The sequence below is a fragment of the Pedococcus bigeumensis genome, from assembly GCF_006438965.1.
In the GTDB taxonomy this organism is placed as follows: Bacteria; Actinomycetota; Actinomycetes; order Actinomycetales; family Dermatophilaceae; genus Pedococcus; species Pedococcus bigeumensis_A.
The window spans coordinates 112015-342700 of record NZ_RCZM01000004.1; the positions used below are offsets into that span (position 1 = coordinate 112015).

202 protein-coding genes, 4 tRNA genes and 2 pseudogenes (2 of these 208 running past the window's edge) are annotated in these 230686 nt (G+C 69.6%); 131 read left to right on the top strand and 77 right to left on the bottom strand.

The features are described 5' to 3' along the window. Nucleotides 1-85 carry the final stretch of a molybdenum cofactor biosynthesis protein MoaE gene (locus EAH86_RS12095; protein ID WP_140741047.1) on the top strand. It extends 368 nt beyond the left edge of the window, so only the last 85 of its 453 coding nucleotides appear in the window; the start codon falls outside the window, past its left edge; its stop codon occupies nt 83-85. Next, on the top strand, nt 82-1209 hold the full coding sequence (locus tag EAH86_RS12100; protein ID WP_241668344.1) for a YlbL family protein: 1128 nt from the start codon (nt 82-84) through the stop codon (nt 1207-1209). The genes EAH86_RS12095 and EAH86_RS12100 overlap by 4 nt, the downstream gene beginning before the upstream one ends. 73 nt (nt 1210-1282) lie before the next feature. Here the strand turns inward: EAH86_RS12100 and EAH86_RS12105 are convergent, their stop codons facing one another. Then, entirely contained in the window at nt 1283-1837 is a 555-nt protein-coding gene (locus tag EAH86_RS12105; protein ID WP_140741049.1) for a PPA1309 family protein, read from the bottom strand. A gap of 157 nt (nt 1838-1994) precedes the next feature. On the opposite strand from EAH86_RS12105, the gene EAH86_RS12110 reads away from it, so the two are divergent. The 3 genes from EAH86_RS12110 (at nt 1995) to EAH86_RS12120 (ending at nt 7707) form a co-directional block, all read left to right on the top strand. Further along, a complete protein-coding gene (locus tag EAH86_RS12110) occupies nt 1995-5072 on the top strand; it encodes a UPF0182 family protein (RefSeq protein WP_338325244.1) in 3078 nt (1025 codons plus the stop codon). A gap of 82 nt (nt 5073-5154) precedes the next feature. Continuing rightward, nucleotides 5155-5231 (top strand) — tRNA-Met (locus EAH86_RS12115). 715 nt (nt 5232-5946) lie between these two features. Next, nucleotides 5947-7707, top strand: a complete 1761-nt coding sequence (locus tag EAH86_RS12120) for a hypothetical protein (RefSeq protein ID WP_140741053.1) — start codon at nt 5947-5949, stop codon at nt 7705-7707. 431 nt (nt 7708-8138) lie between these two features. Here EAH86_RS12120 and mraY read toward each other — a convergent pair whose 3' ends face one another. The 4 genes from mraY to EAH86_RS20645 form a co-directional block, all read right to left on the bottom strand. Then, a complete protein-coding gene (gene mraY / locus EAH86_RS12125; protein ID WP_140741056.1) occupies nt 8139-9251 on the bottom strand; it encodes a phospho-N-acetylmuramoyl-pentapeptide-transferase in 1113 nt (370 codons plus the stop codon). A gap of 280 nt (nt 9252-9531) precedes the next feature. Continuing rightward, nucleotides 9532-10773, bottom strand: coding sequence for a nuclease-related domain-containing protein (locus tag EAH86_RS20245; RefSeq protein ID WP_161988643.1), 1242 nt, complete (start codon nt 10771-10773; stop codon nt 9532-9534). 249 nt (nt 10774-11022) lie between these two features. Beyond that, nucleotides 11023-11919: a cation diffusion facilitator family transporter gene (locus EAH86_RS12140; RefSeq protein WP_140741064.1), complete on the bottom strand. Its 897-nt coding sequence runs from the start codon at nt 11917-11919 to the stop codon at nt 11023-11025. Further along, on the bottom strand, nt 11916-12074 hold the full coding sequence (locus tag EAH86_RS20645) for a hypothetical protein (RefSeq protein ID WP_206665823.1): 159 nt from the start codon (nt 12072-12074) through the stop codon (nt 11916-11918). Before EAH86_RS20645 ends, EAH86_RS12140 begins: the two co-directional genes overlap by 4 nt. A gap of 456 nt (nt 12075-12530) precedes the next feature. On the opposite strand from EAH86_RS20645, the gene EAH86_RS12145 reads away from it, so the two are divergent. Beyond that, nucleotides 12531-14879, top strand: coding sequence for a DEAD/DEAH box helicase (locus EAH86_RS12145; protein WP_140741066.1), 2349 nt, complete (start codon nt 12531-12533; stop codon nt 14877-14879). A 96-nt stretch (nt 14880-14975) separates the two neighbouring features. Here EAH86_RS12145 and EAH86_RS12150 read toward each other — a convergent pair whose 3' ends face one another. The 4 genes from EAH86_RS12150 to EAH86_RS12165 all read right to left on the bottom strand — a co-directional run bounded on the left by EAH86_RS12150 (nt 14976) and on the right by EAH86_RS12165 (nt 18382). After that, nucleotides 14976-15434 (bottom strand): hypothetical protein, encoded by a 459-nt coding sequence (locus EAH86_RS12150; protein WP_140741068.1) that lies wholly within the window; start codon nt 15432-15434, stop codon nt 14976-14978. Nucleotides 15435-15542: 108 nt separating this feature from the next. Next, complete coding sequence (locus EAH86_RS12155) at nt 15543-16922, bottom strand: DUF4331 domain-containing protein (RefSeq protein ID WP_140741070.1); 1380 nt, start codon at nt 16920-16922, stop codon at nt 15543-15545. Between the two features lie 3 nt (nt 16923-16925). After that, nucleotides 16926-17186, bottom strand: a complete 261-nt coding sequence (locus EAH86_RS12160; protein WP_140741072.1) for a hypothetical protein — start codon at nt 17184-17186, stop codon at nt 16926-16928. A gap of 194 nt (nt 17187-17380) precedes the next feature. After that, a complete protein-coding gene (locus EAH86_RS12165) occupies nt 17381-18382 on the bottom strand; it encodes a MerR family transcriptional regulator (protein ID WP_206665825.1) in 1002 nt (333 codons plus the stop codon). 266 nt (nt 18383-18648) lie between these two features. Between EAH86_RS12165 and EAH86_RS12170 the strand changes: the two genes are divergently transcribed. The 14 genes from EAH86_RS12170 (at nt 18649) to EAH86_RS12235 (ending at nt 33686) form a co-directional block, all read left to right on the top strand. After that, a complete protein-coding gene (locus EAH86_RS12170; RefSeq protein ID WP_140741076.1) occupies nt 18649-19866 on the top strand; it encodes a heparan-alpha-glucosaminide N-acetyltransferase domain-containing protein in 1218 nt (405 codons plus the stop codon). Between the two features lie 64 nt (nt 19867-19930). After that, on the top strand, nt 19931-21307 hold the full coding sequence (locus EAH86_RS12175) for an NAD(P)/FAD-dependent oxidoreductase (protein WP_241668345.1): 1377 nt from the start codon (nt 19931-19933) through the stop codon (nt 21305-21307). Beyond that, the gene (locus tag EAH86_RS12180; protein WP_140741080.1) at nt 21304-22035 is read left to right on the top strand and encodes a DUF1365 domain-containing protein; all 732 of its coding nucleotides are present in this window, start codon (nt 21304-21306) and stop codon (nt 22033-22035) included. Before EAH86_RS12175 ends, EAH86_RS12180 begins: the two co-directional genes overlap by 4 nt. Continuing rightward, the gene (locus tag EAH86_RS12185) at nt 22032-23369 is read left to right on the top strand and encodes an SAM-dependent methyltransferase (RefSeq protein WP_241668346.1); all 1338 of its coding nucleotides are present in this window, start codon (nt 22032-22034) and stop codon (nt 23367-23369) included. The genes EAH86_RS12180 and EAH86_RS12185 overlap by 4 nt, the downstream gene beginning before the upstream one ends. Continuing rightward, entirely contained in the window at nt 23366-24679 is a 1314-nt protein-coding gene (locus EAH86_RS12190) for an SAM-dependent methyltransferase (RefSeq protein WP_140741082.1), read from the top strand. Before EAH86_RS12185 ends, EAH86_RS12190 begins: the two co-directional genes overlap by 4 nt. Next, on the top strand, nt 24679-25464 hold the full coding sequence (locus EAH86_RS12195; protein ID WP_140741084.1) for a DUF1295 domain-containing protein: 786 nt from the start codon (nt 24679-24681) through the stop codon (nt 25462-25464). The genes EAH86_RS12190 and EAH86_RS12195 overlap by 1 nt, the downstream gene beginning before the upstream one ends. 119 nt (nt 25465-25583) lie before the next feature. Beyond that, complete coding sequence (locus tag EAH86_RS12200; RefSeq protein WP_140741086.1) at nt 25584-26153, top strand: RNA polymerase sigma factor; 570 nt, start codon at nt 25584-25586, stop codon at nt 26151-26153. Then, the gene (locus tag EAH86_RS12205) at nt 26146-26814 is read left to right on the top strand and encodes a hypothetical protein (protein WP_140741088.1); all 669 of its coding nucleotides are present in this window, start codon (nt 26146-26148) and stop codon (nt 26812-26814) included. Before EAH86_RS12200 ends, EAH86_RS12205 begins: the two co-directional genes overlap by 8 nt. 84 nt (nt 26815-26898) lie before the next feature. After that, nucleotides 26899-27321, top strand: a complete 423-nt coding sequence (locus EAH86_RS12210) for an HIT family protein (protein WP_140741090.1) — start codon at nt 26899-26901, stop codon at nt 27319-27321. A 95-nt stretch (nt 27322-27416) separates the two neighbouring features. Continuing rightward, nucleotides 27417-27917, top strand: a complete 501-nt coding sequence (locus EAH86_RS12215) for a methylated-DNA--[protein]-cysteine S-methyltransferase (RefSeq protein WP_241668347.1) — start codon at nt 27417-27419, stop codon at nt 27915-27917. 138 nt (nt 27918-28055) lie between these two features. Beyond that, nucleotides 28056-29186 (top strand): lytic murein transglycosylase, encoded by a 1131-nt coding sequence (locus tag EAH86_RS12220; protein ID WP_161988644.1) that lies wholly within the window; start codon nt 28056-28058, stop codon nt 29184-29186. A gap of 244 nt (nt 29187-29430) precedes the next feature. Beyond that, the gene (locus EAH86_RS12225; RefSeq protein WP_140741094.1) at nt 29431-30852 is read left to right on the top strand and encodes an NAD(P)/FAD-dependent oxidoreductase; all 1422 of its coding nucleotides are present in this window, start codon (nt 29431-29433) and stop codon (nt 30850-30852) included. A 102-nt stretch (nt 30853-30954) separates the two neighbouring features. Continuing rightward, complete coding sequence (locus EAH86_RS12230; RefSeq protein ID WP_140741096.1) at nt 30955-32241, top strand: M16 family metallopeptidase; 1287 nt, start codon at nt 30955-30957, stop codon at nt 32239-32241. Further along, a complete protein-coding gene (locus EAH86_RS12235) occupies nt 32238-33686 on the top strand; it encodes a M16 family metallopeptidase (protein WP_140741098.1) in 1449 nt (482 codons plus the stop codon). The genes EAH86_RS12230 and EAH86_RS12235 overlap by 4 nt, the downstream gene beginning before the upstream one ends. A gap of 27 nt (nt 33687-33713) precedes the next feature. Here EAH86_RS12235 and hisN read toward each other — a convergent pair whose 3' ends face one another. After that, nucleotides 33714-34505, bottom strand: a complete 792-nt coding sequence (gene hisN / locus EAH86_RS12240) for a histidinol-phosphatase (protein ID WP_140741100.1) — start codon at nt 34503-34505, stop codon at nt 33714-33716. 394 nt (nt 34506-34899) lie between these two features. Here hisN and EAH86_RS12245 point away from each other — a divergent pair, with 394 nt between their 5' ends. The 5 genes from EAH86_RS12245 to EAH86_RS12265 all read left to right on the top strand — a co-directional run bounded on the left by EAH86_RS12245 (nt 34900) and on the right by EAH86_RS12265 (nt 40809). Beyond that, nucleotides 34900-36561 carry a peptide ABC transporter substrate-binding protein gene (locus tag EAH86_RS12245; RefSeq protein WP_140741102.1) on the top strand — a complete coding sequence of 554 codons (1662 nt, stop codon included), beginning with the start codon at nt 34900-34902 and terminating at the stop codon, nt 36559-36561. Between the two features lie 248 nt (nt 36562-36809). Further along, entirely contained in the window at nt 36810-37736 is a 927-nt protein-coding gene (locus EAH86_RS12250; RefSeq protein ID WP_140741104.1) for an ABC transporter permease, read from the top strand. Then, nucleotides 37729-38655: an ABC transporter permease gene (locus EAH86_RS12255; protein ID WP_140741106.1), complete on the top strand. Its 927-nt coding sequence runs from the start codon at nt 37729-37731 to the stop codon at nt 38653-38655. The genes EAH86_RS12250 and EAH86_RS12255 overlap by 8 nt, the downstream gene beginning before the upstream one ends. A gap of 32 nt (nt 38656-38687) precedes the next feature. Continuing rightward, nucleotides 38688-39716 carry an ABC transporter ATP-binding protein gene (locus tag EAH86_RS12260; protein ID WP_140741108.1) on the top strand — a complete coding sequence of 343 codons (1029 nt, stop codon included), beginning with the start codon at nt 38688-38690 and terminating at the stop codon, nt 39714-39716. Then, a complete protein-coding gene (locus EAH86_RS12265) occupies nt 39709-40809 on the top strand; it encodes an ABC transporter ATP-binding protein (protein WP_140741110.1) in 1101 nt (366 codons plus the stop codon). Before EAH86_RS12260 ends, EAH86_RS12265 begins: the two co-directional genes overlap by 8 nt. Nucleotides 40810-40891: 82 nt before the next feature. Here the strand turns inward: EAH86_RS12265 and EAH86_RS12270 are convergent, their stop codons facing one another. Both EAH86_RS12270 and EAH86_RS12275 read right to left on the bottom strand, forming a co-directional pair. Beyond that, nucleotides 40892-41491: a hypothetical protein gene (locus EAH86_RS12270; RefSeq protein ID WP_140741112.1), complete on the bottom strand. Its 600-nt coding sequence runs from the start codon at nt 41489-41491 to the stop codon at nt 40892-40894. Further along, complete coding sequence (locus tag EAH86_RS12275) at nt 41488-42015, bottom strand: RNA polymerase sigma factor (RefSeq protein ID WP_140741798.1); 528 nt, start codon at nt 42013-42015, stop codon at nt 41488-41490. The genes EAH86_RS12270 and EAH86_RS12275 overlap by 4 nt, the downstream gene beginning before the upstream one ends. A gap of 158 nt (nt 42016-42173) precedes the next feature. Here EAH86_RS12275 and EAH86_RS12280 point away from each other — a divergent pair, with 158 nt between their 5' ends. Both EAH86_RS12280 and EAH86_RS12285 read left to right on the top strand, forming a co-directional pair. Further along, a complete protein-coding gene (locus tag EAH86_RS12280; RefSeq protein ID WP_140741114.1) occupies nt 42174-42713 on the top strand; it encodes a superoxide dismutase family protein in 540 nt (179 codons plus the stop codon). A 2-nt stretch (nt 42714-42715) separates the two neighbouring features. Continuing rightward, nucleotides 42716-43312 (top strand): hypothetical protein, encoded by a 597-nt coding sequence (locus EAH86_RS12285; RefSeq protein ID WP_140741116.1) that lies wholly within the window; start codon nt 42716-42718, stop codon nt 43310-43312. Here EAH86_RS12285 and rsgA read toward each other — a convergent pair. From rsgA to EAH86_RS20550, 3 genes are read right to left on the bottom strand one after another with little or no spacing between them, the layout of a single operon-like run. Beyond that, entirely contained in the window at nt 43234-44271 is a 1038-nt protein-coding gene (gene rsgA, locus EAH86_RS12290) for a ribosome small subunit-dependent GTPase A (RefSeq protein WP_140741118.1), read from the bottom strand. The genes EAH86_RS12285 and rsgA overlap by 79 nt on opposite strands. After that, complete coding sequence (gene aroA / locus EAH86_RS12295; protein ID WP_140741120.1) at nt 44268-45644, bottom strand: 3-phosphoshikimate 1-carboxyvinyltransferase; 1377 nt, start codon at nt 45642-45644, stop codon at nt 44268-44270. The genes rsgA and aroA overlap by 4 nt, the downstream gene beginning before the upstream one ends. Continuing rightward, nucleotides 45631-46170 (bottom strand): DoxX family protein, encoded by a 540-nt coding sequence (locus EAH86_RS20550; RefSeq protein WP_194150777.1) that lies wholly within the window; start codon nt 46168-46170, stop codon nt 45631-45633. The genes aroA and EAH86_RS20550 overlap by 14 nt, the downstream gene beginning before the upstream one ends. Nucleotides 46171-46289: 119 nt before the next feature. Here EAH86_RS20550 and EAH86_RS12305 point away from each other — a divergent pair, with 119 nt between their 5' ends. Further along, a complete protein-coding gene (locus tag EAH86_RS12305; protein WP_140741122.1) occupies nt 46290-47189 on the top strand; it encodes an SOS response-associated peptidase in 900 nt (299 codons plus the stop codon). Next, nucleotides 47186-47818, top strand: coding sequence for an alpha/beta family hydrolase (locus EAH86_RS12310; RefSeq protein ID WP_140741124.1), 633 nt, complete (start codon nt 47186-47188; stop codon nt 47816-47818). The genes EAH86_RS12305 and EAH86_RS12310 overlap by 4 nt, the downstream gene beginning before the upstream one ends. 34 nt (nt 47819-47852) lie before the next feature. Here the strand turns inward: EAH86_RS12310 and EAH86_RS12315 are convergent, their stop codons facing one another. From EAH86_RS12315 to EAH86_RS12340, 6 genes are all read right to left on the bottom strand, one after another. Then, nucleotides 47853-49703: an HlyD family efflux transporter periplasmic adaptor subunit gene (locus EAH86_RS12315; protein ID WP_140741126.1), complete on the bottom strand. Its 1851-nt coding sequence runs from the start codon at nt 49701-49703 to the stop codon at nt 47853-47855. After that, a complete protein-coding gene (locus EAH86_RS12320; RefSeq protein WP_140741128.1) occupies nt 49696-50649 on the bottom strand; it encodes a hypothetical protein in 954 nt (317 codons plus the stop codon). The genes EAH86_RS12315 and EAH86_RS12320 overlap by 8 nt, the downstream gene beginning before the upstream one ends. Nucleotides 50650-50684: 35 nt before the next feature. After that, nucleotides 50685-51911: an ABC transporter permease gene (locus tag EAH86_RS12325; RefSeq protein ID WP_140741130.1), complete on the bottom strand. Its 1227-nt coding sequence runs from the start codon at nt 51909-51911 to the stop codon at nt 50685-50687. After that, the gene (locus EAH86_RS12330; protein ID WP_140741132.1) at nt 51908-52618 is read right to left on the bottom strand and encodes an ABC transporter ATP-binding protein; all 711 of its coding nucleotides are present in this window, start codon (nt 52616-52618) and stop codon (nt 51908-51910) included. The genes EAH86_RS12325 and EAH86_RS12330 overlap by 4 nt, the downstream gene beginning before the upstream one ends. Further along, nucleotides 52615-53859 carry an efflux RND transporter periplasmic adaptor subunit gene (locus EAH86_RS12335; protein WP_140741134.1) on the bottom strand — a complete coding sequence of 415 codons (1245 nt, stop codon included), beginning with the start codon at nt 53857-53859 and terminating at the stop codon, nt 52615-52617. The genes EAH86_RS12330 and EAH86_RS12335 overlap by 4 nt, the downstream gene beginning before the upstream one ends. A 173-nt stretch (nt 53860-54032) precedes the next feature. Further along, a complete protein-coding gene (locus EAH86_RS12340; RefSeq protein ID WP_140741136.1) occupies nt 54033-54575 on the bottom strand; it encodes a ferritin in 543 nt (180 codons plus the stop codon). 256 nt (nt 54576-54831) lie between these two features. Between EAH86_RS12340 and EAH86_RS12345 the strand changes: the two genes are divergently transcribed. Together EAH86_RS12345 and rsrA are read left to right on the top strand one after the other, a co-directional pair. Beyond that, nucleotides 54832-55482 carry a sigma-70 family RNA polymerase sigma factor gene (locus EAH86_RS12345; protein WP_140741138.1) on the top strand — a complete coding sequence of 217 codons (651 nt, stop codon included), beginning with the start codon at nt 54832-54834 and terminating at the stop codon, nt 55480-55482. Beyond that, complete coding sequence (gene rsrA, locus EAH86_RS12350; protein ID WP_140741141.1) at nt 55479-55766, top strand: mycothiol system anti-sigma-R factor; 288 nt, start codon at nt 55479-55481, stop codon at nt 55764-55766. The genes EAH86_RS12345 and rsrA overlap by 4 nt, the downstream gene beginning before the upstream one ends. A gap of 96 nt (nt 55767-55862) precedes the next feature. Here rsrA and EAH86_RS21040 read toward each other — a convergent pair whose 3' ends face one another. Continuing rightward, nucleotides 55863-55937, bottom strand: a complete 75-nt coding sequence (locus EAH86_RS21040; protein WP_369791897.1) for a 50S ribosomal protein bL37 — start codon at nt 55935-55937, stop codon at nt 55863-55865. A gap of 302 nt (nt 55938-56239) precedes the next feature. On the opposite strand from EAH86_RS21040, the gene EAH86_RS20935 reads away from it, so the two are divergent. The 3 genes from EAH86_RS20935 to EAH86_RS12360 all read left to right on the top strand — a co-directional run bounded on the left by EAH86_RS20935 (nt 56240) and on the right by EAH86_RS12360 (nt 59162). Then, entirely contained in the window at nt 56240-56362 is a 123-nt protein-coding gene (locus tag EAH86_RS20935; protein ID WP_277752334.1) for a hypothetical protein, read from the top strand. A gap of 44 nt (nt 56363-56406) precedes the next feature. Next, a complete protein-coding gene (locus EAH86_RS12355; RefSeq protein WP_140741144.1) occupies nt 56407-57864 on the top strand; it encodes an HD-GYP domain-containing protein in 1458 nt (485 codons plus the stop codon). An 80-nt stretch (nt 57865-57944) separates the two neighbouring features. After that, nucleotides 57945-59162, top strand: coding sequence for an HD-GYP domain-containing protein (locus EAH86_RS12360; protein WP_161988645.1), 1218 nt, complete (start codon nt 57945-57947; stop codon nt 59160-59162). Between the two features lie 141 nt (nt 59163-59303). On the opposite strand, the gene mctP is transcribed toward EAH86_RS12360, so the two are convergent. The 11 genes from mctP to EAH86_RS12415 all read right to left on the bottom strand — a co-directional run bounded on the left by mctP (nt 59304) and on the right by EAH86_RS12415 (nt 72283). After that, on the bottom strand, nt 59304-60980 hold the full coding sequence (gene mctP, locus EAH86_RS12365; protein ID WP_140741149.1) for a monocarboxylate uptake permease MctP: 1677 nt from the start codon (nt 60978-60980) through the stop codon (nt 59304-59306). Further along, nucleotides 60977-61273 carry a DUF3311 domain-containing protein gene (locus EAH86_RS12370; protein ID WP_241668348.1) on the bottom strand — a complete coding sequence of 99 codons (297 nt, stop codon included), beginning with the start codon at nt 61271-61273 and terminating at the stop codon, nt 60977-60979. Before EAH86_RS12370 ends, mctP begins: the two co-directional genes overlap by 4 nt. A 192-nt stretch (nt 61274-61465) precedes the next feature. Further along, the gene (locus tag EAH86_RS12375) at nt 61466-62458 is read right to left on the bottom strand and encodes a type IV toxin-antitoxin system AbiEi family antitoxin domain-containing protein (RefSeq protein ID WP_140741152.1); all 993 of its coding nucleotides are present in this window, start codon (nt 62456-62458) and stop codon (nt 61466-61468) included. Between the two features lie 291 nt (nt 62459-62749). After that, nucleotides 62750-64318, bottom strand: coding sequence for a hypothetical protein (locus tag EAH86_RS12380; RefSeq protein WP_140741154.1), 1569 nt, complete (start codon nt 64316-64318; stop codon nt 62750-62752). Nucleotides 64319-64803: 485 nt separating this feature from the next. Beyond that, complete coding sequence (sodN, locus tag EAH86_RS12385) at nt 64804-65202, bottom strand: superoxide dismutase, Ni (RefSeq protein ID WP_140741156.1); 399 nt, start codon at nt 65200-65202, stop codon at nt 64804-64806. A gap of 132 nt (nt 65203-65334) precedes the next feature. Further along, complete coding sequence (locus tag EAH86_RS12390) at nt 65335-67407, bottom strand: hypothetical protein (RefSeq protein WP_140741158.1); 2073 nt, start codon at nt 67405-67407, stop codon at nt 65335-65337. 171 nt (nt 67408-67578) lie between these two features. Continuing rightward, a complete protein-coding gene (locus EAH86_RS12395) occupies nt 67579-67953 on the bottom strand; it encodes a S24/S26 family peptidase (RefSeq protein WP_338325245.1) in 375 nt (124 codons plus the stop codon). A 155-nt stretch (nt 67954-68108) separates the two neighbouring features. Then, the gene (locus tag EAH86_RS12400) at nt 68109-68999 is read right to left on the bottom strand and encodes an amino acid ABC transporter ATP-binding protein (protein ID WP_140741162.1); all 891 of its coding nucleotides are present in this window, start codon (nt 68997-68999) and stop codon (nt 68109-68111) included. Next, nucleotides 68999-69910: an amino acid ABC transporter permease gene (locus EAH86_RS12405; protein WP_140741164.1), complete on the bottom strand. Its 912-nt coding sequence runs from the start codon at nt 69908-69910 to the stop codon at nt 68999-69001. The genes EAH86_RS12400 and EAH86_RS12405 overlap by 1 nt, the downstream gene beginning before the upstream one ends. A 4-nt stretch (nt 69911-69914) precedes the next feature. Continuing rightward, complete coding sequence (locus tag EAH86_RS12410; RefSeq protein ID WP_140741166.1) at nt 69915-70832, bottom strand: ABC transporter substrate-binding protein; 918 nt, start codon at nt 70830-70832, stop codon at nt 69915-69917. A gap of 236 nt (nt 70833-71068) precedes the next feature. Continuing rightward, nucleotides 71069-72283, bottom strand: coding sequence for an acyltransferase family protein (locus tag EAH86_RS12415; RefSeq protein WP_140741168.1), 1215 nt, complete (start codon nt 72281-72283; stop codon nt 71069-71071). A gap of 241 nt (nt 72284-72524) precedes the next feature. Between EAH86_RS12415 and EAH86_RS12420 the strand changes: the two genes are divergently transcribed. Further along, nucleotides 72525-73682, top strand: a complete 1158-nt coding sequence (locus tag EAH86_RS12420; RefSeq protein ID WP_140741170.1) for an NAD(P)-dependent malic enzyme — start codon at nt 72525-72527, stop codon at nt 73680-73682. 80 nt (nt 73683-73762) lie between these two features. Beyond that, nucleotides 73763-74470, top strand: a complete 708-nt coding sequence (locus tag EAH86_RS12425; protein WP_140741172.1) for an SAM-dependent methyltransferase — start codon at nt 73763-73765, stop codon at nt 74468-74470. Nucleotides 74471-74553: 83 nt separating this feature from the next. On the opposite strand, the gene EAH86_RS20555 is transcribed toward EAH86_RS12425, so the two are convergent. Continuing rightward, nucleotides 74554-75981 (bottom strand): right-handed parallel beta-helix repeat-containing protein, encoded by a 1428-nt coding sequence (locus tag EAH86_RS20555; protein WP_140741174.1) that lies wholly within the window; start codon nt 75979-75981, stop codon nt 74554-74556. 119 nt (nt 75982-76100) lie between these two features. Here EAH86_RS20555 and EAH86_RS12435 point away from each other — a divergent pair, with 119 nt between their 5' ends. Both EAH86_RS12435 and EAH86_RS12440 read left to right on the top strand, forming a co-directional pair. Next, the gene (locus tag EAH86_RS12435) at nt 76101-77027 is read left to right on the top strand and encodes an NAD-dependent epimerase/dehydratase family protein (RefSeq protein WP_140741176.1); all 927 of its coding nucleotides are present in this window, start codon (nt 76101-76103) and stop codon (nt 77025-77027) included. Further along, nucleotides 77024-78289 carry a nucleotide sugar dehydrogenase gene (locus tag EAH86_RS12440; RefSeq protein WP_140741178.1) on the top strand — a complete coding sequence of 422 codons (1266 nt, stop codon included), beginning with the start codon at nt 77024-77026 and terminating at the stop codon, nt 78287-78289. Before EAH86_RS12435 ends, EAH86_RS12440 begins: the two co-directional genes overlap by 4 nt. A 37-nt stretch (nt 78290-78326) precedes the next feature. On the opposite strand, the gene EAH86_RS12445 is transcribed toward EAH86_RS12440, so the two are convergent. Next, nucleotides 78327-79421 (bottom strand): acyltransferase family protein, encoded by a 1095-nt coding sequence (locus EAH86_RS12445; RefSeq protein WP_140741180.1) that lies wholly within the window; start codon nt 79419-79421, stop codon nt 78327-78329. A 249-nt stretch (nt 79422-79670) separates the two neighbouring features. Between EAH86_RS12445 and EAH86_RS12450 the strand changes: the two genes are divergently transcribed. Together EAH86_RS12450 and EAH86_RS12455 are read left to right on the top strand one after the other, a co-directional pair. Continuing rightward, nucleotides 79671-80801 carry an O-antigen ligase family protein gene (locus EAH86_RS12450; protein ID WP_140741182.1) on the top strand — a complete coding sequence of 377 codons (1131 nt, stop codon included), beginning with the start codon at nt 79671-79673 and terminating at the stop codon, nt 80799-80801. Between the two features lie 26 nt (nt 80802-80827). Continuing rightward, nucleotides 80828-81325, top strand: coding sequence for an acyltransferase (locus EAH86_RS12455; protein WP_140741184.1), 498 nt, complete (start codon nt 80828-80830; stop codon nt 81323-81325). Between the two features lie 12 nt (nt 81326-81337). On the opposite strand, the gene EAH86_RS12460 is transcribed toward EAH86_RS12455, so the two are convergent. The 8 genes from EAH86_RS12460 to rfbA form a co-directional block, all read right to left on the bottom strand. Then, complete coding sequence (locus EAH86_RS12460) at nt 81338-82606, bottom strand: lipopolysaccharide biosynthesis protein (RefSeq protein WP_140741186.1); 1269 nt, start codon at nt 82604-82606, stop codon at nt 81338-81340. Between the two features lie 9 nt (nt 82607-82615). After that, entirely contained in the window at nt 82616-83509 is an 894-nt protein-coding gene (locus EAH86_RS12465) for a glycosyltransferase family 2 protein (RefSeq protein WP_140741189.1), read from the bottom strand. After that, a complete protein-coding gene (locus tag EAH86_RS12470) occupies nt 83506-84594 on the bottom strand; it encodes a glycosyltransferase (protein WP_161988646.1) in 1089 nt (362 codons plus the stop codon). The genes EAH86_RS12465 and EAH86_RS12470 overlap by 4 nt, the downstream gene beginning before the upstream one ends. Further along, the gene (locus tag EAH86_RS12475) at nt 84591-86801 is read right to left on the bottom strand and encodes a glycosyltransferase (RefSeq protein WP_140741193.1); all 2211 of its coding nucleotides are present in this window, start codon (nt 86799-86801) and stop codon (nt 84591-84593) included. The genes EAH86_RS12470 and EAH86_RS12475 overlap by 4 nt, the downstream gene beginning before the upstream one ends. Before the next feature lie 4 nt (nt 86802-86805). Then, nucleotides 86806-87759: a glycosyl transferase gene (locus tag EAH86_RS12480; protein WP_140741196.1), complete on the bottom strand. Its 954-nt coding sequence runs from the start codon at nt 87757-87759 to the stop codon at nt 86806-86808. 4 nt (nt 87760-87763) lie between these two features. After that, nucleotides 87764-89590 (bottom strand): polysaccharide biosynthesis protein, encoded by a 1827-nt coding sequence (locus EAH86_RS12485; protein WP_140741199.1) that lies wholly within the window; start codon nt 89588-89590, stop codon nt 87764-87766. A gap of 200 nt (nt 89591-89790) precedes the next feature. Then, a complete protein-coding gene (locus tag EAH86_RS12490; protein WP_140741202.1) occupies nt 89791-90390 on the bottom strand; it encodes a dTDP-4-dehydrorhamnose 3,5-epimerase family protein in 600 nt (199 codons plus the stop codon). Next, nucleotides 90390-91268: a glucose-1-phosphate thymidylyltransferase RfbA gene (gene rfbA / locus EAH86_RS12495; protein WP_140741204.1), complete on the bottom strand. Its 879-nt coding sequence runs from the start codon at nt 91266-91268 to the stop codon at nt 90390-90392. The genes EAH86_RS12490 and rfbA overlap by 1 nt, the downstream gene beginning before the upstream one ends. A 65-nt stretch (nt 91269-91333) precedes the next feature. On the opposite strand from rfbA, the gene rfbB reads away from it, so the two are divergent. The 3 genes from rfbB to EAH86_RS12510 all read left to right on the top strand — a co-directional run bounded on the left by rfbB (nt 91334) and on the right by EAH86_RS12510 (nt 94776). Then, on the top strand, nt 91334-92329 hold the full coding sequence (gene rfbB, locus EAH86_RS12500) for a dTDP-glucose 4,6-dehydratase (RefSeq protein ID WP_140741206.1): 996 nt from the start codon (nt 91334-91336) through the stop codon (nt 92327-92329). Continuing rightward, on the top strand, nt 92329-93201 hold the full coding sequence (rfbD, locus tag EAH86_RS12505) for a dTDP-4-dehydrorhamnose reductase (protein ID WP_140741209.1): 873 nt from the start codon (nt 92329-92331) through the stop codon (nt 93199-93201). The genes rfbB and rfbD overlap by 1 nt, the downstream gene beginning before the upstream one ends. Nucleotides 93202-93363: 162 nt before the next feature. After that, nucleotides 93364-94776, top strand: a complete 1413-nt coding sequence (locus EAH86_RS12510; protein WP_140741212.1) for an HNH endonuclease signature motif containing protein — start codon at nt 93364-93366, stop codon at nt 94774-94776. Between the two features lie 163 nt (nt 94777-94939). On the opposite strand, the gene EAH86_RS12515 is transcribed toward EAH86_RS12510, so the two are convergent. After that, on the bottom strand, nt 94940-95866 hold the full coding sequence (locus EAH86_RS12515) for a nucleotidyltransferase family protein (protein WP_140741215.1): 927 nt from the start codon (nt 95864-95866) through the stop codon (nt 94940-94942). A 59-nt stretch (nt 95867-95925) separates the two neighbouring features. Between EAH86_RS12515 and EAH86_RS12520 the strand changes: the two genes are divergently transcribed. Further along, nucleotides 95926-96906, top strand: coding sequence for a zinc-binding dehydrogenase (locus EAH86_RS12520; protein ID WP_140741217.1), 981 nt, complete (start codon nt 95926-95928; stop codon nt 96904-96906). A 78-nt stretch (nt 96907-96984) separates the two neighbouring features. Beyond that, nucleotides 96985-97209, top strand: a complete 225-nt coding sequence (locus EAH86_RS12525; protein WP_140741219.1) for a hypothetical protein — start codon at nt 96985-96987, stop codon at nt 97207-97209. Here the strand turns inward: EAH86_RS12525 and EAH86_RS12530 are convergent. Then, the gene (locus tag EAH86_RS12530) at nt 97206-97736 is read right to left on the bottom strand and encodes a hypothetical protein (RefSeq protein ID WP_140741221.1); all 531 of its coding nucleotides are present in this window, start codon (nt 97734-97736) and stop codon (nt 97206-97208) included. The two genes, EAH86_RS12525 and EAH86_RS12530, sit on opposite strands and share 4 nt — an antisense overlap. 218 nt (nt 97737-97954) lie before the next feature. On the opposite strand from EAH86_RS12530, the gene EAH86_RS12535 reads away from it, so the two are divergent. Next, entirely contained in the window at nt 97955-104029 is a 6075-nt protein-coding gene (locus tag EAH86_RS12535; RefSeq protein WP_140741223.1) for a putative Ig domain-containing protein, read from the top strand. Nucleotides 104030-104088: 59 nt separating this feature from the next. Here the strand turns inward: EAH86_RS12535 and EAH86_RS12540 are convergent, their stop codons facing one another. The 5 genes from EAH86_RS12540 to EAH86_RS12560 all read right to left on the bottom strand — a co-directional run bounded on the left by EAH86_RS12540 (nt 104089) and on the right by EAH86_RS12560 (nt 111066). Next, nucleotides 104089-104739 (bottom strand): GDSL-type esterase/lipase family protein, encoded by a 651-nt coding sequence (locus tag EAH86_RS12540; protein ID WP_140741225.1) that lies wholly within the window; start codon nt 104737-104739, stop codon nt 104089-104091. Between the two features lie 3 nt (nt 104740-104742). After that, the gene (locus EAH86_RS20465; protein ID WP_140741227.1) at nt 104743-104919 is read right to left on the bottom strand and encodes a DUF6104 family protein; all 177 of its coding nucleotides are present in this window, start codon (nt 104917-104919) and stop codon (nt 104743-104745) included. Between the two features lie 158 nt (nt 104920-105077). Further along, nucleotides 105078-109016: a multifunctional oxoglutarate decarboxylase/oxoglutarate dehydrogenase thiamine pyrophosphate-binding subunit/dihydrolipoyllysine-residue succinyltransferase subunit gene (locus EAH86_RS12550; RefSeq protein ID WP_140741229.1), complete on the bottom strand. Its 3939-nt coding sequence runs from the start codon at nt 109014-109016 to the stop codon at nt 105078-105080. A 218-nt stretch (nt 109017-109234) separates the two neighbouring features. Beyond that, nucleotides 109235-110041: an ABC transporter permease subunit gene (locus EAH86_RS12555; RefSeq protein ID WP_140741232.1), complete on the bottom strand. Its 807-nt coding sequence runs from the start codon at nt 110039-110041 to the stop codon at nt 109235-109237. Continuing rightward, a complete protein-coding gene (locus EAH86_RS12560; protein ID WP_140741234.1) occupies nt 110038-111066 on the bottom strand; it encodes an ABC transporter ATP-binding protein in 1029 nt (342 codons plus the stop codon). The genes EAH86_RS12555 and EAH86_RS12560 overlap by 4 nt, the downstream gene beginning before the upstream one ends. A gap of 188 nt (nt 111067-111254) precedes the next feature. Between EAH86_RS12560 and EAH86_RS12565 the strand changes: the two genes are divergently transcribed. Then, nucleotides 111255-112679 (top strand): hemolysin family protein, encoded by a 1425-nt coding sequence (locus EAH86_RS12565; protein WP_140741237.1) that lies wholly within the window; start codon nt 111255-111257, stop codon nt 112677-112679. After that, nucleotides 112676-113710, top strand: a complete 1035-nt coding sequence (locus tag EAH86_RS12570; protein WP_140741239.1) for a hemolysin family protein — start codon at nt 112676-112678, stop codon at nt 113708-113710. The genes EAH86_RS12565 and EAH86_RS12570 overlap by 4 nt, the downstream gene beginning before the upstream one ends. Before the next feature lie 195 nt (nt 113711-113905). Here EAH86_RS12570 and EAH86_RS12575 read toward each other — a convergent pair. After that, nucleotides 113906-113977 (bottom strand) — tRNA-Arg (locus EAH86_RS12575). A gap of 60 nt (nt 113978-114037) precedes the next feature. Here EAH86_RS12575 and EAH86_RS12580 point away from each other — a divergent pair. From EAH86_RS12580 to prmC, 14 genes are all read left to right on the top strand, one after another. Next, the gene (locus EAH86_RS12580) at nt 114038-114442 is read left to right on the top strand and encodes a response regulator (protein WP_140741242.1); all 405 of its coding nucleotides are present in this window, start codon (nt 114038-114040) and stop codon (nt 114440-114442) included. 10 nt (nt 114443-114452) lie between these two features. After that, nucleotides 114453-116099, top strand: a complete 1647-nt coding sequence (argS, locus tag EAH86_RS12585; protein WP_140741245.1) for an arginine--tRNA ligase — start codon at nt 114453-114455, stop codon at nt 116097-116099. Between the two features lie 87 nt (nt 116100-116186). After that, nucleotides 116187-117623, top strand: coding sequence for a diaminopimelate decarboxylase (gene lysA, locus EAH86_RS12590; protein WP_140741248.1), 1437 nt, complete (start codon nt 116187-116189; stop codon nt 117621-117623). Nucleotides 117624-117770: 147 nt separating this feature from the next. Beyond that, nucleotides 117771-119138: a homoserine dehydrogenase gene (locus EAH86_RS12595; RefSeq protein WP_140741251.1), complete on the top strand. Its 1368-nt coding sequence runs from the start codon at nt 117771-117773 to the stop codon at nt 119136-119138. Further along, nucleotides 119138-120223: a threonine synthase gene (gene thrC / locus EAH86_RS12600; RefSeq protein WP_140741253.1), complete on the top strand. Its 1086-nt coding sequence runs from the start codon at nt 119138-119140 to the stop codon at nt 120221-120223. The genes EAH86_RS12595 and thrC overlap by 1 nt, the downstream gene beginning before the upstream one ends. Continuing rightward, nucleotides 120223-121185 carry a homoserine kinase gene (gene thrB / locus EAH86_RS12605; protein ID WP_140741256.1) on the top strand — a complete coding sequence of 321 codons (963 nt, stop codon included), beginning with the start codon at nt 120223-120225 and terminating at the stop codon, nt 121183-121185. The genes thrC and thrB overlap by 1 nt, the downstream gene beginning before the upstream one ends. 210 nt (nt 121186-121395) lie before the next feature. After that, on the top strand, nt 121396-123708 hold the full coding sequence (gene rho, locus EAH86_RS12610) for a transcription termination factor Rho (RefSeq protein WP_277752335.1): 2313 nt from the start codon (nt 121396-121398) through the stop codon (nt 123706-123708). Between the two features lie 136 nt (nt 123709-123844). Next, nucleotides 123845-124228, top strand: coding sequence for a response regulator transcription factor (locus EAH86_RS12615; RefSeq protein WP_425325226.1), 384 nt, complete (start codon nt 123845-123847; stop codon nt 124226-124228). Further along, a complete protein-coding gene (locus tag EAH86_RS12620) occupies nt 124225-125277 on the top strand; it encodes a HEAT repeat domain-containing protein (protein WP_140741261.1) in 1053 nt (350 codons plus the stop codon). Before EAH86_RS12615 ends, EAH86_RS12620 begins: the two co-directional genes overlap by 4 nt. Continuing rightward, nucleotides 125274-126722 carry a glycosyltransferase family 2 protein gene (locus EAH86_RS12625; RefSeq protein WP_140741264.1) on the top strand — a complete coding sequence of 483 codons (1449 nt, stop codon included), beginning with the start codon at nt 125274-125276 and terminating at the stop codon, nt 126720-126722. Before EAH86_RS12620 ends, EAH86_RS12625 begins: the two co-directional genes overlap by 4 nt. After that, nucleotides 126719-128788 carry a sensor histidine kinase gene (locus tag EAH86_RS12630; protein ID WP_140741266.1) on the top strand — a complete coding sequence of 690 codons (2070 nt, stop codon included), beginning with the start codon at nt 126719-126721 and terminating at the stop codon, nt 128786-128788. Before EAH86_RS12625 ends, EAH86_RS12630 begins: the two co-directional genes overlap by 4 nt. A 111-nt stretch (nt 128789-128899) precedes the next feature. Beyond that, the gene (gene rpmE, locus EAH86_RS12635; RefSeq protein WP_140741269.1) at nt 128900-129124 is read left to right on the top strand and encodes a 50S ribosomal protein L31; all 225 of its coding nucleotides are present in this window, start codon (nt 128900-128902) and stop codon (nt 129122-129124) included. Nucleotides 129125-129236: 112 nt separating this feature from the next. Further along, nucleotides 129237-130322 (top strand): peptide chain release factor 1, encoded by a 1086-nt coding sequence (gene prfA, locus EAH86_RS12640; RefSeq protein ID WP_140741271.1) that lies wholly within the window; start codon nt 129237-129239, stop codon nt 130320-130322. After that, entirely contained in the window at nt 130319-131317 is a 999-nt protein-coding gene (prmC, locus tag EAH86_RS12645; protein ID WP_338325246.1) for a peptide chain release factor N(5)-glutamine methyltransferase, read from the top strand. Before prfA ends, prmC begins: the two co-directional genes overlap by 4 nt. On the opposite strand, the pseudogene EAH86_RS12650 reads toward prmC, so the two are convergent. Both EAH86_RS12650 and EAH86_RS12655 read right to left on the bottom strand, forming a co-directional pair. Further along, a pseudogene (locus EAH86_RS12650) lies at nt 131297-132292 on the bottom strand (class I SAM-dependent methyltransferase); the annotation flags it as partial. The gene prmC and the pseudogene EAH86_RS12650 overlap by 21 nt on opposite strands. Before the next feature lie 53 nt (nt 132293-132345). After that, nucleotides 132346-132903, bottom strand: a complete 558-nt coding sequence (locus EAH86_RS12655) for a hypothetical protein (protein ID WP_140741275.1) — start codon at nt 132901-132903, stop codon at nt 132346-132348. A gap of 99 nt (nt 132904-133002) precedes the next feature. Here EAH86_RS12655 and EAH86_RS12660 point away from each other — a divergent pair, with 99 nt between their 5' ends. The 4 genes from EAH86_RS12660 to EAH86_RS12675 are packed head-to-tail and all read left to right on the top strand — an operon-like array spanning nt 133003 to nt 136780. Continuing rightward, nucleotides 133003-133500, top strand: coding sequence for a MarR family winged helix-turn-helix transcriptional regulator (locus EAH86_RS12660; RefSeq protein ID WP_140741277.1), 498 nt, complete (start codon nt 133003-133005; stop codon nt 133498-133500). 54 nt (nt 133501-133554) lie between these two features. Beyond that, nucleotides 133555-134358 (top strand): L-threonylcarbamoyladenylate synthase, encoded by an 804-nt coding sequence (locus EAH86_RS12665; protein ID WP_140741279.1) that lies wholly within the window; start codon nt 133555-133557, stop codon nt 134356-134358. Beyond that, entirely contained in the window at nt 134348-135628 is a 1281-nt protein-coding gene (gene glyA, locus EAH86_RS12670) for a serine hydroxymethyltransferase (protein ID WP_140741281.1), read from the top strand. The genes EAH86_RS12665 and glyA overlap by 11 nt, the downstream gene beginning before the upstream one ends. A 36-nt stretch (nt 135629-135664) precedes the next feature. Beyond that, nucleotides 135665-136780 carry an MraY family glycosyltransferase gene (locus EAH86_RS12675; protein WP_140741283.1) on the top strand — a complete coding sequence of 372 codons (1116 nt, stop codon included), beginning with the start codon at nt 135665-135667 and terminating at the stop codon, nt 136778-136780. Nucleotides 136781-136789: 9 nt separating this feature from the next. On the opposite strand, the gene EAH86_RS12680 is transcribed toward EAH86_RS12675, so the two are convergent. Next, the gene (locus EAH86_RS12680; protein WP_140741285.1) at nt 136790-137413 is read right to left on the bottom strand and encodes a GNAT family N-acetyltransferase; all 624 of its coding nucleotides are present in this window, start codon (nt 137411-137413) and stop codon (nt 136790-136792) included. 200 nt (nt 137414-137613) lie between these two features. Between EAH86_RS12680 and EAH86_RS12685 the strand changes: the two genes are divergently transcribed. The 11 genes from EAH86_RS12685 (at nt 137614) to EAH86_RS12735 (ending at nt 146262) form a co-directional block, all read left to right on the top strand. Further along, nucleotides 137614-138066, top strand: a complete 453-nt coding sequence (locus EAH86_RS12685; RefSeq protein ID WP_140741287.1) for a hypothetical protein — start codon at nt 137614-137616, stop codon at nt 138064-138066. Between the two features lie 15 nt (nt 138067-138081). Further along, on the top strand, nt 138082-138339 hold the full coding sequence (locus EAH86_RS20650; RefSeq protein WP_206665826.1) for an AtpZ/AtpI family protein: 258 nt from the start codon (nt 138082-138084) through the stop codon (nt 138337-138339). Between the two features lie 103 nt (nt 138340-138442). Then, the gene (atpB, locus tag EAH86_RS12695; protein ID WP_170212798.1) at nt 138443-139255 is read left to right on the top strand and encodes a F0F1 ATP synthase subunit A; all 813 of its coding nucleotides are present in this window, start codon (nt 138443-138445) and stop codon (nt 139253-139255) included. Nucleotides 139256-139387: 132 nt separating this feature from the next. Then, on the top strand, nt 139388-139618 hold the full coding sequence (gene atpE, locus EAH86_RS12700; protein ID WP_277752336.1) for an ATP synthase F0 subunit C: 231 nt from the start codon (nt 139388-139390) through the stop codon (nt 139616-139618). 49 nt (nt 139619-139667) lie between these two features. Then, nucleotides 139668-140261 (top strand): F0F1 ATP synthase subunit B, encoded by a 594-nt coding sequence (locus tag EAH86_RS12705; protein ID WP_425325227.1) that lies wholly within the window; start codon nt 139668-139670, stop codon nt 140259-140261. Beyond that, a complete protein-coding gene (locus EAH86_RS12710) occupies nt 140261-141073 on the top strand; it encodes a F0F1 ATP synthase subunit delta (RefSeq protein WP_140741289.1) in 813 nt (270 codons plus the stop codon). Before EAH86_RS12705 ends, EAH86_RS12710 begins: the two co-directional genes overlap by 1 nt. A gap of 115 nt (nt 141074-141188) precedes the next feature. Then, entirely contained in the window at nt 141189-142826 is a 1638-nt protein-coding gene (gene atpA, locus EAH86_RS12715; RefSeq protein WP_140741291.1) for a F0F1 ATP synthase subunit alpha, read from the top strand. 116 nt (nt 142827-142942) lie between these two features. Next, the gene (locus EAH86_RS12720; RefSeq protein ID WP_140741294.1) at nt 142943-143842 is read left to right on the top strand and encodes a F0F1 ATP synthase subunit gamma; all 900 of its coding nucleotides are present in this window, start codon (nt 142943-142945) and stop codon (nt 143840-143842) included. A 20-nt stretch (nt 143843-143862) separates the two neighbouring features. After that, nucleotides 143863-145320: a F0F1 ATP synthase subunit beta gene (atpD, locus tag EAH86_RS12725; RefSeq protein WP_140741297.1), complete on the top strand. Its 1458-nt coding sequence runs from the start codon at nt 143863-143865 to the stop codon at nt 145318-145320. 164 nt (nt 145321-145484) lie between these two features. Further along, on the top strand, nt 145485-145754 hold the full coding sequence (locus EAH86_RS12730) for a F0F1 ATP synthase subunit epsilon (protein ID WP_140741299.1): 270 nt from the start codon (nt 145485-145487) through the stop codon (nt 145752-145754). Nucleotides 145755-145833: 79 nt separating this feature from the next. After that, on the top strand, nt 145834-146262 hold the full coding sequence (locus tag EAH86_RS12735; RefSeq protein ID WP_140741301.1) for a DUF2550 family protein: 429 nt from the start codon (nt 145834-145836) through the stop codon (nt 146260-146262). 10 nt (nt 146263-146272) lie between these two features. Here the strand turns inward: EAH86_RS12735 and EAH86_RS12740 are convergent, their stop codons facing one another. Further along, nucleotides 146273-146917 (bottom strand): cob(I)yrinic acid a,c-diamide adenosyltransferase, encoded by a 645-nt coding sequence (locus tag EAH86_RS12740; RefSeq protein ID WP_140741303.1) that lies wholly within the window; start codon nt 146915-146917, stop codon nt 146273-146275. Between the two features lie 160 nt (nt 146918-147077). Between EAH86_RS12740 and murA (EAH86_RS12745) the strand changes: the two genes are divergently transcribed. From murA (EAH86_RS12745) to EAH86_RS12755, 3 genes are all read left to right on the top strand, one after another. Beyond that, the gene (gene murA, locus EAH86_RS12745) at nt 147078-148361 is read left to right on the top strand and encodes a UDP-N-acetylglucosamine 1-carboxyvinyltransferase (RefSeq protein ID WP_140741304.1); all 1284 of its coding nucleotides are present in this window, start codon (nt 147078-147080) and stop codon (nt 148359-148361) included. 117 nt (nt 148362-148478) lie between these two features. Beyond that, complete coding sequence (locus EAH86_RS12750) at nt 148479-148844, top strand: STAS domain-containing protein (protein WP_140741305.1); 366 nt, start codon at nt 148479-148481, stop codon at nt 148842-148844. A 147-nt stretch (nt 148845-148991) separates the two neighbouring features. After that, entirely contained in the window at nt 148992-151007 is a 2016-nt protein-coding gene (locus EAH86_RS12755) for a protein meaA (RefSeq protein ID WP_241668374.1), read from the top strand. Nucleotides 151008-151045: 38 nt separating this feature from the next. Here EAH86_RS12755 and EAH86_RS12760 read toward each other — a convergent pair whose 3' ends face one another. Beyond that, nucleotides 151046-152248, bottom strand: a complete 1203-nt coding sequence (locus EAH86_RS12760) for an N-acetylglucosamine-6-phosphate deacetylase (protein WP_140741309.1) — start codon at nt 152246-152248, stop codon at nt 151046-151048. Nucleotides 152249-152359: 111 nt separating this feature from the next. Further along, a complete protein-coding gene (locus EAH86_RS12765; RefSeq protein ID WP_140741311.1) occupies nt 152360-154309 on the bottom strand; it encodes a DUF5107 domain-containing protein in 1950 nt (649 codons plus the stop codon). Nucleotides 154310-154461: 152 nt separating this feature from the next. Between EAH86_RS12765 and ngcE the strand changes: the two genes are divergently transcribed. The 3 genes from ngcE to EAH86_RS12780 all read left to right on the top strand — a co-directional run bounded on the left by ngcE (nt 154462) and on the right by EAH86_RS12780 (nt 157861). Beyond that, nucleotides 154462-155877 carry an N-acetylglucosamine/diacetylchitobiose ABC transporter substrate-binding protein gene (ngcE, locus tag EAH86_RS12770; RefSeq protein ID WP_140741313.1) on the top strand — a complete coding sequence of 472 codons (1416 nt, stop codon included), beginning with the start codon at nt 154462-154464 and terminating at the stop codon, nt 155875-155877. Nucleotides 155878-155963: 86 nt separating this feature from the next. Beyond that, nucleotides 155964-156962, top strand: a complete 999-nt coding sequence (locus tag EAH86_RS12775; RefSeq protein ID WP_338325247.1) for a sugar ABC transporter permease — start codon at nt 155964-155966, stop codon at nt 156960-156962. After that, nucleotides 156962-157861, top strand: coding sequence for a carbohydrate ABC transporter permease (locus EAH86_RS12780; RefSeq protein WP_140741316.1), 900 nt, complete (start codon nt 156962-156964; stop codon nt 157859-157861). The genes EAH86_RS12775 and EAH86_RS12780 overlap by 1 nt, the downstream gene beginning before the upstream one ends. A gap of 115 nt (nt 157862-157976) precedes the next feature. On the opposite strand, the gene EAH86_RS12785 is transcribed toward EAH86_RS12780, so the two are convergent. Beyond that, entirely contained in the window at nt 157977-158879 is a 903-nt protein-coding gene (locus EAH86_RS12785) for an SIS domain-containing protein (RefSeq protein WP_140741317.1), read from the bottom strand. 216 nt (nt 158880-159095) lie between these two features. On the opposite strand from EAH86_RS12785, the gene EAH86_RS12790 reads away from it, so the two are divergent. Both EAH86_RS12790 and EAH86_RS20830 read left to right on the top strand, forming a co-directional pair. Beyond that, nucleotides 159096-159905: a DeoR/GlpR family DNA-binding transcription regulator gene (locus EAH86_RS12790; RefSeq protein ID WP_140741319.1), complete on the top strand. Its 810-nt coding sequence runs from the start codon at nt 159096-159098 to the stop codon at nt 159903-159905. A gap of 56 nt (nt 159906-159961) precedes the next feature. Further along, nucleotides 159962-160543 (top strand): annotated as a pseudogene (locus EAH86_RS20830) (histidine phosphatase family protein); the annotation flags it as partial. Nucleotides 160544-160600: 57 nt separating this feature from the next. Here EAH86_RS20830 and nucS read toward each other — a convergent pair. Next, on the bottom strand, nt 160601-161296 hold the full coding sequence (gene nucS / locus EAH86_RS12800; RefSeq protein ID WP_140741324.1) for an endonuclease NucS: 696 nt from the start codon (nt 161294-161296) through the stop codon (nt 160601-160603). 80 nt (nt 161297-161376) lie between these two features. On the opposite strand from nucS, the gene EAH86_RS12805 reads away from it, so the two are divergent. The 5 genes from EAH86_RS12805 to EAH86_RS12825 all read left to right on the top strand — a co-directional run bounded on the left by EAH86_RS12805 (nt 161377) and on the right by EAH86_RS12825 (nt 166240). Continuing rightward, nucleotides 161377-161781 carry a hypothetical protein gene (locus EAH86_RS12805; protein WP_140741326.1) on the top strand — a complete coding sequence of 135 codons (405 nt, stop codon included), beginning with the start codon at nt 161377-161379 and terminating at the stop codon, nt 161779-161781. 156 nt (nt 161782-161937) lie between these two features. Further along, on the top strand, nt 161938-163716 hold the full coding sequence (locus EAH86_RS12810) for a 3-hydroxyacyl-CoA dehydrogenase family protein (protein ID WP_140741328.1): 1779 nt from the start codon (nt 161938-161940) through the stop codon (nt 163714-163716). A 162-nt stretch (nt 163717-163878) separates the two neighbouring features. Continuing rightward, nucleotides 163879-165408 (top strand): hypothetical protein, encoded by a 1530-nt coding sequence (locus EAH86_RS12815; RefSeq protein WP_140741330.1) that lies wholly within the window; start codon nt 163879-163881, stop codon nt 165406-165408. Nucleotides 165409-165410: 2 nt separating this feature from the next. After that, complete coding sequence (locus EAH86_RS12820; protein WP_140741332.1) at nt 165411-165983, top strand: SigE family RNA polymerase sigma factor; 573 nt, start codon at nt 165411-165413, stop codon at nt 165981-165983. Beyond that, complete coding sequence (locus EAH86_RS12825) at nt 165941-166240, top strand: hypothetical protein (RefSeq protein WP_140741334.1); 300 nt, start codon at nt 165941-165943, stop codon at nt 166238-166240. Before EAH86_RS12820 ends, EAH86_RS12825 begins: the two co-directional genes overlap by 43 nt. Nucleotides 166241-166437: 197 nt before the next feature. On the opposite strand, the gene EAH86_RS12830 is transcribed toward EAH86_RS12825, so the two are convergent. From EAH86_RS12830 to mce, 5 genes are all read right to left on the bottom strand, one after another. Then, nucleotides 166438-166893 (bottom strand): hypothetical protein, encoded by a 456-nt coding sequence (locus EAH86_RS12830; protein WP_140741336.1) that lies wholly within the window; start codon nt 166891-166893, stop codon nt 166438-166440. Nucleotides 166894-166905: 12 nt separating this feature from the next. Next, nucleotides 166906-168390: an AI-2E family transporter gene (locus EAH86_RS12835; protein WP_241668349.1), complete on the bottom strand. Its 1485-nt coding sequence runs from the start codon at nt 168388-168390 to the stop codon at nt 166906-166908. A 49-nt stretch (nt 168391-168439) separates the two neighbouring features. Further along, nucleotides 168440-169780, bottom strand: coding sequence for a crotonyl-CoA carboxylase/reductase (gene ccrA / locus EAH86_RS12840; protein WP_140741338.1), 1341 nt, complete (start codon nt 169778-169780; stop codon nt 168440-168442). 101 nt (nt 169781-169881) lie between these two features. Then, a complete protein-coding gene (locus tag EAH86_RS12845) occupies nt 169882-170595 on the bottom strand; it encodes a class I SAM-dependent methyltransferase (RefSeq protein WP_206665827.1) in 714 nt (237 codons plus the stop codon). A 63-nt stretch (nt 170596-170658) separates the two neighbouring features. Next, entirely contained in the window at nt 170659-171099 is a 441-nt protein-coding gene (mce, locus tag EAH86_RS12850) for a methylmalonyl-CoA epimerase (RefSeq protein ID WP_140741341.1), read from the bottom strand. Between the two features lie 82 nt (nt 171100-171181). Between mce and gatC the strand changes: the two genes are divergently transcribed. The 3 genes from gatC to gatB all read left to right on the top strand — a co-directional run bounded on the left by gatC (nt 171182) and on the right by gatB (nt 174604). After that, nucleotides 171182-171478: an Asp-tRNA(Asn)/Glu-tRNA(Gln) amidotransferase subunit GatC gene (gatC, locus tag EAH86_RS12855; protein ID WP_140741343.1), complete on the top strand. Its 297-nt coding sequence runs from the start codon at nt 171182-171184 to the stop codon at nt 171476-171478. 70 nt (nt 171479-171548) lie between these two features. Next, complete coding sequence (gatA, locus tag EAH86_RS12860) at nt 171549-173066, top strand: Asp-tRNA(Asn)/Glu-tRNA(Gln) amidotransferase subunit GatA (RefSeq protein WP_140741345.1); 1518 nt, start codon at nt 171549-171551, stop codon at nt 173064-173066. Between the two features lie 5 nt (nt 173067-173071). Beyond that, complete coding sequence (gatB, locus tag EAH86_RS12865; protein WP_140741348.1) at nt 173072-174604, top strand: Asp-tRNA(Asn)/Glu-tRNA(Gln) amidotransferase subunit GatB; 1533 nt, start codon at nt 173072-173074, stop codon at nt 174602-174604. Between the two features lie 156 nt (nt 174605-174760). Here gatB and EAH86_RS12870 read toward each other — a convergent pair whose 3' ends face one another. Both EAH86_RS12870 and EAH86_RS12875 read right to left on the bottom strand, forming a co-directional pair. Further along, nucleotides 174761-175333 (bottom strand): DUF937 domain-containing protein, encoded by a 573-nt coding sequence (locus tag EAH86_RS12870; protein ID WP_140741351.1) that lies wholly within the window; start codon nt 175331-175333, stop codon nt 174761-174763. A gap of 59 nt (nt 175334-175392) precedes the next feature. Further along, entirely contained in the window at nt 175393-177300 is a 1908-nt protein-coding gene (locus EAH86_RS12875) for an alpha/beta-hydrolase family protein (RefSeq protein ID WP_140741353.1), read from the bottom strand. A 164-nt stretch (nt 177301-177464) separates the two neighbouring features. Between EAH86_RS12875 and EAH86_RS12880 the strand changes: the two genes are divergently transcribed. Both EAH86_RS12880 and EAH86_RS12885 read left to right on the top strand, forming a co-directional pair. Continuing rightward, complete coding sequence (locus EAH86_RS12880; RefSeq protein ID WP_206665828.1) at nt 177465-178826, top strand: sensor histidine kinase; 1362 nt, start codon at nt 177465-177467, stop codon at nt 178824-178826. Between the two features lie 9 nt (nt 178827-178835). Next, complete coding sequence (locus EAH86_RS12885; protein ID WP_140741355.1) at nt 178836-179501, top strand: response regulator; 666 nt, start codon at nt 178836-178838, stop codon at nt 179499-179501. Between the two features lie 10 nt (nt 179502-179511). Here the strand turns inward: EAH86_RS12885 and EAH86_RS12890 are convergent, their stop codons facing one another. Then, nucleotides 179512-180696, bottom strand: coding sequence for a PQQ-dependent sugar dehydrogenase (locus EAH86_RS12890; protein WP_140741358.1), 1185 nt, complete (start codon nt 180694-180696; stop codon nt 179512-179514). A 128-nt stretch (nt 180697-180824) separates the two neighbouring features. On the opposite strand from EAH86_RS12890, the gene EAH86_RS12895 reads away from it, so the two are divergent. After that, complete coding sequence (locus tag EAH86_RS12895) at nt 180825-181742, top strand: 2-hydroxyacid dehydrogenase (protein ID WP_140741361.1); 918 nt, start codon at nt 180825-180827, stop codon at nt 181740-181742. Here EAH86_RS12895 and EAH86_RS12900 read toward each other — a convergent pair. Continuing rightward, nucleotides 181739-182521 carry a glycoside hydrolase family 16 protein gene (locus tag EAH86_RS12900; protein ID WP_140741363.1) on the bottom strand — a complete coding sequence of 261 codons (783 nt, stop codon included), beginning with the start codon at nt 182519-182521 and terminating at the stop codon, nt 181739-181741. The two genes, EAH86_RS12895 and EAH86_RS12900, sit on opposite strands and share 4 nt — an antisense overlap. Before the next feature lie 136 nt (nt 182522-182657). Between EAH86_RS12900 and EAH86_RS12905 the strand changes: the two genes are divergently transcribed. Continuing rightward, on the top strand, nt 182658-183746 hold the full coding sequence (locus EAH86_RS12905; protein ID WP_140741365.1) for a WD40/YVTN/BNR-like repeat-containing protein: 1089 nt from the start codon (nt 182658-182660) through the stop codon (nt 183744-183746). Further along, on the top strand, nt 183743-184027 hold the full coding sequence (locus EAH86_RS12910) for a MoaD/ThiS family protein (protein ID WP_140741367.1): 285 nt from the start codon (nt 183743-183745) through the stop codon (nt 184025-184027). The genes EAH86_RS12905 and EAH86_RS12910 overlap by 4 nt, the downstream gene beginning before the upstream one ends. A 95-nt stretch (nt 184028-184122) precedes the next feature. Here the strand turns inward: EAH86_RS12910 and EAH86_RS12915 are convergent, their stop codons facing one another. Together EAH86_RS12915 and EAH86_RS12920 are read right to left on the bottom strand one after the other, a co-directional pair. Beyond that, complete coding sequence (locus EAH86_RS12915; protein ID WP_140741369.1) at nt 184123-185232, bottom strand: PLP-dependent cysteine synthase family protein; 1110 nt, start codon at nt 185230-185232, stop codon at nt 184123-184125. 82 nt (nt 185233-185314) lie between these two features. Further along, nucleotides 185315-185977 (bottom strand): TetR/AcrR family transcriptional regulator, encoded by a 663-nt coding sequence (locus EAH86_RS12920; RefSeq protein ID WP_140741371.1) that lies wholly within the window; start codon nt 185975-185977, stop codon nt 185315-185317. An 83-nt stretch (nt 185978-186060) separates the two neighbouring features. On the opposite strand from EAH86_RS12920, the gene EAH86_RS12925 reads away from it, so the two are divergent. The 4 genes from EAH86_RS12925 (at nt 186061) to ilvD (ending at nt 191171) form a co-directional block, all read left to right on the top strand. Next, entirely contained in the window at nt 186061-186681 is a 621-nt protein-coding gene (locus tag EAH86_RS12925; RefSeq protein ID WP_140741373.1) for an ABC transporter ATP-binding protein, read from the top strand. Continuing rightward, nucleotides 186678-188741 (top strand): YhgE/Pip domain-containing protein, encoded by a 2064-nt coding sequence (locus EAH86_RS12930; RefSeq protein ID WP_140741376.1) that lies wholly within the window; start codon nt 186678-186680, stop codon nt 188739-188741. Before EAH86_RS12925 ends, EAH86_RS12930 begins: the two co-directional genes overlap by 4 nt. Before the next feature lie 92 nt (nt 188742-188833). Beyond that, nucleotides 188834-189358, top strand: a complete 525-nt coding sequence (locus EAH86_RS12935; RefSeq protein WP_140741378.1) for a SixA phosphatase family protein — start codon at nt 188834-188836, stop codon at nt 189356-189358. Nucleotides 189359-189443: 85 nt separating this feature from the next. Continuing rightward, nucleotides 189444-191171 carry a dihydroxy-acid dehydratase gene (gene ilvD / locus EAH86_RS12940; RefSeq protein ID WP_140741380.1) on the top strand — a complete coding sequence of 576 codons (1728 nt, stop codon included), beginning with the start codon at nt 189444-189446 and terminating at the stop codon, nt 191169-191171. Nucleotides 191172-191173: 2 nt separating this feature from the next. Here the strand turns inward: ilvD and EAH86_RS12945 are convergent, their stop codons facing one another. Continuing rightward, nucleotides 191174-192508 carry a M48 family metalloprotease gene (locus EAH86_RS12945; RefSeq protein WP_140741382.1) on the bottom strand — a complete coding sequence of 445 codons (1335 nt, stop codon included), beginning with the start codon at nt 192506-192508 and terminating at the stop codon, nt 191174-191176. Between the two features lie 463 nt (nt 192509-192971). Here EAH86_RS12945 and EAH86_RS12950 point away from each other — a divergent pair, with 463 nt between their 5' ends. From EAH86_RS12950 to serA, 4 genes are all read left to right on the top strand, one after another. After that, nucleotides 192972-194798, top strand: coding sequence for an acetolactate synthase large subunit (locus EAH86_RS12950; protein WP_241668375.1), 1827 nt, complete (start codon nt 192972-192974; stop codon nt 194796-194798). Nucleotides 194799-194804: 6 nt separating this feature from the next. Continuing rightward, nucleotides 194805-195317, top strand: a complete 513-nt coding sequence (gene ilvN, locus EAH86_RS12955) for an acetolactate synthase small subunit (RefSeq protein WP_140741388.1) — start codon at nt 194805-194807, stop codon at nt 195315-195317. 124 nt (nt 195318-195441) lie between these two features. Continuing rightward, nucleotides 195442-196470: a ketol-acid reductoisomerase gene (gene ilvC / locus EAH86_RS12960; protein ID WP_140741391.1), complete on the top strand. Its 1029-nt coding sequence runs from the start codon at nt 195442-195444 to the stop codon at nt 196468-196470. A gap of 344 nt (nt 196471-196814) precedes the next feature. Then, nucleotides 196815-198398 (top strand): phosphoglycerate dehydrogenase, encoded by a 1584-nt coding sequence (gene serA / locus EAH86_RS12965; RefSeq protein WP_140741393.1) that lies wholly within the window; start codon nt 196815-196817, stop codon nt 198396-198398. Between the two features lie 116 nt (nt 198399-198514). Here serA and EAH86_RS12970 read toward each other — a convergent pair whose 3' ends face one another. After that, nucleotides 198515-199054 carry a GNAT family N-acetyltransferase gene (locus tag EAH86_RS12970; RefSeq protein ID WP_140741395.1) on the bottom strand — a complete coding sequence of 180 codons (540 nt, stop codon included), beginning with the start codon at nt 199052-199054 and terminating at the stop codon, nt 198515-198517. A 307-nt stretch (nt 199055-199361) separates the two neighbouring features. Here EAH86_RS12970 and EAH86_RS12975 point away from each other — a divergent pair, with 307 nt between their 5' ends. The 12 genes from EAH86_RS12975 to cimA all read left to right on the top strand — a co-directional run bounded on the left by EAH86_RS12975 (nt 199362) and on the right by cimA (nt 214040). Then, nucleotides 199362-199451: a 3-isopropylmalate dehydrogenase gene (locus EAH86_RS12975; protein ID WP_194150778.1), complete on the top strand. Its 90-nt coding sequence runs from the start codon at nt 199362-199364 to the stop codon at nt 199449-199451. A 125-nt stretch (nt 199452-199576) separates the two neighbouring features. Beyond that, the gene (locus EAH86_RS12980; protein WP_140741397.1) at nt 199577-200647 is read left to right on the top strand and encodes a 3-isopropylmalate dehydrogenase; all 1071 of its coding nucleotides are present in this window, start codon (nt 199577-199579) and stop codon (nt 200645-200647) included. Nucleotides 200648-200788: 141 nt separating this feature from the next. After that, nucleotides 200789-201898, top strand: a complete 1110-nt coding sequence (locus tag EAH86_RS12985) for a branched-chain amino acid aminotransferase (protein ID WP_140741399.1) — start codon at nt 200789-200791, stop codon at nt 201896-201898. A 170-nt stretch (nt 201899-202068) separates the two neighbouring features. Then, the gene (locus EAH86_RS12990) at nt 202069-203640 is read left to right on the top strand and encodes an amino acid permease (protein WP_140741401.1); all 1572 of its coding nucleotides are present in this window, start codon (nt 202069-202071) and stop codon (nt 203638-203640) included. Between the two features lie 6 nt (nt 203641-203646). After that, on the top strand, nt 203647-204600 hold the full coding sequence (locus EAH86_RS12995) for a choline kinase family protein (protein ID WP_140741403.1): 954 nt from the start codon (nt 203647-203649) through the stop codon (nt 204598-204600). Beyond that, nucleotides 204597-207065 carry a GcvT family protein gene (locus tag EAH86_RS13000; RefSeq protein ID WP_140741406.1) on the top strand — a complete coding sequence of 823 codons (2469 nt, stop codon included), beginning with the start codon at nt 204597-204599 and terminating at the stop codon, nt 207063-207065. The genes EAH86_RS12995 and EAH86_RS13000 overlap by 4 nt, the downstream gene beginning before the upstream one ends. Nucleotides 207066-207123: 58 nt before the next feature. Beyond that, entirely contained in the window at nt 207124-207846 is a 723-nt protein-coding gene (locus tag EAH86_RS13005) for a FadR/GntR family transcriptional regulator (RefSeq protein WP_241668350.1), read from the top strand. Nucleotides 207847-207865: 19 nt separating this feature from the next. Then, on the top strand, nt 207866-209233 hold the full coding sequence (locus tag EAH86_RS13010) for a glutamine synthetase family protein (protein ID WP_140741410.1): 1368 nt from the start codon (nt 207866-207868) through the stop codon (nt 209231-209233). Next, on the top strand, nt 209230-210624 hold the full coding sequence (locus EAH86_RS13015) for an aldehyde dehydrogenase family protein (RefSeq protein WP_194150779.1): 1395 nt from the start codon (nt 209230-209232) through the stop codon (nt 210622-210624). Before EAH86_RS13010 ends, EAH86_RS13015 begins: the two co-directional genes overlap by 4 nt. 11 nt (nt 210625-210635) lie before the next feature. After that, nucleotides 210636-211403 (top strand): 3-oxoacyl-ACP reductase, encoded by a 768-nt coding sequence (locus EAH86_RS13020; protein WP_140741412.1) that lies wholly within the window; start codon nt 210636-210638, stop codon nt 211401-211403. A 16-nt stretch (nt 211404-211419) separates the two neighbouring features. Further along, the gene (locus EAH86_RS13025) at nt 211420-212160 is read left to right on the top strand and encodes a gamma-glutamyl-gamma-aminobutyrate hydrolase family protein (protein ID WP_140741414.1); all 741 of its coding nucleotides are present in this window, start codon (nt 211420-211422) and stop codon (nt 212158-212160) included. Between the two features lie 296 nt (nt 212161-212456). Further along, nucleotides 212457-214040: a citramalate synthase gene (gene cimA, locus EAH86_RS13030; RefSeq protein WP_140741416.1), complete on the top strand. Its 1584-nt coding sequence runs from the start codon at nt 212457-212459 to the stop codon at nt 214038-214040. Nucleotides 214041-214120: 80 nt separating this feature from the next. Here cimA and argG read toward each other — a convergent pair whose 3' ends face one another. Then, the gene (gene argG, locus EAH86_RS13035; protein ID WP_140741418.1) at nt 214121-215545 is read right to left on the bottom strand and encodes an argininosuccinate synthase; all 1425 of its coding nucleotides are present in this window, start codon (nt 215543-215545) and stop codon (nt 214121-214123) included. A 299-nt stretch (nt 215546-215844) separates the two neighbouring features. Here argG and EAH86_RS13040 point away from each other — a divergent pair, with 299 nt between their 5' ends. Next, a complete protein-coding gene (locus EAH86_RS13040) occupies nt 215845-216648 on the top strand; it encodes a PadR family transcriptional regulator (RefSeq protein WP_140741420.1) in 804 nt (267 codons plus the stop codon). Here EAH86_RS13040 and EAH86_RS13045 read toward each other — a convergent pair. Next, the gene (locus tag EAH86_RS13045) at nt 216564-217517 is read right to left on the bottom strand and encodes a 3-methyladenine DNA glycosylase (protein ID WP_140741422.1); all 954 of its coding nucleotides are present in this window, start codon (nt 217515-217517) and stop codon (nt 216564-216566) included. The two genes, EAH86_RS13040 and EAH86_RS13045, sit on opposite strands and share 85 nt — an antisense overlap. A gap of 86 nt (nt 217518-217603) precedes the next feature. Between EAH86_RS13045 and EAH86_RS13050 the strand changes: the two genes are divergently transcribed. Beyond that, nucleotides 217604-218560, top strand: a complete 957-nt coding sequence (locus EAH86_RS13050) for an SGNH/GDSL hydrolase family protein (protein ID WP_140741424.1) — start codon at nt 217604-217606, stop codon at nt 218558-218560. A gap of 13 nt (nt 218561-218573) precedes the next feature. Here the strand turns inward: EAH86_RS13050 and EAH86_RS20250 are convergent, their stop codons facing one another. Next, on the bottom strand, nt 218574-218750 hold the full coding sequence (locus tag EAH86_RS20250) for a hypothetical protein (protein WP_161988647.1): 177 nt from the start codon (nt 218748-218750) through the stop codon (nt 218574-218576). Nucleotides 218751-218832: 82 nt separating this feature from the next. Here EAH86_RS20250 and EAH86_RS13055 point away from each other — a divergent pair, with 82 nt between their 5' ends. From EAH86_RS13055 to EAH86_RS13075, 5 genes are all read left to right on the top strand, one after another. Next, the gene (locus tag EAH86_RS13055; protein WP_140741426.1) at nt 218833-219786 is read left to right on the top strand and encodes a GlxA family transcriptional regulator; all 954 of its coding nucleotides are present in this window, start codon (nt 218833-218835) and stop codon (nt 219784-219786) included. Nucleotides 219787-219850: 64 nt separating this feature from the next. Beyond that, a complete protein-coding gene (locus EAH86_RS13060) occupies nt 219851-220627 on the top strand; it encodes a fumarylacetoacetate hydrolase family protein (protein ID WP_140741428.1) in 777 nt (258 codons plus the stop codon). A 72-nt stretch (nt 220628-220699) separates the two neighbouring features. Next, nucleotides 220700-222223 carry a glutamate--tRNA ligase gene (gene gltX / locus EAH86_RS13065; RefSeq protein WP_140741430.1) on the top strand — a complete coding sequence of 508 codons (1524 nt, stop codon included), beginning with the start codon at nt 220700-220702 and terminating at the stop codon, nt 222221-222223. Nucleotides 222224-222325: 102 nt separating this feature from the next. Further along, nucleotides 222326-222397: transfer RNA gene (locus EAH86_RS13070), tRNA-Gln, on the top strand. Nucleotides 222398-222504: 107 nt separating this feature from the next. Continuing rightward, nucleotides 222505-222580, top strand: a tRNA-Glu gene (locus EAH86_RS13075). Nucleotides 222581-222943: 363 nt separating this feature from the next. On the opposite strand, the gene EAH86_RS13080 is transcribed toward EAH86_RS13075, so the two are convergent. Then, complete coding sequence (locus EAH86_RS13080; protein ID WP_056922488.1) at nt 222944-223687, bottom strand: IclR family transcriptional regulator; 744 nt, start codon at nt 223685-223687, stop codon at nt 222944-222946. 175 nt (nt 223688-223862) lie between these two features. On the opposite strand from EAH86_RS13080, the gene leuC reads away from it, so the two are divergent. The 4 genes from leuC (at nt 223863) to murA (EAH86_RS13100) (ending at nt 228445) form a co-directional block, all read left to right on the top strand. Beyond that, complete coding sequence (gene leuC, locus EAH86_RS13085; protein ID WP_140741432.1) at nt 223863-225293, top strand: 3-isopropylmalate dehydratase large subunit; 1431 nt, start codon at nt 223863-223865, stop codon at nt 225291-225293. Then, complete coding sequence (leuD, locus tag EAH86_RS13090) at nt 225293-225886, top strand: 3-isopropylmalate dehydratase small subunit (RefSeq protein WP_140741435.1); 594 nt, start codon at nt 225293-225295, stop codon at nt 225884-225886. The genes leuC and leuD overlap by 1 nt, the downstream gene beginning before the upstream one ends. Before the next feature lie 395 nt (nt 225887-226281). After that, on the top strand, nt 226282-227034 hold the full coding sequence (locus tag EAH86_RS13095) for an HU family DNA-binding protein (protein WP_140741437.1): 753 nt from the start codon (nt 226282-226284) through the stop codon (nt 227032-227034). A 94-nt stretch (nt 227035-227128) separates the two neighbouring features. Next, nucleotides 227129-228445 (top strand): UDP-N-acetylglucosamine 1-carboxyvinyltransferase, encoded by a 1317-nt coding sequence (gene murA / locus EAH86_RS13100; protein ID WP_140741439.1) that lies wholly within the window; start codon nt 227129-227131, stop codon nt 228443-228445. 15 nt (nt 228446-228460) lie between these two features. Here murA (EAH86_RS13100) and cofC read toward each other — a convergent pair whose 3' ends face one another. Then, nucleotides 228461-229318, bottom strand: a complete 858-nt coding sequence (cofC, locus tag EAH86_RS13105; RefSeq protein WP_140741442.1) for a 2-phospho-L-lactate guanylyltransferase — start codon at nt 229316-229318, stop codon at nt 228461-228463. Nucleotides 229319-229415: 97 nt separating this feature from the next. Here cofC and EAH86_RS13110 point away from each other — a divergent pair, with 97 nt between their 5' ends. Together EAH86_RS13110 and EAH86_RS13115 are read left to right on the top strand one after the other, a co-directional pair. Next, nucleotides 229416-230177 carry a lysophospholipid acyltransferase family protein gene (locus tag EAH86_RS13110; protein WP_338325248.1) on the top strand — a complete coding sequence of 254 codons (762 nt, stop codon included), beginning with the start codon at nt 229416-229418 and terminating at the stop codon, nt 230175-230177. After that, nucleotides 230174-230686 carry the 5' portion of an NAD(P)H-dependent glycerol-3-phosphate dehydrogenase gene (locus EAH86_RS13115; protein WP_140741444.1) on the top strand. It continues 486 nt past the right edge of the window, so the window shows 513 of its 999 coding nt (coding positions 1-513); its start codon is at nt 230174-230176; its stop codon lies beyond the right edge, outside the window. The genes EAH86_RS13110 and EAH86_RS13115 overlap by 4 nt, the downstream gene beginning before the upstream one ends.

Consider the following 230686-nt stretch of genomic DNA (forward strand, 5'->3'; position numbering starts at 1 on the left):
CATCGACACCCTCAAGGCGACGGTGCCGATCTGGAAGCACCAGCAGTTCGCGGACGGCAGCGATGAGTGGGTGGGCCTGCCGTGACCGACCCCACCCAGCAGCACGCTGCGCCGGACTGGCAGTCGTCGGACCAGCAGAACGTGCTCGTGCAGGACCCGTACCGGATGAGTCGTCGGTCGACGATCGCCCTCGTCGCGGTCTTCCTCCTGATCGCCCTCGGGGCGCTGTCGTCGATGGTCGGACTGCCCTACGCCATCATGAAGCCCGGGCCGATCACGAACACCCTGGGCCAGCTCGCGGGCAAGCAGCTGATCACCGTCTCGGGCGCCCAGACCTACCCGACGCAGGGCGCCCTCGACTTCACCACCGTGCGCATCTCTGGTGGCCCCGGCTACCGCGTGACCGTGTGGGACCTGCTGGCGGCCGCGATCAAGCCCAGCGAGGACGTCGTCGACGAGGACCTCTACTTCCCCAAGGGCGTTACCGACAAGCAGGTCGAGGAGGAGAGCACCGCCGAGATGATCGACTCCCAGCAAGAGGCGATCGCGGTGGCGCTCAAGGCCGTCGGCCAGAAGGTCGTCGAGCACGTCGTCATCGGCCAGGTCGCCAAGGACGCCCCGTCCGCCGCCCTGCTGAAGGCCGGCGACGAGATCGTGACCGTGGACGGCAAGACGGTCGCCGACTCCAACGCCGTGCGCGCCAGCGTCAGCACCCACAAGCCGGGGGAGTCCGTCGCTCTCGGGCTGGTCCGAGACGGCAAGCCCCTCACGGTGACTGCCAAGACCCGCGACGCGCAGGGCCGCGCCACGGTGGGCGTCTTCCTCGGGGTCCGCTTCGAGTTTCCGATCGACGTCAAGATCAACGCCGGCGACGTCGGGGGACCGTCCGCCGGGACGATGTTCTCGCTGGCCGTCTACGACACGCTCACCCCCGGCCCGCTCACCGGTGGTCAGCAGATTGCCGGCACCGGCACGATCGACTCAACCGGCAAGGTCGGCCCGATCGGCGGCATCCAGCAGAAGCTCGTCGGCGCCCACGACGGTGGCGCCAAATGGTTCCTGGCACCTGCCGAGAACTGCGACGAGGTCGTCGGCCACGTGCCCGACGGCTTGCGCGTGGTCAGGATCGCGACCTTCGACGAGGCCAAGACCGCGGTCGAGGCCATCGCCGACAAGCGCGCGGACTCGCTGCCCACCTGCACCAAGTAGCACCTTCGAGCGACGTCACCCGCCGACGCGTTCGCGGCAGGCCAGACGACTGCTCGTATGCCGCGTGGCTGGCTCAGGCCTGCAGGGTCGCCTTGAGCGCGTGGACGAGGCCGGGGGCGATCTCGTCGCCGAGCGCGACCTTGTCATCGCTGTCGTTGGCACGTTGGCGCAACAGGCAGCGACTCTGACCGTCCCGCGTCACGGCCACCAGCAGGCGGACGTCCTGGCGCCCCGGGTGGGAGGCCAGCGCGTCGACGGCGGACTCGGTGTGCGCAGGCAGGTCCCGCTCTGCCTCGGGCGGGACGACGATGCGCTCGACGGCCAGGGCTGCGCCGACGACGCTGTCGGGCCAGGCGATCCCGCCGAGGAGGCTCTCGAGGTTGGAGGTCGGCGGCAGGTCCTCCTGCTCGATCGCACTCAGTGCTCCCTCGGCCAGGTCGTGACCGCGCATCTGGGCCCGCAGGTGCGGCTCACGCTCGAGCAGCTCGGCCGTGGGGACGAGGGCGAACAGCCGCGGGTTCTGGTCCCACCCGGACGTGGCGACGTGCCGCTCGGTGTCGAGCGCGGCGATGGACAGCGGGTCGGCGACGGGTTGGGAGTTCTGGCTCACGCGCCCATGGTGCCGCATCCCGCGCGGTGCCCGGAAACGAGGCATACCCAGGGCTTGCACAGGTGGTGCCAAGACGTGTCCAAGGGGCGCGTGGGAACCACTGGGGTGGTCGGTAAGTTGGACCCACTACAGCAGGCGGCCTCCGCGGGCGGTCGCACGGCAGATCGGGCGTGGCGTGAGTTCTTCTGAGTGGTTCGGCCAGGGCGAGCCGGGTGCCGAGGGCACCCGTCCCGAGGGAACGCCACGGGGGGCAGGATCCGGAGCAGGCGGCCGGCGTCCTCCAACCCTGTCCTTCGGCAGACGGCGCGGCCCGCTGGTCCCGACGATCGTGGTGCTGGTGGTCCTGGGTTTCATCGTCTCGATCACGGCGTCGCTGTGGACCGAGGTGCTGTGGTTCGACTCGGTGGGCTTCAAGGGCGTGTTCGTCACGGAGCTGGTCACCAAGGTCGTGCTGTTCGTCGTGGGCTTCGCGTTGACGGCGGCCGCTGTGGCCTCGAGCCTGGTCATCGGCTACCGCACCCGGCCGATCTATGCCCCGGTGACCCCGCAGCAGCAGAACCTCGACCAGTACCGCGAGGCGATCGAGCCGCTGCGGCGGATCGCCATGTTCGCCATCCCCGGCATCCTCGGCCTGCTGGCCGGCACCGGCGCCGCCGGCCAGTGGAAGACGTTCCTGTTGTGGCGCAACCGCGTTCCCTTCGGCAGCCGGGACGCGCAGTTCCACCTCGACCTGTCCTTCTTCGTGTTCACCCTGCCGTGGATCCAGTTCCTGCTGGGCTTCCTCACCATGGTCCTGGTGATGGCCACGTTGGCCGCTGCCTTCACGCACTACGTCTACGGCGGGCTGCAGATCCAGGCCCGAGCCGAGCGCACGTCAAGGGCAGCGCGCACCCACCTCGCGATCCTCGTCGCCGCACTGGTCCTCGTCCGGGCCGCGACCTACTGGTTCGACAGGTACGCCCTGGCGACCAAGGACTCGACCCTGCTGACCGGCATCCGCTACACCGACGCCCACGCGGTCCTGCCTGCCAAGGCGATCCTCGCGGTCGCCGCACTGATGACGGTCGGCTTGTTCATCGCCTCCATCTGGACCCGGTCCTGGCGGTTGCCGGTGGTCGGTGTCGCGCTGCTGCTCATCACCTCGATCGTGGTCGGCAGCATCTACCCGGCCCTCTACCAGCGGTTCATCGTCCGCCCGTCGGAGAAGTCTCGCGAACAGGTTTACATCGACCGCAACATCAAGGCGACCCGCGCGGCCTATGGCATCGCGAACGTCGACTCCGAGAGCTACACGGCGACGACCGAGGCGAGCCCGGGTCAGCTGCGCAACGACGCCGAGACGATCCCCGGCATCCGTCTGGTCGACCCCATCGTCGTCTCCCCGACGTTCAAGCAGCTCCAGTCGGTCAAGTCCTACTACGCCTTCCCTGACGCCCTCGACGTCGACCGCTACACCGTCGGCGGCAAGGTCCGCGACACCGTGCTGGCCGTGCGCGAGCTCGACCTGAACGGCATCCCGGCCAACCAGCGCAACTGGCTCAACGACCACACCGTCTACACCCATGGCTTCGGCCTCGTGGCGGCGTACGGCAACCAGCGCACTGCCGACGGCGCGCCGGTCTTCTACGAGCGGAACATCCCCCAGGCGGGCGAGCTGCCCAAGTTCGAGCCGCGGATCTACTTCGGCGAGCAGTCGCCGTCGTACTCGATCGTGGGCGGGGCCAACGGCGCCAGCCCGCGCGAGTTCGACTACCCCGACAACAGTGTGGCGGGGCAGAAGAACAACACCTTCGACGGCAAGGGTGGTGTCGCGCTGAGCTCGCTGCCGCGCAAGCTGGCCTACGCCCTCAAGTACCGCGAGCTCAACCTCCTGCTGTCGGACGCGGTGAACGACTCCAGCCGCATCCTCGACCACCGCGAGCCGCTCGAGCGGGTCGAACGGGTCGCCCCCTGGCTGACGCCGGACGGCAACCCCTACCCGGCAGTCGTCGACGGCCGGGTCCAGTGGATCATCGACGGCTACACGACGTCGGCCGACTACCCGTACTCGCGGCTGACCGAGATCGACAGCGCGACCTCCGACTCGGTCACCGCACGGTCGAGCGCCGTCACGACCATCGGAAGCGGCCAGGTCAACTACATGCGCAACTCGGTCAAGGCGACCGTGGACGCCTATGACGGTTCGGTGAAGCTGTACGCGTGGGACAACCAGGACCCGCTGCTCAAGGCGTGGAACAAGGCGTTCCACAACCCCGTGCGCCCGATGAGCGAGATCGACTCGGACCTGATGTCACACCTGCGCTACCCCGAGGACCTGTTCAAGGTGCAGCGCCAGATGCTGGCGAAGTACCACGTGACCGATGCCGCCTCGTTCTACGGCGGCCAGGACTTCTGGCAGATCCCCGAGGACCCGGCCCAGGATGCCAGCGTCGTCCAGCCGCCCTACTACCTGACCCTGAAGATGCCGAAGCAGGACGAGGCACGATTCTCGATCACGACGACGTTCAAGCCCGTCGGTGACCGGCAGCTGTTGACCGGCTTCCTCGCCGTGGACGCGGACGCGGGGACGACCGACGGCAAGCGCAGGGACGACTACGGCACGATGCGCCTGCTCACCTTGCCCAAGGACAGCCAGGTCAGCGGTCCCGGCCAGGTGCAGAACGAGATCGGCTCGTCCAACGCGACGTCACCGGACTCTGCCCTCAACCTGAGCCAGTTCCTCAACAACGCCCGGCAGAGTGGGTCCTCGGTCACGCTGGGCAACCTATTGACCCTGCCAGTAGGCGGTGGCCTGCTGTACGTCCAGCCGATCTACGTGCGCGCCCAGGGTGACTCCGCGTTCCCGCTCCAGCGAGCCACCGTCGTCGCGTTCGGTGACAAGCTTGCCTGGGCCTACACCCTCGACGGCGCCCTGGACGGCCTGTTCGGCGGCAACTCCGGCGCCAGCGCGGGCGACTCCGGCTCGACGCCGACCACACCTCCCACCACGGGTGGCGGCACACCGACCACGCCGCCGGCCGACTCGGCCGCGCTCACCAAGGCGCTGGCCGACATCCAGGCGGCCTACGACGCGGGTCAGAAGGCGCTCAAGGCAGGTGACTTCGCGGCATACGGCACGGCCCAGAAGGACCTCAACGACGCCATCCAGCGCGCCGTTGCGGCCGCCCCGAAGGGTGGGTCGGTCACGGTGACCCCGACACCGTCCGGCACCGCCACGGCCACGTCGACACCGACGGGCACGTCGACGCCGTGACACGGCGCTGACCTGCGAGTGACCCCTGCGCCCAGCCGATTTGGTTAGGGCGCAGGGGTTCCCGTAAGGTGGTGTCTACCGACGCGGGGTGGAGCAGCTCGGTAGCTCGCCGGGCTCATAACCCGGAGGTCGCAGGTTCAAATCCTGCCCCCGCTACCACGAAGTAGCAGGTCAGAGGCCCTTTCCCATCAGGGAGAGGGCCTCTGGCGTTGGCACATGTAGCCAAATGTGTAACCAACCGCCGCTGAGACGCTGCGAGACTCTCGGGACGAGTTCGATTGCGCCGGACGAGGCAGAAACGCATGAGACGGCCGCTGAGAGCCGAATTGCGCCCGTTTCGGGGTGTCGCCGGGCCGCTGTCCGGGCGATCGCAGGTCAGCGCACACCGCGCAGAGTCCGGACTTGGCTCCCCTTGCTGGCGCAGGTTTCGCGCCTCTGACCCGTCACCGAGGTGTGACCACATGCTGCGGTGTGGCCATAGGCGGGGTCGACCCGCCGCCTTCCGATTTTCAGACATAGGCGAAAGTGCAGTTCACGGCCCCTTTTCGATGTCGCGTGCGACAGCTTGTGCACTAGCTCGCCGCCTTGAACACCTCTGTCTGGGCTGACTGACGGGTCGACACGCTAACGGGAGCGGCGAATTCGGTCACAATCTCACCCTTTTGAAGGTTTCGCGCCACCCGCGCCGGGTCGACCGTGAGCCGGGGGATCCCGTTATCGCCCGACGCCGCGGTGTTCGCGACGCCGCGGGATCGCCACCCACAGGCTGATGGGGAGAAACCCGATGAAGAGTCCACTTCTGAACCGACCTCGGCCGCTTGTCGCGGCCGCTGCTGTCGCGTTCGCGGTACTGGGAGTCGCTTCGCTCCCCGCCGTGGCGTCGACGCCCCGCACCGATGTGCGTCTGACTAACGACCAGGGCGTCGCGGGCGGTTACGTCTCCAACTACAACGTCAACCACCCTGCCTCGCCCGTGGCCAAGGACCCGACCCTGAGCGAGTGCTCAGGCTCCCGCGGCCGGCAGAACGAGCCCTCCGTGGCCGTCGACCCCCGCAATCCCCAGGTCATCGTGGGCAGTTCCAACGACTACTGCGGGGTCTACAACGATGGCGTGGACACGGACGGGGCGCCGATACCCTCCGGGCCGATCTGGCTCGGTTACTACCGGTCCCAGAACGGCGGCACATCGTTCCAGTCCTCCCTCGTGCCTGGGTACCCCGGCGACAACACGCCCTACGCGGCCCGTGCCCAGGTCCGCACTGCGAGTGCGGGTGACCCGGTGCTCGCCTGGGACGACGCGGGTCGGCTGTTCGCGGGCTCCGAGAGCTCCGACGACCCAGCTGGCTCCCTCAAGACCTTCGGGGACGTGTGGGTGGGCACCTATGTGAACCCGGCCGGGGAGACCGGTGCCACGATCAACGACGGCAAGGAGTTCCTTCGGTCTGTCGTCGTGGCCAAGGGGTCGTCCGCACCGAACCTGCTGGGCAAGTTCAACGACAAGACGGCGATCGAGGCCGACCGCACGTCCTCCTCGTGCCGCGGGAACGTGTACTTCGCGTGGTCGCGGTTCACCGGCAACGGAGGCGTGGCGATCTACCTGTCGCGCTCGACCGACCACGGTGCCACGTTCTCAACGCCAATGAAGGTCAGCGCTGGCATCCACGACGTGCAGTTCCCTGACATCTCCGTCACGAAGAACGGCCACGTGTACGTGACATTCCGGCAGCTCGAGGCGCAGGGTGGGCAGGGCGACGCGGTCGACGTGGTCCGCTCGGCGGACTGTGGCCAAACGTTCTCACCCCCGCGCGTCCTGACGACGTTCAGCGCCACCGGCGTCACGGACCTCACCACCTCGGGAGGGGCCGCCCGCGACTGCGGTGACGCCCCGCCGTGCCAGTCGGGCTACACCTTCTTTCGTGCGGACACCGGGCCGCGCTCGACGGCAGACCAGAACGCCGCGGGCGAGATGGTGCACGTCACCTACGAGGCCATCATGCCGGGCAGCGAGGTGCCGACTGGCACCACCTTCGGATGGGCTGACCGAAGCGGCGTGGGTGGCCAGTCAGTGATCTACTACCTGCGCTACGACGGGGCTACGGGTGCGGTCACGACACCCACGCCGATCGACGTCGAACCGGCCAGCCAGCAGCTGTTCCCGGACCTGAGCGTCGATGGGGGCGTCATCCACGCGCTGTGGTGGGACAGCCGCAACGACGTGTTCAACGACGTCACGTCCTTCCGCCAGCGGCCGGTGGGCAACGACGCCCACGGCAACGTGGGCCCGGCGCTGGACGTCTACGCCTCGACCCGACCGGCGATCGGCGGCACCTGGAGCACGCCCATCCGGATGTCGGATGCCACGAGCAACCCCAACTACGAGCAGTTCGGTGGACGCACCGTACCGTTCGCTGGTGACTACCTGTGGATCGACTCCAAGGCTGGGGTCACCTACGGGACCTGGACGGACTGGCGCGACACCGTGGCCGGCGTGGACCAGCGCGAGACCACGCAGGACGAGACGGGCGCCGACGTGCTGCAGTGCCGGACGACACTGCCTGACGGCCGTGTCACTGGCGACACCTGCCCACGTGCCGGCGGACTGGACCAGAACATCTACGGCGACCTCGCCCCCTAAGGCGCCCAAGGGCCTACCGTCGACGCCCCGCTCCTGACCGAGACTCGGTGAGGAGCGGGTCGTCGGCGCTTCGTTGCGCCGTGGCCTATGGCGATGCATACCGGTCGGCAGGCACTCCCAGCAGGCCAATGACCAGAAGTGTCTTCAAGGCAGGGAGGTGTAGCCAAATGTGTAACCGGGAGGTGGCGGGACGGCTTGAGACGCGGCGCGACGACTGGGACTCGACACCGAGATTTCGTGCGGTGGGGGAGAAGGTGCGGGACGTATGAGACGTGGGCTGGGCTGGCTCATAACCCGGAGGTCGCAGGTTCAAATCCTGCCCCCGCTACCAACGCGTCACAGACAGAAGGCCCGGACCACTGGTCCGGGCCTTCTGCTGTTGGGGTCCGACCGGCCCGGCCCGGCCAGAGCGGACAAGGCAGCGGGCCGTGCTACTGCCCGGTGACCCACTCGGCATAGAAGAGGCCGAGCCCGGAGAGCACAAAGATCCCCGCGATGATCCAGAAGCGGATGACGATCGTGATCTCGGCCCACCCGAGCATCTCGAAGTGGTGATGCAGGGGAGCTATGCGGAAGACCCGCTTCCCGGTCAGCTTGAAGCTGGCGATCTGGATCACGACGGACATGGTGATCACCACGAACAGGCCGCCGAGGACGACCAGGAGCAGCTCGGTCCGGGTCAGGATCGCCAGGCCCGCCAGGGCAGCGCCGAGAGAGAGCGATCCGGTGTCGCCCATGATGATGGTGGCGGGGGAGGCGTTCCACCACAGGAAGCCGAAGCAGGCCCCGGCAATCGAGCAGGCGACCACGGCCAGGTCGAGCCCGTCACGCACGTCGTAGCAACTGGGTCCGGGGACCAGGGCGCAGTTCTGGTTGTACTGCCACAGGCTGATGCCTGCGTACGCGGCGAAGACCATGACCGACGCACCGGTGGCCAGGCCGTCGAGTCCGTCGGTGATGTTGACGCCGTTCGAGGCCCCTGAGATCAACACGTTGGCCCACAGGATGAACAGGATCACGCCGAGCACGGGGTCGGCCGCGGCGAGGTCGATGCCGGTGTCCCTGACGAACGAGATGGCGGTGGACGCCGAGACCCGCCCGGTCCCGTCGGTCACGAACAGTGCCAGCACTGCGAAGACCACTGTCACCACGCTCTGGCCGACAAGCTTCTGCTTCGATGTCAGTCCGAGGCTGCGCGCCTTGGAGATCTTCGTGAAGTCGTCCAAGAAGCCCACCAGTCCCATCCCGACCAGCAGGAAGAGCACCAGGAGCGCACTGAGGGAGAGCCGGCCGGGCGCGACCGCCACGGTGCCACGTGAGCTCGCGGCGACCAGGAGCAGGTGCGAGGCGAAGTAGCCGATCACGGCGGCGCCGATGATGACGGCGCCCCCCATCGTGGGCTTTCCCCGCTTGTAGTGGTGATGGGCGAGGTCGTCCCGGATGAACTGGCCATAGCTGCGCCGGACGAGGAACCGCGCGAACGCCGGGGTTCCGAGCAGGGACAACGCCATCGCGATCCCGCCCGCGAGCAGGACGTTGACCATCTGGCTTCCCTTCGTCTGCCGGTCATCGGAGGCACGCCGTTCGAGCGGGTCCGCACACCGGTGAGGAGCGAGCCCCCGTGACGCGGTCCTGACGCGCGTCGGCTCCCTTGGCCATCCAACCTAGGCGAGCTACAGGGGCGCCAGGACTCCGACGCGCCGACGGGAGCGCGTGGCAGGCACGAGTGCCCGGCGCCCGCAGCCAACACGTGACGGACAGAGGGCCCGGACCACTGGTCCGGGCCTTCTGGCGTTGCGGGGGTGTGAGTATGCCGCGTCGTCGTCAGGTCGACGCGGGCAGTCGGATTGCCAGGAACTCGCGCAGCGTCTCGCGGTGCTGCGAGCCGAGCGGCCCGGGGCCGGCCACCAGTGCCGTCAGACCGCTGGGACGCAGCACGTGCATCCCTTCGACCTGGAGGTCAGCCACCGAGAGGGGCAGCAGGCCGTCGACGAAGCACAGGGCTCCGGTGACCGGCACGTCGGGGAGCCCGGCGGCCACCAGGATCAGGTGGAGCACCTCGACCCGTTGGGCCACGGCCCGCACGGCCGAAGTCAGGACCCGCCCTCCGACCACGAGGTCGTCGCCGGCTTCGGGATCATCTGTCGGGCGGACCTCGATCGACGCGTTCTTGAAGTGCAGCGCGTCGATGACGTACACGCCGCCCGCTCCGACTGCGAGGTGCTCGATGCGACCACGTCGCCCCGGCACCCGTCGGTTGTGCAGCGCCAGCACGCCCTTGGCCGCCGCCGCGTCCAGGAGGGTGCACACTGCCGCATGCGACTTGGTGACGCGTGGCTGGGCCTGCTGCGTCCGGAAGGCCCGCACCGTGAGCAGGCGGGTGAAGAGTCCCGCCCGACGACGCGGCGCCGGAGCAGGCATGCTCAGGTCCTCGACCACAGCTGCTTCGTGTCGTGAGCTGCGGCCGTCAGAGTCGGTGTCTGAGGATGGCGCGGCGTGCGCCGCTGGCGGCGTCCGGACCTCAACCTCCGACGGCGTCGGCTCGCTCACGGCGGTCGCAGAGATCGCCCTCGCCGGGAACGCTGGGGTGGGCGGTGGTGGCGCCGACGGGGTCGGTCGCGGGGCCACGGCTTCGGTCAGGTCGGTCCGCCCGGACGCGTCGACATCCAGCAGCGCTCCGGCCCGGGGCTTGCGTCGCGGCAACGTGATCGGCAGCTCCGTCGACCCAGCGCCTGCCCGGGCAACCGGCTCCGCCACGGGAGCCGACCATTCGGTCGGGACGTGCAGGACCTCGGGCTCGGAGGAACGCCACGCCGCTGGGGGCTCCTGGCGCAGGGCGTTGAGGGTCGCCGCGATGGCTTGCGCATCCGCGGTCCAGGTAGCCGGCACCAAGGCGTTTTCCCCCGGCGCCTCGGCGGCATCCGGCTCGGCCGACATCCCTGCCAGGCAAGCGAGGCACACGACCCTCGCCTGCTGCGCGGCATAGCCGGCACGTTCTCCTGCTGCGACGAGCTCCCCACAGCCGCACACCCCGGCCCGTTCTAGCCGGACGATCTGAGGCACCATGGCGCCCACCCCCTCGGGTCTGAGCCCAAGATGGCACCGAAGGTGCCCTTCAGCGGCTCTTCCAGCGGGGGATGGGCGGATATGCGTAGGTCCCAGGCATACGTTCGGTCTGGTCGAGTATGGACTCGGTACGTTTGCCTGCGGTGAATCGCCGGCGCGCGTACAATCGCCCAAGTTTGTGCCATGAGGGGACGTCCCCGCGAGGGCCCCGTCGCGGCTGGGGGTGCCGGCCAGCGGTATGCCGCGTGGCTACCAGGTGACTTCCTTGCACCCGGTGTGGGTGTCGGGCTCGACCTGCAGGGTGGCGTGCTCGACACCGAACTCGGTGCGCATCACCTGCATGGCCTGGTCGAGCACCCCGTGCGCGTCCGCAGCCTCGGAGGTGACGAGGTGGGCGGTGGCGACGTTCATGCCCGACGTCAGGGTCCAGACGTGCAGGTCGTGGACATCGCTCACCCCGGGGACACCTGCGAGTGCGAGCGCGACCGTGTCGGCGTCCATCCCGGCGGGTGCGTGCTGTCCGAGGACGCCGAGCACCTCGCGTCCGAGCAGCACAGCCCGGACCGCCACGAAGACCGCAATGGCCAGGGCGATCCCGGTGTCCCACCAGGCGCTCCCCGTCGCCGCTACCAGCACGCCGGCCGCGATGACTCCCACCGAGCCCAGGGTGTCGGCGACCACCTCGAGGTAGGCGCCCTTGACGTTCAACGACTCGGCTGCGCCCCCGCGCAGGAGGGTCAGGCACACGACGTTGACGACCAGGCCGATCGCGCCGACGACCAGCATCGGCCCCGATGAGACCTCGGGACTCCCGCCGATGCGGCCGATCGCCTCGACGCCGATGTAGACGGAGACACCCAGCATGAGCAGGACAGCGAGACCGGAGGCAAAGACCTCGGCGCGGTAGGAGCCGAACGTCCGGCGACCCGTCGTGTCGGGACGCGCGGCAATCCTGGTCGCGACCAGGGCCGCTCCCAGCGCGACCACGTCGGCGGCCATGTGGCCTGCGTCGCTGAGCAGGGCCAGGGACCCTGACGCCAGGCCGGTGCCCAGCTCGACGAGGAAGAAGCCGGCGACGAGGACGAACGCGGTGCGTAGCCTCCACCGGTGGGTCGCACCCGGGTGGCCGTGCGAGTGGCCGCTCACGGCGCCACGTCGGCGAGTCCGGACGCAGCGACCCGAAGCGGGTGGTGTTGCACGGCAAAGGTATGCCGGGTGCAAAGGGCCGAGGGCGGCATACCGTCGCGCGACCACGCCATCGATCTCGTGGGGGCTGCGGCAGGCTCGCTCACGCAGCGCATGGGCCGATCGTACTTCACCCCCGGTGGCCCGAGCCCTGCGGCTCGGTCGCGCCGGATCAGGCTCTCGCGAGCCGGCGCCGGTGCAGCGCGTGCGGGACGGGTTTCCGCAACGAATGGTCGGTATCCCGCGTGGTCGGCCCGGCGTTGGCCGTCCGCTGGCGCGGGGAGGTACTATCGAGGTGTTCCGGCACCCGGCCGTCACCGCACCTTCGGCAACGACTCAGTTCGAAGCCTGGCGGGTCTCGACCGCAGGTCGTCGGTTGTATGCGGTGGGCGAGCCGTCGGGGTCGGCACGTCGATCTGTCCCAGCACGGTGGGACCGCGCAGCGAACGGTCCGCCCGGACCGTTCGGCTCGGCGTCCCACACCCGCCCCGACCGCGCGACTGCACGCGGCACTGTCGTTCATGCTCGGCCCGTACGGCCCGCACGCTGCGGGCATCCTTCAGGAGGACTTCTTGGCTCAACGAGGCCAGCGCCAGTCCGGCGCCACCCGGTCCGCCCCGCGCACCCAGCGGCGCGGTCGTCCCCTCGACAACGAGGGGATCATCCCCGTGCTGGCGCGGGCGGTGCGCGAGGTCGAGACCGACGCGCAGCGCGGACGGGTCAAGCCTGCGGGACGGGCCAAGTTCCAAGTCGTCGCCTTGCTGGTGCGTGAGGAGCGGGCGAGGGTCAAGGCCGACACCACCGCCACGACCGCCGAGCGGGACGGACAGCTCAAGCGTCTGGACGGCGTCGCGACGATCCTGGCCAAGACCGCGGCACGGGACACCTCGCTGCTCGCCCTCCTCGCCGAGGATGCCGCCGTCAGCGACACGGCAGCGACCCTGCGGCGCGACATGGTGCGCGCTGCCGGTCTCGAGCCGGAGCCCGAAGAGGTGGAGGAGGAGGCGTCAGAAGGGGTCTGGACCCCGCCGGAGCGTCGCGCCGTGCCCCAGTCGGTCGTTGCCCGCCAGCTCGCCAACCCGTTCCTCGCGCCCGACTTCAGCGCGGTCGCGCCGCGCAAGCCCACGACGGGCCGACTGTCGAGCTGGGAGCTCCTCGGCCCGCTGTTCAGGGCGTTCGAGTACGGCGGCGACTCCTCCTGCATGCCACTTCCGGAACCCGTGGGGGTCCTTCGCGGCGCCGGCGAGCTTCAGCTGATGCACCACCAGGGCCAGGTCGTCGCCGCGGCCGCTGCCGGGCACCGAAGCTTCCTGCTGGCGGACGAGCCCGGGCTGGGCAAGACGGCCCAGGCCTTGCTGGCCGCCCAGGCCGCCGACGCCTACCCGCTGCTCGTCGTCGTCCCCAACGTCGTCAAGGCCAACTGGGCCCACGAGGCCGAGCTCTGGACCCCCGGACACCCCGCCACGGTGATCCACGGGAACGGCGAGTCCATCGACGGCTTCGCAGACATCGTCGTCGTCAACTACGAGGTTCTCGACCGCCACGTCGGGTGGCTCGGCGACCTCGGGTTCCGCGGGATGGTGGTCGACGAGGCGCACTTCATCAAGAACAAGAGCTCGCAGCGCTCGCAGCACGTCCTGCAGCTCGCGGAGCGGATCCGCTCACGCACCCCGAACCCGCTGCTCATGGCCCTGACGGGCACGCCGCTGATCAACGACATCGAGGACTTCAAGGCGATCTGGCAGTTCCTCGGCTGGATCGAGGAGAAGAAGCCCCGCCACGCGCTCATGGCCGCGCTGGAGGAGACCGGGCTGACGCCTGCCGACTCCGGGTTCTACGCCGCCGCGCGCACCAGCGTCATCGACCTCGGCATCGTCCGCCGCCGCAAGGTCGACGTGGCCGCCGACATCCCCGCCCGACGCGTGGCCGACCTGCCGGTCGAGCTCGACGACGACGCGGGCCGGTCCATCCGGGCCGCCGAGCAGGAGCTCGCGCGCCGCCTGGTCAAGCGCTACCGCGCTGCCCTCGAAGCACGCACCTCCGGTGTCACCGTCGAGGGCATCGACCACGACCTCGTGCGCCGGGTCGCGACCTGGGAACGCGAGGAGGGCAGCAAGGCCAAGTCCGGCGACAACGTGTTCACCGTGATGCGCCGGATCGGCCAGGCCAAGGCCGGGCTCGCCGCCGACTACGCCGGACAGCTCGCCCGCAGCGTCGGCAAGGTGGTCTTCTTCGCCAAGCACATCGACGTCATGGACGTGGCCGAGGAGACCTTCGCCAAGCGGGGCGTCAAGTACTCCTCGATCCGCGGCGACCAGACGGCCAAGGTGCGCAAGGCGAACATCGACGCCTTCGTCAACGACCCCGATGTCGCCATCGTGGTGTGCTCCCTGACGGCCGCCGGTGTCGGACTCAACCTGCAGGTCGCCTCCAACGTGGTGCTGGCCGAGCTGTCCTGGACCGCCGCCGAGCAGACCCAGGCCATCGACCGGGTCCACCGCATCGGTCAGGCCGAGCCGGTGACTGCCTGGCGGATCATCGCCGCCCAGACGATCGACGCCAAGATCGCCCAGCTGATCGACAGCAAGGCGGGCCTCGCGGCACGCGCCCTCGATGGTTCCGACGAGGAGGTCACCGCCTCGGCCGACGTGCAGCTCGAAGCCCTCGTGGCGCTCCTCACCGAAGCCCTGGCCGAGGAGCTCAACGTCGACGCCGCCGTGGACGACGACACCCTGTCCACTGCCCTTGCCGAGGACGTCGCAGCGTCGACCGCCCTGACGGGCACCGCACCCAGCGCACCCGACGTCCCGCCCAGCCCCCTGTCGGGCGCCTCGTCGGAAGCCGCGTCGCCGCGCACGGCACCTGTGCCAATCCCGGCATATGACCTGTTCTCCACGACCGAGATGTCGGTCACGCAGTAGGCGCTCTGGCGCCGGAGGCCGTGCTGTCGCCTTCCGGCGCCGCTGGTGCCGGGGTTGGTTCCCAGCGACGCGGGCCGACGAGCTCGGGGCAGCGGCCTAGTCAGGCCACGTGGTGTGGGTGACCTGGCCACCGGTCACCGACGCGGTCATGGCCACCGGTCCGTCGGGTAGCACGAAGAGCTCGTAGTCGCCCTCGGTGGCCGCGGGGTAGACCAGTGAGTGCACCAGCCCGTCGCCGTCAGGTCTGCCCACCACCGCGACATGCGGGTATGCCGTGCCAGCCGCCACCGGCTGCCCGCTGGGCCCCTGGTGCTGGTGGTGGTGCGACTCCGCGTGGGGATGCCGATGGTCGTGGGCGTGCGTGGTGTCGTGGGAGTGACTGCCCGGCGGGTGGTCCGAGGGACCGCGGGCAGCGGTGGCGCCCGCGGGGCGCAGCTCCACCTCGAGGGCTTCGGTGCGTGCAGGCATCACGACGACCAGGGCGCCGACGTCGCCACCGATGTCGAGCAGGACCGGTCCCTGACCGGCATACGGGTTCTCGCTGTTACCGTCCATGGCGGCCTCCTTGATGGTGGGTGCTCGCGGGTCGTTGTTCACGGCGTGGGGTGGCGAGGGTCGTGGCGGCGACACCCCTGGTGGTTCTCGGTCGCCGCCACGACGGTTCTACGCCGCGGGGGTCCCGGGCATCGTCTGGTAGCCCCCGGCCGGGTGGCCGAGGTAGGGGAACGCGTCGAGGGAGGGCGCGTTCGTGTTGGACGTGCCGTCGGTCAGCCCGGCCGTCGCCGCGTCGGGGGTGAAGGTCGGATCCACCAGCGGGATCGTCGCGCCCGCCACGGCGCGCAGCTCGATCGCCACGACGTCGTCGATCACCCGGCGCCCGTTCGGGAAGCCTGCGGCGTCACCTGCGACCAACCCGATCGGGTTGGGGTCAGCCGTCGGCGGGACCGCCACGTTGAGCCGCAGCATGTCCGCCTGCGTCTTCCCGGTGTAGTTCTGGAAGCCGGGCACAACGCCCTTCGGGATGCCGGTGAGCAGGATCGCGAGCAGGTCCGCCCGGTCCTTGGTGTAGGCCGCCAGATTGGGGAACACGCCCGGGTAGAGCACCGGCAGCAGGGCGGCCAGCTCGGGCTTGGCGACGTACCGCGCGAAGTCGGAGTCGTCGTGCGGCTGGCTGGCGTTCCAGCGGTCCTTCTTGGCCATCGGGGTGATGACCTCGTTGAACAGTGGGTTCCCCAGCCGGGAGACCTGGCTGTACGGGCCCCGCCACGAGTGCCGGCCCTTCTTGTTGTCCCAGATCCGGGACTTCTGGCGGCTGGCGGTGGCCCAGACCCCGATGACAGAGGCGGCATCGAGCGCATCAGTCGGCGCGGTTCCCCTGCGGGTGAGGTCCGAGATCGGGACCTGGAGGGCGATGCTGTGCACGTTCAGGCCCTGGGTGCCGTTGACGCCGACCGCGGTGGCCGACGGGATGAGGTGGGCCATCTGGAACGGCCGCAGCGTGCCGAGGTCGAAGATGCTCCCGAGGTCGACGTGGAAGCCCTCAGCGCGCTGTCCAGCGAACACCTTCCGGCCGCCTTGGACAGAGTGCACTGCCTGACCCGCCAGAACGGAGTAGTTCGGCGTGCTGCGCGGGCCGATGTTGACCGGCGGACATGCCAGCCGGCTCGCCAGCAGGCGGCCGCGGTCACCACGCGCCACCCGGGTCAGGGAGTACGACTGTGGACGGTTCCAGGCGGGGTCGTCGATGGAGCTGATCGGACCGGTGTTGTAGAGGAACGTCGAGTCGTTGCGGACCTTCGTGGTGAACCGGAACTGGTAGGTCACGTCGGCTCGGGCGTCGCCCTTGTTGCTCACGTGGATCTCGTACAGCACGTCGTCGCCGAACTCGTAGAAGTTCGGTCCGCCCTGCGGGTTCTGGAAGGGGATGAAGTTGGCGATCAACGTGACCGTGTCGGGCTTGTCGGGACTGACGAACGCGTAGACGTCGGTGTTGTCGGCCACCGGGTCCTTGGAGACCTCAGGGGCTTCGCGGTGTGAGGACATGGGTCACTTCCTCGCGGCTCTGGTGAGGCGACGGACCAGGTCGGCGTCCTGCACGACGACTTCGTCCTCGCCGAACAGGATGGACACCCGGCCCGACGTCACGTCGTCGATGTAGGCAACCAGGGGTTGGCCGTCCGGTTCCGCTGCGTCCGGTCGGCCGGTGGTCGGGGCTGCGAGTGCCCCGGGGGCGGCCGCAACGGCGGCTGCAGCTGCGGCGCTCGACCCGGCCGCGGCCAGGAAGATTCGCCGGGATGTATTACTCATGCTGACTCCTTGAGAGAGCGCGGGCAGCGTGGTCCCACGCGTGCGGCGGCCATGCCAGCAGGACACCTACTCAGCACTGACGTGACCCACATCACATTCGGAGCCGTCCGCCCGGCGGATTGGGCGCGAGTGCGAAACGCCGGAGGGTCGGTCCGGGTCGCCTTGAGGCGCGCTCCGGTCGCCCGACCGCAGGGTCAGGCGTTTGCCCGCTTGCGCAACGTGTCAGCCAGGTCGTGGGCCGCGGTCGTCACGGTGTGCCCCAGGGGCACGGTCCCTTGTCCGACCTCGAACTGGGCCCCTCCACCAACGTGGACCGGGAGCGTCGGTGTGGCTGCGTGCAGGGCGGCGACCGTCTCGCGAACGGCGAGCACGTCCGTCGCACTGGGGACCCCGACGACGACAGCGGCAGGGCGGTGCTGCTGGACCATCGCGACCCAGTGCTGGGCGGGCAGGTCGGCCCCGAGGTACAGGACGTCGACCCCGGCCCGCCGCAGGACCACGGAAAACGCCAGGATGCCGAGCTCGTGATGTGACCCGCGCGCCAGGCCGACCGCCACTCGAGGCCCGTGCGGTGCCTGCGGAGCGGCATCCATCGCGGCCCCCAGCCGTCGGTGCAGGGTGGCGCTGACGACGTGCTCGCCGGCGACGTCCACGCGTCCAGCCCGCCACTGGGTTCCCAGCATCTGCAGTGCCGGCATCAGCCAGGTGTCGACGACCTGTTCCAGCGTTCCCGCCGCGAAGGCCCGGTCGATGGCCTCGGCCACCGCCGTGGGGTCCATCTCGGCTGCTCCCCTTGCGAGTGCGGTGACGTCCCACGCATCGCCGTCCTCCGGGGAGGGCGTGTCCTCGCCCGATTCCGGGACCGTGGCCGTCGGGTCACCCGGGGCAGCCCCGTCGACACCGACGGCGTCCTCGTCCGTGAGGTAGGCGTCCCAAGGGCCCTGGTCGTCCTGGCCGGCCCCGCCGTCACCGTTGTCGGACTGGTCGGAGCGCAAGTGCTCGGCCGCCTGGCTCGCCGACCAACCACCGGCCACCAGGGTGCCCATGGCCCGCAGCAGCTGGAGTCCCTGCTCGTCGTAGAGCCGGTAGCCGCCCTCGCTGCGTACCGGCTTGACGAGGCCGTACCGCCGCTCCCAGGCACGAATGGTGGCGGACGGTACGCCGGTCAGGCGGGCCGCATGGCCGATCGTGTACACCCGAGCAGCGTCCCACATCCTTGGGCAAAGCATGGACAAGTCGACCGTGAAGGTGCACCATCAGGAGCAGAGTAACCTTGCACAAAGGTTGAACAGACGATGAAGCCCTGCGATGACCTTTGCCCGAGGAATTGGAGTGCCCGTGATAGCCCGCGTGAGCGTCCTGCCGCCATCTCGGCCCCCCGGCGCGCTGTTGACCCGCCTCCAGCGCGTCGGGGTCCTCGCTCACCCGCCCAACCCCGGACTACGGCTGACAGGATGTCGCCATGACCGAGGCCGTCCTGCCCGAGGTGGCACCGGGCAGGATCGTGGGCGTCGACGTGGCCCGGGCACTCGCCCTGGTCGGGATGATGGCCACGCACATGCTCCCCGGCATCGAGGGCTCGCACGTCCCGTGGCCACAGCAGGTGGCGGGCGGACGGGCCTCGGCCCTGTTCGCCGTCCTCGCGGGGGTCAGCGTGGCGCTCGTGAGTGGGCGGACCACGCCGCTGCACGGGCGTGCCCGGTATGCCGCGTCGGTCCGCCTCGTCGTGCGGGCGGCGCTCATCGGCGCCCTGGGTCTGCTGCTGGGACTGGTTCCCTCTGGCATCGCAGTGATCCTGGCGTTCTATGCGGTGCTGTTCCTGCTCGGCCTGCCGTTCCTCGGTCTGCGTGCCCCAGCACTGGCAGTGCTTGCGGTCGTCTGGGTCCTGGCGGCACCCGCGGTCTCGCTCATGGTCCGGCCGCACCTACCCGAGCACGTCGCCGGCAGCCCGACACCGGCGGACCTGACGTCCCTCGGGCACCTGCTGGCCGAGCTGCTCCTTGTCGGCTACTACCCGGCGCTGGTGTGGCTGGCCTACCTCTTCGCGGGCATGGCGATGGGACGAATCAATCTGCGGCGCAAGGGAGTGGACGTTCGACTCGTGGTGAGCGGAACGCTCATTGCGGTGCTGGCAACGGTGGTCTCCCGCGCGCTGCTGGCGCGCTCCGACGCCGCGGCCGCGCTCGCGTCGACCTATCCGGACCCGTCGATCGGCTCGGACCCGGTGGCCCTGCAGGTGGCCCTCACGCACGGTCTGCACGGCACGACACCCACGGGCTCGTGGTGGTGGCTCGCCACGGTGGCGCCCCACTCGGGCACACCGCTCGACCTCGCACAGACGATCGGGAGCGCGATGGCCGTGCTGGGCCTGTGCCTCCTGGTGACCCGGTTCCAGCCCCGCGTCTGGGCGGCGGCGTTTGGAGCGGGCGCCATGACCCTGAGCCTCTACACCTTGCACGTGCTCATCATGGGCCGCGGCTGGTGGCCCGACCTCGAGACGCCGAACCACTACGACGACCAGGTCCTGATCGTCCTGGGGATCGGGGCGGTGCTCGCGTTGATCCCGCTGCGCGGTCCGCTCGAGACCGTGGTGGCCGTCGTGTCCCGCGCGGCGGCGAGGCGTCTCGGTGACCGGCACCATGAACCCAGCTCCACGGCATACCGGCGCGCGCCTGGCTGACCCAATCCGGCTGGACCGGCGCGCCGAAACACTCTCGACCCGTCACCCAGAACGGATGGACACCATGTCTGCACCACGCCGCGCCGTCATCGGCAGCGGGATCGCAGGGCTCGCCGCCGCCCACGTGCTCAGCACGCGCGGTCCGGTGACCCTCTACGAGGCCGACGCCCGCCTCGGCGGCCACGCCGACACCCACGAGGTGCAGGTGGACGGCCGGACGGTCGGCGTCGACACGGGCTTCATCGTGCACAACGACCGCACCTACCCGACCCTGCTGCGGCTCTTCGCCGAGCTCGGCATCGCAACGCAGGAGTCGGACATGAGCATGTCCGTGCGCGACGACGAGACCGGCCTGGAGTATGCCGGGGCGCGGGCTGCCCGGGGCCTGTTCCCGCGGCTGCGCAACCTGACCGACCCGGCCTACCTGCGCATGCTCACCGAGGTGAGGAAGTTCCACCGCGAGGCCCGGGCGGTGCTGGCGCGCGAGGCCACCGACGGCGACCGCGACGAAACCCTCGGTGAGTTCGCCGACCGCTGCGGCTTCAGTGCCTACTTCATCCGCCACTTCCTCGAGCCCGTCGTCGCCGCGGTCTGGTCCTGCGACCCAGCGGTGTCGCTGCAGTACCCGGCCCGCTACCTGTTCGAGTTCCTCGACCACCACGGGATGCTCACCGTCTTCGGGTCGCCCACCTGGCGGACCGTCACGGGTGGCTCCAAGCGCTACGTCGAGGCAGTGGCGGCCGGAATCGCCGACATCAGGCTGTCCACTCCGGTGCGTTCTGTCGTCGAGACGCCGGACGGAGTCCTGGTGACCGACGCGCACGGCGTGGAGGAGGTGTTCGACTCGGTGGTCATCGCCGCACACCCGCACCAGGCGCTCGGCATGCTGGCTCAGCCGACCAGGTCCCAGCGTGTCGTGCTGAGTGCGATCCAATACTCCAGCAACGTCGCCCAGCTGCACACCGACGAGTCGGTGCTGCCCCGGTCCACCGGCGCTCGCGCGTCGTGGAACTACTGGCGTCGTGCGGGGGTGGAGGGGACTGGTGTGCTGGTCACCTACGACCTCACCCGCCTGCAACGGCTCGACGTGCCGGACCGACGTTTCCTCGTCACACTGAACGGCGTGGACTGCGTGGACCAGAGCCTGGTCATCGACACGATGCACTACGAGCACCCGCTCTACACGCCGGAATCCGTTGCAGCGCAGCGCCGTCTCCCCGAGATCAACACCAGCCGGATCGCCTTCGCCGGCGCCTACCACGGCTGGGGCTTCCACGAGGACGGCGCCCGCTCCGGCGTCGCCGCAGCGGCCGCGCTGGGTGTCGAGTGGACCGTCGCTGGCGCTGACCCTGACCTCGATGTTCGCGCCGACCAGCCCGACGCGCTGGGGATCGGTGTGCGGGAGGCAGAGGGCGACCTCGAGGAGGTGGGTGCGCGATGAAGGCCTCACCCTCGACGCGGATCTACTCGACCTCGATCGTCCATGCGCGCAAGGCACCGGTCCAGCACCGGTTCACCAGTCGCAGCCACACCTGGCTGGTCGACCTGGACGACCTGCCGCGGCTCGGAGCGCTGCACCCGCTCGCCAGCTTCGAGTCCCGTGACCACCTCGGCACCCCGGACCGCACCCTGCGCGAGAACCTGGACACCTTCCTCGCCACCCAGGACATCGACCTGGACGGCGGTCAGATCCTCATGCTGACGACGCCCCGCGTCCTCGGCACGGTGTTCAACCCGATCAGCGTCTACTGGTGCCACACCCCTGACGGCCGGCTTGCGTGCAACGTCGTCGAGGTCCACAACACCTACGGCGACCGCCACGCCTATCTCGTGCACGCCGACGAGCACGGCCGCGCCGAGGTCGACAAAGCCCTCTACGTCAGCCCGTTCAACGACGTGTCCGGCAGCTACCGGCTCACTATCCCGATGCCCGGCGCCAAGGTCCACGTCAAGGTCGTCCTCGAGCGTCCGGGCCAGGACCCGTTCGTGGCCGGGCTGAGCGGACGGACCCTGCCCGTACGGACCGGCACCGTCCTCAAGCTTGCCCTCACCCAGCCCCTCGAACCCCTTGCCGTCGCCGCGCGCATCCGCTGGCACGGCATCCGTCTGTGGTTGCGCCGCCTGCCGGTCCAGCCACGTCCTTCCCACCACCAGGAGGCAGTCCAGTGACCACCGCCACCGTCGGCCTGTCCATGCAGCCGGCCATCGATGCCAGCCGCTGGCCCGACCTCACCGCTCGCCGCGCCAAGGTGCGCCAGGCGGTCGAGGGGGCCGTTGCCCGTCGCATCTTCCTGTCCGCCGCCCGGCGGCTGCCGGTCCGCATCCAGCTCGGTCGCGAGGCGATCGTCGGTGGCGCTGCGGTCGACCCGCAGGCGCCGCTCATGGTCATCGACCGCCCGGACTCGTTCTTTGCGACGCTCGGGGCCGGCGGCCTGATCGGCTTCGGCGAGTCGTACATGGCCGGCGACTGGCACGCCGACGACCTCGGTGGGCTGCTCGAGGTGTTCGCGGCACAGATGGGGACGCTGATCCCCGAGCCCCTGCAGAAGCTCCGGGCCTTCTATGTCGCCCGGGCCCCGCACACCGAGAAGAACACGACGCAGAACACCCGCACCAACATCGCGCGGCACTACGACCTCTCCAACGACATGTTCGCCACCTTCCTCGACGGGACGCTGAGCTACTCCTCGGCGCTGTTCACCGGAGACGAGCGGTCCGGCCGCGCGGTCGCGGGAGAGGCAGTGACGACCAGCACCCCCGCGGCGGCGCCCGTCTGGGACGACCTCGCCAACGCCCAGCGGAAGAAGGTCGACCGCATGCTCGACTCCGCCGGTGTCGGCGAGGGCTCGCGGGTGCTCGAGATCGGGACCGGCTGGGGCGAGCTCGCGATCCGGGCAGCTGCCCGTGGCGCCACCGTCGTCTCGGTGACCCTGTCCAGCGAGCAGCGGGCCCTTGCCCGGGAGCGCATCGCTGCCGCCGGCTATGCCGACGCGGTGTCGGTCGAGCTGCTCGACTACCGGCTGGTCGAGGGCAAGTTCGACGCGATCGTCTCGGTCGAGATGATCGAGGCCGTCGGCCACCAGTACTGGGGCGAGTACTTCCGCAAGATCGACAGCCTGTTGGCCCCGGGTGGCAAGGTCGCCATCCAGGCGATCACCATGCCGCACGACCGGATGCTGGCCACGCGCTACACCTACACCTGGATCAACAAGTACATCTTCCCCGGTGGCTTCCTACCCTCGACCGAGGCGATCGTCGACGTCAACCGCGAGCAGACGTCGCTGCGCGTCAGCGAGCGACTGTCCTTCGGCCAGCACTACGCCGAGACCCTGCGGCTGTGGGACGAGCGGTTCCTGGCATCGCTGGACCGCGTGCACCAGCTCGGGTTCGACGAGGTCTTCGACCGGATGTGGCACTTCTACCTCGAGTACTCACGAGCCGGTTTCCGCTCGGGCTACCTCGACGTCCAACAGCTGGTTCTCGAGAGGGAGACGGGCCGATGACCACTATCGACAGGGTCGAGTCGACCACCGCCACCACGGGATCCGGCGTAGCCGTCCAGATCGCCAACGCCTTGGCGCCCTTCGTCGGCGGCGACCTCCCCGTCCGCCTCACGGCGTGGGACGGCAGCGAGGCCGGCCCGGTCGACGCACCGCACGTCACCCTCCGTTCGCCGCGTGCCTTGCGCCGACTGCTGCGTCACCCCGGCGAGCTCGGCGCTGCGCAGGCCTATGTCACCGGTGAGCTCGACGTTGAGGGTGACGTCGACGCAGCCCTCACGCACGTGTGGTCAGTGGCGCACGAGCGCCAGCTCACCGGCATACGGCCCACGCCTGCGGCGATCGCCGCGGTGCTCAAGGTCGCGCGCGCTGCCGGTGCCATCGGACTCCCGCTCCCGGCCCCGGCCAGCCAGGCGGTGTTGAAGGGGCGGCTGCACAGTGTCGGACGTGACCGGCAGGCCATCCACCACCACTACGACCTGTCCAACGAGTTCTACAGCCTGATCCTCGACCCCCACATGGCCTACTCGTGCGGCTACTGGCGCTCTGACGCGGCCGACTACACGGTCGAGGACGCTCAGCGTGACAAGTTCGAGCTGGTTGGCCACAAGCTCGGGCTCGCGCCGGGGATGCGGTTGCTCGATGTCGGCTGTGGCTGGGGCTCGATGAGCCTGTATGCCGCGGAGCACTTCGGCGCCCAGGTCACCGGTGTGACGATCGCCGCCGAGCAGAAGAAGTTCATCGACGCACGGATCGCCGAGCGGGGGCTGCAGGACCGGGTGGAGATCCGGCTGCAGGACTACCGCGAGGTGCCGGACAGCGACTTCGACGCTGTCGTGTCGCTGGAGATGGGCGAGCACGTGGGGCAGGACAACTACCCGACCTACGCGAGCGTGCTCCACGACCGGGTCCGTCCCGGTGGACGGGTCCTGGTGCAGCAGATGTCCAGGCGGGGGCGCCACCCCGGTGGAGGGCCATTCATCGAGTCGTTCATCGCACCGGACATGCACATGCGACCCGTCGGCGAAACCGTTGACCTCATTGAGGGTTCGGGCCTCGAGGTGCGGGACGTGCACGCCATGCGCGAGCACTACGTGCGAACCGTGGCCGCGTGGCACCGCACCTTCGAGGACAACATCGACCAGGTCGTCGCCCTCGTGGGCGAGGAGGTGGCCCGTGTCTGGCGGCTCTACCTCGTCGGCGGCGCCATGGCGTTCCGTGACGGCCGGATGGGTGTCGACCAGATCCTCGCCGTCCGCCCCGACCGCGGCACGTCCGACCTCGAGCCGGTCCGACCGGCGAGCTGGTCGTGATGTTCGACGGTTCGAACTTCCTTGCAGTCACAGGGTTTTCACTTCTCGCCGTCGTCCTGCTGATGGTGGCGACGGCCTTCGAGGGACATCGTCAGGGCCGGGTCAGCGTGGTGGACACGACGTGGGGGCTCGGGTTCGTGGTCGTCGCGGCGGTGGCCGGCGTGGTCGGTGACGGGGCGGGTTGGCGACGGTTGGCGCTGTTCGTCGTCGTGGCGCTGTGGGGGCTCCGACTTGCCTGGCACATGCACCAGCGCAACAGCGGCAAGGGCGAGGACCCGCGCTATGCCGAGATGCTGTCCGGCGAGACGGGCAACCCGATGCTCGTGGCGATCCGGAAGGTCTACGCGATCCAGGGACTCTCGGTCTGGTTCGTCTCGCTGCCGATCCAGGTCAGCGCAGCGTCCGGCCGTGGCGTGGCGCCAGTGGCGGTCATCGGGCTGCTGCTCTGGCTGGTCGGCGTGACCTTCGAGTCGCTGGGGGACAAGCAGCTGAAGGACTTCAAGGCCGACCCTGCCAACAAGGGCAAGGTCATGGACCGCGGTCTCTGGTCCTGGACCCGGCACCCCAACTACTTCGGCGACTCCTGCGTCTGGTGGGGGATCTGGCTGGTCGCGGCCAGCGCCTGGCCCGGCCTGATCACGGTGCTGTCCCCGGTGGCCATGACATACTTCCTCGTCTTCGCGACGGGGGCCAGACTCCTCGAGAAGCACATGGGTGAGCGTCCCGGCTACGCCGAGTACCGGCAGCGCACCAGCTACTTCCTGCCACGGCCACCGCGACGCTGACGGGATCAGACAGGCTCAAACACGCGCAACCACGGGTCCGACCCGCTACGGTCTGACCTGGCGAGCAGGGCGCCACGAAGCCGGGTGAGTGGAGGTGGATTCCGGTGGACGGTGCCCTCATGGACGCCACAGTCGCTGCGGCGAGGGTGGGCGACCGGGCTGCCTTCGGGCAGCTGTGGGTCGAGCTCTCCCCGCGAGTGGGTGCCTACCTTCGCTCGCACGGCGTGGGCGACGCCGAGGATGTCACGAGCGAGGTGTTCCTCGCCGTCTTCCGGCAGATGGGGCGGTTCGAGGGAAGCGGTGCGGCCTTCCGGGCGCTGGTCTTCACCGTCGCACATCGCAGGCAGGTCGACTGGCACCGGCAGCGGGTCCGCCGCGGTCCCTGGGTGGCGTGGGACGACGCCGGACACGACCCAGCCGCCCCGTCGGCCGAGAGTGCGGCGCTGGCAGTGCTCGGGGACGAATGGGTGGTCGCGCTGCTGGCCACGCTCACCCCGGACCAACGCTCCGTGCTTGCCCTGCGCGTCGTGGCCGATCTCAGCCTCGAGGAGACGGCGGCAGTGCTGGGCAAGGACGTCGGCTCGGTGAAGTCCCTGCAGCACCGGGCGCTCGCGCGTCTCCGGAAAGAACTTTCTGGGAAGCCGTATCCCCGAGAGGCTCTCGCACGATTGAACCCCCGTCATGCCTGAGCCCGAAGATCCGGCCCCCAGCGGCCTGCACCTGCCCGCGAGCGACCCGGCGGCCCCGGCCGTCGAGGCGCTGCGCGGCATGTCCGCGCGGGAGCCGGTGACAGCCAGCAGAGAACTGGCGGCGTTCCTCGAGAACCCCGCCGGCGAGGGTTTGGGCACCTCATCACCATCAAGGAGCGATCTCGTGACCGTTGTTCGACTTCCCATCCGCCGTGCAGCCGTCGCCGTCGGAGCCGCCGTTGCCCTTGCCGCCCTCGGTGGTGTGGCCGTCGCTGTGGCCTCGACCGGTGGCGGCCAGGACCGCGAACCCGCCCACGTGCAGCAGGACGACCCGAGCGACACCACGACCACCACCGAGGCCACCGACACCGAGACGACGACGGCCGAGCCCGACGACACCGAGAGCGAAGCCAGCGAGACGAGGTCCGCGACGCACACAGCGAACGCAACTGCGTCCGCCAACCACCACGACGGGGTGGGTGCGGACGACCAGCACGCTGACGTGAATGGTGGCGGTGAGGTTGACCACCGTGCCGAGCACTCCCCGACCGCGCACCCGACAGGTGCTGGCGACGACGCCGACGACCAGGGCGACGACCAAGGGGACAGTGACGCGCAGGCTCCTGCAACGCAGCCTGGCGGCGGTTCGCACCGCCACTGACCACACATGACCGGTGGCTGTCCCGCACGACGCGGGGCAGCCACCGTCCCGCGACCGGGTCCGCCGCGTCCTAGAGTCGGCGGGATGGACTGCCTCTTCTGCCGGATCATCGACGGCGCGCTACCGGCCACGATCGTGCTCGACGAGCCGTTCACGCTCGGCTTCCTGGACACCCGACCGGTGTTCAAGGGCCACGTGCTGCTCGTCCCGACGATCCACGTCGACACCCTGGTCGACCTGCCTGCCGAGCTGCTGCCCGTGCTGATGGGCGCGGCTCAGCGCGTGTCAGGTGCGGTGGTCCCCGGCCTCGGTGCGCAGGGCTCCTTCGTCGCCGTCAACAACGTCGTGTCGCAGTCCGTGCCGCACCTGCACGTGCACGTCGTGCCGCGCACCAAGGGCGACGGTCTCCGCGGCTTCTTCTGGCCGCGCACCAAGTACGCCTCGGACGACGAGGCGCAGGAGTATGCCGCCCGGCTGGCTGCCGCGATCCCGCCGCCACCCGCCTGACCCCGGGTCTTTGAAGGATCTGCCACGTCCCGGCGTGGCAGATCCTGCAAAGACCCGGATCTCGACTGTCGGGGGTGGCTGACAGGATTCCCGTCGTGAGGACTCACGCGCTCCTGCCCTCCCCGCTCGGCGAGATCACCCTCGTCGCGGAGGACGGCGCCCTCACCGGCTGCTACATGGAGCTGCACCGGCGTGGCACCGACGAGGAGGACCGCCTCGGTGCGCGCGACGACGACAGCCTGAGCGCGGCGGCGGCCCAGCTCACCGAGTACTTCGCGGGGGAGCGCACCGAGTTCAGCCTGCCGCTGGCTCCCCGTGGCGACGAGTTCCAGCTGCGGGTGTGGGCTCTGCTGCGCGAGATCCCCTACGGCCAGACCCGGAGCTATGGCGACCTGGCGCGGGCCCTGGGGGACGTCAACCTCAGCCAGCGGGTCGGGTGGGCCAACGGCCGCAACCCGATCAGCATCATCGTGCCGTGCCACCGGGTCATCGGTGCTGACGGGAGCCTGGTCGGCTATGCCGGGGGACTGGAGCGCAAGCGGTTCCTCCTCGCCCTGGAGGAACCGCCGGCCGACGAGGCCAGCCGCCTCTTCTGAGGGTCGATCCCTGTCGTCGACCTGAGTCCAATGGGGTTTGTGTCCATTTGATGATCGTCCGTTAGTCCGAAGCTGCCCCGAAGTCGGCCCGCCGACCTGCCGAGGACCGCGACGATGCCGTTCGGAAGGAGGCGGCCGATGCGCAGGCGTCAAGTGGGTGCCGTGGCTGTCGCCGTGGCGGCGATGGCGGTGCTGAGCGCGTCCGGGCCTCCGGGTGCTGGCCCCCCTACGTCCGTCACCTCCCGCGCGCAACTGTCGCCCGTGCTGCTCCACGAGACCGTCCCTGTGCTGTTCGCCTTCGATGACCTCGCCCCGGCCGAGGCGGTCGCCCGTTTCGGTGACCGGACCGCCATCGCCATTGCGTCGCCCAGCGCCACGAAGCCGAAGCCTCCGCCGCCCGTCGGGCCGGTCGGAAGCATGCCGCCGGCAGGGACGCCCCAAGCGGTGCTGGCCGCGGCCTACCGCAGGGCCGTGTCGCGTGCTCCAGCCGGCTGCCACCTGCAGGTGGCCCACCTTGCGGCCCTCGGACAGGTCGAGTCAGGGTCGATCGGGGGCCGTTCGGTGACCTCGGACCACCGGGTGACGCCTGCGATCTACGGGCCGCTGCTCGACGGCGGCCCGTTCGCAGTCATCCGGGACAGCGACGGAGGTGTCTACGACGGCGCCGGCGACTACGACCGGGCGATGGGTCCGCTGCAGTTCCTGCCCGGCACCTGGAGCTGGGCCGGCCGTGACGGTGACGGCGACGGGCGACGTGATCCGCAGAACGTCTTCGACGCGGCCTCGGCCACGGCCGACTACCTGTGCCGCGACGGCCGTGACCTGGCCCGGTCGGGCGACCTGCGGGCCGCGGTGCTGTCCTACAACCAGTCCGGCGCCTACCACTTGGCCGTGCTGGAGTGGGTGTCCTACTTCCAGCGACACGGCCTGGCCGCCCTGACGACTGTGGCCTTCCGGGTCGGGTCGGGAGGCCGGGCCAGCGCCATGACGGCACCGGAGCCGGATCCGAGCCCACCCGCCGCCGCAAGCAGCTCCACGCGCACGACGTCGGCGAACCCCTCGAGGTCAGGAACCGGCCGTCCCAGTGGTCCGGGTACCCCCACGACCCCCACCACCCCGCCGACCACGGGCGTCCCCGCCACCCCCACCCCGACGCCCTCTGACAAGCCGTCGCCGGACCCCACCACCCCGCAGCCCACCACCACCACTCCAGCACCGGTCGAGCCGGACCCGTCGCCCAGCCCCACGGTGGCCGCCACCCTTCCCTGAACCCGCCCCACGTCGGCGCGATCCGCCACGGCGAAGCGGTCCCGCCAGTGGGTGAGACGGGCGACGTGATGCGCGTCGCACTACGCGCACAGGTGCGCCGAGGCGGCATACCCACAGGGCTAGGTTGGTTGAAGGAAGTGGCCGATCGTTCGCACAGACCGGCTGTCCGCAGGACACGCGTCAGCGAGGACGGCACACCCACCAGGGGGTGGCCGTCCTTCGTCTTTCACAGGAGAGTGTTGGTATGACCTCGCAGCAGGTATCCGCAACGAACCGCCACCGCGTCGTCGTGGTCGGCTCCGGGTTCGGCGGCCTCTTCGGCACGCAGGCACTCAAGCGCGCCGACGTCGACGTGACGCTCATCGCCAAGACCACCCACCACCTCTTCCAGCCTTTGCTGTACCAGGTCGCCACGGGGATCCTCTCTGAAGGCGAGATCGCCCCTGCGACCCGCGAAGTCCTTGCGCACCAACGCAACGCGCGCGTCCTGCTCGGCAACGTCACGCACATCGACCTCGCTGCCAAGACGGTCACCTCGCGGGTGCTGGACCGCGACACGGTGACTCCCTACGACACCCTCCTCGTGGCGGCGGGCGCGGGCCAGTCCTACTTCGGCAACGACCACTTCGCGCAGTTCGCCCCGGGCATGAAGTCGATCGACGACGCGCTCGAGCTCCGCGGCCGCATCTTCGGGTCGTTCGAGTGGGCCGAGCTGGCGAGCACTCCCAAGGAGATCGAGCGGCTCATGACCTTCGTCGTCGTGGGTGCTGGGCCGACAGGCGTGGAGATGGCCGGCCAGATCGCCGAGCTGTCGCGACGCACGCTGCGCAAGGACTTCCGCAACATCGACACCAGCCGGGCGCGCATCGTCCTGCTCGACGCGGCTCCCACCGTGCTCGCCGCGTTCGGTGACCAGCTCGGGGCCAAGGCCGCCAAACGGCTCGGGGAGATCGGGGTGGAGGTCCAGCTCGGCGCCAAGGTGACGGGCGTCGATGCCACCGGGATCGACGTGCAGGACGCCGACGGCACCCAGCGCCGGATCGAGTCGGTCTGCAAGGTGTGGGCGGCCGGGGTGCAGGCCTCCGAGCTCGGTGCCCAGCTGGCCGAGCAGTCCGGGGCGCAGCTCGACCGCGCCGGCCGCATCGCCGTCAACGACGACCTCACCCTGCCCGGTCACCCCGAGGTCTTCGTGGTGGGCGACATGGCCTCGCTCAAGGGCTACCCGGGCGTCGCCCAGGTCGCCATCCAGGGCGCGCGGTACGCCGCTGACCAGATCAAGCGCCGGCTCGGGGGCAAGGAGCCGAAGGGTCCGTTCGAGTACCACGACAAGGGCTCGATGGCGACGATCTCGCGGTTCAGCGCGGTCGCCTCGATCGGTAACCTGCGGTTCACCGGGTTCATCGCCTGGCTGCTGTGGCTGGCCGTCCACCTCGTCTACATCATCGGTTTCAAGCACCGTCTCACCACGCTGCTGCACTGGGCGGTGAGCTTCCTCGGTCGTGGTCGGTCCGAGCGCACCGTCACCGAACAGCAGGTCTTCGCGCGCACGGCGATCGAGCAGCTGGGCTCGGGCTACGCGCCCTCGCTCCCACGGGTGCCGGCCGACAAGCGGCCGCCGGCCCAGTCGGTCACCCAGGCCCGCGAAGAGGGCAGCCGCACCCTCTGACCCGGCCATGGCCCGGACCTCCCGAGCACTCGATGCGGTGCAGGAGCGGCTCGGTGAGTGAGATGCCGCATGCGAGCCGGGCGACTCGCCTAGGGTTGCGGCATGCCGCTGGACTACCCGATCCACGAGAAGACGCTGGCGAATGGGCTGCGTGTCGTCGTGTCACCGGACGCCTCCGTTCCCACCGTGACCGTGAACATCTGGGTCAACGTCGGGTCCCGCCACGAGCTGGCCGGACGCACCGGGTTCGCCCACCTCTTCGAGCACCTGATGTTCCAGGGGTCGCGACACATCGCCAGCGGTGAGCACTTCACCCGGCTGATGGCCGAAGGGGGTCGGCTCAACGCGACGACGTGGTTCGACCGCACCAACTACTTCGAGACCGTGCCCAAGGGCGCCTACGAGCTGGCCCTGTGGATGGAGGCGGACCGCCACGGCCACCTCCTCGACGCGGTCACCCAGGAGAACCTCGACAACCAGCGGGACGTGGTCAAGGAGGAGAAGCGCCAGCGCTACGACAACGTGCCCTACGGCACCGCCCTCATCGACGTGTATGCCGCGGTGTTCCCTTCCGGCCATCCGTACCACCATCCGACGATCGGGTCGATGGAGGACCTCGACGCCGCCAGCCTCGAGGACGTGCACGCGTTCTTCCGCCGCTACTACGGACCGAACAACAGCGTGCTGACCCTCGTCGGGGACCTCACTGCGGATGAGGGGTTCGCTGCAGCGGAGCGGTACTTCGGCCACCTCCCTGCCTCGGCCGAGCCGGCCCGACCTCCGGTCGCACCGCTGGAACCGGTCAGCGAGCCGGTGCGGGTGGACCGGCCCGGCAACGTGCCGAACGACCGGATGCACATCGCCTTCCGGCTGCCCGTGGACAACACCGACGAGTTCTTCGCCGCGGGCCTGGCCATCGACGCCCTCGGTGGGCTGTCGACCTCACGCCTCGTCCAGCGGCTGGTCCGTCGTGAGCAGGTCGCGAACGCCGTGCAAGCGCATGCCATGGGATTCGTGGACGGCGTCTCCCTGGGGTTCTTCGTCATCGACGTGGCCGACGGCCAGGACCCCGAGGCCGTGGAGGCTGCTGTCGTCGAGGAGCTCGAACGATTCGCCGTGGAGGGTCCGACCGAGGTGGAGATGGAGTCCGCGATGGCGCAGTCCGAACGCTCGTGGCTCTCCGCGCTCGCTGGACAGGAGGAGCGGGCCGACCTGATCAGCCAGCACGTGCTGCTCCATGGTGACGGCCAGTTCGTCAACACCTTCCTCGACCGCATCGCCGAGGTGGGGGTCGAGGACGTGCGCGCCGCCGCAGCCCGGTGGCTGCGCCCCGACGGCCGCGTCGTGGTCCGTCACCTTGCCGTCGCCGACGAGGAGGAGGTCGCATGAGCTCGGTGACCGAGGGAGCCGACCTCCCGGCGACCGACCATCCCCCGACCGACCTTCCCCCGACCGAGGTCTCCGTGGCAGAGCTGCCGGCAGACGACACCCCACCGCGCCCTGAGGTCCGACCGCCCGAGGTGTGGCGCTTCGCCACCCCGGCGCGGCACACCCTGTCCAACGGCATCGAGCTGCTGAGCTACGACATCCCGGGCCAGTACGTCATCTCGGTGCGCACGGTGCTGCCCTTCCCGCTGTCCGTCGAGCCACGCGAGGTCGAAGGAGTCGCGAGCATCATGTCCCGGCTGCTCGACGAGGGGACCGCCGAGCACTCGCCCGAGGAGTTCGCAGAGCTGTTGGAGCGCAAGGGGATTGCTCTTGGCGCGTCGGTCACCGACGGTGGTCTGGGCGTCGACCTCGACGTCCCCAAGCGCAGGCTGGGGGAGGCCCTCGACCTGCTGCGCCAGGCGCTCGCCGAGCCCGTCTTCCCCGGGCCCGAGGTGGACCGCCACCGCAAGACCAGGCTCGCCCAGATCGAGCAGGAGCGCGCCCTCGCGCCACAGCGTGCGGCCCAGGCGTTCATCGCCACGCACTTCGACGAGACCGACCGGGCATCGCGTCCGACGGCCGGGACGACGGCCAGCATCACCGCGCTGACCCGCCAGGACATCGTCGACTTCCATGCCGAACGCGTCGGGCCCACGGGCATGACTGCCGTGATCGCCGGCGACCTCTCGGGTCTGGACGTCGCCGATCTCGCCGAGAGCACCCTCGGCACCTGGGTCAGCGCGACCCACGTGCCCGCTGCCGAGACGATCGAGCCCCGCCGGGCCACGGACGCGGCCCGGGTCGTGTTCGTCGACCGACCGGGGTCGGTGCAGAGCGAGCTGTTGGTCGGGTGGACCGGTCCGGACCGGCACGCCCCTGGCGGCTGGGCGGCATACCCTGTCTTGGGTTTCATGGTCGGTGGCTCGCCCAACGCCCGCATCGACGCGCTGCTGCGCGAGGAGAAGGGCTACACCTACGGCATCCGTTCGGTGTTCCGCCCGCGGCGGGTCGGTGGGCTGTTCCTCACCTCCGGGTCGGTGCGGGCCGATGCCACCGTCGAGTCGGTGCAGCTGCTCCTGGACCTGCTGGCCTCGGGCCGCGACGGTTTCCGGGCCGAGGAGGTGCAGGCCGGGGTCGACTTCATCAGCAAGACCGCGCCGGGGCGCTTCGCCACCGCCGATGCGGTGGCCGACGAGGCCGTCACCATGGCGCTGGACGGGCTCACCACGGACTTCACGACCAAGACGCTCGAGGCGATGCGCGAGCTGGACGGCCAGCAGCTCACCGCGGCCTACCGCGACTGGGTGCAGGGGGAGTGGACCGTGGTCATCGTCGGCGACGCCAGCACGTATGCCGAGGGCGTGCGTGAGCTGGGTATCGGCGACGTGACGGTGGTCCCCGCCTGAGCGACGGTCAGCGCCTCCGAAGCCCGGTCAGGCGCGGGCTTCCGTGCCCAGCCGGCTCAGCACCTCGTCGTGCAGCACGCCGTTGGTCGCAACGGCGTTGCCGCCCCACGGTCCGTCCTTGCCGGCCAACGACGTGAACCGGCCACCCGCCTCGGTGACGATCGGCACGAGGGCCGCCATGTCGTGGACCGCGAGCTCGGGCTCGGCGGCGATGTCCACCGCGCCCTCCGCGACGAGCATGTAGGACCAGAAGTCGCCGAAGGCGCGGGTCCGCCAGCAGGCGTCGGTGAGCTCGAGGAACTCCGCGTGCCGGTCGACCTGTCGCCAGCCCTTGAGGCTGGAGTAGGACAGCGAGGCGTCCGCGAGGTTCGAGACCGCCGAGACGTGGATCCGCTTGGCCGCCGCCAGGCTGCGCCCGGACCAGGCGCCCGACCCGTTGGCTGCCCACCAGCGGCGGCCCAGGGCGGGTGCGGCCACGAGGCCGAGCACCGGCATGTCGTTGTCGACGAGCGAGATCAGCGTCGCCCAGGCGGGCACGCCGCGGACGAAGTTGTGGGTGCCGTCGATCGGGTCGATCACCCAGCGGCGCGGACCGTGGCCGGTGGTCTCGAACTCTTCGCCCTCGACGGCGTCACGGGGCCGGGTGCGCTTGAGCTGGAAGCGCACCATCTCCTCGGCCGCCTTGTCGGCGTCGCTCACGAGCGTCAGGTCCGGCTTGGACTCCACGACGAGGTCGTGCGCCCGGAACCGGGCCATCGTGATCCGCTCAACGGCGTCCGCCAGGACATGGGCCAGTCGCAGGTCGTCGTCGTAGGGCACCCGCCCACGCTAGCCCGTGGGGGTGGCCGGAAGGGGGACCCGCACGTTCGAGGGGGGGCGCGGCGGTCCTCCAGAGGGGGCGCAGCGGCCCGTGCGGAGGGGGGCTCGGGCGGCTACCGCAGGGGGCTCGGGCGGCTACCGGAGCGTTCCACCAGAAACATCACCAAATGGGGTCAAAAGCCACTTCGACCGAAAATCTGCTCTCAACTCGGCAGCGGGACGATCACGTTTTTGTCTCGGCTTGGCCCAGAGCGTCGCCTTTACTCCCTCCTTGCCCTTTCATGGGTGCCACAACACGAACGCCCTGTGCGTTACAGGGCTGCGCTCCACTCGGTGCACAGCCCGGACCGACCGCTCATCACCTGAGCGGCAGACCCTAAGTAGGAGGACGTCCATGCGAGGAACTACTCGCACGGTGGCCATGGTTGCTGGAATCTCGTCCGTCGCGCTGCTTGCTGCAGCGTGTGGCGGCGGTAACAGCGACAAGACCACCAGCTCCAGCGCCGGCGGCAAGGCCGGCGGCGCTGTCACGGTCCGCGGGTGCAACCCCCAGAACCCGCTCATCCCGAGCAACACCACAGAGACCTGTGGTGGCAACGTGCTTGACGCCATCACGGCCAAGCTCGTGCACTACAACGCCGAGACCGGTGCCCCCGAGAACGACATCGCGGACAAGATCGAGTCGACGGACAACCAGAACTTCACTGTCACCCTGAAGAAGGGCTACAAGTTCCACGACGGCACCGAGGTCAAGGCGAAGAACTTCGTCGATGCCTGGAACTACGCCGCCTACGGCCCGAACGCCCAGTCCTCCGGCTACTTCATGGAGCCCATCGAGGGCTTCGGTGACACCCAGTGCACCGGCAGCGGCGACGACCCGTGCGCGGGCGCCGGCAAGGCCAAGGCTGAGAAGCTGACCGGTCTGGCGGTGAAGGACGACTACACCTTCACCATCAAGACGACCGAGAAGGTCTCCAACATGGCCGTCCGTCTCGGCTACTCGGCCTTCGCGCCGCTGCCGGACTCGTTCGCTGCTGACCCGAAGGCCTACGGCGAGAAGCCGGTCGGCGCGGGCCCGTTCAAGTTCGACAGCTGGACCAAGAACACCGAGATCAAGCTCAGCAAGTTCGCTGACTACTCGGGCAAGTTCGGCGGCAAGCTCGACGGCATCACGTTCAAGATCTACCAGGACGAGGACGCCGCCTACAACGACGTCATCGCCAACCAGCTCGACGTGACGGACCAGGTCCCCTCGTCCGCGATGATCGACGCCAAGTACAAGACGGACCTCCCGGACCGCAACGCGGCCAAGTCGGTCGGCGTCATCCAGACCATCACCTTCGCGCCGACCAAGGTCGACCCGAACTACGCCGACCCGAAGATCCGCCAGGCGATCTCCATGGCCATTGACCGTGACACGATCATCAAGCAGATCTTCAACAACACGCGTCAGCCCGCTACCGGCTGGGTCTCCCCGGTCGTTGACGGCTACAAGGCGAACCAGTGTGGCGAGTACTGCGTCTACGACGCGGCGAAGGCCAAGGCCAAGCTCGACGAGGCCGGCGGCTTCAAGGGTGGCAAGATGACCCTCGCCTACAACGCAGACTCCTCGCACAAGGGTTGGACCGAGGCCACCTGCAACTCGATCAAGGGCGCCCTTGGTGTCGACTGTGTCGCGACCCCGGTCGTGGACTTCGCCACCTTCCGCACCCAGATCGCCTCGCACAAGATGAAGGGCATGTTCCGCTCGGGTTGGCAGATGGACTACCCGTCGATCGAGAACTTCCTGGCTCCGCTCTACAAGACCGGCGCCTCCTCGAACGATGGTCAGTACAACAACCCCGAGTTCGACAAGCTCATCAACGAGGCTGCTGCGCAGACCGACCCGGCCCAGGCCAACGCCAAGTACCAGCAGGCGGAGGCGCTGCTCGCAGGCGACATGCCGGCCATCCCGATGTGGTACTCCACCGCCACGTTCGGCTGGTCCACCAAGGTCACCGGCGTGAAGATCACCGCATTCGGCACGATCGACTTCGCCAGCCTCTCGCTGAAGTAAGTCACCCGGACCGCACACCTTCACCGGTGGGCGAATCCAGATAGCGTCGTCGGCCTGTCGGCCCCAAAGCCGGCAGGCCGACGGCCTGTCCGGGATCAGCCGAGGGGTTACCCCCGCCTCCTGACCCCGCACCGTCCAAAACGACTATGTTGTGAGAAGCACGGGCGGGCACGTCTCGCCCCGCACGGCTCGTCCAGCCACGCCACAGGGAACACCCCACCCGCCGGCGTCAAATCAAGGGAGGTGACGTGTACAAGTACATCCTTCGGAGATTGCTCCAGATGATCCCGGTGCTGCTTGGTTCCACGTTCATTATCTTTGCCATGGTTTTTGCCCTACCCGGAGATCCCACGGCAGGCATGTGCGGTGAGCGCCCTTGTGCGCCCGCGTTCGTGGCCAAGTTCAAGCAGGAGCACAACCTCAACGACCCGCTGCCGACGCGCTACGCCAAGTACATGGGCAACCTCGCCCAGGGCGACCTCGGCACCACGTTCCGCGACATCAAGGTGGCGGACGAGCTCAAGCAGCGTTACCCCACGACCGCGAAGCTCGCCGGCATGGCGATCATCTTCGAGACGCTGATCGGCGTCATCGCCGGCGTGATGGCCGGGATACGCAAGGGCAAGTTCATGGACAACCTCGTCCTCGTGAGCACCTTGTTCGTCATCGCCATCCCCATCTTCGTCATCGGCGCCACGCTGCAGTACTACCTCGGGGTCAAATGGGGTCTTCGACCAGTGACGGTCTCACCGCAGGCGACGGTCAACGAGCTGTTGCTCCCGGCCTTCGTCCTCGGTAGCACCTCGGTCGCCTACGTCGCGAGGCTCACGCGCACCAACCTGGTGGAGAACCTGCGGGCGGACTACCTGCGCACCGCCATCGCCAAGGGCCTGACGCGGCGGCGGGCCATCGGCCTGCACGCCCTGCGCAACTCGCTCATCCCGGTCGTCACCTTCATCGGTGCCGACTTCGGCGGACTCCTCGGTGGCGCGATCGTTACCGAGCGCATCTTCAACATCCAGGGCGTGGGTGGCTACCTGTTCACCGGCATCCACAACCGGGACGGGGTGTCCGTCGTGGGCACCGTGACCGTCCTGGTGCTGGTGTTCCTGCTCGTCAACCTGCTCGTCGACCTCTTGTACGGCGTGCTCGACCCGAGGATCAGCCATGACTGAGGCATCGACCATTGCCGTTGGCGCCGAGACCAGTGCACCCGCGGGGCACGACGAGGCGCGTTCGCTGACCTCCGATGCCTGGCGGTCCCTGAAGAAGAACCCGATCTTCTGGGTCTCGATGGCGCTCATCGTGGCGTTCCTGCTGATGGCCGTCTGGCCGTCGCTGTTCACCAACGTCGACCCCGCCGAGGCGGTGCTGAAGCAGGCGCGCGAGCGTCCCAGCGCCAACGCCTGGTTCGGTCGTGACATCCAGGGCTACGACATCTACTCGCGCACCATCTACGGTGCTCGCGCGTCGATCCTGGTCGGTGTGTTCGCGTCGATCGCGACCGTGCTGATCGGTGGCGCGATGGGTGTCATCGCCGGGTACTACGGCGGTTGGCTGGACGCCGTCGTCTCCCGTGTGACGGACATCTTCTTCGCGATCCCGCTGCTGCTCGGCGGCATCCTGTTCATGGCGACCTTCCCCAACGACGTCGACTCGCCCTACCTGCTCGTGGTGGGCAAGGTCGTGCTGGTGCTGTCGATCTTCGGCTGGCCGGGACTGGCGCGCTTGATGCGCTCGAGCGTCCTGCAGGTCAAGCCGAACGACTACGTCCAGGCCGCTCGCGCCCTGGGGGCCACGCCGTGGCGGATCATCCGTGCGCACGTGCTCCCGAACGCGCTGGCGCCGATGATCGTCGTGGCGACCATCAACCTCGGTGTCTTCATCTCCGTGGAGGCCACCTTGAGCTTCCTCGGCATCGGGTTGACCCCACCGGCGATCTCGTGGGGTGTGGCCATCTCGGACGCCATCGTGGCGTTGCGGACGACCCCGCACATCCTGCTGTTCCCCAGCCTCTTCCTGAGCCTGGCGGTGCTGGCCTTCATCATGCTCGGCGACGCGGTGCGCGATGCCTTCGACCCGAAGTCGCGCTGAGCGGAGAGACACAGATGACAACCTCTGAAACCATGGCCCGGGAGTCTGCGAAGTCCTCCGGCCAGACCTACAAGCCCCAGGACGGTCTGCTCCTCGAGGTGGAAGACCTCCACGTCGAGTTCCACACCCCCGACGGCATCGCCAGGGCGATCAACGGCGTCAACTTCGACCTCTTCGAGGGCCAGACCCTGGCCATCCTCGGTGAGTCGGGGTCGGGCAAGTCGGTGACCGCCCAGGCGATCATGGGCATTCTCGACATGCCGCCGGCAGTCATCCCCAAGGGTCAGATCCGCTACTGCGGCCAGGACCTGCTGACCATGCCGGACGAGCAGCGTCGCCGGACCCGGGGCCCGGAGATCTCGATGGTCTTCCAGGACGCGCTGTCCTCGCTCAACCCGGTGTTCCCGGTGGGCTGGCAGATCGCCGAGATGTTCCGCGTGCACCGCGGCATGAACAAGTCCGACGCCCTCGAGCGTGCGGTCAAGCTCATGCAGCGGGTGCAGATCCCGGCGGCCAAGGAGCGGGTGGGGGCCTACCCCCACCAGTTCTCCGGCGGCATGCGTCAGCGCATCATGATCGCGATGGCCATCGCGCTCGACCCGGCGGTCCTGATCGCCGACGAGCCGACGACTGCCCTGGACGTGACCGTCCAGGCGCAGATCATGGCGCTGCTGCAGGAGCTGCAGGAGGAGCGCCAGATGGGCCTCATCCTGATCACCCACGACCTGGGCGTGGTCGCCAACGTGGCCGACAAGATCGCGGTGATGTATGCCGGTCGGATCGTCGAGCGCGCTGACGTGTACGACCTGTACCGCCAACCGGGCCACCCGTACACCAAGGGCCTGCTCGAGTCGATCCCACGGCTCGACCAGAAGGGACAGCAGCTCGCCGCCATCGGTGGCCTGCCGCCGAACCTGATGCGGATCCCGGAAGGCTGCGCCTTCAACCCGCGCTGCAAGTTCGCCCAGGACGTGTGCCGCGAGGACCGTCCCGCCCTGCTCGAGGTCGCCCCCGGCCGAGAGAGCGCCTGCCACTTTGCCGAGGAGGTCCTCCATGGCTGAGGCCATTCTGACTGCGACCGACCTGGTCAAGTACTACCCCATCAAGGGCGGCGTGCTGCGCCGCAAGGTGGGTGACGTCAAGGCCGTCGACGGCGTCAGCTTCGAGCTCCTCAAGGGCGAGACGCTGGGCATCGTCGGTGAGTCCGGGTGTGGCAAGTCCACCCTCGGGCGCCTGCTGATGCGTCTGGAGGAGCCCACCTCGGGCTCGGTCGTGTTCGACGGTGTCGACATGTACGCGCAGAAGGGTCGCGCGATGCGCAAGCTGCGTCGCGACATCCAGATCGTGTTCCAGGACCCCTACACCTCGCTCAACCCTCGCAAGACGGTCGGCGACATCGTCGGGGAACCCTTCGACATCCACCCCGACGTGGTGCCCCGCAAGGGACGCCGCAAGGCGGTGCAGGACCTGCTCGACCTGGTCGGCCTCAACCCGGAGCACATCAACCGCTACCCCCACCAGTTCTCCGGTGGCCAGCGGCAGCGCATCGGCATCGCCCGAGGCATCGCGCTCAACCCCAAGGTGCTGATCTGCGACGAGCCGGTCTCCGCGCTCGACGTGTCGGTGCAGGCGCAGGTCGTCAACCTGATGGAGAAGCTGCAGGACGAGCTCGGCCTGTCCTACATCTTCATCGCGCACGACCTGTCCGTGGTCCGGCACATCTCCGACCGCGTCGGTGTCATGTACCTCGGCAAGATGGCAGAGCTGGGGGAGGAGGATGACATCTACGGTCGTCCCACCCACCCCTACACCCAGGCCCTGCTGTCAGCCGTCCCGGTGCCGGATCCGACGCTGCGGGACAAGAAGGAGCAGATCGTCCTCAAGGGCGATGTCCCCTCGCCGGCCAACCCGCCGTCGGGCTGCCGCTTCCACACCCGCTGCTGGAAGGCGCAGGACAAGTGCAAGACCGACATCCCGCTGCTCGAGCTGCGCCCCGACGGCGCCGGCGAGCACCTGTCGGCCTGCCACTTCGCGCAGCCGCGCGAGATCATCGAGACGATCGACGTCTCGGACCTGGCGGATGGGGACCTCGACACGGGTCGGCGCGACACCGCGTCGCTCGAGCCCGTGGGTGACGGCCCCGCGGACTCCTGACCCGCGACCAACGCGGCCGCACGGCATACGCAGACGACGGCGTCGTTCCCCATGCGGGGAGCGGCGCCGTCGTCGTCCCCCCTCAGAGGCGTCGGTTGAGCGAGAACACCCGCCCCAGCAACGGCATCAGGACGATGTTGAGACCGTGCAGGATCCCGATGATGAGGAGTATGCCGCCGAGGCGGCCCAGCTCGAAGGTCACCTGCGCCGCGGACACCTTCCCGCTGATGTCGTTGCCCCAGTCGTGTTGCGGCGCAACGTGCAGCGAGAACAGGATGTAGGCGGCGAAGATCAGGTAGTAGACGATGTCGGTGAGCACGATGTAGCTCTTGCCCGTCAACGGGTTGTCATGGAACACGTCGGCGGCGTAGGCCCGGCCGAACCGCTTGATGAACGGGCCGAGCCACAGGGCGATGGCGAGCAGGGCGAGGTTGGTCCCCGCCTCGAGAATCCACCAGGGCATGTGCAGTCCTCTCTCGTCTCTGGGAGTCAGGGCCAACAAGGCGGTCGCGGTGCCGGCTACGGCGACGAGCCAGGCCGCGGCGACCCGACGGACCCGCCGTCGCCGGGCGCGGTCGTGGTCGATGCCTTCGACGACCCGGGCGAACAGGTCGGGTGACGCGATGTGCACGCGGCCCTCGGCGACCAGGGCATCGTGGAGACGGTCTTCGAGCGCACTCATCGCGTCTCCTCCAGGGTGACGGCCAAGGATCTCAGGCCGCGTTGCAGATGGGTCTTGACCGAGTTGGGGGACAGGCCAAGGGTCCGGGCGATGTCCTCGACCGACAGCTCCAGGTAGTAGCGCAGGGCCACGCAGTCGCGCTGTCGCCGGGGGAGCTCGTGCAACGCCGCGACCACCTCGAGGCGCGACTCGCGGGCGGCGGCGGTCTCCTCTGCAGAGGGTTCGTCAGGGACAGCCGGTGGCCGGTGTCGCAGCGAGACCAGACCACGCCGATTGTGGTCCCGGGCGAGGTTGATGACGATCGAACGCAGGTAGGCCGCGGCCCGCTCCGGGTCGCGGATCCGCCCCGCACTGCGGGACAAGCGGATGAACGCCTCCTGGACGAGGTCCTCGGCCGCAGTGCGGTCCTCGACGAAGAACCGGGCGAGCGAGACCAGCCGGGCGCCTTCGGCGACGAACAGCGCTGACACCAGAGTGTCGACGGCGGCCTGCGCGGTCGACTCCCCGATGCTCCCTGTCAGCATTCCCACGGACTCCATCACCTAGACAGACGAACGCCTCGACCTGTTGGGTGACAACGGATTTCGAAGAACTTTTCTGGGGCACCCATGTCACCCGATGTCTCCTGGTGTCGCGTCTGTCGAGGTGTCAGCACACCTGCTATCTCGCTCAAGGAGACATCATGGGTACCTCGGAGGCAACACCTGTGTGGCGTAGGACGGGCATGGTCGTGGCGGGGGTCGCGCTGGTCGGCACGTTGGGGGCGCTCGCTCCTGCAGTGGCCGGCACGGCGAACGTCTTCCGTGGTGACCTCTCCGACCTGGCGCCGACCGCATCGGGTCCGTTCGACCACGCCAGCGCCCAGCTGGTCCTGGTCGGTGGTGGTTCGGACGCCAACGCCGTCCTGGTCGTCAAGGGCGTGGACCGCTCGGTCGCGGGGCGGACGTTCGGCGCCCACCTGCACACCGGGCCCTGTGTCGCGGGCAACGGCGGCGCCGCTGGGCCGCACTACAACCACAGCGGAGTCGTGCCCCCGGTCGCGAGCAGCACCACCGAGATCTGGCTCGACTTCACCGTCAACGGGGGCGGCAACGGTCAGTCGATCTCGCAGGTCCACTGGGTCCCGGACCCGGGCGAGCGCTCTGTGGTCATCCACCAGAACCCGACAGCCCCCGACGGAACCGCCGGTCCGCGGATCGCCTGCCTGCCGGTGGTGTGGTGACCATGGCGTCCTCACCTGTGACACCGCTGCGCGCGGGACTCGTCGGTCTGGCCCTCGGCGCCGGCTGGGGGGTGGTCGCCAGGGCCTGGATGCGGATGGTGTCCACCAGCCCCGAGTTCAGCTGGTCGGGGACGCTGGCGATCGTGGGTCTGAGTGCCATCGTCGGGCTGCTCGTCGGCCTGTCCTGGCGGGCCCGGCAGGCGACCGGGTGGCGGCGCTGGTTCAGGTTCCTGTTCGTGCCGGGCCTGATCCTGTTTGCCGGACAGGGGTTGCCGCTGGCGCCGGGGTTTCTCATCGCCGGGCCGCTGCTCCTTCGTCGCGGGCTGCTCGCGCGGTTCGTCAGCCTTGTCGCGATCATCGGTCCGGGTGCGCTCTTCTGGTGGACGGACCGGCTCGACGAGGTGACGATGCTCAGTGCCCCGTACCACGTGCAGGTCGGCCTGTTGTTCGGGATGCCTGTGCTGGCAACGGCATTGGCTCTAGCAGGACACCTCGTCATGGGGCCACTGGCGCGTCAGGCTCACTCCGTGTCGCCCGAACGCGCCCGCAGCAACCGGCGCAGCGACTCCAGTCTCGAGGTGCCTGCCGGCCCCGCCTGACCCGAGGCGACCCAGGCGTCGAGGGCGCACTCCTCCTCGTCATGGGTGCAGCCCCGGGGGCACTGCGAAGTGCCGGCCTCGAGGTCGGGGAAGTGCTGGATGATCCGGGCGAGGTCGACGTGGGCCAGGCCGAAGGACCGCACGCCAGGAGTGTCGATCACCCAGCCGGCGCCCTCGGGCAGGCGCAGCGCGACGGCGGAGCTGGAGGTGTGTCGGCCGCGACCGGTGAAGTCGTTGACGACACCGACCGCTCGGCGGGCGTCCGGGACCAGGCCGTTCACCAAGGTCGACTTGCCGACGCCCGAGTGCCCGATGAAGACGCTGATCCGGTCGACGAGCTGCTCGTGGAGCGCCTCGAGACCCTCGAATCCAGAGTCCCCGGTGGCGGTCACGATGTATCGGACGTTGAGGGGGGCGTAGTGGGCCAGGAAGTCGTCGGCGTCGGCGAGGTCGGCCTTGGTCAGGACCAGCAGGGGGTCGAGTCCGGCATCGTAGGCAGCGACCAGGCAGCGATCGATCATCCGGGGACGCGGCTCGGGGTTGGCCAGTGCGGTGACGATGACCAGCTGGTCGGCGTTGGAGACGATCACGCGCTCGACGGGGTCGGTGTCGTCGGCGGTGCGACGCAGGACCGAACGCCGCGGCGTGAGCCGCACGATCCGGGCCAGGCCGTCGGGGTTGCCCGTCGTGTCGCCGACCAGCTCCACGTCGTCGCCCACCACGATGCCCTTGCGCCCGAGCTCCCGAGCCTTCATCGCGGTGACGATGCGTTCCGGGTTTCCTTTGCCACCAACGCCCTTCGCCACCAGGACGGTGTAGCGACCGCGGTCGACCGCGATGACGAGACCAGGGACCGCGTCCTCGTGCGCGGGGCGGTCCTTGGACCTCGGCCGCGACCCGCGACGGCTGGGACGGATCCGGACATCGCTCTCGTCGTAGTCCGACGTGCGGCGGGTCATGGGGTGGCAGAGCCCGGTTCGACGAGCTCGTGCCAGAGGCCCACGAAGTCCGGCAGGGTCTTGGCGACCGTGTCCGGGGCCTCGACGACCAGCCCCGGTGCACGCAGTCCCAGTAGTGCTCCCGCCATCACCATGCGGTGGTCGGCATAGGTGTGGAACAGCCCACCGCTCAACGGGCGCGGCGTGATGCGCAGCCCGTCCTCGGTCTCGGTCACCACGGCGCCCCTGGCGCCCAGCTCACGGGCCAGGGCGGCCAGCCGGTCCGTCTCGTGCCCCCGGATGTGGGCCACCCCGCGGATCACGCTGGGGGAGTCGGCGAGCGCGGCGAGCGCCGCCACCACGGGCGTGAGCTCGCTGGCGTCGTGGAGGTCGATGTCGATGCCGTTGATCTCACCGGTGCCCGACACGGTGAGCCCTTCGCGGGACAGCGATACGTCCGCGCCCATGATGTCGAGGATGTCGCGGATCGCGTCGCCTGCCTGGGTCGTGTGCTGTGGCCAGCCCGGCACCGTGACCCGGCCGCTGGTCACCAGGCCAGCCGCCAGGAAGGGCGCGGCGTTGGAGAGGTCGGGCTCGACCTGGACGTCGAGTCCGTTGATCTCCGAAGGCTCGACCCGCCAGGTGTTGGCGTCCCCGTCGTCGACGATCGCGCCGGCATCGCGCAGGGTCTCCACGGTCATCTCGATGTGCGGCTCGGACGGGACCGGCTTGCCCTCGTGGTGGATGGTGACGCCGCCGTCGTAGCGGGGGCCCGCCAGCAGGAGCGCGGAGATGAACTGGGACGAGGAGGAGGCATCGAGCGTGACCGAGCCGCCCGGCATACGCCCGGTGCCGTGGACGGTGAACGGCAAGGTGCCGCGCCCGTCGTCCTCGACCTGGGCACCGAGGACGCGCAGCGCGTCGAGCACCGGGCCCATCGGGCGCACCCGCGCCTGCACGTCGCCGTCGAACGTCACGAGCCCGTTGGCAAGAGCCGCGACAGGAGGCAGGAAGCGCATCACCGTGCCAGCCAGGCCGCACTCGATGTGGGCGCCTCCGCGAAGGGTCGCAGGGGTGACGACCCAGTCCGGAGTGGCGGATCCGTGTGCCGTCGTGTCGTCGACGCCGGCGCCCAGGTCGCGCAGTGCCTGCGCCATGAGCAGGGTGTCGCGCGACCGCAGGGGGCGGCGCAGCAGGGACGGTCCGTTGGCGAGAGCCGCCAGGACGAGGAAGCGGTTGGTGAGGGACTTGCTCCCCGGCAGGGTGACGTCGGCCTCGACCGGTCGTCGTGCCGTCGGGGTGGCCCACCCTGGGCCGTCTGCACTCGTGTCAGCAGCGGACGAGCCGGTGGACTTGGCAGTGGACGAGACGTGCGATGGATCAGGTGAGGGCATCGTGCGCCTGCGTCGCGGCCAGCTTGGCCTCGCGGCGTGCGGCTCGGGTCGCAAGCTTCGCCTCGCGCTTGGCCCGCTTGGCGGTGCGCTTCGCGGAGCTGCCTGCGAGACCGGCGCGATAGGCCAGCCCAGGCTTGCCCTCGGTGTCGACGCTGGCCAGGAGCAAACCGCCGATGAGGCCGACGTTCTTGAGGAAACCGATCCGCTGGGCGCGCTTGGCCGCGGGGTCGGTCTCGGCCCAGAACTGGTGTCCCACATAGGTGGTCGGCACCATCGCGCCCGCGAGGACCAGCGAGGCGACGCGCGGAACCCGACCCGTGGCGAGGAGCGCTCCGCCGCCGACCATCGCCGCGCCGTTGGCCCGCACGAGGAGCTCGGGGTCGTTGGGCAGACCGAGCGGCGCGAGCTTCTCGGCGAACGGCGCGACCTTGGCGTTGAGCGCGGAGGGATGGCGCAGCTGCTCGAGTCCCTGCACGACGAAGATCGCGGCGAGCATCGGTCGGGCCACGCGGCGGACGAGGGTCATGTTCACTCCTGGGTGGTGCCTGAGGGTGCGGTGGGGTCGCGGGTGGATCCGCGGATGTTCGCAGTCGCCTCCATTACTACCGTATTGGCAGGTCAGCGTCGCTGCGTACCCTGTCCAGCATGTGCGGCCGATATGCAGCCACTGCCAACCCCGACGAGCTCATCGAGGAGTTCGAGGTCCAGCTGGACCAGTCCCGTGAGCACGCCCGCAGCATCCTCAAGAACCCCCAGTCGCCGCCCGCCGGTTCGCCGGACTTCAACCTCGCCCCCAGCAAGCAGGCACCGGTCATCCTCACCCGCGCACCACGCCACACCCAGGAGGGGTATGCCGGTGAGGCGGCTCCCGTGCGTCAGCTGCGGTTGCTCACGTGGGGGCTGGTGCCCAGCTGGGCCAAGGACACCAAGGTCGGCATGCGGATGATCAACGCGCGCGCGGAGTCGGTCCTGGAGAAGGGGTCGTTCGCCAAGGCCGCCGCGTCGCGTCGCTGTCTGGTCCCTGCCCAGGGCTGGTACGAGTGGCAGAAGTCGCCGGTCAGCACCGATGCCAAGGGCAACCCGCGCAAGCAGCCCTTCTTCATGCACCGGGCCGACGGCGACGTCGTCGCGTTCGCGGGACTGTACGAGTTCTGGCGGGACCGCGAGATCGCGGACGGCGACGACCCCGAGGCCTGGCTGACGACGTTCACGATCATCACGACCGAGGCCGAAGCGGGCCTCGACCGGATCCACGACCGCCAGCCGTTGGTGCTCGAGCGCGAGGACTGGTCCACCTGGCTCGACCCGTTGACGACCGACCCCGCCGAGGTCGGACGGCTGCTGGCCTTCGCGTCCCCGGGTCGGTTCGAGGCCTATCCGGTCGGCACGGCCGTGTCGTCCAACCGCAGCAACGGTCCCCAGCTCATCGAGCCCGCCGGTGTGGACGAGCTCGACGGCGTGGTCGACCCGATGACGGGCGAGATCATCGGCGGCGACACCGCGGCTGACGCAGACGAGACCCGAGGGGGGCCGAACCCGGCATGAGCAGTGAACGCGTGGTCGAAGTCGAGACGCCGCTGGGCCCGGCCCGGGTGCAGCTGGTACGGCCGGCCAGGGCCCGCGGCACGGTCGTCCTGACCCACGGAGCCAGTGGGGGGATCACGGCCGACCTGCTGGCCGTCCGCGGCGGCCTCGTGGCCGGCGGCTGGGCCGTCGCGCTGGTCGAGCAGGCATGGGCCGTGGCGGGTCGCCGGATGCCGCCGCCGGCCGCCACCCAGGACCCGGCGTGGCTGCCTGTCCTCGAGCGGCTCACCAGCGGGCGGGGCACGGTGCCGCGACCGCTGGTCGTCGGGGGCAAGAGCAACGGCGCCAGGGTGGCCTTCCGCACCGCCCACGCCACCGGTGCCGATGCGGTGCTCGCGCTGGCCTTCCCGCTGCACCCGCCCGGCAAGCCGCTGGCGTCGCGCGCCGAGGAGTTGCGCGCTCCCGTGCCGCACGGCATACCCCTGCATGTGCTGCAGGGGGAGACCGATCCGTTCGGGACTCCCGAGGAGGTGCGGGCCGAGCTGCCGGATCCCTCGTGGGTGACGGTGGTCAAGGGCGGCCACGGGTTCACGAGGAAGCCGGACGACGTGGTGGCGGCCGCCGTGGCCTTCGTCCGCTCGGTCGGCTAGCGCGCGCCCCCAGAGGCGACCCCAGAGGCGGGCCCTAGTTGCGTGCGAACCCGGTGCCTCCGGGCACTGCGCCACCGCCGGTGAACCCACCACCCGTGAACCCACCACCCGTGAAGCCGCCGGTCTGACCACCGAACGTGCCGCCGGTGAAGCCGCCACCGACACGGTTCTGGTTCGTCGTCGTGGGGATCGCCTCGTTGGCGTCGGCCAGCAGCACCGTCTCCCCGGCCACCAGTCCCTTGCTGACCTGGCTGCGCGTCGGGCCGACGGTCCCGAGCGTGACTGACGTGCGGGTGGCGACACCGCCCTTGACGACGGTCACGAACGCAGACGTCGCCGACACGGTCGTGATGGCTGAGTTCGGGACCGTGACCACCCCGGCTGCCTGGCCGACCAGGATGCTGACCGAGGCGCGGGCACCGCTGGCCAGCGTCGCGGTGGCCTCAGCGACCAGCACGACCACGGGGTAGGTGGCGGCGCTCCCGGATGTCTGCGTCGGGAGCAGGCCGACCTGCTGGACCGTCCCCTCGACGGCGGCGACCGCACCCGGCGGCGTGACGTCCGCCTCCTGCCCGACGGCGACCTTGGGGATCGAGGCGACCGGGACATCGACGGTGACTGTCGCGCCGGTGCCGCCGATGATCGTGATGCCGTTGGAGCCGGCGCTCTCCCCGACGGTCAGGCCCACCGCGGCCACCGTGCCGGCGACCGGCGCCGTCAGCGTGGCCTGCCCGAGGGCGGTCTGAGCCTGTTTGAGGGCGAGCTCGGCCTGGGTGACGCTTGCTTCGTCCGAGGCGACCCGGCTCGCGGAATCCGTGCTGCCAGAACGTGATCCGGTGCCGGTCTGGGAGCCAGTCCCGGAAGGCGAGGTGTTTCCGGTGCTGCCGGACGTCCCGGTCTGACCCGTGGACCCGGTGCGACCACCGGTGCCGCCAGTGTTGCCGCTGCTTCCCGTCGAGGTCTGGGCGGCAGCCTCGGCCTGCTTGGCGAGCGCCTGTGTCCACGCCTGTTGCGCAGTGGCCAGTCGGTCCTGGGCTGCGGTCACCGAGTCCTGGGCCGCTGTCACGGCGTGCAGGGCTGCCTGCGCGGTCCGCATCGCCTTCAGGCAGGAGGCCAGGGCTGCTGTGTCATCAGCCGTGGAGGGAGTGCTGGGGGTGGACGCGGCAGTGGAGGTGGTCGGGTCGGGTGCCGGGGTGGTCGAGGTGCCCGTCGGCGTCCCCGTCGGGGTGGACCCGTTTCCGTCCAGGACGTCAGCGCAGGAGTCGTCAGCCGCCGCAAGGGCAGTGGTCGCGGCCTGCTGGGCTGCCGCGACCTTGGCCTGCGCGGCGGCGACGGCCTCCTGCGCCTTGCGGACGCTCTCGGGGACGCCCTGCCCCTGACTGGTCTTGCTCCCGGTCGGGATCGGGTTGGGTGTCGCCGCAGGCGTGCTCGCCATGAAGGCCGCCGGCAGGGCGGACAGAGCCGTCGTGCCGCCCTGGGAGCTGGACGTCGTGGTCGTGCTCCCCGACTGGTCGGACTCGAGGGTGGCTCGGGCGCGGGCCAGTGACGCCTTGGCCTGCACGACGGCGTCCTCGAGGTCGGCCTTGTCGAGGCGGGCCAGCTGCTCGCCCTTGGTGACCGACTGGCCGACCGTCACGCCGATCGAGGCGACCTGGCCCGAGACCACGAAGGTGGCCGTCTGCTGGTCGACCCGTTGGACCGTTCCGGTGAAGGCCAGCCGCTGGTCGACCGTGCCGGTGGTCGCTCGGGCGGTCCGGTAGCCGCTGGTGGGGTCGTCCGAGGCATAGGCACGCGCGACGAACCCGGCGCCCAGCAGGACTGCGACGGAGACGGCCGCCGCTGCGGAGCGAACGGCCGGGCGTCGCCTGGTGCGTGAGTCAGCCATTGGTGGCTCCCGTGGGTGCGGTGCCACGGAGAAAGCCCTGGCTGCAGGATCCGTTCTCGGCCGGACGAACAGCCACCGAGGTGGCCGCTATCGCGCCGGTGTCGTCGGCCTTGCCCTCGGCGGTGACGCAGGTGCCGACGGCGGCGGCCTTGGCCGTCGCGCGGACGGTCTTGGTGTACGTGGTCTGCGACGACGTCGTCACGCTCACGGTCCGGGTCTGCGTCGTCGAGCTCGAGCCCGGGCTGGTGGTCGAGGCGGACCCCGCCGTCCCCGTGGGACGCTCGAAGACCGGGCTCGCGACCGTGAATCCGCCGGCGCTGACAGCGGTGACTCTGCCGAAGGCGGCCCCGAAGCCACCCTGGCGGCCCCCCGTGGTTCCATCCGGCCGGCCAGTCCGGGTGCCGCTGGGCGCCCCGCCCGGGATCCCGCTCGGCGCAGCCCCGCCGCCCGGGACTCCCTGCCCGGGACCGCCCGGCAGTCCGCCAGCGCCGCCGCGCCCGAAGCCGGCCGTGCACGCTCCGTCGACGGCGGGACTGATGCTCACACTGCTGGCGGCGACCGGCTGGGTGGCCTGCGCCGAGGACGACGCCGAGGGCGGCGTCTCGGAGGCCGTCGCACTGCGCACCGCGACGCACGCACCGACGACCACGTCGGCCGAGACCGCCGCGACCTGGTTCGTGAAGGTCGTCTTGGAGGTGTAGGTGACCGCGGTCTGGGTGCTGGTGCCCTGGACCTGAAGGGTCGTGCCGTCGACGGCCGCGACGAGGCCACTGGCCCCGGGGAAGCGGGCCTGCCCCGGGCTCCCTGCCCCGCCCAGCGCTCGCTGGGTGGTCGGCGCGGAGGTGGACGTCGGAGAGGTCGCGTTGTTGCCTCCGCCGCACGCCGCGACGAGCAGGACCACAGAGACCAGGGTGGCGGCCCACGGCGCCCGGGTGAGAGTCGACATGATGATGGTGCTCCTGAGTTCCGTTGGGGCGCAGGTCATTCGCTGCGCAGAGCGTCGATGGGGGCCAGTCGGGCAGCACGAGTCGCGGGATAGACGCCCGCGCCGATCCCGATGGCGACAGAGATGAGGAGCGCGCCCGCGGCAACGTACGGCTCGATGGTCACGGGCTGGTCGATCAGCGAGGGGAGCAGCCGGGCGCCGGCATACCCGAGGGCGAGGCCGAGCACGCCGCCGGCGAGCCCGAGCGCACTGGCTTCGGTGAGGAACTGGCGCCGCACCGCCCGCGGAGTGGCGCCCAGTGCCTTGCGCAGGCCGATCTCTCGGATCCGTTCGGTGACCGACACCAGCATGATGTTCATGACGCCGATCCCTCCGACCAGCAGCGAGATCGCGGCGATGCCGGCGAGCAGGATCGTCAGGGTCCGGTCGGTGGAGGTGGCCGTGGCCACGAGCGATTCCTGGCTGGCGATCGTGAAGTCGGCCGACGCCGCGGTCACGCCGTGCGACACCAGCAGCGCCGCATGCGCTTCCTGGTATGCCGCGGACAGGGACTGCTGCGACGTCGCCTTGAGGTAGAGGGTGCTGATCGACGCCGCGTTGCCCGTGGAGGTGAGTCGCGCGGCATACGTCGTGCCGGGGATGACCACGGTGTCGTCCTCGTCGGAGGTGGTGGACGAGCCGATCGAGTCCAGTACCCCGATGACGGAGTAGGCGGACCCATCGATGGTGATGGTCTGGCCGACGGGGCTGCGCCGGCCGAAGAGCTCGGTCGCGGTCGTCGTGCCGATCACCGCCACCTGGGCTGCCGCCGACTCCTCCGCCGAGGTGAAGAACCGGCCGTCGGTGGTCGTGCGGGAGCGGACGGGGAACCAGGAGGGCGTGGTCCCCACGACCTGGGTGGTCCAGTTCGTCGTCCCGGCGACGACGCTCTGCGACGAGGTGCTCACCGGTGCCAGCGCGGCGATGTCAGGAGCCACGCTGGGGTCGGACAGCATGGTCGCGTCCCGGGTGGTCAGCGTCGAGGCGGAACCACGGCCGCCGCGCAGACCGCTGGTGGTGCTGCTTCCCGGGGAGACGATCAGGAGGTTGGAGCCGAGCTTGCCGATCTGGTCGCGCACCGTCTGCTGGGCACCCTGGCCCAGACCGACGGTCAGCATCACCGCGGCGATGCCGATGAGGATCCCGAGGGTGGTCAGCACCGAACGCAGCCGTCGCGCCGAGATCGCCTCGAGTGCGGTGCGCAACGTCTCCGACCAGCTCATGCCCCGACCCCCGACGTCACGAGGTCCTCCAGGCGGCCGTCCCGGATCCGCAGCGTGCGACGGGCGCGGGCGGCGACATCGGCCTCGTGGGTGATCAGCGCGATGGTCCGCCCCGAGTCATTGAGCTCGTCGAGCAGCCGCAGGACGTCCTCGGTGGAGGCGGAGTCGAGGTTGCCCGTGGGTTCGTCGGCGAGCAGCAGTGACGGGTCGGTCACCAGGGCCCGGGCGATCGCCACCCGCTGCTGCTGGCCGCCCGACAGCTCCCCGGGGCGGTGGTCGATGCGGTCGCCCAGCCCGACCCGCTCGAGCGCTGCGACGGCCCGCTCACGCCGTTCCGCCGCGGGAGTGCCGGAGTAGCACAAGGGGAGTGCGACGTTGCGCCACGCGGACAAGGTCGGAAGCAGGTTGAACTGCTGGAACACGAAGCCGATCCGGGCGTTGCGGATCTCCGCCAGCTCGGCCTCGCTGAGCCCGGTCACATCCTGTCCGGCCAGCTCGTAGACGCCGGACGTGGGGACGTCCAGACAGCCCAGGATGTGCATGAGGGTGGACTTCCCGGATCCCGACGGACCCATGATCGCGAGGTACTCACCGGCTTCGACCGTGAACGACACCTCACGCAGCGCGGCGACCTCGAGGCTGCCGGTGGCGTAGGTCTTGCTCACCTCCGTCAGGCGCAGGATCTGCGAGCCCCAGGAGGCGCTCACTGACCGGCCCCCACGGGCGCCTGGCCGCCAGCCGGGCCGCCAGCCGGGCCACCAGCCGGGCTACCAGCCGGGCCGCCGGCGGGGAACTGGCCCTGACTGCCACCCGGGAACTGACCGGTCCCCTCGCCATTGCGCTGTCGCTGGCCGGTGCCGCCCGTGCCGTTGGTCACGCCGGCGGGGAGGCGGATCTGGCGCACGACGACCTGGTCGCCCTGCGACAGGCCTGAGGTGATCTGGGTCGACGCGCCGTAGACGGTCCCGATGACGACCTTGGTCCTGGTCTCCTTGCCGTTCTTGCTCAGGGTCACGTACGTTGCGTCGCCCTCTGACGTCAGGGCCGCCGACGGCACGGTCAGCACGTTGTCGACCTGCTTGACGACGATCGCGGCGCTCACGGTGCCGCCGGCGTAGAGACCGGTCGGGGAGCCGGTGACCTTGATGACGACCGGGAAGGTCGCGGCTCCGCTGCTGCCCGTCGAGGCCATGATGCCGACCGAGCTGACCGTGCCGAACACGCGCTGGGCACTCCCATCGGGGGTGATGTCGACCTGCAGCCCCTTCTTCACGCTCGCGAGGTCGGACGCCCCGACCGAGGCGTTGACCACCCAGGCGTTGGTGGCGATGACGACGACCTGCGCGGTCGAGGTGTCACTCGATGTGTTGGCGCCCGACGTGCCGCCGGAGCCCCCCGAGCCGCTCGAGCTGGAGCCGACCGCGTCGCCCGTGGCGATGCTGACCGCTGCCACGGTGCCGGCGATGGGGGAGCTCAGCGTCGCGTCGGCCAGAGAGGCCTTGGCCCGGGCGAGGCTGCTCTGCGCTGCTGCGAGCTGGGCCGCAGCGGATGCCACCTGGGCGGAGGTGCTGCCGCCGGCGGCGGTGACCTGGTCCTCGGCTGCGCTGACGCTCGCCTGGGCCGCGTCGACCGCTGCCTGCAGGTCGGTGTCGTCGATGGTGGCGACGGCGGCACCCTTGGCGACCTTGTCGCCCACCGCGACCGGAACCGTGGTGACCGTGCCGGCGACCTGGAACGTCAGGTCGGCGCGCTGTGCCGGTGCCAGGGTGCCGGTGGCTGCCACGGTCTGGCGGATCGTCCCGACTGTCGCCGTTGCCGTGATGGTGGTGGTCGTGGCCGCGCTCTGGTCCGGTCGAGCCAGTGCCCAGCCACCCACGGCCGCGCCCGCCACGACGACCGCGCCAGCCAGGGCGATCCACTTCTTCTTGCCAAGAAGGCGCCTGCCCACGGTGTGCTCCAGTCTCCGACGATGCCGAGAGAACGGTCCTGCTTCCGGCTGGGGACTTGGTGGACGGATGCTGTGGCTGGGCTGTGAAAACGTGAGCGGGCTGTGAACGAGACAGGGAGGGTATGCCGCCCACGCGGCATACCCTCCCTGTCTTGGGTCTGGTGGGGAACGGCTTAGAGCGCGCCCCCGGCAGCCGCCGGCGCCGACGCGTCCTTGCCGCTGTCACCCACGGCCTCGCGGGCGAGGTGGTCCTCGATCTGGAACCAGTCGTCGCCGGCGCGCTCGGCGATGGTCAGCAGGGTGTTCATCGCAGCGACCTCCTCGACCTGCTCCTTGAGGAACCACAGCATGAACTGCTCCCCGAGGACATCGCCCTCGGCGCGTGCCGCCCGGAAGAGTGCCTCGATCTGGTTGGTGACCGACTTCTCCTGGGCCAGCGCCAGCTTGATCGGGGCGGTGAGGGCGTCGAAGTCGTTGCGGACCTCGTCCACGCCGGGCACGGTCAGCGCCCAGTCCCGGTCCAGCATGTACTGGACCATCATCATGGCGTGGTTCCGCTCCTCGACGCTCTGCAGGTAGAAGTGCGTCGCCAGCCGGGGGAGGTCGTGGCCGTCGAACCAGACCGCGATCGCGATGTACTGCTGGCTGGCGGTGAACTCGTGACGGACCTGCTGGGTGAGCAGCTCGACGAACGAGGCCTCGGAAGTGCGCGACATACCGGAAACCGTAGTGCCTGGGGATCAGGGGCCAGGGAATGTCGGTGCAGCGCGCTCCGTTGAAGAGTGCGACCGACCCACCACCACCCGATCCACCGCACCCGCGCACCACGCCGGTGCACCACAGGAGTTGCCCGTGCCCGTTCTGACCGCCCCAGCCCCCGGCGGCGCTGCGATCGCGCCTCCCGTCGCACTGGGTCTCTCCGCACCGACCGACAAGCCAGCCAAGGCCGATGCCGGGCTAGGCTGGAGGGCAATGACTGACACACCTGCCACTGACACCATCATCGACGAGGCCACTCCTGACGCCACCGTCGACGTGGCCAGCGAGACCCCGACCGAGCGCCAGGCGCGTTTCGAGCGCGAGGCGATGCCCCTGCTGGACCAGCTGTACTCCGCGGCCCTGCGCACCACGCGCAACCCTGCCGACGCCGAGGACCTGCTCCAGGAGACCTACACCAAGGCGTTCGCCGCGTTCCACCAGTACCGCCCGGGAACGAACTTCAAGGCGTGGATGTACCGCATCCTCACCAACACCTACATCAACAGCTACCGCAAGAAGCAGCGCGAGCCGCTGCAGTCCGACGCCGCCGAGATCGAGGACTACCAGCTCGCGCGCGCCGAGTCGCACAGCTCGAGCGGGCTGCGGTCCGCCGAGACCGAGGCGCTGGACCACCTCCCCGACACCGAGGTGAAGCGGGCGCTGCAGAAGCTGCCGGAGGACTTCCGGCTGGCGGTCTACCTTGCCGATGTCGAGGGCTTCGCCTACAAGGAGATCGCTGAGATCATGGAAACCCCGATCGGCACTGTCATGTCGCGGTTGCACCGCGGCCGGCGCCAATTGCGGGAGTTGCTGACGGAGTATGCCGCCGAGCGCGGCTTTGCCACCCAGGGAGCGGACTCATGAGCGGGTGTGGAGCGGACTCGGGCCAGGGCGACGCGGCAGGCAGCGACTGCTCGGAGGTCCTGCACCGCGTCTACGAGTACCTCGACGGTGAGATGACGCCGGACGACACCGTCAAGATCAAGCACCACCTCGACGAGTGCGGCCCGTGCCTGCAGGAGTACGACCTGGACCAGGCGCTGAAGGCGCTGGTGAAGCGGTCCTGTGCCTGTGAGGAGGCTCCCGTGGAGCTGCGAACCCAGATCATGGCCCGGATCACCACCATCCGCTACACGATCTCGGAGTAGCCCTCCAGAGCGGCCTTTCGGGCCGCGAGGCAACGACGAAGGGGCGGTTCGAACCAACTGGTTCGAACCGCCCCTTCGATGCGTCGTGGCGCGGGCTCAGGCGTTGGGCTTGCGGCCGTGGTTGGCCGCATTGCCCTTGCGCGAGCGGCGCTTGCGGGCGCGCTTGCTCATGGGAGTCACTCCGTCGGTGGTGGTGTGGCGCGGTGCGCACCAGGTGCGCCGTCATTGTCTCACAACCGAGTGGGTTGCTCGTCCCGTTGGGCCCTCAGAGGGATGGTCGGGGACAAACCTGACCCAAAGGTGCGACCCGACCTTCAAGGTTTGGCAAAGAACAGGCAAGCAACGCACCAAGAGCGCAGCTTGACCGGCATCATAGTCCTGTCCACGACCCGCACCCCTGGCGGCTAGGGATAAGTGATGGTCTGAAGTAGCCGAACGGACGAGTCGGCCATCAGACAGAAGGAGCATCCGCCATGAAGGCGATCACCACCATCTTCGAGTCCATCCTCAGCACCCGCGACAACAGCCTGATCTGGACGCCCTCCGAGGGTCCGACCGAGGGCTTCGCAGGGCGCAACTGGCAGTGGGGCGGCTGAGCCTTTCCGCCTAGCGCTGGCTGCCGCACGCGTAGATTGAGGTCATGACCCCGCGGCCCGCCGAGCAGTCGACCGCAAGGCGCTCCAACTGGCACATGCTCAACTACCTGGTGCCGGTGTGGCTCGTTGCGGCTGCCTCTGTCGCCGCCGGCTGGCAGCTTGCAGGACCTCCCCAGGACCTGGTTGCCCTCCTCGTGTTTGTCGTCCTCGGCGTGATGAGTTGGCTCGTTCGTGAGAACGATGTCGGCTCACGCGTGAGCTTCTCGTTCTCCAGCATCATCATCCTTGCCTCCGCGGTCATCGTTGGCCCCGTTGGAGCCGCCTTGGTGGGGATTGCCACCGCCATTCCGGTGTTGTTCAGCCGTCGCGTCCCGGCCCGGGTCACCGCCTTCAACGTGGCCATGCTCGCCTCCGTCGCAGCAATCGGTGGCCTGGTCTACCGATGGGTGGACGGCGCGCCCGACCTGCGTCAGCTCGAGGGTGCGGGCGAGATCATCGTCCGTGTCGGGCTGCCCCTCATCGCTGCAGATGTGTGTCAGTGCATCGCCAACGCCGTGCTCCTGGCCTTCGTGATGCGCGTGGCCAACGGCGTGCCCATGCGAACCCAGGTCTGGCGGCTGCTCAGCGTCACCGGGGTGGCCTACGTCGGCTACGGCGTCATCGGCTTCCTCTTCGTCGTCCTCTGGATCCCTGCGCGGGTGGGTGCGTTCAGCGCGCTACTCGTGCTCGCACCTCTTTTCGTCGCCCGCTGGGCCTTCGTCCAGTACGGCGAGGAGCTGCGCTCCCACGAGCGCACTCTCCGGGCGCTGGTCACGGCCGTGGAGACCAAGGAACCGCACAACGCCGGCCACAGCGAGCGGGTGGCCCAGCTCTGTGAGTGGATGGCTGAGGCCATGCTGCTGGGCCACAAGGAGATCGACGACACCCGGACCGCTGGGATGCTGCACGACGTCGGCAAGGTGGCGATGCCCACCCGCCTGCTGGGGTCGCGACAGCCGCACACCGATGACGAACTCGTCACGATGGCCGGGCACGCGCTCGCCGGGGTCGAGCTCGTCAAGGACGTCGACTTCCTCTCCGGTTCGGTGGACGGCATCGCCCACCACCACGAGCGGTACGACGGTCGCGGCTACCCCGACGGGTTGGCCGGCGAGGCCATCCCGCTGGCCGCGCGGATCATCGCCGTCGCCGACGCGTTCGAGTGCCTGACCTCCGCCCGGTCCTACCGGCCGGCCCTGACCGTTGACGCCGCGATGGCCGTCGTCCGTGGCCAGTCCGGCACCCAGCTCGACCCCCAGGTCGTCGAGGTGCTCGTCAAGGCGCTGCTGCGCCATGAGTGGACCGTGACCGCCCGCACCCCCGACGAGCTGGCCTCCGCCGGTGTCGCGCTCGACCACGACGAGCCCCAGGTCTCCGACCACATCGCCTTCACCGAGCGCCTCCACACCCGCATCACCGGGCGCGCCGCCACGCTGCACCACGCTGGGGAAGAGGTGCGCTGATGCGAGAGCGGCTGCGGCGCATCGATCTCCGGGGGCCAATCGGGGTCCTCAGTGCGGCCTGCGTCCTCGGATCCCTGTGGATGTCGCGCGGCGGGGCCACCGGGTTGACCGGCGACGTCGCCCTCGAGCTGGTGCTCTTCCTCGTGGCTATCGCCCTGGGCGAGACGGCGCGCCTCACCATCCTGACCGGCCGGGCTACGGCCCCCATGTCGACAGCTGCCGCCCTCGGACTCTCGTTCACGGCGCTCACCTCGACGGACGGCCGCCCGGTGGACGCAAGCGTCGTGGTGGCGACCATCTCGATCGGGATGGCACTCGGGCTGCTGCTCCTCCGGCTCGCCACCGGGTCCGCACATTGGGGGGGCACGGCCGCCCGCCTGCTCGCCGCCGCCACCGCGGCGGTGGTCTACCGGTCGGTGGATTTCGGCGGGCGCACCCTGATCGAGTGGCAGGACAGGTGGCCGGGCGACCGGTGGCTCGTCGCGGTCCTCATGCTGACCGTGGGCACCCTGGCCATGCTGGTCGACCTCACGCTCGAGGCCGCAGTGCGAGCCGGGCGCGACCACGCGCCCTTGCTGCGGTCGATCGTCGACGAAGTCCGTTCCAGCGGGGGTCTGGCCACCGCGCTGGTCACGTCTGGGGCACTGATCGCCCTGGCCGACTTCGCCGTCGGTGTCGCCGCCTTGCCACTGTTCCTGTTCCCCCTTGTGCTCACGTACTTCGCCGTCCAGCGCTACGCGACGATCCGCACGACGTACCGGCAGACCATCGGGGCTTTGTCGTCGCTGACCGACCGGGCCGGCTACACCCGCACCCAGCATGCGGAGCGCGTCGCCGACATCGCTGTCGCAGTCGGGCGCGACATGGGCATGGGCCAGCGCGAGCTCACCGACCTGGAGTATGCCGCGCTGCTGCACGACCTGGGTCAGGTCGCCCTCCGTGAACCCATCCCTCGGGGGGCCACCGTCATGGCGGCTCCGGCCGACCAGCAGCGCATCGCGCACGACGGGGCCGAGATCGTCCGCACCACGGGTGTGCTGGACAACGTCGCGGAGATTCTCGAGGCCCAGACGACTCCCTACCGGCAGGTCCGCGAGTTCGGCCAGAACCTGCCGATGTCCAGCCGCATCATCAAGGTGGCCAACGCCTACGACGACCTCCAGGACCCGGGCGGGGACAACCGCCGGGCGATGGAGCGGATCCACCTCGGGCTGGGCTATGAGTACGACCCGCGGGTCGTCGACTCGCTCACCCGGGTTCTCGAACGACGACGACGTTCGGCACCGAGCGGTTCCTGACCACCCGGCATACCTGGACTGTTGTTGCGCGCGGGGCGTCATGGCGCGTGGAGTCGTTGAGGGGCAAGCGAATCGGGCGGCGTCGAGACCGTGGCGAACCGGTCCCGGCACCGCCCGATGCGGTGAGCTACGTACCAACCGCTATGGCGTACCGGTGGTGAGGTGTGCGTCCATGCCGAGGTTCTTCTCGACGCGGGGGTCGCCGGCGTCGGCGAAGTAGTCGCCCTTGATCGTGTCGTCCTTGCCGGGGTCGACCTTGAGGGCACTCAGGATGAGCGTGGCGATGATGGCGATGAGCAGGTTGATCACGAAGGCCGTCATCGCGATGTAGCCCATCTTGCCCAGCATCGGGATCAGCGCCAGGGAGCCGCCGAAGTGGCCCTTGGTGGTCGGGTTGATGACGTTGTAGGCCGCGATCGTGCCGTACACCATGCCGACCGCCCAGCCGCCGAGGAGCGCCCAGCGGTGGAACCAGCGGGTGTAGAGCCCGAAGACGATCGCCGGGAGCGTCTGCAGGATCCAGATGCCGCCGAGGAGCTGGAAGTTGATCGCGTTCTGCTTGTCCAGGGTGAGGACGAAGACGAGCGCGAAAGCCTTGACCAGCAACGAGACCAGCTTGCCGACCTTGGCCTCCTGAGCGTGCGTCGCATCGGGTTTGATCCAGTCGCGGTAGATGTTGCGGGTGAAGGTGTTGGCTGCCGCGATCGACATGATGGCTGCCGGGACGAGTGCTCCGATCGCCACGGCCGCGAAGGCCACACCGGCGAACCAGCTCGGGAACATGTCCTCGAACAGCTGGGGGATGACCAGCTGCGCGTTCGGCTTGCCGTCGAGGCCGATCGGCTTGGTGCCGGCCGCGATGGCCACCCAGCCGAGCAGGGCCAGCAGACCGAGCACGAACGAGTACGCCGGCAGGATCGAGGCGTTGCGGCGGATCGTGTTGCGGCTCGAGCTCGACAGGGTCGCCGTGATCGAGTGCGGGTACATGAACAGGGCGAGGGCCGAGCCGAACGCGAGCGTCGCATAGGCCCAGTACTGCTGGCTGTTCGGGATGAACGCGCCGGTGGGCTTGGCCGGGTTGGCGACGCTCGGCTTGGCCATCTTGGCCTCGGCGGCGCTGAAGACGTGGTCCCAGCCGCCGACCTTGGTGGGCAGGTAGATGACCGCGACGATGATGACGAGGTAGATCAGCGCGTCCTTGACGAACGCGATCATCGCAGGTGCGCGCAGGCCGCTGGAGTAGGTGTAGGCCGCCAGCAGCGCGAACGCGATGAACAGCGGCAGGTCCTTGGCGAGCGCGTTGCTGCCACCGACGCCGGCCACCTCGAGCACTGCCTGGATGCCGACCAGCTGGAGCGCGATGTAGGGCATCGTCGCGAGGATGCCGGTGATGGCCACCGCGAGGGAGAGCCCGCGCGAGCCGTAGCGACCCTTGACGAAGTCCGCGGGGGTGACGTAGCCGTGTCGGTGGCTGACCGACCAGAGCCGCGACATGAAGATGAAGATGATCGGGTAGAGCACGATCGTGTAGGGCACGGCGAAGAAGCCGCTGACCGAGCCGAGGGCGAACATCGCCGCCGGCACCGCGACAAAGGTGTATGCCGTGTAGAGGTCGCCTCCGAGGAGGAACCAGGTCACCCAGGTGCCGAACCGTCTGCCACCCAGACCCCACTCGTCGAGGGACTCCATGCTGTCGGCCTTGCGCCAGCGGCTGGCATAGAAGCCGATGCCCGTGACTAGGGCGAACAGCACGATGAGAACGGTGAGCGCGACGCCGTTGACGCCGGTGTTGGCCGCGGTGGGCGCGAGGGCGGTCATCGGCCGGCCTCCTTGTCGTTGTCCGTGTCGGCATGGCCCGGCATCGGGCGGTGGGGACGGGCCTTGAGGACCAGCTTGTATGCGGTGTAGGTCAGCGCCGAGCACAGGAAGACCCAGAGGAACTGGTACCAGATGAAGAAGGGGAAGCCCCAGAGCTCGGGGTCCTTCTTGGCGTAGCTGCTCACCCAGGCGAGGGCGATCATGGGGATGGCCAGCAGGACGCCGGCAATGGCCAGCAGTCCCTTGTTGGCCGGGGGGACGGTGTCGTGGTCGACAGCGTTGTCGGTACTCACCTTCGGACCTCCGCGTGCAGAAGGAGCGACTGCCGATGAGCAGCCCGCGATGTACGGTATGCCCGACTCGCCAGTAACTGTGGGATCCCACAGGCGTCACATCGGTAACGACACCCCGACTTCGCAGTCTTCAGGGCCACTGCGCAGACCGCAGCGGTACGCCGTGTGGCCCCAACCTCTGCGAAGTCACCATCACGCGGTTCGAGGGAGATCCTCGACCTGCCGCAGACCGGCGCGCACCATGGGGCGCGCCCGGCCCCCGTTGTCGAGGTCGGCCCAGATGAGGCGCACCACCACCTTGCCACCACCGTCCTGCCGTATCCGGTCCTCACGCCGCTTCTCCCGCCAGACGATGTCCTCGACCTCGGCTGTGTTCGACCCCTCGGCCGCCCGGTACTTGGTGCGGCCGTCGAACTCCACGACCAGTCGCTCCCCGACCAGGAAGTCGGCTCGCGCCCACTCGTGCCCGGCGTCGTCCACGAACGGGTGTTGGGGAGTGACGGCAGGCAGCCCGGGCATGGCGTGCAGCAACAGCCGCGTCCGAGACTCGCCGACGGACTCGGTCAGGGGTTCGGCGAGCTCGAGGACTCGGCGCGCGGTGGCCAGACCGGGGCGACGGGTCAGCGCCTCCAGCCACGCGCTGCATTCCTGTGCGGTCATCAGCTCACGATGCAAGGCGGCATCCGCCGCGACGACCCCGGCCTCCTCACCGTCGACCATCGCGGTGCCGATGACAGCCAGAGCGACGGACACTGCTGTGATGCCGGTGGCGGGGGAGCGGATCAGGACGGTGAGGTCCCCACACTCACTCGGATAGGACTCGTGCAGGAGGAGGTCTCCGCGTCGCCGCGAACTGCGACCTGTCGTCCGCGCGACGTGGAACTCGTCGTCGGGGACCCTCCAGAACGGTAGGCCGTGCAGCGCCAGCGCGGAGTGATGGCTGGCGGCGACCCGGTCGCCGAACGAGAGCACCCGCGCCATGGCCGACAGCTTGTGGCGCTCTTCAGGGGTCGCCGCCTCAGCCATGGAGGTGCCCAGCACGTAGGCGCGGGGCGCAACCCGGATGACCGTGCCGTCGTCGACCAGTCGAATGATGTCGCGGCTGCGCAGCCCTGCGTGTTTGATGTCGGCCATCGACAGCACACCGCCGCGAGCCAGGGCGCGAGCCACCAGCACGTCCGTCATGGCTAGAGCGTGCCCTCAACCAGGCGTCGGGGCCTGGACGGAGCCCACGTGCTGTGGACATCGGTCGTCACGGTGAACTGGGTGTGGACAGGCCACCCCGCGTCGACTTCGCAGACCACGGAGCCTCTCCCGACACCGCAGCGGTATGCCGAGTGGCTCCATCCTCTGCGAAGTCGCCTTGCGGTGAAGTCGACCCCGCCCGCGCCGCCGGACCGCGCGCCCGACTGCGCCCTCGCAGGGCTCTGGGGGCCGACCTCAGCCGAGGCCGGCCCCGTGGTGGGTCCGAGTGGGTCAGCGACCTGAGCGCACTGCCCGGCAGGGGTTGCTGAGGTCCCCGCTGTTGAAGTTGTTGTAGCGGGTGACCGTGGTGAAGCCGACTGTCGGGTAGACCGTCTTCAGCAGCGGTCCGTACTCGGTGGTCGAGGTGCCTCCGAAGGTCCTCGTCGTGCCGGGGATGAACCGTCCGCCCTCCTGCCACAGACATGACCCCCGGACGTTGGCGGTCGTGAAGATCGGGTAGAACTGTGCCCCGTGTGGCGGGTTCACACAGTCCGCGCCCGTCGTGCGGTTGCAGAACGGCGGGTTGTCCTGTGAGTCTGCGGCCTCGATACGCGGCAGGTCGGTCTCGAAGGCGACCTTGGAGTAGTTCGTCGACCCGTTGGCCAACGGGCTGCTGAACCGGGCCGGTGATGGGTGCAGGGCGCGGTCGAGCGCGACGTTGGCGAACGTGCCGGGCCAGTCCTTGCGGTAGGACTGCCCGTCGAAGTCCTCGTCGCCGGAGAAGCAGCCGTTGATCTTGACCAGGAGGGAGTCCTCGGCCGGGACGCAGAAGTTGTTGTCGTCGTCCTCGTCCAACCCGTTGGCATCCTGGCTGCCCGGCTGGGTGCAGTTGAAGTCGGCGCCGATGGTCAGGCAGTTCTCGAAGTGGCCGATCTCATCGGACATCGCCACGTTGTAGGTGTGCGCCGACCAGGTGTTGCCCCGCGGGTTGCCCGTGGAGTACTCCGGGTGGAAGGCGTACGGCTCCGCCTGGCAGGTGGTCGAGGTCGGTGTGTACAGGATGTGGCCGAAGCCGTTGGCCACTGACGCGGTCATCGAGCCGTCGTGACCGGTGGTGAGGTCGGCGAGGTCGATGCGCAGCCCAGCGCTGGTGTCATGCATGTGGATCCGGATCCGGTCGCCGGGGTTCATGAAGAGGTCCTTGGCCGGATCCGGTGTCACGGCAGTGAGATTCGGGTTGTCGAAGGTGCCGGTGAACAGCGGGTTGGCTGGCGCCTGGGGGCGACCGTCACGGGTGATGTAGGCCCAGTTGATGGGCTCTATGCCACCGAGGAGGTAGTTGTCGCAGGCAGCCGTGTTGGCCACGCCGGTGTTCTGGTCCTGGTTGAGGCTGTCGATGGTCATGGCGGCGCAGTACTGCGTTGCGGTGCACCCGAAACCCTCGAACTGTGGCACGTAGCCAGGGCCGTAGAACTGCAGCTCCATGTAGGCGTTGCCGGGGTGCTTGCCGATGTAGTCAGGGGCGGCGGGGTTGGTGCCCACGAGGTCGTTGCTGTCGGAGTCCGCCAGGCAGGTCTTGGTGTACTCCGGGGCTGACTCGGTGTCGCACAGCGTCAGGCCGAACCAGAACGTCGGCCGCAGCTGGAAGTTCCAGGTGGAGCCGGTCGCTCCTGAGGCTGTGGGCTGGGACTTCGGGTCCCGGGGGAGGGTGACGGTGTACGTGATGTCGTTGCCAGATCCCGCCACGCCGGACTTGAACAAGACCGACGGCTCGTCGTGACCGACGTACTCATCGGAAGGGTTGTCGGCGACGTCCGCACACAGGGAGGAGCGACTCTGACAGAGGGGCTCGTGGTACACCGAGGACGCGCTGGCCGAGGAGGAGGCTGACGCTGACGCTGACGCCGGCAGCTGCAGATGTGGTGATGCCACCACGGGCGACATGGGGGCCAAGCAGAGAAGACTCGCCGTCCCGATGGCGAGCAGAGTAGGTCGTTTCACAGGCTTCACCTTTGGTGCCGAGTGACAACCTGGATCAAGCCGAACTGGACCCGCCATGACCTGCGGGCCCCCACCGCCCCCTTCGCGGATCCGGGGTGTCGTGGATCCGGAATCGGGTGCAGACGCCAAGAGGTGCGGCCATCGGCGTCGTATCGCCCGTTCACAGCCCCCACGCAGCGCGGCCCGACTCTGGACGGATGGTGCGCATCGGGCAAAGCAGTCAGGGGCCACGCTCGGGCCGCCAAACAACCGCCCAGTCTACGCCCGAAAGAGTTTGCACAGCAGGGCAACAGACGACGCCCGCCCCGCGAGTGCGGGACGGGCGTTGACCTGGGGACTTCGGCTCAGGCGGCCTTGGTCTCCTTGAAGATGGTGTCGATCTCGGCGATCTTGGCGAGCAGCTCGTCGGCCTTGCCGGCGTCGAACTCGCCCTTGGTGCCGGAAGCCCCGGCCAGCTTGGTGGCCTCGTTGAAGAGGGTGTGCAGCTGGGGGTACTTCTCGAAGTGCGGAGCCTTGAAGTAGTCGGTCCACAGCACCCACAGGTGGTGCTTGACCAGCTCGGAGCGCTGCTCCTTGATGAGGACCGCACGGGTGCGGAAGTCGGGGTCGTCGTTGTCGGCGACCTTGGCGATGATCGCCTTGATCGACTCGGCCTCGATGCGCGCCTGGGCGGGGTCGTAGACACCACAGGGCAGGTCGCAGTGGGCGCTGACCTCAGTGGTGCGGAAAATGCGGGAGAGCATGCGAATCCCTTCTGCGAGGTGGAAATTCTCGTGCGTCTTCGACCCTACCCCGCAGGTCAGTGGGTCGCACGACACCCCCGGTGGGTGACCGTTATACGGGCAGGTATGCCGGCTGCGCAGTTCGCGGCGCGGCTACAGGCGTCGGGGTGTCACCAACCACGGAGTCCAGTCGTAGGTGTGGAGCTGCTGCGAGGCCGCGGTGCTCCCTGCCGAACGAGGTGGGTAGAACTCCATCGTTCCCATGACGTCGACCAAGGTCGGTGTGCTGCCCCGGTTGTTGTACAGGTTGAAGCGGGCGTCGCTGCCCAGCGGCGCCATCACAGCGTTCGCAACGATCGTCCCGGCACCCGCGTTGAGCGTGCTGACGTCTGGTCGCGAAGTGCCGGTCGACCAAGCCGTGAGGTAGGTGGACGCCGTCGGCTTCGCCGCAGTGAGGTTGCCTATGAGTGCCACGGTGTCCTGTGTCATTGTCGTGGCCGGCGCCGTGAAGCTCCGGGTGCCCTGGGATGGAAGGGCCGGGCTCACCCCGCCGAGGCCACTGCGCGTGTCCACGATGCGCCGCGGTGACACCCCTCGATAGCGCAGGCCAGTGCCCCCGGACTGCTCGTAGACGCCGACCAGGTCCACCAGGACGTGCACATACGCGCCAGAGGAGTTGGCGATGCCGATCATCGGCACGCCGTTCGCCCCCCTGGAGAGGCGGACGACGGCGAGGTTGGCCACGGTTTCGCGCGACGCGAAGTTCAGGGTGGAGGTCGCGGGCACCCTGCCCGCCCCATCCCACACCGTCAGGTACCCAGGCGCGTCGGGGCTGGTGGCTGTGAGGTTGACCACGATCCCCGTGACGGCTGCGTTGAGCTCGGGGTGGAACCAGTCCACGTCGATTCGCAGCACCTCCTGCGGGTGCAGGGGCTGGAACTGTCTGCTGTCGAAGATCCGCCGGGGGGTGAGGGTCTGGTACTGGCTGCCCGTCCCGACCGACGCTGCGAGGGCGCTGGAGCTGGTGTAGAAGCCGAGGAGGTCTGCGATGACGTGGGTCGACCCGGAGGAGTTGGTGATCTTCACCTTTCCGTCCGCCGACACGGGAACGGTCACGAGGTTGGCCACGGTCTTTCCTGGTTGGAAGTTCAGGCTCGACACCACCGCGCGGGGCCGGTCTGCGGGGTAGACGGTGAGATAGCCGCTGGCGCTGGGTTGCGTGACCGTCATGTTGAGCACCACCCCCGCCACGTTGGTCGGGGGGATACCGCCGACTCCGCCCACGGCGAGGGTCATCGTCTGGCCTGCTCCCAGCGGGCCGAGGCGCCCTCCCGTGCCGCGACGGGTGTCCAGGACTCGCTGGGCCTCGACCGGGTGGAGGGTCCCCCTGGAGGAAGCCTCCCCGGTGCCGTCCAGTGGCAGGTACGTGGTCACGCCGTCAGCCGTGCTGAGCTCGAGGCTGGCGCTGATCGGCCCGAAGGCCATGGGTGTCATGGCGACCGAGATGGTGCAGCTGTCGCCCGTCTGGAGGGTGCGTCCGGCGCAGGTGTCGACCTTGATGGCGAAGGACCCGAGCGAGTCCCCACTGATGTGGGCGCTCGTGGGAGACAGGGGGTGTGTACCCAGGGCCGTCACGCTGAGCGTGATGGGCGTGCCCGGCCCCTCCAGGATGGGCTGCGCCGGGAACTGCGCCCGCGCGCCCCGGAAGCCGGCGTATCCGACTGCACTGTTCCACCGGATCTGGCCCGACTGGCGCCCGACCCCGTAGTCGCAGCTCTGGTCGAAGTCCCCCGCGAAGGAGGTGATTCGGCCCTCGTCGGATCGCCCGACCTCCAGCACCGTCAGGACTCCTCCTGTGGTGCTGCAGGTGTAGGTAGGGCCGTCGACCGATGCTGCGGCGTGGGTGCTGTCGATGCCGTTGCCCACGGCGTACGTGCCCGGGGTGAAGCGCTGCCCAACGGGAGGGAGGGCCGAGACGGCCATGCGGGTCCCGTCGGCGAGCGTGGCCGTGAGGCGCAGGTCGTCTCCCCACGAGTTGCCCGCCTCCATCGACGTCGTGGTCGTCGAGTCCAGCACGACGGGGACACTTGTCGTCTGGTTGACCGTGAAGGCGTTGTATGGCGCACCCACAGCCGCGGCGGCGGCGGCGGCGGGTGTGGTCGCCGCGGCGCCAAGGCACAGGACGAGCGCCGCCGCAGTCATCACGGCAACACCGAGTCGACTCATCTTCGTGATCCCCCTGGACGGTGTGAGGCCGGGTGGGCGCGCGAAGGGCAGCGCCGCCTACCAGAGGACATGGTACGGCCGCGCACGGCACTTATCCGTGCAATTGCACAAGCTGCTAGGTATGCCGCGTGAGCGGCCTTCCCACGCACCGCCAGCAGGTGCTGGGTCGGGTCAGCGGGTGAAGCGGCGGAGCACCCGACGGGCGAGGCGGCGCCCGGGGTAGCTTGCAGGCAGGCGGAAGAGGACGAGCGCACGGATCTGTTCGCGGGCGAGGGACCCGATGCCGTGGGTCCAGGAGTCGGTGACGCCGGGGGCGGTCTGGTTGTCGCTCTCTACCCAGTAGCGGGTGGGGTCGGCCGGGTCACGCATCGTCACGCGCTTGATGGCGAGAGGGCGCCGGACCCCGTCGGAGTCGTCGGGGAGACGCACGATCGCGAGGCGGCCAACGCGTGGTGGGGCCCCTCGCAGGACGAGGAGTCGGTCTCCGGTGTGCAGGGTCGGCTCCATGGAGCGCCCTCGCACTCGCACCACACCGATCACCGTCACGCAGCCTCCGACTCGTCGTGTCCTGGGGCCATCATGCCCACCCGGGGCTTCCTGCGCATCCGGGTCTCAGCGCCACGTCTCAGCCCCATCTCAGGTCCAGGTCCCCGCCGCACGTCCTGGCGTCCACGACAGCCGGCAGCCGAACGGGTCCGCCATCAGTCGCGCGGGCCCGCCGCGGTCTGGCCGCCTTCGACATCCGCGAGAAGATCCGGCTCCTTGCGCTGCGCGGCCTCCAGGAGGTGCTCGACGTGCTCCTGCTCTTCCTGGCGCATGCGGCTGAGGAAGGACTTCGTCCGCGCGTGCTGCGGGTTGGAGATGACCTCGTTCGGCGGACCCTGTTCCACGACGACGCCGCCGTCCATGAAGACGACCCGGTCGGCGACCTCGCGGGCGAAGCTCATCTCGTGGGTCACGACGATCATCGTCATGCCGTCCTTGGCGAGCTGGCGCATCACCTTGAGGACCTCGCCCACGAGCTCGGGGTCGAGCGCCGAGGTGGGCTCGTCGAAGAGCATCAGCTTGGGCTCCATCGCGAGTGCCCGAGCGATGGCGACCCGCTGCTGCTGACCACCGGACAGCTGGGCGGGGTAGGCGCTTGGCTTGTCCTTGAGGCCGACCTGCTCGAGGAGGGCAAGGGCGCGCTCCCGCACGGCCGCCTTCTTCTCGCCCTTGACCTGGATCGGGGCTTCCATGATGTTCTCGAGGGCGGTCTTGTGCGGGAACAGGTTGAACCGCTGGAACACCATGCCGATCTCGCGTCGCTGGGCGGCGATCTGCTTGTCGGTGAGGTGGTGCAGGGTGCCCCCTCGGTCCGCATAGCCCATCAGGTCACCGTCGACCCAGATGCGCCCGCCATCGATCGACTCGAGCTGGTTGATGCAGCGCAGGAACGTCGTCTTGCCCGAGCCGGAAGGCCCGAGCAGGCAGACCACCTCGCCGGGGTGGACGTCCATGTCGATGCCCTTGAGCACCTGGTTGCCGTGGAACGACTTGGTCACGTTGACGGCGTGGACGAGCGGTTCGCCGGAGTGCTGTGTCGTGCTCATCAGTGGTCCGCCGCAACTTGTTGGAGCTTCTGCTGGGCCTTGGCACTGGGCGCGCCGAAACCTCGCCCGAAGTACTTCTCGAGGTAGCTCTGGCCGACCATGAGGACCGAGCAGAGGATGAGGTACCACAGGGTCGCCGCCATCAGGCCGGACATGACCTGGAAGGTCCGCGAGCCGAACAGGGTTGCCTGGTAGTAGAGCTCCAGGGTGATCTGCGCCGCGATGAACAGCGAGGTGTCCTTGACCATGGCGATCGTCTCGTTGCCGGTCGGCGGGACGATGACCCGCATCGCCTGCGGCAGGACGATCCGCCGCATGGTCTTGCCCGGCGACATCCCGATCGCCTGGGCGGCCTCCGCCTGGCCCTTGTCCACCGACAGGATGCCGGCGCGGGCGATCTCAGCCATGTAGGCGGCCTCGGACAGGCCGAGGGCCAGGCCCCCGATCCACACGGTGCTCGAGTAGGCCTGGTAGTCGAGGGTGAAGAAGTGGATGGACGTGAAGGGCACGCCGATCTGGAAGGTGTTGTACAGGTAGCCGATGCCGACGGCGAACAGGGACAGCAGGACGTAGCGGGGGATCGACCGGAAGAACGCCGTGTAGGCGAAGGAGACCCCGCGCAGCACGAAGTTGTTCGACATCCGCATGATGGCCAGGATGATCCCGAGCACGATGCCCACCGCCATGGCGATGACGGTGCCGAGGATCGTCCCCACGTAGACGCCCTGGATGACGGGCTTCTGGACCATGATCTGGAACGTGTAGCTCCAGTTCCACTTGTCGTTCGTGACGAACGAGCTGATCATCATCGCCACCAGGACGGCGATGACCACGACGGCCACCCATCGTCCGGGGTGCCGGACCGGCCGGGCGTTGATCAGGCCCGGCCGGTCCTCTGCCTGGGGGGTCATGACGTCAGCCGACCGACGGGTTCACCGCGAAGTCACTGATCGAGCCGCCCTCGGCCTTCCACTTGTCGAGGATCTTCTTGTAGCTCCCGTCCTGCTCCATCGACTTGAGCGCGTCGACGATGGCCTGGCCGAAATCCGTCTGGTCCTTGGGGAGCACGAAGCCGTAAGGGGCCGAGTCGTACTGCTGACCGAGGAGCTCGACCGAACCATTGGTCAGCTGCACCGCCGCGATGGCCGGCGGGAGGTCGACCGCCATGGCGTCAGCCTTGCCGGACTGGATCATCGCGGTGACCTTGGCCTGATCCGGGTCGACCAGCTGGGTGATCGCCGGTTTGCCCGCGCCGGTGCACTTGGCGCTGCGCGCGGTGAGGTCGTCGACCTGGACGGTGCCCTTCTGGACCGCGACCTTGAGCCCGCACGCGTTCTCCGAGTCGACCTTCTTCGGGTTGCCCTTCTGCACGACCCACTGGGTGCCGGCCTTGAAGTAGGAGACCATGGTCACTTCCTTCATCCGGTCCGCGTTGACGCTGAAGGAGGACACACCGACGTCGTACTTGCCGCTGCTGACCCCGAGGATGATGGAGTCGAAGCCCGTGGGCTGCCACTCGGTCTTGACGCCGAACTTGGCCATGACGGCGTCGAAGAGGTCGACGTCCATGCCGATCACGGTCTTGCCGTCGGTGTCGAGGTACTCGTTGGGCTGGTAGGTGGCGTCGGTGCCGACGACGATCTTGCCTGCGCTCTTGATCTTGGCCGGCAGCTTGGCCACGAGGGCCTGGTCCACGGCGGCGCTGGTCGAAGAGGAGGAGCTGCCGCTGCTCGTGGTCTTCGTCAGCGAGTCGGAGCCGCAGGCGGACAGTGCAAGTCCAGCGGTGGCCAGCCCCGCGATCAGGAGGGTGGTGGGGCGAAGGCGGTGCGTCATGCGGTGAGGTTCCTTCCACGTATGCCGTGTGTTTGGGACACATTGACGGGTCCACCACGGGTTATCCGCATCCTGCCAGCATGGGACCGGGGTTGCGGTAGATCCCAGATTCCGAATCCGTCTCGAAACCGAGACAGTCGAGGCGACTCGCCCCACCCAGCGTCATCGCGGTCGAGCCACCTGCTGCGAGGCGTGTCCTGCGAGGGGCTCAGGCGAGGGTGCTCAAGGGTCGGTGCTCAGGGCACCGCATCCGGCTGGGTGGGGCGGTGGAAGGTCGACGCGCTGCGCAGGTTCTGGGCGACCCAGCGGCCGAAGCGTCGCGAGGCATGGTGCGCCGGCAGCTCGATGACCCGGTAGAAGAGCCAGCCGGCCAGCAGCGAGATCGGGACGGCCAGGGCCACCAGCAGCGGACCCGAGCCGGGCCCCAGGAGGAAGGCGAGCGCGACGACGATCGGCTCGTGGACGAGGTAGAGGCTGAAGGAGATCATTCCCAGCCACTGGATCGGAGTGGTCTCGAGCCACCGCTGCACCTGAGGACACAGCGCGACCGTGAGGACGTAGCCGGTGGCTCCGAGCAGGGCGAGCGGTGTGCCGAAGCGGAGGACGGTGATGTTCGTGGTCAGCGCCAGCAGCCACCAGTGCGCGGTGACGAGGACAGTGGCGCCGACCCCGGCCACGGCCCATCCGCGAGGACGGATGGAAGCGGCACGCTGGGTCAGCTCGGGCAGACGGCTCGCGATGACCGCGCCGATGGCAAACATCGGCAGGTGGACCAACGCCTTGCTGTTGAAGAAAACGCCCGCGGTGACCATGGCCACCAGCCCAGCGACCGGCACCCACAACGGGAGGCGACGCACCAGGACCACGCCGAGCACATAGAGCGGCAGGAGCAGGCTGAACCAGAGCTCCCACTGCAGCGACCAGAAGGGGCTGATGAGGTGCGACTCGCCACCCAGCAGGGTGAGGTCGTGTCCCACGCCCGACCACGACGGCAGGTTCGGTCGGGCTCGCATCCACAGGCCGCGGGAGGCCGTGTTGTCGCGCGGCACCAGCCATACCAGGAGCAGCCCCCACAGCACCGCGGCGGCCACCGGGAGGTACAGCCGGGCCGCCCTCCGGGGGAAGTACTCGAGCCAGGAGAACGACGCCGATCGGAGGACGGGGAGGGCGAGCACCAGCCCGCTGAGCACGAAGAAGATGTAGACCGCCTCGGTCCCGGCCCAGGCCAGGTGCAGCGGCGTGTGGATGAGCGCCCAGACAAGGGGTGAGTCGCGATCCGCGGCCTCGGTGACGTAGTAGGGCCGGGCCAGCACAGGGACGGTGAGGAAGGCGTGGTGCAGGAGGACCACGACGGCCGCGACTCCGCGGAGGCCATCGAGGGCACGGAGCCGACTGACGGGGGCCGACCCGGTGGTGCCGGGGGGCGGAGTCGTCGGGTCGGTGCGAGGCATGGGATTCCATGGTCGCAGAAGGCCGGCCGACCTCCGTCCGATGCTCGAGGCGGACGCGACGCGGGTCACACTCGCGTCACGACCGTGGCTTTAGGCGCGCCCGTGTGCCACGCTGTACCCGCGGGTAACCCCCGCGTGCTGCGTTTGAGAGGCCACACCCGGCTGTCGTTGGACCGCGCGGATCGATCCGTGCGCGGTGTGCCCCACGCATTTTCTGTCTCTCCCTTGAGGTGAATCGTCCATGTCTGCGAACCCGTCGATGTCGTTGTTCGACCCGTCCGACCCGGTCTTCCGGGCGCACGAGGGCGGCAAGCTCGGGGTACACGCCACGCAACCCCTCAGGGACCGTGTCGACCTGGCGTTGCTCTACACACCCGGCGTGGCTGACGTCTCCCGGGCGATCGCCGCCGATCCGTCGCTCGCCGCGCGCTACACGGCGCGCGGCAACACCGTCGCCGTCATCACGGACGGCACTGCCGTGCTCGGGCTCGGCGACATCGGTCCACTCGCCGCAATGCCGGTCATGGAGGGCAAAGCGGTGCTGTTCAAGCACTTCGGCGGGGTCGACGCGGTGCCGGTGTGCATGCAGACAGGTTCGGTCGACCAGCTCGTCGAGGCGATCGTGCGGATCGCGCCGACCTACGGCGGCATCAACCTGGAGGACATCTCGGCACCCCGGTGCTTCGAGATCGAGCGACAGCTGCAGGAGCGGCTCGACATCCCGGTGTTCCACGACGACCAGCACGGCACCGCGATCGTCGTGCTGGCCGGTCTGCTGAATGCCGCGAAGGTGGTCGGTCGCACCCTGGAGTCACTGCGTGTGGTCGTCTCTGGAGCCGGTGCCGCCGGCGTCGCGGTGACCAAGCTGCTGGCGCGTGCCGGCGTCGCCGACATCGTCGTGTGCGACTCGCGGGGAATCGTGTCCCCGGCCCGCCCCGACCTCGTCGACCACAAGCGGCGCCTCGCCGCGACGACGAACCCTCGCGGCCTCTCGGGTTCGCTCGGCGACGCCCTCGTGGATGCGGACGTCTTCGTCGGGGTGTCCGGCGGTCAGGTGCCCGAGGCCGAGATCGCGCGGATGGCACCATCGTCGATCATCTTCGCGCTCGCCAACCCTGATCCCGAGGTGCACCCAGACGTGGCTTCGAGGTATGCCGCGGTCGTTGCCACCGGGCGTTCGGACTTCCCGAACCAGATCAACAACGTGCTGGCGTTTCCCGGGCTCTTCCGCGGTGCGCTGGACTCGGGAGCGCCGCAGATCACCGAGGCGATGAAGCTCGCCGCGGCCACGGCCATCGCCGGACTGGTGCCCGAGCCGACACCGGAGGAGATCGTGCCCAGCGTGTTCGCCGACGGTGTCGCGGATGCGGTCGCCGCCGCGGTGTCCCGACTGAGTTGACGGATGCAGACCACGCGACATCGGTTGACCGCGGGTGCGTTCGTCGCGCCGCGGCCACCATGTCCGCCTAGGGTGTCGGCGTGACCGAGTTCGAGTTGTCCCAGTCCCAGGCGCACGCCCTCCTGCTGCAGCGCACCGGATACCAGAGCACCCTCGTCGGGTTGGTGAAGCGGGCGGGGCTGACGCGTTGGTATGACGCGAGGGTCGCGGCGCGCACCTCCACCCGGAGGCGGGTCGACCTCGCCGGTCGGTATGCCGAGGAGTGTCGGCGCGAGGCGGAAAGCCTTGCCCAGGTGCTGCCCGAGACCGGCGTCGTGATGGACATCGGGTGCGGTCTGGGTGGTCCTGACCTCGCACTGGCCCGCGCTGTGCCCGGGCTGTCGTTCGTGCTGCTCGACAAGGACGAGTTCGACGATCGGCCGCACTACGGGTTCGAGGCTGAGGCATCGGCCTACAACTCGCTTGCCCAGACGGTGGAGTTCATCACCGCGAACGGCGTCGCGCCGGCCCGTCTCGAAACGGTTGACATCGCCCGGCAGCCCTTCCCCGCCGAGCGTCCCGTGGACGCGGTCATCTCGATCATGAGCTGGGGCTTCCACTACCCGTTGTCGACCTACCTGGACCAGGTCCATGCCGTGCTCCGCCCCGGCGGGGTCGTCGTGGTCGATGTCCGCACCGGCACCGACGCAGAGGCCGAGCTGCGTGGTGCTTTCGGCGAGGACGCGGTCCGCCGCGTGGCCACACCGCACACCGCGTTTCCGCGGTTGCTCGCGACGAAGTCCGCCTAGGCGGCCCAACTCCAGCAGTCCCGCGGTGGCATGCCCTGACAGGGTGCTGGGGCTTCTCACCGGCCACCGTCGCGGGACCCGACTCAGCCCTTGGCTGTGCCCGGGCGGAGGTCGCTCACCGCGTGACCGGGCGGGAAGCCGACCGGCGGGTCGGTGTCGATGACCAGGGTGCCACCCGAGGACGGTCGCAGGGAGATGCCGAACGTCGCGCGCGCCGGCGACCCGGCGCGGACGACGAGCTTCTCGAGCCGGGTCGCGGGTGCCCAGACCTCGACCTCGGCGACGCGGGTCCCGCTCACTGAGTTGCCCACCACCGTGCACCGGGTGAGTGAGGTGGCGCGAGCGGTCACGGCCACCTCGACGCCGGACCCGGCATTGTCGCTCGCTGTGCAGCCGATGAGACCGGTATCGGCCGCCTTGAGCAAGTACCCCTGAGCGGCATTCCGCTCCGCGACGCAGTCGGAGATCCGCACCGGCCCCGCCGTGTCCTCCACGAGGTAGCCGGTGTGGTTGCTGCGCGACGTGCATGTGCTCATCGCGAGCGACGCTCCGCGGCCCAGGACCGTCACGCCCGGACTGGCGTTCTTCTCCATGACGCTGCGCTCGACCTCGACCTCCGCACGGCCACCCAGCCCCACCACCAGCAGTCCGGGACCGGTGTTGCCGGACAGCTCGACGTCCCTGATGGTGGCGTCGATCACGGCCTCGCCCCTGAGCGGGTTGGGTTCGACATCGATACCCGCCCCAGGGAGGGCACGGCCGTACTTGCCGGTGTTGACGTACCGCCCACCGCTGACCAGGGGTCGCACTGCGCTCACGATGCTCAGTCCCTGGCGGCGGTTCCCGTCAGCCGTGCACTCGAGCAGGGCGACGTCCTGGACGCCGCCGCCGAGGTAGATGCCATCGCCCCAACAGCGCACCACTGCAACGTTCGACAGGACCGTGCGGTCGCCGCCCCGGCTGACGACGATGCCGTGACCCCACTCCCCGTCGCGCAGCTGGGGCCCAGCGAGGTCGCCGATGAGAGTGCCGCCCTCGATCGTCACGTCGGGGGCGCTCACGGAGATGATCGAGGCACCCGGCAGATCGCCCGGATCCAGCAGGATGGAGGCCCCTGCCTCAAGGCTCAGGCGAGTGGACGCGCGGGTGATCGGGATGGCAGAACCCTCGGGGCCCGGCGAGACCCGATAGGTGCCGGCGGGCACACGGACCTGAAGACCGGCCGCGAGGGCAGCGCGGAAGGCGTCGGTGTCATCGGTCCGGCCGTCGCCCGTTGCCCCGAACGATCGGACGTCCAGCTTCACGCTGCTCGTCTCTGGGACGCCGGCCGGTGTCGCGGTCGTAGGTGCCGTCGGTGAGGTCGTCCTGGGCTCTTCCCCACCCGGATCCACGTACCGGTAGGCGAAGGCGCCCGCCCACGCGGAGGCGACCACTGCGGCCAGCAGCTCGCGGCGCCGCACGCCCCTGCGTCCGGGGCCGAGGTCGTCGACACCGTTGCGCGAGTTGGGCACCGCCCCACCATAACCAGCGATGCAGGCGCCGAGGACGGGCGTCAGACCCTCGATGGCGGTCGACTACAGTGTCCGGAGTTACCGTGCCGCATCCGATACCAAATGCTGGGAATTCTTCGTTGAGACTCTTGATCACCGGAGGCGCCGGGTTCATCGGCTCCAACCTCGCCAGACTGGCTCTCGAGGCAGGGCACCAGGTGACCGTCATCGACGACTTGTCCACCGGCTACGAGGAGAACCTCGCCGGTGTCGACGCCCGCTTCGTGCGCGGCTCGATCCTCGATCCGGCCAGCCTGGCTGACGCTGTCTCGGACGTTGACTCCGTCGTCCACCTCGCCGCTCTCGGCAGCGTCCCGCGCAGCATCAAGGATCCGGTGGCCACCCACGCTGCCAACGCGACCGGCACCCTCAGCGTCCTGGAGGCTGCTCGGGCTGCCGGCGTCAACCACGTCGTGGTGGCCTCGTCGTCATCCGTGTACGGCCTCAACCCCGCGCTGCCCAAGTCGGAGCGCGAGTGGGTGCGTCCGATGAGTCCGTATGCCGTGACGAAGCTCGCGACCGAGCAGTACCCGTTGGCCTACCAGCAGTCGTACGGCATGCAGACCCTGGCCTTCCGGTTCTTCAACGTCTACGGACCCCGTCAGATGGCCGGGCACGTGTATGCCGCCGTCATCCCGGTGTTCATCGACGCGCTGATGCGCGGTGCGGCCCTGCCCATCAACGGTGACGGCAGCAACTCGCGCGACTTCACCTACGTCGGGACGGTGTGCAGGGTGCTGCTCGATGCCTGCGAGCGGCAGCTCTCGCACCCGGAGCCGGTCAACCTGGCGTTTGGGACCAACACCACGTTGCTCGAGCTCGTGCGCAAGATCGAGGATGCCGCCGGCTTGAGCGCTGACGTGGTTCATCGTGACCCGCGACCGGGAGACGTCAAGCACTCCCAGGCCGACAACACGGTGCTTCGATCGCTGTTCCCCACCGTTGAACCGACCTCGCTCGAGCAGGGGCTGGCCGACACCGTTGCATGGTTCAAGGAGACCCAATGAGCAGGAAACTCGTCGTTGTCGGACAGGGCTACGTCGGTCTGCCCATGGCGCTCCGCGCTGCCGAAAAGGGGTTCGCTGTCGTCGGGCTCGACACGAACGCCTCGGTGGTCGAGGCCCTCAACGCAGGCACGTCGCACATCGACGACGTGTCGGACGATGAGCTGAAGGCAGGACTGGCGGCGGGCTACGCCGCGTCGACCGACGCAGTGGAGATCGCTGATGCCGATGTCGTCGTGGTCTGTGTTCCCACCCCGTTGAGCAGCGACGGCGGACCGGACCTGGGCCCGGTCGAGGGCGCCGCGAGGGCCATCGGCGAGCACGTGCAGCGGGGCGCCCTGGTGATCCTCGAGTCCACGACCTATCCGGGCACGACGGAAGAGGTCTTCGCGCCGCTGATCCTGCGAGATGGCATGCAGGCAGGACGCGACGTGAACATCGCGTTCTCACCGGAGCGGATCGACCCGGGCAACGAGCAGTTCGGCGTGCGCAACACGCCCAAGGTCGTCGGAGGGCTGACGTCCGCCTGCACCAAGGCCGCCAGCGAGTTCTATCGCGAGTTCATCGACACCGTGGTGGAGGCCAAGGGCGCGAAGGAGGCCGAGATGGCGAAGCTGCTCGAGAACACCTTCCGACACGTGAACATTGCCCTGGTCAACGAGATGGTGCGCTTCTCGCACGAGCTCGACATCGACCTCTGGGACGCCATCGACTGCGCTGCGACGAAACCGTTCGGCTACATGGCCTTTCGCCCCGGTCCCGGTGTCGGGGGGCACTGCATCCCCGTCGACCCGTCATACCTGAGCCACCGCGTGAAGGCCCAGCTCGGCTACGCGTTCCGCATGGTTGAGCTGGCCGAGGAGATCAACACCGCAGCCCCCCTGTACGTCGCCAACCGCGTGTGGCAGGCCCTCAACGAGCGTCGCATCGCGGCCAACGGTGCCAAGGTCCTCTTGCTGGGGGTGACCTACAAGGCCAACATCTCGGACCGCCGGGAAAGCCCCGCAGATCCTTTGGCCAAGCGGCTGCTCGAGTGGGGCGCCGAGGTCTCCTACCACGACCCGTACGTCAGCAACTGGCACGTCGAGGGCACCGATGTCGAGCTGACGGGTGAGACCGACGTCGACGCGGCGGTCAACGGCGCCGACATCGTCGTCCTGTTGCAGGCGCACTCAGCGTTCGACCTCGACGCCTTGGCGAGCGCGGCGAAGTCCTTCCTCGACACCCGTGGTGTGGTCAAGAGCCCCGAGGTCATCCGCCTCTAGCGTCTTCTCGACGACATCGGTTTGGGGTGAGCTGCGCTCAGCCCTCGCGGGCGCCCACGGGTGCCGGCCTGGCATCGGGCGCCTCGGGGGCAGAGGTGGCGCCACGACGCCAGCGGGCCGGGAGGTGCTTGGCCATCATGGCCGGGCGCTCGACCGCGAACCAGCTCGCGACCGCGAACGGGGTCGTCGCGAGGATCGAAGCGACGATGAAGCCGACCAGGCCCAGATCCCTCAGCCCGGCCAGGATGAGCAGCTGCTGGACGGGGAACGCGTAGAGGTACATGCCGTAGGAGAAGTCGTGCGGCGCACCCACCCGCTGGAACACCTTGGGCGCCGCCGCGCCGGCATACAGGAGCAAGTAGGCCAAGGGCAGGGGACCGAGAGGTTCGCCGACGTGGAGCAGGCACGCGAGGAGCAGCGCCACCGCGGCAACCACGGCACCCTTACCGGTGAGGTGCACCCGGTCAGAGAGGCGGAGCAGCATCATGCCTGCCACGAAGTAGGGCACCAGGAGGGTCGCCTGGTAGATCGGCCCGGCAGCAGGCCCGACGAGGTGGACGCCGAGCGTGACGGCGGTCGCTCCGACGAAGGCAGCAACCGACACCCAGGAGCGCCGCCACAGGATCGCGAGCCCCAGAGCCAGCCCTACCGCGATGTAGCAGAGGACCTCCCACTTGAGCGTCCACAGCGAACCGTTCCAAGAGCCGGTCAGCGGAGCACCGGCGAGCGTGCGATCGTCGATCGACGAGCCGCCGACCATGTCCGCCGAGCTGAGCACGAACGTCGTGGCGTTCGATACCGACCAGCCGCCACGGACCGTGCCGCCCAACCACGCCGCAACGAAAGCGGTGAACGCCAGCGCGACCCAGTAGCCGGGGAAGATTCGTAGGAACCGTCTCCACGCATAGCTGATCAGGCTGCTGTTCAGCCGGCTGTGCGAGATGAGGTACCCACTGATGGTGAAGAACCCTCCAACAGCCAGCGTGCCGAGCTTGATGTCGCCGAGGTGGGGTTCCGGAGCCAGCCCGGAGATGGGAAAGGCGTGGGACACCATGACGAGAGTTGCCAGTAGCAGCCTGATGGCGTTCAGGCTGTTGTGGCGCAGGTCGAGGCGTTCGGCCGCGGGCGACATCGGTAGTCCTTACGTTGGGGAGCCGGCCCAAGTGTAAGAGGTGTGGGCGCAGTGATCGGACGAGTCGGTCAGGGCGAATGAGGTAGTCTGCGCGGGATTCCATTCGCCAGCTGGAGAGACACAAACGTGAGCCATGCCGCCCTCCAGCCGCTCCGCGGGCACGGGAACGGCGTTCAGGACGAGGGAAAGCCGGAGGCGTCTGCACCGCGATCGAGCCTGAACCTGGATGCGTTCCTGGCGGGACTCTGCTTGGCCTTGATCCCTTTCGGCGGCACGGTGGTCGAGGTCCAGGGCCGCGGGCTGATCATCCCGTACTTCGCCCTTCCCATGATTCTGTTGACGGCGAACCTGATGATGCGCGCTCTGATCCCGCATCTGCCGCAGTACCCGATGCTCCGCCGCAACATCGCGATGTCAGCCGTCCTGGTCTTCCTGCTCTTCGTCGCTCAGACCCCCCACGGCCTCGGCGGGGTGAGCGGATACGCCTTCGCCATGTTCGTCGTCGGTACCGTCGGCGGAATCTCCGTGGGCACCGTGTGGGCAGTGTCCTCGAGGCGAGTCGGCTGGGTCGACCTCGGTGCGACCTTCTGCCTCGTCGTCACCGTCGTCCAGCTCGCCACGCGCTTCGCCGCAGCGGGGAGCCCGTCCGGTTTTCACCGGGCAGCGGTGCTCTCGTGGGGCGGGTCGAACTTCATCGCCGGAGTCACGGTCGTGCTGTCCCTGACGCTGGCGTCGCGGATCCGCGAGCTGGGCTATCGCGCCGTTCTCCTGGCAGTGCCCATCGCGGGGATCGGGGTAGCCGCGCTGACCTTCTCGCGGGGAGCGCTCATCGCTGCTGCGGCCGGCCTGCTGGTCCTGATGTGGAACGTGGGCAACACCTCTGTCGGCCGCAGCTTCCTGCGAACTGTCGGCGTGATCGCCGTTGCGGCGGCGTTCCCCATCATGCAGTTCATCATCGCGACGCGGTCGGCTGGTGGGTATGACCCGAGCCAGAACCTGAGCATCCGCTACGTCCTGTTCAAGTACGCCTGGCAGGACTTCGTGTCCTCCCCGTTGATCGGGACCGGCTGGCTGGCCCTGCGCGACGCAGGTCTCTTCACCGTCGAGGTCTCCTACGCCCACAACGTGATCCTGTCCTTCCTGCAGATTGCGGGGGCTTGCGGGGCCGTCTACATCGTGGTCCTCCTCCGCGACAGCTACCGGGGACTGCGTCGCAGCCCGCTCACGGGCGGTGCGATCGTCGCGGCGCTCGCCATCTCCATGTCGGACCCCTTCTTCGAGGGTGGCGTCGGCGCGCTGGTGGCGTGGGCCGCCATCGCCTACGCCCTCGCCCGTCCCCTTCCGGCCGATGCCGACCACCCCACGCAAGACGTCCCGTGAGGGGCACGGCGTGGCAGAGTCGTTGGGTGCGCATCTGGGCCAGGGACGTGCTGCTCAACGGGCTGTGCGGGTCCGTGGTGCTGCCCCGAGGGCTGCGATGGCGCGCGATGCGGCTGCTCGGGCTGGACGTGGCCCGTTCGTCGATCAACGCCAGGTGCTTCTTCGGCGGGAGTGACGTCTCGATCGGCCTCGGCACCTTCATCAACTACGGCGCCTTCATCGACAACGCAGGCCCAGTGCGAATCGGTGCCCGCGTGTCGATCGGCCCGAACGTCAGCATCATCACCGGCACCCATGCGATGGGCGACGGGGATCGTCGAGCGGGTCAGGATGTTAGCCATCCCGTGGTGATCGAGGATGGTGCCTGGATCGGGGCAGGAGCAACGATCCTGCCCGGCGTGACAGTCGGCCGAGGTGCCCTGGTCGCCGCTGGTGCACTCGTGACGCGTGATGTGGCCGCTCACTCCCAAGTCGCAGGGGTGCCCGCTGAGCTGGTCAAGCAGTTACCACCGCTGCTGGCCTGAGGGTTCCAGAACCTAGGGGTTTGGCTCCATCGGAGGCGTCGTGAGGACCTCGGCTGGGGACAGCTGGCGGCGTGCGACCCATGCCCTGCGTGCGAAGACAGCCTGCATCGCGACGACCAAGGTCTCTGAGACCAGGACTGCAGCCGCCGCCCCCGTCGCTCCGTCGCGGTGTGCCAACCAGAACAACATCGGCACGCCCACGACGGTGGCTGCGACGCGTGATGCGGCTACCGAACCGGTGGCCCCGAGGGGAGCCAGGATGTGGAAGCTCAGCGATGCGCTGAGCGCGTAGGGGATGCACGCGGCCCCCGTCAGGACCGCCAACAGCAACGAGACCTGCGCCGAGGTTCCGAACAGGACACCATCGAGCAGGGGCGCGAGGATGGCGACGAGTGCGGCTGTCAACAGCCCGATGGCGCCGTTGACAGCGAGCGCCCAGCGCATGCGATGGGCAGAGGGACCGCCCTCTCCACGCGACTCGGACACCCATCCCTGAAGAGCACTCGTGCTGGAGGCCGGCGCCATCTGGGCCATGGAGCGGATCCGCAGGCTGCCTGCGAAGTCAGCTACCTGGGTGAGGGCGGTGCCGGAGAGCTTGCTGATCGGCACCGCCAAGCCGGTGTAGCCCGCCCCGACCACCGCCGAGCTCGCCACCACGGCGTTGTGGCGCATTCGCCGCCACGAGCCGCTGGGCATCCTGAGCCCGTCGCGATGGGGAGCGAGGATCCGCTTCGCTGACACTGCTGCACCCCAGATGGATGACGCGAAGATCAGAGCGGGGTAGATCAGGGCGAGGTGCGAGATTGCCACCGCGGGGATCGTGAGCAGGGTGGCGACCAGCTTGGGAAGGGCCTCGTAGCTGAAGATGCCGCGTGGTTCACCCCGACCGATGTAGTACCAGTTCGAGGCGAGGCCACTGGATGCCGTGGAGACGCACATCGCCCCCGCCAGCACCCGGTGCCCGGGTGGCGAGAGCAGTACCGATGCGAGCGCGCCGACAGCAGAGATGGGGACAGCCATCACCAGCCGGGTGACAAGGCTCTCCCAGAAGACGGCGGCGGCTTGCGGCTCCGAGACGTGCGCAACCCTGCTCGGGCCGACCATCGTCCAGGCCAGGTTGACGGCTATCGCGCACGCGGCCCCCACCGCGTAGCCAATGGACAGACCCACCCAGCCCTCGACCCCGATGAGGCGAACGACCACCGGCAGGACCAGGATCGGGGCAGCGGCAGTGAAGAGCTGCAGCGCACCGAAGCTCATGAGTCGCTTCCAGGGGAGCATGATCGACCCTCAGATGCTGTCGTAGGCCGGAAGAGCGGGTTGACGGCCGAGCCACAGGGACCTCGCACCCCGCCACGACCCGATCAGGTGCCGCCGGTTGGGTGAACCCGAGAACGGAATGATGACCAGTCGCAGGACCAGCGCCGCGGCGCACAGCCTGCGCGCTCGTCGAGGTGCCATCCCGAGTGTCTGGAGGTAGCCGGACGCAGACCAGGCAGCCACCGGCAGGACTTCGGCGAGGTAGCGGCCGCTTGTCGATGACCGGTCGTGGCGCACGGAGGTGCCCTCGGAGAAGACGATCGAGGCGCCGGCGAGGGCAGCCCTGTGTCCGAAGTCTGCATCTTCGAACGTGTAGGGCATCCGGTCGTCGAACCCGGCCAGCTCGTCCCAGAGGCCACGACTCACCAGAGCGAAGCTGAACGGCCTGAACTGGTGGCGTGGGTCTGGCTCGCCACCAGCTCGCCGCGAGCGACGGCTGAGCCGAGCCAGCACCGGCCCGAGCAGGGACACCTCACCCAAGGTCGCCCGCACCGTGGGGATCCGTTTCGGGGACACCGGGTCCAGGTAGTGCAGGACGCGTGCCTGCCCGCTGCCCGCCAACACCGGTGCCAGGTGTTCGTGCAGGTGCTGGGCGTCGAACTCGACATCGTCGTTGACGATGGCCAACCACTCCCAGTCGAGGTGCGCCGCGCCCACGCTGACCGCGGCTCCGAAGCCGGGGTTGGCTCGCGGCGAGACGTGCGGGATGTCGGTTCCTGTCAGCGCTCGGTCGAGAGTGCTGCCGGTCACCACGACGAGGGGCTCGAAGCCGGCAACGCGCAGGTCGGCGGTCAGCTGCTCGAGGCCGGCGACAGTCCCGGACAGCGAGGGGATGACCGCAAGGGCCCGTCCTGCCGTTCTCATGGTTTCGTACCCCCGAGGGCGGACTGGTACATCGTCTCGTGGGCCTTCGCTGTCGTCTGGATGTCGAATACTGCGCTCGCCGCGCGGGCTGCGCCGGCAAGGCGTCGTCGGAGCTCCGGGTCGTCGCGAAGCCGCGTGATGTCCCGCCTCGCCTCGTCGTCCGAGCCCGGCGTGTGCAGCAGTCCAGCCAGGCCGACGGTGTCGGTCAGCCCGTCCAGACGGGGAGCAAGGACGGGCAGGCCACAGGCCATCGCCTCCGCGGCCGCGAGCCCGAAGCCCTCGTGGCGCGAGGTCACCAACAAGGCGTCGGACTGGGCCATGAGGTCAGCGATGTCAGATCGGATCCCCAGGACGCGCACGCGGTCTTCCTCTGCGTGATCGCGCAGGTCCTGGTCCACCTCGGCGCGCAGGGGCCCGTCCCCGACGAGGGTCAGCTGGACCCCCGAGAGCCCGCGCACCAGGCGAATCGCCCGTAGTGGGTCCTTTCGTTCGTCGAGGCTTCCCACGACAAGCAGTCGCAGCGGCCGCCCGTCGGCGCTCCGGGCGTCTGTCTCGTGTGCAGTCGATGCTGGGCGGAAGCGGGACAGGTCAATGCCGTTGTCGATGACCTGGACGGGAGTCCTGACGCCCAGGTCGGCGAGGTACTGACGGGTCACCTCACCGACGCCCTTGCTGATGGCGACCACGCGGTCATGGCGGCGGTACGCGAACCTTTCGGGTGCGCGCAGGGCGGTACGCCCTCTCCGGCGGTTTTTGGTGCTGTGCTCGGTGTAGACGTGCACAGCCCGGTGTCGGGTCACTGCGGACCAGTACAGCGTGGGAAAGAGGTGGGCGTGCACGACGTCAGCACCGAGGACGGCGCTGCCGAGTCGGCCACGGATGCGAGGGTCCCGCAAGGGCAACTGCAACGGGGTGACCAGGTCCCGGGCAACGGCATCCAGCCATGGAGGGCTGTCCGCCGTGCTCGCACCCAAGGTGACGATCGAGGCGTCGTGGCCGAGGTCTCGCAGCGCCGTGGTCAGGTCGACGACGAGGCGTTCGGCGCCGCCCGTGTCGAGGTTGTTGATGACATGTCGGATCTTCACCGGTCGACTGCCTCGTGCAGGGCAGGCGTCACGCCGCGGGGCCTGGTGGCCCCCGCCTGGCAGTAGAGATCCTCGAGGGCCTCCCAGATGACCTCTCCTGAGAACTCCTGTCGAGCACGGACCTCGGCCTGGGCGCCCATCCGGCGCCGGGCGGTGGGGTCCAGGGCCAGACGGCTCAGGGCCTGCGCCAGGGCCTCGGCGTCCCCGGTCGGCACCACGAGCCCGGTCACCCCGTCCTGGACGCTGTCGATGGCCCCGGTTGCGGTCGTGGTCACCACGGGCAGCGAGGCCGCCGCGGCCTCGAGCACGACGTTCGGGAAGCCCTCCCGATGGGTGGGGAGGGCCAGCACGTCGGCCAACGCAAGGATCTCGTAGATGTCGTCGCGCCAACCCAGGTGGATGTGGCGCTCTCCCAGCGTGGACAGGGCGGCTTCGGCCTGATCGTCCTCGACGTCCCCCTGGGTGACGAGCACCGCGGTGGACAGTTCGGGATGCCTCATGGCCGCGCAGAGCTCGTGAACTCCCTTGTCCCGTCTCACCCGGCCGACGAAGGCGACGACGTAGGCGTCATCGGCCACGCCAAGGCTTCGTCGCTGCGCCTGGCGGTCGACGGCTGCGACACCGCGGGCGACCCGCTCGCAGTCGACGCCGTTGCTGCTGCCGCTCGCGATGACGATCGGGACGTGTCCGGCGGTGAGGCGCAGCTTGCACAGCTCATCGCTCAGGCTCGGGCTGACGGCAACCACATGGGTGGCCGACCACGACGAAATGCGTTCCATCATGGTGAGCACCTTGCGCCGCAGTCCGGACTCGGACTCCAGGCGCAGTCCGCGGACCAGGTAGATCCGCACCGGTACCCGCGTCAGCCTCCCGGCGAGCAGGGCGAGGAGGGCCGCCTTGGGCGTGCTGGCGTTGAGGACCATGGGTCGCACGCGACGCAGCAGGAGGATCCACTGCACGAGCGCGCGCAGGTCCCGTGCGACGTCGATGTCCCGCGCCGTGGCCAGCTCGACGACCTCCACACCTTCACGCTCGCGAACGGCGTCGAGGCCCCGGCCGGGTGAACACGCCAACGTGACGGCCCAGCCGCGGCCACGCAGGTACGCCAACTGGCCGCGAAGGAACGAGTAGGCCACGGAAGGCACCGTCACGGCATACACGACCGAGCTCTCGTCACGTGCCCGACGGCCCACCTTTGCCTGCGGCGACAACCGTGGGCGAGCGGCGCCGGAGGGACGACGCACCGCCTGGCCCAGAGCCGACCATCCCTCGGGGCCGACGGGCGGCGTCCAGCCCGCGGCGGTCAGGGCGCTCGGAGCCTGGGCTTGGCCGAACCACAGCATCTCCAACCGTCGAGCGTGCGGCCCCAGGGGCGCGTACCCATGACCGGCAAACCGCACCGCGCTGATGACGGTCCGGGCCACCGCGCGCGGTAGGACGCGGATCCGACGCGCGCCGAGATAGGTCAAAAGGCTGTGCGTCGTCAGGCCCTCCCACGGATGGATCACCACGCCCACCGGGGCTTCTTCTCGGGTGAGGTAGGCCACTGCAGCTGCCACGTTGTCGAGCAGGGCCTGCGGCGTCGGGGAGTCCACAGGCTGCACCACACTGGCCAGCGGGCTGCGGGCGATGCGTGCGAGGGCGCCCGTGATGCGTCGGTCTGGCGCGTGGACACTCGGCGGACGGTAGATCACGAGCTCGCCGGGGTTGTGAAGCGACGCCACCACCTCACCGGCGATCTTCGACTTCGAGTATGCCGAGAAGGCCAGGACTGCATCACTCTCGTCCAGCGTGGGCGCGTTGCCCTGGACCACCGCGCTGCTGACCTGGACGAACCGCGGGACGCCCGCGACTGAACACGCTTTGGCGCACATCCCGACGAGGACCGCGTTCGCGGCGAGCAGGTCGAGCGCATCGGTCGAGGACGCGTCAGGGACCCCGGCGGCGTTCACGACCGCGTCGCACCCGCTGAGCTCGGCCGCAAGGAGGGCGACCACGTCATCGCGCGCGGCCACTTCCAAAGAGACGTCCGACGACTGCACGCTGAGCCTCGGGGCCCGGATCGGAACGGCCAGGTCGCCTTGGTCCGCAAGGGCCTTCACGACTGCTCCGCCGACGAAGCCCGAGGCGCCCAGTACGGCGACCCTGCGCGGGCTCCGCTTGCCAGCTGCCACGGCAGGTGGCATCGAGGTGTGGGGGGAGGTCATGTGGCTAGCGAGTCCTTGTGTGGGCCGCGTGCCCGACGGCGCGGGGTGAGGTGAGGTAGACGGCACAGACCAGCACAGTAGCCGCCAGCGCGAGCCCCACCGGCAGTCGCCACCAGGCCAGCGCCACCCCCGCCGACAGTGCCGCCGTGAACGCTGCGACAGCGAGGTGGGGCAGCCCGCCGACGGAAGTGAGCTGTTGGTAGACGTGCTCGCGGTGGGCGTCCGTGAGCTTCTCCCCTCGTCGAGCCCGCCGGACGAGCGCCCAGGCAGTGTCCAGGCCGTACAGAACGAGAGGGGCGCAGACAAGGAGCGCAAGCCGGGCGTCGTGCGCCCAGGCCGTCAGCACGCCCGCGGCAACCAAACCGCCGAAGAGGTAGCTGCCGACGTCGCCGAGGAAGAGCCGCGCTACAGGGGCGTTCCAGGGCAGGAAGCCGAGGGCAGCCCCTGCCGTGACGCCGCCCAGGACCCAGAGGGCCGGTAGACCCTCGTGCCGCCCTGCGAGGAACGCCACGACGCCCCACACGGCCATGGTGAGCGCCGTGATGCCGTTGATGCCGTCCATGAAGTTGACGACGTTGACGACCGCCGCGGTCACGACGAGGCCGAGCAGCAGGCCGGGCCAGCCAGCGACACCCGCCCCGATGACCGAACCGGCCACGCACTGACCGGCGAGGCGCGGTGCGGCGGGCAGAGTCAACCGGTCATCCGCGAAACCCAGCAGGGCCAGGGCGACACAGGCCGCGACGGACGTCCAAGGGACATCGACGTCGCCGACCGCGCCGACGACCCACGCCACGAGCACCCCCGCGAGGCATGCCAGACCGCCACCGCGAGGTACTGGCACGGAGTGCGATGAGCGGTGGTTGGGGACGTCGAGCCACCCCAGCCGGCGCATCAGCGAGCTCACCGTGGGTGCCAGACCTCCCGTCACCAGCAGGGCAACGAAAGCGAGGATCACCGAGTCATTCGCCACTCAGGGCGCTGACCGACAACGCCGCCACGGTCTCGCGACGCATCCAGTCCGCGGCCTGCTGATGGCTCGACGGACGGGCTGCCAGCACGTCGGATCTCCCGATGGAGGGCACGTCGACGCTGGAAACCAGGAGGTGGCTGGTGGGCTTGCGGTCCTCCGACGGGGAGAAGAGCTCCTCACCCATCTTCTCGCCGGGACGTAGGCCGGTGAAGACGATGTCGATGTCGCGACGTCGGGACATCCTGATGAGGGTCTTGGCGACCTCGACGATCTTCACCTGCTCGCCCATGTCGAGGACCATGACCTCCCCGTCGCGGCCGATGGAAGAGGCCTCCAGCACCAGCTGGCAGGCTTCCGGGATCAACATGAAGAAGCGTTCGACATCGGGGTGCGTGACCGTGATCGGGCCCCCGCGCTCGATCTGGGCCGTGAAGGCGTGCACCACTGAGCCCCGGGAACCGAGCACGTTGCCGAACCGCACCGACACGTAGCGACCGGGGAAGCGGTGGGAGAAGTCCGCGGTGATCCGCTCGGCCAGGCGCTTGCTGTAGCCGAGGACGCAGATCGGGTTGGCAGCCTTGTCCGTGGAGATGTTGACGAAGGTGCCCACCCCGACTCGGGAGGCGGCTTCGAGGACGTTCAGGGTGCCGAGGACGTTGGTCTTCCACGCCTCGAGGGGGTGCGACTCGAGCAGCGGAAGGTGTTTGAGGGCTGCCGCGTGGAACACGATGTCGGGGCGAGCCCGCTCGAAAGCCTCGCTCATCGTGTCGACATCACGAATGTCGGCCAGCACGATCTCGTCGCTGTCGAGCAGGCCGTTGCCGTGCAGGCTCAGCTGGGTCGACTGCAGCCCGGACTCGTCGCGGTCGAGCATGAACAGCTTGGCCGGACCGAACCTGGCAATCTGGCGACACAGCTCCGAGCCGATCGAGCCGCCGGCGCCGGTGACCAGGATGCGCTTGCCGGCGATCTGCTCGGCGATGACCGCCATGTCGAGCTCGACCGGACGCCGGCCCAACAGGTCGGCGACGTCCACGTTGCGCAGGTCGCCCGCCGTCGGTCGACCGCCGATGATGTCCTTGACCGGGGGAAGGGTGAGGACCTTGAGTCCGGCGTCCTCGCCGAGCGCGGTGAGCTCGCGGATGGTGCTGGCCTCGGCCAGCGGCAAGGCGATGACCAGGGTCTGCGCGTCGTACTTGCTCGCGATCTTGCCCATGTCGTCGCGCGACCCCCGCACCTTGACGCCTTCGATGCGCAGCCGGGCCTTGGCGCGGTCGTCATCGAGGAGCGCGACCGGCTGGTAGCCACTGCCGGCGTCGCGGATCAGGCTCCGGGTGAGGCGGCGGCCGGCCTCGCCTGCGCCGAACACGATCGCCCGCTGTTCCTCAGGGGCGTTCGCGGCCTTGCTGGTGCGCATGGTGCGGATGATGAAACGGGCTGCGAACATCCCGAGCATGGCGAAAGCCGGAGCGGTGAAGGGCACGCTACGGGGGACCGGCCCGAGGTGCAGGCCGAAGACCAGGGTCAAGAGGACCAGGGTCGTGAGCAGCACCGTGCGGCCCACGTCGTAGGTCTCCTCGAACGAGCCGCGGTCGTGCCCGACCGCGTAGGGGCCGAAGAAGGTGCCGAAGGCGAGGTGGGCGACCACGGCGCCGACGGTGAACCACACCAGTGGGAGGGCGATGGTCGGCGCCAGTTGGAGGTCGTACCTCAGCCAGGCGGCCATGAAGACGGCGACGACCCAGACGGCTGCGTCGACGAAGGCCCACATCCAGCGGTTCACGCGCTCACGGCGTACGCGACGGACGGCGGACATCCGGTCTCCTCCCGTTGCTGGCCGGCCCAAACGATCGTGAGTTTAACGCCATTTGGGTCAAACCTCTGACACCACGACCTCTCGGACACGCATGGAATTGAGCCAATTCTGCAGGTCAGTGGCCATTCCGAGGCGGCTGGGTGTGAATTGCAACCAAACGGCGGAGCGGCGGATCGGACTTCCGCGGGTCCTCACCCCGGTCAGCTCAGGGACGCGTAGAACTCGCGGCAGGCGGCATACGTCGGAAGCAGGCCCTGCTCCCTTGCCTCGGCGAGGGAGGGAGCAGCCTGGTCCTTGGGGGAGAGCAGGGGCGCCTCCATCCCGTCCGGCAGCGTGAGCCCGACCTCCGGGTCGAGAGGGTGTATGCCGTGTTCCCGGCTCGGCGCGTAGGGCGCGGTCACGAGGTACATGGCCGTCGTGTTGTCCTCGAGCGCGGCGAACGCATGGCCCATCCCCTCGGGGAGGTAGACCGCGCGGCGGTCCACGGCGTCAAGCACCACGGAGTCCCACTGGCCGAACGTGGGGGAGCCGACCCGGATGTCGATGATGTAGTCGACCAGCGAGCCGGTCAGCGCGGTGATGTACTTCGCCTGCGAGGGAGGCACGTCGGCGAAGTGGATCCCTCGCACCGTGCCACGCGACGAGACCGAGACATTGGTCTGGACGATCTGCGGACGGTGTCCGATGGCCTCTGCCAGCAGGTCGCCGCGAAAGGACTCGAGGAAGACGCCTCGGTCGTCGGGGAACAGCCGCGGGGTGATTTCGAAGGCGTCGGCGATCTTGAGCGGACGGATCTCCACTAGAGCGTTCCGCGCTTCTCTTTGAGCAGTCCCGCCATGTAGGTGCCGTAGCCACTCTTCTCCAGGGATGCGGCAAGGGCGGCGAACGCGTCGTCGCTGAGCCAGCCGTTGCGCCAGGCAACCTCCTCGACGCAGCCGATCTTGTGACCCTGGCGGGCTTCGACGACATGGACGAAATGCGCTGAGTCCATGAGGCCTTCGAACGTGCCCGTGTCGAACCACGCCGTGCCGCGCGGCAGGACGGTGACCGAGAGGTCGCCACGCTGGAGGTAGGCGTCGTTGATGCCGGTGATCTCGAGCTCGCCCCGGGGGCTCGGCTTGAGGTCGCGGGCGATCTGGACGACGTCGTTGTCGTAGAAGTACAGCCCGGGCACTGCGTAGGAGGACTTGGGCTGCTCCGGCTTCTCCTCGATGGACAGCACCTGGCCGTCCGCCGCGAACTCGACGACGCCATAGGCCGACGGCTCGGTTACGTGGTAGGCGAAGATGTGGCCACCGCTCACCTCGGTGTTGGACCGCAGTGAGGTGCCCAGCCCGGTGCCGTAGAAGATGTTGTCGCCCAGCACGAGGCCGACCGAGTCGTCGCCGATGAAGTCGTCGCCGATGATGAACGCCTGGGCGAGCCCGTCGGGGCTGGGCTGCGCGGCATAGGTCAGCTCGATGCCCCACTTCGAGCCGTCCCCGAGGAGCCGCTGGAACTGGCCCTGGTCGTCCGGCGTGGTGATGATCAGCACCTCGCGGATGCCCGCCATCATCAGCGTCGACAGCGGGTAGTAGATCATCGGCTTGTCATAGACCGGCATCAGCTGCTTGCTGATGCCAAGCGTGATCGGGTGCAGTCGCGTGCCGGAGCCGCCGGCCAGGATGATGCCCTTCATGGAGCACGACCCTACTGCGATGACGCCGGTCATGAGCGAGGTGCCGCCGCGATAGCCTTGCCGCCATGAAGGTCCTCGTCACCGGCGCTGCCGGATTCATCGGCTCGAACTTCGTCATCCGGGCCCGCCAGGTCCGCCCCGACTGGCGGCTCACCGTCCTCGACTCGATGACGTATGCCGCGAACCTCACCTCCCTGGACTCAGTCGTCGGGGAGGTCGACATCGTCAAGGGCTCGGTGACGGACGCCGACCTGGTGGACGAGCTGGTCGCTGCGCACGACCTTGTCATCCACTTTGCTGCCGACTCCCACAACGACAACTCGTTGGACGACCCGTGGCCCTTCATCGACACCAACATCATCGGCACCTACCAGCTGATCCAGGCGGTGCGGCGGCACGACAAGCGGATCCACCACATCTCGACCGACGAGGTCTATGGCGACCTCGAGCTGGACGACCCCGCCAAGTTCACCGAGACGACCCCGCTCAACCCCTCCAGCCCCTACTCGGCGTCCAAGGCCAGTGCCGACCTCCTGGTCCGGGCCTGGATCCGGTCGTTCGGCCTCAAGGCGACGTTGTCGAACTGCTCGAACAACTACGGTCCGCGTCAGCACCCGGAAAAGCTCATCCCGCGCCAGATCACGGGGATCATCGACGGCGTGAAGCCCAAGCTCTACGGCGAGGGGCTCAACGTCCGTGACTGGATCCACGTCGACGACCACAACGACGCGGTCATCACCATTGTCGAGCAGGGTCGGGTGGGAGAGACCTACCTCATCGGCGCCGACGGCGAGATGAACAACCGTGACGTCATCGCCCTCATCCTCGACCTGATGGGCAAGCCCGCCGACTGGTACGAGCACGTGCCCGACCGTCCGGGACACGACCTGCGCTACGCGATCGACGCGACCAAGCTGCGGGCCGAGACCGACTGGCGCCCGGCGCACCCCGACGTCAGGTCTGGGCTCGCGGACACCATCGCCTGGTACGAGAACAACCAGGACTGGTGGCGCACGGCCAAGGTCGTCGCCGAGGCACGCTACGAGCGACTCGGTCGCTGATGACGCGCTGGTTGGTGACGGGTTCGGGCGGCATGCTCGGGCTCGACCTCCAGGTGACCCTGGCGCTCGCCGGGGTGTCCGAGGACGACGTCACGGGACTGACCCGGGCCGACCTGGACATCACCGACGCGGACGCCGTCCGTGATGCTGTCCGCGGCCACGACGTGGTCGTCAACTGCGCGGCATACACCGCGGTTGACGACGCGGAAAGCCATGAGGGACAGGCGTTTTCGGTCAACGCGATCGGCGCTGCCAACGTCGCCGACGCGTGCCGCACCTCCGGAGCGCGCCTCGTGCACCTCTCCACCGACTACGTCTTCGCCGGCGACGCCACGGAGCCGTATGCCGAGGACGCACCTCTCTCTCCGCTGTCCGCCTATGGGCGGAGCAAGGCCGCGGGGGAGTGGGCGGTCCAGGCACGCTGTCCGCAGGCGTGGATCGTCCGGACGGCCTGGCTCTACGGCGCGGGTGGGCCGAACTTCGTCAAGACCATGGCGCGACTGGCCGACCGGCACGAGACCCTCGACGTGGTCGCCGACCAGACCGGTCAGCCGACCTGGACCATGGACGTCGCGCAGGCGATCCTGCGGCTCGTCGACGACGCGGCACCCTTCGGTGTGTGGCACGCGACCAACCAGGGGCAGACGACCAAGTACGGCCTGACCCAGGAGATCTTCCGCGGCCTCGGGCACGACCCCGAGCGGGTGCGGCCGACGACGAGCGACGCGTTCCCGCTTCCCGCTCCGCGGCCGGCCTACAGCGTCCTGGGCCACGACGCCTGGCGGATGGCGCGCCTCGCTCCACTGCCGCCCTGGCAGGAGAGCCTCGCCGCCTCCCTGGCCGACGTGGTGGCGGAGTCAGCCTCGGAATGACCTGCGCAGGAACCAGGTGAGCGCCGGCTGACGAGCGGTCGGGCCTGATCTCGGGCCCCGCCGGCCACAGTAGTCACAACATCGAGTCGCGTTGTGGGGCAACGGATCTGGGCCTGTGGACAAGCGGCTCGAGGTGTCGGTGGTCGGCCCTAGTGTTGGTCCATGGCGATCGCACCACACAGCACAGGAGAGCAGCCCCTTGCGGGTCGCCCGGTGCTGGGCGGCGTGCAGTTGGGGTTGGCCGCGGTGCGCGGTTCGACCCCTGAGCGCATCTGGGCCTTGTCCGACGCCGAGGTGACCGAGTCCCTGCGAGCCATCGCCGACCTGACCACCGCCACGTCGGCGCTGATGGTGGCGGTGCTGGCCGAGGCGCGCCAGCGCAGCTTGGGTTCGGGCGAGGGCTGGGGGCCTGTCGACTGGGCGCACTCGCAGGCGCCATTGGTGCCGATGCGCATGCTGCTTGACGCCCAGATCGTCGCGGATGCGTCGGGGGAGCCGCGGCTCGAGGCGGTGCTCGACGCGGTGCGGGCAGGCCTCGGCAGCGGGCTGGCAGGCGCAGCCCGCGGGTCAGAAGGGTCCGGGTGCGACGACGCACGACGGGACGACGCGGCATCCGTGCTACCGGTGGGCAAGGCGGCCCAGCTGGTCCGCTTCCACGAGGGGGTGCGCGGGCTGGCTGACGCGGACCAGCTCGAGGACGTCACCGGGACGCTCTTGGCCGCGGCACGTGGTGCCGACGGCTTCAGCGAGAGGGACCTCGGCGCGGCGGTGCGGCGCACCGGCGACCTCCTGCGTCCCGACCGGTTGGTCGAGCACGACGCCGACGTGCGACGTGCGCACCAGTCGCTGGTCAAGGGCGCGGGGCCGTGCGGGCTCTCCCGCTACACCCTCCTGCTGGACGACGAGGCTGCGGCGATCATCGACTCAGCCATCGACGCGCTGGCCAAACCCGTTCGGACAGAAACCGGCGAGCACGATCCTCGGACGCCTGCCGCCCGACGCGCCGACGCCTTGGTCGACCTGGTTCGGCGTGCGGTCTCGGCACCCGATGGACAGCCACGACAGCCGAAGACCACGTTGACCGTGACGGTGCCGCTGGAGGTGCTGGCCGGACGGTGTCGGGGCGCGGGCGTCCTTCCTGACGGGTCCCACCTGACCGCCGAGACAGTGCGCCGTCTGGCGTGCGACGCCCAGGTCGTCCCGGCAGTCTTGGGCAGCCACGGCGAGGTGCTCGAGCAGGGACAGGCCGTGCGGCTGTTCACCCGGCCGCAGATCCGCCACCTGTGGCTGCGCGACGGGCACTGCACGTTTCCGGGCTGCTCGAAGCCGCAGACGTGGACTGACGGACATCACCTGGTCCACTGGGTTGACGATGGCCCGACTGACATCGACAACGCAGCCCTGCTCTGTCGGACGCACCATACGGTCGTCCACCGCGAGCGATACGGCGGCCTGGTCGTCGACGGCCCGCATGGACCGCACGTTGTCTGGGACCTCACACCCAACTCTTACGACGCCCACGTCGAACGGTTCCGCGCTGTGGGAGGTGCCAACGGAGTGCCGCCTCGACCATGACCCTGCGCCACACCCCACCCTCGGGTGGGGGCCGAGGCATGTCCCCGCCGTCCTGTTCCGTCCGATCTGGCCGCCCTCAGCGCCACGGGTCCACGGGTGACCTGCGGGTGCGGTGCGGTGCGGTCAGCGGAGGTGAGGGGCGTGGCAGGCGCGCGCGGCGTAGTCAGCCTCGGAATGACCTGCGCAGCTCCCGGACGACGGACATCGAACGGGGCAGCGTGGCGATGCCGTGTCGCCACCGTCTCAGGTGCAGCACCGCCACGTCTTTGCGCGAGGCGCTGTCTACCAGGTGCGAGCTCAGGAGCTCCTCACGACGTGGGACGGCGGCACGCATCAGCACGCCGGGACGCTCGCGCCACGTCGCACGACTGAGCTGTTCGATCCACAGTGACCCGGCAGCTTCGGCGTAGCGTTGACGCAGTTCCCAGCTGTGTAGCAGCCGCGAATCAGCCGGAGCTGGGAGGTCAGCACCGGCGCTGAGCAAGAGCGGCCGGGCGGTGTCAGCTGCGCCGGCTGCGAGGGCGAGCTCGACCAGGTCGTGCTTCTGTCCTTCGTCGAGGTGGCCCAGGGCAGTCGCCAGGTGGCCAAGATCCTGCTGGCTGGTTGCTTTGTCGGGGTCCCTCAGGGCGTGCAGTGCGACGACGAGCGCCTGGCCCGATGCCGATGGGCTGGGCACTGCGCGCCCGGCGATCTCGACGGTGGTGTGGGACGCCCACAGTGCCTCGAACACCTCAGCCTCCGACGCGAGGAAGCCGGGGAAGGAGTAGTGCACGTCGAGGTCGCACGGCCACTCCGGGTGGATGAAGTGCGCGGAGTGCTCGAACGCCAGGTCGGCTGCGCGCCGCAACCCCGTGCCGGTGTTTCGTCGCTGCCAGCCGCAGCCTTCCAGTGCAGCGCACAGCGCGTCGAACCCGCCCCGGTCAGCCAGCACGTCCACGTCGGTCGACGGTCGGTCCGGCCGGACTCCGAGCGCGACAGCCGTCGGGCCCTTGATGAAAAGGATCCGTGCCCCGGCGTCGTCCGCGAGCCGGGCGACGAGGGCATGGGCCAACAACACCGCCTCCTGCTGGTGGAGCGTGGTCGTCGCCATGGTGCGGAGTATGACATCGGCCACGGCGAGGGCGCGCAGACTCCGGCTAGGGTCGGGCCATGCTCGCTGTCTACGCCGCCCGCCAGTCCGCCGACGACCCGCTGTCCGGTCTCGAGGTCGGGGAGCGGCCCGACCCCCGGCAGCGCGAGGGGTGGACCACGGTCACCCTCAAGACCGCCGGGCTGAACCACCATGACGTCTGGTCGCTGCGGGGCGTCGGGCTGGCCGCAGACCGCTTGCCGATGATCCTCGGCTGTGACGGTGCCGGCATCGACGAGGAGGGCAACGACGTCATCATCCACGCCGTCGTGCCCAGCGAGGGATGGCGTGGCGACGAGACTCTGGACCCCCGCCGCACTCTCCTCTCAGAGCTCCACGACGGGACCTTGGCGCAGAAGGTGGCCGTCCCGACGTCGAACCTGGTCGCCAAGCCGGCGGACCTGCCGTGGACGCACGCTGCCTGCCTGTCGACGGCCTGGCTCACGGCATACCGGATGTTGTTCACCAACGCGGGGCTGACGCCCGGCGCCACCGTGCTGGTCCAGGGAGCCGGCGGTGGTGTGTCCACCGCGCTGGTCCAGCTCGGGGCGGCGGCCGGCTACCGGATGTGGGTCACCAGCCGGGACGAGGAGAAGGGCCAGCGAGCCCTGGGTATCGGCGCGGACCAGGCCTTCGGGAGCGGAGAACGGCTCCCCGACCGGGTCGACGCGGTCATGGAGACGGTGGGCGCTGCCACCTGGTCGCACTCGGTCAACTCGCTCAAGCCGGGTGGAACCGTCGTCATCTCCGGCGCGACCTCCGGGGATGCCCCGAGCAAGGCGGAGCTGACCAAGATCTTCTTCAAGCAGCTGCGCGTCGTCGGCTCCACCATGGGCACACGCGGTGAGCTCGAACGGCTCGCGCAGTTCGTGGTGCAGCAGGGCATCGAACCCGTCATCGACACGACGCTGCCGCTCGCGCAGGCCCGTGACGGCTTCGCGAAGATGGCGGCCGGGGACCTGTTCGGGAAGGTCGTCTTCACCATCGACACAGATGAGTGACCTCGCCCAGGACGCATCTTCCTGAGACACACCTGAAGTCGATTTGGGATCTCCCCGCCAGGGGCGTATCAAGGGGGAATGGAGAAGAAGTACCCCTCGTCGCCTGACGACGTCATCGACTCGAGGTGGACCCACAACCCCCAGGCCGTGAGCCCGAAGCCCCACGGCAACGATCGCCGCACGCCCCCGAAGCCTGACCTCGACGCCCAGATGCGAGAGATCATCAATCCCTGGCTGGCCCATGACCGCAGCGCGGCCGACACCCTGACGGCGCTTGTCGCCCTCGCGGACGAGCACGGCTAGAGGAGGGACGAGACCAGCCACACGATGCCGGCGACGGCGAGGACTGCCACGATCGCGCCGGCGAAGATGACCGCTCCCTTCTGGGTGCCGCCCATCTTCTCGGACCAGCCATCGGCCTTGGCCACGTCGCGGATCAGGTCGCGCCCGGCGGTGGCGTCGAACGAGTAGTCGACCACCTGGCCGACCTCGCCGGTCTTGAGGTCGACGCCGAACTCCTTGCGGAACGACTTCTCGTAGACCCGGCCGCGCTGGGTGGAGCCCGAGACGTTCAGGCGCGGCGACGACCCCCCGCCGCTCCACGAGAACGTGTTGCTGACGTCGGTGATGGTCATCGACTGGTCCGCCTCGTTGAGACGGACCTGGTGGGTGAACACCTTCTTGAGGCCGTGAGCCTTGAAGATCGTCAGCCACTGGGCGTCGGCGACGTCGATGGTGAGGTCGAAGCCCTTCGGGGTCTCGCGCACGGCATACGGCGTGCCCTTGGCGGCAGCACGAAGGTCGGTGATCAGCTCTGCGGACGTAACCATCGTGAGACCGTACCCCGGCCGCGGCCGGGGTTGTCGCACCCACCCCGACGGGCTCCGGCACACCGCGCTCGACCGGTAGCCATCCCGATGTCGTAGAGCGCTGACCTGCGCGTTCACCAAAAAGGGTGATCTTCTGGGAGTTCCCTGTACGCGCCCTGGGTGATGGGTCCACGATGCGACCAACCACCTCCGGTGTGCAGCGGGACTAGGGGAACGACATGAGAATTCGCGCGCGTGTGGGCAGTGCTCTCGTGGGGGTGGTGGCGCTCGTCGCCTCTCCCCTCGTCGGCGTTTCAGGGGCGTATGCCGCGGGGGCACCTCGAGCCGCGGCTGCGGCGGTGACGGCGGCTGGCTACCAGCCACTGTCACCGGCGCGACTGCTGGACACCCGCGCGAACGGTGCCACTGTCGATGGCGTCGGCGCCAAGGGTGGGGCCATCGTGGGGAAGACCCCCAGGACCTTCCTGGTCCTGGGGCGTGGTGGTGTCCCCGCCAGCGGAGTGGACGCGGTCGTCCTGAACGTCACTGCGGTCAGCCCGACCGCCAGCACGTTCCTGTCCGTGTACCCCGCAGGCCAAAGCGTGCCGAACACGTCCAACCTCAACGTCCTCGCGGGTGAGGTGTCACCCAACCTGGTAGTCGTGAAGGTGGGCACCGGGGGGTCGGTGAACGTCTACGCGGGGGCTGGCTCGGTGCACGTCCTGGCGGACGTGGCCGGCTACTTCCCGACCGGTGGCGGCTACACGGCGCTGTCCCCTGGTCGGCTGATGGACACCCGCGCCTCGGGCGCGACGGTCGACGGGCAGGGCAAGGCGACGGGAGCTCTGACGGGTGGCGTCGAGCGGTCGCTCCAGATCACCGGCCGCTACGGCATCCCGTCGACGGGCGTCGCCGCGGTGATCCTCAACGTCACCGGTGTACAGCCGACGGCCGGCACCTTCGCCACGGTCTGGCCGACGGGGGCGACCAAGCCCAGCACCTCGAACCTCAACCTCCTGAAGGGTGAGGTCAAGCCCAACCTCGTCGTTGCCAAGATCGGCACCGGCGGCAAGGTGTCCTTCGCGATCGGTACCGGGTCGATGCACATGCTGGCCGATGTGGCCGGGTGGATCCCGACGGGCAGCTCCTTCACCCCGCTGACGCCGGGTCGCCTCCTCGACACCAGGTCGAACGGCGTCACGGTCGACGGTGTCGGTGCCAAGGGTGGCGCCGTGGGTGCGGGTCTGTTCCGGGACGTCAAGGTCACCGGCCGCCACGGCATCCCTGCCACCGGTGTCAGTGCGGTCGTCCTCAACGTCACCGGCGTGGCGCCGACGGCGACCACCTTCGTGACCGCCTTCCCCTCAGGTGAGACCAAGCCGAACGCCTCCAACCTGAACCTCGTCAAGGGTGAGGTCCGTCCCAACCTGGTCATCGCCAAGGTGGGGTCCAACGGCTCGGTCCGGCTGTTCAACAATGCCGGCAGCATCAACTTCATTGCCGATGTCGCGGGCTGGTTTGCGGCAGGCGACGCCCCCCTCTCGGTGACCACGAGCAGCCTCCCCCAGGGGACCGTCGCCAAGGCCTACGCCGCGACGACCCTGGCCGCTGCTGGCGGGACGGGTCCCTACACCTGGGCGAAGCGGGCCACTGCTGCCGTGCCGGTCGCCACCGGCCTGACCCTGTCGTCGGCCGGCGTCGTCGGTGGGACCCCTGACCAGGACGGTCCCCGCTACCTGCCGGTGCGCGTGACCGACAGCCTGGGCGCGACGGCCGACAAGGACATCCCGGTCACCATCGTGTTCGTGGCCACGGCCATCACGACCACCAGCCTCCCCGCCGCCACCTGCAACACCGCCTACTCGGCCCAGCTCGCCGGAACCGGCAGCTTCTTCCCTGACAGCTGGTTCCTCAAGTCTCCGTCCACCCTGCCCGCGGGCCTGACCATGACCAACACCGGCGCGATCTCGGGGACGCCGACCGCAAACACCTCCACGCCCTTCACGATCCAGCTCGTCGACGCCAAGGGCGGCGTCAAGGAGAAGGCCCTCACGATCACCGTGACCGGCTGTGTCGCCGGGCCGGTCGTCACGACGACGACCCTGGCCAACGGCACCATCGGCACGGCATACAGCCAGACCCTGGGGGCCAGCGGGGGCACCGCGCCCTACACGTGGACCCTCGCGAGCGGTGCGCTGCCTGCGGGACTGACGCTGACTGCCGCGACCGGCGCCATCACGGGCACGCCGACCGGTGCTGCGGGGACGACCAGCTTCACGGTGCGGGCTACCGACAACTCAGCGCCGACGAAGAAGACGGCCGACAAGCTGCTCTCCATCACGCTCGCCGCTCCGCCGCCGGTGAACATCACCACCACGACCCTGCCGGGCGGCACGGTCGGCACGGCCTACAGCCAGACCCTCGCCGCCACGGGTGGCGTCCCGCCCTACGTGTGGGCCCTGACCCTGGGCTCCCTCCCTGCTGGCCTGTCGCTCTCGAGCGGCGGAGCCCTGACCGGTACCCCGACCACCCCCGGGACGTCCACGTTCACGGTCAAGGTGACGGCCGGCAGCACCACCGACAGCCAGCAGCTGAGCGTGGTCATCAGCCCACCACCGCTGGCGATCACGACGACCTCGCTGCCCAGCGCCCCGCGGAACTCCGCCTACGACCAGCCGATCACGGCGACCGGAGGAGTTCCTCCCTACACCTGGACCCTCAGCGCAGGCACCCTCCCCGCGGGCCTGACCCTCACCAGCGGCGGATCCATCACCGGGACGCCCACCACGGCCGGGACCTCGAACTTCACCGTCCAGGTCAAGGACAGCGCCGCGGCGCCGGCGACGGTCACCAAGGCGCTCAGCCTGACCGTGCTCGTGCCGCCGGTCGTCATCTCGCCGTCGACCCTCGTGGACGGCACGGTCGGGGTGGACTACAGCCAGTCGATCTTCGCCTCGGGTGGCTCGAGCGACAACTGCACCATCACGGTGTCGGCCGGGGCCCTCCCGGCAGGGGTGACGCTGGTTGCGGACGGTGGCTTCGGTGACTACCTCCTGACCGGTGCCCCGAACGTCGCCGGGACCTACTCGTTCACCTTGCAGGGAAACTGCGGTGGCGTGACGGGGACACGTGCCTACAGCCTGGTCATCAAGCCGGCCCCGCTGGCCATCAACACCACCTCGCTCCCCTCGGTCCTGGTCGGGGACACCTACAGCGCCACCCTCTCCGCCCAGGGCGGGACGGGGCCCTACACCTGGAGCATCACCAGTGGCGCGCTGCCCGCCGGGCTGACGCTAGCCACGAACGGCCAGATCACGGGGACTGCGCCGTCGGTGTTCGGCGAGGCGACGGCGACCTTCAGGGCGACCGACGCCACCAGTGCCACGGTGAGCAAGGCGATGACCATCTACGTCAACGAGTTCAGCGGGGTGATGTCGTTCCTCAATGGCGAGATCGGTGTGCCGTACACCTCGACACTCTCAACCTCGTTCTTCGAGGCCACTGCGCCGTACACCTTCACTGCGGTCGGCACCCTGCCGACCGGGCTCACCATTAACTCGGCCGGGACCCTGTCCGGAACGCCCACGGCCGCTGGGACCTTCACCTTCGCAACGATGGCCACGGACGGGACCGGCCTGCGTGACAAGAACGCCGTCACCGTCGTGATCCACCCGGCGGGCGCTGCGCTCAGCGTCACGACGGCGACGCTGCCTGCCGGCCAGGTCGGCAAGTCCTACCTCACCGCGCTGGCTGCCACCGGTGGGTTCACGCCCTACCAGTGGAACGTGACGGCGGGGACGCCCCCGCCCGGACTGGCGGTCAACGACTTCGGCTGCGGTGGTGCCGGCTGCTCGTACTTCGAGGGTTTCCCGCAGGAGACGGGAACCTACTCGTTCACCCTCACGGTCACCGACGACGGCCAGGTGAAGGCCAGCAAGGCCTACACGATCACCATCACACCGGCGCCGCTCGTGATCACCACGACCAGCCTGCCCGTGGGTGCCGTCGGCGCGGCATACAGCTCCGCCCTCTACGCCGCTGGCGGCGTCTCGCCTTACACCTGGTCGCTGACGACGGGCACGATGCCTGCGGGCACCACCCTCTCGCCGTCGGGCCTGATCACGGGAACGCCGACCGCGGCGGCCAGCACGAGCCTGAGCCTCAAGGTGACCGACTCGGCGGCCGCGACGGCCAACGTGACGCTCAACCTGGTCGTGGGTGCGCCGGCCTCGGCGAGCACCGTGAGTGCTGGCGGCACCCACAGCTGTGCGGTCGTCGGCGGGAAGGTCCGATGCTGGGGCTCGGGCTACTCCGGAGAGCTGGGCGACGGCTTCGCCGAGGACACCGCGACGTCACCCGTCGAGGTCTCCGGACTGACGAACGCGACCCGGGTCGCAGCCGGAGGCGGGTTCACCTGTGCGGTGCTCGCGGACGGCCGCGTCGCCTGCTGGGGCGCCAACTACTCAGGCCAGCTGGGCAACGGCTCGGCAACCAGCGCTGGCGTGCCCGTGTTCACCGGGATCACCAATGCAGTCGGGGTCACCGCGGGCGACAGCCACGCGTGCGCCCTGTTGAGCACCGGTGCCGTGTCGTGCTGGGGCAGCAACGCCTCGGGCGAGGTCGGAACGGGCACGGCAACGCAGGCGGCGGTCAAGGTCCCGACGGCGGTGACCGGCCTGACGGGCGCCACCTCGGTCAGCGCAGGTGCCAACCACACGTGCGCCGTGAGTGCGGGCACCGTGCGCTGCTGGGGCGACAACGGCAGCGGCGAGCTCGGGGACGGTACGACCAACAGCAGTGCGGTCCCTGTCACCTCGACCGTGTCGGGTGCGAGCCAGGTGACGGCCGGGAGCAGCTCCACCTGTGCCCGGCTGACGACAGGTGCCGTGTCCTGCTGGGGTGACTACCCGTTCACCTCCACGCCGACGCAGGTCGCGGGGATCAGCGGCGCGACGTCCGTGGACCTGGGCTCGTTCTACGCCTGCGCGCAGACCGGGGCAACGGTCAGCTGCTGGGGCGAGAACTACTCGGGGCAGCTCGGCAACGGCACGACCGCGTCCCCGGCCACGCCGGTCACGCCCGTCACCGTCTCCGGGATCTCGGGGACGGTCACCGGGGGACTGTCCGCGGGTGACTCCCACGTCTGCGCCATCCTGACGGGCGGCTCGGTCCGGTGCTGGGGCGACAACAACTCCGGCCAGATCGGGAACGGCCGGGACCTGGGAGCCCTGGTGCCTGTCCAGGTCTCGGGGATCACCTCCGGCGCCACGAGTGTGGCTCCCGGCTACGACCACACCTGCGCGGTGGTCTCCGCGGCCGTCAGGTGCTGGGGCGGCAACGACTTCGGCCAGCTGGGCAAGGGCACCGTCCAGGACCCGCAACCCGTGCCGGTCGCGGCAACCGTCCTCACCTCGGGAGTGGCGCAGGTGGCCAGCGGTCAAGGGTTCAGCTGTGCCCGACGGGTGGCCGGCACGGTGGCCTGCTGGGGTGACGGGTTCAGCGGCCAGCTGGGCGACGGCGCGTTCGACCAGAGCCCGACTCCGGCCGACGTGCCCGGTGTCACCGGCGCCCAGGGCCTCTCCCTCGGGAACTACCACGCCTGTGCGCTGGTCACCGCCGGCGCCGTCACCTGCTGGGGCGACAACAACTACGGAGAGCTGGGGGACGGCACGACCGACTCGTTCGGGACCCCGGTCGCGGTGAGTGGACTCTCGGGAGCGAGCTCGGTCGCGGCTGGTGGGTCACACACCTGCGCGGTCGTGTCGGGTGGAGTGCGCTGCTGGGGTGACAACTCCAACGGCCAGGTGAACGGGACACCGTCGAACACACCGGTCCTCACCCCCGTGACCGTGCCCGGGCTGACGGGCGTGGCCTCCGTGACGGCTGGTGGTGGCTTCACCTGCGCGGTGCTCACCGCCGGCGGGGTCAGGTGCTGGGGCCTCAACGCCAGCGGCGAGCTCGGCGCCGGCGACACCAATGACCACACCGGTGTCGTGTCGGTGCTGAACGTCACCAACGCCACCCAGGCCTCCGCGGTCGGGAGCTCCACGTGCGCCCGGCTGAGCACCGGCGCGGCGGTCTGCTGGGGCGAAGGTAGCAACGGCCAGCTGGGCGACGGCACGGTGCAAGGACACGCCAAGGCGCGGGCGGTCTCGGGTCTGACGAACGCGGTCGAGGTCCAGATGGGCGGCCTGACGGCCTGCGCCAGACTGGCCACCGGGGCCATCCAGTGCTGGGGCATGGCTCAGAACGGCAACCTCGGAGACGGTTCGTCGACGCTCTACGCCACGCCACAGCGAGTGATCGGCCTCTGAGGAGTCGGACCGCCACCCGTCGACGTTCCTCCAGGGAAGTCCACGGGTGGCGGTCCGCGTCAGCTCGGTGAGATCTGCAGCCAGTCGTACCAGCCGTTGTGCAGCACCAGCCAGGCGATGAGTCCGTAGCCCGCCTGCCCCGGGTGGTGCGCGATCCGGCTCGCCGCCAGGTCGCTCTGCCACTGCTCGTGACCGAGCAGGGGGCGGAAGCAGTCGACGAACGGCACACCCCGCCGGGCACAGACGTCGGCCTGGGCCTCGACGAGGACGTCGAGCTTGGCGTTGATCTCCTCGTCGTCGGCCGGCGGCGGGCTGACCACGAACGTGCCGATCCCCGCGCTCGCGGCGTCGTCGAGGATGTTGGCCAGGTTGAGGCGGTGCCGGGCCAGCGTCACGCCGCTCGCCGCGTCGTTGCCGCCGACCGAGATGACCAGACGCTTCTCGGCCCGCCCGGCCCAGCGCGGCGCGCACTCGGACTTCCAGCGGGCCAGCACGTCGGCGGTCGTGTCGCCGCGGACACCGAGGTTGTAGGCGGTCACCTCGAGGTCGGCGCTATGGGTGCGACCGACCACGCGGGACACCCAGCCCTGACCCTTGGGGTCACCGACACCGGCCACGAGCGAGGCGCCGACGAAGACGATGCCCACGTCCCGGGGTCCGTCGGAGGCAACCTGGAACTCGGCGCTCGGGGTGAAGGTGGGGTCGCTCACGCGTCAGTCCTCGTCGTCGTCGAGGCGGGCCAGCCAGGTGGCCAGTCGCTCGACAGGGGTCTCGAAATCGGGATTCAGGTCCACGAAGGTCCGCAGCTGGTCGGCCAGCCACTCGAAGGAGACTTCTTCTTCCCCTCGGCGAGCGACCAGCTCCTCGATGCCGCGATCCGTGAAGTACACGAGGCAAGGCTAACGGGGGTATGCCGCGTGGCTGGCTCAGCCACGCGGCATACCGTGCGCTGTCTGACTCGTGCTGGCGCGGCCCCAGCGCGCTGAGATCCCAGCTCTCGGGCTCGGCGAAGGACCTGCGGCCCGAAAGCTGGGATCTCGATGCGCGTCTAGCGGTTGAAGGCTCCCGTGATGAGCTCGGCCTGCTGCTCGGCGTGCCGCTTGCTGGAGCCGGTGGCGGGCGAGGCCGAGGCCTTGCGCGACACGACCCGCAGCTGGCGGCTCTCGCCGAGGTCCGCGAGGGCCTGCGGCAGGTTGAGCGCCATGAACGGCCAGGCGCCCTGGTTGTTCGGCTCGTCCTGCACCCACACCACGTCGGCGTTGGGGTACTTGGCGAGCTCGGCGGCGATCTCCTTGGCCGGCAGGGGAGCCAGCTGCTCGACCCGCACGATCGCGGTGGTCGTGTCGCCGGCCTTCTCGCGGGCCGCTTCGAGGTCGTAGACGACCTTACCGCTGGCCAGCAGGACCCGGGTGACACCGGCGTTGTCGAACGAGGCGCGGTCGGGCAGCACCGGACGGAAGGTGCCCTCGGTGAAGTCGGCCGGCATGCTGCTCGCCGCCTTGAGCCGCAGCATCGACTTCGGCGTGAAGACGATGAGCGGGCGACGCGGACGGGCGTAGGCCTGACGACGCAGCAGGTGGAAGTAGCTCGCCGGCGTCGACGGGTAGGCCACCGTCATGTTGTCCTCGGCGCACATCTGCAGGAAGCGCTCGATGCGGGCGGAGGAGTGGTCCGGTCCCTGGCCCTCGTAGCCGTGGGGGAGCAGCAGCACGACGGACGAGCGCTGGCCCCATTTCTGCTCCGAGGAGCTGATGAACTCGTCGATGATGGTCTGGGCGCCGTTGAGGAAGTCGCCGAACTGCGCCTCCCACAGGACCAGCGCGTCGGGACGCTCGACCGAGTAGCCGTACTCGAAGCCCATGGCCGCGAACTCGGACAGCAGCGAGTCGTAGACCCAGAACCGGGCCTGGCCCTCGCCGAGGTAGAGCAGCGGCGTCCATTCCTCGGCGGTGTGCTTGTCGATCAGCACCGCGTGGCGCTGGACGAACGTGCCGCGACGGCTGTCCTGGCCGGCGAGGCGCACGGGTGTGCCCTCCATCAGCAGCGACCCGAAGGCCATCAGCTCACCGGTGGCCCAGTCGATGCCACCGTCGCGGGTCGACTGCGCGCGCTTCTCCATGGCCTGCAACAGCTTGGGGTGCACGGTGAAGCCCTGCGGGGGGTTCACGAACGCGTCGCCGATGTGTTGGAGCTGGTCGGCCGAGATCGCGGTCTGGTCCGCAGACCGGGTGGCCTGGTCGGTGGCCTGCGCGGTCGGCGGCTCGAGACCGGAGTGGCCCTCGGCGTCGGTGCCGGCCAGCGTCCGGTCGGTGGCCTCGTCGCTGCTGGCCGCGGCCTCCTTGAGGGCCGCCTTGGTCTCGACGAAGACGCGCTCGAGCTGCTGCTGGTAGTCGCGCAGCGCTCCTTCGGCGTCCTCCTGGCTGATGTCGCCTCGACCGATGAGCGACTCGGTGTAGAGCTTGCGGACCGAACGCTTGGCCTCGATGAGGTTGTACATGAGCGGCTGGGTCATCGAGGGATCGTCGCCCTCGTTGTGACCACGGCGGCGGTAGCACACCATGTCGATGACGACGTCCTTGTTGAACTCCTGCCGGAACTCGTAGGCCAGCTCGGCCACCCGGACACAGGCCTCGGGGTCGTCGCCGTTCACGTGGAAGATCGGCGCCTGGATCATCCGGGCGACGTCGGTGGAGTAGGTGCTCGAGCGGGAGGCGCTCGGCGAGGTCGTGAAGCCGACCTGGTTGTTGATGACGACGTGGATGGTGCCGCCGGTGCGGTAGCCACGCAGCTGCGACAGGTTGAGCGTCTCGGCGACGACGCCCTGTCCGGCGAAGGCCGCGTCGCCGTGCATCAGCAGCGGCAGCACGGTGAAGTCCTCGCCCGCGAGGTCGAGCCGGTCCTGCTTGGCGCGGGTGATGCCCTCGAGGACCGGGTTGACCGCCTCGAGGTGCGAGGGGTTGGCGGCGAGGTAGACCTTGGTCTTGCTGCCGTCCTCGGCGACGAACTCGCCCTCGGTGCCGAGGTGGTACTTCACGTCGCCGGAACCCTGCACGGACTTGGGGTCCTGCTTGCCCTCGAACTCGCGGAAGATCTGGCCGTAGGACTTGCCCGCGATGTTGGCGAGCACGTTGAGGCGCCCGCGGTGCGGCATACCGATGCAGACCTCGTCCATCGAGTCCGCGGCGGCGCGGCACAGGATGCGGTCGAGCAGCGCGATGACCGACTCGCCGCCCTCGAGGCTGAACCGCTTCTGGCCGACGAACTTGGTCTGCAGGAACGTCTCGAACGCCTCGGCGGCGTTGAGGCGACGCAGGATCCGCAGCTGTTCGTCAGGGCCGGGCTTGGCGTAGCCGACCTCGATCTTGGCCTGCAGCCAGCGGCGCTGCTCCGGGTCCTGGATGTGCATGTACTCGGTGCCGATGGTGCGGCAGTAGGAGTCACGCAGAATGCCGAGGACCTTGCGCAGCCGCAGCATCGGCGCGCCGCCGAAGCCACCGGTCGCGAAGTCTCGCTCGAGGTCCCAGAGGGTCAGCCCGTGGCTGGTGACGTCGAGGTCGGGGTGGCGACGCTGGCGGTACTCGAGCGGGTCGGTGTCGGCCATCAGGTGACCGCGCACCCGGTAGGCGTGGATCAGCTCCTGGACGCGCGCGGTCTTGTTGACGTCGTCGTCGTGGTGGGTGGAGATGTCCTGCACCCAGCGCACCGGCTCGTAGGGGAGGCGCAGGCTCTCGAAGATCTCGTCGTAGAAGCCGTTCTCGCCGAGCAGCAGCTGGTGCACGATCCGTAGGAAGTCACCGGACTGGGCGCCCTGGATGATCCGGTGGTCGTAGGTGCTGGTGAGCGTGAGGATCTTGGAGACGGCGTTGCGGTTGAGCGTCTCCTGGGCTGCGCCCTGCCACTCGGCGGGGTACTCCAGCGCCCCGACGCCGATGATCGCGCCCTGCCCGGCCATCAGCCGCGGGACCGAGTGGTTGGTGCCGATGGTGCCGGGGTTGGTCAGGGTCAGCGTGGTGCCCTGGAAGTCCTCGACGGTGAGCTTGTTGGCGCGCGCCTTGCGGACGACGTCCTCGTAGGCCGTCCAGAAGTGCGCGAAGTCCATCGTCTCGGTCGACTTGATGGACGGGACCAGGAGCGCGCGGGTGCCGTCCGGCTTGGCCATGTCGATCGCGAGGCCGAGGTTGACGTGGCCCGGGATGACCAGCGCCGGCTTGCCGTTCTCCTCGGTGAAGCCGTTGTTCATCTCCGGCATGTGACCCAGCGCCTTGACGAGGGCGTAGCCGATGAGGTGGGTGAACGACACCTTGCCGCCGCGGGAGCGCTGCAGGTGGTTGTTGATGACGACGCGGTTGTCGATGAGCAGCTTGGCCGGGACCGCGCGGACACTGGTCGCGGTGGGGACCGTCAGCGACGTCTCCATGTTGGTCACCGTGCGGGCGCTGGCACCGCGCAGTGGCTTGACCTGGTCCTGGTTGACGGCCTCTGTCGCCTTGGGAGCCTCGGGCTCACGAGGCTTGGGTGCCGACTTCGCGGCAGCGGTGTCGCCGCCGGTGCCGGCTTCCTTGTCCTCGGGCTTGGTGGCCGTCGCCTTGTCGCTCTTGGCATCGGCCTTGTCGGTCGTGCTGGCCTGCGTCTGCACGGCGGCAGGCGACGAAGCGGCCGGGGTCGCCGAGGTGGCGGGCGCAGCAGCGGCGGCCGGAGCAGCAGGAGCGGCGGCCGGGGCGGGTGCGGGGGCCGACCTGGCGGACGCTGGTGCCGGGGCCGGTGTTGAAGGGGCCGGAGCGGTGGCGGCGGTCGGGGTCGAGGTCCCGTTGGACCCGGATCCGTTCGCAGCACCACTGTCGCTGGGCTGGTAGTCCTCGAACAGGGACCACCAGGCCTTGTCCACGGAGTTCTTGTCGTTCTTGTACTGCTCATACAGCTCGTCCACGAGCCACTCGTTCGGCCCGAAGGCCGCCTGGGGGTCGTTGGTCGGGAACTGGTCGGGCACGGCGGATACGCCTCTTTCATAGCGTCGACAATGACGGGGCAATTACGTGCTCCCAGCCTAGCCCCGCACGCTTGGCGGCGCTGCGGCGGGGAAGAGGTTTCCGGGACCCGGGCCGCGACCGCCGCCGACCACCACCGGGTATGCCGCGGGGCCGGCTCCCGTGGTGGGAACCGGCCCGCGGCATACCAGGATCGTGCCTGTCTGGTGTGGCGAACTGCCTAGCTGATGTCGCTGCGGACCGTGCGCCAGGAGCCGAAGCCGGCCAGCACGGCAGCGTAAGCGGCCAGCACGAGCGCACCGGCCCACCAGGAGAGCGGCTGGATGGCGTTGTCTCCCCCCTGGGTCACTCCGTTCACCATCGCTGCGCTCGCCTGGGTCGGCAGGTACGGGACGATGTGGTCGTGGCCCCAGTCCCACAGCCCGAGCAGGACGCCAGCGATCGGCTCGATGATCCACGCCACGCCCACGGAGATCAGCAGGGCCGCGACCTGGTTCGGGATGAGGATGCCGGCGCCCAGTCCGATGAGCGCCCAGAGGCCGAGGACGAGGAGGCCCAGGGCCAGCGTCCGGAAGACACCCGCTGTGGGGAAGGCCTCGAACCCGCGCGCGCTGAGCACGATGGCCCCCGCGATGATCGACCCGGCCAAGGAAATGAGCCCGTAGATGGCGCCGATCCCGAGCAGCGCGACGACCTTGGCACCCATGACCCGGGCCCGTTTCGGGGTCCCGAGGAAAGTGCTGGTGATGGTCTTGTGGCGGTACTCGCTGCCGATCTGCATGATTCCGATGACGAGGGTCAGGAGGTATCCGACCTGGAGTCCGCCCGTGTAGACGCTGTTGGCGATCTGCTCCGGGGTGCCGGTGGGAATGCCCCTGGCGGCGTCGGCGGCGCTCTGCGGCTGGGTGAACAGGAAGCCGAAGAGCACGGCGAGGCCGGCTCCGGCGACGAACATGGCGATGGCCAGTCCCCACCACATCCGCGTGGTGAAGAACTTGCGGAACTCGGCCTTGATGGCGTTGGTCATTCGTTGCCCCCTTCCTGTCCGGCGATGGCGTCTCGCTCGGTCGCGGCACCCTGTCCGGTGACGCCGGTGACGCCGGTGACGCCGGTGACGCCCTCGCCGAGGTTGCGGTTGGTGCCTTCGGTGAGCTCGAAGAAGACGTCCTCCAGGTCAGTCATCGCGCGGTGCAGCTCGTAGATCGGCAGCCCGGCGCGCAGCGCCACGTCGCCGATGAGCCGGAGGTCATTGGTGTCGACCATGATGGCGTCGCCCTCCACCGTGCTGGTCACGTCGGCGACCCGGAGGGCGCCGGCGAGGGCATCGTGGTCGGTCGTGCGGACCAGTGCGCGGGGGGCGCCGTGCAGGTCGGCCATCGCGCCCTGCTTGACCAGCCGGCCGTTGGAGATGATGACCACGTCGTCGACGGTCTGCTCGACCTCCTGCAGCATGTGGCTGGAGATGAGGATGGTCTTGCCCTGGGTGGACAGGTGACGCAGGAACCCGCGCAGCCACCGGATGCCTTCGGGGTCGAGGCCGTTGGCGGGCTCGTCGAGGATGAGCACTTGGGGGTCGCCCAGCATTGCCGCGGCGAGTCCGAGCCGCTGGCGCATACCCATCGAGTAGCCCCCGGCCCGCTTGCGCGCGGCTGCCGGGATGCCGACGAGCTCGAGCATCTCGTCCACCCGCGGGGCTCCGACGCCAGCCGTGTCCGCGAGCACGCGCAGGTGGTCACGCCCGGTGCGGCCGGGGTGGAAGTTGGTGGCCTCCAGGGCCGATCCCACGACCGACATCGGCTGGGTGATGTCGTGGTAGTCCTGGCCGCCGATGGTTGCCGCACCGCTGGAGGGGTTGACCAGGCCGAGCAGCATGCGAAGCGTGGTCGTCTTGCCGGCGCCGTTGGGGCCGAGGAAGCCGGTGATCCGGCCGGGCTCGACGGTGAAGGACAGGTTGTCGACGGCGGTGAAGGTGCCGAACCGCTTCGTGAGGTTGCGCACCTCGATGCGGGCGCCGTCGGTCGGCCTCGTCGGTGGCGCTGTGGTCGTGGTCATCGTTCCCCCGGGTTGAGTGACATGGGCTCATCCTGCCAACTCCCGTAGGGGGAGGGTCAACCGGGTTGTCGGCACGTCGGGCGCGTTCGGGACTCTTCGCTGGTCAGCACGGCTCCCGGCCACGCGGCATACCTCGCAGCGGTCGGCGAGTCGGCGGGAGGCGGGCCGGACCTTAGGATGTCCGCACTATGACCGAATGGTTGCTGGTCCTGACCGGCGTGGGGTTGACGATCGGCACAGCCATCTTCGTGGCCACGGAGTTCTCGCTGGTCGCGCTCGACCGGCCGACGGTGCAGAAGGCGATCGACTCGGGGGACCCGCGCGCCGAGGTGGTGCTCGGGTCACTGAAGCGCCTCTCGACCCAGCTGTCGGCGGCACAGGTCGGCATCACCCTGACCACGCTGATCCTGGGCTTCCTCGCGACGCCGTCGCTGGGCGTGCTGCTCGAGACGCCGCTGCGGGCGGTGGGACTGAGCGGGTCGACGGTGGACTCGGTCGCGGCGATCCTGGCGCTGGTCATCGCGACGTTGTTCTCGATGGTGTTCGGTGAGCTGCTGCCGCAGTTCCTCGGAATCTCCGCGCCATTGGCGACCGCCAAGATCGTGGCGATGCCGGTGCGCGGTTTCGCCTTGGTCGCGCGACCCCTGATCTTCGTGCTCAACGGCTCCGCCAACCTGTTCCTGCGGGCGCTCGGCATCACCCCGCAGGAAGAGCTGTCCGGCGCGCGCACGCCGCAGGAGCTCGCCTCGCTGGTGCGCCGCTCCGCCCAGGCGGGCACCCTCGACGCGGGCACGGCCCGGCTGGTCACCAAGTCGCTGAACTTCGGCGAGCAGACGGCGGCCGACGTGATGAGCCCGCGAGCCAGGGCGTCGTCGATCGAACGCACCGCCACGGCCGAGGACGTCGTCCGGCTGGCGCGGCGCACCGGTCACTCCCGTTTCCCCGTCACCGGGGAGGATTGGGACGACATCGACGGCGTGGTGCACGTCAAGCGCGCCATCGCCGTCCCCCACGAGCGGCGCGACGACGTGCCGGTGTCGGCGCTGATGGTGCCGCCGCTGCTCGTGCCCGAGACCATCCGGCTCGACCCGCTGCTGTTGATGCTGCGCGAGCACGGTCTCCAGCTCGCGATCGTCGTCGACGAGTACGGCGGGACGGCGGGCATCGTGACCCTGGAGGACGTCGTCGAGGAGATCGTCGGCGAGGTGTCCGACGAGCACGACGTGTTCCGCACGACCGGCCGCGAGTTCACCGACGGGTCGTGGACGGTCCCCGGGCTGTGGCGGCCCGACGAGGTGCGCGAGCGCCTGGGTGCCGTGGTGCCGGACGGACCTGCCTACGAGACGACCGGCGGCTACGTGATGGCCGACCTCGGCCGGATCCCCACTGTCGGTGACACCGTCTCCATCCCCGGCTGGGAGATCACCGTGCTGGCGATGGACGGGATGCGCGCCGACCGGCTGCGCTTCGTCCCGTTGGCGAACGGTGCCGCAGCCGCCGACGGCGAGACGCCGTCGACTGGCCGGACGCCGTCGACCGGCCAGTCGACGTCGACCGGCCAGACAGATGCCGACGACCCGGGTGTGTCGGGCAACGGCGAGGCGGGCAGATGAGCGCCGGCGCCGTCTGGGTCACCATCCTGCTGCTCCTGCTCAACGCGTTCTTCGTGGGGGCCGAGTTCGCGGCCATGGCGGCCCGCCGCTCGACCCTGGAACCGCTCGCGGCGAACGGGTCGCGTCGCGCCCAGGTCTGCCTGGACGCCCTCGAGCAGATGGGTTCGCTGCTCGCCTGTGCGCAGCTCGGGATCACGGTGTGCTCGGTGCTCCTGGGTGCGATCTCCGAGGCCGCCCTGCACCACGCCCTCGAACCCGTCGTGCACCACCTGGGTCTGCCCGACGGAGTCACCGACGGGGCGGCCCTGGCCCTCGCCCTGTTCATCGTCGTCTACCTGCACGTCGTGGTCGGCGAGATGATCCCGAAGAACCTCGCCCTCGCCGGACCGGAACGCTCGGCGCTGATCCTCGTGCCGCTCCTGCTGTTCATCACCAGGACGCTGCGCCCGATCATCTCGGTGATGGAGGCCATCGCGAAGTCACTCGTGCGCCTGTTCGGGGTGGAGCCCAAGGACGAGATCACCTCGGCGTTCACGGTCGAGGAGGTCGAGCACATCCTCGCGGAGAGCCGCCATGAGGGCCTGATCAAGGAGGGCCAGCACGGGCTGGTCGGCGCGGCCCTGGAGTTCAGCGACAAGGATGCGGTCGATGTCGCCGTGGCGCTGTCCGACCTGGTGACCCTGCCCCTGACGGCGACCCCGGACGACGTCGAGCGACTGGTCGCCAAGCGGGGCTTCTCGCGCTACCCCTTGCTGGACCGGTCGGGGGAGCTCACTGGCTACCTCCACCTCAAGGACGTGCTCTATGCCGACGACACCGAGCGCGACATCGCCGTGCCGGTCAAGCGGGTCCGCAAGCTCGCGACGGTGCAGGCCGCCGACGAGGTCGAGGAGGTGCTGCGCACGATGCAGCGCACCGGATCCCACCTCGCCCGGGTGGTCGATCCCGAGGGCCAGGACATCGGCGTCGTCTTCCTCGAGGATGTCATCGAGGAGCTCGTCGGCGAGGTCACCGACGCCTCCCAGCGCTGAGGCGACGCGCTCGCGGGCCCAGCCCCGCGGCATACGGTCGCGGTGGTCTGGAAAGTCTGTGCACAGACCCCGGCACGACTGCGCAGAGACCTGCTCTCTGCGCACCAGGCTCACCGTCTGTGCACAGATGGCGGTGCGCGGGAATGGGGCAACGAAAGTGGCCCAGCGCTGTGCGCCGAGCCACTCTCGTGTGGGTGCCCCCGGCAGGATTCGAACCTGCGCCACCGCCTCCGGAGGGCGGTGCTCTATCCCCTGAGCTACGGGGGCGGACACATACGCCCCCGCGAAGGAGGCGCCCGCCGAGGTTAGCAGCCTAGGGTGACCTGCATGGAACCCGGGGGACTCGTCTATGTCTGCGATGACACCGAGCAGATCCGGCGCCTCATCAGGGTCAACCTCGAGCTCGAGGGCTACGACGTCCGCGAGGTCACCGACGGCGGGCAGCTGCTCGAGGAGCTGCGCGCGCGCACCGACGTGCCGGGCGTGATCACCCTCGACGCGCAGATGAGTCCGCGCGACGGCTGGTGGACGATCTCCCAGATCCGGGCCGACCCCCGCCTCGCCGACGTCCCCGTGATCATGGTGACGGCCTCGGTCCAGCAGCACGACCGGGTCCAGGCCCAGGGGTCCGGGCTCGACGCGTTCGTGTCCAAACCGTTCGACCCGGAACACCTCATCGAGCTGGTCCACGGCTTCATGGCCGAGGGCAGGGCGCACCAGCCCGCGCCCTAGACTTGCCCGGGTGACTCCCGAAGAGCTCTCCGCAGCCATCCGCAAGGCCCTCACCGAAGCCGTCGCCGCAGGCGACCTCCGCGTGGACGTGCCCGCGGAGGTCCGCGTGGAGCGTCCGCGCAACCGCGACCACGGGGACTGGTCCACCAACATCGCCCTCCAGCTCGCCAAGGGCGCAGGTATGCCGCCACGAGACGTCGCGACCGCGCTCGCCACCCGCCTCGGCCAGGTGCCGGGCGTCAAGGCCGTCGACATCGCCGGCCCCGGCTTCCTCAACATCACCCTCGACGCGGCGTCCGCCGGCGAGCTCGCCCGGTCCATCGTCGAGGCGGGCGCGGACTACGGCCACAACGACTCCGAGGCCGGGCATGTCATCAACGTCGAGTTCATCTCGGCCAACCCGACCGGTCCACTGCACCTCGGGCACACCCGCTGGGCTGCCCTCGGCGACGCCATGTCGCGGCTGCTCAAGGCTTCCGGCGCGACCGTGACGACCGAGTACTACATCAACGACGCCGGCGCCCAGATGGACAAGTTCGCGACGTCGGTGCTGGCGCGGGCCAAGGGTGAGCCGACCCCCGAGGGTGGCTACCCCGGCGCCTACATCGACGACCTGGCTGCCCAGGTGCTGGCTGCCCGCCCCGACCTGCTCGAGCTGCCGGAAGCCGAGGCACTGGCGGCGGCCCGGGAGGTTGCCTACCCGGCGCAGCTGAAGGACATCCAGGACACGCTGGCCGACTTCGGTGTCGCGTTCGACGTGTGGTTCTCCGAGGCCGAGCTGCACGACTCGGGCGCCGTGGAGCAGGCCGTCGAGCGCCTCCGTGGACAGGGCCACGTCTTCGACGAGGGCGGCGCCGTGTGGCTGCGGACCACGGACTTCGGTGACGACAAGGACCGGGTCCTGGTGCGCGCCAACGGCGAGCCGACCTACTTCGCCGCCGACGCTGCCTACTACCTGTCCAAGAAGGACCGCGGCTTCGACGAGAAGATCTACCTGCTCGGCGCCGACCACCACGGCTACATCAACCGGCTCAAGGCGATCGCGGCCTGCGCCGGCGACGACAAAGCGCACAACATCGAGGTGCAGATCGGCCAGCTGGTCAACCTCGGTGGCGCCAAGCTGTCCAAGCGGGCCGGCAACATCATCGAGCTGCGCGACCTGATCAACTGGATCGGCACCGACGCGATCCGCTACTCCCTGTCGCGCTACCCGGCGGACAGCCCGCTGTCGCTCGACGGGGAAGAGCTGCGCAAGCAGACCAACGACAACCCGGTCTTCTACGTGCAGTACGCCCACGCCCGGACGTCCAACGTCGCCAAGCTGGCGGGGGAGGACGGAGTCGACCGCGCCGACGGGTTCGACCCGTCGCTGCTCACCGACCCTACCGAGGCGGCGTTGCTGGCCATCCTCGGCGACTTCCCGCGGGTGGTGGCCCACGCGGCGCACCTGCGCGAGCCGCACCGGGTCGCGCGCTACCTCGAGGACCTCGCCGGCCACTTCCACAAGTGGTACGACACCTGTCGGGTGCGGCCGATGACCGCGGACGAGGAGATCACCGACCTGCACCGCACCCGGCTGTGGCTCAACGACGCCACTCGGCAGGTGCTGGCCAACGGGCTGGCCCTGCTCGGAGTCTCGGCACCCGAGCGGATGTGACCCCACCCGCGCCGACCGCGAGACAGTGATCGGGACAGCAGGCGGTAGGCGTGGGTACCACGAGGTCGGAAAGGCAGGCGGCAGCAGATGCGCGCTCACGAGGCGGGAGCCCTCCACGCCCAGGGATACGGCGGGCCGCCGCACTGGCTGCCGTGGCCGACCGACGTCATGGAGCTGCTGCCGCAGCTGTGGCCGCAGACCATCGGCCGTGACGAGCACGGGCGGCTGACGGTTGGCGGGCTCGACGTGGTGAGCATCGCGCGCGAGTTCGGCACCGCGGCATACGTCATCGACGAGGAGGACTTCCGCGCCCGGGCGCGGGCCTTCCGTGACGAGTTCGCCGCCCCGTTCGCCGAGCTCGGCGGGGTCGACGTGTTCTACGCCGGCAAGGCGTTCCTGTGCGCAGAGGTGGCGCGCTGGGTGGCCGATGAAGGGCTCTGCCTCGACGTCTGCTCCGGCGGCGAGCTCGCTGTTGCGCAGCGGGCGGGCTTCCCTGCGGAGCGAATCGGCTTGCACGGCAACAACAAGTCGGTCACCGAGATCCGCCAGGCCCTCGAGTACGGCGTCGGGCGGATCGTCGTCGACTCGTTCGAGGAGATCGAGCGCATCGTGGCCGTCGCCACGGAGCTCGGTGTCCGCGCGCCCGTCATGGTCCGGGTCACCGTCGGCGTCGAGGCGCACACGCACGAGTTCATCGCGACCGCCCACGAGGACCAGAAGTTCGGCTTCTCCTTGGCCGGTGGCAAGGCGGCGGAGGCGGTCAGCCGCATCCTGGCGCACGGGGACCGGCTCGAGCTGCTCGGACTGCACTCACACATCGGCAGCCAGATCTTCGACACCGCAGGGTTCGAGGTCTCGGCCCGACGCCTGATCGGGTTGCACGCCGAGGTGGCTCGGCTGCACGGCGTCCACATGCCCGAGCTCGACCTCGGTGGGGGCTACGGCATCGCCTACACGAGCGAGCACACCCCGATGGCCCCGCGCGAGCTGGGCGAACAGATGGCCGACCTGGTCCGCCGCGAGCTCAAGGCGGTCGGCGACGGCAGCCCCGACACCCCGGTGCCGAGGGTCTCGATCGAGCCCGGGCGGGCCATCGTGGGGCCGAGCACGTTCACGCTCTACGAGGTGGGCACCGTCAAGGACGTCGACCTGGGTGAGGGTGTGCAGCGCGCCTATGTCTCGGTCGACGGGGGGATGAGCGACAACATCCGCACCGCCCTCTATGACGCCGACTACTCCTGCACCCTCGCGAACCGCAGCTCCGACGAGCCGCCGCGGCTGGCCCGCGTGGTGGGCAAGCACTGCGAGAGCGGCGACATCGTCGTCATGGACGAGTACCTGCCCAACGACATCAGGGCCGGCGACCTGATCGCGGTGCCCGGCACCGGCGCCTACTGCCGCAGCATGGCGAGCCAGTACAACCACACCCCCCGTCCGCCCGTGCTGGCCGTCCGGGACGGGCGGGCCAGGGTCCTGGTCCGCCGCGAGACGGTGGAGGATCTGCTGGCGCTGGACGTCGGCTGACGAAGGATTGGCGCGGATGGACCCGGCAGGGACAAAGACGTCCGGATGACGGAACAATGAGCGTCCACACCGTGGACACGGCAGCATGGCCCGGGTCCGGCAGAAGCCCGACGAGGGCGCAAGGAGCACGCAGTGAGGGAAGTCAGCGTGAGTGAGAGCGAGCAGGCGACGGCCGAGCAGCCCCTGAAGGTGGCGCTCCTCGGGTGCGGCGTCGTGGGGTCGTCCGTGGCCCGGATGCTCACCCAGCACTCCGACGACCTCGCCGCGCGGGTCGGCCGACCGCTCGAGCTGATCGGCATCGCCGTGCGCCGCGCGGGCAAGGACCGGTCGGACCTGCCCGTGGACCCCGCGCTGTTCACGACCGACGCCGAGTCGATCATCACCGAGGCAGACATCGTCATCGAGGTCATCGGTGGCATCGAACCGGCCAGAACCCTCATCGAGCTGGCCATGAAGAGCGGCGCCTCCGTGGTGTCGGCCAACAAGGCGCTGCTGGCCGAGGCCGGCCCGGCGCTCTACGCCGCGGCCGCCGAGCACGGCGTCGACCTCTACTACGAGGCCGCGGTCGCCGGAGCGATCCCGATCCTGCGCCCGATCCGCGAGTCGCTCGCCGGTGACGACATCCGCAAGGTGCTGGGCATCGTCAACGGCACCACCAACTACGTGCTCGACAAGATGGACTCCACCGGCATGGGCTTCGCCGAGGCCGTCGAGCAGGCTCAGGCGCTGGGCTACGCCGAGGCCGACCCGACCGCCGACGTCGAGGGTTTCGACGCCGCTGCCAAGGCCGCCATCCTCGCCTCTCTCGCCTTCCACACCCGCGTCTCGAGCGACCAGGTCTACCGCGAGGGCATCACCGAGGTGTCCGCCGCCGACGTGCAGGCCGCGCGCGAGATGGACTGTGTCGTCAAGCTTCTCGCGATCTGCGAGCGCACCGAGGTGGTCGGTTCCGACGGCACGCTGGCACCGGGCGTCAGTGTCCGTGTGCACCCCGCCATGATTCCTCGGTCGCACCCCCTGGGCGGCGTTCGCGACGCCTTCAACGCGGTCTTCGTCGAGGCCGAGGCCGCCGGCGAGCTGATGTTCTACGGCAAGGGCGCCGGTGGTGACCCCACCGCGAGCGCGGTCCTCGGTGACGTCGTCGCCGTGGCGCGGCACCGGGTCGGTGGCGGTCGCGGTCCCGGCGAGTCCGCCTACGCCGACCTCCCCGTCCTCGAGATGGGCCAGGCCCTCACGAGGTACCACATCAGCCTCGACGTGGCCGACCGCCCGGGTGTCCTCGCCCAGGTCGCGACCTCCTTCGCCGAGCACGGGGTGTCCATCGAGACGGTCCGCCAGCAGATCATCGCGGCGGACCCCGATGGCCCCGACGCAGAGTCCCGCGAGACCAGCGCCAACCTCATCGTCGTGACCCACACCGCTCCGGACGCCGCGCTCGCAGCCACCGTCCAGGCCCTCGCCGCGCTCGACACGGTCCGTGACGTCGTGTCCGTGATGCGGGTGGAAGGCGCCTGATGGCCAGCCTGTGGCGCGGCGTGATCCGCGAGTATGCCGACCGGTTGCCGATGCTCGAGGGTGCACCGGTGGTGACCCTCCAGGAGGGCGGGACCCCGCTCATCCCTGCCGAGCACCTGTCCGAGCTCGTCGGCGCGACTGTCTTCGTGAAGTACGAGGGCCTCAACCCGACGGCGTCGTTCAAGGACCGGGGCATGACGGCCGCGATCTCGATGGCGGCCAAGCACGGCGCCAAGGCCGTGATCTGCGCGTCGACCGGCAACACCAGCGCCAGCGCCGCGGCCTACGCCACCAAGGCCGGCATGACCTGTGCGGTGCTGGTCCCCGACGGCAAGATCGCGATGGGCAAGCTCAGCCAGGCCATCGCGCACGGCGCCACCCTCCTGCAGGTCGACGGCAACTTCGACGACTGCCTCACCCTGGCCCGCAAGCTGGCCGAGTCCTATCCCGTCGACCTGGTCAACTCGGTCAACCCGGCGCGGATCGAGGGACAGAAGACCGCCGCCTTCGAGGTGGTCGACGCCCTCGGTGACGCTCCCGACATCCACTGCCTCCCGGTCGGCAACGCAGGCAACATCACGGCCTACTGGAAGGGCTACCGCGAGTACCACCGCGGCAGCGAAAACCCCGGCCCTGCAACGAAACTCCCGCAGATGTGGGGCTTCCAGGCGGCCGGCGCGGCTCCGATCGTCCTTGGACACCCCGTCGACGACCCGGACACGATCGCGACCGCGATCCGGATCGGCAACCCGGCCTCGTGGAAGCAGGCCGAGGCGGCCCGCGACGAGTCCAGTGGCCGGATCGAGTCGGTCACCGACGAGCAGATCCTCATCGCCCATCGCATCCTGTCGGCCCGCGAGGGCATCTTCGTCGAGCCGGGTTCGGCGGCCTCGGTCGCCGGTCTGCTGCAGGCCGCAGAGGCCGGACACGTGCCGGCCGGTGCCACGATCGTCTGCACCGTCACCGGGCACGGCCTCAAGGACCCGCAGTGGGCCCTGAAGAACGCCGACGGGTCCGAGGTCACCCCGACGAGGGTGCCGGTCGACGCGTTCACCGCCGCGCAGGCGCTGGGGCTGCAGGACTGATGGGCGAGCTCCTCGCTGGCAGCTCCGTGCAGGTGCGGGTGCCGGCCAGCAGCGCGAACCTCGGTCCGGGCTTCGACTCGGTGGGACTGGCGCTCGGCCTCTGGGACACCTGTGTCGCGACGATCACCGACGAGCCCGGCGTGCAGATCGACGTCGAGGGGGAGGGTGCCGACGAGGTGCCGCGCGACGCGAGCCACCTGGTCGTCCGGACGATGCTGCGGGCCTGGGAGGAGCTGGGCGTCCAGCCTGCCTCGGGGCTGCACCTGCAGTGTCGGAACGAGGTCCCGCACGGCCGTGGGCTGGGCTCCTCTGCGACCGCCATCGTCACGGGAGTCGTTGCGGCACAAGCACTTCACGACGTATGCCGTGGTGTCACCGACCAGCCCGACCTCACCTTCACGAACGACCTCGCCGCGCAGCTCGAGGGCCATCCGGACAACTCGTCTGCCTCGGTCTATGGCGGTCTCACCCTGTCCTGGTCGGACTCGCCCGACGGCGGCACCCAGACGCTGCGCCTCCAGCCGCACCCCGAGGTGCGCGCCCTCGTCCTCGTCCCCGGTGCGCAGCTCTCGACGGCCAAGGCGCGTTCGGTCCTGCCTACGCACATCCGGCACGGCGACGCGGCCCTCAACTCGGCCCGCGCCGCACTGCTCGTCCAGGCGATGACGAGCCACCCTGCATACCTGCTGGCGGCCACCCGCGAGTGGCTCCACCAGGAGGCGCGCCGGGAGTCGTTCGTGGCGTCGATGGCCGTCGTCGACTCCTTGCGGAGCAACGGCCACGCGGCCGTCATCTCGGGCGCCGGACCCTCGGTGCTGGTGCTCACGACTCGTGACCACTCGGCCGACATCACGGCCCACGTGGGTGACGCGTGGCGGGTCCTCGACCCGGGCGTTCCGGCGACTGGAGCGCAGGTCAGGCACCTGACGCACGGGGGCGACAATCTGCGCAGACTGGACTGACGCGAGCACGAACGGTGTTACATTGGGGACGCACTCGCAGCCGATGCCTCCTCTTGCGCATCCAGCAGCGAAATGCACCCACCACATGTCGGCGGCCTTCGTGCTGCCACGCCTCCCTGTGCTGCATGTGGCTCCATTGGTCAGCGCTGCTGACCCAAGCACCGGTCCGGAATCTGATCCCCGGCCGCAAACGAGGGGGAAGGATCCTTCGTGACAGACACCACCACTCTCGACACTGCGGGTTCGCAGGACGAGAAGCCGCGCCGCTCAGGCGCACTGAGCACCATGAAGGTCGCCGAGCTCCAGGGCCTGGCCGCCAGCATGGGCATCACCGGCACCGCCAAGATGCGCAAGGGTGACCTCGTCACCGCCATCAAGGACCGCCAGTCCGGAGCAGGAGCGCCGGCCCGCCGGACCGCCCCGCCGCAGGAGCGTCCGGCCCAGGCCCAGGCCGAGACGCCGGCCGCGGAGCAGCCGCAGAGCCGCACCCAGTCGGCCGACCGCAGTGACGACCGCGCAGACGACCGTGCCGCGCAGAGCGACCGCAGCAACGACCGCACCGCGCAGCGCCGCGAGACCACGGGCGACGACCAGCAGGCCGAGCGCCCCGAGCGCGGCGACCGCCAGCAGGGGGATCGTCCGAGTCGCAACCGTGCGGACCGGGCAGCCCGCCTGCAGGCCCAGCGCCAGAACCGCGACGGCCAGGATGGCGACGCCATCCAGGACCCCGACCAACAGGACCGTGGTCAGGACCGTGGTCAGGACCGTGAGCCCCAGGGGCGCCGCACCCAGGGGCGCGGCACCCAGGGGCGCGACGACCGTCAGCAGGGTGACCGGCAGAGCCGGGACGACCGGCAGGACGACCGCCAGAACCGCGACGACCGCGAGGACCAGGCGCAGGGTGAGCGACGTGACCGGCAGCAGGCCGAGCGTCAGCAGGGCGCCCGGCTGAACCGCGACGAGCGTCAGGGGCGGGACGACCGCCAGGACGACCGCCAGCACCGCGACGACCGCCAGGACGACTGTGACGAGCGGAATGACCGGGGCGGCCGGCAGGGCAACGCGCAGGGCAACGCAGCCGGCCAGGGCCAGCAGGGCGGCCAGCGCGGCCAGGGCACCCAGGGCCAAGGTGCTCAGGGCAACCAGGGCCAGGGCCAGGGCCAGGGCCAGGGCCAGGGCCAGGGCCAGGGCCAGGGCCAGGGCCAGGGCCAGGGTGGTCAGCAGGACCAGCAGGGTTACGACGACGACGGTGACGGCCGGGGCGGACGTCGCCGCAACCGCAACCGCAACCGCAACCGGGACAAGCGCGGCCAGCGCGGCGACTACGGCAGCGACTACGAGAACGAGCCGATGGTCGAGGAGGACGACGTCCTGGTGCCCGTCGCCGGCATCCTCGACGTCCTGGACAACTACGCGTTCGTTCGGACGTCCGGCTACCTCCCGGGACCGGGCGACGTCTACGTACCGCTCGGCATGGTCAAGAAGAACGGCATGCGCAAGGGCGACGCCGTCACGGGTGCCGTGAAGGCCCAGCGCGACGACTCACAGCAGAACCAGCGCCAGAAGTTCAACGCGCTGGTCCGCCTCGACACCGTCAACGGGATGACGCCGGACGACGCCCGCAAGCGCGTCGAGTTCGGCAAGCTGACCCCGCTCTACCCGCAGCAGCGGCTGCGCCTCGAGACCGAGCCGGGCATCCTCACCACCCGGGTCATCGACCTCGTCGCCCCGATCGGCAAGGGTCAGCGTGGTCTGATCGTCGCCCCGGCCAAGGCCGGCAAGACGATGGTCATGCAGGCCATCGCCAACGCGATCACGACGAACAACCCCGAGTGCCACCTCATGGTCGTCCTCGTGGACGAGCGTCCCGAAGAGGTCACCGACATGCAGCGGGCGGTGAAGGGGGAGGTCATCTCCTCGACCTTCGACCGACCGGCAGAGGACCACACGACGGTCGCCGAGCTCGCGATCGAGCGGGCCAAGCGGCTCGTCGAGATGGGCCACGACGTGGTGGTGCTGCTCGACTCCATCACCAAGCTGGGCCGCGCCTACAACCTCGCCGCACCGGCGAGCGGGCGCATCCTGTCCGGTGGTGTCGACTCCGCGGCGCTCTACCCGCCGAAGAAGTTCTTCGGCGCCGCGCGCAACATCGAGAACGGTGGCTCGCTGACCATCCTCGCGACGGCGCTGGTGGAGACCGGCTCGCGCATGGACGAGGTCATCTTCGAGGAGTTCAAGGGCACCGGGAACATGGAGCTCAAGCTCGACCGGGGACTGGCCAACCGCCGCATCTTCCCCGCCGTCGACATCAACAACTCGGGCACCCGCAAGGAGGAGATCCTCCTGTCGGGCGACGAGCTGAAGATCATGTGGAAGCTGCGCCGCGTCCTCGCCGCGCTCGACCAGCAGCAGGGCATCGAGCTGTTGATCGACCGGATCAAGAAGACCAAGAGCAACATCGAGTTCCTCATGCAGGTCCAGCAGAACTCCTCGATCCGTCTCGACGACGAGGACAAGGACTGACCGCACCACCGGCGCAACAGCCAGCCGGGGACCGATCCGGGGACCGACACCAGGTGGTGTCGGTCCCCGGTTGCGTGCTGGACGCCTTACATTGGTACAGGTAGGACCAAGTGGATGACGATCGAGGAGAATGGCAGTGACCGCGGTGGATGGAATCCGAGTGCTCGTCGCCGACGATGATCCGGATATTCGCGACCTCGTCGAGTTCAAACTCACCCAAGCGGGGTATGCCGTGCAGGCGGTCGGGGACGGGCTCAGCGCCTGGGAGGCATTCCAGGAACAGGCGCCGTCACTGGTCATCCTCGACGTGATGATGCCCGGTCTGTCCGGCATCGACGTGCTGCGCAAGATCCGCGAGAGCGGGGCCGCCACGGTGCCGGTCCTGCTGCTCAGTGCGAAGTCCCGCGACAGCGACGTCGACACCGGGTTCGCGGTCGGAGCCGACGACTACGTCATCAAGCCGTTCAGTCCGCGAGAGCTGCTCCACCGGGTCAACGGAATCCTGGCGCGCGTCCGGTGACCGGACGCGACCTGCTCTGGGCATCCTCGGCGCTGGTCCTGCTGGCCTGTCTCGCGCTGGTGCTCCTCATCGTCCTCACCAAGGTCACGCGCACGGTGCGCGAGCGACGGACCGCGGAGCTCGTCGCGCCCCACCGGCCGCACCTGCTTGCCGTCGCCTCCGGCGAGGACGAGGGCGGGACGCACCGCGACGCCCTGATCGAGGTGGACGGCCCGGCTCGCGACGCGGTCGATGTCGTGGTCGTCGACCTGCTGGGCAAGGTGCGTGGTGCGCCGGCCGAGGAGCTCGCCTCCGTGCTGCTGGCCCATGGCGCGGTCGACCGGGCGCCCCACGACCTGCGCGACCGCAGCACCCTGAAGCGGGCTCGGGCGGCACACATCCTGGGGCTGTGCCACGTGGGCGCAGCCCTTCCACTGCTCGTGCAGGCGCTCGGCGACCCCGCTCCCGAGGTGCGCGTCGCCGCCACGCGCGCCCTCGGCCGGATCGGCGAGCCGACCGCCTCGGCTGCCCTGCTCGCCGCGGTGGGTGCCGACCGGGTGGTCCCCGCAGGGCCGGCCGCTGACGCCCTCGAGGGGATGGGCGTGGGCATCTCCGGCTCGCTGCGCGACGCGCTCTCGGCGAGCAGCCCCACGACGCGCACGGTCGCGGCATACCTCAGCGGTGAGGGCAGCTTCTCGCGGTCGCTGGACGCGCTGCGGGTCGCGCTCGCCTGCGACGACGACCCCACGGTCCGCGAGGCGGCAGCGGTCGCGCTCGGCCGGATGGGCCGCGCCGCGGACGTGGTCGCGCTCCTGCGGGAGACCGGGGCCGACCGTCCGCGCGCACTGCGTCGGGCCTGTGCGGCTGCCCTCGGCGAGCTCGGCGAACCCTCGGCCGTGGTGGGCCTCACGGCGCTGCTCGGGGACCCCGACCCGCGGCTCGCCGAGATCGCGGCCACCTCGCTGCTGCTGCTCGGGCCGGCCGGGCGCAGCGCGCTCGACTCTGCCGCGTCCAACCCGTCGGTCGAGACGGCGCGCGCCCTGGCGCGGTTGCAGGCGGGCGCGGCGTGAGCTGGGACGGGTTCGTCGACGGGCTGAGGACCGGCGTGGTCTGGCTGATGGACATCACGTCGGTGCCGATCCTCGTCTACTTCGCCGTCATCAACCTGTCCTACCTCCTGCTCATCGTGCTGGCCAGCATCGACTTCCGGGCCCAGCACCGTCGCCGTGAGGCGGTCGTCGAGACCTTCGGCGGCGCGCTGTCTCCCGGGGTCTCGCTCCTCGTGCCGGCCTACAACGAGGAGATGGGCATCGTCACGTCGGTGCAGGCCCTGCTCTCGCTGCGCTACCCACGGCACGAGGTGGTCGTCGTGGACGACGGCAGCTCGGACGGGACCTTCGAGCGGCTGCGTGCGGCGTTCGACCTGGTGCCGATCCCGCGGCAGATCCCGCAGGACGTGCCCGTCCGGGCCCGGATCGTCGACGTGCACGTGCCGCGGGACGGCCGGACCCGGCTCGTCCTGGTGCGCAAGGAGAACTCGGGGCGGTCCGAGGCGATCAACGTCGCGCTCAACGCCGCCACCGAGCCGCTCGTCGCCATGATCGACGCCGACTCCATCCTCGAACCCGACGCGCTGCTCCGGGTGACCCAGCCCTTCGCCGACGACCCCATCCGGATGGTGGCCGCCGGGGGCGCCATCCGGCCGGTCAACGGCAGTCGGGTCGTGTCCGGGCGGATCGTCAAGGTCCAGATGCCGAAGCCCTGGCTGGCCCGGATCCAGGTGGTCGAGTACCTCCGTGCCTTCCTGCTCGGCCGCACCGGGTGGTCGCGGTTCGGGGCGCTGATCCTGATCAGCGGTGCGTTCGGCCTGTTCCGGCGCGATGTCGTCGTCGAGGCTGGCGGACTCGACCCCGACAGCATCGGCGAGGACTTCGAGCTCGTGCTGCGCATCCACCGCAAGCTGCATGACGAGAAGCGCGACTACCGCGTGGGGTTCGTCCCTGAACCGGTCCTGTGGACCGAGGTCCCCTCGACCCTGGGGGTGCTGCGCAACCAGCGGCGACGCTGGCACCGCGGGCTGTGGGAGACGTTGTGGGCCTACCGCGGGATGGTGCTGCGCCCGCGCTACGGCAAGGTCGGGATGATCGCGCTGCCCTACTACTGGGTCTTCGAGCTGTTCGCCCCGCTCCTGGAGTTCTTCGGCATCATCATCGTCCCGCTGGCTCTGGTCCTCGACGTGGTCAACATCCCCTACGCGATCCTGTTCCTCTCCCTGGCTTACGGGCTGGCGATCCTGGTGACGCTGTCGGCGATGGCGGCCGAGGAGTGGTCCTTCCACCGTCACGAGCGCTGGCGCGACCTGGGGCTGACGCTGGTGGCCTCGGTGCTGGAGAACATCGGGTACCGCCAGCTCACGGTGTGGTGGCGGCTCGAGGGCTGGTGGGCCAGCCTGCGGCGCAAGAAGCAGGTGTGGGGCGTGATGACCCGCACCGGATTCGGCGAGGCGGGCGAGTGACCCAGCTCGCGAGCCGTTCGGTCTCCGGCCAGCTCAAGGTCCTCGGGATCTCCCTGGTGCTGTTGTTCCCCGTCGTGGGCGCCGCGTCGGTCTGGAACATCGCCAGCCAGAGCCGGGACATCCAGTCGCTCACGCTGGCCTACGGCCCCGCCTTCGACGCCAACAACGCCGTCCTCATCGACATGACCGAGGCCAACGCCGGCTGGAGCCAGCTCATGGGCGGCTCCGCGCCGCTGACCCGCTACCGCCTGAAGCGTGACCAGGTCGCGGGCGACCTTGCGAACGTCCAGCACGCCTTCGACTCACCCTCGCTGGCGGACGAGGACCGCGCCCGGTATGCCGCGCTGCTCGCCACCCAGCGCACCGCCGTCGACGGGTGGTTCAGATCCGCGGAGGCAGCCGAGGACGGCACCACCGGCACCCTGTCGCAGCGCAGTGTCCTCGAGGCGGACGCGATGGACCGGTTCCGGCTCTTCCGCGACAGCAACCGCGGCCTGTCCGAGGCGATCCGGCTCGAGCGTGACGCGGCACGGGAAGGGGCGCGCGACGCCGTCCAGTGGATCGTGGTCATCGCGGCCGGCACCATGCTCCTGGCGATGGCCATCGTGCTCGGTGGGTGGCGACTGCTCGCGCGGTCGGTCAGCGGTCCGCTGGAGCGGTTGCGGTCGGTCGTCGAGCGCCAGCGCGACGGTGACCGCGACGCGCAGGCCGACATCGACAGCGGGGCCGCGGAGGTTCGCGGGCTGGCGGCCGACTTCAACGGCTTGACCCGGTCCAACCAGGTGCTCCAGGAGCAGCAGTCGGTCGTCCTGCGCGCGCACCAGCTGGCCCTGGACGTGGCTCGCGTGGTGCACGGCGCACCGGAGATCGACACCGCACTGAGCACCGTGTGCGCAATGCTCGGGGAGGGCCTGTCGGTCGACCGGATCATGCTCTACACCCACGACGAGTCGGGGGTGATCGACCAGCGGACCCAGTGGCACCGTCACGACCTGCCGGACCTCCCCGCACTTCCGCCGTCCCTGGCGAGCGAGGTGAGGGTCGTGGGCGACGAGCTCCGTCGCCAGGCCACGGTGTTCGTCCTGTCCGACTTCCTCCACGCCGAGGTCCAGACCCAGGCCCGGGCCGCACGCTTCTACCGGGCCACCGGGGCGAAGTCGCTCCTCATGGTGCCCGTGGGCATCGGCGAGCAGGGCCTGGGCGTGCTGTCGCTGATGACGATCGAGACACCGAGGCGGTGGCGCCGCTACGAGATCCAGGCTGTCCAGCAGTGTGCCGGCTACGTCGCCCAGTCCATCGTCGACCTCCGGCTGAGGGAGATGCGGGAGGCGCAGGTCGAGCAGCTCACCGCCCTCGACCGGCAGAAGACCGACTTCATGGCCACTATCTCGCACGAGCTGCGCACGCCGCTGACCTCGATCAACGGCTACCTCGAGCTCCTCGAGGACGGTGACTACGGCGACCTCTCGGACCCGCAGCGCAGTGCGCTCGACATCATCGGACGCAACGCCAACCGCCTGCGCGGCCTCATCGAGGACCTCCTCGTCCTGAACAAGATCGAGGCCACCGGGCTGCAGTCAACCACCGAGGACGTCGCTGTCGACGAGCTCGTGGCGGGCGTCGCCGACCTGCTGCGCCCGGTGGCCGATGCCGCGGGCGTCACGCTGGTCATCGAGCCGATCGACCCCGAGCTCGTGATCCGCGTCGACCGCGGGCAGCTGGAGCGCAGCCTCATCAACCTCGGCTCGAACGCGGTCAAGTTCACCCGACCGGGCGGACAGGCCACCATCGGCGCGACGGAGGTCGACGGCCGCGCGGTCATCACGGTGACCGACACCGGCATCGGCATCCCGGCGGGGGACCTGCCGCAGCTGTTCGGCCGGTTCTTCCGGGCCTCGAACGCCACGGCCGCCGCAATCCCCGGCACCGGGCTGGGCCTGGCGATCGTGCGCGCGATCGTCGAGGGCCACGGCGGCGAGCTGCAGGTCGACTCGGTCGAGGGCCGGGGCACCGTCATGCGGGTGGACCTACCCGTCGGGAATGGCGTGACCCCCGCTGCCGTTTAGGAGATGTGCGCCGCTTTCTGGCACACTTGACTGCTGACCGGTTCACGGCATGGACCACGTCCAGGGCAGCCCGCCCAGCCGACCCGGTCACATTGACTCAAGGAGCACGTTTTGCGCAAGGACATCCACCCCGAGTACGTCGAGACCACGGTCAGCTGCACCTGTGGGTCCACGTTCACGACTCGCAGCACTGCGACCTCCGGCCAGATCCGCGCCGAGGTGTGCTCGCAGTGCCACCCGTTCTACACCGGCAAGCAGAAGATCCTCGACACCGGTGGCCGCGTGGCCCGGTTCGAGGCCCGCTACGGCAAGAAGGCCGCTGCCGAGAGCAAGTAGCTTTCCCGATGCGCCGGTCCTGACCCCTCTGGGTCGGGGCCGGCGCATTGCTTTTCCCACGTTGCCTGCCCAGCTCACCCTGCACCACCATCGCACGACCTCAGGAGCCCCCATGTTGGAGTCCGCAGCAGCCCTGGTCCAGGAGCATGCCGACCTCGAGAAGCGGCTGGCCGATCCTGAGGTGTTCGGCGACCAGAACCTGGTCCGCAAGCTCAACAAGAGGTATGCCGCGCTGGCACCGACCGTCGCGGCATACCACTCGTGGCACGCGGCCACCGATGACCTGGCGGCCGCCCGCGAGCTCGCCACCGAGGACGCCGGCTTCGCGGCCGAGGTGCCCAGCCTCGAGGCGCGTCTTGCCGAGACGGAGGACACCCTGCGGCGGCTGCTCATCCCGCGCGACCCCGACGACGACCGCGACGTCATCCTCGAGGTCAAGGCCGGTGAGGGCGGTGAGGAGTCGGCCCTGTTCGCCGGCGACCTGCTGCGGATGTACCTGCGCTTCGCCGAGCGGCGCGGCTGGAGGACCGAGCTCATCGACGCGACCGAGTCCGACCTGGGCGGCTACAAGGACGTCCAGGTGGCCGTGAAGGCCAAGGGCACACCGGCGCTCGGGGAGGGGCCGTGGGCGCGGCTCAAGTACGAGGGGGGTGTGCACCGTGTCCAGCGGGTGCCCGTGACCGAGAGCCAGGGGCGGATCCACACGTCGGCGGCCGGGGTGCTGGTGATGCCGGAGGCCGAGGAGGTCGAGGTCACCATCGACCCCAACGACCTCAAGATCGACGTCTACCGCTCGTCCGGTCCCGGTGGCCAGTCGGTCAACACGACCGACTCCGCCGTGCGGATCACCCACCTGCCGACCGGGGTCGTGGTGTCCTGCCAGAACGAGAAGAGCCAGCTCCAGAACAAGGAGTCGGCCATGCGGGTGCTGCGCGCCCGGCTGCACGCGGTGGCCAAGGAAGCCGCCGACGCCGAGGCGAGCGCGGCCCGACGCAGCCAGATCCGCACGGTCGACCGCTCTGAGCGGATCCGCACCTACAACTTCCCGGAGAACCGTCTCTCCGACCACCGCACCGGCTTCAAGTCCTACAACCTCGACGCCGTGCTCGACGGTGACCTCGAGGCGGTCGTGCAGTCCGCGGTCGACGCCGACGAGGCGGCGCAGATGGCAGCCGTCGCCGAGGGCGCGGGTCAGTGACCGAGGCCGTCGGCGATGACCTGCGCGCGGCGGTCCGGGCGGCCACCCAGCGGCTGGCCGAAGCCGGTGTCCCCTCTCCGGAGGCCGACGCGGTGGCGCTCGCGGCCCACCTGATGCGGGTCTCCGTCGGGGACGCGCGCAAGGCGATGGTGCTCGGGGGTGTGGCCCCCGCGGCATACGAGTCACTGGTCGACGAACGTGCCGCTCGCGTGCCGTTGCAACACCTGACCGGACGCGCGGGGTTCCGCAGGCTCGAGCTGAGCGTCGGACCGGGTGTCTTCGTGCCCCGGCCGGAGACCGAGTTCGTGGCCGGACTGGCCATCGCCGCGGCCCTCGCGCTGGAAGCCCCGGTCGTCGTCGACCTGTGCACCGGTTCGGGTGCGATCGCCCTTGCCGTCGCCGACGAGGTGCCGGCCGCGACCGTGTATGCCGTGGAGCTGGGTCGCGAGGCGCACGCCTGGGCCGAGCGCAACGTCGCCGACACCGGGCTCGCCGTGGACCTGCGGCTGGGCGACGCGACGGACGCCTTTCCGGAGCTGGAGGGTGTGGTCGATGTCGTGGTGGCCAACCCGCCGTACATCCCGGTGGGCATGGTGCCGCTCGACCCCGAGGTGCGCGACCACGACCCCGAGCTGGCGCTCTTCGGCGGCAGCGAGGACGGGCTGGCGATCCCGGTGGCGGTGGCCGCTCGGGCGGCGGTCCTGCTGCGGCCCGGTGGTCTGCTCGTCATGGAGCACGCCGACAGCCAAGGGGTCACCCTGCCGAGTGCACTGCGCCGCACCGGCGAGTGGGCCGAGGTGGCCGACCACGACGACCTGACCGGCCGACCCCGCGCGACGACCGCGCGGCGCCCCTCACGAGAGCTTGTAGAACCGCCAGAAGCCGAAGTCCTCGATCGGCAGCACCTCGAACCCGGTGAACCCGGCCTCCTCGGCGTAGCGCTGCAGCGTCGAGGGCCGCATCACGGTGCCGGTGCCGACGCTGTCGGCACCTGACATGCCGTCGGGCAGGCAGACCAACAGGCTGAAGCCGTACATGACCCGCTCGAGGTCGTCGCCGTCGGGAGCGAACTCCTCGGCCACTGCCTCGTCCATGACCACCATGAACCCGCCGGGAGCCAGTGAGCGTCGGGCGGCCGCCAGCACCTCGACCGGTCTGGGCATGTCGTGCACGCACTCGAACGCGAAGGCCACGTCGAACCCACCCTCGGGCATCGCGGCGGCGTCGCCCGCGGTGAACGAAACCCGGTCGGACACGCCTTCCTGACGGGCGTTCGTGGTGGCCATCGTCACCGACGGAGCATCGATGTCGAAGCCTCGGACCGTGGCGCCGGGATAAGCCTTGGCGAGGGCGATGCTCGACCAGCCGGCCCCGCTCCCGACGTCGGCGACCGTCGCGCCGGGCGCAGACAGCACGTCGTGCACGGACGGCACACGGGCGAGGGCGCCCGCGAGCTGCCGCTCGTACCACGGTCGGTTGCCGTCGGCCTGGGACTCGCGCGCCTCCGTGCCGAGCTGGTCCCAGCTGACCCCGCCGCCGGTGCGGTAGGCCTCGAGAAGGCCGGCGAGCTGCGGACCGACGGCGGCGAACATGCGGGCGAGGGGCGCGAGGTAGCTGAGGCTGGTCTCGTCGGTCATCACCTCGGCGGTGGCCGGAGGGATCGAATAGCGCCTCGCGTCGGGGTCCTCGTCGGGATGGGCGAGGGCGAGCAGCCCGGTGACGGCCTGCTGCTCCAGCCACTCGCGGGCGTAGCGGGGATGGGTGGCCGTGCGCTCGGCGAGCTGGATAGGGGTCGCCGGGCCGTCGGACACCAGGCTGCGGTACCACCCGAGACGGTCGCCAAGGAAGACCGACAGGATGTCGACGGTGCCCAGCAGGGCGCCGAAGATCCGTTCGGCCAGCTCGTCTGTCGTTGGTGAAGTGGTCACGGGCATCCCGCCATGGTCCCGCCGCCGGGGTGGCGATGCCATCGAGCACCTGGCGTAGTGCGACCAGGGCCGGCACAGCGTCGGAGGAGGTCGCGTCAGCCGATCAGCTGGCTCGCGACGGCGCAGAAGTCCGAGCCGGCCAGAGGGAACTTGCCATGGACCGCGACGCTTGCCTCCTCGGTGTCCGTGACGGGGTCGTAGGTGAAGGTCCACGTCGTGAGCCCGGTGTCCCTGCTGATGATCCCGGACCCGTCGAACAGGTTGTTGCGGTTCCCGGGCTCCTTGAGCACGCTGACGACTGTCCCGTCACGCATCACCTTGGCCGGCAGGAGGTGCTCGGACCAGTGACCACTGATGCCGAACCAGTCGCCGGACGTGGCATTGGTGAAGATTGAGGTGATGTCGAGCCGTTGCAGGATGAGCTCGTCTCCTGACCGTGGGTCCTCCCGGAGCAAGACGCTCCCGCGACCGGTGTCGTGCCAGTTGATCGGGAAGCCGCAGATGTCTGCGTCGAAGGACCCCGACTCGTCGATCGTGAAGGACGAGTGCTCGAACGGGGCGTTGGCCTGGGCGATCCCCGCTGATCCGGTCGTGAGCGCGGCAGCGGCGGCGATGGCAGTGACGGTCCTCAGGGGGCGGTGGGCGCTGGTCATGGTCAAACGCTAGGACCGGGCGAACTGCCTCGGATCCGGGGAAACGCGTAGACCCGGGTTGGCGCCTCCGCCTCACCCGAGCGCGGACACGATGGAACGGTGCCTGCTCGCGCCCTTGCTCGTGGTCCGCTTCTGCTCGTCTACGCCCTCTCGCGGCAGAGTGGTCAGCTGCTCACGACCTGCTTCGAGGATGCGCCACTCACCCCCGATCACTTCGCGGTCTACAGCGCCCTGCGTCTGGTTGCCCCGGCGACTCCGTCCAGCCTTGCCTCGACGCTGGGCATGAGGCAGTCCACGCTCTCGGGCTACCTTCGCCGGATGGAGCAGCGCCGCCACGTGGTGCGTCGACCCCACCCGCACGACGGCAGGTCGGCGCTGATCGCGCTGACGACGTCAGGGATCGCGGTGACCGAGGCCTGCTTCCCGCACTTCCAGGAGGCAATCAACCCGTTGCTCGACCGACTCGGCGACGACGGCCCCGACATCCTCGCCGCCATGGAACGGCTGAGCGCGGCCATGGACGAGGTGATCGCGGCCGTCGGCCGGGAGCGGGCGGTCGGGGACGCCGCGATCGGGGACGCCGCGGTCGGGGAGTGAGGGCGAACGTGGGCGGTGTGTCCGAGGCGGTATGCCGGTCCTAGGCTGAGCGGCATGAGTCCGGTCTATGACTGCAGCACCGAGGAAGGCCGTGTCGAGGGTGTGGCCAAGGCTGTCGAAGCCGTCCGCGCCGGGGAGATCGTGGTCCTCCCGACCGACACGGTCTACGGCGTCGGCGCCGACGCGTTCTCCGCCGAGGCCGTGGCGTCGCTGCTTGCTGCCAAGGGGCGGGGTCGCGAGATGCCTCCTCCGGTCCTGGTGCCCAGCGTGCGCACTGTCGACGGGTTGGCCACGGACGTGCCTGCGTGGGCCCGCGACCTGATCCGGGAGTTCTGGCCCGGTCCGCTGACACTGGTCTTCAAGGCGCAGTCGTCCCTGATGTGGGACCTCGGCGAGACCAACGGGACGGTCGCCCTGCGGATGCCCAAGGACGACATCGCCCTCGCCGTACTGAGCGACGTGGGGCCGATGGCGGTGACGAGCGCCAACCTGACCGGTCAGCCGGCGGCCACGACGGTCACCGCGGCTGCCTCCCAGCTGGGCGCGGCCGTCAGCGTCTACCTCGACGGCGGTCCGACCACGAGCACCGAGGTGTCGACGATCCTGGACTGCACCGGCGAGGAGTACGTCCTGCTCAGGGCAGGCGCCATCACCGCTGAACAGATCCAGGCCGTGCTCGACACCGAGGAGGAGGTGTCGGAGCCCCCGGAAGAAGCCACGGACGAGGCGTCCGACACCCCCGAGCACCCGCAGGAGGAGGCGTCCGACACCCCCGAGCACCCGCAGGACGAGGCAATAGAGTTGCCTGCGGATCCCACCGCCGAGAGCCCCCTCCCAGGAGACACCCATGAGCGCTGACACCTTCTACGGCTCCGACTTCGGTGCCCTGGAGTCGTTCGATCCCGAGATCGCGGGGGTGCTCGTCTCCGAGCTCGACCGCATCCGTGGCGGGCTCCAGCTGATCGCCTCGGAGAACATGTCGAGCCCCGAGGTTCTCACGGCACTCGGCTCCACGCTCTCCAACAAGTACGCCGAGGGCTACCCGGGTCGCCGCTACTACGGCGGCTGCTCCGAGGTCGACAAGGCCGAGCTGCTCGCCATCGAGCGGTGCAAGACGCTGTTCGACGCCGACCACGCCAACGTCCAGGCGCACTCTGGGGCCAGCGCCAACATGGCGGTCTACGGCGCGTTCATGCAGCCCGGCGACACCATCCTCGCGATGGCCCTACCCATGGGCGGCCACCTCACCCACGGCACCAAGGTGTCCTTCTCCGGCAAGTGGTTCAACGCCGTCCACTACGGGGTGGACAAGCAGACCGAGGACATCGACTACGCCGAGGTCGAGCGCCTCGCCAAGGAGCACCGGCCCAAGGTGATCCTCGCCGGGGGCTCGGCGATCCCGCGGCTCATCGACTTCGAGTTCTTCCGCAGGCTGGCCGACGAGATCGGCGCGATCTTCTGGGTCGACGCCGCCCACTTCATCGGTCTCGTCGCCGGCAAGGCGATCCCCAGCCCGGTGCCGCACGCCGACGTCGTCACCTTCACCACCCACAAGGTGCTGCGCGGACCGCGCTCGGGTGCGCTCGTCTGCAAGGAGGAGCACGCCGCGAAGCTCGACAAGGCGATCTTCCCGATGATGCAGGGCGGCCCGCAGATGCACACGATCGCTGCCAAGGCGGTCAACTTCAAGGAGTGCGCGACTCCCGAGTACGCGGCCTACGCCAAGCAGGTCATCGCGAACGCCTCGGTCCTGGCGACCTCGTTGGGGGAGAAGGGGATCCGCCCCACCACCGGAGGCACCGACACCCACCTGAGCCTCCACGACCTGCAGGGGATCGGCGTGACCGGCGCCGACGCCGAGGGGCGGGCCGACGCGGCCGGGATCGTCCTGAACAAGAACGCCATCCCGTTCGACCCGCAGAAGCCCAGCATCGCCAGCGGCATCCGGGTCGGCACGCCCTGCGTGACCACCCAGGGCATGGGCACCGACGAGATGCGCGAGATCGCGGCGCTCATCGCCAAGGCCGTCACCGAGGGCGACGCCGACCCCGACCACCCGGTCTCCAAGGAGGTCCGCGCAGGTGTCACGGACCTCGTCACCCGTTTCCCGGCATACCCTCGAGGCTGAGTCCCACCCACCCGAGATCTGGGAGACACGCTCTAGGTGCGCGAGTACCTCCTCGTCCTGATGGTCGCCGCGGTGATCACGTATGCCGCCACGCCGCTGATGCGCGCCGTCGCGGTGCGGACCGGTGCCTTCACGCCGGTCCGTGACCGGGACGTCCACTCGACACCGATCCCGCGGCTCGGGGGAGTGGCGATCTACCTGGGCTTCGCGGCGTCGATGGTCGCGGCGAGCCATCTGCCGTTCCTCGGTCAGGTCTTCCGGCTGGGACCGGAGCTGCGAGGCGTGCTGGTGGGGGCGGGCATCGTCTGCCTGATCGGCGCGATCGACGACATCCGCGAGATGGACTGGCTGACCAAGATGGGCGGCCAGATGATCGCCGCCGGGATCATGGCCTTCAGCGGGGTGCTCCTCTACCAGCTGCCGATCGGCGGGGTCACCGTGCTCCCGCAGCCGATCACGGTCGGGCTCACGGTCTTTGCCGTGGTCCTGTTCACCAACGCGGTCAACTTCATCGACGGGCTCGACGGGCTGGCGGCGGGTGTGGTCGTCATCGCCGGGGCCGCGTTCTTCATCTACAGCTACGGCATCTCCCGCACCTACGACCCTCCGAACGTGTTCTCGTCGGCCACCCTCATCTCGGCCGCGCTGATCGGCTGCTGCGTGGGCTTCCTGCCGCACAACTACCACCCGGCTCGGCTGTTCATGGGTGACTCCGGCGCCTTGTTGCTCGGGCTGCTGCTCGCCGCGGCCACAATCTCCACCACCGGCAACGTGACCCCGAACCAGGTGAGCACCAACCCGGTCGCAGCCACCCTGCTCCCGCTCGTGGTGCCGGCCGCCATCATCCTGCTGCCCCTGGTCGACATCCTGCTGGCGGTGGTGCGGCGCACCGCCCGCGGAGAACGGCCCTGGCACCCGGACAAGCAGCACCTGCACCACCGGATGCTCCAGCTCGGTCACGGTCACCGCCGCGCCGTCGTGCTGCTCTGGCTCTGGGCGGCCGTGGCTGCCCTGGGCTCGGTCAGCTTCATCTTCATCGACGACGCCCGGGTCGCCGGGGGTGGAGTGCTGGTCGCCGTGGTCGTCACCGGCGTGCTGACGATCTGGCTGCCCCGCTGGTCGGTCCCCGGCCACCGGCCCAAGGTGCCCTGACCGCGCGCCTCAGCCGCGCGGCATACCCAGTCGTTGCTCGAGGCCGTCGCGCACCGCCGGCCACTCGTCCGCGAGCACGCTGAACACAACCGAGTCACGGAAGCTGCCGTCGGCCCGTTTGGTGTGCCGCCGCAGCACGCCCTCACGAGTGGCGCCGAGCTTGGCGATCGCGGCCTGGGAGCGCAGGTTAACCGCGTCGGTCTGGATCTTGACCCGACCGAACCCGCAGTCGAACGCGTGCCCGAGCATCAGCAGCTTGCACTCGGGGTTGACCTGGGTGCCCCACCAGCGCGAGCCGTACATCGTCCAGCCGAGGTGGATCCGCTCGTTCTCGAGGTCGACGTCCCCGAGCGAGGAGGTGCCGACGACGGTGCCTTCCTCACCGAGGCCGCCCTCGCCAGTCAGCCGGACCGTGTATGCCGTGCGCCCGGCACCGCGCGCCGCGATGTTCTCCGCGGTGTTGGCCCTCGTGACCGACAGGTCCGCGGGCGGCGGTCGCATGATGAAGCCCTGGCGGTAGACGTCCGGGTCGGTGTAGACCGCGTGCAGTCCCGCGGCGTCGTCGGGCTGCATCACGTCGAGGCGGACGAACCGGCCGACCAGGGGGTCGCCTGTCGGGGCAGTGGCTGGCATGTCGGCAGGCTACCTGTGCCCGATTTTCCCGGTTTCCCGGCGGAGTTCCTGCGGCCGCGGCCTGGCCATGGTCGTGCTGTTCGCCGCCCGGGCTGGCGGCCCTCACGACGCTTGTGATACCTTTCACAAGCACCCCAAGGAGGGCGCAGACCACCGTTCGCCAGGCACCGCAGCCCCGACGAATCAGGCAGGCCAGACCGATGAGCGCAACCCCGCACACCGACCGCGACCCGTTCGCGGTGATGCTGCGCGGAGCCTTCCTGCCGACGCTGGCAGTGGGCCCGGTTGCCGTGGTCGTGGCCGCTGAGATGGGCGGGGGCAAGGCCGCCCTCGGCGCGGCCCTGGGCTTCGCGATCGCGATCACCTTCTTCGCGCTCGGGCTGTTCGTGATGCGCAAGCTGGGTGGTGCCTCGGATCCGTTCCGCTTCCTCGCCAGTGCCTTGGCCGTCTTCATGGGCCAGATGATCTTCCTGCTGGTGGTCATCATCGCCCTGCAGAGCGCGACCTGGCTGGACGGCACCGCCTTCGGGATCACGGTCCTGGCCGTCGCCGTCGTGTGGCAGGTGTTCCAGGTGGTCGCGTTCGTCCGTTCCCGCAGGCTTGCTTTCGACGCGCCGCAGGAAACCGGGCAGGATGGGGGCTCGGCCAGATGACCACAGGAGTTCACCGTGACCAGACCGCCCTCGCAGCCGTCGCCGGACGCCCGGCAGACGCCGCTGGAGAAGGCCGACGCGGGTCATCAGCGACTCGACGAAGCGCGGATGTGGAACGTCGTGTCCTACCTCATCACCGGCCCTGCGATGTTCGGCGCGGTCGGGTGGGGGCTGGACCACTGGCTGGGCACGACCTGGCTCGTCGCGGTGGGCATCGTGGGTGGGATGGCCCTGTCGCTGTACCTCGTGTGGTTCCGGTACGGTACGCAATGACTTCCGCAGGTCAGCTCCCCCCTCTGTATGCCGGGCACAGGCGCATGAGCGCTGCCCCCGTTGGCCCGTGGACTGTTTCGAACGCAAAGCTCGAGGAGAACCTGTGAGTCTGAACGTGCTGGGCGCTATCAGCCTGGCTGCCGAAGGTGGCGAAGGGGAGGGTTTCCACGCCCCCACGCCGGCCGAGTTCTACCAGCCCCTGATCGGTCACGGGGACTTCGCGATCACCCGACCGATGGTCGTGCTGGCCCTCTCGGTCGGCCTGATTGCCTGGGTCCTCGTGGCGACGACCAAGCGCGCGGCGGTCGTCCCGGGCAAGGGACAGTGGGTCACCGAGAGTGCCTACAACTTCGTGCGCAACGGCGTGGCCCGCGACATCATCGGTAGCAAGGACTTCCTCAGGTTCGTCCCGCTGCTGTTCAGCATGTTCATGCTGATCGTGGTGAACAACCTGTTCGGCATCATCCCGCCGATCCAGTACCCCACGATGAGCCGGATCGGCTTCCCGATCGCCCTCACCCTCCTCGTCTTCGTGATCTACCACGCGGTGGGCATCAAGAAGAGCGGCGCCTGGGGCCACATCAAGCACATGATCCCCCCGGGTCTGCCCAAGGGCATCTACGTGCTGATCATCCCGCTCGAGCTGCTGACCTACTTCGTGACCCGCCCGCTCACGTTGGCATTGCGACTCTTCGGCAACATGTTCGCCGGGCACATGCTGCTGCTGTTGTTCATCACCGGCGGCGAGTACATGGTCATCCACGGGAGCTTCGGGCTGAAGATCGCGGGTGTCGGCTCGTTCGGCATGGCGCTCGTCCTGACCGCCTTCGAGGCACTGATCGAGTTCCTGCAGGCCTACATCTTCACGCTGCTCGCAGCCACCTACATCGCCGGCTCGCTCGCCGACGAACACTGAGACGTCCGGGCCGCTCGACGAGGGCCCGGTGCTTGACCGCTAAACCGCTTGACCACAACTGAATACTCACCCGAACTTCCGGACGGCGACGGGCCGTACGGATCACTGAAGAAATCGAAAGAGGACCATCAGATGAACGGCACCATCAACATCGGTGGCAACATCGCCATCCTCGGCTACGGCCTGTCCGCAATCGGCCCCGGTGTTGGCATCGGCCTGATCTTCGCTGCCTACATCAACGGTGTTGCCCGCCAGCCCGAGGCGCGTGGCGTCCTCCAGGGCATCGCCATCCTCGGCTTCGCCCTCGCCGAGGCGCTGGCCATCTTCGGTCTGGTGCTCGCGTTCGTCTTCAAGTCCGCCTGACGCCTGCACCCAGCCCGAAACCCCTGGCACCACAGCACTAGGAGAACCCGTGCAGCACTTCACCGGCATCACGCAGGTGGTTGTCGCGGCCACCGCCGAGGACAAGACCGGCGATCGCCTGCCGATCCTGCCCCTCTGGGGTGAGCTGATCTTCGGCATCATCGCGTTCGCGATCCTGTACTGGGTCGTGGCCACCAAGGTCGTGCCCAACCTGGAGAAGGCCTACGCCGAGCGGACCGCCGCCATCGAGGGCGGGATGCAGCAGGCCGAAGAGGCTCAGCAGCAGGCCCAGGCGGCCCTCGAGCAGTACCAGGCCCAGCTGACCGAGGCACGCGCCGAGGCCGCGCGCATCCGCGAGGAGGCACGCGAGCAGGGTGCGGCCATCGTCGTCGAGATGCGTGGTCACGCACAGGCCGAGTCTGCGCGGATCACCGAGGCGGCGCACAAGCAGATCGAGGCGGAGCGCCAGCAGGCGGTCGTCTCGCTGCGGGCCGAGGTGGGTCGCCTGTCGACCGATCTGGCCAGCCGCATCGTGGGCGAGTCGCTGCACGAGGAGACCCGCCAGAAGGGCATCGTCGACCGGTTCCTGGCCGAGCTCGAGGCTGGGGACATCCAGCCCGAGAAGGTCGGGGAGGACGCCTGATGCGTGGATCGTCGCGTGCGGCCGCCATCGCCGGGAGCAAGGCGCTCGACGCCGCGCTCGCCGGCGGGGCAGACCGTCGCGTGCTCGGTGACCAGCTGCTCGCGGTCGTCGGGGTCATCGACGGGTCGGCCACCCTGCGCCGCGCCCTCGCCGACCCCTCCCGCGAGGGAGTCGAGAAGCAGACGCTCGCCGAGCGACTGCTCGACGGCAAGGTCTCGGCAGAGGCCATCGTCGTGGTCAAGAACCTCGTCGGGCAGCGCTGGGCCACCGAGCGCGACCTCTCCGACACTCTCGAGGAGCTCGCCGTCACGTCGATCCTCGCTGGTGCCGAGCAGGCCGACCGGATCGACCGGGTCGAGGACGAGCTGTTCCGCTTCGAGCGCATCGTCGCCGGCAACCCCGAGCTGCGGGACCGCCTGACCAACCGTCAGGGCGACGTCGACGCCAAGGCCGGCGTGGTCAGTGAGCTGCTCGACGGCAAGGCCAGCGACGAGACGGTGCACCTGGCTCGCCAGGCCGTGCTGGCCCCCCGCGGTCGCAAGCTGGACCGCACCCTTGAGCTCTACCTCGCCCTCGCTGCCCGCCGGCGTGAGCAGATCACCGCGGTCGTGACGGCAGCGACCGACCTCACCGCGCAGCAGCGCGAGAGGTTGTCCGCAGCGTTGCAGAGCATCTACGGCAAGCCGGTCCTGCTCCAGGTCGCCATCGAGGAGCACGTGCTCGGCGGCATCCGGGTCCAGGTCGGTGACGAGGTCGTCGACGGCACCGTGCTTCGTCGTCTCGACGAGGCTCGTCGGCACATCGCCGGCTGACCGAAACAACCAGCGCCACGACACCGTGGCGTACCGCACAACAACTGAAGATGCTGGACCACACCACAGACTTTGGCCCGACCCACCGGGCCAGCAATCGAGGAGAAGAGATCACATGACGGAGCTTTCGATCCGTCCGGAGGAGATCCGGGACGCGCTGGACAACTTCGTTCAGTCCTATGAGCCCGGCACGGCCTCCCGTGAAGAGGTCGGCCGCGTCAGTGACGCCGGTGACGGCATCGCCCACGTCGAGGGCCTGCCCTCGTGCATGACCAATGAGCTGCTCGAGTTCGAGGACGGCACGCTGGGCCTCGCGCTCAACCTCGACGTCCACGAGATCGGCGTCGTCATCCTCGGTGACTTCTCCAAGATCGAGGAGGGCCAGGAGGTCAAGCGCACCGGAGAGGTCCTGTCCGTCCCCGTCGGTGACGCGTTCCTCGGTCGTGTGGTCAACCCCCTGGGCCAGCCCATCGACGGCCTCGGCGCCATCGAGACCACCGAGCGCCGCGCCCTCGAGCTGCAGGCCCCCACCGTGGTCCAGCGCAAGTCGGTGCACCAGCCGCTGCAGACCGGCCTCAAGGCCGTCGACGCCATGACCCCCATCGGTCGCGGCCAGCGCCAGCTCATCATCGGTGACCGCCAGACCGGCAAGACCACGGTCGCGGTCGACACGATCATCAACCAGAAGGCCAACTGGGAGTCGGGCGACCCGGAGCAGCAGGTCCGCTGCATCTACGTCGCCATGGGCCAGAAGGGCTCCACCATCGCTGCCGTCCGCGGCACCCTGGAAGAGGCCGGCGCCCTGGAGTACACGACGATCGTCGCGGCCCCCGCGTCCGACTCGGCGGGCTTCAAGTACCTCGCGCCCTACACCGGTTCGGCCATCGGCCAGCACTGGATGTACCAGGGCAAGCACGTCCTCATCGTGTTCGACGACCTGTCCAAGCAGGCCGAGGCCTACCGCGCCGTGTCGCTGCTGCTGCGCCGCCCGCCGGGCCGCGAGGCCTACCCCGGTGACGTGTTCTACCTGCACAGCCGTCTGCTCGAGCGCTGCGCCAAGCTGTCCGACGACCTCGGCGCGGGCTCGATGACGGGTCTGCCGATCATCGAGACCAAGGCGGGCGACGTGTCGGCCTACATCCCGACCAACGTCATCTCCATCACCGACGGCCAGATCTACCTCCAGGCCGACCTGTTCAACGCCAACGTGCGTCCCGCGATCGACGTGGGTGTCTCCGTCTCCCGTGTCGGTGGCGCCGCGCAGATCAAGGCCATGAAGGACGTCTCCGGTCGTCTGAAGCTCGACCTCGCGCAGTTCCGCGCGATGGAGGCCTTCGCCATGTTCGCCTCGGACCTCGACCCGGCCTCGCGGGCCCAGCTCGCGAAGGGTGCTCGCCTCGTCGAGCTCCTCAAGCAGCGTCAGGCCTCGCCGCTCCCGGTCGAGGAGCAGGTCGTGTCGATCTGGGCCGGCACCGCCGGTCAGATCGACTCGGTTGCCGTCGAGGACGTGTCCCGCTTCGAGACCGAGTTCCTGGACTACCTGCGTCGCGAGAAGGGTGGCCTGCTCGACGCCATCCGCGAGACGAAGAAGTTCGAGGACGGCACCCGCGCGGGCCTCGAAGAGGCCGTGACGAAGTTCAAGGAGCAGTTCCAGGCGTCCGGCGCCGAGAACACCCCCGTGGGCCACGAGGCCGAGCCGGGTGCCCTCGAGCACGACGTCGCGCAGGAGAAGATCGTCAAGCAGAAGCGCTGACCGGTATGCCGGGTGCCCACCACGGTGGGCGCCCGGCACCGCAGCGAACGTGCCGGCTCACCCGGCATACCCGAAGACGTAGAGCACGACGACACGAACGAGAGAGGCGGCAACATATGGGAGCGCAGATGCGGGTCTACCGCCAGCGCATCCGGTCCGTCCAGGCGACCAAGAAGATCACGCGCGCCATGGAGCTCATCGCAGCTTCGCGCGTGGTCAAGGCGCAGCAGCGGGTGCGGGAGTCCTCTCCCTACGCGCGTGCCCTGACCCGGGCGGTCTCGGCCGTCGCGACCTTCTCCAACGTCGACCACCCGCTGACCACCGAGCACGAGAACGTCCGTCGTGCCGCGGTGCTCGTGGTGACGTCCGACCGTGGTCTGGCCGGCGCCTACAGCTCCTCGGTGCTCAAGGAGAGCGAGCGCCTCATCGGCGACCTGCGTGCCGACGGCAAGGAGGTCGTCCCCTACCTCGTCGGTCGTAAGGCTGTCGGGTTCTACAAGTTCCGCAAGCGTGACTACGCGGACGAGTGGACCGGGTTCACCGACCAGCCGACGTTCGACGTTGCTCGCGAGATCGGCGAGGCGCTCGTCGCAGCGTTCAACCAGGACTTCGCCGAGGGCGGGGTGGACGAGGTCCACATCGTCTTCACGCGGTTCGTCAACATGGTCACGCAGGAGCCTGACGTCATCCGGATGCTGCCGCTCGAGGTCGTCGAGGGTGAAGAGGCGCCGGCCGAGGACGACGTCCTGCCGCTCTACGAGTTCGAGCCGAGTGCCGAGCAGGTGCTGGATGCGTTGCTGCCCAAGTACGTCACGGCGCGCATCTACAACTGCCTCCTGCAGGCAGCGGCGTCCGAGCTGGCGTCGCGCCAGCGGGCCATGAAGTCGGCCACGGACAACGCCGAAGAGCTCATCAAGAAGTACACCCGGTTGGCCAACCAGGCTCGCCAGGCCGAGATCACCCAAGAGATCAGCGAGATCGTGGGCGGTTCCGACGCCCTCGCCGACGCCAGTTGAGAAGCTAGAGAGAGAAACCAATGACTGCCACTGTCACTGAAGAGACCAAGGCCGCCACCCCCGGTGGCATCGGCCGCATCTCCCGCATCATCGGCCCGGTCGTCGACGTCGAGTTCCCTGCCGACGCGATGCCCGAGCAGTACAACCTGCTGACCACCACGGTCGAGCTCTCGGGTGAGAAGAAGAACCTCAACCTCGAGGTCGCCCAGCACATCGGCGACAACATGGTTCGCGCCATCTCCCTGCAGCCGACCGACGGCCTCGTCCGCGGCACCCAGGTGCAGGACACCGGCGGCCCCATCACGGTCCCCGTGGGCGACGTGACGCTCGGCAAGGTGTTCAACACCACCGGTGACGTCATGAACCTCGCCGAGGGTGAGACGTTCGAGGCCAAGGAGCGCTGGGGGATCCACCGCAAGGCCCCGGCCTTCGACCAGCTCGAGTCCAAGACCGAGATGTTCGAGACCGGCATCAAGGTCATCGACCTGCTGACGCCCTACGTCCAGGGTGGCAAGATCGGCCTGTTCGGCGGCGCCGGCGTGGGCAAGACGGTGCTCATCCAGGAGATGATCGCCCGCGTGGCCCGCGACCACGGTGGTGTGTCGGTGTTCGCCGGTGTCGGTGAGCGCACCCGTGAGGGCAACGACCTCATGGTCGAGATGGAAGAGGCCGGCGTCCTCGGCCAGACCGCCCTCGTCTTCGGCCAGATGGACGAGCCGCCGGGCACGCGTCTTCGCGTCGCGCTGTCGGCCCTGACGATGGCGGAGTACTTCCGCGACGTGCAGAACCAGGACGTGCTGCTCTTCATCGACAACATCTTCCGCTTCACGCAGGCCGGTTCCGAGGTCTCCACGCTGCTCGGCCGGATGCCGTCCGCCGTGGGCTACCAGCCGACCCTGGCCGACGAGATGGGCACCCTCCAGGAGCGCATCACCTCGACCCGTGGTCACTCGATCACCTCGATGCAGGCGATCTACGTCCCGGCCGACGACTACACCGACCCGGCCCCGGCGACCACCTTCGCCCACCTCGACGCGACGACCGAGCTGTCCCGCGAGATCGCCTCGCTCGGCATCTACCCGGCCGTGGACCCGCTCAGCTCGACCTCGCGGATCCTCGACCGTCGCTACATCGCGGAGGACCACTACTCCACCGCGGTGCGCGTCAAGCAGATCCTCCAGCGCAACAAGGAGCTGCAGGACATCATCGCGATCCTCGGCATCGACGAGCTCTCCGAAGAGGACAAGATCCTCGTCAACCGGGCCCGCCGGATCCAGCGCTTCCTCGGCCAGAACACCTACGTCGCCAAGCAGTTCACCGGCATCGAGGGTTCGACCGTGCCACTGGCCGACACGATCGAGGCATTCACCAAGATCGCCGACGGCGAGTACGACCACGTGCCCGAGCAGGCGTTCTTCATGTGCGGTGGCCTCGACGACGTCGAGCGCCAGGCCGCCGAGATCGAGAAGAGCCTCTAGGTCGGCAGACGCCGCACCTGGGACTCCATCGAGACGTTCCGGGATGCCACTGGGGCCGGCCACATCGGCCGGCCCCACGGCATACCACTGGTCGGCGGGGCAGCACACCGCAGGCCGATAGACTTCACGCACGCACCACCCGTGCCGTACCAACGGAGGACACCGTGAGCACCCTGCAGGTTGAACTCGTCGCTGCGGACCGCAAGGTCTGGGAGGGCGAGGCCGACATGGTCATCGCCCGGACGGTCGATGGCGAGCTGGGCATCCTGCCCGGCCACACCCCGCTGCTCGGCGTGCTCGTCGAGGGTGAGGTCCGGATCAAGTCCGGCGAAGGCTCGCAGACCGCCAGCATCGACGGCGGGTTCCTGTCCGTCGACCGCGACAAGGTGATCATCGTCGCCGAGGCGGTCGACGCCTCGAACTTCACGGCCTAGCCGGCCACGGCCTGGCCCAGCCAAGGCCCTCAACAGCTACGGCCTCGAACAGCTAGCGCCCCTACAGAAAGGGTTGAGCATGTCGCCCGTCATCTCCGCGGAGATCGTCGCCGGCGCGCTCATCCTGCTCGCGCTCTTCGCACTGGCCTACATCTTCGTCCGTCGGCGGCTGCTCGCCTCGGGTGCGCCCCTCATGCTGTGCGCCCTCAAGGCCCACGGTCGGTCCCAGTACCGCCTGGGGCTGTTGCGCTTCTCCGGGACCACGCTCGAGTGGTTCACCCTGATCGGCCCGTCCCCGAGGTCGGCCAGGACGTGGGACCGGACCCGGCTCGAGCTGGGGCCGCCGGGTCTGCCCGAGGCCGCCATCGCGGGCCTTCCCGAAGCGGTGACGGTGGACTGCCACTACGGCAGCGACACCTTCTCGCTGGCCCTCGCGCCGTCTGCCTACACGGCGATGCGGAGCTGGCTCGAGAGCTCGCCGCCCGGGTTCAACGTCAACGTCGCCTAGCGCAGGTCGGTCATCCCTGGTCGGGCTGGGCCTTGCGGGCCGGCGGTCCTTCGGCGCGGCCGCCACCCGGCTGCCAGAGGACGTCGCCACCGATCGGCAGGTTGGCCACGCGGGCGAGCACGAACAGCAGGTCCGAGAGCCGGTTGAGGTACTTCGCGGTGAGGACGTTGACGCCGCCCTGACCCTTGCGGGAGCCGGGCTGGTCGCCGTACTCCGCGATGGCGGCCCAGGCCCGTCGCTCGGCGCGCCGCACCACCGTGGTGGCGACGTGCAGGTGGGCCGAGCCCACGGTGCCGCCGGGCAGGATGAACGACCGGAGCTTCTCGACCCGCTCCAGGTACTGGTCGCAGTCGGCTTCGAGCTCATCGATCCAGGCGGCCTCGACGCGCAGCGGCGGGTACTCGTAGGTCTCCTGGAGCGGGGTGCACAGGTCGGCACCGACGTCGAACAAATCGTTCTGGATCCGCAGCAGGGTCGCCCTGATGTCGTCGGGCAGCTCGCCCGCGGCCAGCGCCACCCCGATGGCGGCGTTCGCCTCGTTGGCGTCGGCGTACGCCAGCAGCCGGACGTCGGTCTTGCTGGTGCGGCTCATGTCCCCGAGGTGGGTCTGGCCGTCGTCGCCCGTACGGGTGTAGATGCGCGTGAGGTTGACCATGGCTGCAGCCTCTCAGACGGCGCCGTAGAGAAGGTCACCACCCGGCATACCCAGGCTCCTGGCCTCTGTGCACAGAGGTTCGTCACACTGCGCAGAGACGGGGTCTCTGCGCAGTGTGACCGGGGTCTGTGCACAGACCCTGCTCGCATAGGCTGGGTGCGTGGCTGAGAGATTCAGGGTTGTCGGAGGCACCAGGCTGCACGGCGAGGTCGCCGTGTGGGGCGCCAAGAACAGCGCCCTCAAGCTGATGGCCGCGGCCCTGCTCGCGGTGGGTCGCACCCGGCTCACCAACGTCCCGGCCATCCTCGACGTGACGATCATGGCCGAGCTGCTCCGCCGGCTCGGCTGCACCGTCGACTACGACGCCGTCGCCGGTGTCGTCGAGCTCGCGGTGCCCGAGCAGATCGGGCACCGCGCCGACTACGACCTGGTCCGCGCACTGCGTGCCTCGACCGCCGTCCTCGGCCCGCTCGTCGCGCGCACCGGCTCGGCCGACGTCGCGATCCCCGGTGGCGACGCCATCGGCTCCCGCGGGCTGGACCTGCATGCCGCCGGCCTCGAAGCCCTGGGCGCCCGGGTGCACGTCACCCATGGCTTCCTCGTGGCGGAGGCGCCCGGCGGGCTCGACGGTGCCGAGATCCGCCTCGAGTTCCCGAGCGTGGGCGCCACCGAGAACGTCCTCACCGCCGCGGTGCTGGCGCGGGGGACGACCCGGCTGGAGAACGCCGCCCGCGAGCCGGAGATCGTCGACATCGCCGAGATGCTCGTCTCGATGGGCGCCCGGATCAGCGGTGCGGGGTCGTCGGTCATCGATATCGAGGGCGTCCCTTCCCTGCGCCCCACCGAGCACGCCGTCGTCCCGGACCGGATCGCCGCGGGCACCTGGGCCTTCGCCGCGGCCGCCACGCGCGGCAACGTCGAGGTGGTCGGAGCCAGGCCCGAACACCTGCTCAGTGCCCTTGAACTGGTGCGGGCCAGCGGTGCGACCGTGACGACCACCGATCGGGGGTTCCGGGTGGACTCCGGGGGCCGCCGGCCGCAGGCCTTCGACGTCGCGACGTTGCCCTACCCGGGCTTTCCCACCGACCTCCAGCCCTTTGCGCTGGCCTGCAACGCGGTGGCGGACGGGTCGGCCATGATCACCGAGAACCTCTTCGAGGCGCGCTTTCGCACGGTCCAGGAGCTCAACCGGCTAGGCGCGGAGACCCGCATCGACGGCCACCACGTGATGGTGCACGGCGTCGAGACCCTGTCGGGTGCGCCGGTCGAGGCGAGCGACATCAGGGCCGGCGCTGCGCTGGTCATCGCCGGGCTGGTCGCAGACGGGATCACCACCGTCAGCGGTGCGCAGCACATCGACCGCGGCTACGCCGGGTTCGCCGAGAGCATGCAGGGACTGGGTGCCGACGTCACCCGCGAGCCCGACGACGACCCCTTCGTCTGAGCAGCCCACCAGAGCCGGCCGAGACCTTTATCAGATCTTGATCTAGCCCGCGACAACCGAAACCCCCCTCCCGCGCGTCCTTGTGAGTGAATGTCTTCCACGGACAAGGGGGTTCGCATGTCGATCAGTGCCATCGGGGTTCTGCCCGTGGAAGTCCGTGCCACGCACACGGGGCAGGAAGTCGCCATCGTCGGCCGCATCGACGTGCACACCGTCCCGGACGTCCGACTCCTCCTGCACGGGATCATCGACACCGGCTGCGGTGACGTCCACATCCGGCTCGCCGGTGCCGAGATCGGTGACGCGACCGGGCTCGGGGTCCTCGTCGAGGCCTACAACCGGGCCCGTCGCGCCGGTCGCCGGTTGGCCGTCGTCGACATGACCGAGCGCACCGCGCGGCTGTTGCGTGCATCACGCCTGGACCGTGCGCTGGTGCTCCGCGAGGCCGTCCCCGTCGCCACTGTGGCGGCTGTCACCGCCTGACCGCCTCCCTCGGGCCGCACTGCCGCAGGTACCTTCGGCCCTATGGCCGAGCACACTGACGTCCCGACGCCGCCCCCCACCTCGCCGGCCACCCCGGTCACCGACGCGTCCGAGCCGTCCCGACCCGAGCGTGACCATCCGTGGGTGATGCGCACGTATGCCGGTCACTCCAGTGCCGCCGCCAGCAACGAGCTCTACCGTCGCAACCTGGCCAAGGGCCAGACCGGTCTGTCGGTCGCCTTCGACCTGCCGACGCAGACGGGGTACGACCCGGACCACCCGCTCGCGCGCGGCGAGGTCGGCAAGGTGGGCGTCCCCATCTCGCACATCGGTGACATGCGCGCCCTGTTCGATGACATCCCGCTGGACCAGATGAACACCTCGATGACGATCAACGCCACGGCCATGTGGCTGCTCGCGTTGTACCAGGTCGTGGCGGAGGAGCAGGCGCAGGCGTCCGGCGCCGATCCGCAGGCCGCGGTGCGCGCCCTGGCCGGCACGACGCAGAACGACATCATCAAGGAGTACCTGTCGAGGGGGACCTACGTCTTCGCGCCGGGCCCGTCGCTGCGCCTGATCACCGACATGGTCGCCTACACCGTCTCGGACATTCCCAAGTGGAACCCGATCAACATCTGCAGTTACCACCTGCAGGAAGCCGGCGCGACGCCGGTGCAGGAGATCGCCTACTCGATCTGCACCGCCATCGCGGTGCTCGACGCCGTGCGGGACTCGGGTCAGGTGCCGCCGGAACGGTTCGGTGAGGTCGTCGCCCGGATCTCGTTCTTCGTCAACGCCGGGGTCCGGTTCGTCGAGGAGATGTGCAAGATGCGCGCGTTTCTCCAGCTGTGGGACGAGCTGACCCGGGACCGCTACGGGGTGGCCGACGCCAAGCAGCGGAGGTTCCGCTACGGCGTGCAGGTCAACTCGCTCGGCCTGACCGAGGCGCAGCCCGAGAACAACGTCCAGCGGATCGTGCTGGAGATGCTCGGCGTGACCCTGTCCAAGGACGCCCGCGCCCGCGCCGTCCAGCTGCCGGCATGGAACGAGGCACTGGGCCTCCCGCGGCCGTGGGACCAGCAGTGGTCGCTGCGGATGCAGCAGGTGCTGGCCTTCGAGTCCGACCTACTGGAGTACGAAGACCTGTTCACCGGGTCGCTCGTCGTCGAGGGCAAGGTCGCCGAGCTCGTCGCCGGTGCCCAGGCCGAGATCGCCCGGGTGCAGGAGATGGGTGGCGCCGTCCCGGCCGTCGAGAGTGGCTACATGAAGTCGGCCCTGGTGGCCTCGCACTCCCTGCGTCGGCAGCGGATCGAGGCCGGCGAGGACGTGGTCGTCGGCGTGAACCGGTTCGAGACCACCGAGCCCAACCCCCTGACGGCCGACCTCGACGCGGCCATCCAGACCGTCGACCACGACGTGGAGGCCAAGGCGTCCGCCGCCGTCCGCCAGTGGCGCGAGGAACGTGACGCGGACCCGCAGGGGCGCGAACGTGCCGCCGCTGCCCTCGCCGCCCTCAGCAGGGATGCCCGCAGCGGCGCCAACCTCATGCCGGCCTCGCTGGAAGCAGCGCGGGCCGGGCTGACCACGGGGGAGTGGGCGCAAGCGCTGCGCGCCGAGTTCGGCGAGTTCCGCGCCCCGACAGGGGTGTCGGGCTCGGTCGGTGTCTCCAGCGGTGGCAGCGATGAGCTCAAGGCCGTGCGCGAGGAGGTCCGCCGGACCGGTGTCGAGCTCGGTGAGGGGCTGCGTGTGCTCGTCGCCAAGCCGGGGCTCGACGGCCACAGCAACGGGGCCGAGCAGGTGGCCGTCCGGGCCCGCGACGCCGGGTTCGAGGTCGTCTACCAGGGGATCCGGCTGACACCGGAGCAGATCGTCGCGGCCGCCGTGGCGGAGGACGTGCACCTCGTTGGCATCTCGATCCTGTCCGGCTCGCACATGGAGCTGGTGCCCGAGATCCTCGCCGGCCTGCGGGCGGCCGGGGCGGGCGACGTGCCCGTGATCGTCGGCGGGATCATCCCGGACACCGACGCACGCGCGCTGCGCGCCCAGGGTGTGGCGGCCGTTTTCACCCCGAAGGACTTCGGGCTCAACGACATCATGGGCCAGTTCGTGACGATCATCCGCGCAGCCCGAGGGCTCGAAGAGCGGACCACCCAGCCGGTCTAGGCGAGGTCGGGCCGCTCGGCCCGGGCGCTCGCCCCGGGTCAGAGCCAGGCGCCGCGGCGCAGCACCCGCTGCACCGACAGCTGGTCGTCCACCACGACGACATCGGCGCTGAACCCCGCGGACAGCGATCCCACGTCAGTGAGGGCCAGCGCGCGCGCAGGGGTCGTGGAGGCTGCCTTCACGGCGTCGGCGAGGGGGATGCCCAGGTCGTCGACCAGCCAGCGGACCTGTTCGACGAGCGTGCTGACCCCGCCGGCGAGGGTGCCGCTGTCGGTCAGCCGGGCCGCCCGGTCGCTGACCGTGACGTCGAGCCCGCCGAGCGAGTAGGCCCCGTCCGGCAGACCGCTGGCCGCCATCGCGTCGCTGACCAGGGCGAGATGGTCTGCACCCACGGCGTCGTAGACCATCCGTACGGTGCCACCGTCGAGGTGGACAGCGTCGGCGATCAGCTCGACCACCGCCTCACCGCGGGCGGCTGCGGCGATCGCGGCACCCACCGGGCCCGGGGCTCGCGACAGGAGGGGCGGCATACCGTTGAAGAGGTGGGTGGTGAGCGGTAGCCCGCCCCGCGCGCCTTGGGCCGCAACGGACTCCAGCGCACGAGCGGCGTCGTCGTAGTCGGCATCGGTGTGCCCCAGCGAACCCACCGCACCGACCGCCGCGAGGGCCGCGGGGATGGTGGACCCGCCCGGTCGCTCGGGCGCCCAGGTCATGTGGGCGAGGCTGCCCTCGCCGCCGGCCTCGGCCAGGGCCGCGACCAGGACTAGGTCCGCGTCGACCAGTGCGGCCGGGTTCTGGGCGCCGCACCGGACCGTCGAGAGGAACGGACCTTCGAGGTGTATGCCGGCCAGCTCACCGCCTCGCACCAGCTCGCCCAGCGCGCGCGCCCCGTCGAGCAGCGTCTGCGCGGGGGCCGACACCAGGGAGCCGATGACGGTGGTCGAGCCGCGGCCGTGGTGGTGCGCTGCCGCCGTTCGCCCGCTGTCGACATCGGGACCGAACTCGCCGCCGTTGCCGCCGTGGCAGTGGATGTCGACCAGCCCCGGGAGCAGGGTCAGGCCCCCACGCCATCCCTCCGGTGCGGCGACGCCCACCCACTCCGGCGGCAGGGAGCTGCGCTCACCGGCATACGCGATGCGGGTGTCGGTGATGGCGACGGCGCCGTCGGAGACGACACGGTCGGGCAGCACGACGGTGCCGGTGAGCAGGATGCGGTGGGGGCTCGGGCTCGCAGAGTTCACGTGAGGATGATGGACCGTGACAGGTGTCGGGGTCGATCCGGGTCCACCCCGGCCTGCTCGGCGTGGACGACGCGGAGCCGGTGCACGCAGCACAGTGACCCGCGGGACGGGTCAGTCGGCCGGGCCGTTGGCCACGCTGGGCGACATGCGGAAGTCCAACCGAGGTGGCACAGGCTCGCCGGGGCGCAGCTGTTCCCAGACCTCCGCCAGCGTCCGGTCGCCCTCGGCGAGGTCCGGCACCTCGAGGTCCTCCAGGATCTCGAGTGCGGCGTGCTCCTCGCCCAGCCTTGCCAGTGCATCGGCGAGGACCATCTGGGTGCGCCCGTGCGCGCGCAAGGCGTCGGGCAGGGCGGTCACGGCGGCCACGACGCGTTCGGGCTGCCCCGCGTCCAGCAGCGAGACGAGGCGTTCGACGGCGAGCCGCCGGTCGTCCGGCGCGAGCACACCCGCCCGCTCATACAGCTCCGCGCGTTCCGTGGCGTCCCCGCAGAGCAGCGCCAGCCCGCGCAGCGCCCAGGCGCTCGGGAGCAGCTCGGTGCTGCGCAGGTAGGCCGCGTGGGCGCCTTCGAGGTCGCCACGTACGTGGCGGGCCGTGCCCAGGGCGTAGTGCGCCCACCAGCCCGCCCCGCGCCCCGCGGCGTCGGCCAACCGTGCCATCCATCGGTCCGAGACCACCGGCAGGGGTGAGCGGTCAGGCGGGATGCGGTCGAGTTCCGTGGGATCGCCCCGCTCGGCGAACCGGAGCAAGGGCAGGCTGTCGTCGTCGACCTCGGGGAAAGGCGTGCCGACCGGGCCAGCCGCCCCACGCAGGGCGAGCTCGGCCCGGCCCCACCCTGATCCGGTGTGGATCAGCTCGCCCGGGCCGAGGTCGGCCACCTCGGCGAGCCACCGGCCGTGCTGCTCCGCCAGCCAGGCTGGCGGAGCGGCCTCGTGGACCGCCGTGCGCGCCGCCCGCGCGGCCGCGTCGTAGTCCGTGGCTGCCACGGACGGGTCCAGGTCGAGCGGCACGAAAGCCTCGGTCCACGTCCTGCTGGCGCCCGCGTCGAGAAGGTCGTGCTCGAGCTGGGTCGGGCACACGCCTGCCTGGATCTCGACGTAGCGGGTACCCCGGACACCCAACCAGTCCTGCCATCGCTGGCCTCCGGGGCCGTTGCCCCAGAGGAACAGCTTGCGGCCGCGCAGGGCGTCGGTGGACGTCTGGGCGATCCCGCGACCGTCGGGCTCCACGGCGCAGACCAGCCGACCGGCCTGGTCACCGACCTCGTAGAAGTAGTCCGCGGCATACCGGCTGTTGCTGGGAACGCTCACGTCGACCGGACCGTCGGGAAACGGCACGGACACCCGCTCCAGCACGCCCGCGTAGTCAGTGCGCCACGCGTGGCTCGCCGGCACGAGCACGCGGGTACCGGGCGTCTCGGGCACCGCGATGTTGGTCCAGTAGTAGAGCGGCTTGGGAACGGGGTCCGGGTTGACCACCCGCGTTGACGTCATCAACCGGGCACCGCAGAGCCACAGGTCGACCTGGAGGACGAGGTCGCGGGTCCGCTCCCACTCCCACAGGCGGACGACCGGCCCGAGGGGGGTGTCGAGGACGGCGGCATGCATGGGGAGGTTGGAGGTGGTGGTGTGGCCGGTGGAGCCGAGGTTCCACTCGATGCCGCCCGCGAACCACGCGTCCGTGAGCCCGAAGTTGGCCCACCGCAGCCGCGGGTTGCGGTGGACCAGCTCGCGGCCGCTCACCTCGTCGACCAGTGACCAGACACGACCGCCGAGCGAGGGGAGCACGAGGGCTCGAAGCCACCCGTTCCGGAGCTCGATGGCCGGCAGCTCCAGCGCGTCGTCGGCGCGGTCGTAGTCGCTCAGCACGCCGTAGGGGAGGGGCGACAAGATGCGGCCGCGGGCGACTCGCTCCATCATGTCTGCGGGTGCCTCGTCGCTCACGCGCGTGGTCGTCGGGCCGCGTGCCGGCGTCAGGGCCGGCAGTGGGCTGGGGTCGCCCGGGAGGGAGCCCAGAACTGGCAGGGACAGCAGCCGCACCTGTGCGGATTGCGGGTTGGTCACGCGAGAACTGTGATTGATCGTGACTGCTTGGGTCAATAACCTTGACACAATCGATCACGGCGCAGCACGATGTGGCAATCGCGACACGCCAAAGATCGTGTCATCCAGACGGGTGGGCAAGTCCCCGCCCGGGACCGGGAAGTAGGGAGTGGATGGATCCTCGAGGCATGCAGGTTGGTCGGCGCACGATTCTTCAACTGGCGTTTGCAGGGGGCTTGGCGGTTCCAGCCCTGTCCTTGGCGGGATGCGCCACAGGAGGCGGGGGTTCGGACAGCTCGTCCACGGCCGCCGGTGGGTCCAAGAGTGACAAGAACCCGTTCGGCATGGCCGACAAGTCAACCGTCGAAGCGGTCATCTTCAACGGCGGCTACGGCTTCGACTACGTGACCTTCGCCGCCGGTGTGGTCCAGAAGGAGCAGGCGGGCAGCAAGGTCACCGTCAAGCCCTCGACCCAGATCGCCCAGGAGCTCCAGCCCCGGTTCGTGGGTGGCAACCCACCGGACCTGATCGACAACTCCGGGGCGAACGCGATCGGCCTCAACACGATCGCCGACCAGCTCGAGGACCTCAGCGACGTGTTCGCCGCCAAGAACCTCGAGGGCACGACGATCAAGGACACCCTGTATCCCGGGGTCGAGGCGCCGGGCACGATCAACGGCAAGCTCGTCGCGATCAACTACGTCCAGACGGTCTACGCCCTGTGGTACTCCGCGTCCCTCTTCGAGGCCAACGGGTGGACCCCGCCGAAGACATGGGACGAGGCGATCCAGCTCGGTGGCAAGGCCAAGGCCCAGAAGAAGTTCCTCTTCCTCTGGGGCAAGGAGGCGGCCACCTACTACCAGACGCTGGCCATCGCCTCGGCGATCAAGGAGGGCGGCGACGAGGTCCGCCTCGCGCTGGAGAACCTCAAGCCCAGCTGCTGGTCGCTCGCGCCGGTGCAGGGCGTCCTCAAGGCCATGGAGACGATCGTCAAGAACGGCTACATGAAGCCTGGTGGTGGTGGCACCCAGTTCACCGCCGCGCAGGCCCAGTGGAGCAACGACCAGGCCGCCCTGCTCTACCCGTCGGGCTCGTGGATCGAGAACGAGATGAAGTCGCAGACCAAGGCAGACTTCAAGATGACCGGCGCGCCCGAGCCCTCGCTCACCGCGTCGGCGAAGATGCCCTACACGGCACTCCACTCGGCGGCAGGCGAGCCCTTCGTCGTGCCGAGCAAGGCCAAGAACGCCGCCGGTGGCAAGGAGATCCTCCGGGCCATGCTCTCGAAGGAGGCAGCGACCAACTTCGCGAAGACCAAGCTGTCCCCGACCATCGTCAAGGGCACCGTGCCCGAGGACGGCTTCGGCTCCACGGCGCTCAAGTCGCAGGGCGCCATGCTCAGCGGAGCGGGCAGTGACGTGTTCACGTGGAACTTCGTCGACGTCTACGGCATGAACCAGGACCAGCTGGTCCCGTGGAACGCCTTCCTCTCCGGCCAGATCGACGCTGCTGGGCTCACCAAGCAGCTGCAGTCCATCACCGACAAGGTCGCCAACGACGCCTCGGTCAAGAAGGTCGAGGTCAAGTGACCCTCCGCCCGGTCCGGCAGTAATGCCGGGCCGGGCGCCCCCTTGCCCCCGCCCATCGTCACCACAGCCGGACAGGAAGGCCACCCATGACGGCAGTCGTGCCCTCGATGACGGATGTCGTCGCACCCCCCAGCGGTTCCTCGCGGTTCAAGCGTCCTCGTCGACGCCGGATGAGCCGCGCCCGCATCGTCTTCATCCTGATCACGCTCGGCCTGCCGTTCGCGTTCTACTCCCTGTTCGTGCTGTGGCCCTTCGTCCAGGCGTTCATCTACTCGCTCACCAACTGGGGCGGGTTCTCGGACACCTTCGAGTTCGTCGGCCTGGCCAACTACAAGGCCCTGCTGCACGACGACATCTTCCTCAAGGCGGTCCGCAACAACCTGCTGCTGGCCCTCGTCGTCCCGTTCGTCACCATCGTGCTCTCGCTGGCCCTGGCGACCATGGTGACCGTCGGCGGATCCAGCACCGGCGCGGTGCGCGGCCTCGACCGGTCGTCCTTGTACCGGATCGTCTCGTTCTTCCCCTACACGATCCCGGCGATTGTCATCGGCCTGATCTGGTCGCAGATGTTCGACCCGTCGAGTGGCCTGGTCAACGGTCTCCTGACCGGCATCGGCCTCGATCGGTTCGAGTCCTTCGCCTGGCTCGGCGAGGTCTCGACGGCGATGCCGGTGACCATGTTCGTCATCATCTGGGGCTTCGTCGGCTTCTACATGGTGCTGTTCATCGCCGCCATCAAGGGCATTCCGTCAGAGCTGTACGACGCCGCCCGCGTGGACGGCGCAGGCCGCGTCCGGATGACGATGATGGTCACCCTCCCGATGGTGCGTGACACCATCCAGACCGCCTACATCTACCTCGGGATCCTCGCGCTGGACGCGTTCGTGTACATGGCCGCCCTCAACGCCAGCGGCGGCCCCCAGAACTCCACGCTCACGATGACGCAGGACCTGTTCAACACAGCCTTCAAGAAGGGCCAGTTCGGCCTGGCCAGCGCGATGGGCGTGTTCCTCGCCGCCACCACCCTGACCTTCGCCGCCGTGGTGTTCACCATCAACCGCCTCACCCGGGGGAGGGACCGCTGATGACCGTGCGCGAGGAAGCCGTCGAGAAGAAGCGCGCTGACCACGGTCGGCCCGACACGAGCCCGCCCAACAAGGGCGACCGCAAGTTCACGGTGATCTCCCACGTGGTCCTCACGCTGTGGTCGATCCTGGTGATCCTCCCCCTGGCCTGGGTCTTCCTGTCCTCGTGGAAGACCACTGGCGAGATCTTCAACTCACCGCTCGCTCTTCCCCAGCACTGGAGCTTCGACAACTACATCGGGGCGTGGACCGACTCCCACATCGGGCGCTACCTGCTCAACTCGGTGTTCGTCGTGACCGCCGCCCTGGTGCTCGTCATGCTGCTGGGTTCCGCGGCGGCATACTCCCTTGCCCGTTATCCCTTCCCGGGCAGCGACTTGGTCTACTACCTCATCCTTGCCGGCCTCACCTTCCCGGTCTTTCTCGCGATCGTGCCGCTGTTCTTCGTGCTCAAGAACACCGGGCTGCTCAACACCCTGCCGGGCCTGGTCGCGACCTACGTCGCGTTCGCGTTCCCGTTCACGGTGTTCTTCCTCTACCCCTTCTTCCGGGCTCTGCCGCAGGAGATCGCCGAGGCGGCCGAGCTCGATGGCGCCGGGGAGTGGCGCACCTTCGCGCAGGTCATGGTGCCGATGGCGCGACCGGGCATCGTCGCCGTGGCGATCTTCAACTTCCTCGGCCTCTGGAACCAGTTCCTGCTGCCCGTCGCCCTCAACACCAACGAGGACAACTACGTCCTGTCGCAGGGCATGGCGAGGTTCGCCTCTCAGGCGGGGTATGCCGTCAACTTCGGCCAGCTGTTCGCGGCCGTCGTGATCACCGTGGTGCCGGTGCTGATCGTCTACATCATCTTCCAGCGCCAGCTGCAGGGATCGCTGTCCCAGGGCACCCTCAAGTAGGCCCCTCAAGTAGGCGTGGTCCAGAGCACGCCCCACAGGCCCGACAGGCCCCGGTAGACGTGGTTGCAGGGCACGCCCGGTGGGCGTGCCCTGCAAACGTGCCAGGTTCAGGGGGTCAGGAGAGAATGATGGACCTGGAGAGGTGGCGCGGCTGGTCGGGGTCCACACCGGCCATCGCCGCCTTGGCCAGGCACAGCCGCTGCACCCGCAGCAGATCCGCGAGCGGGTCGATCGCGCGGTCCTCGAACCAGGCACCCGTGGCAGTCACCTCGTCGCCGAGCCCTTCGGGCGCGGGCCCGAACGACCACACGGCGCGACCGGGTCCGGCGATGCTGATCGGGCCGTGCCGATAGTCCATCGCCGGGTAGGACTCGGTCCAGAACTGGGCAGACTCGCGCAGCTTGAGAGACGCCTCGTGGGCGATGCCGATGGCCCAGCCACGACCGAGGAACGTCACCTGTTCGGCGTCGAGGACACCCTCGAGGGCCGACTTCTCGTCCTCGGCGAGGACGGCCCGGCCTTGCGCCACCACGCACGCGAGGTCCTCGCCGAGCGAGGCCCGCAGGAGGGCGAGGGTGGTCGTGGCGAACCGGGTCTGAACGACCGACTGCTCGTCGACCTCGGGCAGCAGCAGGGCCTGGTCGGCCAGCTGGGGGATCGTGGTTCCCTCGGTGGCGACGAGCGCCGTGGTGCTCTGCCCCCGCGCTTTGAGTGCCGTGAGGAGCTCGATGACCTCTGTCGTGGTGCCGGATCGCGAGATCGCCACCACGTGGTCGTAGCTGCGGGTGTGGGGGAACTCGCTCGCCACGTAGGCGTCCGTGCGGCCCACTCCGGTGGACTCGCGCAGGGCGGCGTATGCCTGGGCCATGAACGCGGACGTGCCGCAGCCCACGACGGCGACCTCCGCGCCTGGACGCGGCAGGACGGATCGGGCTTCGTCCAGTCGGCCCTGGACCGCCTCCCAGTCGTCGGGCTGCGTGGCGATCTCGCGGGCGAGGTGGCTCGTGTACTCGGCCATGGACACACCTTTCCTTCCTGACAGCAGGCGTGCGTTAATTCGATTGGTTTGAATCTTGTTCGATCGAAATCGATCAGTCAAGTCCCGAGTGGCCCAGCTACCCGCTGAGCCCACGATGGTCACGGGGCGACACATCTTGATCGGTAGGGGGGTGAAGCGCTTGAATTCGATCACCTCGCAACTCGCCGAGCACCCCACGACCGTCAGAAGGCCGATATGACTCGTCGAAACCCCAAGGTCGCGGACCGTGGCGCGCGCTGGAGCACCTTGCTCGGGATGCTGGCCGAGCGCGGTCGGATCAGCGTGGGTGAGGCCGCTGACGCGCTCGGAGTCTCCGAAGCAACCGTGCGGCGAGACTTCGGCGACCTGGCCGCCCAGCAGCTCGTCACCCGTACTCACGGCGGGGTGGTGGCCAGTGCGGTGGCCTACGACCTGCCGGTCCGCTACAAGCAGGGCGGCGGCGACTCGGCCAAGGACCGCGTCGCAACGTTCGCGGCCAGCCTCGTGCCCGAGGGCACCGTCGTCGGCTTCAACGGTGGCACCACGACCAGCGCGACGGCGCGCAAGCTCGCGGCGCGTGCCGACCTCGCAGCCTCGTCGCGGCGCCCGTCGATCACCGTGGTGACCAACGCCCTCAACATCGCGACGGAGATGGTGTTGCGGCCGTTCATCCGCTGCGTCTCGCTCGGTGGTGTGGCGAGGCCCGAGTCCTACGAGCTCTCTGGTCCGCTCGCCTCGATGGTGCTGGGCGAGCTGTGGCTGGACACCGTGGTCCTGGGTGTCGACGGTGTCTCGGCCGCCGGCGGGGCGACCTGTGAGCACGAGGGCGAGGCCGGCGTCAACTCGCTCATGGTCCAGCGCGCCGACCGCGTGGTCGTCGTGGCCACCGGCGACAAGGTGGGTCGACGCGCCTTTGCCCGGATCTGCTCCTCGGAGCAGATCCAGGTGCTCGTCACCGACGCCACCGCGCCGCCGGCAGCGCTCGACGAGTTCCGGGCCGCCGGCGTGACCGTGGAGATCGTCTGAGCGCGGCTGACTGGTTCGTCGCCCACGGTGCCAGCCACCCCGCATACCCTCGACGCATGAGCGACCTGCAGTGCGCAGCAACCCTTCTCATCGCCCGCCACGGCGACGCCGAGTACGGCCACCCGTCAGTCCTGTCGGACGAGGGCGGCTGGCTGTCGGACAAGGGTGTCGAGCAGACCACGGCCCTGGCTGACTCGCTCGCCGGACGCCGGGTGGCTGCCGTCCGCACGAGCCCGCTGGGTCGGGCCGTCCAGTCGGGAGCGGTCGCGGCCGAGATCCTCGGGGTGGAGTCGCGCGCGGTCGAGGGGCTCGAGGAGTTCTCGGTCGGTGCCCTCGCGGGCCGGCCCCACGACGACCCCGAGCTGCAGTCGGTCTTCATGGCCTGGGTCCACGGAGACCTGCGCAGGCGCATCCCCGGTGGGGTGAACGGGGAGGAGGTCCTCACCGGCTACCGCGAGGCGCTGCTCTCGATCGCCGACCAGTTCCGTGGCGAGACCGTCCTGGTCTTCTCGCACGGGGGCGTCATGTCGTTCGTGCTGCCCCGGATCTCGGGGAACGTGCGCGACGACCTCGCGAAGGCCAAGTTCCTCCCCAACTGCGGGGTGGCCGAGGTGGCGGTGGACGGCGACGGCATCGACGTCCGCACCTGGCCGGGGTCGACCGACCGGGCCTCGTGTGACCGACGCAAGCCACCATCAGAACAGGCGGTGCTCGCTGTTGTCGATGCCCTTGAGCGCGTCGTAGTCCAGTGTCACGCAACGGATCCCGCGGTCGGTCGCCAGCGTGCGAGCCTGCGGCTTGATCTCCTGGGCGGCGAACACCCCGGTGACGGGTGAGAGGTGCGGGTCGCGGTTCATCAGCTCGAGGTAGCGGGTCAGCTGCTCGACGCCGTCGATGTCGCCGCGCCGCTTGATCTCCACGGCGACCGACCTCCCGGTGGCGTCCTTGCAGAGGATGTCGACCGGGCCGATGGCCGTCATGTACTCGCGCCGGACCAGGCTGTAGCCCTCGCCCAGGGTGTGGATGTGCTCGGCCAGCAGCCGCTGGAGGTGGGCCTCCACGCCGTCCTTGATCAGCCCCGGGTCGACGCCGAGCTCGTGCTCGGAGTCGTGCAGGACCTCGTGGATCAGCACCCGCAGCCGGTCCTCGGACTTCGCGTGCTGCACCTGCCACGCGAGGATGACGCCGTCGGCTGCCTCGTGGGCCTCGGGCTCGACCTCGGCCATCGCGCACGGCGGTGACATCCAGTTGAGCGGCTTGTAGGAACCCCCGTCGCTGTGGACGAGCACCGACCCGTCGGCCTTGACGAGCAGGAGCCTAGTCGCCAGGGGGAGGTGGGCTGACAGACGCCCGTCGTAGTCCACCGAACACTTCGCAATGACCAGCCGCACGAGGCGCCACTCTACGGCCCACGGACCGTTGCGCGTGCCGGGGTCCGGAGCGCACACTCAGAGCACAGAGGTGAGTTGGTATGCCGTATGTCCTGGGCAACGTTGCCGGCCTCGCCCTCGTGATGGGCACCCTCGTGAGCGGGGTGCGCTGGCTCACCACGGGCCAGCCACCCAGGATGCTTGGGCCCACCGTCGCCAGGGCGCAGACGTGGCGTGCTTCGCGGCGCCCGGCGAGCGAGCCGATCCCACCGATCCTGCTGGCGATGGAGCTGAGCCGACTCGCCGCCCACATCCGCCGGGTCGAGGCCGGTGACCAGCCCCGCAAGGCCGAACGTCTGATGGCTGCGCGGCTGGCGTACGACCACGCGCTGCGGGACTACTGCCGCGCGGTGGACATCCCGGTGCCGACCGCGATCCGCGGCCTGTCCCGCGAACAGCGCTTCCACATGGAGTCCGCCCTCATCGGCGCCGGTCACGACTGGTGACCCGCAGGGTGACCGCGGGTCTTTGAAGGATGTGCCACATCCTGACGTGGCCGATCCTTCAAAGACCCCGCCGGTCGGGGCGCCTGGACGTCGGGGTGGTGACCGTCACGCCGCCCGGGGGTCCACGCGGCATACCTGCTCTGCCAGACTCGCGGCATGGCTCGTGAGTTCAGCAAGGTCGGAGTAGTCGGTCTCGGCACCATGGGTGCCGGCATCGTCGAGGTGTTCGCCCGCAACGGCATCGACGTCGTCGCCGTCGAGGTGGACGAGGCGGCTGTCGAGAAGGGCCGCGGGGTGCTCGAGCACTCCACCGGCCGCGCCGTGACCCGCGGCAAGCTGACCGAGGAGGACCAGGCCGCGCTGCATGCGCGGGTGCAGTTCACCCCGAGCCTCGACGAGCTCGCCGACTGCCAGCTCGTGGTCGAGGCGGTGCCGGAGCAGCTGGACCTCAAGAAGGAGCTCTTCGGCAAGCTCGACGCCATCGTCGGCCCTGACGCCATCCTCGCGACGAACACCTCGTCCCTGTCGGTCACCGAGATCGCCGTGGCGACCGGCAACCCCAAGCGGGTCGTCGGGATGCACTTCTTCAACCCGGCCCCCGTGCTGCAGTTCGTCGAGGTGATCCGCACCGTGGTCACCGAGGACGAGGTCTTCGAGGACGTCAAGGCGCTCGCGATCCGGCTCGGCAAGCAGCCCGTCATCGTGGGCGACAAGGCCGGGTTCATCGCCAACGCGCTGCTGTTCGGCTACCTCAACCATGCCGTCTCGATGTTCGAGTCGCGCTATGCCAGCCGCGAGGACATCGACGCGGCGATGAAGCTCGGCTGCGGCTACCCGATGGGCCCACTCGCGCTGATGGACCTGATCGGTCTCGACACCGCCTACGAGATCCTCGACACGATGTACAAGCAGGGACGCGACCGCCTGCACGCCCCCAGCCCGGTCATCAAGCAGATGGTCAGCGCCGGGCTCAAGGGCCGCAAGAGCGGTCGCGGGTTCTACACCTACGCCGAGCCGGGCAGCAGCCAGCTCGTCGACGACGCGCTCACCCCGAAGTCGGAAGTCGAGTCCGGCGCCGCGCTGCGCCCGGTGCGCACGGTCGGGGTGGTCGGTTCCGGCACGATGGCGACCGGCATCATCGAGGTCTTCGCCAAGGCCGGCTATGACGTCGTCTACGTCACCCGGAGCCAGCCCAAGGTCGACGCCGTCACCGCCGCCATCACCAAGTCGCTCGAGAAGGCCGTCCAGCGGGGCAAGCTCAGCGAGGAGGACCGCACCGCGGCGTTGGGCCACCTGACCGGCAGCACGTCGCTGGACGACCTGGCCGCCGTCGACCTGGTCGTCGAGGCGGTCGTGGAGGACCTGGCCGTCAAGCGGGCGCTGTTCGAGAACCTCGACGAGATCTGCAAGCCGGGAGCCATCCTGGCGACCACGACGTCGTCGCTGCCCGTCGTCGACTGCGCGGCCGCCACGTCGCGTCCGCAGGACGTCATCGGGATGCACTTCTTCAACCCCGCCCAGGTGATGAAGCTGGTCGAGGTCGTCCACACCGTCTCGACCGCTCCCGACGTCGTGGCGACGGTGCAGGACGTCTGCGCCAAGGTCGGCAAGCACGCCGTCACCTGCGGCGACCGTTCCGGCTTCATCGTCAACGCGTTGCTGTTCCCCTACCTCAACGACGCCGTCAAGATGCTCTCGGCCAACTACGCCACCGCCGACGCCATCGACACCGCGATGAAGACCGGCTGTGGGCTGCCGATGGGGCCGTTCGAGCTGCTCGACGTCGTGGGCAACGACGTCTCGCTGGCGATCCAGCGCGAGCTCTACCTCGAGTTCCGCGAGCCCGGGTTCGCCCCGGCCCCGCTGCTCGAGCACATGGTCACGGCCGGCTACCTCGGTCGCAAGACCGGGCGCGGCTTCCGCACCTACGCCTGACCTTTCGCACCCACCGCCCTGACGGCCTCCCCGGTATGCCGCCCGCGCGGCATACCGGAAATGTCCCGATCCGGGTGGCACGGGACGTAACGTCCGTGCTGCCCCGGCTCGTCTGTCAGGGTGGAGGCCCTGCGGTGGAGCGGGCCGGTGAGGGGTGGACCGATGGAGACCGACGAGCAGCTCGAGGACCTGCTGCGTGACACGTTCGCGCAGGCTCGAGGGGACGGGCGCGGCCAGCTGTCCGGGGTGGGTGCGGGGGCCTTCGCCCGAGCCGACCGGCTGCGGCGCCGACGCATCGGGATGACCGTGGGGGCGGTGGCCGCCACTGTGGCGATCGTGGGCGCCGCCGTGGGGGTGGGGGCAGGTGTGTTCGGTCGCGACGCGGGCCTCACTCCGGCGGTCACCTCGTCGACCTCGGCCTCCGCCAAGCGCTGGTCGAGCCTGGTCCCCGGCACAGCACCCTTCTCCTACCGGTTCCCGGACGACGTCGTGCCCGACCCGCTGCCAGCCGGGGCTCGGCCACTGGACTTTCTTCCGGTCAAGCCGCCGGTCTCCGGCTCGTCCGGCCTGCGCAGCTCCACGGTGGAAGTGGCCGTGGCCGGCGAGGACCCGGACCTCGGTGGGGTGGCCGGCTTCTGCCGGTGGGAGGAACTGGCCGAGCTCAGACAACCGGTTGCGGGGCAGTCGTTCCAGTTCCAGCTGAGCTCGGCGCCCGGGTCGTTGGGTGCCCAGCTCGGCCTGGCAGGTTTCACCACCGGGACGGGCGCAGACGCGATGGCCGACCTGCGCAGGGGTGCCCTGCCGTGCCTCGTCCCGACGACCATGAAAGCGGTCGACTGGACGTCGGACGGCGACGAGTCGCTGCTGTTCACCGCGACCGAGACGACCGCTGACATCACGCAGACCGTGGTCATGGCGGTGACGCGGGTTGGCGACGTGTTGCTCTCCGGCACCGCTCGCGGGCGCGATGCCGCAGAGGCGCGCAAGGTCGCCACCAGCCTGTCGTCCGAGGCAGCCAGCCGTCTCGTTCGGGAGGCCTTCCCGCCGGCGGTCGGCAGGCCCCTCGGCGACAGCGCCGCAGCTCCCAACGCTGCGTCGGAGGTCGGTGCCGAGGCCGCCGAGCCCGTCCAACAACCTGACGACTACGAGTTCGGCGACGTCTTCCCCGCCGCGTCCCAGCTGCGTTTCGGCATGAGGTATCACGGCGACGCGCTGGTCAGTCGGAACATGCCGGCGGCAACAGGGGCGCAGGTCTGCGACCTGAGCGGTCGGCCGGAACGCCAGGCCACCAGCGACGCTGCACCGCATCCGGTGGCTGGGTCCCAGCAGGACGCCTGGGCCGGCGACGGCGCGGGAGCCGACCCCAGCGTGAGCTTCGGCGTCACGGGGTGGCCGACAGGATCGGGCGCCGTGAGCTTCCGAGCCCTGCAGCAGGACACGGGCATGTGTGCGTGGATGCCGCACCAGCAGCGGGTGTCATGGCCCGGCGAGGACCCGCAGGAGACCTGGCTGTCCCACAGCACGGGGAGTGGAGGCGCGTATCTCGCCGCTCGCCGGGTCGGTGACGTCATCGTCTCGGTCGTCGTCGACACGTTGCCGGCCGACGACGCGAAGGCCGAAGCGATCCGGCTCAGCGGCATCGTCGCGGCCAAGGTCGAAGCGTCCGGGCTGCCGGCAGCGAAGGGGCGCTGACGATGCGGGTCTTCAGCCGGGGGGCGACCGCGCCGGAGTCCGCGGCACGGTACGTCGAAGGTGCGTTGCCACGGCTCATGGGCGCGGCGCTGTCGTTGACGGGCAACCGGCATGATGCGGAGGACCTCGTCCAGGACACCCTGGCGAAGGTGATCGTCCACTGGCGCCGGGTGGAGTCGGCCGACAGCGTCGACGCCTACGTCCGGCGCGCGATGGTGAACACCTTCATCTCGGGCAAGCGCAGACGGGCCTCCCGGGAGGTGGTGTCTCACGACCTGGTGACGGCGGACGGGCTGGCCCGCGTCCAGCCTGACTCGGGGGACGCACTGGCGGACCGGGACCAGGTGTGGACGTTGCTGTCGCGCCTCACCCGGCACCAGCGGGCGGTCCTCGTGCTGCGCTACTACGACGACCTGCCCGACTCGGCGATCGCCGAGGCGCTCGACTGCTCGGTGGTCTCGGTTCGGGTGACGGCGCACCGGGCGATGGCGGCGATGCGGGCGATGTCCTCACCTCTGGAAGACTCGGACGCATGCCCCGAGCCAACCGGCGTCGCCGTGACGACGCCCCGCTGAACCTCGACCGCGCGGTCGGGGGGACCGCGCGACGGGAGACGTATGCCGGGAGCGAGTGGTTCGTGCGCCGCGTCACCGGCAGTGGGGCGACCCGCGCGTACCTGTGCCCGGGCTGCCAGCAGAACATCCCGACGGGTACGCCCCACGTCGTGGCCTGGCCGGCCGACGGCATGGGTGGGCTGGACGACCGCCGGCACTGGCACACCCCGTGCTGGGAGGCCCGCGACCGTCGGCACACCCGAGGCTCCATCCGCTGAGCCCTGGCCACACGGCATACCCGAGGTCTGTGCACAGACGTGAGCACAGCTGCGCAGAGACCCGGTCACTGCGCAGAAGGCACCAGGTCTGTGCACAGAGGTCGCGCGCAGTGGCGGCGCGCAACCTGAGAAACGGGGTATGGCGGGACACCCGCATGGGTAGGTCTCGAGTGGTCCGGGATGGTGACGGCGGTGGCTCATTGAAGAGCAGTCGCGGCCGACCCTGTCGATCGGCGGCGGGCGACCACCAACAGCGCCAACGCCACGAGCGGTGGGACGGTCGTCAGTGTCCAGGCTGTGGCCAAGGCGGGGTCCTGCAGGTGTCCCTGCAGGACCCCGGCCCACCCGATCGCCTGGACGACCGTCAGCACCGCCGTGGTCACCGTCAGGGCGAACGCGTCGGTGCGCCGCCGAGCCACGGCCGCGGCGGCGCATCCAGCGAGGATTCCCGTCACCAGGGCAAGCAGCTCGAGGGGGAGGATCGTGGCAGCCATCCTGTGCAGTTGCGGCGCGGGGCCAACCTGCCACCTCAGGGACAGCAGGAAGATGAGCTGCCCGGGCAGCGAGACCGCGAGCAGCGCCGACTCGACCGCCAGGAGTCGCGCCGCAACTCGGCCTGCTGTCCTCTCGGAGACGCCAAGCACACGACTCATCAGACCAGCCCGTCAGTGACGGCGCTGCCGCGGCAGCAGGACCTCTTCGTAGAGCAGCAACAGACCGGCGGCCACCGGGATGGCGAGCAGCGCGCCGAGGACGCCGAGGAGGGTGCCACCGGCGAGGGCGGCCACCACGGTGACGGCGCCCGGGACGGACACGGTGCGCTGCATGATCCGGGGAGCCACCACGTAGTTCTCGATCTGCTGGTAGACCACGTAGTAGACGAGGGCGATGATCGCCTTCTTCGGCTCGTCGAAGATCGCCACGAGGCACACGACGGCTGCCCCAGCGGTCGCGCCGACCATGGGGATCAGGCCGAGGAAGCCGACCGCCACAGCCAGCACCGCGGCATACGGGATGCCGACGATCATCATCATGATCCACGAGCAGACGGCGTTGATCGTCGCCACGGCGACCTGGCCGATCGCGTAGGAGCCGGTGCGGCGCATGATCTCCTCGGACAGCGAGATCACGCGAGGGCGACGCGAGGCGGGCACGATCGCATAGGCGCCCTGCTTGACGCGCGGAAACGACGCGAGCAGGAACAGCGTGAGGACCAGCACCGTGAAGGTTTGGAAGATCCCTCCGATGACGGCCGCCCCCACACCGAGCACGCCGCCGAAGACCTGGCTGAGGAAGTTGCCGTCGGTGATCCGCTTGTTGAACTCGGTCTGGATCTTGTCGACCACGCCGTAGTGCTGGTCGAGGTCCTTGACGAAGCTGCTCCGGAGGATCTGGTCGAGGTAGTCGGGCGCCTTCTGGGCCAGGTCGGTGCCCTGGGAGATGACGGGCGGCACCACGACGAGCCCGAGCAGGGTGAAGACCGCCACCACGCCGGCGAACACGACCGCGACCGCCCCACCGCGCCGCAGGCCGTGGCGGGTCAGGAACTCGACGAGCGGGTTCAGCGTGAGGGCGAGGAAGAAGGCGATGACGACCAGGGTGAGGACCGTTGTGAGCCGTCCCATGGTCTGCCACAGCAGCAGGGCGGTGAGCACACCGATGCCGCCGACGAAGCCCATGTAGAACGGGGACTGGCGGTTGAGCGGGCGGCCGGCCTGGCCGTAGCGACGGCCACGGCCCTGCTCCTGGCCCTCGTTCCGGTCGTCGCGCCCGTCGTCAGGGCCGTCGTCATCTGACCCGTCGTCCGGGCTCGCGCCAGGGCGCCCGAACGGCCCCCCGCCAGGGCGCGCGGATGGGCCCCCGCCAGGGCGCGCGGATGGGCCCCCGCCAGGGCGTCCGTCTGCGTCACCGCGCGCCGCCTCGGGGGTGACAAGTGCTGCAGTCGCGCCGGCGCCCACACCCCGACCCACCCCTGGACCCGCACCGGCAGCCGCGTCGTCGCCCGACCGGCGACCGGGCAGGATCTCCGCGAGCAGACCGGTCGGCCCGGACGGCGTCTCGAACTCCGCGCCCTGGTGCGGGTGATTGCTGGCGAGCAGGGCGGCGCGCTGAGCGCGCCGGAACTCACGCCACCGGTCCAGGGCTGACATGGGTCCGAGCCTATGGCACGCGATCCTGACGCTGGGGCATCACCGCAGGTCAGGCGTTGCGGAACCGGTCGATCTGGGGGAGCAGGGACGCCCGCATCTCGGCCTTCGTCACGCCGAGGCCTGCCTCGGGGGCAAGGGTGAGCACGCCGACCTTGCCCTGGTGGGCGTTGCGGTGCACGTCGAGCGCGGCCTGCCCGACCTCGTCCATGGAGTACGTCTTGGAGAGGGTGGGGTGGATGAGGCCGCGGTTGACCAGCTCGTTCGCCTCCCACGCCTCCCGGTAGTTGGCGAAGTGGCTCGAGATGATCCGCTTGAGGTTCATCCAGAGGTAACGGTTGTCGTACTCGTGCATGTAGCCCGACGTGGAGGCACAGGTGACGATCGTGCCGCCCTTGCGCGCGACGTAGACGCTGGCGCCGAAGGTCTCCCGACCCGGGTGCTCGAAGACGATGTCGACGTCGTGCCCGCCGGTCAGCTCACGGATCTTCTTGCCGAGCCGCTGCCACTCGCGCGGGTCCTGCGCGGTGTTCTCGTCGTTCCAGAAGCGGTAGCCCTCGGCGCTGCGGTCGATGATCAGCTCAGCACCCATGTCGCGGCAGATCTGGGCCTTCTCAGGCGAGGAGACGACGCAGATCGGGGTGGCGCCACCGGACAGCGCCATCTGGGTGGCGTACGACCCGAGGCCACCGGAGGCGCCCCAGATCAGCACGCGGTCACCGAGCTTCATGGCGGCGCCGTTCTTGGAGATCAGCTGCCGGTAGGCCGTCGAGTTCACCAGCCCGGGCGAGGCCGCCTCCTCCCACGTCAGGTGTCCCGGCTTGGGCATCAGCTGGTTGGACTTCACGATCGCGAGCTCCGCGAGCCCTCCGAAGTTCGTCTCGAAGCCCCAGATCCGCTGCTGCGGGTCGAGCATCGTGTCGTTGTGGCCCTCGGCGTCCTCGAGCTCTACCGACAGGCAGTGCGCCACGACCTCCTGGCCCGGCTTCCACTTGGTGACGCCCGGTCCGGTCCGCAGCACGACGCCGGCCAGGTCGGAACCGACCACGTGGTAGGGCAGGTCGTGCCGCTTGGCGAACTCCGAGGTGCGGCCGTAGCGCTCGAGGAACCCGAACGTCGACACCGGCTCGAAGATCGAGGTCCACACGGTGTTGTAGTTGATGGCGCTGGCCATGACCGCGATGAGAGCCTCACCGGGCGCGAGCTCCGGCACCGGGACGTCGTCAAGATGCAGGGACTTGCGGGGGTCCTTCTCCTTGGTGGCCATGCCCTCGAACATGCCCACCTCGTCCTTGTGAACGGTCACGGCACGGTAGGTGTCGGGGATGGTCAGCCCGGCATAGGTCCCCTCGGAACGGTCTCCGGAGAGGATGGCGTCGCGGATGTCCTTCATGGGTGTGGCTCCTCGGCGTCGTCGGCACGGCTGCAGCCGAAACTACTGCGGAGTAAGGCAACCGGGACAGCAGTGAGACTCCGGTCACGCGGTGACCTACCTCACCCGCCGACTCCCTCGGCCGAGGCGGGCGAGGTATGCCGCGTGAACAGTCCCAGCCACCGGTGCACCTCCGGGTCGACCGCATCCGGGATGCGTTCGACGTCCAGCCGCTCGAGGCCGCCGGCGGCGAATGCCTCCACCTGGCTTGGTGTCAGCGGCCACGGTGGGCCGTCGACGTGCTGGTCCTCGTCGCGTGCTGCGGCGACCACCACGAGCGTGCCGTTCGGGGCGACCAGGGACGCCACGGCCCGGGTGGCCTCGGACCGGAGCGACTCGGGCAGCGACTGGACGGTCATGTCCTCGACCACCAGGTCGAAGCCACCCAGCCAGGTCGGCGGCAGGTCGAGGAGGTTCGCGGCGACATAGTCCACCGTGGTGTCCGGGAAGCGCTCGCGAGTGTCCCGAACCGCGGTGGGTGAGATGTCGAAGGCCGTCGTGCGAAAGCCCAGTCCGGCCACGAACTCGGAGTCGCGGCCATAGCCTGCACCGACCACGATCGCCGTCCGACCCGCGCCGTCGACCTGCTCGCGTTCGGCCCACTCGACCAACAGGACGCTGGGGACGCCGCGATCCCAGGGGACTGTCGCCGCGCCACGCGAGGCCTGCGCGTAGAGCCGCTCGAACCAACCCGTCGGGTCCTCGCGGCCCGCCTCGGCCAGGGTACGGGTGTGGGCGTCGGCAGCCGCAAGGTCTGCGTCGCGTTCGTTCGTCACCCATCCATGGTGGCCCGGCAGTGGCGGGCCCGCCAATGGGGCACCAACGGGAGAGCAGCCGCCTCAGTGGGTCTCGTGGGCCGGTTGGACGAGCTCGACGAGGATGCCGCCCGCGTCCTTGGGGTGGATGAAGTTCACCCGCGAGTTGGAGGTCCCGCGCCGCGGCTCGTCGTAGAGCAGCCGCAGCCCACGCTCGCGCAGCACGTCGCTGACCGCCTGGACGTCCTCGACGCGGTAGGCGACCTGCTGGACGCCCGGACCGGAGCGGTCGAGGAACTTCGCGATGGTCGACTCGGGGGACAGGGGGGCGAGCAGCTGGATGTGCGACCCGCTGCCTCCGACGGCCATCATCGCCTCGCGGACGCCCTGCTCCTCGTTGACCTCTTCGTGCGCCAGCGTCATGCCGTAGGTGTCGCGGTAGAACGCGATCGCCTCGTCCAGGTCGCGCACGGCGACCCCGACGTGGTCGATGGCGGTGAAGAGCTCGGTGGGCAGTCCAGTCATGCTCGTCAGCCTAGGCGGACGTGGGTATGGCGCGACATGAGCGATGCGTCACGCTCCAGACCGCGCCCCTAGACTGGCCGTCATGTCCGCACTGTCCCGGGACGACGTCGCGCACCTCGCCGGCCTCGCCCGCATCGACCTGTCCGATGTCGAGCTCGACCGCATGGTCGGCGAGCTGGGTGTCATCCTCGAGTCCGTCGCCAAGGTCCAGGAAGTGGCTGCCGAGGACATCGAGCCGATGTCGCACCCGCTGCCGCTGACCAACGTCACCCGCCCGGACGTGGTTCGTCCGTCGCTCGGCGCGGAGGCCGCCCTCTCCGGGGCGCCCCAGCAGGAGCAGCAGCGCTTCTCCGTGCCGCGCATCCTCGACGAAGACTGACCAACGCGTCCCACCGCGTGCCGACCCAGATGGCCGCGCCCCATCCGCGACAGACCAAGGACCACCACTCGTGAACTCCGACATCACCCGCCTCAGCGCTGCCGAGCTCGCCCATGCGCTCGACTCCCGCGAAGTCAGCTCTGTCGAGGTCGTGCAGGCCCACCTCGACCGCATTGCCACCGTCGACGCCGACGTGCACGCCTACCTGCACGTGGACGGCGAGGGCGCCCTCGCGGCGGCCCAGGCCGTGGACCAGCGCCGCGCGTCAGGGGAGGACCTCCACGTCCTCGCCGGGGTGCCCATCGCCGTCAAGGACGTGATGGTCACCAAGGGCCTGCCGACCACCTGCGGCTCCAAGATCCTCAAGGGCTGGATCCCGCCCTACGACGCCACGGTCGTGAGCCGCCTCAAGGCGGCCGGCATGCCGATCCTCGGCAAGACCAACATGGACGAGTTCGCGATGGGTTCCTCCACCGAGCACTCCGCCTACGGCCCCACCCACAACCCCTGGGACCTCACCCGCATCCCCGGCGGGTCCGGAGGTGGCTCCTCAGCCGTCGTCGCGGCATACGAGGCGCCGTGGGCCATCGGCACGGATACTGGCGGCTCGATCCGCCAGCCCGCGTCGGTGACCGGCACGGTCGGCGTGAAGCCGACCTACGGTGGCGTCTCCCGGTACGGTCTCGTGGCGCTCGCGTCCAGCCTCGACCAGGCCGGCCCGTGCACCCGCACCGTGCTCGACGCTGCCCTGCTGCACTCGGTCATCGGCGGCTACGACCCGATGGACTCGACGTCGATCAACGCGCCGGTGCCCTCGGTCGTTGAGGCCGCGCGGAACGCCGACGTGAAGGGGCTCAAGGTCGGCGTCATCAAGGAGCTCGGCGGCGAGGGCTACCAGGCCGGTGTGCGCGCCCGCTTCGACGAGTCGGTGGCGCTGCTCCAGGAGGCCGGCGCCGAGATCGTCGAGGTCTCCTGCCCGAGCTTCGACTACGCGCTCGCGGCCTACTACCTGATCCTGCCCAGCGAGGCGTCCTCGAACCTCGCCAAGTTCGACGCCATGCGCTACGGCCTGAGGGTGCTGCCCGAGGGCATCGACGACCCCAGTGCCGAGCAGGTCATGGCGGCCACCCGCGACGCCGGCTTCGGTGACGAGGTGAAGCGCCGGATCATCCTCGGCACCTACGCCCTGTCGAGTGGCTACTACGACGCCTACTACGGCCAGGCGCAGAAGGTCCGTCGCCTCATTGCCGGCGACTTCGACCGCGCCTTCGGGCAGGTCGACGTGCTGGTCAGCCCGACCGCCCCGACCACGGCGTTCAAGCTCGGCGACAAGCTCGACGACCCGATGTCGATGTACCTCCAGGACGTCGCGACGATCCCGGCCAACCTCGCGGGCGTGCCCGGCATGTCGCTGCCGAGTGGCCTGGCCGAGGAGGACGGGCTGCCCACCGGCATCCAGATCCTGGCCCCGGCGACCAAGGACGAGCGGCTCTACAACGTGGGTGCCGCGCTGGAGAAGATGCTCGTCGACAAGTGGGGCGGGTCGCTGCTGGCCAAGGCCCCCGAGCTGACCGCGAAGGGAGCGTGACCCCGATGACCACCGCTGCCACCGCCGAGGAGATCGTCGACTACGACGAGGCGCTCGAGCGCTACGACCCCGTGATGGGTCTCGAGGTGCACGTCGAGCTCAACACCGCGACCAAGATGTTCTGTGGCTGCGCGACCGGGTTCGGCGCCGACCCCAACACCCAGGTCTGCCCGGTCTGCCTGGGTCTGCCGGGTGCGCTGCCCGTCGTGAACGAGAAGGCTGTCGAGTCGGCCATCCGGATCGGCCTCGCGCTCAACTGCGAGATCGCCGAGTGGTGCCGGTTCGCCCGGAAGAACTACTTCTACCCGGACATGCCGAAGAACTTCCAGACGAGCCAGTACGACGAGCCGATCGCCTTCGAGGGCCACCTCGACGTCGAGCTGTCGGACGGCACCACCTACCGGGTCGCCATCGAGCGCGCCCACATGGAGGAGGACACCGGCAAGTCGCTGCACGTCGGTGGCGCCACGGGCCGGATCCACGGCGCCGACCACTCACTGGTCGACTACAACCGGGCCGGCATCCCCCTCATCGAGATCGTCACCAAGCCGCTGACGGGTGCAGGTGAGCGGGCGCCCCAGGTGGCCAAGGCCTACGTCGGCGCACTGCGTGAGCTGCTGCGCGCGCTCGGGGTCTCGGACGTCAAGATGGAGCAGGGTTCGCTGCGCTGCGATGCCAACCTCTCGTTGCGCCCCAAGGCAGCTGGCGACGAGAACCAGGACGACGTGCCCCTCGGCACCCGCACCGAGACCAAGAACGTGAACTCGCTGCGCAGCGTCGAACGGGCGATCCGCTACGAGATCACGCGTCACGCCGCGGTGCTCGACAAGGGCGAGAAGATCAGGCAGGAAACCCGGCACTGGCACGAGGACACCGGGGTCACGACGAGTGGCCGCGAGAAGTCCGACGCCGACGACTACCGCTATTTCCCGGAGCCGGACCTCGTGCCCGTCGCACCGACGCGCGAGACCGTCGAGCACCTGCGGGGCACCTTGCCCGAGGCCCCCGGCCTTCGCCGCAAGCGGCTCCAGAGTGACTGGGGCTACAGCGATCTCGAGATGCGGGACGTGATGAACGCCGGTGCCGTCGACCTCATCGAGGAGACGGTGGCGGCGGGCGCCACGCCGGCCGGCGCACGCAAGTGGTGGACCGGTGAGCTCGCCCGCCGGGCGAACGTCGAGGTGAAGTCGGTCGAGGACTTCGGCGTCACCCCGGCCCACATCGCCGAGCTCGACGGGCTGGTCCGCGACGGCCGGCTCAACGACTCGATGGCGCGTCAGGTGCTCGAAGGCGTCATCGCCGGCGAGGGCACGCCTCTCGAGGTCGCGGACGCGCGTGGCCTCGAGCTGGTGCAGGACGACGGTGCCCTCGAGGCGGCCGTCGACAAGGTCATCGACGCCAATCCCGATGTGGCGCAGAAGGTTCGCGACGGCAAGGTCCAGGCCGCGGGCGCGCTCATCGGTCAGGTGATGAAGGAGATGAAGGGCCAGGCCGACGCCGGCAAGGCCCGCGAGATCATCCTCGCCAAGCTCACCTGACCCTGACGCAAGTCCCGCGAGGGCACGACAAGGGGGTATGCCGCCCACGCGGCATACCCCCTCGTCGCACCTTCGCTGCCGCCCCGGGCCAGCGCCCTGTTGGAAGTGAAACTGCCGGATATCCGGAAGTTCCACTTCCAACAGCAGCAGGTCGGGTCAGCGGCGGCCGCCGCCGAGGAGTCCACCGAGCACGTCGCTGATGATGGATCCGGTGTTGATCCCGCCGGACTGGGTGCCCTTGGTCGCCCCACCGAGGACCTGACCGAGGATGTCGCCGAGGCCACCTCCACCGGCGCCTCCCGATGGAGTTCGCGCGGCGCCACCTGCTCCGCCGAGGACCTTCTTCGCCAACCAGGAGAGCACGATCGGCGCCAGGATCGGGATGAGCTTGGCCACGATGCCCTTGCTCGCGCCGCCACCGACGCCCCCGAGCTGGTTGAGCACCTGCTCCTGGTTGTCGCCGAAGATGTGGTGCGCGATCTTCTCGCCCTCGGTCGGGTCGACCTGGGTCAGGTCCACCCCACCGTCGATGAGCGAACCGTCGTGCTGCCCAAGGGCTTCCGTGAGCGACGCGGCGCCCGCGGGGTCGGCAGCGTTGGCGTCGAGGCCACCGAGCAGGGCCGGCAGGGCGGTGCGAGCTGCCTGCTCCACCTCGGCCGGGTCGGCGCCCACCTGCTGGGCGAGCTGGTTGAGGTCGACCTGGGACAGGATCTCGTCCACTGCGGACATGGGTACCCCTCTCTGCGCTGGTCGACCGCCGTGGCCGCCACGGTCAACGTACCCCGAGGTCAACAGGCGGGCAGATGGTCGACCTGGTCGGCGCCGTACCGGTGGCCGTGCCCGGACGGCAGCGACAGCGACCCCACATAGTCGAAGGCTGCCTGGGCGAAGCTCACTCCCGGGAGCCACGGTCCACCCGCGGTCGGGCGGACCAGCAGCGCGGGAGTCGCGTGCACGACGGGGTCGCTGGGGTTCGCCACGCTGGCCTCCCGCCCACGACCGGCTGTGGCCCCACCCGGCGAGCCCACCCACAGCGCTGAGCAGACCCGAGCCGCCTCGACGGGGTGGGCCAGCACCGCCTGCCCGGCAAGGGCGCCGAGGCTCTCGCCGTAGAGGTGCAGCTGGGGACGGGCGTCGGGCGGCAGCAACGCGATCCGGTCGGCCACGGCCTTCTCGAGCTCCCGAGCCCCCTGCTCCGCGACGTCGCGCTGGAAGAGGAACGCCACCCAGCTCGGTGTTGCTGCGTACTGCATCCCGACGAGGGCGACGTCACCATGGAACCGCCGCTCGAACCCGTCGACGGCTGCCGGGTCGACCCACCCGGACCCGGTGGGCACCATGACGACCACCCGGGACTTGGTGAGCCCACCGTGCGCGACGAGGTCGTCGGCCACCAGTTGCGCGCGCTGGTGCAAGGTCTCGCCCGGACGCTCTGCGGCGTAGGCCCGAACGGCGCCCAGCGGTGAGGACGCGGTCAGCGCACGGTTCGACGCCGCTGTGGGCGTGGTCGCCTGGGCGGGCGCGGCCGGCGCCATCAGTGCCCCCATCGCGGCCATCGCGACCATCGGCCGCCAGGCGCGACGACGAAGCCGCACCACCTGTCGCACGCCGTGCCCCAGCACGACCGCTGCCGCGACGACGACAGCGGCCACGACCCAGTGCCGGATCCCGTCGGGGGCTACGCCGGCTGCGACCCGCTGCGCATCCTGCTGGGCATCGGCCCACCAGAGGACCGGTCCCAGGACGGCAGTGCTGGCTGCCGCGACGACCACCCTGGCCCGGCCGCCGTGCCTCGGCGCCAAGGGACGCACCCGCCGGACGATCGCGAGTGCCGGCAGCACGAAGACCACCGTGGCCAAGCCCTGGAGGAGGGCGCTGCGGGGGAGCAGCCCGGGAAAGACCGAGGCGTATGCCGCGAGGGCGGCAGTCACGGTCGTGGACACCCTGGGTGCGCGGTCGGCGAGGTCCCAGATCCGCGAGTGGCCGATCCGCGACCAGGTGGCTCGGGAACCGGCGAGGAGGGATCGGGAACCGGCGAGGAGGGAGCGGAGGCTACGGCGTAGCCGGGTCGTGCCTGCGGCCCCGACGAGCAGCACCGACGCGGCGCCGGCGGTGCCCACGGCACCCGTGCCCTCAGCCACGCTGGCCACCGACTCGTGGCCGGGGACGGACCAGCCCTGGCGCCACGAGTTGATCCGCACCGCGGCCATCGCGACCTCGGCCAATGCGGCGCACCGCACTCGGGCAGCCGTGCTCGGCGTCGCGCGCCTGCTGATGGTGCACGAGGCTCGCATCGTGGTGCCGAGCTGGTCGTCGATGGCGCGCCGCGCGGAGCCGGGCAACGGGTGACCGACCACTGCCGCATGGCGCAGCAGGTCGTACCCGAGGTCATGCCGCTGGCAGCCCGGCGTGAACGAGGCAGGCAGGGGGACTGGCGAGGAGCAGCTGCCCCGAGGGTCGAGCAGCACGCCGCCCCTGACCGTCGGTCGGTACCCCCGCGAGGCCGCGAAGCCCGTCGGCACTGCCAGCGCTGCGCGGTCAGCCGGCTCGGTGACGAGGGCGGCCACGGCCGCCTGGGTCGCCGCGTTGAGGGAGCGCGGGTCGGCTGCTGCCGACCGCAGGGCGGCAGCGCCGCCGACCCACAGGCACGCGCCCAGGGCGAGGACGAGCATCAACAGGGTTCGAATGGCTTTCATGCCGCCGAACGTAGGAACGGCGAACGCCACGAATCATCAAGCGGGAGAGCCAGATCCACCTAGCTCTCAAGTAGTCGGAGGGAGCCTGCCCCTACCCGTGGGGTACGTGCATGTCACTCCACAGAGTGACGCCCCACGGGGCCACCCCTCGTAGCCTTGCCGACATGAGGACAGGACTGGCAAGGGCGCCCCGAGCCGCCGGGCGTGGAGTCGTCCGCACCGGACGCGGGGTGGCCACGGTGGGCCGGTGGGCCAGTGCGCCGGCTCGGTTCGCGTTCCGCTTCCTCACCCGTTCGCCCGAGACGACCCTGTTCGTCCTGGCTGCGATCCTGTTCGTCATCGCGTGGGCCACCCTGTCGCTCACCCACGACGTCACGGTCTCCCTGCGCCCGGTGGTGGCGCTGGTCGAGACCGCTCCGCTCCTCCTGGCTCGGATCCGCCCGATGGCCGGCTGGGCGATCAGCATCGGCGGCGCCATCGGGTTCGCGCTCGCCGACATGGCCCTCCCCGGCTGGCAGATGCCGTGGCCGGTCGTGCACTTCCTCGTCCTGCTGACCATGGTCGCCGCGGTCGCGCTGCGCGCCCGGTGGCAGGAGGTCGCGGGGGCTGTGGGCGGGACGGCGGTCGTGTTCGGGCTCCTGCTCCCCGAGGAGCTGCGCCCCTGGGCGATCGGCCAGGCGCTGCTGGCCGGGGTGGCCCTGCTCGTCCGCTGGCTGGTGCTGTCGCGCCGCCAGCTGGCCATCGAGACCGTCAGCACCCAGGAAGAGCGAGCCCGTCGCGCCGTGCTGGAGGAGCGGTCGATGATCGCCCGCGAGCTGCACGACGTGGTGGCCCACCACATGTCGCTCATCGTCGTCCAGGCGCAGAGTGCTCCCTACCGGCTCGACGAGGTCGGGGACGATGCGAAGGCCGAGTTCACCTCGATCGAGCAGTCCGCGCGTGCCGCCCTCAACGAGGTCCGCGCCGTGCTGGGCGTGCTGCGGACGGAGTCGCACGAGGTGGCGTCCGCGCCGGTCCCCGGCGGCGCCGACCTCGTTGCGCTGCTGGAGTCCAGCCGAGCGGCCGGGCTCCCGTTGACCTGGGGGGAGCTGCCGCCGACCCTCGCCTCCGTGCCGCCGGGAGTCGGGCTGGCGGCATACCGGATCCTGCAGGAGAGCTTGGCCAACGCCTCGCGGCACGCACCCGGTGCCGCGGTGCGCGCGCAAGTGAGCCTCGACGCGAAGGGGCTCAGCCTCTCCGTCGAGAACTCGGTCGCACCGCGCCTGCCCGGTCCGGGGCGCGAGACCGGCGGCGGCAGCGGCCTGCTGGGTGCGCGCACCCGGGCGGAGTCTGCCGGCGGCACGCTCGCAGCCGGGCCTACGCCGACTCGTGGCTTCCGTGTCGAGGCGGTCCTTCCAGCGACCGTCACCGATCCGGGCGACGCCGACGACGACAGCGGGTCCGGCAACGACGCCGACCCCGCGTCGAACCCCGGTGGCGCGGTCGAGGCGTCGGCAACGACGGCGTCCGACACGCAGGGTCAGTAGGGTCGGGGCATGTCGATCACAGTGCTGGTGGCCGACGACCAGGCGATGGTGCGTCAGGGGTTCGGCGCCCTCCTCTCGGCCCAGCCGGACATTACCGTCATCGGTGAGGCAGCCAACGGCAAGGAAGCCGTGAGCGAGGTCGCGCGGCTGCACCCGGACGTCGTGCTGATGGACGTGCGGATGCCCGAGATGAACGGCCTCGAGGCGACCGCCGCGATCATGGCCTCGCCGGTGCACCTGCGTCCGCGGGTGCTGATCCTCACGACGTTCGACGTCGACGACTACGTCTACGAGGCGCTCCGAGTCGGGGCCAGTGGGTTCCTCCTCAAGGACGCGCCCGCCGAGGAGCTGGCCCAGGCCGTGCGCGTCGTCGCCCGCGGCGATGCCCTGCTCGCCCCGACCATCATCAAGCGGTTCATCGCCGACGTCGTGCGTCGTCGGGGTCCGATTCCGCGCGAGTCGCCGCGGCTGGCCGAGCTCACCGGTCGGGAGCGTGAGGTCCTCGAGGTGGTCGCTGCCGGACTCTCCAACGCCGAGATCGCCGAGCGGCTCTACGTCTCCGAGCAGACGGTCAAGACCCACGTCAGCCGGGTGCTCACCAAGCTCGACCTGCGGGACCGTGCGCAGGCCGTCGTGTTCGCCTACGAGAACGCCGTGGTGACCCCAGGCGGTTGACGAGCGGTCCTCAGCCGAGACCGTCGAGCGGGAGCGCGACCACCTTGTCGTCGTGGGCGGCCGGGTTGCCCCTGAAGGTGTTGCTCGTGACCACCCACAGCCGACCGTCCGGACCGCTGACGGCGTCGCGGAGCCGGCCGTACTTGCTTCTGAGGAGCCGTTCCGGAGTGCCGATTCCGTTGGCAGTCAGTGGAACTCGCCACAGCGACTCGCCGCGCAGGGCCGCCATCCAGACCGCGCCGTCGGCCACGGCGATCCCGCTCGGCGAGGCCTCCGAGGTCGGCCACTGGGCCAGCGGATCGGTGAACCCGGACCGCCCGGCCCTGCCCTCGACGACCGGCCAGCCGTAGTTGCGGCCCGGCTGGATGCGGTTGAGCTCGTCCCAGGTGTTCTGCCCGAACTCGCTGGCGTACATCCGCCCGTCCGGTGCCCACGCGATGCCCTGGACGTTGCGGTGACCGTAGCTCCAGACGGGCGAGTTGCCGAACGGGTTACCGGGTGCGGGCTTGCCGTCGGTCGTGATCCGCAGGATCTTCCCGCCGAGCGCGGCCTTGTCCTGCGCGCGGTCCGACTTCCCGGCGTCGCCGGTAGTGACGTAGAGGAAGCCGTCCGGACCGAAGGCGAGGCGGCCACCGTTGTGGTTACCCGCCTTGGGTATGCCGCGGAGCACGACGGTCGGCTTGGTCGCCTTTCCATTCGCGAAGGTCAGCCGCACGACGCGGTTGTCGTCCGCCGCGGTGAAGTAGACGAAGATGCTGCTGTCGCTGGCGAACCGCGGTGACACCGCGACGCCCAACAGTCCGCCTTCGCCATCGGGCCGCACGCCCGGGATCTTCCCGAGCACCGTGGGCGACCTGCCCGGGCGGATCTGCAGCAGCTCGGCCTTGTCGCGCAGAGTGACCAAGGCCGAGCCGTCCGGGAGGAACGCGATGGCCCACGGGACGTCCAGGTCGGTGGCGATGGTTGCCGTGGCGAGCGAGGCGGCCGTCGTCGTCGTGGTCGACGCGCTGGTCGTCGTCGTCGTCGTCGTGCTGGCACTGGGTGGGGTGGTCAGGACGGGGGCCGAGACGGTCGCCTCGTCACCCGAGTCCTCCGTGCCGGAACAGCTGTTGATGAGCAGCACGGCCACCACCCCGGCGACGACGGCTGCGGTCCCTGCGGAGGTGCGCCATGGACGAAACGGTGCACGCGGCATACCCCATTGTGCGCGACGAGGATCGGGATGCGCTGGGGCGCGACGGGAACACGCCCGATGCGGTGCGCCATCGGCCCTGGCTCGGACCGGTCGGGACGAGGACGCCCCGTGGGGTTAGCGTGAGGGACATGACGCTGGTGACCCTGCCGGGGCAGGAATGGATCGACGCCGTGGGCCCTATCTCGGGAGTCGAGCTCGCCGTGTGGGACCTCGATGGGGAGCCCGACCGTGCCGACGAGATCACGGTGGTCGTCCCGCCCTACATCGGGGCGGGCAGTCGGCTGGCAGCCCTGTCGCACGTCCCGAACCTCGAGCTCGTGCAGCTGTTGACCGCTGGCTACGACGACGTGCGTGCCGTCCTGCCCGACGGGGTGCGACTCGCCAACGCCACCGGGGTCCACGACGCGTCGACGGCCGAGCTGGCTGTCGCCCTGACCTTGGCCAGCCTGCGCGACTTCCCGGACTTCTTTGCGGCACAACAGGAAAGGACCTGGCTGCCCTCAGTCTTCCACCAGGCCCTGGCGGACAAACGGGTGCTGGTCTTGGGCTACGGGTCGATCGGTCGCGCGATCGCCGCCCGCCTCACGCCGTTCGAGGTGCAGGTGACTGCGGTGGCGAGCCGGCCCCGCGCCGGTGACGAGCTCGTCCGATCCGTGCACGGGGTGGACGAGCTGCCCGAGCTGTTGCCGCAGCAGGACGTCGTGATCGTGATCGTGCCGCTGAGCGAGCAGACCGCGGCCCTGGTCGACGAGGCCTTCCTGTCCGCCCTGCCCGACGGCGCGCTGGTCGTCAATGTCGCCCGGGGAGGCGTCGTCGACACCGACGCGCTCGTCCGGCATGCGTCGGCGGGCCGGATCAGGGCAGCCCTCGACGTCACCGACCCCGAGCCACTGCCACCCGAGCACCCGCTCTGGACCACCCCCGGCGTCTTCATCACGCCACACGTGGGTGGGGCGTCGACCGCCTTCATGCCGCGCGCCGCCCGGTTGCTCCAGGAGCAGCTCGGGGCGTATGCCGCCGGGAGACCGTTGCGGAACCTGGTCTAGGCGGCGGGTCCGGTCGGCCCGGTGACCTGGTCGACCTCCAGGGTCGGCACGTGTCCGTCGGACGAGGGTCCGGCCCGGTCCGGGAAGTCGAAGACCGCGATCATCGACTGCATCGGGTAGTCCGGCGTCACCTCGACGGTCTGCACCGGCTCGCCGTCCACGAGGAAGACGGCCCGGTCGGCGGTCCAGTCCACGGCATAGGTGTGGAACTGCGAGACATCGAGCTCGAGCACCGGAGCGGCGAAGTCCTCGGTCAGGGCGGCGTCGGCGAACGCGTGGACGCCCATTCCCACTGCCGCGGTCCCCGGCGTGATGGTGTCACCGAATACCTCGAAGACGCACAGCTCGCCGCACCGGTCGGGCTGGTCCTCCAACCCCACCAGCCACCAGGCCGCCATCGAGCGGGATGAGAGGTCCATCCGCGCCCGCATCTCGAGCCGTCCGTACTGCGGGGTCCAGCCGAAGTGGCGCTCCTGGGCCTCGCGCACCACCGCGCCCTCCCACGGGGCCTGCTGGCCCACGGTGCTGCCGACCGGACCTGAGAAGACGCCGGACTGCACCCCGGACACCCGCAGGGGATCGTGCTCACCGGGGCACCACAGTCCTTGGTCCGCGGGGATCGTGAGGTGCAGGGCGGACTCCCGCACGGCATACGTGGCCGCACTCGCGGCGCGCGAGCTCCACTGCGGTAGGTAGTGCGGCACCCACACCGAGAGGTCGAGGTCGGTGCCGGTGAAGTCGTCGACGAAGCCCTGGTGGTCGCCAGCGGGGGAGCGCATGGGTCCATCCTGACGGCAGCCACCGACGGTGGGCCGACGGTGGGCACGACGGTGGGCACCGATGAGTTCTGGGCCGAACCCGGGTCTGCACCCACGACACGTGTCGGACGACCGGAGGAGTGCCAGTATGGGAAACATGGGTGAGACCGTGGTGGGAATCGGCACGCGCAAGGGGCTGTGGCTGGCCCGGAGCGAGGACAGGCAGACGTGGCGGGTCGAGGGGCCGCACTTCCTCATGAGCGAGGTGTTGACGGTGCTGTTCGACACGCGCACCGACCCGACGAGGCTGCTCGTGGGCTTCCGCTCCTCGCACTGGGGGCCGTCGCTGCAGCACTCCGACGACCTCGGCGCCACCTGGGTCGAGCACCCTGAGGGGTCGATCCGTTTTCCCGAGGACACCGACACCGCGCTCAAGGCGACCTGGCAGCTGGTGGCCGACCCGCACGACCCGGCAGTGGTCTGGGCCGGCACCGAGCCGCAGGGCCTGTGGCGCAGTGCCGACCGGGGCGAGACGTTCGAGCTCAACCGTGGCCTGTGGGAGCACCCGCACCGCCCGGAGTGGGGCGAAGGCTTTGGCGGCGGAGCCATCCACACCGTCCTGCCCAACCCTGCCGACGCCGAGCACATGCTGGTCGCGATGAGCACGGGCGGCGTCTACAACACGCGCGACGGTGGCGCCTCGTGGAATCCGGGCAACACCGGTATCCACGCGTACTTCCAGCCGCACGACGAGTGGCCCGAGTTCGGCCAGTGCGTCCACAAGGTGGTTCGCGACAGCGGCACGCCGACCCGGCTCTACGCGCAGAACCACAAGGGCGTCTACCGCTCTGACGACGACGGGGTGACCTGGACGTCGATCGAGGCGGGGCTGCCGACGAACTTCGGGATGACCGCGGTGGCGCACCCGAGCCAGGGCGACACCATGTGGCTGGTGCCGATCGCCTCCGACGGCGAGCGCATCCCACCGGCGGCCGAGCTGCAGGTCCAGCGCACCGACGACGCCGGTGCAACCTGGCGGACCCAGCACGAGGGACTGCCGTCGCCGAGCTACACCAACGTGCTGCGCGATGCCGCGTGCCTGGACACCAACCTCGACGAGCCGGGGCTCTACCTCGGCACCCGCAACGGCGAGGTCTACGCCTCGATCGACGGCGGCGACTCGTTCGCCCGGATCGCCGAACAGCTGCCCGACGTGCTCTGCGTGCGTGCGGTCACCCTGTCATGACCGCACGTGTGGTGCTCCCCGGTCTGCTGCGCGACCTGGCCGACGGTGCGGCCGAGCTGCCGGTCGAGCTGGGCGGGGAGACGGCGCTCGGCGAGGTGCTCGACCTGGCCTTCGAGCCGTGGCCGATCCTGGCGTCCCGGGTGCGCGACGAGCGGGGCCAGATCCGTCGCCACGTCAACGTCTTCGTCGACGGCGAGGACGCCAAGCGCGCCGACGGGGTCCAGACGGCAGTCACCCCGAGCTCGACGGTCCACGTGATCAACGCGGTCTCCGGCGGCTGACCGGACCGCCGTCCACTACCTGACGCGAGTGTTTGAAGGCTTTGACGCACCCTGGCCCGTCAAAGCCTTCAAAGACTCGGGGGAAGGGGGCTGGGTCAGCCGGTCCAGACGCCGTCGTCCCAGGCGGCGCGGAGCACCGCGCGGTGCGGCTCGAGGTTCCACCCGCGCTCGGTGAGCCAGTCGTCGTTGCGGTAGGTCCCGGCATACCTCTCGGACCCGTCGCACAGCAGCGAGACGATGCTGCCGCCCTCGCCCCGCTCGGCCATCTCGCAGGCGAGGCGCAACGCGCCGAACACGTTGGTGCCGGTGGACGCGCCACCCCGCAGGCCGGTGCGTTCGGTCAGGAAGCGCATCGCCGCGACGGAGGCCGAGTCGGGGACCAGCATCATCCGGTCCACCACGCTCGGCACGAAGCTCGGCTCGACCCGCGGCCGTCCGATGCCCTCGATGCGTGACCCGCAGGCCGCCGTGACCCCGGCGTCGTCGCCGCAGAACGCCGGCAGGAAGGCCGAGTTCTCCGGGTCCACGACGCACACCTGGCTGGCCAGCCCGCGGTACCGCACGTAGCGCCCGATGGTCGCGCTGGTGCCACCGGTGCCGGCGCCGACCACGACCCAGTGGGGGACGGGGTGCCGCTCACGACCCATCTGCTCGAAGATCGACTCGGCGATGTTGTTGTTGCCCCGCCAGTCGGTGGCCCGCTCGGCAAAGGTGAACTGGTCGAGGTAGTGCCCACCCCGCTCCTGGGCCAGCCCGCGCGCGACCTCGTAGACCTCGCCCGCGTCGTCGACGAAGTGGCAGTGACCACCCTCGCGTTCGATGAGGGCGATCTTCTCCGGGCTGGTGGTCCGCACCATGACGGCGATGAACGGCAGCCCGAGCATCCGCGCGAAGTAGGCCTCGCTCACCGCGGTCGAGCCGCTCGACGCCTCGATGACGGTGGTGCCGTCGTGCAGCTCGCCGTTGCACAGGGCATAGAGGAACAGCGACCGCGCCAGACGGTGCTTGAGGCTGCCCGTGGGGTGCGTCGACTCGTCCTTGAGGTAGAGGTCGATGTCGGGGAGCCCAGGGAGTGGAACGTGCACCAGGTGGGTGTCGGCGCTGCGGTTCGCGTCGGCCTGGATGCGGCGGATCGCCTCGTCGAGCCATGGCCGGTCCCTCGGCGCGGACGCCGTGACGTCGATCAGGGCGGGCGGCTGCTCCATCGGTCGTTCCTCACTGCGCTTAGAGGTATGCCGCGGCCGCGGGTTCACTGCCTCGGGTCACCTCGTCGTGGTGGGACGAAGGCTATCGGCCGGGGCGGGTGGCCGCCGCGATGAGGAGTGGCAGGAACTCCCGCTCGAGGGTGCCGGCGGGGACGGCGCGGGGTTCGAGGAGGTGTTGGCCGAGGCCGCCCTGCAGCACGATGGTGATCATCCGGACGGTGTCCTCGGTGGGGAGCGTGAGGGTCAGGCCGTGGGCGCTCGCGATCTGGTCGACGAGGGCCACCAGGTCTCGGCGGAGGGCCCTCTGGAGGTCGGCGTAGGCGGTGCGCGCCGCCGGGTCACGGAGGGCGTGCAGGGCGAACTCGCTGATGAGCAGGTGCCAACGACGTCGCTCCTCGGGTTGGCCGGTCCACACGCGGATGACGCCCTCCAGCAGCTCGTCGAGCGTCAAGCCCGGTTGCGCGGCGAGATCGCCGACCGCGGCCTGCAGCCTGGTTGCGTGCTGGGCGTAGAGCTCGAGGACCAGCTCGTCGCGGCTCCCGAAGTTGGAGTAGAAGGCGCCGCGGGTGAACTCGGCGCGCTCGCAGATGTCTTCGACGCTCGCACCGTGGAAGCCTCGCTCGGCGAAGACGTCGGCCGCCGCAGTCAGCAGCCGTTGACGCGTTGCCTCCCGACGGGCCGTGCGCCGAGGCGCTCCAGGGCGGGCCGTGGCAGGAGTCACGTCACGGGAAGTGGCGATGGGCATGCTCGAAGGATACACTCCTGTATTGAATACAGATGTGTATCGAAATGGTCGGCCAATAGTGCCGGACTGGAACAGGTTTGCCCATGGAGCTCATCGCCGACGGGGTCAGCGTCGCAGGACTGCACGGACCCCTCCTGCTACCCACCAGCCTGCGGGCGACTCCGCGTCAGGTGACCGTCGTTGCGGGGGACCCCGGCCACGGCCACACGGCGCTCGCGCTCGCTCTCGGTGGGCGCGTCACCACCGCGTCTGGCGAGGTCACCCTCGACGGCTCGCCAGACGCCGCCCTGCGTCGCCGCCACGTGTCGCTGGTCGACGTTCCCGACGTGACCTCACCGGAGGACTCCTTGAGCGTGCGTGCAGCGATGGCCGAGCAGCTCGCCCTCGCCGGACGCCCGTCGAGCCGGGCGGCGACGCGGGCGTTCCTCGGCGGCCGTGGCAGCGGCGCGCTGGCCACGATGCGGTTCGAGACCCTTCCGTCCCACGAGCGCACCTCCTTGTTGATGCAGGTCGCCGCGAGCCGGGCTGCCACCACGGTGCTCGTGGTATCGGCCCCCGACCGGTTCGGCGGCGACCCTGGACGCTGGTGGCGCACTGCCGAGGACCTGGCCGCCGAGGGGCTCACGGTGGTGGTCCAGTGCACTCATGCCACGGCGAAGGGGCTGGCCAAGGGCATCCACTTCGAGCTGGGGGTATCGGCATGACCGCCATCAGACTGGCTCTGACCGAGCTGCGCCGCATCACCGCCGGGCGGCTGCCGCGCGCCGCCCTGTTCGCGCTGGTGCTCGTCCCGACCCTCTATGGCGGGCTCTACCTCTACGCCAACAAGGATCCCTATGGCGGTCTGGAGCGCGTGCCCGCAGCAGTCGTCGTGGAGGATGCCGGCACCACCCTCGCCAACGGCGAGGACCTTGCTGTGGGCAACCAGGTCGCCTCTGAGCTCGCCGACTCCAGGAGCTTCGGCTGGCACCGGGTGTCCCGCGCTGCCGCCAACAGGGGCGTCGAGGACGGAACCTACAACTTCGCCCTCATCGTGCCGCGGGACTTCTCGGCCGCCCTGGCCTCGAGCGCCGAGTTCACGCCCCGACAGGCTCAGCTTGAGATCGAGACCAACGACGCCAACAACTACCTGTCGCGCACCATCGCCAACCAGCTCGTCGCCCAGGTGACGAAATCTGTTGCCTCGCAGGTGAGCTCGACTGCTGCCAGCCAGCTGCTCGTCGGGTTCACCACGATCCACGACAAGGTGAGCGAGGCGGCCGACGGTGCGGCTGAGCTGGCGAACGGTGCCCGCAAAGCGGCCGACGGTGCGGGTCAGCTCGAGGCGGGTGCGGGTCAGCTCGTGGCCGGTGAGAAGAAGCTCGTGACCGGGGCCGACGCGTTGTCGTCGGGAGCCAGCGAGGCCGCCTCTGGCGCCGACCGGCTCTCTTCCGGTGCCACCGCGCTGAGCTCGGGCCTGTCCACCCTCGACCAGCGCACGAGCTCTCTCTCGGCCGACACCCGGCGTCTGGCCAACGGCGCCCAGCAGGTCGCCGACGGCAACGCCAAGGTGGCCGCCTCCGGCCGCAGGGTCGCCTCGGCTGCCTCGACCTTCGTCACGACGATGACGACGAGCCAGGGCGCGTTGGCCGACCGGCTGCGCGCCGCGGGGTTCACCGACGCGCAGGTGCGCCAGGTTCTCGACGCGGCGGCCACGCTGAGCGGACCGGTGACCGATGCGAACTCGCAGATCCGGACCGCGTCCACCCAGCTCGACCAGCTGTCGGCCGGAGCGGCGCAGGTCGCGACCGGCGCCGACCAGCTCGCCGACGCGGCTGGGCCCCTCCACACGGGTATCCACCAGGCGGCATCGGGCAGCTCCACCGTGGCGTCCGGGGCGAGTGAGCTCGCGGCCGGCAACCGGAGGCTGGCCGCCGGAGCGAGTGACCTCGCGGCCGGTCAGCGCTCCGCCCTCGACGGGGCGACCGCGCTGCGGTCGGGTGCCACCGAGCTCGCCGGGGGCCTCGGCAGGCTCGACGCCGGTGCGGTGCAGCTGCACGACGGACTTCAGCAGGGTCTGCGCTCCATCCCCGATCCCAGTGCGGACGCCCGCAAGGCGGTGGCCCAGACGCTCGGAAACCCAGTCGGGGTCAAGGGTTCCTCACTCGCGTCGGCGGCCACCTATGGCGCGGGACTCGCCCCGTTCTTCCTCAGCCTCGCGCTGTGGATCGGTGCCTACGTGCTGTTCCTGCTCGTCAAGCCGCTCTCGTCGCGCGCGCTGGCGGCGGGCCAGCCGAGCTGGCGCACCGCACTGGGAGGATGGCTCGCGCCCGCAGCTCTCGGCGTGGTCCAGTCCGTCCTCGTGTATGCCGTGGTGCTGCGAGGTGTGGGCATCTCCGCACAGCATCCGGTCCTGTTGTTGGGCTTCATGGTTGCCGTCTCGATGACCTTCGTGATGATCCTGCACGCCCTCGCGGCCCGGCTCGGCTCGCCCGGCAAGTTCCTCGGCCTGGTCTTCATGGTCCTGCAGCTGGTCAGTGCCGGAGGGACCTTCCCGTGGCAGACGCTGCCCGAACCGCTGCACCCGCTGCACCATGCGTTGCCGATGACCTACGCGGTAGACGGGATCCGGCGGCTCATGTACGGCGGTTCGTTGACCCACCTCGGGCTCGACCTCGTCGTCCTCGGGGCCTACGTCGTGGGGGCATTCCTGTTGTCGACCTGGGCTGCTCGCAAGGCCGCGATGTGGTCGGCAGCGCGGATCAAGCCGGATCTCGCGATCTGAGGAGGCCGCCCGGTCTGCGGCGGTATGTCGTCTCGCCTCGGGCGCTGCTGTCAAGACTGGTTGTTGTCGTCCAACGGGTCCATGCTCGGGGTATGACCCTCGCCAGCGATGACAAGGTGCTCATCCTCTTCCGGCACGCCAAGGCCGAACAGGTCGTCGGCAAGCCCGACCACGAGCGCTCGCTCACCGGACGCGGCCAGCGCGATGCCCGGGCGGCCGGCGCCTGGCTGCACGAGCACGAGCTCGGACCCGAGCTGGTGCTCTGCTCGACCGCTGCGCGCACCCGCCAGACCTGGGCGGCGGCCGTCGACGGGGGCGCCTGCGGCGAGACGATCGAGTTCGACGACGGGATCTACTCCGGCGGCGCGCAGACCGTGCTGCAGACCGTTCGGGAGTCGGCAGGGGAGGCCCAGATCGTGATGGTCGTGGGGCACAACCCGACGATGGCGATGCTCGCCAGCCGCCTGTCCGAGGGCGACGGATCCTCAGCGGCGCACGAGTGCCTGGCCGCAGGGTTCCCCACGTCCTCACTGGCCGTACTGCGTTACGCCGGGCCGTGGTCCGGTCTCGACTTCGGCACCGCGGAGCTCGAGCGGTGCCACGTCTCGCGCGGGTGACCACGCGGCATACGTGGCTCGTCTTGTCTTTTCGGTCTGTGAGACCGGCGTCCCACCCTGTGGACCCGAGTTCTAGACTGCGGACATGACGACCACCGAGCCCACTGTGGGCGCAGTCACCGCCGGCGTCGACATCAAGCCGCGCAGCCGCGACGTCACCGACGGCATCGAGAAGACCGCCGCGCGCGGCATGCTCCGTGCCGTCGGCATGGGGGACGACGACTGGGTGAAGCCACAGATCGGGGTGGCCAGCTCGTGGAACGAGATCACCCCCTGCAACCTGTCCCTCGACCGGCTCGCCAAGGCCGTCAAGGACGGCGTGCACGCGGCCGGTGGCTACCCGCTGGAGTTCGGCACCATCTCCGTCAGCGACGGCATCTCGATGGGCCACGAGGGCATGCACTTCTCACTGGTGAGTCGCGAGGTCATCGCGGATTCCGTTGAGACAGTGATGAATGCGGAACGGCTCGACGGTTCGGTCCTCCTCGCAGGCTGCGACAAGTCGCTGCCCGGCATGCTCATGGCCGCGGCGCGCCTCGACCTCGCCAGCGTCTTCTTGTATGCCGGGTCCATCCTCCCGGGGATCGCCAAGCTGTCCGACGGCTCCGAGAAGACCGTGACGATCATCGACGCGTTCGAGGCGGTGGGCGCCTGCGCGGCCGGCCTGATGTCGCGGGCCGATGTGGACGCGATCGAGCGCGCGATCTGCCCGGGCGAGGGCGCCTGCGGTGGCATGTACACGGCCAACACCATGGCCTCCGTCGCCGAGGCCATCGGGATGTCGCTGCCCGGGTCGGCTGCGCCGCCGGCGACCGACCGGCGTCGTGACGGTTTCGCCCGGAAGTCCGGGGAGGCGGTCGTTGGACTGCTCCGCCGCGGCATCACGGCCAGGGACATCATGACCAAGGAGGCGTTCGAGAACGCCATCGCCGTCGTGATGGCGTTCGGCGGCTCCACGAATGCGGTGCTGCACCTGCTGGCGATCGCCAACGAGGCCGAGGTAGACCTGACCCTGGACGACTTCGTGCGGGTCGGGGCCAAGGTGCCGCACCTGGCTGACGTGAAGCCGTTCGGCCAGTACGTCATGACCGACATCGACCGGGTCGGGGGAGTGCCGGTCGTCATGCGCGCGCTGCTCGACGCGGGGCTGCTCCACGGCGACTGCCTGACCGTGACCGGCAAGACGATGGCGCAGAACCTCGCCGACATCGCGCCCCCGGACATCGACGGCAAGGTCGTGCGCGCCATGAAGGAGCCGATCCACAAGACCGGCGGCATCACGATCCTCAAGGGAACGCTGGCCCCCGAGGGTGCGGTGGTCAAGTCGGCCGGGTTCGACTCCGACGTCTTCGAAGGGACGGCGCGGGTCTTCGACGGCGAACGGGCCGCGATGGACTCAGTGGCGGAGGGTTCGCTGAAGGCGGGCGACGTCGTCGTCATCCGCTACGAGGGACCCAAGGGCGGCCCGGGGATGCGCGAGATGCTCGCCGTGACCGGTGCGATCAAGGGAGCCGGGCTGGGCAAGGACGTCTTGTTGCTGACCGACGGCCGGTTCTCCGGCGGGACGACCGGGCTGTGCGTCGGTCACGTGGCACCCGAAGCGGTCGACGGCGGCCCGATCGCGTTCGTGCGCGACGGTGACCGGATCACCCTCGACGTGGCCAACGGGGTCCTCGACGTCCACGTCGACGAGGCAGAGCTGGCTCGCCGAGCCGAGGGCTTCGTCCCCCCGGAGTCCAAGTACCCGCGCGGCGTCCTCGCCAAGTACCGCAAGCTCGTCGGCAGTGCCAGCGGCGGAGCCGTCTGCGGCTGAGGTCAGCCCGCCGGGCGGTGGTCGATCCGGTCGCGGGTGCCGAGCAGGGTCTTGTGGAGGTGGGCGTACCACTGGGACAGCTCGGCATCGATGCTCGCCCACCGGTGGTCGCCGAGCTGGAGCGCGGGACCGACGACGGGCAGCTGTTCCACCAGGGTCATGCGGTCGTCGTCGCAGGGGTGGGACGACCACAGGTCGACCTCCCGGCGGGACGCCTGACGCAGGACACCGATGTCGCGCGAGCGTCTGGCGGACGAGCGTTCGACGACGGTGACGAGCTCCTCGGGCTGGATGCGAGGTGCCTGGTCCCACAGGTCCTGCCAGATCCCGGGGGCGATGAGCAGTCGTTCCGAGCTCACGATGAAGGCCTTGCTGCCGCCCACCTCGCGAGCGTTGAGATCGGCCAGGAACTCGGCGCGTCGACTGTCCGGCATCGCGACGCTGTCGACCATCAGCTGGAGGGCCGCGCCGACGGTGTTGACCAACGCCAGCACCGCATGCAACACGATGCCGGCGAACCCGCCGAACGTCCCGCCGTGCCACGCGGCTGAGCCTGCGCCCTCCAGCGCGCGCAGCCAAGGGTTGCGGCCGCCGGTTGCCGCCACCGCGCGCGCCCCGAAGGACCGCGCCGGAAGCGTGAGCACCGAACGCATGGGGTCGTTGTTGACGACGTGACCGAACTCGTGCGCGAGCACCGAGATCCGCGCCTCAGGAGTCAGCATCAGCCACAGTGGGACCCCGATCACCAGCAGCGTCTCCTGACGCCACCCGAACCGCGCGACCGCGGCGTTGACCCTCATGTCGAAGACGATGGCGTCAGGAGGAGCCGCACCGACGGCCGCGGCGACGTCGTTGACGAGCCTTCGCAGCTCGATGCCCTGGCCGTCTGCGAGGCGGGTGGCCTTCGGCACCGCAAGGAAGCGCGGAGCCAGAGCAGCCGCGGCTGCGAACAGCACGAGGGACGCCAGGATGCGGATGCCCAGCGGCCAGTGCGGCGTGACCCAGGCCCAGACCACACCGGCCAGGCACCCCAGCATCAGGAGCACGATCAGAGCCGACACGGCCATCAGCCACACGCTCCCGACCGTCGCGGCGCTCGGCGTGGAGCGGTCCGAGCCGAGCTCGCGCAGCAGGCGCTCGTCCAGCTGGCGTCCGCGGCGGTAGCCCCACCGACTGAGCAGCTTGGTGCCCCGATAGGGCGCGACTGCCGGGTCGTACGCATCGAGGTTCCACCGGCAGTGCGTGCACCAGGGCACTGTCGCCAACCCGACCCGCGGGATCGCGTTACCGCACTGGGTACAGACGGTCTGTGTGGCGGTGGACGCTCTGGCTGGCACGACGAGGGAGCCTATTGTCGATGGCGTCGTCGCGGGTCGGCTTCCGACAAGTCGGGCACCCCCGGCGGCACTTGTTGCGGGGAGATGGTCACAGGACGCCGAAATCCACTCCGGCTGACCACCAGGTGGCAACAAGTCGGGTGAGGGTGGTCCTGTGACTGAGACGACAGGTCCGGATCGTGGGACCGGCTGTCTCGCACGTTGACACCATCGGGGGTCGGCGAGAGAGTTCTCGTGTGGCACGAATTCTCGTACTTCCTTAGCGCGCAGGCCCTCATCCCGAGAGCCAGCGCGCTGCCCTCCGACGTTCCCCACCGGAACTGGAGGGTTTTTTTGTGAGCAGATCCGGTGTGAACCGATCCTGCGAGCAGAGCCCAGTGGTCCACCACCAGCGAGAACCGAAAGCGGTAGTGAAGTGAGCGACGCGAAACCGGCCCCGAGTCCGGCGCCCAGTCCGTCCAGGCTGGCCGAGCAGGCGAAGGCCAAGGTGCCCACGCAGGTGACCGGCGCCCAGAGCCTGGTGCTTTCCCTCGAGGCAATGGAGGTCGACACGGTCTTCGGCATCCCGGGCGGGGCGATCCTCCCGGCCTACGACCCGCTGCTCGACTCGGTCAAGGTGCGTCACATCCTGGTCCGCCACGAGCAGGGTGCCGGCCACGCGGCCGAGGGCTATGCCAGCGCCACCGGCAAGGTCGGTGTCTGCATGGCGACGTCCGGTCCGGGCGCGACCAACCTCGTGACCGCCATCGCCGACGCCTACATGGACTCGGTTCCGATCGTGGCGATCACCGGCCAGGTCGCCTCCGCGGCCATCGGCACGGATGCCTTCCAGGAGGCCGACATCCGTGGCATCACGATGCCGATCACCAAGCACAACTACCTCGTCACCGATGCCGACCAGATCCCTCGAGTCATCGCCGAGGCGTTCCACATCGCCTCGACCGGTCGCCCCGGACCAGTGCTCGTCGACATCTCGAAGGACGCGTTGCAGGCGAAGACGACGTTCTCCTGGCCACCGAAGTTCGACCTGCCCGGCTACCGTCCGGTGGCACGGCCGCACAACAAGCAGATCCGCGAAGCCGCCCGCCTCATCGCCCAGGCCAAGAAGCCGGTGTTCTACGTCGGTGGTGGCGTCATCCGCGGCAACGCCTCCGACGCCCTGCGTGAGTTCGTCGAGCTGACCCAGATCCCTGTCGTGACAACGCTGATGGCCCGCGGCGCCGTCCCTGACAGCCATCCGCTCCACCTCGGGATGCCCGGCATGCACGGCTCGGTCGCGGCAGTCACCGCCCTGCAGAAGTCCGACCTGCTGATCACCCTGGGTGCCCGCTTCGACGACCGGGTGACCGGCCAGCTGGCGACGTTCGCGCCCGAAGCAAAGGTCATCCACGCCGACATCGATCCCGCCGAGATCTCCAAGAACCGCAACGCCGACGTCCCCATCGTCGGCGACGTGCTCGAGGTCATCAGCGAGCTCATCAAGGCGGTCACCGCCGACCGCGAGGCCGGCGCCGTGGGCGACTACGACGCCTGGCGCGAGCAGACGGCCGGCTGGAAGGCCACCTTCCCGTTGGGGTACACGTCGCCCGAGGGTGAGGAGGACAGCGTGTCGCCGCAGTACGTCATCGAGCGCATCGGCGCGATCAGCGGCCCCGAGTCCGTCTACGTCGCAGGCGTCGGCCAGCACCAGATGTGGGCCGCCCAGTTCGTCCAGTACGAGCGCCCGAACGCCTGGCTCAACTCCGGTGGCCTCGGCACGATGGGGTATGCCGTGCCGGCCGCCATGGGCGCGAAGGTCGCCCAGCCGGACCGCGTCGTCTGGGCCATCGACGGCGACGGCTGCTTCCAGATGACCAACCAGGAGCTCGCGACCTGCGTCATCAACAACATCCCGATCAAGGTCGCGATCATCAACAACAGCAGCCTGGGCATGGTGCGCCAGTGGCAGTCGCTGTTCTACGACAAGCGCTACTCCAACACCGACCTGCACACCTCGGTCGGCAGCCGGATCCCCGACTTCGTCAAGCTGGCGGACGCCTACGGCTGCGTCGGGCTGCGGTGCGAACGTCCCGAGGACGTCGACGCCACGATCAAGAAGGCGATGGAGATCAACGACGTCCCCGTGATCGTGGACTTCGTCGTCCACCGGGACGCCATGGTCTGGCCGATGGTCCCGGCGGGGGTCAGCAACGACGCCATCCAGGTCGCGAAGGACACTGCGCCGCAGTGGGATCGCGAAGAGGACGAGGCCACCGAGCAGCCCGAAGATGCTGACAAGGACGGTAAGTAGATGGCGATGAGCAAGCACACCCTCTCGGTCCTGGTGGAGAACAAGCCCGGCGTGCTCGCACGCATCGCCGCATTGTTCTCCCGGCGCGGCTTCAACATCGACTCGCTCGCCGTGGGCCCGACCGAGCACCCGGAGATCTCCCGCATGACGGTGGTCGTCGACGTCGACGCCCTCCCACTCGAGCAGGTCACCAAGCAGCTCAACAAGCTGATCGAGGTGCTCAAGGTCGTCGAGCTCGAGCCCACCGCCTCGGTGCAGCGCGAGATCCTGCTGGTCAAGGTTCGCACCGACGTGCACAGCCGCAGCCACGTGCTGGAGACGGTCCAGCTGTTCCGTGCCAAGGTGGTCGATGTCGCCAGCGACACCCTGACCATTGAGGTGACCGGCAACCGCGACAAGCTCGCCGCGTTCCTCGAGGTCATCGAGCCGTTCGGCGTCAAGGAGCTGGTCCAGTCCGGCATGGTCGCGATCGGTCGCGGCACCCGGTCGATCACCGATCGGGCACTCCGCACGGCCTAGCGCGACCCCGCGACTGCCGCGGCACCCGCCGCGACGACCACGCGGCATACCTGAATCGTTCTGAAGCCCAACAGATTTCACTGATCACCCGAAGAAGTACTGACAACACTAAGGAGTGGCCACCGTGGCCGAGATGTTCTACGACGACGACGCTGACCTGAGCGTGATCCAGGGCAAGAAGGTGGCCGTCATCGGCTACGGCAGCCAGGGCCACGCCCACGCACTCAACCTGCGCGACTCCGGGGTGGACGTCCGCGTCGGCCTCGCCGACGGCAGCAAGAGCCGCGCCAAGGCCGAGGCCGAGGGACTCACCGTGCGCTCCGTGGCGGACGCCGTGAAGGAAGCCGACCTCGTCGTCATCCTCACGCCCGACCAGGTGCAGCGCACGGTCTACGCCAACGACATCGCGCCCAACCTCAAGGAGGGTGCTGGCCTGCTGTTCGGCCACGGCTTCAACATCCGCTTCGACTACATCAAGCCCGAGGCCGGCTCCGACGTGATCATGGTGGCCCCCAAGGGTCCCGGTCACCTCGTCCGCCGCGAGTACGTCGACGGCCGCGGCGTGCCCGTGCTGCTCGCCGTCGAGCAGGACGCCTCCGGCGAGGCGTGGGCGCTCGCCCAGTCCTACGCCAAGGCCATCGGTGGCCTGCGCGCCGGCGGCATCCGGACGACCTTCACCGAGGAGTGCGAGACCGACCTGTTCGGTGAGCAGGCGGTGCTCTGTGGTGGCGCGAGCCAGCTGGTGCAGTACGGCTTCGAGACGCTCGTCGAGGCCGGCTACCAGCCCGAGGTCGCCTACTTCGAGTGCCTGCACGAGCTCAAGCTGATCGTCGACCTGATGGTCGAGGGCGGCATCGCCAAGCAGCGCTGGTCGGTGTCCGACACGGCCGAGTACGGCGACTACGTCTCCGGCCCGCGCGTCATCGACCCGCGCGTCAAGGAGAACATGCAGGCGGTGCTGGCCGACATCAAGAACGGCGCGTTCGCCAAGCGGTTCATCGACGACCAGGACGCCGGCGGCCCGGAGTTCAAGGCGCTGCGCGAGAAGGGTGCCCAGCACCCGATCGAGGGCACCGGCAAGGAGCTGCGCAAGCTGATGAGCTGGATCAAGGAGACGGACTCCGACTACGTCGAGGGTTCCGCCGCGCGCTGACGAGCAGCAGAGAGCAACGTATGCCGGTCGGTCCCGTTCGCGGGGCCGGCCGGCTTCGTCGTGTGCTCGGGGATGGACCGCCGGGCGGTCCGACGGGCAGTCCGCACGAGTTGTCCCCAGGTTGTCCCCAACGGTGGACAAACCTTGGACGGTCGGGTCGGTCGGCCGGTGGAGCCGACCCTGCGACCCCACCGTGCGTGGAGCTGTGGCCTGCACCACACTGCGTGTGTCACATGTCGAGCCACGGCATCCACATGCTGGGCGGAGCCTTATGCTGACCGCGGGCACAGCGTGGTGCCGGACCCATCAGTGAACCCATCCGTGACCCACCAAAGGACTGACACGTGAGCAAGCCGATCGTGCTGATCGCCGAGGAACTCTCGCCCGCCACCATCGACGCCCTCGGGCCCGACTTCGAGGTGCGCCACGTCGACGGAGCCTCTCGCGAGGCGCTGCTGCCGGCCCTCGCCGACGTCGACGCCGTGCTGATCCGCTCGGCCACGAAGATGGATGCCGAAGCCATTGCCGCGGCCAAGAACCTCAAGGTGATCGCCCGCGCCGGCGTCGGCCTCGACAACGTCGACGTGCCCGCCGCGACCCGGGCCGGCGTCATGGTCGTCAACGCACCGACCTCCAACATCACCTCTGCTGCCGAGCTCGCGGTCGGCCTCCTGCTGTCCACCGCCCGCAACATCGCCCCGGCCAACCAGGCCCTCAAGGCCGGCGCCTGGAAGCGCAGCAAGTACGGCGGTGTCGAGCTGCTCGACAAGAAGGTCGGCGTCGTCGGGTTCGGTCGCATCGGCCAGCTCGTCGCCGAGCGGCTCAAGGGCTTCGGCATGGAGATCCTCGCGTACGACCCCTACGTCTCGGCCCAGCGTGCCGGCCAGCTCGGCGCCCAGCTGGTCACCCTCGACGAGCTGCTCGAGCAGAGCGACTTCATCACTGTGCACCTGCCCAAGAACGCGGAAACCCTTGGCCTGATCGGCAAGGAGGCCCTGACCAAGGTCAAGCCGACCGTGCGCATCATCAACGCCGCCCGCGGCGGCATCGTCGACGAGGAAGCCCTCGCCGAGGCGCTGCGCGAGGGCCGCGTAGCAGGTGCCGGCATCGACGTCTTCGCCACCGAGCCGACCACCGAGAGCCCGCTCTTCGAGCACGAGTCCGTCGTCGTCACGCCACACCTCGGTGCCTCGACCGACGAGGCGCAGGAGAAGGCAGGCGTCGCCGTCGCCAAGTCGGTGCGGCTCGCGCTCGGTGGAGACCTCGTCCCGGACGCCGTCAACGTGTCCGGCGGCATCGTCCCGGAAGAGGTCCGCCCCGGGATCGCGCTCGTCGAGAAGCTCGGCCGCATCTTCACCTCGCTGGCCGGCTCGGTGCCGGTGCAGCTGGACGTCGATGTCCAGGGTGAGATCACCGAGTACGACGTGTCGATCTGGAAGCTCGCCGCGCTCAAGGGCCTGTTCACCGACGTGACCGAGGACCCGGTGACCTACGTCAACGCTCCGCTGCTCGCCGAGCAGCGTGGCTGCGAGGTGCGCCTGCTCACCGACCCGACGATGCAGGACTTCCGCAACGTCACCACCCTGCGCGGCACGCTGGCCGACGGCGCCACGATCAGCGTCGCGGGCACGCTGACCGGCCCGCGCCTGATCGAGAAGATCGTCGGTGTCAACGGGTTCGACATCGAGGTGCCGCTGACCGAGCACCTCGCCTTCTTCACCTACGTCGACCGCCCCGGTGTCATCGGCACAGTCGGCCGGCTGCTCGGCGACGCGCAGGTCAACATCGCCGGCATGCAGGTGGCGCGCAACGAGAAGGGCGGCCAGGCGCTCGTCGCCCTCACTGTCGACTCGAGCATCCCCGCCGACGTGCTCGCCGCGATCGTGACCGAGGTCGGCGCCGACGTGAGCGTCGTCGACCTCAGCTGAGTCCCGGCACCACCACGAGCAACCACGAGGTATGCCGGTCGGTCCCCACCGCGGGGACCGACCGGCATACCTGTTTGTGGGGCTTGGCTTGGCTGTGCAGGGCTTGGTCGGCGGGCTCAGCCCCGCGGTGGGCCGTCGTGGAGCACGAGGTTGAACAGGATGCTGTCCTGCCAGGCTCCGTCGAGGTAGAGGAACTCCGGGATCCGCCCGTACTCCTGGAAACCGCACCGCCGCAGCACCTGCTGGGACGGGAGGTTTGCCACGTTCGTGCTGCCCCCGAGGCGGTGCAGGTTGAGTTCGTGCGCGCGCTCGACGAGGAACTCCAGGGTGGCGACGCCCAGGCCGCGCCGCAGGTGGCCGTGGTCGATCCAGTAGCCGACGTCAGCGCCCTGCATGGCGCCACGGACGATGTTCTGCAGGTTCGCCGCACCCACGACGTCGTGACCGTGCCACAGCAGCCAGCAGTCGTAGAGGCCCTGGGCGACCTGGTCGAGGCGCCCGGAGATGGTCTCGCGTTGCCCGGCCTCGGTGAAGAACGCGTCGGGGCGGGTGGGTTCCCAGGGCTTGAGGTGTTCCCGGTTGCGGTCGTAGGCGGCCGCCAGCGCGGCGGCGTCGTCGAGCGCGAGGCGGCAGACGGTGTAGCCCTCTGGATGCACTGGACCAACCTAGGACACGGGTGACGGAGGGGCCGCCGCGACACGTGACCGGGGCCACGTCCAGAGGTGTCTCACAGCGTGGGAAACGGGTGTCGTTTAGTTGGACGTCCACGTAACCTCGAGGACATGACGCGGCAGGTCGTAATTCTTATTTGCCGCGGCGAGTTCCGGTAGTCAGCCCACTCGCCGCGGAGATCCCGCGTGCGTGGCTGACAGAGGCGCCCCGTTATCCGGCGAGTGCCCAGTGCGATTCCGAGAACTCACCCAGACCCGAACCCTGTTGGGACACAGGGACATCCGCAAAGGAATGATTCAGATGAGCGAAGAAGCAGACAAGGCACGTCAGGCACTGCAGGAGTCGATGGACCTGCGCGAGCAGGGTCACTCCGACGACTGACGTCGCAGGCGAAATCCTCCGCACCGTGTGGGTGCGGCGACGAACGGCTTCGGGCGACAGTCCGGGGCCGTTCGTCATGTGAGACACCGGTATCAGATCGCAAGACCGTCCTTAGGCTGGAGAACATGGCTTCCGAGAGCACTGGCAACGACACCGTCAACCTCGCCGTCATCGGCGGCGACGGGATCGGTCCAGAGGTCGTGGCCGAGGGGATCAAGGCCCTCGAGACCGTCACGGCAGGCACCGGCACCAAGTTCCACACGACGGAGTACGACCTCGGCGCGCGTCGCTGGCACGCCACCGGCGAGACGCTGCCGGACTCGGTCCTGGAGGAGCTGCGCGGCCACGACGCGATCCTCCTCGGGGCGATCGGCGACCCGACCGTGCCCAGCGGTGTCCTCGAGCGCGGCGTGCTGCTGCCGCTGCGCTTCGCCCTCGAGCAGTACGTCAACCTGCGTCCCGCGAAGCTCTACCCCGGGGTGCTGAGCCCGCTGGCTGTCGAGCGGGTCGCCCCCGACGGCATCGACTTCGTGGTTGTCCGCGAGGGCACCGAGGGGCCGTACGTCGGCAACGGTGGGTCGCTGCGCACCGGCACCCCGAACGAGATCGCCACGGAGGTCAGCGTCAACACCCGCTTCGGTGTCGAGCGGGTCGTCCGTGACGCCTTCACCCGAGCCCAGGCCCGACCGCGTCAGCACCTCACCCTGGTCCACAAGCACAACGTCCTCACCCACGCCGGTCACCTGTGGCGCCGCACCGTCGAGGAGGTGGGAGCCGAGTTCCCCGAGGTCACCACCGCCTACCAGCACGTGGACGCGGCCACGATCTTCCTTGCCACCGACCCGGGCCGGTTCGACGTCATCGTCACCGACAACCTCTTCGGCGACATCATCACCGACATCGCGGCAGCCATCGTCGGTGGCATCGGTCTCGCCGCCAGCGCGAACATCAACCCCGAGCGGACGGCGCCGAGCATGTTCGAGCCGGTCCACGGGTCGGCCCCCGACATCGCCGGCCAGGCCAAGGCCGACCCGACCGCCACGATCCTGTCGGTCGGCATGCTGCTCGAGCACCTGGGCCGTCACGACGAGGCTGCCCGGGTCGAGCGCGCGGTCGCGGCCGACCTGGCCGCCCGCGGGAGCGCGGTACGGTCCACCCCCGAGGTCGGCGACGCCATCGCGTCGCTCCTCGGTTAGGGCGCGCCACAGGCGCCCTGTCCTCCGGCGGCGCCCGCCACTCCTGCCCGAAGCGCCAGCCGGGACGGGTAATCTCGGCAGGAGACCGTGCACCGCCGCACCGGACTTCATTGGACCGGGCACCCACGTAGGAGGACCCCCATGAGCCAGACCACCGCCCCGCTGACCTTCGAGGTCACCCGCCGCAACGACCCGCGGCCGGACGTGGAGCGCGAGGCGGTACTGGCGAACCCGGGGTTCGGCACCACCTTCACCGACCACATGGTCACCGCCATGTGGCGCAAGGGTGAGGGATGGAGCGAGGGCAAGGTCGCGGCATACGGACCGATCACCCTGATGCCCTCGGCAGCGGTGCTGCACTATGCCCAGGAGATCTTCGAGGGGATGAAGGCCTATCGCCACGCGGACGGGTCGATCTGGACCTTCCGCCCGGAGGCGAACGCCCAGCGGATGCAGCGCAGTGCCCGCCGGATGACCCTGCCGGAGCTGCCCGAGGAGGATTTCCTCGGATCGCTGCGCGCCCTCGTCGAGGTCGACCAGGCGTGGGTGCCCTCCGGCGCGAGTGGCGAGTCGAGCCTCTACCTGCGGCCGTTCATGTATGCGTCCGAGGCCTTCCTGGGCGTGCGCCCTGCGTCCGAGGTGACCTACTCGGTCATCGCCTCGCCGGCCGGCGCCTACTTCAGCGGCGGCATCAAGCCAGTCACGCTGTGGCTGTCCATCGACTACGCGCGAGCCGGGGAGGGTGGCACCGGGGCAGCCAAGTGCGGCGGCAACTACGCCTCCAGCCTGGCCGGCCAGCTCGAGGGCATCGAGAACGGCTGCGACCAGGCGGTCTTCCTCGACGCCTCGACGCACACCTACGTCGAGGAGCTCGGCGGGATGAACCTGTTCTTCGTGACGAAGGACAACAAGCTGATCACGCCCGAGCTCACCGGCTCGATCCTCGAGGGCGTCACCCGCTCGTCGGTCCTCGCGCTCGCCAAGGAGATGGGGCTCGAGCCCGAGGAGCGCCGCATCCCCATCCAGGAGTGGAAGGACGGCGCGGCCAGCGGCGAGATCGTCGAGATATTCGCCTGCGGCACCGCGGCCGTCATCACGCCGGTGGGCGAGCTGCGTTGGGACGGCGGGTCGTGCGACCACCGCAACGGGGTCGATTACGGCGAGGTGACGCGCACCATCCGCGAGCGGCTGCTGGACATCCAGTACGGCCGAACCGAGGACACCCACGGATGGCTGACCCGGTTGGTCTGACCCGGTTGCTCTGACCCGGTTGGTCTGACCCGGTTTGTTCGATTCCCAGGGTGCTGGTGGGCCTGCCGGCCACGCATGGGCATCAATGGTTTGTGATTGGACCATTGACACGGTGCGCGGCGTGGGTGAAGCATTCGGCTCAAAGTCGTTGCGACCACTAGGAGCCCGGTATGGCCAGTGTCACCGAACTGTCCGACGACGAACGCCGGCTGGCGGAACTCGGGTACAAGCAAGAGCTCGACCGGTCGTGGTCGGGCTTCTCCAACTTCGCCATCTCGTTCTCCATCATCTCGATCCTCGCGGGTTGCTTCACCACCTTCGGCGTCGGATGGAACAACGGCGGCCCGGCTGCGATCGCTTGGGGTTGGCCGATCATCAGCATGTTCATCCTCAGCATCGGGCTGTGCATGTCCGAGCTGGTCTCCGCCTACCCCACATCAGGTGGCATCTACTGGTGGGCCAGCAAATTGGGCGGAGTGAAGGCGGGCTACTACACCGGATGGCTCAACCTCATAGGGCTGCTCGCCATCGACGCATCCGTCGCCTACGGGTGTGCCACCTTCTTCGACCTGACCCTCGGGGCATTCAACAGCGGCTACACCTCGGGTGAGCTCAACCGAGTCTTCCTGTACTTCATCGTCGTGCTCGTCCTGGTGTCACTGGTCAACATCTTCTCCGCCCACCTGCTGGCGGTGCTCAACAACGTCTCGGTCTGGTGGCACGTGTTCGGCGCCCTGGCCGTGGTCCTCATCCTGTGGTTCGTCCCCAACCACCACGCCAGTGTCTCGTCCGTGTTCACCCACACGGTCAACAACACCGGGTTCATCGGCGGGAGCACCCATGGTCTCGGCTTCCTGCTCTACGTCCTGCCGATCTCGGCGATCCTCACGCAGTACACGATCACCGGGTACGACGCCTCGGCTCACCTGTCGGAGGAGACCCACGGTGCCGCCGACAGCGCGGCCAAGGGGATCTGGCAGTCCATCGCCTACTCGGCGATCGGCGGCTGGGTCCTGCTGCTCACCTTCCTCTTCGCCGTTCAGGACGAGGCGGGAGTCACCAAGGGGGGCGGCGCTGTCGCGACGATCTTCAGCCAGGCGCTGACGAGCAAGTGGGCCGGCGCCATCCTGCTCATCTCGACGGCGGGACAGTTCTTCTGCACGACCGCCTGCATGACCTCGACCACGCGCATGCTCTTCGCGTTCAGCCGCGACGGAGCGGTGCCTGGGTCGCGGCTGTGGTCCAAGCTCAGCGCCAAGCGCGTCCCGGTCAATGGCGTGATCCTGTCGGCTGTGGTCGCGGTGCTGCTCACGCTTCCGGCCCTGGTCAAGGTCAACATCGGTTCGGCTGACGCTCCGATCTATGTCCCCATCGCCTTCTTCGCGGTCGTCTCCATCGGTGTGGTCGGTCTCTACGTGGCCTTCGCCATCCCGATCTACTTCCGCTGGCGGATGGGTGAGGCATTCCAGCAGGGCTCGTGGAACCTCGGCAGCAAGTGGCGCTGGCTGGCACCCTTGGCCATCGTCGAGATCATCGTCACGTCCGTCGTCGCGATGCTGCCCACGGTCAACACCGGCAACCCGTTCGACAAGGACTTCGCCTGGAAGTTCGTCAACTACACCCCAATCGTCGTTCTCGGTGCCATGGCTTTGCTGTGGGTGTTCTGGCACGTGTCGGCGAAGAAGTGGTTCACCGGGCCCAGGCAGACAGTCGACGCGGATGTCGCCGACACGTTCCGCTGACGGACCGTGCTGGTTGACCAGTGGCTCGACCGGCTTGCGTGCCTCGCCGGTCAGGAACGCCGGGTCGATGACCTGCCCGGCGGGCTGACCAACCACAACTACCGGGTCCGGACGGCGACGCACGACGTCGTCGTCCGGATCTCGTCACCCACGACCGACCTGCTCGCGGTCAACCGCGAGCACGAGTGGCTCAACAGTCGTGCCGCGGCAGCGGCCGGCGTGGGCGCCCCGGTGGTGGACTACCTTGCGGGACAGGGCGTCCTCGTTGTCGGCTTCCTCCCAGGTGTGACCTATGCGGCCGCCGACGTGGCCGCCAACCTGCCACGGATCGCTCGTGCCGTACGACGCCTGCACGCCGGTCCGGCATTCGCGAACGACTTCGACATCTTCGAGGTCCAGCGCGGGTACCACGAGATCGTCATCCAGCGCGGGCTCCGAGTCCCCGAGGGGTATGCCGCGCTGGGCGAGTCTGCGGCGCGCGTCGAGGCCGCGCTGCGTCGCCTTCCCGAGCTGCGCGTCCCCTGCCACAACGACCTGTTGGCGGCCAACTTCCTCGACGACGGCGGCGACATCCGCATCGTCGACTACGAGTACTCCGGCACCAACGAGGCCAGCTTCGAGCTCGGCAACCTCATCAACGAGTCGCAGCTGGACCACGACCACCTGGTCGAGCTCGTGCGGGCATACTACGGACGGGTGGACCGCCGACTGCTGGCGCGGGCTGAGCTCTGGGGCCTGGCCGGCCGCTACGCCTGGACACTGTGGGGCGTCATCCAGCACAGCGTCTCCACTGTCGACCACGACTTCTGGGACTTCGCCCTCGAACGCCAGGCCCTCGCTGCCTCGCTCTTCACCAGTGCGCGGCTCGGCGACCTCCTCGAGGACGCGACGAGCCCATCGCCGCCGGAATCCTCCACGACAGGTCCCTGGCGAGCACTCCGGACCGGGGACGAGGCGTGAGCGAGCAGCTGCCGCAACGAGCTCGGGTCGTCATCATCGGTGGCGGGGTGATCGGCTGCAGCGTCGCCTACCACCTGGCCCACCTCGGCTGGACCGACGTGCTGTTGCTCGAGCAGGGCTCCCTGTCGTGCGGGACGACTTGGCACGCCGCCGGCCTGGTCGGCCAGCTGCGCGCCACCGAGGCCAGCACGCGGCTGGTGCAGTACTCCACCGAGCTCTACTCGCGTCTCGAGGCCGAGACCGGGCTCGGGACCGGCTACCGGGTCTGCGGTGGCCTGACCGTTGCCCGCACCGAGGAGCGGATGGTGGCGCTGCGACGCACGGCCGCCAGTGCCGCGGCATACGACCTGGACTGTGAGCTGCTCACCGCCCGCGAGGCGCACGAGCGCTACCCACTCATCCGCGCCGACGACCTGGTCGGCGCCATCTGGCTGCCCGGCGACGGGCGGGCCGACCCGACCGACCTCACCCAGGCCTTGGCCAAGGGTGCGCGCATGCGTGGCGTGCAGATCGCCGAACGGGTTCGCGTCACGGATGTGCTCACTGTGGAGGGGCGCGCGAGCGGGGTGCGCACCGACCAGGGCGACACCGAGGCCGAGTTCGTCGTGAACTGTGCCGGCCAGTGGGCCAAGGCGGTGGGGGAGATGGTCGGCGTCACCGTGCCGCTGCACTCGGCCGAGCACTTCTACGTCGTCACCGAACAGATCGAGGGGGTCCACCGAGACCTGCCGATCCTGCGCGACCCCGACGGCTACACCTACGTCAAGGAGGAGGTCGGCGGACTGCTCGTGGGCGGCTTCGAGCCGGAGGCCAAGCCGTGGGTGGCGCCGGACCAGATCCCGTACCCGTTCGAGTTCGCGCTGCTGGATGAGGACTGGGAGCACTTCGAGATCCTGATGGACAGCGCCGTCCACCGGCTCCCGGTGCTGGCCGAGACCGGGATCCGCAAGTTCTACAACGGACCCGAGAGCTTTACCCCCGACAACCAGTTCATCATCGGGGAGGCCCCGGAGCTGGCCGGCTTCTTCGTCGCAGCCGGGTTCAACTCGGTGGGCATCGCGTCCGCTGGTGGGGCAGGGCGGGCGCTCGCCGAGTGGATCGTCGAGGGGCAGCCGACGACCGACCTGATCAGCGCCGACATCCGCAGGTTCTCCCCGCTGGCGGGCAACAACGACTGGCTGCGCCGGCGCGTGGGGGAGGTGCTCGGGCTGCACTACGCCGTGCCGTGGCCCAACCGCGAGCTGGAGACCGGTCGGCCCCTGCGGCGGTCACCGGTCCACGACCTGGTCCTCGACCAAGGCGCGTGCCTCGGCAGTCGCAACAACTGGGAACGTCCCAATGTCTTTGCACCCCAGGGTGTTCCGCTGGTCATCGAGTACTCATGGGAGCGTCCGACCTGGGTCGACTGGTCGGTCGCGGAGCAGCGTGCGACGCGGGAAGCAGTCGCGGTCTTCGACCAGACCTCGTTCTCGAAGTACCTCGTCGTGGGGCCCGGTGCCGAGCGCGCGCTGCAGTGGGTCTGCTCCGCAGATGTCGGTGTGCCGGAGGGCCGTGCGGTCTACACCGGGATGCTCAACGCGCTCGGCAGCTACGAGTCCGACGTGACGGTGACGAGGACTGCGCCCGACGAGTTCTTCGTGGTCAGCAGCGCGGCGACGACGGTGCGCGACATCGACTGGATGCGTCGCCACTTCCCGAGCGATGCGGCGGCGCACGTCGTCGACCTCACGAGCTCGTATGCCGTGTTCGGCGTGATGGGTCCGAGGTCACGCGAGCTGCTGGAGCGGCTGTCGCCTGATGCGTTCGACGATGCGTCGTTTCCCTTTGCCACCAGTCGCGAGGTGCGCATCGGGCAGGCCACCGTGCGGGCGACGCGGATCACCTACGTGGGCGAGCTGGGCTGGGAGCTGTACGTCCCGACCGACCTCGCCGCAGGTGTCTATCAGGACCTGTTCAGGGCCGGCAGCGACCTCGGCGTCGTCCCAGCGGGCTACTACACGATCGAGGCGATGCGCCTGGAGAAGGGGTATCGCGCCTTTGCCCGAGAGCTGACCACCGAGACCGGACCGGTGGTGGCGGGACTGACCTTCGCGTGCAAGCTCGGGACTGACATCGACTTCCTGGGCCGTGCCGCTGTGGAGGATTCGCGGTTGACCCCGCCCGCGCGGCGGATCGTTTCCTTCGTGGTCGGTGACCCCGCGGCATACCCGTGGGGTGGGGAGCTGGTGCTGCGCGACGGCGAGCCAGTCGGCCAGGTGACCAGCGCGGCGTGGGGCGCCACGGTCGGCGCGGGGGTCGGGCTGGCCCTGGTGGGGGACCGGGCATCGGGCGCGACAACAGTGGACTGGGTGCGGGGCGGCAGCTACGAGATCGACCTGGCGGGGAAGCGGTACCCGGTGACGGTGGGTCTCCGTCCGCCGTTCGACCCCGAAGGCCACAAGCTGGCCCGTGAGAACCGCGACTGACGAAATGGTTCTTTCGCAGACCATTGACGGGGCCGAGTGTGGGGTATTGGATCTGAGCGTGAGTCCCGCCGCGCAGACGTCCCTGCCGAACGTGGTGCTGCGGCCTGCCGCAGGCAACGCGTTCGAGGCGACGGTCGAGCAGCTCGCGACGGCGATCCGGCTGGGCGTCTTCACCGATGGCGAACAGCTGCCACCAGAGCGTGAGCTCGCCGAGCGGTTGGGGGTCAGCCGCAACACCTTGCGAGAGGCGATCGCCGCGCTGCGGGAGTCGGGCCTGGTCACGACGCGTCGGGGACGTGGCGGCGGCACCGTCATCACCTATGCCGGGCTGGAGCCGGGCAGTGGGGGCACTCCCGTGCGCACTGGTGCCGCGCTGGCCGACGCGATCGACTTCCGACGGGTCGTCGAGCCCGGGGCGGCCGCCCTCGCCGCCACCAAGGCGCTCGCCGCCGACCAGCGGGCCTGGCTGCTGGAGAGTGCCAAGGCGGCCCGTGAGGCCCCCGACAACGCCGCCCACCGGCTCGCCGACAGCCGCTTCCACCTCGCGATCGCGACCCTGTCCGGGTCGCCGATGCTCATCGAGGCCGTCACGCGGGCGCAGTCCGCCCTCCACGAGCTGCTCACCGCGATCCCGGTGCTGCCACTCAACATCGCGCACTCCAACGACCAGCACGAGGCCATCGTCGCGGCCGTCCTCGGCGGGGACGCCGACACGGCGCGGGCCACCATGGAAGAGCACTGCGACGCCACGGCAGCCCTGCTGCGTGGGTTGCTGGGCTGAGGCAGGACAGGGAGACGACATGACCACACCACCCCGGCTCACCGTCGAGGAGCTGAAGGCGGACATCGTCGCAGGCACCATCGACACCGTGATCGTCGCGTTCACGGACATGCAGGGGCGCCTGCAGGGCAAACGCCTGCACGGCCACTACTTCCTGGACCACGCCCTCGCCCACGGCACGGAGGGGTGCAACTACCTGCTCGCCGTCGACGTCGACATGAACACCGTCGGCGGCTACGCCATCAGCTCGTGGGAGCGCGGGTACGGCGACATGATGTTCGACCTCGACCTCTCGACGCTGCGCCGTACACCAGGGCAGCCGGGCTCGGCGATGGTCCAGTGCGACCTGTCCTGGCTCGACGGGAGCGGGCCGGTCCGCCCGTCGCCGCGGTCGGTGCTCAAGGCGCAGGTCGATGCGGCCGCTGAGCTCGGCTTCGTGGCCCTGGCCGGTACCGAGCTGGAGTTCATCGTCTTCGAGGACACCTACGAGCAGGCATGGGACGGGCGCTACCAGGGGCTCACGCCGGCCAACCGTTACAACGTCGACTACTCGATTCTCGGGGGCTCGAGGGTCGAGCCCCTCCTGCGCGACATCCGCAACGAGATGTATGCCGCGGGAGCGACCGTGGAGAGCGCGAAAGGGGAGTGCAACCACGGTCAGCACGAGATCGGGTTCCTCTACGACGACGTCCTGCGTACCTGTGACGTGCACGCGGTCTACAAGAACGCGGCCAAGGAGATCGCCGCCGCCCATGGGAAGTCGCTGACCTTCATGGCCAAGTACGACGCGCTCGAGGGCAACTCCTGCCACGTGCACCTCTCGCTGCGCGGCTCCGACGGTGCCATCTCGTTCGCCGACTCGGCCCGCGAGGGTGGACGGAGCGAGCTGTTCGACCACTTCCTCGCCGGCATGCAGGCGACACTGCGCGAGTTCACCTGCTTCTACGCACCGAACATCAACTCCTACAAGCGGTTCCAGTCGGGCAGCTTCGCGCCCACGGCAGTCGCCTGGGGCACCGACAACCGGACCTGCGCACTGCGGGTGGTAGGGCATGGTGCCGGCCTGCGCGTCGAGAACCGGGTGCCCGGTGGGGACATGAACCCCTACCTCGGCGTCGCCGCCATGCTGGCCGGTGGGCTGCACGGCATCCGTGAGCGACTCGAGCTCGAACCAGCCTTCGAGGGCAACGCCTACGCCTCGGACCGCGAACGCGTCCCGGGCACGCTCGCGCAGGCCCGCGACCTGCTCGCCGGTTCGCAGGTCGCGCGGGCAGCCTTCGGTGAGGACGTGGTGGCGCACTACGTCAACCACGCCGACGTGGAGCTGGCCGCTTTCAATGCCGCCGTCACCGACTGGGAACGGATCAGGGGGTTCGAGCGGCTGTGAGCGCGACCGTGCACGAGGTGCTCAACCCGGCGACCGAGGCCGTCGTCACCGAGGTGCCGCTGGCCTCGCTCGAGGACGCCGACGCCGCCATCGCCGCGGCCGAGGCTGCTGGACCCGCGTGGCGCGCGGTGGCACCGGCTGACCGTGGTCGCCTGCTGCACCGGTTCGCCGAGGTCGTCGACGACCACCTCGAGGAGCTGGCCCGGCTGGAGGTGGCGAACGCCGGCCACACCATTGGCAACGCGCGCTGGGAGGCCGGCAACGTCCGAGACGTCCTGACGTACTACTCGGCGGCACCGGAACGGCTGTTCGGCAAGCAGATCCCGGTGGCCGGTGGCCTCAACGTCACCTTCAAGGAGCCGTTGGGCGTCGTCGGGATCATCGTCCCCTGGAACTTCCCGATGCCCATCGCCGGCTGGGGATTCGCGCCGGCCCTCGCGGCGGGGAACACCGTGGTCCTCAAGCCGGCCGAGCTCACCCCGCTGACCGCGCTGCGGCTCGGTGAGCTCGCCCTCGAGGCGGGACTTCCTGAGGGCGTGTTCACCGTCGTCGCAGGCAAGGGCTCGGTCGTAGGGGAGCGATTCGTCACCCACCCCGCGGTGCGCAAGGTCTGCTTCACCGGCTCGACCGCGGTGGGTCAGCGGATCATGCGCGGCGCCGCCGACCAGGTCAAGCGGATCACCCTCGAGCTGGGCGGCAAGAGCGCCAACATCGTCTTCGCCGACAGTGACCTCGAGAAGGCAGCAGCCACCGCCCCCTACGGCGTCTTCGACAACGCCGGGCAGGACTGCTGCGCGAGGAGTCGGATCCTCGTGCAGCGCAGCGTGTTCGACCGCTTCATGGGGCTCTTCGAGCCGGCGGTGGCTGGGGTCGTCGTCGCCGAGCCCGGCGACGACGCCACGGAGATGGGTCCCCTCATCAGCGCTGGTCAGCGAGAGACGGTTCGCTCGTATGTCGAGGAGTCACCTGAGCCGGTCGACATCGCCTTCCGTGGTGGCGCGCCCGAGGGCGCCGGCTACTGGTACCCACCGACCGTCGTGCTGCCCCGGGCCACGACCGACCGGGTCTGGCAGGAGGAGGTCTTCGGGCCAGTGGTCGCCGTGATGCCGTTCGACGACGAGGCCGACGCGATCGCCAAGGCCAACGACACGGCATACGGGCTGTCGGGCTCGATCTGGACGCGCGACGTGGGTCGCGCCCTGCGCGTCGCTCGCGGTGTGGAGGCAGGCAACCTGTCGGTCAACTCGCACAGCAGCGTTCGCTACTCCACGCCCTTCGGTGGCTTCAAGCAGTCGGGTCTCGGGCGGGAGCTCGGACCGGACGCGCTGGACTCGTTCACCGAGGTCAAGAACGTCTTCATCTCACACGACAGCAGCTCCACGGACAGTTGAGAGGACCACTCATGGCAGGCAGGCTCGACGGCAAGGTTGCCGTCGTCACGGGCGGGTGCAGCGGCATCGGGCTCGCGACTGTGCGACGGTTCGCCGAGGAGGGCGCCAAGGTCGTGATCGGCGACCTCGACGACGCGGCGGGGGAGTCGATCGCCGCGGAGATCGCCGGCGCGTACGTGCACTGCGACGTGACGAACCCGGAACAGGTCGAGGCTCTCTTCCGGACCACCAACGACATGTTCGGCAGCGTCGACATCGCGTTCAACAATGCGGGCATCTCACCACCGGACGACGACTCGATCCTCACGACCGGCCTGGACGCGTGGCGCCGGGTGCAGGAGGTCAACCTCACCAGCGTCTACCTGTGCTGCAAGGCGGCGCTGCCCTACATGCTCGAGCAGGGGCGGGGGTCGATCATCAACACGGCATCGTTCGTCGCGGTGATGGGTGCGGCGACGAGCCAGATCTCCTACACCGCCAGCAAGGGTGGCGTGCTGTCGATGTCGCGCGAGCTGGGCGTGCAGTTCGCGAGGGAGGGAGTGCGGGTCAACGCCCTGTGTCCCGGTCCGGTGAACACCCCACTGCTGCAGGAGCTCTTCGCCAAGGATCCCGAGCGGGCGGCCAGGCGGATGGTGCACATCCCGGTGGGCCGGTTCGCGGAGCCGCTCGAGATCGCCAACGCGGTCCTGTTCCTCGCGAGCGACGAGTCCAGCTTCATCACCGCCTCGCAGTTCCTCGTCGACGGCGGGATCAGCGGCGCGTACGTCACGCCCCTGTGATCCGGCGAGCAGCACCATGAGCACCCCCACGAGCAGGCGACCCGTGATCGGGCTGACCTGTTACGTCGAGCCGGTGTCCCGCGCCGTCTGGCGCGACGTCCCGAGCGCCACGGTCCCGTACTCCTACGTGCGCAAGATCGAAGAGGCCGGTGGGCTGGTGGTGATCATCCCGCCGCGCACGGACGCGGACCCTGCCCTGGCCGCCGAGATCCTGGAGCGCCTGGACGGTCTGGTGATCGCGGGCGGTGCCGACGTCGACCCGGATCGGTACGCCCACCCGCGGCACCCCGCGGTCCAGGAGTCACGCGAGGACCGCGACTCGATGGAGCTGGCCCTCGCGACCGCCGCTGCCGAGCAGGACCTGCCGCTGCTCGGTGTCTGCCGGGGCATGCAGGTGATGGCAGTGGCAGCCGGCGGCCACCTGGAGCAGCACCTGCCCGACCGGGTCGGGCACGAGGACCACTCACCGCACGAGGGCGCCTACGGCACGCACCCGGTCAGCACGGTCGCGGGGACCCGCGTGAACTCACTGCTCGGCGACTCCACGGTGGTCCCCAGCTACCACCACCAGTCCGTGCTGACCCATCCCGGGTTCGTTCCGGCCGCGTGGGCTACCGACGGCACGCTGGAGGCAATGGAGGACCCCCGTGCCGGCTTCCGGCTCGCAGTGCAGTGGCACCCGGAGGAGGGTGACGACCCGCGGCTGTTCACCGCGCTCGTGGAGGCGGCCGCCCGGCATACCCCGCCGGGGTCCTGACCATCATCTGGACGGGGGATGCCAACAGGCGGACCGCCCTGTCACTCTTGCAGCATGACGTCCTGGCACATGGCTACCACCATGGTGATTATCGACTAGCGCGACGAGACACTTCTTGTCGCGCAGACCTCCCACACCCGGGGGGTCTTTCGTTTTGTCAAACACTGCGTTTGTGTGAGACACAGCGAGCCACTGCCAGCACCACCCCCGCCGGGCAGAGGGCGCGACACGGGGGAGAATGACCACCAGGAACTGATGCACGACCGAGGCGAGACCGAGCCGATGAGGACACCGCGATGAGCGACCTGCACGTCTACGACACCACCCTGCGCGATGGTGCGCAGCAGGAGGGGCTCAACCTCTCCGTGTCGGACAAGCTGGCCATTGCGCTGCACCTCGACGAGCTCGGCGTGGGCTTCATCGAGGGCGGTTGGCCGGGCGCCAACCCGAAGGACACCGAGTTCTTCGCGCGCGCCCAGACCGAGCTGCACCTGCGCAACGCGACCCTCGCAGCGTTCGGCGCGACCAGGCGGGCCGGCGGCAACGCGGCCGACGACCCGCTGGTCCGTGCCCTCATCGACTCGCGCGCTCCAGTCGTCACGATTGTCGCGAAATCCCATGTGCGCCATGTGGAGTCGGCCCTTCGGACCACCCTCAAGGAGAACCTCGCGATGGTGCGCGACACGGTGTCCTTCCTCCATGGTGAAGGGCGGCGCGTCTTCCTCGACGCCGAACACTTCTTCGACGGGTATGCCGCGGACCGCGCCTATGCGCTCGAAGTCGTCCGTGCGGCCATGGAGTCAGGTGCCGAGGTCGTCGCGCTGTGCGACACCAACGGCGGCATGCTGCCGGACCAGATCGCCGACGTGGTGGCGGATGCCGTCAGCACCACGTCCGCGCGCGTGGGCATCCACTGCCACAACGACACCGGCTGTGCGGTGGCGAACTCGATGGCCGCGGTCGACGCGGGGGCGACCCACGTGCAGGGCACCATCAACGGCTACGGCGAGCGCACCGGCAACGCCGACCTGCTGACCGTCGTCAGCAACCTGCAGATCAAGCGCGGGCTACCTCTGCTCGAGACCGGTCGACTGCGTGAGGCCACCCGCATCGCCCACTCGATCGCCGAGATCACCAACGTGCCGCCCTACTCGCGCCAGCCCTACGTCGGCGCCAGCGCGTTCGCGCACAAGGCCGGCCTGCACGCCAGCGCCATCAAGGTCGACCCCGACCTCTACCAGCACACCGACCCCCAGCACGTGGGCAACGACATGCGGATGCTGGTGTCCGACATGGCTGGTCGCGCGAGCATCGAGCTCAAGGGCCGGGAGCTCGGCTACGACCTGTCCGACGAGAACGAGCTGCTCGTCCGCGTCCTGGCCAAGGTCAAGGCGCTCGAGCTGCGCGGCTACACCTTCGACGCGGCCGATGCGTCCTTCGAGCTGCTGCTGCGACGGGAGGTCGAGGAGGACGCGACCTTCGACTTCTTCGAGGTCGAGTCGTGGCGCGTCATCACCGATGCCCGCGGCGACGAGGACGCGCTGTCCGAAGCCACCGTCAAGGTGGTCGCCGGTGGCGAGCGCGTCGTCGCGACGGGCGAGGGAAACGGTCCGGTCAACGCGCTCGACCATGCCCTGCGCCGCGCGCTGGCGCCGGCCTACCCCGAGCTCGACAAGCTCGAGCTGATCGACTTCCGGGTGCGCATCCTCGACGCCGCCCACGGCACCGACGCGGTGACCCGCGTGCTCATCGAGACCTCTGACGGCTCGACGTCGTGGGAGACCATCGGTGTGGCCGGCAACATCATCGAGGCGTCCTGGCAGGCGCTGGTGGACGGGGTCACCTACGGCTTGGTGCGCGCGGGCGTCCCCGTCCGTTAGCCCTGCCCCGACGAGTGGGTCTCGTTAAGCCGGGTGATCGTTGACTCCGCGGGGAGCTCCGCGGAGCCCGGACGGGTCGGTCAGTCGGTGCCGGAGTCCATGGCCGCGCGGTCGAGCGCGTCGTCGTCCGAGTCGGTCTGTGCTGCATGGGGATTCGACGAGATCGCCTTGGCGCCGCCAGGCTCGAGGTCGCCCACGAGGTCCTGGTGACGCGCGACGAGCTGGCCCTGCGCGGCATACAGCTCGAGCTTGGCGCGCGAGTCCGCGATGTCGAGGTTGCGCATGGTCAGCTGGCCGATGCGGTCGACGGGGCCGAAGGCCGCGCCCTCGGTGCGCTCCATCGAGAGCTTCTCGGGGTGGTAGCTGAAGTCGGGGCCGGTCGTGTTGACGATCGAGTAGTCGTCGCCGCGACGCAGCCGGACGGTGACCTCACCGGTGACGACGGAGGCGACCCAGCGCTGCAGGGACTCGCGCAGCATCAGTGACTGCGGGTCGAGCCAACGGCCTTCGTAGAGCAACCGACCGAGGCGACGGCCCTCGGCGTGGTAGTTGGCGATGGTGTCCTCGTTGTGGATCGCGTTGAGCAGTCGCTCGTAGGTGATCCAGAGGAGGGCGAGGCCGGGGGCTTCGTAGATGCCGCGGCTCTTGGCCTCGATGATGCGGTTCTCGATCTGGTCGGACATGCCCAGGCCGTGGCGTCCGCCGATCGTGTTGGCCTCGTCGACCAGGGCCACCGCGTCGGGGAAGGTCTGGCCGTTGATGGCGACCGGGCGGCCCTGCTCGAACCGCACCGTGACGTCCTCGGTGGCGATGGCGACCGACTCGTCCCAGAACGGCACGCCCATGATCGGTTCGACGATCTCCATGCTCTCGTTGAGGAACTCGAGCGTCTTGGCCTCGTGGGTGGCGCCCCAGATGTTGGCGTCGGTGGAGTAGGCCTTCTCGGTGCTCGACCGGTAGGGGAGGTCGCGGGCCTGCAGCCACTCCGACATCTCCTTGCGGCCCCCGAGCTCGGTCACGAAGTCGGCGTCGAGCCACGGCTTGTAGATGCGCAGTGCCGGGTTGGCGAGCAGGCCGTAGCGGTAGAACCGCTCGATGTCGTTGCCCTTGAAGGTGGAGCCGTCACCCCAGATGTCGACACCGTCGTCCTTCATGGCGCGCACCAGCAGGGTGCCGGTGACCACGCGACCCAGGGGAGTGGTGTTGAAGTAGGTCCTGCCGCCGCTGCGGATGTGGAAGGCGCCGCACGCGATCGCGGACAGGCCCTCCTCCACCAGGGCAGGCCGGCAGTCGACCAGGCGCGCGATGTCGGCGCCGTACTGACCCGCGCGGTCAGGGACCGTGTCGATCTCGGGCTCGTCGTACTGGCCGAGGTTCGCGGTGTAGGTGCAGGGGATCGCCCCCTTCTCGCGCATCCAGGCAACGGCGACAGAGGTGTCCAGACCGCCCGAGAAGGCGATCCCGACACGCTCACCAACAGGCAGGGACGTCAGTACTTTCGACACGGTAGGTCAGCCTACGGGCCGCCCTCGGAACGCGCGCACGGGTCCGGTCCGTGGCGGTTCTGACGGTGGATCGACCCGGCACCTCTGGCCACTGGTGCTGGGTGAGGGGTGGGTTTGGCGCTCTGATGCGGCACGTGTGGCCAGAAGTCGGAGACGGCGGCCAGCCCGGGGGACTTGACATCGATATATCGATAGGTGCATCATTCGATATATCGACGACACACTGTCGATTGTGCGAGAGAGAAGCCGCACGACCAGAGTGACGGCCCCCGCACCACCACACTTGTAGGAGTGAACCCATGAACCGCATGAACCTGAACATCCAGATGTCCCCATCCCGTCGAGGTGGCCGCGCCGGTCGCGGCCGGTCCTTCGACGGCCAGCCCGGCCGCAACCGCGGTCAGGACGACCAGCCCGGTCAGCCGGGTCAGTCCGGTCCCGGCCACCACGGCGGACCCCGCCGAGGCCGCGGAGCTTCTGTTGGCGGGCCTGGCGCCGGGTTCGGACCCGGCGCCGGTTTCGGCCCGGGCTCCGGCTTCGGACTCGGTTTCGGCGAAGGCCGCGGCCCCCGTGGCGGAGGCCGTGGCCCGCGTCGCGGTCGTCGCGGTGACGTCCGCCGCGCGATCCTGGCGCTGCTCGCCGAGGTGCCGATGAACGGCTACGGCATCATCACCGCCATCGCCGAGCGCTCCGACGGCTCCTGGCAGCCGGGCCCCGGCTCGGTCTACCCGGCCCTGCGCTCGCTCGACGAGGAGGGCCTGATCGCCCCCGACGAGTCCGACGAGGACCCCCGTCGCAAGGTGTTCGCGCTGACCGAGGACGGTCGCGCCTATGCCGAGACCCATGGCGACGAGCTCGCCCAGGCCTTCGCCGACGCGACCACGCCGCGCCGCGGCTTCCGCGAGATGCGCCGCGAGATCGGCCAGCTCGTCGTGGCCGTCGAGCAGGTCGTCGTCGCGGGCCAGCCGGCGCAGCTCGACGCCGCGCAGCAGGTGCTCGCCGACGCCCGCCGCTCGCTCTACCGCATCCTCGCGGAGGACGAGACCGGCAGCGGCGCCCCCACTTCCGACTCGGAGGCCGACACCCAGGACTCCGGCGAGTAGCCACCATCGATCGCGTCCAGGGCCTGCAGGAGTCGCTCCCGCAGGCCCTGGCCGCGCGTCGCGAAGTCGCGCTGCGCGGCGGCATACTCCGCTCGTCCCTGGGGTGTCTCGATCGCGACGGGCACGTAGCCCAGCGCGCTGAAGTCGTAGGGCGAGGCGCGCATGTCGAGCCGGCGGATCTCACTGGCGAGGTCGAAGCAGTCCATCACCAGCGAGCTCGGGACGGCCGGCGCCAGCTTCATCGCCCACTTGTAGAGATCCATCCCGGCGTGCAGGCAGCCCGGTTGCTCGAGCGCGACCTGGCTCTCGCGGGTCGGCTGGAGCAGGTTCAGCGAGCGAGCAGGTGGCGTGTAGAACCTGAACGCGTCGTAGTGGCTGCACTTGATCTGCATGCTGTCCACGACCTCGTCGGTGCCCGTCGCCCCGAGCCGTAGCGGCCACGCGGAGTGCCGTACCTCCTCGGGCGAGAGGCGGTAGACCATCGCCCACTCGTGCAGGCCGAAACACCCCAACTGAGCCGGCCGCGCGTGCGTCGCCGACACGAGCCTGCGCACGAAGTCGACTGTGCCACTTCGTGATTCGCGGTATGCCGCCGTGTCCAGCTGGGTGCCGCCGCCCACCTGCCGGTAGAAGCGCCACCCGTCTCGGTCCTGTCCCCCGGCCCCTTCCAGGAGCACTCCGGGTCCCGGGTGCCAGCGACGCAGCTGGGACGGCTTGAACGGGTAGTAGGTGAAGAGGAAGTCCTCGACCGGGTGGGCGGTGCCGCTCTGGCGACGCTCCCGGTGCCCGGCCGTCGCGGCGTCGACGCGGCGGGCGTGGTCGGCCTCGAGGGCCTGCCACGTCGACTGGTCAAGGGCCTGGGTCTGCATCGCAGAAAAGGGTAACCCCGCACGGCCGGCACTCAGCCAGCCGTGACAGCGTTGAGGGAGACAGCCAGCACCGAGCAGGAGGGTTCATGACGCGTCGCGCCGTCGTTGCGCTCCCCGCAGCCCTCGCGCTCCTCCTGGTCGGGGGTGGCGTGGTCGCCTTCGCTGGGTGGGGCAAGAGCCGCTCGACCGCGTCCACCACCTCGACGCAGCCCGCGAGGACAGCTACGCCAACCACCTCCGGGACCATCCCCGCACCCACGGGGTCGGGATCTGCCGGCCCCGCCAGCCCGGAACCGACCGCCGCCGGCTCCGGCTACTACCTCGCGCTCGGCGACTCCCTGGCCGCTGGTTTCCAGCTGGGGGTGGACCACCCCACCAAGGGGTATGCCGGCCCGGTGCGTGCCGCGGTCGAGGGCAGGCACGGAACCACCGCCCTGGTGAACCTCGGCTGCTCGGGGGAGACCACCTCGTCGATGCTCGACGGCGGCAGCTGCAGCTATGCGAAGGGTTCGCAGCTGGCGCAGGCCGAGCAGTTCCTGCGTGACCACGCGGCAGACACCCACCTCGTCACCCTCGACATCGGCGGCAACGACGTGGCGCGCTGCGGCTTCGAGGGCCTCAAGCCCGAGTGCACCAAACCGGCGCTGGCCACGCTGTCGGGCAACCTGCCGAAGATCACCAGCCGCCTCCGGGCGGCCGCGCCGAACGTGCAGATCGTGCTGCTCAACTACTACGACCCCTTCCTGGTGCTCGACCTGATGGGCAGCTCGGGCCTGGGGCAGACGTCGGTGACCGAGCTGACCAAGCTCAACGCCGCAATCGACCGGAGCGCCAAAGCGAGCAGCGCCACCGTGGCAGACGTCGCCGCGGCCTTCCAAATGACGGTCAAGACCCCGGTCGAGGTCAAAGGCGTGGGGACCGTCCCGACGAACCTCGCCCGCATCCTCCAGTGGACGTGGATGGCGGCGCCCCGCTTCGACTTCCATGCCAACGACACCGGGTATGCCGTGATGGCAACGGCCGTCGAGAAGCGGCTGCACTGACCGGCCTGCCCGCTCAGGAGCGGGAGGTTGCGTCGTGGATGACGCGGTCCCAGTCGTGGTCGAGGTCGGTGAAGGCGATGGTTGAGTCGGCTCCGTGCGGTGCGCGCGGCAGCGACCAGGTGCGGCGGTGGTGACGCTCGACGGCGACGACCAGAGCAGTGATGAAGGCCAGGAGCAGGATGATTGTCATGTCTGTAATCATGCGCTCGCCACGATTCCGCCACGAGTGGCAGAACTGACGCGCAGGGCGGATTTTCTGCCATACTGGCGTGATGGCCCTGTCCACGATCGCAGCGCTCATCACCGACCCCGTCGCCATGTTCGAGACCGCCATCGCGTGCGAGGTCTTCGGACTCGACCGCACCGACGACGGGGTGCCGCCGTTTACCTTCATGATGTGCGGCGAGACCGCTGGCGTCCCGGTCCCGACCACGAGCGGCGGCGCGCTGACGCCCACGCACCAGTGGCAGGACGCCCTGGATGCCGACCTCGTGGTCATGCCCGCCGGGGGGGTCCGTGACACGTACCCGGAGGAGCTGCGCGAGGTCATCCGCGAGGCGCACGCCCGCGGCGCGACCATCCTGTCGATCTGCACCGGGGCGTTCATCCTCGGCGAGACTGGACTCCTCGACGGTCTGACGGCGGTGACGCACTGGCGCTACGCAGAGTCCTTCGCGCGTCGGTTCCCCAAGACCAAGGTGTCGATGGACGTGCTCTACCTCGACCACGGCCAGATCGTCACCGGCGCCGGCACGGCGGCGGGGATCGACGCCGTGCTCCACCTCGTCCGCCGTGAGCTGGGCTCCGCGGTCGCGACGCGTATCGCGCGGCGGATGGTGGTGCCCCCGCAGCGCGACGGCGGCCAGCGCCAGTACGTCGACGCCCCGTTGCCCGAGGCCGACTGCGAAAGCATGCAGCCGGTGCTCAACCACATCACCGACAACCTCGACGCACCGCACACGGTCCCCGACCTCGCCCGACTGGCGATGATGTCGGAGCGGACCTTCGCCCGTCGGTTCGTGGCCGAGACCGGCACCACGCCGCACAAGTGGATCGTCCAGCAGCGGGTGCTGCGGGCCCGCGAGCTCCTCGAGTCGACCGACCTGCCGGTGGAGTCGGTGGCCTCGCACAGCGGGTTCGGCTCGGCTGCCTTGCTGCGCACCCACTTCCAGACCGTGGTGGGCACCTCGCCGCAGCGGTACCGCCGCGAGTTCTCGGCCCGCTGACCAAGGCTGCTCGGCGGCGGGCGGCGGGCTCAACCGCCGCGCGCGCCCCCGATAGGCTCGTCCGGTGCGCATCGCGAGATACACGACAGGTGAGGACCCCTCCTACGGCATCGTCGAGGGGGAGCCGGGGCGCGAGTTCATCGCGCAGGTCCAGGGCGACCCGCTCTACCAGCCCCTGGTGCTCACAGGTGAGCAGGTCGCCCTCGATGACGTCCGCCTCCTCGCGCCGGTCATCCCGCGCAGCAAGGTGATCGGGATCGGCCGCAACTACGCCGACCACGCCAAGGAGATGGGTGGCGAGCCGCCGGAGCAGCCGCTCATGTTCCTCGTCCCCAACACCGCCGTGGTCGGTCCGGGCGACCCGATCGTGATGCCCGCCGGCGCACAGGAGATCTCCTACGAGGGTGAGCTCGCGGTCATCATCGGCCGGATCGCCAAGGACGTGCCCAAGGAGCGCGTCAAGGAGGTCGTCTACGGCTACACCTGCGCCAACGACGTCACCGCCCGCGACTGGCAGCGCGGCGACGGCCAGTGGGCCCGCGCCAAGGGTTTCGACACCTCGAAGCCGCTCGGCCCGTGGATCAGCACCGAGCTCGACGTGAGCAACCTGCGCATCCAGAGCCGGCTCGACGGCGAGACCCGGCAGGACGGCAACACCGCCGACATGATCTTCGACGTGGAGACCCTGGTGTCCTACGTCAGCGCGGCCTTCACCCTCCTGCCCGGCGACGTCATCCTGACCGGGACTCCGGCCGGCGTGGGGCTCGTCGAGCCCGGCCAGCGGGTGGACGTCGAGATCGAGGGGATCGGAACGCTCAGCAACACCTTCGTGCGTCGCTGAGGCGAGGTATGCCGCGGGGCCGGCCACGCGGCATACCTCACCTCGCGGGGTGGTCCCTAGAATCGGGGCACCATGACTGAGAAGCCCGCCACCGCACCCCGCCTCCGTGTCGCGCCGTCGCCCACCGGCGACCCGCACGTCGGCACCGCCTACATGTCGCTGTTCAACCTCGCGTTCGCGCGCCAGCAGGGTGGCTCGTTCGTGCTGCGCATCGAGGACACCGACCGGGCGCGGTTCCAGGCCGACAGTGAGCAGCAGGTCTTCGACACGCTGCACTGGCTGGGCCTGCAGTGGGACGAGGGCCCGGACGTCGGTGGGCCGTTCGCGCCCTACCGCCAGTCGGAGCGGCTGGACACCTACCGCCCCTACGTCGAGCGACTGCTCGCCGAGGGCAAGGCCTACCACTGCTGGTGCTCCACCGAGCGCCTGACGCAGATGCGCGAGATGCAGCAGAAGCTCAAGCAGCCCACCGGCTACGACCGGCTCTGCGTCGGCAAGACCCGTGACGAGCGGGCCGAGCTGCCCGGGTTCTCCGAGACTCCGGTCGTCCGGATGCTCATCCCCGACGACCCGCCGCTGCAGTTCGACGACCTCATCCGTGGCCGCGTGTCGGCGCCCCGCCCGGACGACCAGGTCATCCTCAAGGCGGACGGTTTCCCGACCTACCACCTCGCCGTCGTCGTCGACGACCACGAGATGGGCATCACCCACGTCGTGCGCGGCGAGGAGTGGATCTCCAGCACTCCCAAGCACATCCTGCTCTACCAGTGGCTCGGGCTGGCGCCACCGGCCTTCGCCCACATGCCGCTGCTGCGCAACACCGACAAGTCCAAGATCTCGAAGCGGAAGAACCCCGCAGCCCGGCTGACGTGGTTCAAGGAGCAGGGCTACCTGCCCGAGGCGCTGGTGAACTTCCTTGCGCTGCTTGCCTATCCGCCGAAGACGGGTCCGGACGGCGAGGACGTGGAGGTCTTCACGTTCGAGGAGTTCAGCGCCGACTTCGACTGGACCAAGGTCAACCCGGTCGGGCCGATCTTCGACCTCAAGAAGCTCGAGTGGCTGAACGGCGTCTACATCCGTGAGCTCGGCGTCGGAGAGCTGGCCTCGCGGCTGCTGCCCTACCTCGAGCGCGACGGCGTGCTGTCCGGAAACCCCAGCCTGGGCGAGCTCGCCCGGCTCGAGAAGGTCACCGAGCTGATCCAGACCCGGATGGCCCTGCTGTCCGAGGCGAGCGCACTCGTGGCGCCGTTCTACACCGCGGACGACCTGATCGAGATCGCCGACGACGCGCGCGCCCAGCTCAAGGACGACTCGGGTGAGGTGCTGGGGGCTGCGATCAAGGTGCTCGAGGACATCGACGACAGCCGGTCGGGAGTGCTGGGCTCCGAGAGCGGCTGGACGGCGGCCGTCATCGAGGCTGCCCTGCGCGCGGCGATCGTCGAGGGGATGGGCATCAAGCCCAAGTTCGCCTTCGGCCCGTTGCGGACCGCGGTGTCCGGTGCGCGGATCAGCCCGCCGCTGTTCGAGTCGATGGAGATCCTCGGCAAGACCTCGACGCTGGCCCGCCTGCACCGGCTGCACGACGAGCTCGGCTGACCTCCGACGGGCCGATTTGGGAAGGTGCCGGACGGGCCGGTAGTATCGCGTCTCGGTTCACTCCCATGAAGGCCTTCGGGCGCGCTGGAAGTGATACCCCCTTGGGGTATGGTGTAATTGGCAACACTACGGTTTCTGGTACCGTCATTCTAGGTTCGAGTCCTGGTACCCCAGCTCAGGCGCAAGCCCTTGTGGCACACGCCGATTCGGAGAAATCCACCGCCTGCCGGTATGGTTCTCTCCGCTGCCCGCCACTGCGAAGTGTGCGGGCAACACGCTAGGGCCCCGTTGTGTAGCGGCCTAGCACGCCGCCCTCTCAAGGCGGTAGCGCGGGTTCGAATCCCGTCGGGGCTACCAGCAGAAGCCTCCGTCCCCGGACGGGGGCTTCTCCCATGTGCAGCCCTACCCGCAGCGACTTGGTGCGCTCAGATCGTCACCGGGTCCGATTCCGGGGCGTCGGTGACCACCGTGCGGCAACAAGTGGGCGAGTGTGGCGACTTGGTGCGCTCAGATCGTCACCGGGTCCGATTCCGGGGCGTCGGTGACCACCGTGCGGCAACAAGTGGGCGAGTGTGGCGACTTGGTGCGCGGAGATCGTCACCGATCCCGGTTTCGGGGCAGCCATGACCACCGTGCGGCAACTAGTCGTCGGCACGCGCGACAGGTATGCCGCGTGGCTGGCTCAGCCACGCGGCATACCTGATGGTTGTGCCGGGGAGGTCAGGCGTGGTTCTGCTGCTGCTGCTGGGCGTGGTGACGCGCGAGCACCTCGGTGAGCTTGTTGGCGCCGGCGATCACGGTGGCCGCGTGCAGCCGTCCGGGCTGGCGGGAGAGCCGCTCGATCGGGCCGGAGATGGACACCGCGGCGACGACGCGACCCGAAGGCCCGCGCACGGGTGCGGACACCGATGCGACGCCGGCCTCGCGCTCGCCGACGCTCTGCGCCCAGCCGCGGCGACGGACGCCGGACAGGGTGGTCGCGGTGAACTTGGCGCCGTGCAGCCCGCGGTGCAGGCGGTCGGGCTCCTCCCAGGCGAGCAGCACCTGGGCAGCCGACCCGGCGAGCATGGACAACGTCGCGCCGATCGGGATCGAGTCGCGCAGGCCGACCGGACGCTCGGCCGCCGACACGCAGATGCGGTGGTCGCCCTGGCGGCGGAACAGCTGCGCGCTCTCGTTGGTGTGGTCGCGGAGTGCGCCGAGCACCGGTCCGGCGGCAGCGAGCAGCCGGTCCTCACCGGCGGCGGCAGCGAGCTCGGCCAAGCGCGGGCCGAGCACGAACCGGCCCTGCAGGTCGCGCGTGACGAGGCGGTGGTGCTCGAGTGCCACGGCCAGCCGGTGAGCGGTGGGGCGAGCCAGGCCGGTCGCGGTGACGAGCTGAGCGAGGGTCGACGGCCCGGCCTCGAGGGCGCCCAGGACGATGGCTGCCTTGTCGAGAACGCCGACTCCACTGGTTGTGTCCATGGCTTGATATTGACGTCTCATTGCCTGAGACGCAAATCCGTGGGCGTGTCCTGCGTGCGAACCTCGGATTGCAGCACAGCGCCGTGCTCACGAGACGGCGTCGCGAAGTTCGTGCTCAGGACATGACGAAGTCCGCATTTGGGACAGCCGGTACTCAGAGGAGAAGGTGGGAGACGTGTCAGGAACGCTGGCCGAGAAGGTCTGGGATGCGCATGTGGTCCGGCGCGCCGAGGGCGAGCCGGACCTGCTCTACATCGACCTCCACCTGATCCATGAAGTCACCTCACCCCAGGCGTTCGACGGCCTGCGGCTGGCCGGACGCACCGTCCGCCGCCCCGACCTCACCCTGGCCACCGAGGACCACAACGTCCCGACGACGCCGGGCCCGATCACCGACCTGGTGAGCAAGACCCAGGTCGACACCTTGCGCCGCAACTGCGAGGAGTTCGGTGTCCGGCTGTTCCCGATGGGCCACGCCGAGCAGGGGATCGTCCACGTCGTCGGTCCCCAGCGTGGACTGTCGCAGCCGGGCATGACCATCGTGTGCGGCGACTCGCACACCTCCACCCACGGCGCGTTCGGCGCGCTGGCGTTCGGGATCGGCACGTCCGAGGTCGAGCACGTGCTCGCCACCCAGACGCTGCCGCTGAAGCCGTTCAAGACCATGGCGATCAACGTCGAGGGCGAGCTGCAGCCCGGCGTGACGGCCAAGGACATCACCCTGGCCGTCATCGCCAAGATCGGCACCGGGGGTGGGCAGGGCTACGTCCTGGAGTACCGCGGCAGCGCCATCCGTGCGCTGTCCATGGAAGCCCGGATGACGGTGTGCAACATGTCGATCGAGGCCGGCGCCCGGGCCGGCATGATCGCGCCGGACCAGACCACCTTCGACTACCTCAAGGGTCGCGAGAACGCGCCACAGGGCGCCGACTGGGACGAGGCCGTCGCAGCCTGGCAGCACCTGTGCAGCGACGACGACGCGGTCTTCGACGCAGAGGTGGACCTCAACGCCACGACGCTCACGCCGTTCGTCACATGGGGGACCAACCCGGGCCAGGGCCTGCCGCTCGGTGAGTCGGTACCGGACCCCGAGACGATGGGCGACGACAACGAGAAGGCTGCCGCGCAGCACGCGCTCGACTACATGGGCCTGACCGCAGGCACCCCGCTGCGCGAGATCCGGGTCGACACGGTCTTCGTCGGCTCCTGCACCAACGGCCGGATCGAGGACCTGCGCGCCGCTGCCGACATCGTCAAGGGACACAAGGTCGCCGACGGCGTGCGGATGCTGGTCGTCCCGGGTTCGGCCCGGGTCCGCCTGCAGGCCGAGGAGGAGGGCCTGGACAAGGTCTTCACCGCGGCCGGTGCCGAGTGGCGTCTTGCCGGGTGCTCGATGTGCCTGGGCATGAACCCCGACCAGCTCGCCCCCGGCGAGCGCAGCGCTTCCACCTCCAACCGCAACTTCGAGGGCCGACAGGGCAAGGGCGGCCGAACCCACCTGGTCAGCCCGCTCGTCGCCGCCGCCACCGCGCTGCGCGGCACCCTGTCCAGTCCCGCCGACCTGGTCGACCTGGTCGACGCCGGCGCTTTCGAGGGGAGTAAGTGATGGACGCGTTCACGACCCACACCGGCATCGGGGTCCCGCTGCGGCGCAGCAACGTCGACACCGACCAGATCATCCCGGCGGTCTACCTCAAGCGGGTGACGCGCACCGGCTTCGAGGACGGCCTGTTCGCGGCGTGGCGCAAGGACGAGACGTTCATCCTCAACAATCCGTCGTATGCCGCGGGGTCGGTGCTCGTCGCCGGGTCCGACTTCGGCACGGGCTCGTCGCGCGAGCACGCCGTCTGGGCGCTGATGAACTACGGCTTCCGGGTGGTGCTGTCGTCGCGGTTCGCCGACATCTTCCGGGGCAACAGCGGCAAGCAGGGTCTGCTCACCGCCCAGCTGGCCCAGGACGACATCGAGCTGATCTGGAAGTACCTCGAGAACGAGCCCGGCTCCGCGGTGACCGTCGACCTGGTGTCCCGCACCGTCACTGCAGGCGACATCGTGGCTCCCTTCGAGGTCGACGACTACACCCGCTGGCGGCTGCTCGAGGGCCTCGACGACATCAGCCTGACGCTGCGCCACGAGCAGGACGTGACCGAGTTCGAGAGTCGCCGACCGGCATACAAGCCCTCCACCACCGTGGCCTGACGCGCGCGGCGCGCCGAATCGGCGCATTTTCCCCGAATTCGTATGTGGGGGTTTGTGGAACCGGCTTCCGACGCACCGCGTCGGGGGCCGGTTTCGTCCTGTCAGCGACTCATTAGCGCGTGCGGCTGGGCGAATTGCGTTGAGGTGCAACGGTTTCAGAGATCCGTCGAGGCTGGCTGGCGTTCGGTCGGCTGACCGGCCGATGCGCCTTCGGCCGCCCTGGTTGTGAGGGTTTGTGGGCCGCAATCCGTTGCGACACAACAGATCGGGCGCTCGGGATGGTGGACTCGCACGCACAACCGCCCTAACGTCAGACCCAAGTCGGGCATTGGCTCGGCGGCTCACCCTCGTCGGGCTAAGGGGTCCGGCGTCACCAACCCTGTGGAGGGGAAGACGTGAACAAGGCAGAACTGATCAAGGAGCTGGAGAGTCGCTTGGGCAGCCGGAAGGCAGCCAGCGACGCACTGACGGCAGTCGTGGATGTGATCATCCGTGAGGTTGCCAAGGGCGGCAGCGTTGCCATCACCGGTTTCGGAACGTTCGAGCAGGCCGCCCGTGCCGCTCGCACCGGGCGCAACCCGCGCACCGGCGCCAGCGTGAAGATCAAGAAGACGGTGGTCCCCAAGTTCCGTGCAGGGTCCGCGTTCAAGGACGTCGTGAGGAACCCGCGCTCGCTGCCCAAGGCGGCTGTGGCTGGCGCACGCGCCGCTGCCGGCACGGCGACGAAGGCAGCTGTGGCTGGTGCCAAGAAGGCTGCCCCGGCCAAGAAGGCGGCACCCGCCAAGAAGGCTGCTCCCGCGAAGAAGGCGGCACCGGCGAAGAAGGCGGTCGTCAAGAAGGCGGCCCCGGCCAAGAAGGCTGCTCCCGCGAAGAAGGCGGCACCGGCGAAGAAGGCCGTCGTCAAGAAGGCCGCTCCGGCCAAGAAGGCGGCTCCCGCCAAGAAGACGACGGCTGCTAGGACGCTCGCCACCAAGAAGGCGTCGACGGCGAAGAAGACCACGGCCGCGAGGACGCTGGCAACCAAGAGCGCCCCCGCCAAGAAGGCTGCACCGGCCAAGAAGGCCGCTCCGGCCAAGAAGGCCGCCCCCGCGAAGAAGGCGGCTCCGGCCAAGAAGGCTGCGACCAAGCGCGCGGCCAAGAAGGCCTAGTCCCTCCAGGGACACCAGCACCACCAGCCCCAACGACAGAGGCCGGCACCCCCTCGGGGTGTCGGCCTCTGTCGGCGTGCGGGATGCTTGCGCCATGGCAAACATCCTCACCGTGAATGGCGGCGTCCCGCTCGTCGGAGACCTAGAGGTCAGGGGTGCCAAGAACCTGGTCTCCAAAGCCATGGTCGCTGCGCTGCTCGCTGAGGGGCCATGCCGACTCCGGGGCGTTCCGGAGATCTCCGACGTCAAGATCGTCTCGGGGCTGCTGGAGCTGCACGGCGTCAAGATCGACTCGACCGACCGCGACGGCGAGCTGCTGCTCGACCCCACCAACGTCGAGCAGGCCCACGTGGCGGACATCGACGCCCACGCCGGCTCTTCGCGTGTGCCGGTGCTCCTGTGCGGTCCGCTGCTGCACCGCCTGGGCGAGGCGTTCATCCCCGACCTCGGTGGCTGTCGCATCGGTGAGCGACCGATCAACTACCACCTCGACGTGCTTCGTCAGTTCGGAGCCGACGTCCAGAAGCGTCCGGAGGGACTGCGCCTGACCGCCCCCAACGGCCTCAAGGGCACCCGCATCAAGCTGCCCTACCCCTCGGTGGGCACCACCGAGCAGGTGCTGCTGACCGCGGTCCGCGCCCAGGGTGTCACCGAGCTGCGCAACGCCGCGGTCGAGCCCGAGATCCTCGACCTCATTGCCGTTCTGCAGAAGATGGGCGCGATCATCAGCGTCGAGACCGACCGCGTCATCAAGATCGACGGCGTCGACCGCCTCGGGGGCTACGACCACCTGGCCATCCCGGACCGCATCGAGGCCGGCTCGTGGGCCTGCGCGGCCCTGGCGACCAAGGGCGACATCTACGTCCGCGGCGCGCAGCAGCAGGCGATGATGCCGTTCCTCAACGTCTTCCGGAAGATCGGTGGCGACTTCGACATCGACGACGAGGGCATCCGCTTCTGGCACGGTGGCGGCACCCTCAACTCCCTCGTCATGGAGACCGACGTCCACCCGGGGTTCATGACCGACTGGCAGCAGCCGCTGGTCGTCGCCCTGACCCAGACGAGCGGCCTGTCGATCGTCCACGAGACGGTCTACGAGAACCGGCTTGGCTTCACCGAGGCACTGGGGGAGATGGGCGCGGTCGTCCAGCTCTACAAGGAGTGCCTGGGTGGCTCGCCGTGCCGCTTCGGACGGGCCAACTTCCGCCACAGCGCCGTCATCTCCGGTCCCACGCCGCTGCGTGGCGCCGAGATCACCGTCCCCGACCTGCGTGGTGGCTTCAGCTACCTCATCGCCGCGCTCGCCGCTGAGGGCCAGTCGAAGGTGCACGGCATCGAGCTGATCTACCGCGGCTACGAACGGTTCTCCGAGAAGCTCGACTCGCTGGGCGCCGACTACGAGGTCGGCTGAGCCCTCGGGCCGGCGTCAGCCGATCCGCTGGTCGTCACCGATGCCGACGATCCACAGCTTGCTGACCTCTCGCTCGCCGGTGAGGTCCAGGCTAAGCCGCTGACCCACGCGCAGGTGCCGCAGCGCGCTGGCCGCGAACACCTCACGGGTGAAGGTCACCTCGCGTCCGTCGTCGAGCAGGGCGGAGCCCGCGCCGGTGGTCTCGTCGAAGCTGTGCACGCTGCCCTGCATGGGCGGCAGCGTAGTCGCCGACTGCTCGAGCGCGCGCCGTGTGGCCGCGCCGACACCCAGCGCCAGCACGTCCTGCAGGTCGGCGTCGTCGTCGACGTCGGTCCGCAGCCGCGGCAGCTCGAGCTCGAGCCGCTGGTGTCCGGCGGCCTCGTGCCGCGCCGCCGAACCCGCCCCGAACGACGGCACCAGCTCCGCGCCGGTCAAGGCGGTGAGGAGCACGGTGCCCTCCCCGGCCGCGTCGGGCACCACCGCCAGCGGATATGCCGCCGCTGCGCCCAGTGCCGCCGTCAGGTCCTCCGCGCGCAGCGCGGGGAGGTCGCCCAGCAGAGCCGCCACAGGGAGGCTCGGTCCGTCAGCAAGCGCCGCGTCCCGGCCGGCTCGGACGGCCGCATTGAGCCCCGCGCCGGGATCGGCGACGACGCGTGCGTCCAAGCCCCGCGCCATCTGTGCCACCCGCTCGTCGGAGGTGACGACGAGGACCCGAGCAGGCGGCATACCCGCGCAGCAGGCGGTGAGGCAGTCGGTGGCCAGGGCCAGCGCCAGCGCCTCACGGCCCACGCCCGTCGGGGGGTGCAGCCGCGACTTGGCGCTCGCGCCACCCTTGACGGGGACGACGAGGTGCCAGTCGGGAGTAGGGGTCATCTCGACGATCGTCGCAGTGCGGGCGCGGTTGCTCGACACCGACCCCGGTAGCCGCGAGGATGCTCACTCACACGCTACCCACCGATATGGAGACCACGTGACCGCCAGCGGCGCACGAGCTCTGCCTTTCGCATACCGGTTCACGGTGGCGATCCTGCGTCCGTTGCTGATGGTCCTCACCAAGCGCGACTGGCGTGGCATGGAGAACCTGCCGATGACTGGCGGGTTCGTGGCCACGCCCAACCACCTCTCGTACTTCGACCCGCTGTCCTTCGCGCACTTCCTCGTCGACGCCGGCCACCCGCCGTTCTTCCTGGGCAAGGAGGGCGTCTTCCGGGTCCCGATCGTGGGGGCGATCCTGCGTGGGGCGGAGCAGATCCCGGTCTACCGCAACACCGGTCAGGCCGCTGACGCGTTCCGCGCCGCCGTGGCCGCGGTCGAGAGCGGCAAGTGCGTGGGCGTCTATCCCGAGGGCACCCTGACCCGCGACCCCGAGCTCTGGCCGATGGTCGGCAAGACCGGTGCCGCGCGGATCGCCCTGGCGACGAAGTGCCCGGTCATCCCGGTGGCGCAGTGGGGGCCGCAGGAGGTCCTCGCGCCCTACACCAAGCGACCCAGGCTGTTGCCGCGCAAGACGATGCACTTCCGCGCCGGTCCGCCCGTCGAGCTGAGCGACCTCTATGACCAGCCCGTGACCGGGGCGCTCCTGCGGGAGGCGACCGCCCGGATCATGGCGGCCATCACGGCCGAGCTCGAGACGATCCGTGGCGAGCACGCCCCCGCCGAGCGGTTCGACTCGCGCAAGCACGGTCTCCCCGACACGGGGAACCCCCACCGCAAGCAGGGAGAAGGCGCATGACGACTGCCGCAGTGTTCGGGACGGGCAGCTGGGGCACCGCCTACGCGTCGGTCCTCGCCGACGGTGGCACCACCGTGCGGATGTGGGGCCGGCGCCAGGCCGTGGTCGACCAGATCAACGCCGGGTGCAACACCGACTACCTGCCCAACCTGTCGCTGCCCTCGTCGGTGTCAGCCACCGCAGACCCGGCCGAAGCGGCCGACGGCGCTGACATCATCGTCCTGGCCGTGCCGTCGCAGACGCTGCGCGCCAACCTCGGTGAGTGGGGCGCCGTCCTCGGCGACACCGCAGCCGTGGTCTCGCTCATGAAGGGCGTCGAGCTCGGGACCACGAAGCGGATGAGTGAGGTCATCGCGGAGGCGGGAGGGGTGGCGCACGAGCGTATCGTCGTCGTCTCCGGACCGAACCTCGCACCCGAGATCGCCAAGAAGCAGCCGGCTGCCAGCGTGGTGGCCTGTATCGACGAGTCGGTCGCCGAGATGGTGGCGGCCGCGTCGAACCCGCCCTAC

Coding starts and splice junctions, on each gene's coding strand:
- EAH86_RS12105 (WP_140741049.1), bottom strand. CDS start 1,837: ATGCGGCACCATGGGCGCGTGAGCCAGAACTCCCAACCCGTCGCCGAC.
- mraY (WP_140741056.1), bottom strand. CDS start 9,251: ATGGTCAACGTCCTGCTCGCGGGCGGGATCGCGATGGCGTTGTCCCTG.
- EAH86_RS20245 (WP_161988643.1), bottom strand. CDS start 10,773: ATGGTGCCTCAGATCGTCCGGCTAGAACGGGCCGGGGTGTGCGGCTGT.
- EAH86_RS20645 (WP_206665823.1), bottom strand. CDS start 12,074: ATGCGCTGCGTGAGCGAGCCTGCCGCAGCCCCCACGAGATCGATGGCG.
- EAH86_RS12150 (WP_140741068.1), bottom strand. CDS start 15,434: ATGGACGGTAACAGCGAGAACCCGTATGCCGGTCAGGGACCGGTCCTG.
- EAH86_RS12155 (WP_140741070.1), bottom strand. CDS start 16,922: ATGTCCTCACACCGCGAAGCCCCTGAGGTCTCCAAGGACCCGGTGGCC.
- EAH86_RS12160 (WP_140741072.1), bottom strand. CDS start 17,186: ATGAGTAATACATCCCGGCGAATCTTCCTGGCCGCGGCCGGGTCGAGC.
- EAH86_RS12170 (WP_140741076.1), top strand. CDS start 18,649: ATGACCGAGGCCGTCCTGCCCGAGGTGGCACCGGGCAGGATCGTGGGC.
- EAH86_RS12175 (WP_241668345.1), top strand. CDS start 19,931: ATGTCTGCACCACGCCGCGCCGTCATCGGCAGCGGGATCGCAGGGCTC.
- EAH86_RS12180 (WP_140741080.1), top strand. CDS start 21,304: ATGAAGGCCTCACCCTCGACGCGGATCTACTCGACCTCGATCGTCCAT.
- EAH86_RS12190 (WP_140741082.1), top strand. CDS start 23,366: ATGACCACTATCGACAGGGTCGAGTCGACCACCGCCACCACGGGATCC.
- EAH86_RS12195 (WP_140741084.1), top strand. CDS start 24,679: ATGTTCGACGGTTCGAACTTCCTTGCAGTCACAGGGTTTTCACTTCTC.
- EAH86_RS12200 (WP_140741086.1), top strand. CDS start 25,584: ATGGACGCCACAGTCGCTGCGGCGAGGGTGGGCGACCGGGCTGCCTTC.
- EAH86_RS12205 (WP_140741088.1), top strand. CDS start 26,146: ATGCCTGAGCCCGAAGATCCGGCCCCCAGCGGCCTGCACCTGCCCGCG.
- EAH86_RS12210 (WP_140741090.1), top strand. CDS start 26,899: ATGGACTGCCTCTTCTGCCGGATCATCGACGGCGCGCTACCGGCCACG.
- EAH86_RS12220 (WP_161988644.1), top strand. CDS start 28,056: ATGCGCAGGCGTCAAGTGGGTGCCGTGGCTGTCGCCGTGGCGGCGATG.
- EAH86_RS12225 (WP_140741094.1), top strand. CDS start 29,431: ATGACCTCGCAGCAGGTATCCGCAACGAACCGCCACCGCGTCGTCGTG.
- EAH86_RS12230 (WP_140741096.1), top strand. CDS start 30,955: ATGCCGCTGGACTACCCGATCCACGAGAAGACGCTGGCGAATGGGCTG.
- EAH86_RS12235 (WP_140741098.1), top strand. CDS start 32,238: ATGAGCTCGGTGACCGAGGGAGCCGACCTCCCGGCGACCGACCATCCC.
- EAH86_RS12245 (WP_140741102.1), top strand. CDS start 34,900: ATGCGAGGAACTACTCGCACGGTGGCCATGGTTGCTGGAATCTCGTCC.
- EAH86_RS12255 (WP_140741106.1), top strand. CDS start 37,729: ATGACTGAGGCATCGACCATTGCCGTTGGCGCCGAGACCAGTGCACCC.
- EAH86_RS12260 (WP_140741108.1), top strand. CDS start 38,688: ATGGCCCGGGAGTCTGCGAAGTCCTCCGGCCAGACCTACAAGCCCCAG.
- EAH86_RS12265 (WP_140741110.1), top strand. CDS start 39,709: ATGGCTGAGGCCATTCTGACTGCGACCGACCTGGTCAAGTACTACCCC.
- EAH86_RS12270 (WP_140741112.1), bottom strand. CDS start 41,491: ATGAGTGCGCTCGAAGACCGTCTCCACGATGCCCTGGTCGCCGAGGGC.
- EAH86_RS12275 (WP_140741798.1), bottom strand. CDS start 42,015: ATGCTGACAGGGAGCATCGGGGAGTCGACCGCGCAGGCCGCCGTCGAC.
- EAH86_RS12280 (WP_140741114.1), top strand. CDS start 42,174: ATGGGTACCTCGGAGGCAACACCTGTGTGGCGTAGGACGGGCATGGTC.
- EAH86_RS12285 (WP_140741116.1), top strand. CDS start 42,716: ATGGCGTCCTCACCTGTGACACCGCTGCGCGCGGGACTCGTCGGTCTG.
- rsgA (WP_140741118.1), bottom strand. CDS start 44,271: ATGACCCGCCGCACGTCGGACTACGACGAGAGCGATGTCCGGATCCGT.
- aroA (WP_140741120.1), bottom strand. CDS start 45,644: ATGCCCTCACCTGATCCATCGCACGTCTCGTCCACTGCCAAGTCCACC.
- EAH86_RS20550 (WP_194150777.1), bottom strand. CDS start 46,170: ATGACCCTCGTCCGCCGCGTGGCCCGACCGATGCTCGCCGCGATCTTC.
- EAH86_RS12305 (WP_140741122.1), top strand. CDS start 46,290: ATGTGCGGCCGATATGCAGCCACTGCCAACCCCGACGAGCTCATCGAG.
- EAH86_RS12310 (WP_140741124.1), top strand. CDS start 47,186: ATGAGCAGTGAACGCGTGGTCGAAGTCGAGACGCCGCTGGGCCCGGCC.
- EAH86_RS12315 (WP_140741126.1), bottom strand. CDS start 49,703: ATGGCTGACTCACGCACCAGGCGACGCCCGGCCGTTCGCTCCGCAGCG.
- EAH86_RS12320 (WP_140741128.1), bottom strand. CDS start 50,649: ATGTCGACTCTCACCCGGGCGCCGTGGGCCGCCACCCTGGTCTCTGTG.
- EAH86_RS12325 (WP_140741130.1), bottom strand. CDS start 51,911: ATGAGCTGGTCGGAGACGTTGCGCACCGCACTCGAGGCGATCTCGGCG.
- EAH86_RS12340 (WP_140741136.1), bottom strand. CDS start 54,575: ATGTCGCGCACTTCCGAGGCCTCGTTCGTCGAGCTGCTCACCCAGCAG.
- EAH86_RS12345 (WP_140741138.1), top strand. CDS start 54,832: ATGACTGACACACCTGCCACTGACACCATCATCGACGAGGCCACTCCT.
- rsrA (WP_140741141.1), top strand. CDS start 55,479: ATGAGCGGGTGTGGAGCGGACTCGGGCCAGGGCGACGCGGCAGGCAGC.
- EAH86_RS20935 (WP_277752334.1), top strand. CDS start 56,240: ATGAAGGCGATCACCACCATCTTCGAGTCCATCCTCAGCACCCGCGAC.
- EAH86_RS12355 (WP_140741144.1), top strand. CDS start 56,407: ATGACCCCGCGGCCCGCCGAGCAGTCGACCGCAAGGCGCTCCAACTGG.
- EAH86_RS12360 (WP_161988645.1), top strand. CDS start 57,945: ATGTCGCGCGGCGGGGCCACCGGGTTGACCGGCGACGTCGCCCTCGAG.
- mctP (WP_140741149.1), bottom strand. CDS start 60,980: ATGACCGCCCTCGCGCCCACCGCGGCCAACACCGGCGTCAACGGCGTC.
- EAH86_RS12375 (WP_140741152.1), bottom strand. CDS start 62,458: ATGACGGACGTGCTGGTGGCTCGCGCCCTGGCTCGCGGCGGTGTGCTG.
- sodN (WP_140741156.1), bottom strand. CDS start 65,202: ATGCTCTCCCGCATTTTCCGCACCACTGAGGTCAGCGCCCACTGCGAC.
- EAH86_RS12390 (WP_140741158.1), bottom strand. CDS start 67,407: ATGAGTCGACTCGGTGTTGCCGTGATGACTGCGGCGGCGCTCGTCCTG.
- EAH86_RS12400 (WP_140741162.1), bottom strand. CDS start 68,999: ATGAGCACGACACAGCACTCCGGCGAACCGCTCGTCCACGCCGTCAAC.
- EAH86_RS12405 (WP_140741164.1), bottom strand. CDS start 69,910: ATGACCCCCCAGGCAGAGGACCGGCCGGGCCTGATCAACGCCCGGCCG.
- EAH86_RS12410 (WP_140741166.1), bottom strand. CDS start 70,832: ATGACGCACCGCCTTCGCCCCACCACCCTCCTGATCGCGGGGCTGGCC.
- EAH86_RS12415 (WP_140741168.1), bottom strand. CDS start 72,283: ATGCCTCGCACCGACCCGACGACTCCGCCCCCCGGCACCACCGGGTCG.
- EAH86_RS12420 (WP_140741170.1), top strand. CDS start 72,525: ATGTCTGCGAACCCGTCGATGTCGTTGTTCGACCCGTCCGACCCGGTC.
- EAH86_RS12440 (WP_140741178.1), top strand. CDS start 77,024: ATGAGCAGGAAACTCGTCGTTGTCGGACAGGGCTACGTCGGTCTGCCC.
- EAH86_RS12445 (WP_140741180.1), bottom strand. CDS start 79,421: ATGTCGCCCGCGGCCGAACGCCTCGACCTGCGCCACAACAGCCTGAAC.
- EAH86_RS12460 (WP_140741186.1), bottom strand. CDS start 82,606: ATGCTCCCCTGGAAGCGACTCATGAGCTTCGGTGCGCTGCAGCTCTTC.
- EAH86_RS12465 (WP_140741189.1), bottom strand. CDS start 83,509: ATGAGAACGGCAGGACGGGCCCTTGCGGTCATCCCCTCGCTGTCCGGG.
- EAH86_RS12475 (WP_140741193.1), bottom strand. CDS start 86,801: ATGACCTCCCCCCACACCTCGATGCCACCTGCCGTGGCAGCTGGCAAG.
- EAH86_RS12485 (WP_140741199.1), bottom strand. CDS start 89,590: ATGTCCGCCGTCCGTCGCGTACGCCGTGAGCGCGTGAACCGCTGGATG.
- rfbA (WP_140741204.1), bottom strand. CDS start 91,268: ATGAAGGGCATCATCCTGGCCGGCGGCTCCGGCACGCGACTGCACCCG.
- rfbB (WP_140741206.1), top strand. CDS start 91,334: ATGAAGGTCCTCGTCACCGGCGCTGCCGGATTCATCGGCTCGAACTTC.
- rfbD (WP_140741209.1), top strand. CDS start 92,329: ATGACGCGCTGGTTGGTGACGGGTTCGGGCGGCATGCTCGGGCTCGAC.
- EAH86_RS12510 (WP_140741212.1), top strand. CDS start 93,364: ATGGCGATCGCACCACACAGCACAGGAGAGCAGCCCCTTGCGGGTCGC.
- EAH86_RS12515 (WP_140741215.1), bottom strand. CDS start 95,866: ATGGCGACGACCACGCTCCACCAGCAGGAGGCGGTGTTGTTGGCCCAT.
- EAH86_RS12520 (WP_140741217.1), top strand. CDS start 95,926: ATGCTCGCTGTCTACGCCGCCCGCCAGTCCGCCGACGACCCGCTGTCC.
- EAH86_RS12525 (WP_140741219.1), top strand. CDS start 96,985: ATGGAGAAGAAGTACCCCTCGTCGCCTGACGACGTCATCGACTCGAGG.
- EAH86_RS12530 (WP_140741221.1), bottom strand. CDS start 97,736: ATGGTTACGTCCGCAGAGCTGATCACCGACCTTCGTGCTGCCGCCAAG.
- EAH86_RS12535 (WP_140741223.1), top strand. CDS start 97,955: ATGAGAATTCGCGCGCGTGTGGGCAGTGCTCTCGTGGGGGTGGTGGCG.
- EAH86_RS12555 (WP_140741232.1), bottom strand. CDS start 110,041: ATGACCAACGCCATCAAGGCCGAGTTCCGCAAGTTCTTCACCACGCGG.
- EAH86_RS12560 (WP_140741234.1), bottom strand. CDS start 111,066: ATGACCACGACCACAGCGCCACCGACGAGGCCGACCGACGGCGCCCGC.
- EAH86_RS12565 (WP_140741237.1), top strand. CDS start 111,255: ATGACCGAATGGTTGCTGGTCCTGACCGGCGTGGGGTTGACGATCGGC.
- EAH86_RS12570 (WP_140741239.1), top strand. CDS start 112,676: ATGAGCGCCGGCGCCGTCTGGGTCACCATCCTGCTGCTCCTGCTCAAC.
- EAH86_RS12580 (WP_140741242.1), top strand. CDS start 114,038: ATGGAACCCGGGGGACTCGTCTATGTCTGCGATGACACCGAGCAGATC.
- lysA (WP_140741248.1), top strand. CDS start 116,187: ATGCGCGCTCACGAGGCGGGAGCCCTCCACGCCCAGGGATACGGCGGG.
- thrC (WP_140741253.1), top strand. CDS start 119,138: ATGGCCAGCCTGTGGCGCGGCGTGATCCGCGAGTATGCCGACCGGTTG.
- thrB (WP_140741256.1), top strand. CDS start 120,223: ATGGGCGAGCTCCTCGCTGGCAGCTCCGTGCAGGTGCGGGTGCCGGCC.
- prfA (WP_140741271.1), top strand. CDS start 129,237: ATGTTGGAGTCCGCAGCAGCCCTGGTCCAGGAGCATGCCGACCTCGAG.
- EAH86_RS12655 (WP_140741275.1), bottom strand. CDS start 132,903: ATGACCAGCGCCCACCGCCCCCTGAGGACCGTCACTGCCATCGCCGCC.
- EAH86_RS12665 (WP_140741279.1), top strand. CDS start 133,555: ATGAGTCCGGTCTATGACTGCAGCACCGAGGAAGGCCGTGTCGAGGGT.
- glyA (WP_140741281.1), top strand. CDS start 134,348: ATGAGCGCTGACACCTTCTACGGCTCCGACTTCGGTGCCCTGGAGTCG.
- EAH86_RS12680 (WP_140741285.1), bottom strand. CDS start 137,413: ATGCCAGCCACTGCCCCGACAGGCGACCCCCTGGTCGGCCGGTTCGTC.
- EAH86_RS12685 (WP_140741287.1), top strand. CDS start 137,614: ATGAGCGCAACCCCGCACACCGACCGCGACCCGTTCGCGGTGATGCTG.
- atpE (WP_277752336.1), top strand. CDS start 139,388: ATGAACGGCACCATCAACATCGGTGGCAACATCGCCATCCTCGGCTAC.
- EAH86_RS12710 (WP_140741289.1), top strand. CDS start 140,261: ATGCGTGGATCGTCGCGTGCGGCCGCCATCGCCGGGAGCAAGGCGCTC.
- atpA (WP_140741291.1), top strand. CDS start 141,189: ATGACGGAGCTTTCGATCCGTCCGGAGGAGATCCGGGACGCGCTGGAC.
- EAH86_RS12720 (WP_140741294.1), top strand. CDS start 142,943: ATGGGAGCGCAGATGCGGGTCTACCGCCAGCGCATCCGGTCCGTCCAG.
- atpD (WP_140741297.1), top strand. CDS start 143,863: ATGACTGCCACTGTCACTGAAGAGACCAAGGCCGCCACCCCCGGTGGC.
- EAH86_RS12735 (WP_140741301.1), top strand. CDS start 145,834: ATGTCGCCCGTCATCTCCGCGGAGATCGTCGCCGGCGCGCTCATCCTG.
- EAH86_RS12740 (WP_140741303.1), bottom strand. CDS start 146,917: ATGGTCAACCTCACGCGCATCTACACCCGTACGGGCGACGACGGCCAG.
- EAH86_RS12750 (WP_140741305.1), top strand. CDS start 148,479: ATGTCGATCAGTGCCATCGGGGTTCTGCCCGTGGAAGTCCGTGCCACG.
- EAH86_RS12755 (WP_241668374.1), top strand. CDS start 148,992: ATGCGCACGTATGCCGGTCACTCCAGTGCCGCCGCCAGCAACGAGCTC.
- ngcE (WP_140741313.1), top strand. CDS start 154,462: ATGGATCCTCGAGGCATGCAGGTTGGTCGGCGCACGATTCTTCAACTG.
- EAH86_RS12775 (WP_338325247.1), top strand. CDS start 155,964: ATGACGGCAGTCGTGCCCTCGATGACGGATGTCGTCGCACCCCCCAGC.
- EAH86_RS12780 (WP_140741316.1), top strand. CDS start 156,962: ATGACCGTGCGCGAGGAAGCCGTCGAGAAGAAGCGCGCTGACCACGGT.
- EAH86_RS12785 (WP_140741317.1), bottom strand. CDS start 158,879: ATGGCCGAGTACACGAGCCACCTCGCCCGCGAGATCGCCACGCAGCCC.
- EAH86_RS12790 (WP_140741319.1), top strand. CDS start 159,096: ATGACTCGTCGAAACCCCAAGGTCGCGGACCGTGGCGCGCGCTGGAGC.
- EAH86_RS12805 (WP_140741326.1), top strand. CDS start 161,377: ATGCCGTATGTCCTGGGCAACGTTGCCGGCCTCGCCCTCGTGATGGGC.
- EAH86_RS12810 (WP_140741328.1), top strand. CDS start 161,938: ATGGCTCGTGAGTTCAGCAAGGTCGGAGTAGTCGGTCTCGGCACCATG.
- EAH86_RS12815 (WP_140741330.1), top strand. CDS start 163,879: ATGGAGACCGACGAGCAGCTCGAGGACCTGCTGCGTGACACGTTCGCG.
- EAH86_RS12820 (WP_140741332.1), top strand. CDS start 165,411: ATGCGGGTCTTCAGCCGGGGGGCGACCGCGCCGGAGTCCGCGGCACGG.
- EAH86_RS12825 (WP_140741334.1), top strand. CDS start 165,941: ATGCCCCGAGCCAACCGGCGTCGCCGTGACGACGCCCCGCTGAACCTC.
- EAH86_RS12830 (WP_140741336.1), bottom strand. CDS start 166,893: ATGAGTCGTGTGCTTGGCGTCTCCGAGAGGACAGCAGGCCGAGTTGCG.
- EAH86_RS12835 (WP_241668349.1), bottom strand. CDS start 168,390: ATGTCAGCCCTGGACCGGTGGCGTGAGTTCCGGCGCGCTCAGCGCGCC.
- ccrA (WP_140741338.1), bottom strand. CDS start 169,780: ATGAAGGACATCCGCGACGCCATCCTCTCCGGAGACCGTTCCGAGGGG.
- mce (WP_140741341.1), bottom strand. CDS start 171,099: ATGACTGGACTGCCCACCGAGCTCTTCACCGCCATCGACCACGTCGGG.
- gatC (WP_140741343.1), top strand. CDS start 171,182: ATGTCCGCACTGTCCCGGGACGACGTCGCGCACCTCGCCGGCCTCGCC.
- gatB (WP_140741348.1), top strand. CDS start 173,072: ATGACCACCGCTGCCACCGCCGAGGAGATCGTCGACTACGACGAGGCG.
- EAH86_RS12870 (WP_140741351.1), bottom strand. CDS start 175,333: ATGTCCGCAGTGGACGAGATCCTGTCCCAGGTCGACCTCAACCAGCTC.
- EAH86_RS12875 (WP_140741353.1), bottom strand. CDS start 177,300: ATGAAAGCCATTCGAACCCTGTTGATGCTCGTCCTCGCCCTGGGCGCG.
- EAH86_RS12880 (WP_206665828.1), top strand. CDS start 177,465: ATGAGGACAGGACTGGCAAGGGCGCCCCGAGCCGCCGGGCGTGGAGTC.
- EAH86_RS12885 (WP_140741355.1), top strand. CDS start 178,836: ATGTCGATCACAGTGCTGGTGGCCGACGACCAGGCGATGGTGCGTCAG.
- EAH86_RS12890 (WP_140741358.1), bottom strand. CDS start 180,696: ATGCCGCGTGCACCGTTTCGTCCATGGCGCACCTCCGCAGGGACCGCA.
- EAH86_RS12895 (WP_140741361.1), top strand. CDS start 180,825: ATGACGCTGGTGACCCTGCCGGGGCAGGAATGGATCGACGCCGTGGGC.
- EAH86_RS12900 (WP_140741363.1), bottom strand. CDS start 182,521: ATGCGCTCCCCCGCTGGCGACCACCAGGGCTTCGTCGACGACTTCACC.
- EAH86_RS12905 (WP_140741365.1), top strand. CDS start 182,658: ATGGGTGAGACCGTGGTGGGAATCGGCACGCGCAAGGGGCTGTGGCTG.
- EAH86_RS12910 (WP_140741367.1), top strand. CDS start 183,743: ATGACCGCACGTGTGGTGCTCCCCGGTCTGCTGCGCGACCTGGCCGAC.
- EAH86_RS12915 (WP_140741369.1), bottom strand. CDS start 185,232: ATGGAGCAGCCGCCCGCCCTGATCGACGTCACGGCGTCCGCGCCGAGG.
- EAH86_RS12920 (WP_140741371.1), bottom strand. CDS start 185,977: ATGCCCATCGCCACTTCCCGTGACGTGACTCCTGCCACGGCCCGCCCT.
- EAH86_RS12925 (WP_140741373.1), top strand. CDS start 186,061: ATGGAGCTCATCGCCGACGGGGTCAGCGTCGCAGGACTGCACGGACCC.
- EAH86_RS12930 (WP_140741376.1), top strand. CDS start 186,678: ATGACCGCCATCAGACTGGCTCTGACCGAGCTGCGCCGCATCACCGCC.
- EAH86_RS12935 (WP_140741378.1), top strand. CDS start 188,834: ATGACCCTCGCCAGCGATGACAAGGTGCTCATCCTCTTCCGGCACGCC.
- ilvD (WP_140741380.1), top strand. CDS start 189,444: ATGACGACCACCGAGCCCACTGTGGGCGCAGTCACCGCCGGCGTCGAC.
- ilvN (WP_140741388.1), top strand. CDS start 194,805: ATGAGCAAGCACACCCTCTCGGTCCTGGTGGAGAACAAGCCCGGCGTG.
- EAH86_RS12975 (WP_194150778.1), top strand. CDS start 199,362: ATGATTCAGATGAGCGAAGAAGCAGACAAGGCACGTCAGGCACTGCAG.
- EAH86_RS12980 (WP_140741397.1), top strand. CDS start 199,577: ATGGCTTCCGAGAGCACTGGCAACGACACCGTCAACCTCGCCGTCATC.
- EAH86_RS12985 (WP_140741399.1), top strand. CDS start 200,789: ATGAGCCAGACCACCGCCCCGCTGACCTTCGAGGTCACCCGCCGCAAC.
- EAH86_RS12990 (WP_140741401.1), top strand. CDS start 202,069: ATGGCCAGTGTCACCGAACTGTCCGACGACGAACGCCGGCTGGCGGAA.
- EAH86_RS13010 (WP_140741410.1), top strand. CDS start 207,866: ATGACCACACCACCCCGGCTCACCGTCGAGGAGCTGAAGGCGGACATC.
- EAH86_RS13020 (WP_140741412.1), top strand. CDS start 210,636: ATGGCAGGCAGGCTCGACGGCAAGGTTGCCGTCGTCACGGGCGGGTGC.
- EAH86_RS13025 (WP_140741414.1), top strand. CDS start 211,420: ATGAGCACCCCCACGAGCAGGCGACCCGTGATCGGGCTGACCTGTTAC.
- cimA (WP_140741416.1), top strand. CDS start 212,457: ATGAGCGACCTGCACGTCTACGACACCACCCTGCGCGATGGTGCGCAG.
- EAH86_RS13040 (WP_140741420.1), top strand. CDS start 215,845: ATGAACCGCATGAACCTGAACATCCAGATGTCCCCATCCCGTCGAGGT.
- EAH86_RS13045 (WP_140741422.1), bottom strand. CDS start 217,517: ATGCAGACCCAGGCCCTTGACCAGTCGACGTGGCAGGCCCTCGAGGCC.
- EAH86_RS13050 (WP_140741424.1), top strand. CDS start 217,604: ATGACGCGTCGCGCCGTCGTTGCGCTCCCCGCAGCCCTCGCGCTCCTC.
- EAH86_RS20250 (WP_161988647.1), bottom strand. CDS start 218,750: ATGACAATCATCCTGCTCCTGGCCTTCATCACTGCTCTGGTCGTCGCC.
- EAH86_RS13055 (WP_140741426.1), top strand. CDS start 218,833: ATGGCCCTGTCCACGATCGCAGCGCTCATCACCGACCCCGTCGCCATG.
- gltX (WP_140741430.1), top strand. CDS start 220,700: ATGACTGAGAAGCCCGCCACCGCACCCCGCCTCCGTGTCGCGCCGTCG.
- EAH86_RS13080 (WP_056922488.1), bottom strand. CDS start 223,687: ATGGACACAACCAGTGGAGTCGGCGTTCTCGACAAGGCAGCCATCGTC.
- leuD (WP_140741435.1), top strand. CDS start 225,293: ATGGACGCGTTCACGACCCACACCGGCATCGGGGTCCCGCTGCGGCGC.
- murA (WP_140741439.1), top strand. CDS start 227,129: ATGGCAAACATCCTCACCGTGAATGGCGGCGTCCCGCTCGTCGGAGAC.
- cofC (WP_140741442.1), bottom strand. CDS start 229,318: ATGACCCCTACTCCCGACTGGCACCTCGTCGTCCCCGTCAAGGGTGGC.